The sequence below is a fragment of the Sphingobacterium hotanense genome, from assembly GCF_008274825.1.
Classification (GTDB): domain Bacteria; phylum Bacteroidota; class Bacteroidia; order Sphingobacteriales; family Sphingobacteriaceae; genus Sphingobacterium; species Sphingobacterium hotanense.
Genome location: NZ_CP030848.1, coordinates 403700 through 634385, shown reverse-complemented (window position 1 = coordinate 634385; position 230686 = coordinate 403700). Strand labels below are relative to the sequence as shown.

The 230686-nt window shown below is 40.8% G+C and carries 191 protein-coding genes, 1 tRNA gene and 1 pseudogene (2 of these 193 cut by a window edge); 99 read left to right on the top strand and 94 right to left on the bottom strand.

Annotated elements, in window-relative coordinates; translation table 11 throughout:
* A protein-coding gene (ggt, locus tag DSM08_RS02590) for a gamma-glutamyltransferase (RefSeq protein ID WP_149524676.1) crosses the window boundary here: on the top strand, positions 1 to 620 show its end. The gene continues 1075 nt to the left of window position 1, outside the view; the window shows 620 of its 1695 coding nt (coding positions 1076-1695); its start codon lies off the left edge, out of view; its stop codon occupies positions 618 to 620.
* Positions 621 to 651: 31 nt separating this feature from the next.
* On the opposite strand, the gene DSM08_RS02585 is transcribed toward ggt, so the two are convergent.
* Together DSM08_RS02585 and DSM08_RS02580 are read right to left on the bottom strand one after the other, a co-directional pair.
* Complete coding sequence (locus tag DSM08_RS02585) at positions 652 to 1974, bottom strand: DNA recombination protein RmuC (RefSeq protein ID WP_149524675.1); 1323 nt, start codon at positions 1972 to 1974, stop codon at positions 652 to 654.
* 23 nt (positions 1975 to 1997) lie between these two features.
* Positions 1998 to 3185, bottom strand: coding sequence for a formimidoylglutamase (locus tag DSM08_RS02580; RefSeq protein ID WP_149524674.1), 1188 nt, complete (start codon positions 3183 to 3185; stop codon positions 1998 to 2000).
* A gap of 241 nt (positions 3186 to 3426) precedes the next feature.
* Here DSM08_RS02580 and DSM08_RS02575 point away from each other — a divergent pair, with 241 nt between their 5' ends.
* Both DSM08_RS02575 and DSM08_RS02570 read left to right on the top strand, forming a co-directional pair.
* Entirely contained in the window at positions 3427 to 4401 is a 975-nt protein-coding gene (locus tag DSM08_RS02575; protein ID WP_149527624.1) for an NAD-dependent epimerase/dehydratase family protein, read from the top strand.
* Positions 4402 to 4416: 15 nt separating this feature from the next.
* On the top strand, positions 4417 to 5712 hold the full coding sequence (locus tag DSM08_RS02570; RefSeq protein ID WP_149524673.1) for an HAD-IB family phosphatase: 1296 nt from the start codon (positions 4417 to 4419) through the stop codon (positions 5710 to 5712).
* Between the two features lie 415 nt (positions 5713 to 6127).
* Here DSM08_RS02570 and DSM08_RS02565 read toward each other — a convergent pair whose 3' ends face one another.
* The 7 genes from DSM08_RS02565 to DSM08_RS02535 form a co-directional block, all read right to left on the bottom strand.
* Positions 6128 to 6703: a 5-formyltetrahydrofolate cyclo-ligase gene (locus DSM08_RS02565; RefSeq protein WP_149524672.1), complete on the bottom strand. Its 576-nt coding sequence runs from the start codon at positions 6701 to 6703 to the stop codon at positions 6128 to 6130.
* Positions 6704 to 6771: 68 nt separating this feature from the next.
* Positions 6772 to 7332: an elongation factor P gene (gene efp / locus DSM08_RS02560; RefSeq protein ID WP_149524671.1), complete on the bottom strand. Its 561-nt coding sequence runs from the start codon at positions 7330 to 7332 to the stop codon at positions 6772 to 6774.
* Between the two features lie 50 nt (positions 7333 to 7382).
* Positions 7383 to 8003 (bottom strand): ABC transporter ATP-binding protein, encoded by a 621-nt coding sequence (locus tag DSM08_RS02555; RefSeq protein ID WP_149524670.1) that lies wholly within the window; start codon positions 8001 to 8003, stop codon positions 7383 to 7385.
* Positions 8004 to 8021: 18 nt separating this feature from the next.
* Complete coding sequence (gene lpxA, locus DSM08_RS02550; protein WP_149524669.1) at positions 8022 to 8816, bottom strand: acyl-ACP--UDP-N-acetylglucosamine O-acyltransferase; 795 nt, start codon at positions 8814 to 8816, stop codon at positions 8022 to 8024.
* A gap of 10 nt (positions 8817 to 8826) precedes the next feature.
* A complete protein-coding gene (locus DSM08_RS02545) occupies positions 8827 to 10221 on the bottom strand; it encodes a bifunctional UDP-3-O-[3-hydroxymyristoyl] N-acetylglucosamine deacetylase/3-hydroxyacyl-ACP dehydratase (RefSeq protein WP_187773967.1) in 1395 nt (464 codons plus the stop codon).
* Between the two features lie 35 nt (positions 10222 to 10256).
* A complete protein-coding gene (gene lpxD, locus DSM08_RS02540; RefSeq protein ID WP_149524667.1) occupies positions 10257 to 11294 on the bottom strand; it encodes a UDP-3-O-(3-hydroxymyristoyl)glucosamine N-acyltransferase in 1038 nt (345 codons plus the stop codon).
* Between the two features lie 18 nt (positions 11295 to 11312).
* Positions 11313 to 12596 (bottom strand): HD domain-containing protein, encoded by a 1284-nt coding sequence (locus DSM08_RS02535; RefSeq protein ID WP_394344161.1) that lies wholly within the window; start codon positions 12594 to 12596, stop codon positions 11313 to 11315.
* Positions 12597 to 13006: 410 nt separating this feature from the next.
* Here DSM08_RS02535 and porX point away from each other — a divergent pair, with 410 nt between their 5' ends.
* From porX to DSM08_RS02505, 6 genes are all read left to right on the top strand, one after another.
* The gene (porX, locus tag DSM08_RS02530; RefSeq protein ID WP_149524666.1) at positions 13007 to 14563 is read left to right on the top strand and encodes a T9SS response regulator signal transducer PorX; all 1557 of its coding nucleotides are present in this window, start codon (positions 13007 to 13009) and stop codon (positions 14561 to 14563) included.
* A 22-nt stretch (positions 14564 to 14585) separates the two neighbouring features.
* The gene (gene tsaE, locus DSM08_RS02525; protein ID WP_149524665.1) at positions 14586 to 14996 is read left to right on the top strand and encodes a tRNA (adenosine(37)-N6)-threonylcarbamoyltransferase complex ATPase subunit type 1 TsaE; all 411 of its coding nucleotides are present in this window, start codon (positions 14586 to 14588) and stop codon (positions 14994 to 14996) included.
* A gap of 62 nt (positions 14997 to 15058) precedes the next feature.
* Positions 15059 to 15607, top strand: coding sequence for an RNA polymerase sigma factor (locus DSM08_RS02520; protein ID WP_246172419.1), 549 nt, complete (start codon positions 15059 to 15061; stop codon positions 15605 to 15607).
* Positions 15604 to 16380, top strand: a complete 777-nt coding sequence (locus DSM08_RS02515) for an anti-sigma factor (RefSeq protein WP_149524664.1) — start codon at positions 15604 to 15606, stop codon at positions 16378 to 16380. The genes DSM08_RS02520 and DSM08_RS02515 overlap by 4 nt, the downstream gene beginning before the upstream one ends.
* A gap of 3 nt (positions 16381 to 16383) precedes the next feature.
* On the top strand, positions 16384 to 17187 hold the full coding sequence (locus DSM08_RS02510) for an outer membrane beta-barrel protein (RefSeq protein WP_149524663.1): 804 nt from the start codon (positions 16384 to 16386) through the stop codon (positions 17185 to 17187).
* A 124-nt stretch (positions 17188 to 17311) separates the two neighbouring features.
* Entirely contained in the window at positions 17312 to 18376 is a 1065-nt protein-coding gene (locus DSM08_RS02505; RefSeq protein ID WP_246172417.1) for an ABC transporter ATP-binding protein, read from the top strand.
* A 13-nt stretch (positions 18377 to 18389) separates the two neighbouring features.
* On the opposite strand, the gene DSM08_RS02500 is transcribed toward DSM08_RS02505, so the two are convergent.
* Positions 18390 to 19256 carry an alpha/beta hydrolase gene (locus DSM08_RS02500; protein ID WP_149524661.1) on the bottom strand — a complete coding sequence of 289 codons (867 nt, stop codon included), beginning with the start codon at positions 19254 to 19256 and terminating at the stop codon, positions 18390 to 18392.
* 3 nt (positions 19257 to 19259) lie between these two features.
* On the bottom strand, positions 19260 to 20471 hold the full coding sequence (locus DSM08_RS02495; RefSeq protein ID WP_149524660.1) for an alanine dehydrogenase: 1212 nt from the start codon (positions 20469 to 20471) through the stop codon (positions 19260 to 19262).
* Between the two features lie 132 nt (positions 20472 to 20603).
* On the opposite strand from DSM08_RS02495, the gene DSM08_RS02490 reads away from it, so the two are divergent.
* The 4 genes from DSM08_RS02490 to DSM08_RS02475 all read left to right on the top strand — a co-directional run bounded on the left by DSM08_RS02490 (position 20604) and on the right by DSM08_RS02475 (position 24765).
* On the top strand, positions 20604 to 22538 hold the full coding sequence (locus DSM08_RS02490) for a polysaccharide biosynthesis protein (RefSeq protein ID WP_149524659.1): 1935 nt from the start codon (positions 20604 to 20606) through the stop codon (positions 22536 to 22538).
* 73 nt (positions 22539 to 22611) lie between these two features.
* The gene (locus DSM08_RS02485; RefSeq protein WP_149524658.1) at positions 22612 to 23286 is read left to right on the top strand and encodes a tetratricopeptide repeat protein; all 675 of its coding nucleotides are present in this window, start codon (positions 22612 to 22614) and stop codon (positions 23284 to 23286) included.
* Positions 23287 to 23355: 69 nt separating this feature from the next.
* Positions 23356 to 23844 (top strand): 6,7-dimethyl-8-ribityllumazine synthase, encoded by a 489-nt coding sequence (gene ribH, locus DSM08_RS02480; RefSeq protein ID WP_149524657.1) that lies wholly within the window; start codon positions 23356 to 23358, stop codon positions 23842 to 23844.
* 198 nt (positions 23845 to 24042) lie between these two features.
* Complete coding sequence (locus DSM08_RS02475) at positions 24043 to 24765, top strand: hypothetical protein (RefSeq protein WP_149524656.1); 723 nt, start codon at positions 24043 to 24045, stop codon at positions 24763 to 24765.
* 39 nt (positions 24766 to 24804) lie between these two features.
* On the opposite strand, the gene DSM08_RS02470 is transcribed toward DSM08_RS02475, so the two are convergent.
* Entirely contained in the window at positions 24805 to 27288 is a 2484-nt protein-coding gene (locus DSM08_RS02470; protein ID WP_149524655.1) for a family 20 glycosylhydrolase, read from the bottom strand.
* 116 nt (positions 27289 to 27404) lie between these two features.
* Here DSM08_RS02470 and DSM08_RS02465 point away from each other — a divergent pair.
* Both DSM08_RS02465 and DSM08_RS02460 read left to right on the top strand, forming a co-directional pair.
* Positions 27405 to 27476, top strand: a tRNA-Glu gene (locus DSM08_RS02465).
* Positions 27477 to 27725: 249 nt separating this feature from the next.
* On the top strand, positions 27726 to 28943 hold the full coding sequence (locus tag DSM08_RS02460; RefSeq protein WP_149524654.1) for a site-specific integrase: 1218 nt from the start codon (positions 27726 to 27728) through the stop codon (positions 28941 to 28943).
* Between the two features lie 325 nt (positions 28944 to 29268).
* Here DSM08_RS02460 and DSM08_RS02455 read toward each other — a convergent pair whose 3' ends face one another.
* The 3 genes from DSM08_RS02455 to DSM08_RS02445 form a co-directional block, all read right to left on the bottom strand.
* The gene (locus DSM08_RS02455; RefSeq protein ID WP_149524653.1) at positions 29269 to 30117 is read right to left on the bottom strand and encodes an SDR family oxidoreductase; all 849 of its coding nucleotides are present in this window, start codon (positions 30115 to 30117) and stop codon (positions 29269 to 29271) included.
* A gap of 102 nt (positions 30118 to 30219) precedes the next feature.
* A complete protein-coding gene (locus DSM08_RS02450) occupies positions 30220 to 30627 on the bottom strand; it encodes an Rrf2 family transcriptional regulator (protein WP_149524652.1) in 408 nt (135 codons plus the stop codon).
* Positions 30628 to 30837: 210 nt separating this feature from the next.
* Positions 30838 to 31242 carry a helix-turn-helix domain-containing protein gene (locus tag DSM08_RS02445; protein WP_149524651.1) on the bottom strand — a complete coding sequence of 135 codons (405 nt, stop codon included), beginning with the start codon at positions 31240 to 31242 and terminating at the stop codon, positions 30838 to 30840.
* A gap of 165 nt (positions 31243 to 31407) precedes the next feature.
* On the opposite strand from DSM08_RS02445, the gene DSM08_RS02440 reads away from it, so the two are divergent.
* Both DSM08_RS02440 and DSM08_RS02435 read left to right on the top strand, forming a co-directional pair.
* Positions 31408 to 31878 (top strand): hypothetical protein, encoded by a 471-nt coding sequence (locus DSM08_RS02440; protein WP_149524650.1) that lies wholly within the window; start codon positions 31408 to 31410, stop codon positions 31876 to 31878.
* 22 nt (positions 31879 to 31900) lie between these two features.
* A complete protein-coding gene (locus tag DSM08_RS02435) occupies positions 31901 to 32755 on the top strand; it encodes a HEPN domain-containing protein (protein WP_149524649.1) in 855 nt (284 codons plus the stop codon).
* A 277-nt stretch (positions 32756 to 33032) separates the two neighbouring features.
* Here DSM08_RS02435 and DSM08_RS02430 read toward each other — a convergent pair whose 3' ends face one another.
* The 5 genes from DSM08_RS02430 to DSM08_RS02410 form a co-directional block, all read right to left on the bottom strand.
* Positions 33033 to 33419, bottom strand: a complete 387-nt coding sequence (locus tag DSM08_RS02430; RefSeq protein ID WP_246172415.1) for a JAB domain-containing protein — start codon at positions 33417 to 33419, stop codon at positions 33033 to 33035.
* A gap of 350 nt (positions 33420 to 33769) precedes the next feature.
* On the bottom strand, positions 33770 to 34744 hold the full coding sequence (locus DSM08_RS02425) for a DUF5712 family protein (RefSeq protein ID WP_149524647.1): 975 nt from the start codon (positions 34742 to 34744) through the stop codon (positions 33770 to 33772).
* Between the two features lie 13 nt (positions 34745 to 34757).
* On the bottom strand, positions 34758 to 35315 hold the full coding sequence (locus tag DSM08_RS02420) for a BfmA/BtgA family mobilization protein (protein WP_149524646.1): 558 nt from the start codon (positions 35313 to 35315) through the stop codon (positions 34758 to 34760).
* On the bottom strand, positions 35312 to 35587 hold the full coding sequence (locus DSM08_RS02415; protein ID WP_149524645.1) for a hypothetical protein: 276 nt from the start codon (positions 35585 to 35587) through the stop codon (positions 35312 to 35314). The genes DSM08_RS02420 and DSM08_RS02415 overlap by 4 nt, the downstream gene beginning before the upstream one ends.
* A gap of 31 nt (positions 35588 to 35618) precedes the next feature.
* Positions 35619 to 35891 carry a helix-turn-helix domain-containing protein gene (locus DSM08_RS02410; RefSeq protein WP_149524644.1) on the bottom strand — a complete coding sequence of 91 codons (273 nt, stop codon included), beginning with the start codon at positions 35889 to 35891 and terminating at the stop codon, positions 35619 to 35621.
* A gap of 406 nt (positions 35892 to 36297) precedes the next feature.
* Between DSM08_RS02410 and DSM08_RS02405 the strand changes: the two genes are divergently transcribed.
* On the top strand, positions 36298 to 37566 hold the full coding sequence (locus DSM08_RS02405; RefSeq protein ID WP_149524643.1) for a hypothetical protein: 1269 nt from the start codon (positions 36298 to 36300) through the stop codon (positions 37564 to 37566).
* 479 nt (positions 37567 to 38045) lie between these two features.
* Here the strand turns inward: DSM08_RS02405 and DSM08_RS02400 are convergent, their stop codons facing one another.
* Positions 38046 to 41222: a reverse transcriptase domain-containing protein gene (locus DSM08_RS02400; protein ID WP_149524642.1), complete on the bottom strand. Its 3177-nt coding sequence runs from the start codon at positions 41220 to 41222 to the stop codon at positions 38046 to 38048.
* Positions 41223 to 42464: 1242 nt separating this feature from the next.
* On the opposite strand from DSM08_RS02400, the gene DSM08_RS02395 reads away from it, so the two are divergent.
* A complete protein-coding gene (locus tag DSM08_RS02395) occupies positions 42465 to 43343 on the top strand; it encodes a DUF72 domain-containing protein (protein WP_149524641.1) in 879 nt (292 codons plus the stop codon).
* Between the two features lie 283 nt (positions 43344 to 43626).
* Here the strand turns inward: DSM08_RS02395 and DSM08_RS02390 are convergent, their stop codons facing one another.
* The 3 genes from DSM08_RS02390 to DSM08_RS02380 form a co-directional block, all read right to left on the bottom strand.
* Positions 43627 to 44055 (bottom strand): cold-shock protein, encoded by a 429-nt coding sequence (locus tag DSM08_RS02390; protein WP_246172413.1) that lies wholly within the window; start codon positions 44053 to 44055, stop codon positions 43627 to 43629.
* A 351-nt stretch (positions 44056 to 44406) separates the two neighbouring features.
* Positions 44407 to 44625: a hypothetical protein gene (locus tag DSM08_RS02385; RefSeq protein ID WP_149524640.1), complete on the bottom strand. Its 219-nt coding sequence runs from the start codon at positions 44623 to 44625 to the stop codon at positions 44407 to 44409.
* Between the two features lie 208 nt (positions 44626 to 44833).
* Positions 44834 to 47554 carry a DUF5916 domain-containing protein gene (locus DSM08_RS02380; protein ID WP_223110858.1) on the bottom strand — a complete coding sequence of 907 codons (2721 nt, stop codon included), beginning with the start codon at positions 47552 to 47554 and terminating at the stop codon, positions 44834 to 44836.
* Positions 47555 to 47700: 146 nt separating this feature from the next.
* On the opposite strand from DSM08_RS02380, the gene DSM08_RS02375 reads away from it, so the two are divergent.
* Positions 47701 to 47988, top strand: a complete 288-nt coding sequence (locus tag DSM08_RS02375; protein ID WP_149524639.1) for a hypothetical protein — start codon at positions 47701 to 47703, stop codon at positions 47986 to 47988.
* An 86-nt stretch (positions 47989 to 48074) separates the two neighbouring features.
* Here DSM08_RS02375 and DSM08_RS19105 read toward each other — a convergent pair whose 3' ends face one another.
* Positions 48075 to 49298 (bottom strand): LuxR family transcriptional regulator, encoded by a 1224-nt coding sequence (locus DSM08_RS19105; protein WP_223110857.1) that lies wholly within the window; start codon positions 49296 to 49298, stop codon positions 48075 to 48077.
* 400 nt (positions 49299 to 49698) lie between these two features.
* Between DSM08_RS19105 and DSM08_RS02365 the strand changes: the two genes are divergently transcribed.
* Complete coding sequence (locus tag DSM08_RS02365) at positions 49699 to 50109, top strand: hypothetical protein (protein WP_149524638.1); 411 nt, start codon at positions 49699 to 49701, stop codon at positions 50107 to 50109.
* A 61-nt stretch (positions 50110 to 50170) separates the two neighbouring features.
* Complete coding sequence (locus tag DSM08_RS02360) at positions 50171 to 50662, top strand: hypothetical protein (protein WP_149524637.1); 492 nt, start codon at positions 50171 to 50173, stop codon at positions 50660 to 50662.
* 186 nt (positions 50663 to 50848) lie between these two features.
* Here DSM08_RS02360 and DSM08_RS02355 read toward each other — a convergent pair whose 3' ends face one another.
* From DSM08_RS02355 to kduI, 5 genes are all read right to left on the bottom strand, one after another.
* Complete coding sequence (locus tag DSM08_RS02355; protein WP_149524636.1) at positions 50849 to 52354, bottom strand: RagB/SusD family nutrient uptake outer membrane protein; 1506 nt, start codon at positions 52352 to 52354, stop codon at positions 50849 to 50851.
* A gap of 16 nt (positions 52355 to 52370) precedes the next feature.
* On the bottom strand, positions 52371 to 55496 hold the full coding sequence (locus DSM08_RS02350; RefSeq protein ID WP_149524635.1) for a SusC/RagA family TonB-linked outer membrane protein: 3126 nt from the start codon (positions 55494 to 55496) through the stop codon (positions 52371 to 52373).
* Between the two features lie 378 nt (positions 55497 to 55874).
* The gene (locus tag DSM08_RS02345; protein WP_149524634.1) at positions 55875 to 56645 is read right to left on the bottom strand and encodes an SDR family oxidoreductase; all 771 of its coding nucleotides are present in this window, start codon (positions 56643 to 56645) and stop codon (positions 55875 to 55877) included.
* Between the two features lie 6 nt (positions 56646 to 56651).
* Positions 56652 to 57770: a DUF4861 family protein gene (locus DSM08_RS02340; RefSeq protein ID WP_149524633.1), complete on the bottom strand. Its 1119-nt coding sequence runs from the start codon at positions 57768 to 57770 to the stop codon at positions 56652 to 56654.
* Between the two features lies 1 nt (position 57771).
* Positions 57772 to 58617: a 5-dehydro-4-deoxy-D-glucuronate isomerase gene (gene kduI, locus DSM08_RS02335; RefSeq protein WP_149524632.1), complete on the bottom strand. Its 846-nt coding sequence runs from the start codon at positions 58615 to 58617 to the stop codon at positions 57772 to 57774.
* 348 nt (positions 58618 to 58965) lie between these two features.
* Here kduI and DSM08_RS02330 point away from each other — a divergent pair, with 348 nt between their 5' ends.
* Complete coding sequence (locus tag DSM08_RS02330; protein ID WP_149524631.1) at positions 58966 to 60534, top strand: MFS transporter; 1569 nt, start codon at positions 58966 to 58968, stop codon at positions 60532 to 60534.
* Here the strand turns inward: DSM08_RS02330 and DSM08_RS02325 are convergent.
* Together DSM08_RS02325 and DSM08_RS02320 are read right to left on the bottom strand one after the other, a co-directional pair.
* Positions 60524 to 61549, bottom strand: a complete 1026-nt coding sequence (locus DSM08_RS02325) for a LacI family DNA-binding transcriptional regulator (protein WP_149524630.1) — start codon at positions 61547 to 61549, stop codon at positions 60524 to 60526. The two genes, DSM08_RS02330 and DSM08_RS02325, sit on opposite strands and share 11 nt — an antisense overlap.
* A gap of 389 nt (positions 61550 to 61938) precedes the next feature.
* Positions 61939 to 62451: a hypothetical protein gene (locus DSM08_RS02320; protein ID WP_149524629.1), complete on the bottom strand. Its 513-nt coding sequence runs from the start codon at positions 62449 to 62451 to the stop codon at positions 61939 to 61941.
* A gap of 375 nt (positions 62452 to 62826) precedes the next feature.
* On the opposite strand from DSM08_RS02320, the gene DSM08_RS02315 reads away from it, so the two are divergent.
* From DSM08_RS02315 to DSM08_RS02280, 8 genes are all read left to right on the top strand, one after another.
* Positions 62827 to 63393 carry an RNA polymerase sigma factor gene (locus tag DSM08_RS02315; protein WP_149524628.1) on the top strand — a complete coding sequence of 189 codons (567 nt, stop codon included), beginning with the start codon at positions 62827 to 62829 and terminating at the stop codon, positions 63391 to 63393.
* Positions 63394 to 63542: 149 nt separating this feature from the next.
* The gene (locus DSM08_RS02310) at positions 63543 to 64679 is read left to right on the top strand and encodes a FecR family protein (RefSeq protein ID WP_149524627.1); all 1137 of its coding nucleotides are present in this window, start codon (positions 63543 to 63545) and stop codon (positions 64677 to 64679) included.
* A gap of 174 nt (positions 64680 to 64853) precedes the next feature.
* Positions 64854 to 68324: a SusC/RagA family TonB-linked outer membrane protein gene (locus DSM08_RS02305; RefSeq protein WP_149524626.1), complete on the top strand. Its 3471-nt coding sequence runs from the start codon at positions 64854 to 64856 to the stop codon at positions 68322 to 68324.
* 4 nt (positions 68325 to 68328) lie between these two features.
* Positions 68329 to 69756, top strand: a complete 1428-nt coding sequence (locus DSM08_RS02300; protein ID WP_187773964.1) for a RagB/SusD family nutrient uptake outer membrane protein — start codon at positions 68329 to 68331, stop codon at positions 69754 to 69756.
* A 10-nt stretch (positions 69757 to 69766) separates the two neighbouring features.
* Entirely contained in the window at positions 69767 to 70555 is a 789-nt protein-coding gene (locus DSM08_RS02295) for a DUF4843 domain-containing protein (protein ID WP_187773963.1), read from the top strand.
* Position 70556: 1 nt separating this feature from the next.
* Positions 70557 to 72140: a PKD-like family lipoprotein gene (locus tag DSM08_RS02290; RefSeq protein ID WP_187773962.1), complete on the top strand. Its 1584-nt coding sequence runs from the start codon at positions 70557 to 70559 to the stop codon at positions 72138 to 72140.
* Positions 72141 to 72205: 65 nt separating this feature from the next.
* Positions 72206 to 73627, top strand: a complete 1422-nt coding sequence (locus tag DSM08_RS02285) for a retropepsin-like aspartic protease (RefSeq protein ID WP_149524622.1) — start codon at positions 72206 to 72208, stop codon at positions 73625 to 73627.
* A gap of 29 nt (positions 73628 to 73656) precedes the next feature.
* Complete coding sequence (locus DSM08_RS02280; protein WP_149524621.1) at positions 73657 to 75000, top strand: TlpA family protein disulfide reductase; 1344 nt, start codon at positions 73657 to 73659, stop codon at positions 74998 to 75000.
* A 323-nt stretch (positions 75001 to 75323) separates the two neighbouring features.
* Here the strand turns inward: DSM08_RS02280 and DSM08_RS02275 are convergent, their stop codons facing one another.
* Positions 75324 to 77630 carry a hypothetical protein gene (locus tag DSM08_RS02275; RefSeq protein WP_149524620.1) on the bottom strand — a complete coding sequence of 769 codons (2307 nt, stop codon included), beginning with the start codon at positions 77628 to 77630 and terminating at the stop codon, positions 75324 to 75326.
* Between the two features lie 389 nt (positions 77631 to 78019).
* Here DSM08_RS02275 and DSM08_RS02270 point away from each other — a divergent pair, with 389 nt between their 5' ends.
* Entirely contained in the window at positions 78020 to 78400 is a 381-nt protein-coding gene (locus DSM08_RS02270; RefSeq protein WP_149524619.1) for a nuclear transport factor 2 family protein, read from the top strand.
* Positions 78401 to 78439: 39 nt separating this feature from the next.
* On the opposite strand, the gene DSM08_RS02265 is transcribed toward DSM08_RS02270, so the two are convergent.
* On the bottom strand, positions 78440 to 79387 hold the full coding sequence (locus tag DSM08_RS02265; protein ID WP_317131794.1) for an aldo/keto reductase: 948 nt from the start codon (positions 79385 to 79387) through the stop codon (positions 78440 to 78442).
* 315 nt (positions 79388 to 79702) lie between these two features.
* On the opposite strand from DSM08_RS02265, the gene DSM08_RS02260 reads away from it, so the two are divergent.
* A complete protein-coding gene (locus tag DSM08_RS02260; RefSeq protein WP_149524617.1) occupies positions 79703 to 80209 on the top strand; it encodes a hypothetical protein in 507 nt (168 codons plus the stop codon).
* A 2-nt stretch (positions 80210 to 80211) separates the two neighbouring features.
* Here the strand turns inward: DSM08_RS02260 and DSM08_RS02255 are convergent, their stop codons facing one another.
* From DSM08_RS02255 to mutY, 16 genes are all read right to left on the bottom strand, one after another.
* A complete protein-coding gene (locus DSM08_RS02255; RefSeq protein WP_149524616.1) occupies positions 80212 to 81012 on the bottom strand; it encodes a M90 family metallopeptidase in 801 nt (266 codons plus the stop codon).
* Between the two features lie 195 nt (positions 81013 to 81207).
* The gene (gene groL, locus DSM08_RS02250) at positions 81208 to 82845 is read right to left on the bottom strand and encodes a chaperonin GroEL (protein WP_149524615.1); all 1638 of its coding nucleotides are present in this window, start codon (positions 82843 to 82845) and stop codon (positions 81208 to 81210) included.
* Between the two features lie 88 nt (positions 82846 to 82933).
* Positions 82934 to 83209: a co-chaperone GroES gene (locus DSM08_RS02245; RefSeq protein WP_149524614.1), complete on the bottom strand. Its 276-nt coding sequence runs from the start codon at positions 83207 to 83209 to the stop codon at positions 82934 to 82936.
* A gap of 264 nt (positions 83210 to 83473) precedes the next feature.
* Entirely contained in the window at positions 83474 to 83848 is a 375-nt protein-coding gene (secG, locus tag DSM08_RS02240) for a preprotein translocase subunit SecG (RefSeq protein WP_149524613.1), read from the bottom strand.
* A 14-nt stretch (positions 83849 to 83862) separates the two neighbouring features.
* Entirely contained in the window at positions 83863 to 85029 is a 1167-nt protein-coding gene (locus tag DSM08_RS02235) for a hypothetical protein (RefSeq protein WP_149524612.1), read from the bottom strand.
* 17 nt (positions 85030 to 85046) lie between these two features.
* The gene (locus tag DSM08_RS02230) at positions 85047 to 85571 is read right to left on the bottom strand and encodes an LptE family protein (RefSeq protein WP_149524611.1); all 525 of its coding nucleotides are present in this window, start codon (positions 85569 to 85571) and stop codon (positions 85047 to 85049) included.
* 12 nt (positions 85572 to 85583) lie between these two features.
* Positions 85584 to 86855, bottom strand: a complete 1272-nt coding sequence (locus DSM08_RS02225; RefSeq protein ID WP_149524610.1) for a sigma-54 interaction domain-containing protein — start codon at positions 86853 to 86855, stop codon at positions 85584 to 85586.
* A 23-nt stretch (positions 86856 to 86878) separates the two neighbouring features.
* Complete coding sequence (gene miaB, locus DSM08_RS02220) at positions 86879 to 88312, bottom strand: tRNA (N6-isopentenyl adenosine(37)-C2)-methylthiotransferase MiaB (RefSeq protein WP_149524609.1); 1434 nt, start codon at positions 88310 to 88312, stop codon at positions 86879 to 86881.
* Between the two features lie 147 nt (positions 88313 to 88459).
* Complete coding sequence (locus DSM08_RS02215; RefSeq protein ID WP_394344160.1) at positions 88460 to 89143, bottom strand: OmpA family protein; 684 nt, start codon at positions 89141 to 89143, stop codon at positions 88460 to 88462.
* 124 nt (positions 89144 to 89267) lie between these two features.
* Positions 89268 to 90026, bottom strand: coding sequence for a hypothetical protein (locus DSM08_RS02210; RefSeq protein WP_149524608.1), 759 nt, complete (start codon positions 90024 to 90026; stop codon positions 89268 to 89270).
* Positions 90027 to 90090: 64 nt separating this feature from the next.
* The gene (locus DSM08_RS02205) at positions 90091 to 90483 is read right to left on the bottom strand and encodes a hypothetical protein (protein WP_149524607.1); all 393 of its coding nucleotides are present in this window, start codon (positions 90481 to 90483) and stop codon (positions 90091 to 90093) included.
* A complete protein-coding gene (gene rlmD, locus DSM08_RS02200; RefSeq protein ID WP_149524606.1) occupies positions 90483 to 91892 on the bottom strand; it encodes a 23S rRNA (uracil(1939)-C(5))-methyltransferase RlmD in 1410 nt (469 codons plus the stop codon). The genes DSM08_RS02205 and rlmD overlap by 1 nt, the downstream gene beginning before the upstream one ends.
* Positions 91893 to 92032: 140 nt before the next feature.
* The gene (locus tag DSM08_RS02195) at positions 92033 to 92605 is read right to left on the bottom strand and encodes a TetR/AcrR family transcriptional regulator (RefSeq protein WP_149524605.1); all 573 of its coding nucleotides are present in this window, start codon (positions 92603 to 92605) and stop codon (positions 92033 to 92035) included.
* Between the two features lie 69 nt (positions 92606 to 92674).
* Positions 92675 to 93715, bottom strand: coding sequence for a phenylalanine--tRNA ligase subunit alpha (gene pheS, locus DSM08_RS02190; protein ID WP_149524604.1), 1041 nt, complete (start codon positions 93713 to 93715; stop codon positions 92675 to 92677).
* Between the two features lie 64 nt (positions 93716 to 93779).
* On the bottom strand, positions 93780 to 94229 hold the full coding sequence (locus tag DSM08_RS02185) for a single-stranded DNA-binding protein (RefSeq protein WP_149524603.1): 450 nt from the start codon (positions 94227 to 94229) through the stop codon (positions 93780 to 93782).
* Positions 94230 to 94260: 31 nt separating this feature from the next.
* Positions 94261 to 95304 carry an A/G-specific adenine glycosylase gene (gene mutY, locus DSM08_RS02180; RefSeq protein ID WP_149524602.1) on the bottom strand — a complete coding sequence of 348 codons (1044 nt, stop codon included), beginning with the start codon at positions 95302 to 95304 and terminating at the stop codon, positions 94261 to 94263.
* 128 nt (positions 95305 to 95432) lie between these two features.
* Between mutY and DSM08_RS02175 the strand changes: the two genes are divergently transcribed.
* The 4 genes from DSM08_RS02175 (at position 95433) to DSM08_RS02160 (ending at position 99887) form a co-directional block, all read left to right on the top strand.
* Entirely contained in the window at positions 95433 to 96290 is an 858-nt protein-coding gene (locus DSM08_RS02175; protein ID WP_149524601.1) for a M23 family metallopeptidase, read from the top strand.
* Between the two features lie 381 nt (positions 96291 to 96671).
* Positions 96672 to 97511 (top strand): WG repeat-containing protein, encoded by an 840-nt coding sequence (locus DSM08_RS02170; RefSeq protein ID WP_149524600.1) that lies wholly within the window; start codon positions 96672 to 96674, stop codon positions 97509 to 97511.
* Between the two features lie 5 nt (positions 97512 to 97516).
* Complete coding sequence (locus DSM08_RS02165; RefSeq protein ID WP_149524599.1) at positions 97517 to 97945, top strand: hypothetical protein; 429 nt, start codon at positions 97517 to 97519, stop codon at positions 97943 to 97945.
* Positions 97946 to 98015: 70 nt separating this feature from the next.
* Positions 98016 to 99887: a M1 family metallopeptidase gene (locus DSM08_RS02160; protein WP_149524598.1), complete on the top strand. Its 1872-nt coding sequence runs from the start codon at positions 98016 to 98018 to the stop codon at positions 99885 to 99887.
* An 86-nt stretch (positions 99888 to 99973) separates the two neighbouring features.
* On the opposite strand, the gene DSM08_RS02155 is transcribed toward DSM08_RS02160, so the two are convergent.
* From DSM08_RS02155 to DSM08_RS02140, 4 genes are read right to left on the bottom strand one after another with little or no spacing between them, the layout of a single operon-like run.
* On the bottom strand, positions 99974 to 101245 hold the full coding sequence (locus DSM08_RS02155; protein ID WP_149524597.1) for a TolC family protein: 1272 nt from the start codon (positions 101243 to 101245) through the stop codon (positions 99974 to 99976).
* Between the two features lies 1 nt (position 101246).
* On the bottom strand, positions 101247 to 102380 hold the full coding sequence (locus tag DSM08_RS02150) for an ABC transporter permease (RefSeq protein WP_149524596.1): 1134 nt from the start codon (positions 102378 to 102380) through the stop codon (positions 101247 to 101249).
* Positions 102381 to 103334: an HlyD family secretion protein gene (locus DSM08_RS02145; RefSeq protein WP_149524595.1), complete on the bottom strand. Its 954-nt coding sequence runs from the start codon at positions 103332 to 103334 to the stop codon at positions 102381 to 102383.
* Positions 103315 to 104016, bottom strand: a complete 702-nt coding sequence (locus DSM08_RS02140) for an ABC transporter ATP-binding protein (protein ID WP_149524594.1) — start codon at positions 104014 to 104016, stop codon at positions 103315 to 103317. Before DSM08_RS02140 ends, DSM08_RS02145 begins: the two co-directional genes overlap by 20 nt.
* 240 nt (positions 104017 to 104256) lie before the next feature.
* On the opposite strand from DSM08_RS02140, the gene DSM08_RS02135 reads away from it, so the two are divergent.
* Together DSM08_RS02135 and DSM08_RS02130 are read left to right on the top strand one after the other, a co-directional pair.
* Positions 104257 to 107472, top strand: a complete 3216-nt coding sequence (locus DSM08_RS02135; protein ID WP_223110856.1) for a SusC/RagA family TonB-linked outer membrane protein — start codon at positions 104257 to 104259, stop codon at positions 107470 to 107472.
* Between the two features lie 3 nt (positions 107473 to 107475).
* The gene (locus DSM08_RS02130; protein WP_149524593.1) at positions 107476 to 108966 is read left to right on the top strand and encodes a SusD/RagB family nutrient-binding outer membrane lipoprotein; all 1491 of its coding nucleotides are present in this window, start codon (positions 107476 to 107478) and stop codon (positions 108964 to 108966) included.
* A gap of 59 nt (positions 108967 to 109025) precedes the next feature.
* Here DSM08_RS02130 and DSM08_RS02125 read toward each other — a convergent pair whose 3' ends face one another.
* From DSM08_RS02125 to DSM08_RS02110, 4 genes are all read right to left on the bottom strand, one after another.
* Positions 109026 to 109595, bottom strand: a complete 570-nt coding sequence (locus tag DSM08_RS02125; RefSeq protein WP_149524592.1) for a GNAT family N-acetyltransferase — start codon at positions 109593 to 109595, stop codon at positions 109026 to 109028.
* 38 nt (positions 109596 to 109633) lie between these two features.
* A complete protein-coding gene (locus DSM08_RS02120) occupies positions 109634 to 110728 on the bottom strand; it encodes a hypothetical protein (RefSeq protein WP_149524591.1) in 1095 nt (364 codons plus the stop codon).
* 181 nt (positions 110729 to 110909) lie between these two features.
* The gene (locus DSM08_RS02115) at positions 110910 to 111326 is read right to left on the bottom strand and encodes a hypothetical protein (RefSeq protein ID WP_149524590.1); all 417 of its coding nucleotides are present in this window, start codon (positions 111324 to 111326) and stop codon (positions 110910 to 110912) included.
* A 229-nt stretch (positions 111327 to 111555) separates the two neighbouring features.
* Complete coding sequence (locus tag DSM08_RS02110) at positions 111556 to 112839, bottom strand: acyloxyacyl hydrolase (RefSeq protein WP_223110855.1); 1284 nt, start codon at positions 112837 to 112839, stop codon at positions 111556 to 111558.
* A gap of 387 nt (positions 112840 to 113226) precedes the next feature.
* Between DSM08_RS02110 and DSM08_RS02105 the strand changes: the two genes are divergently transcribed.
* A complete protein-coding gene (locus DSM08_RS02105; RefSeq protein ID WP_223110854.1) occupies positions 113227 to 113718 on the top strand; it encodes a GNAT family N-acetyltransferase in 492 nt (163 codons plus the stop codon).
* A gap of 3 nt (positions 113719 to 113721) precedes the next feature.
* On the opposite strand, the gene DSM08_RS02100 is transcribed toward DSM08_RS02105, so the two are convergent.
* From DSM08_RS02100 to DSM08_RS02065, 8 genes are all read right to left on the bottom strand, one after another.
* Positions 113722 to 115209 (bottom strand): PQQ-dependent sugar dehydrogenase, encoded by a 1488-nt coding sequence (locus DSM08_RS02100; RefSeq protein WP_149524589.1) that lies wholly within the window; start codon positions 115207 to 115209, stop codon positions 113722 to 113724.
* A complete protein-coding gene (locus tag DSM08_RS02095) occupies positions 115210 to 116283 on the bottom strand; it encodes a plastocyanin/azurin family copper-binding protein (RefSeq protein WP_187773961.1) in 1074 nt (357 codons plus the stop codon). It lies immediately after the preceding gene.
* Between the two features lie 58 nt (positions 116284 to 116341).
* Entirely contained in the window at positions 116342 to 117595 is a 1254-nt protein-coding gene (locus tag DSM08_RS02090; RefSeq protein ID WP_246172409.1) for an enolase C-terminal domain-like protein, read from the bottom strand.
* Positions 117596 to 118037: 442 nt separating this feature from the next.
* A complete protein-coding gene (locus DSM08_RS02085) occupies positions 118038 to 121280 on the bottom strand; it encodes a PVC-type heme-binding CxxCH protein (RefSeq protein WP_149524586.1) in 3243 nt (1080 codons plus the stop codon).
* A 49-nt stretch (positions 121281 to 121329) separates the two neighbouring features.
* Positions 121330 to 122790, bottom strand: coding sequence for a RagB/SusD family nutrient uptake outer membrane protein (locus DSM08_RS02080; RefSeq protein WP_149524585.1), 1461 nt, complete (start codon positions 122788 to 122790; stop codon positions 121330 to 121332).
* A 50-nt stretch (positions 122791 to 122840) separates the two neighbouring features.
* Complete coding sequence (locus tag DSM08_RS02075; protein WP_187773960.1) at positions 122841 to 126026, bottom strand: TonB-dependent receptor; 3186 nt, start codon at positions 126024 to 126026, stop codon at positions 122841 to 122843.
* 187 nt (positions 126027 to 126213) lie between these two features.
* The gene (locus DSM08_RS02070; protein WP_149524583.1) at positions 126214 to 127320 is read right to left on the bottom strand and encodes a FecR family protein; all 1107 of its coding nucleotides are present in this window, start codon (positions 127318 to 127320) and stop codon (positions 126214 to 126216) included.
* Between the two features lie 170 nt (positions 127321 to 127490).
* Positions 127491 to 128075 (bottom strand): RNA polymerase sigma factor, encoded by a 585-nt coding sequence (locus DSM08_RS02065; protein ID WP_149524582.1) that lies wholly within the window; start codon positions 128073 to 128075, stop codon positions 127491 to 127493.
* 205 nt (positions 128076 to 128280) lie between these two features.
* Here DSM08_RS02065 and DSM08_RS02060 point away from each other — a divergent pair, with 205 nt between their 5' ends.
* Positions 128281 to 129891: an FAD-dependent oxidoreductase gene (locus DSM08_RS02060; RefSeq protein ID WP_149524581.1), complete on the top strand. Its 1611-nt coding sequence runs from the start codon at positions 128281 to 128283 to the stop codon at positions 129889 to 129891.
* A gap of 529 nt (positions 129892 to 130420) precedes the next feature.
* On the opposite strand, the gene DSM08_RS02055 is transcribed toward DSM08_RS02060, so the two are convergent.
* Positions 130421 to 131260 carry a tyrosine-type recombinase/integrase gene (locus DSM08_RS02055; RefSeq protein WP_149524580.1) on the bottom strand — a complete coding sequence of 280 codons (840 nt, stop codon included), beginning with the start codon at positions 131258 to 131260 and terminating at the stop codon, positions 130421 to 130423.
* Positions 131261 to 131608: 348 nt separating this feature from the next.
* Between DSM08_RS02055 and tet(X) (DSM08_RS02050) the strand changes: the two genes are divergently transcribed.
* Together tet(X) (DSM08_RS02050) and tet(X) (DSM08_RS02045) are read left to right on the top strand one after the other, a co-directional pair.
* On the top strand, positions 131609 to 132775 hold the full coding sequence (gene tet(X), locus DSM08_RS02050) for a tetracycline-inactivating monooxygenase Tet(X) (protein WP_005783159.1): 1167 nt from the start codon (positions 131609 to 131611) through the stop codon (positions 132773 to 132775).
* 160 nt (positions 132776 to 132935) lie between these two features.
* On the top strand, positions 132936 to 134102 hold the full coding sequence (gene tet(X), locus DSM08_RS02045; protein WP_005783159.1) for a tetracycline-inactivating monooxygenase Tet(X): 1167 nt from the start codon (positions 132936 to 132938) through the stop codon (positions 134100 to 134102).
* Positions 134103 to 134501: 399 nt separating this feature from the next.
* On the opposite strand, the gene DSM08_RS02040 is transcribed toward tet(X) (DSM08_RS02045), so the two are convergent.
* Both DSM08_RS02040 and catB read right to left on the bottom strand, forming a co-directional pair.
* Positions 134502 to 135950: an IS1182 family transposase gene (locus DSM08_RS02040; protein WP_149527614.1), complete on the bottom strand. Its 1449-nt coding sequence runs from the start codon at positions 135948 to 135950 to the stop codon at positions 134502 to 134504.
* 133 nt (positions 135951 to 136083) lie between these two features.
* Positions 136084 to 136713 (bottom strand): type B chloramphenicol O-acetyltransferase, encoded by a 630-nt coding sequence (catB, locus tag DSM08_RS02035; protein ID WP_010256763.1) that lies wholly within the window; start codon positions 136711 to 136713, stop codon positions 136084 to 136086.
* A 363-nt stretch (positions 136714 to 137076) separates the two neighbouring features.
* Between catB and DSM08_RS02030 the strand changes: the two genes are divergently transcribed.
* The 6 genes from DSM08_RS02030 (at position 137077) to DSM08_RS02000 (ending at position 142516) form a co-directional block, all read left to right on the top strand.
* Entirely contained in the window at positions 137077 to 137901 is an 825-nt protein-coding gene (locus DSM08_RS02030; protein WP_004295324.1) for a class D beta-lactamase OXA-347, read from the top strand.
* A gap of 266 nt (positions 137902 to 138167) precedes the next feature.
* The gene (locus DSM08_RS02020; protein WP_126731990.1) at positions 138168 to 138671 is read left to right on the top strand and encodes a dihydrofolate reductase; all 504 of its coding nucleotides are present in this window, start codon (positions 138168 to 138170) and stop codon (positions 138669 to 138671) included.
* A 493-nt stretch (positions 138672 to 139164) separates the two neighbouring features.
* Positions 139165 to 139626 carry a MarR family winged helix-turn-helix transcriptional regulator gene (locus DSM08_RS02015; RefSeq protein WP_010257559.1) on the top strand — a complete coding sequence of 154 codons (462 nt, stop codon included), beginning with the start codon at positions 139165 to 139167 and terminating at the stop codon, positions 139624 to 139626.
* 9 nt (positions 139627 to 139635) lie between these two features.
* Positions 139636 to 140082: an NAD(+)--rifampin ADP-ribosyltransferase gene (arr, locus tag DSM08_RS02010; protein WP_010257556.1), complete on the top strand. Its 447-nt coding sequence runs from the start codon at positions 139636 to 139638 to the stop codon at positions 140080 to 140082.
* Between the two features lie 470 nt (positions 140083 to 140552).
* Positions 140553 to 141323 carry a lincosamide nucleotidyltransferase Lnu(I) gene (gene lnu(I), locus DSM08_RS02005; RefSeq protein WP_149524578.1) on the top strand — a complete coding sequence of 257 codons (771 nt, stop codon included), beginning with the start codon at positions 140553 to 140555 and terminating at the stop codon, positions 141321 to 141323.
* 329 nt (positions 141324 to 141652) lie between these two features.
* Positions 141653 to 142516: an aminoglycoside 6-adenylyltransferase AadS gene (locus DSM08_RS02000; RefSeq protein WP_003013318.1), complete on the top strand. Its 864-nt coding sequence runs from the start codon at positions 141653 to 141655 to the stop codon at positions 142514 to 142516.
* Between the two features lie 359 nt (positions 142517 to 142875).
* Here the strand turns inward: DSM08_RS02000 and erm(F) are convergent, their stop codons facing one another.
* On the bottom strand, positions 142876 to 143676 hold the full coding sequence (gene erm(F), locus DSM08_RS01995) for a 23S rRNA (adenine(2058)-N(6))-methyltransferase Erm(F) (protein WP_015431539.1): 801 nt from the start codon (positions 143674 to 143676) through the stop codon (positions 142876 to 142878).
* A 630-nt stretch (positions 143677 to 144306) separates the two neighbouring features.
* Here erm(F) and DSM08_RS01990 point away from each other — a divergent pair.
* From DSM08_RS01990 to DSM08_RS01935, 12 genes are all read left to right on the top strand, one after another.
* The gene (locus tag DSM08_RS01990) at positions 144307 to 144501 is read left to right on the top strand and encodes a helix-turn-helix domain-containing protein (protein WP_149524577.1); all 195 of its coding nucleotides are present in this window, start codon (positions 144307 to 144309) and stop codon (positions 144499 to 144501) included.
* A gap of 2 nt (positions 144502 to 144503) precedes the next feature.
* A complete protein-coding gene (locus DSM08_RS01985) occupies positions 144504 to 144932 on the top strand; it encodes a very short patch repair endonuclease (protein WP_149524576.1) in 429 nt (142 codons plus the stop codon).
* Entirely contained in the window at positions 144933 to 146039 is a 1107-nt protein-coding gene (gene dcm / locus DSM08_RS01980) for a DNA (cytosine-5-)-methyltransferase (protein ID WP_149524575.1), read from the top strand. It abuts the gene before it with no gap.
* Positions 146036 to 148033, top strand: a complete 1998-nt coding sequence (locus DSM08_RS01975; protein WP_149524574.1) for an McrB family protein — start codon at positions 146036 to 146038, stop codon at positions 148031 to 148033. Before dcm ends, DSM08_RS01975 begins: the two co-directional genes overlap by 4 nt.
* Positions 148034 to 148036: 3 nt before the next feature.
* A complete protein-coding gene (locus DSM08_RS01970) occupies positions 148037 to 150325 on the top strand; it encodes a DUF2357 domain-containing protein (RefSeq protein ID WP_149524573.1) in 2289 nt (762 codons plus the stop codon).
* Position 150326: 1 nt separating this feature from the next.
* Positions 150327 to 150575 carry a hypothetical protein gene (locus DSM08_RS01965; protein WP_149524572.1) on the top strand — a complete coding sequence of 83 codons (249 nt, stop codon included), beginning with the start codon at positions 150327 to 150329 and terminating at the stop codon, positions 150573 to 150575.
* A gap of 25 nt (positions 150576 to 150600) precedes the next feature.
* Positions 150601 to 151596 (top strand): hypothetical protein, encoded by a 996-nt coding sequence (locus tag DSM08_RS01960; protein WP_149524571.1) that lies wholly within the window; start codon positions 150601 to 150603, stop codon positions 151594 to 151596.
* Positions 151597 to 151598: 2 nt separating this feature from the next.
* Positions 151599 to 152651 carry a DUF262 domain-containing protein gene (locus tag DSM08_RS01955; protein WP_149524570.1) on the top strand — a complete coding sequence of 351 codons (1053 nt, stop codon included), beginning with the start codon at positions 151599 to 151601 and terminating at the stop codon, positions 152649 to 152651.
* Between the two features lie 199 nt (positions 152652 to 152850).
* Positions 152851 to 155100, top strand: coding sequence for an ATP-binding cassette domain-containing protein (locus tag DSM08_RS01950; RefSeq protein ID WP_149524569.1), 2250 nt, complete (start codon positions 152851 to 152853; stop codon positions 155098 to 155100).
* Between the two features lie 334 nt (positions 155101 to 155434).
* Positions 155435 to 155800, top strand: coding sequence for a VOC family protein (locus DSM08_RS01945; RefSeq protein ID WP_149524568.1), 366 nt, complete (start codon positions 155435 to 155437; stop codon positions 155798 to 155800).
* Between the two features lie 5 nt (positions 155801 to 155805).
* Positions 155806 to 156246 (top strand): EVE domain-containing protein, encoded by a 441-nt coding sequence (locus DSM08_RS01940; RefSeq protein WP_149524567.1) that lies wholly within the window; start codon positions 155806 to 155808, stop codon positions 156244 to 156246.
* Positions 156239 to 156700: a MarR family winged helix-turn-helix transcriptional regulator gene (locus DSM08_RS01935; RefSeq protein WP_149524566.1), complete on the top strand. Its 462-nt coding sequence runs from the start codon at positions 156239 to 156241 to the stop codon at positions 156698 to 156700. Before DSM08_RS01940 ends, DSM08_RS01935 begins: the two co-directional genes overlap by 8 nt.
* Positions 156701 to 157074: 374 nt before the next feature.
* On the opposite strand, the gene istB is transcribed toward DSM08_RS01935, so the two are convergent.
* On the bottom strand, positions 157075 to 157791 hold the full coding sequence (gene istB / locus DSM08_RS01930; protein WP_149524271.1) for an IS21-like element helper ATPase IstB: 717 nt from the start codon (positions 157789 to 157791) through the stop codon (positions 157075 to 157077).
* A gap of 26 nt (positions 157792 to 157817) precedes the next feature.
* A complete protein-coding gene (istA, locus tag DSM08_RS01925; RefSeq protein WP_246172407.1) occupies positions 157818 to 159347 on the bottom strand; it encodes an IS21 family transposase in 1530 nt (509 codons plus the stop codon).
* Between the two features lie 371 nt (positions 159348 to 159718).
* Between istA (DSM08_RS01925) and DSM08_RS19260 the strand changes: the two genes are divergently transcribed.
* The 5 genes from DSM08_RS19260 to DSM08_RS01905 all read left to right on the top strand — a co-directional run bounded on the left by DSM08_RS19260 (position 159719) and on the right by DSM08_RS01905 (position 163831).
* Entirely contained in the window at positions 159719 to 160102 is a 384-nt protein-coding gene (locus DSM08_RS19260) for a sigma factor-like helix-turn-helix DNA-binding protein (RefSeq protein ID WP_246172405.1), read from the top strand.
* Between the two features lie 11 nt (positions 160103 to 160113).
* A complete protein-coding gene (gene istA / locus DSM08_RS19255; RefSeq protein WP_246172403.1) occupies positions 160114 to 160617 on the top strand; it encodes an IS21 family transposase in 504 nt (167 codons plus the stop codon).
* Positions 160618 to 160685: 68 nt separating this feature from the next.
* The gene (locus tag DSM08_RS18995; protein WP_187773959.1) at positions 160686 to 161057 is read left to right on the top strand and encodes a hypothetical protein; all 372 of its coding nucleotides are present in this window, start codon (positions 160686 to 160688) and stop codon (positions 161055 to 161057) included.
* A 33-nt stretch (positions 161058 to 161090) separates the two neighbouring features.
* Complete coding sequence (gene hemW, locus DSM08_RS01910) at positions 161091 to 162218, top strand: radical SAM family heme chaperone HemW (protein WP_149524563.1); 1128 nt, start codon at positions 161091 to 161093, stop codon at positions 162216 to 162218.
* A gap of 164 nt (positions 162219 to 162382) precedes the next feature.
* A complete protein-coding gene (locus DSM08_RS01905; protein WP_149524562.1) occupies positions 162383 to 163831 on the top strand; it encodes a glyceraldehyde-3-phosphate dehydrogenase in 1449 nt (482 codons plus the stop codon).
* Between the two features lie 174 nt (positions 163832 to 164005).
* On the opposite strand, the gene DSM08_RS01900 is transcribed toward DSM08_RS01905, so the two are convergent.
* Positions 164006 to 165262 carry a 3-deoxy-D-manno-octulosonic acid transferase gene (locus DSM08_RS01900; RefSeq protein WP_149524561.1) on the bottom strand — a complete coding sequence of 419 codons (1257 nt, stop codon included), beginning with the start codon at positions 165260 to 165262 and terminating at the stop codon, positions 164006 to 164008.
* A 59-nt stretch (positions 165263 to 165321) separates the two neighbouring features.
* On the opposite strand from DSM08_RS01900, the gene DSM08_RS01895 reads away from it, so the two are divergent.
* Positions 165322 to 166278, top strand: a complete 957-nt coding sequence (locus tag DSM08_RS01895; RefSeq protein WP_149524560.1) for a UDP-glucuronic acid decarboxylase family protein — start codon at positions 165322 to 165324, stop codon at positions 166276 to 166278.
* Between the two features lie 26 nt (positions 166279 to 166304).
* Positions 166305 to 167333: a UDP-glucose 4-epimerase GalE gene (gene galE / locus DSM08_RS01890; protein ID WP_149524559.1), complete on the top strand. Its 1029-nt coding sequence runs from the start codon at positions 166305 to 166307 to the stop codon at positions 167331 to 167333.
* Between the two features lie 331 nt (positions 167334 to 167664).
* Here galE and DSM08_RS01885 read toward each other — a convergent pair whose 3' ends face one another.
* Both DSM08_RS01885 and DSM08_RS01880 read right to left on the bottom strand, forming a co-directional pair.
* Complete coding sequence (locus DSM08_RS01885) at positions 167665 to 168108, bottom strand: DUF983 domain-containing protein (RefSeq protein ID WP_246172401.1); 444 nt, start codon at positions 168106 to 168108, stop codon at positions 167665 to 167667.
* Positions 168099 to 168959 carry a helix-turn-helix domain-containing protein gene (locus tag DSM08_RS01880; RefSeq protein ID WP_149524558.1) on the bottom strand — a complete coding sequence of 287 codons (861 nt, stop codon included), beginning with the start codon at positions 168957 to 168959 and terminating at the stop codon, positions 168099 to 168101. The genes DSM08_RS01885 and DSM08_RS01880 overlap by 10 nt, the downstream gene beginning before the upstream one ends.
* A gap of 237 nt (positions 168960 to 169196) precedes the next feature.
* On the opposite strand from DSM08_RS01880, the gene DSM08_RS01875 reads away from it, so the two are divergent.
* The 4 genes from DSM08_RS01875 to mfd are packed head-to-tail and all read left to right on the top strand — an operon-like array spanning position 169197 to position 174615.
* Entirely contained in the window at positions 169197 to 170006 is an 810-nt protein-coding gene (locus DSM08_RS01875; protein ID WP_149524557.1) for a metallophosphoesterase family protein, read from the top strand.
* Positions 169987 to 170664, top strand: coding sequence for a hypothetical protein (locus DSM08_RS01870; RefSeq protein ID WP_149524556.1), 678 nt, complete (start codon positions 169987 to 169989; stop codon positions 170662 to 170664). The genes DSM08_RS01875 and DSM08_RS01870 overlap by 20 nt, the downstream gene beginning before the upstream one ends.
* 21 nt (positions 170665 to 170685) lie before the next feature.
* Positions 170686 to 171228 (top strand): hypothetical protein, encoded by a 543-nt coding sequence (locus DSM08_RS01865; protein WP_149524555.1) that lies wholly within the window; start codon positions 170686 to 170688, stop codon positions 171226 to 171228.
* A gap of 51 nt (positions 171229 to 171279) precedes the next feature.
* Positions 171280 to 174615: a transcription-repair coupling factor gene (gene mfd / locus DSM08_RS01860; protein WP_149524554.1), complete on the top strand. Its 3336-nt coding sequence runs from the start codon at positions 171280 to 171282 to the stop codon at positions 174613 to 174615.
* Between the two features lie 182 nt (positions 174616 to 174797).
* On the opposite strand, the gene DSM08_RS01855 is transcribed toward mfd, so the two are convergent.
* Positions 174798 to 177293, bottom strand: coding sequence for a M14 family metallopeptidase (locus DSM08_RS01855; protein ID WP_149524553.1), 2496 nt, complete (start codon positions 177291 to 177293; stop codon positions 174798 to 174800).
* Between the two features lie 107 nt (positions 177294 to 177400).
* Between DSM08_RS01855 and DSM08_RS01850 the strand changes: the two genes are divergently transcribed.
* From DSM08_RS01850 to DSM08_RS01840, 3 genes are read left to right on the top strand one after another with little or no spacing between them, the layout of a single operon-like run.
* Positions 177401 to 178585 carry a trans-sulfuration enzyme family protein gene (locus DSM08_RS01850; protein ID WP_149524552.1) on the top strand — a complete coding sequence of 395 codons (1185 nt, stop codon included), beginning with the start codon at positions 177401 to 177403 and terminating at the stop codon, positions 178583 to 178585.
* Positions 178586 to 178634: 49 nt separating this feature from the next.
* Positions 178635 to 178781: a RagB/SusD family nutrient uptake outer membrane protein gene (locus DSM08_RS01845; protein WP_246172399.1), complete on the top strand. Its 147-nt coding sequence runs from the start codon at positions 178635 to 178637 to the stop codon at positions 178779 to 178781.
* Positions 178782 to 178792: 11 nt separating this feature from the next.
* On the top strand, positions 178793 to 179671 hold the full coding sequence (locus DSM08_RS01840) for an endonuclease/exonuclease/phosphatase family protein (RefSeq protein ID WP_187773958.1): 879 nt from the start codon (positions 178793 to 178795) through the stop codon (positions 179669 to 179671).
* A 108-nt stretch (positions 179672 to 179779) separates the two neighbouring features.
* Here DSM08_RS01840 and DSM08_RS01835 read toward each other — a convergent pair whose 3' ends face one another.
* From DSM08_RS01835 to DSM08_RS01815, 5 genes are all read right to left on the bottom strand, one after another.
* The gene (locus DSM08_RS01835; protein ID WP_149524550.1) at positions 179780 to 180013 is read right to left on the bottom strand and encodes a hypothetical protein; all 234 of its coding nucleotides are present in this window, start codon (positions 180011 to 180013) and stop codon (positions 179780 to 179782) included.
* A gap of 169 nt (positions 180014 to 180182) precedes the next feature.
* A complete protein-coding gene (locus DSM08_RS01830; RefSeq protein WP_149524549.1) occupies positions 180183 to 181841 on the bottom strand; it encodes a sodium/sugar symporter in 1659 nt (552 codons plus the stop codon).
* A 3-nt stretch (positions 181842 to 181844) separates the two neighbouring features.
* On the bottom strand, positions 181845 to 183011 hold the full coding sequence (locus DSM08_RS01825; protein WP_149524548.1) for an aldose epimerase family protein: 1167 nt from the start codon (positions 183009 to 183011) through the stop codon (positions 181845 to 181847).
* A gap of 22 nt (positions 183012 to 183033) precedes the next feature.
* Positions 183034 to 184191, bottom strand: a complete 1158-nt coding sequence (galK, locus tag DSM08_RS01820) for a galactokinase (RefSeq protein WP_246172397.1) — start codon at positions 184189 to 184191, stop codon at positions 183034 to 183036.
* Entirely contained in the window at positions 184192 to 185238 is a 1047-nt protein-coding gene (locus tag DSM08_RS01815) for a UDP-glucose--hexose-1-phosphate uridylyltransferase (RefSeq protein ID WP_149524547.1), read from the bottom strand.
* Between the two features lie 224 nt (positions 185239 to 185462).
* On the opposite strand from DSM08_RS01815, the gene DSM08_RS01810 reads away from it, so the two are divergent.
* The 3 genes from DSM08_RS01810 to DSM08_RS01800 all read left to right on the top strand — a co-directional run bounded on the left by DSM08_RS01810 (position 185463) and on the right by DSM08_RS01800 (position 188640).
* The gene (locus DSM08_RS01810) at positions 185463 to 186371 is read left to right on the top strand and encodes a transposase (protein WP_149524546.1); all 909 of its coding nucleotides are present in this window, start codon (positions 185463 to 185465) and stop codon (positions 186369 to 186371) included.
* A gap of 548 nt (positions 186372 to 186919) precedes the next feature.
* Positions 186920 to 188041, top strand: a complete 1122-nt coding sequence (locus DSM08_RS01805) for a leucine-rich repeat domain-containing protein (protein WP_187773957.1) — start codon at positions 186920 to 186922, stop codon at positions 188039 to 188041.
* A 20-nt stretch (positions 188042 to 188061) separates the two neighbouring features.
* The gene (locus tag DSM08_RS01800) at positions 188062 to 188640 is read left to right on the top strand and encodes a DUF1963 domain-containing protein (protein ID WP_246172395.1); all 579 of its coding nucleotides are present in this window, start codon (positions 188062 to 188064) and stop codon (positions 188638 to 188640) included.
* A 521-nt stretch (positions 188641 to 189161) separates the two neighbouring features.
* On the opposite strand, the gene DSM08_RS01795 is transcribed toward DSM08_RS01800, so the two are convergent.
* The 7 genes from DSM08_RS01795 to DSM08_RS01765 all read right to left on the bottom strand — a co-directional run bounded on the left by DSM08_RS01795 (position 189162) and on the right by DSM08_RS01765 (position 199790).
* On the bottom strand, positions 189162 to 190094 hold the full coding sequence (locus tag DSM08_RS01795) for a S1 family peptidase (RefSeq protein WP_149524543.1): 933 nt from the start codon (positions 190092 to 190094) through the stop codon (positions 189162 to 189164).
* Positions 190094 to 191494 carry a TlpA family protein disulfide reductase gene (locus DSM08_RS01790; protein ID WP_187773956.1) on the bottom strand — a complete coding sequence of 467 codons (1401 nt, stop codon included), beginning with the start codon at positions 191492 to 191494 and terminating at the stop codon, positions 190094 to 190096. The genes DSM08_RS01795 and DSM08_RS01790 overlap by 1 nt, the downstream gene beginning before the upstream one ends.
* A 4-nt stretch (positions 191495 to 191498) precedes the next feature.
* Complete coding sequence (locus tag DSM08_RS01785) at positions 191499 to 192902, bottom strand: PKD-like family lipoprotein (protein ID WP_187773955.1); 1404 nt, start codon at positions 192900 to 192902, stop codon at positions 191499 to 191501.
* A gap of 27 nt (positions 192903 to 192929) precedes the next feature.
* Positions 192930 to 193700 carry a DUF4843 domain-containing protein gene (locus tag DSM08_RS01780; protein ID WP_187773954.1) on the bottom strand — a complete coding sequence of 257 codons (771 nt, stop codon included), beginning with the start codon at positions 193698 to 193700 and terminating at the stop codon, positions 192930 to 192932.
* Positions 193701 to 193711: 11 nt separating this feature from the next.
* Positions 193712 to 195175, bottom strand: coding sequence for a RagB/SusD family nutrient uptake outer membrane protein (locus DSM08_RS01775; RefSeq protein ID WP_149524539.1), 1464 nt, complete (start codon positions 195173 to 195175; stop codon positions 193712 to 193714).
* A 12-nt stretch (positions 195176 to 195187) separates the two neighbouring features.
* Positions 195188 to 198526, bottom strand: a complete 3339-nt coding sequence (locus DSM08_RS01770) for a SusC/RagA family TonB-linked outer membrane protein (RefSeq protein WP_187773953.1) — start codon at positions 198524 to 198526, stop codon at positions 195188 to 195190.
* Positions 198527 to 198626: 100 nt separating this feature from the next.
* Positions 198627 to 199790: a FecR family protein gene (locus DSM08_RS01765; protein WP_149524537.1), complete on the bottom strand. Its 1164-nt coding sequence runs from the start codon at positions 199788 to 199790 to the stop codon at positions 198627 to 198629.
* 107 nt (positions 199791 to 199897) lie between these two features.
* Here DSM08_RS01765 and DSM08_RS01760 point away from each other — a divergent pair, with 107 nt between their 5' ends.
* From DSM08_RS01760 to DSM08_RS01735, 6 genes are all read left to right on the top strand, one after another.
* On the top strand, positions 199898 to 200500 hold the full coding sequence (locus tag DSM08_RS01760; protein ID WP_149524536.1) for an RNA polymerase sigma-70 factor: 603 nt from the start codon (positions 199898 to 199900) through the stop codon (positions 200498 to 200500).
* Positions 200501 to 200633: 133 nt separating this feature from the next.
* A complete protein-coding gene (locus DSM08_RS01755) occupies positions 200634 to 202370 on the top strand; it encodes a GMC oxidoreductase (protein WP_149524535.1) in 1737 nt (578 codons plus the stop codon).
* A gap of 7 nt (positions 202371 to 202377) precedes the next feature.
* Entirely contained in the window at positions 202378 to 203016 is a 639-nt protein-coding gene (locus DSM08_RS01750) for a gluconate 2-dehydrogenase subunit 3 family protein (RefSeq protein WP_149524534.1), read from the top strand.
* 383 nt (positions 203017 to 203399) lie between these two features.
* Positions 203400 to 204239: a COG1470 family protein gene (locus DSM08_RS01745; protein ID WP_149524533.1), complete on the top strand. Its 840-nt coding sequence runs from the start codon at positions 203400 to 203402 to the stop codon at positions 204237 to 204239.
* A gap of 43 nt (positions 204240 to 204282) precedes the next feature.
* The gene (locus DSM08_RS01740; protein WP_187773952.1) at positions 204283 to 205257 is read left to right on the top strand and encodes an ABC transporter ATP-binding protein; all 975 of its coding nucleotides are present in this window, start codon (positions 204283 to 204285) and stop codon (positions 205255 to 205257) included.
* A 13-nt stretch (positions 205258 to 205270) separates the two neighbouring features.
* Positions 205271 to 206263, top strand: coding sequence for an ABC transporter permease (locus DSM08_RS01735; protein ID WP_246172393.1), 993 nt, complete (start codon positions 205271 to 205273; stop codon positions 206261 to 206263).
* A gap of 101 nt (positions 206264 to 206364) precedes the next feature.
* Here DSM08_RS01735 and DSM08_RS01730 read toward each other — a convergent pair whose 3' ends face one another.
* The 4 genes from DSM08_RS01730 to DSM08_RS01715 form a co-directional block, all read right to left on the bottom strand.
* Positions 206365 to 207621 (bottom strand): metallophosphoesterase, encoded by a 1257-nt coding sequence (locus DSM08_RS01730; RefSeq protein ID WP_149524530.1) that lies wholly within the window; start codon positions 207619 to 207621, stop codon positions 206365 to 206367.
* A gap of 2 nt (positions 207622 to 207623) precedes the next feature.
* A complete protein-coding gene (gene hemH, locus DSM08_RS01725; RefSeq protein ID WP_149524529.1) occupies positions 207624 to 208658 on the bottom strand; it encodes a ferrochelatase in 1035 nt (344 codons plus the stop codon).
* Between the two features lie 71 nt (positions 208659 to 208729).
* Complete coding sequence (locus DSM08_RS01720) at positions 208730 to 209578, bottom strand: 4-hydroxy-3-methylbut-2-enyl diphosphate reductase (RefSeq protein WP_149524528.1); 849 nt, start codon at positions 209576 to 209578, stop codon at positions 208730 to 208732.
* Positions 209579 to 209636: 58 nt separating this feature from the next.
* Positions 209637 to 210158 (bottom strand): hypothetical protein, encoded by a 522-nt coding sequence (locus DSM08_RS01715; RefSeq protein WP_149524527.1) that lies wholly within the window; start codon positions 210156 to 210158, stop codon positions 209637 to 209639.
* Positions 210159 to 210447: 289 nt separating this feature from the next.
* Between DSM08_RS01715 and DSM08_RS01710 the strand changes: the two genes are divergently transcribed.
* Positions 210448 to 210867, top strand: a complete 420-nt coding sequence (locus DSM08_RS01710) for a nucleoside-diphosphate kinase (protein ID WP_149524526.1) — start codon at positions 210448 to 210450, stop codon at positions 210865 to 210867.
* A gap of 289 nt (positions 210868 to 211156) precedes the next feature.
* Here DSM08_RS01710 and DSM08_RS01705 read toward each other — a convergent pair.
* Both DSM08_RS01705 and DSM08_RS01700 read right to left on the bottom strand, forming a co-directional pair.
* A pseudogene (locus DSM08_RS01705) lies at positions 211157 to 212698 on the bottom strand (IS1182 family transposase); the annotation flags it as partial.
* A gap of 512 nt (positions 212699 to 213210) precedes the next feature.
* Positions 213211 to 213747, bottom strand: a complete 537-nt coding sequence (locus tag DSM08_RS01700) for a PAS domain-containing protein (protein ID WP_149524525.1) — start codon at positions 213745 to 213747, stop codon at positions 213211 to 213213.
* 558 nt (positions 213748 to 214305) lie between these two features.
* On the opposite strand from DSM08_RS01700, the gene DSM08_RS01695 reads away from it, so the two are divergent.
* The 14 genes from DSM08_RS01695 to DSM08_RS01630 form a co-directional block, all read left to right on the top strand.
* A complete protein-coding gene (locus DSM08_RS01695; RefSeq protein WP_187773951.1) occupies positions 214306 to 214710 on the top strand; it encodes a hypothetical protein in 405 nt (134 codons plus the stop codon).
* A 430-nt stretch (positions 214711 to 215140) separates the two neighbouring features.
* Positions 215141 to 215314, top strand: coding sequence for a histone H1 (locus tag DSM08_RS01690; protein ID WP_317131805.1), 174 nt, complete (start codon positions 215141 to 215143; stop codon positions 215312 to 215314).
* A 124-nt stretch (positions 215315 to 215438) separates the two neighbouring features.
* The gene (locus DSM08_RS01685; protein ID WP_149524523.1) at positions 215439 to 215816 is read left to right on the top strand and encodes a helix-turn-helix domain-containing protein; all 378 of its coding nucleotides are present in this window, start codon (positions 215439 to 215441) and stop codon (positions 215814 to 215816) included.
* Between the two features lie 84 nt (positions 215817 to 215900).
* On the top strand, positions 215901 to 216656 hold the full coding sequence (locus DSM08_RS01680) for an SDR family oxidoreductase (RefSeq protein ID WP_149524522.1): 756 nt from the start codon (positions 215901 to 215903) through the stop codon (positions 216654 to 216656).
* A gap of 45 nt (positions 216657 to 216701) precedes the next feature.
* Positions 216702 to 217067: a hypothetical protein gene (locus DSM08_RS01675; protein WP_223110853.1), complete on the top strand. Its 366-nt coding sequence runs from the start codon at positions 216702 to 216704 to the stop codon at positions 217065 to 217067.
* 129 nt (positions 217068 to 217196) lie between these two features.
* Positions 217197 to 217529: a nuclear transport factor 2-like protein gene (locus tag DSM08_RS01670; protein ID WP_149524521.1), complete on the top strand. Its 333-nt coding sequence runs from the start codon at positions 217197 to 217199 to the stop codon at positions 217527 to 217529.
* A 328-nt stretch (positions 217530 to 217857) separates the two neighbouring features.
* On the top strand, positions 217858 to 218838 hold the full coding sequence (locus DSM08_RS01665; RefSeq protein WP_149524520.1) for a hypothetical protein: 981 nt from the start codon (positions 217858 to 217860) through the stop codon (positions 218836 to 218838).
* A 673-nt stretch (positions 218839 to 219511) separates the two neighbouring features.
* Positions 219512 to 220117 (top strand): RNA polymerase sigma factor, encoded by a 606-nt coding sequence (locus DSM08_RS01660; protein ID WP_149524519.1) that lies wholly within the window; start codon positions 219512 to 219514, stop codon positions 220115 to 220117.
* A gap of 73 nt (positions 220118 to 220190) precedes the next feature.
* On the top strand, positions 220191 to 221312 hold the full coding sequence (locus DSM08_RS01655; protein ID WP_149524518.1) for a FecR family protein: 1122 nt from the start codon (positions 220191 to 220193) through the stop codon (positions 221310 to 221312).
* A 100-nt stretch (positions 221313 to 221412) separates the two neighbouring features.
* A complete protein-coding gene (locus DSM08_RS01650) occupies positions 221413 to 224754 on the top strand; it encodes a SusC/RagA family TonB-linked outer membrane protein (protein ID WP_149524517.1) in 3342 nt (1113 codons plus the stop codon).
* 55 nt (positions 224755 to 224809) lie between these two features.
* Positions 224810 to 226246: a RagB/SusD family nutrient uptake outer membrane protein gene (locus DSM08_RS01645; RefSeq protein WP_187773950.1), complete on the top strand. Its 1437-nt coding sequence runs from the start codon at positions 224810 to 224812 to the stop codon at positions 226244 to 226246.
* Between the two features lie 54 nt (positions 226247 to 226300).
* Complete coding sequence (locus DSM08_RS01640) at positions 226301 to 227122, top strand: DUF4843 domain-containing protein (RefSeq protein ID WP_187773949.1); 822 nt, start codon at positions 226301 to 226303, stop codon at positions 227120 to 227122.
* A gap of 36 nt (positions 227123 to 227158) precedes the next feature.
* Positions 227159 to 228706, top strand: coding sequence for a PKD-like family lipoprotein (locus tag DSM08_RS01635; protein WP_149524514.1), 1548 nt, complete (start codon positions 227159 to 227161; stop codon positions 228704 to 228706).
* A 3-nt stretch (positions 228707 to 228709) separates the two neighbouring features.
* A protein-coding gene (locus DSM08_RS01630; RefSeq protein ID WP_149524513.1) for a TlpA family protein disulfide reductase crosses the window boundary here: on the top strand, positions 228710 to 230686 show its 5' portion. Its footprint extends 390 nt past the window's final position; 1977 of the gene's 2367 nt are visible here — the first part of the coding sequence; its start codon is at positions 228710 to 228712; the stop codon falls past the right edge of the window.

Sequence of the window (230686 nt, the reverse complement as noted above, 5' to 3'; positions counted from 1 at the left end):
GCGATGAGGTGAAGGCGGCGAAATTCCCGGGATATGAATCGGAAGAAACAACGCATTATAGCATAGTAGACAAGGATGGCAATGCAGTTTCATTGACCACCACTATCAATGGGTCTTATGGGGCATTAGTCTGGGTGGAAGGCGCTGGCTTTTTGTTGAATAACGAGATGGACGATTTCTCCGTGAAGCCTGGTACACCAAATATGTATGGCTTGTTAGGTGGCAAAGCCAATGCCGTAGAACCCGGCAAGCGTATGCTAAGCGCGATGACTCCGACGATTATCGAGAAAGATGGGAAGCTGAAGATGGTGGTCGGAACGCCTGGTGGTTCTACCATCATAACCTCTGTTTTCCAAACGATTTTGAATGTATTAGAATTCGATATGACCGCACAGGAATCTGTTTCTGCGCCGCGGTTTCACCATCAATGGAAACCAGATTACATCGACGTAGAAGAAAAAGCAATTGATGCAAAGACGCGCGCAAGCTTACAGAAAGATGGCTATGGAATCAATAAAAGAGGTCCTATCGGACGTGTTGAAAATATTGTGGTTTTGCCGAATGGCAAACTACAAACTGGTGCTGACCCTCGAGGGGATGACAAAGCAGCAGGATACTAATATTGATAAAGGGTTGTCGAAAGACAGCCCTTTATTCTTCTAGATGCTTATCGTTTATTTGTTTGTTCGCTTTCGCGCCTAATACCTTCAGTGATTCGACTTTCTTGATCACATTTCCTGACCCCGTAGATAGCTTTTTCATCGCATCCTCATGCTTCGAAGCAGCCTTTTGGATAAAGCTTTGAATCTGGTCCATATCGTCTAAGAAACCAACGAATTTGTCGTATAATAGGCCCGCCTCTTTAGCTATTTCCAAAACATTTCTATTTTGGCGCTCCTGTTTCCAAATGCTCGCTATGGTCCTTAGCGTAGCAAGCAAGGTCGACGGGCTTACAATAACCACTCTCCTATCCCAAGCATCGGAAAACAACTCCGGCTTATGGTTAACGGCAAGACTAAGCGAGGATTCAATCGGAATGAACATCAATACAAACTCCGGCGACACAATCTTATACAAAGACTGGTAATCCTTGGCAGAAAGCTCTTTAACATGGTTCTCAATGGATTGCACATGCTGTTTAACAAATAATGCTCTATCTTCTTCTGTATCTGCATTGACCGCTCTTTCGTAGGCAACGAGGGATAGTTTCGAATCGACGATCAAGTGCTTCTCGTCAGGGAGAAAGATGACGGCATCAGGTTGCAGCCTCTTCCCGTCCTCGTCAAGGATGGCTGCTTGCAATTTATACTCTTGGTCTTTCAATAATCCCGAACGCTCCAACACACGCTCTAAAATAACTTCCCCCCAGTTCCCCTGTCTCTTATTATCCCCTTTCAGGGCTTTAGCAAGATTATTCGCCTCGTCTTTTATCTGCATACTCTGCTGCATCAGCTGTTCAACAACGCCTTTTAAAACGCTGCGCTCCGCAGACTCCTGCTGATAGGTCTTCTCTACTTTCTCCTCAAACGACTTAATCTTTTCTTTCAAAGGGTCTAGAATCAAACTTATGTTCTGCTGATTCTGCTGAGTAAACTTGAGCGTCTTCTCTTCCAGAATCTTATTCGCAAGTACCTGAAATTCTGAATTGAATTGTTTTTTGAGGTTTTCTATCTCTATCTTTTGCTCCGCAAACTTATCTTGCTGGGCTTGTAGGTAAGCATTCGTTCCTTCCAAGGTTCGCTCAATGGCTTGCCTATTATTGACTTCTGCCGTTAATTCCTTTTGCAATCTTTCGCGCTCAACATTTGTTAACCGCTCTCTTTCCTGCAACTTGCCATACTCAATCTGTAATTGCTGTTGTTCTTTTATCGCACGTTCATGGGTCGATCTACTAACCGCCTGTCCGTTTCGCCACAGCGCATAGATTACTATGACCAACAAAATGATGATGATCGCTATATACAAACTTTCCATTCCCAATAATTAAAAAAAGAATTCTATTGTAGTTTCTGATGTGTTTTCCACCATAAATCAGGCATCTCACCTGCCACGGCCAACTGGTAATCCTCGTATCGACAAGGCACCAGATAGAACCTCTCATTTACGGATTTTGAACCGAAATAAGGCACCTGCATCCACCAACGATCCGATCTCTTGCTCTTCACGAATACTAACTCGTAATCTTCCGCTTCCAAAGTCGTACGATAGATCATGTAGTTTGATTTCGGATACATAGGCGCATCCTTCTTACGACTGTAATAACCATCCACAAAGCACCATATCATTTGCGATATCAACATTGCTGTTTGCCCCATAGGGTCAAAGCTCGGGTTGTATTCATAAAATCCTACCGACGAACACTTATCTGACATACCGGCATAACGCGCTAATTGGCAGGCCTCATCGCCGTACAGACCATTGGGTCCTGCATTCGCATTACCGCCTGCTTCCGATGCGCGGATAGCGCTAATATCGAAGCTGACCATATCTGCCGATCGGATGATTGGCTCCGCTTGGTCAAGCTTGCCGGAAAATGCACCAAGACGCAACGCGTTGAAGAAAAGTTTATCATACATATTGATAGACTCCTTGCTCACTAGATATGTCTGATATCCAATATTGCTAAGGTTAAACAGATAATCTGGCTGATGTAGTATGATATGGTTTAAGAAGGTATTTGAGTTTAATGACGTATTCTCACTATAATCCTGATCTAAATCAAACTTAGAGTCGATGATAGCGACTTCTACACGCTGTTCTAAGTTCTCATAAGCAGTGTATTGCGCATAGGTCAAATCATGGCCACCTCCAATTAAGATTGGCAAGATATCATGTTTGATCAATTCCTCCAACACAAGCTTCACCGCCACGTAAGTATCCTTGATGGTTGCTCCAGCTTTAATATTCCCTAGATCTACAATCTTCACCGTATAATCTCCCTGATATAGATCATAGAGATGTCTGCGGACCTGATTCGCTCCTTTCGCTGCTCCCTTGTTGTTCACCGCCGCTCGATCCTCTTCAATCCCAATGATGGCTATGTTCGGTTTTACATCCGCTTCAAAGATATCGGGAAAGCTGTCGGTATATTTTTCGATGATCTTTCCGAATTGAGAGTTGTAATAAGTCGTTTCTTCACCTAGATCGGCTAGGGAGATGGGGCTTAGAAAGTCTGCTAATGTCATATATTGCGCTGTTGCAGGAAGTTAAAACTATGGCTTCCGTGGATTTTAACAAAGATGCATTTTATAAATAAATATTGCTAAGAACATTTTTTCAACAAAAAGTTAGGAAGTCTTTTTGGATAGCTGCAAAGTGCTGGATAAAATATTTACTCAAAAGTAAGATGTACGGTCTAAAATGACTTGCATAGGACTTTTCAATAGGTTATCTTTGAATTCAGCAATTTTCAACAATAAGTTTAACGTGATTTTAGTTACAGGTGGTACAGGATTTTTAGGTTCAACAGTTTTAAAACACCTTATTGATAATGGCGAAAGTATCGTAGCGTTGAAAAGACCTACTTCTATCATTCCCGATCATTTAAAATCCTCTTCTTTAATACAATGGGTAGACGCGGATATCACTGATTATTTTGCGTTGAAAGAGATATTCCCGACCATTCAGCAAGTTTACCACTGCGCTGCTAAAATCTCCTACCATAAGGAGGATGTCACGGCGATGTTTCAAACGAATATCGAAGGCACCAAACACATCGTTAATCTTTCCCTGCTTTATCAGGCCCGCTTAGTCCACGTTAGCTCTATTGCTGCGTTAGGCACCAATAAGTTAGGACTTCCTATCAAGGAATCCGACAAGTGGGAATACAACAGAAAAATCTCGAACTATTCTCTAGCCAAATATGAGAGCGAAATGGAAGTGTGGCGAGGAATTGTTGAAGGCTTAGACGCTGTCATCGTTAATCCATCAATCATCATGGGCGTTGGCCCGGGAGAGAATGGATCTAGAACCATATTTGACATGGTAAAAAAGGGAAATAAAATCTATCCCTTAGGCAGCGTAGGCATTGTAGATGTAGATGATGTTGCCCAGATCATGATCAAGTTGATGAACTCGGATATTACGGGTGAGCGTTTCATCCTCAATGCAGAAAACATTAGTAATCAAGACTTGTTGAGCAAGATCAGCGACTACATGCAGAAACCTAGACCAAGTATTGCTGCGAGTCGTGTTGTTTTGTCGATGGCATGGCGCCTATCGAAAGTTGCATCTTTTCTCAATGGAAAGCGTCCTGCTTTGACCAAAGAGACTGCGAGGGCAGCCAATAAGAAACTAGAATACGACAATAGCAAGATTACAAAAGCCCTAGGCGTATCCTTCAAACCATTGGATAATACCTTGAAGGAAGTAATCGACACCTATTACACGAAAACAATCTAAACAGAATATAATAACGTGAAAAATTACTACATTATTGACTTCGACAGCACCTTTACCCAAGTCGAAGCATTAGACGAATTAGCACGAATTTCATTAGAAAATAACCCCAACCGCCAAGCCATTTATGAGGAAATCGAAAGATTTACGAATCTGGCGATGGAGGGGAAGATTTCATTTCGTGAAAGCCTTGCTGGCCGTGTTAAGCTTTTAGAAGCAAACCGTGATCACCTTGCCAAATTAATTGTCCACCTGAAGAAAAAGGTCTCGAAATCCTTTAGCCGGAACAAAGAGTTCTTCAAAGACAATGCAGATACTGCTTGGATTGTGTCTGGGGGGTTCAAAGAGTTTATTACGCCTGTAGTTATTCCTTATCACATCAAGAAAGAAAACATCTACGCTAACACGTTTAAATTTGATGAAGCGGGCAACATCATCGGATATGACGAAGCAAACCCCTTGTCAGATGAGGGCGGAAAAGTGAAACTATTAAAGCAATTGGAAATTCAAGGCCGAATCTTCGGTATTGGAGATGGTTACTCTGATTTTCAGTTAAAAGAATCCGGGTTAATTGAGAAGTTCTACGCATTTACGGAGAACATCGCTCGCCAATCGGTGACCGATAAAGCAGATCATATCGCGCCAAGCTTTGATGAATTCCTATATGTTAATGACCTTCCACGAGCAATATCCTATCCAAAGAACCGAATCCTTTGTCTTATCGTAGGTAATGTTCCGGAGATTGCTTCCCATATCTTAAAGCGCGACGGATTCTCCATCCGCGTTAAAGAAACTTTCGAAGAAAAATACACCAAAGATGTCGGCATGATTCTGTTAGGTTCGGATATCAGCATCACGGACGAGCAACTGAGTAGAGCCGACAAATTGAAGACTATCGGATACTTAGGCGATATCAAAGGCCGTGTGTCAAAGACGATCTGTAATGAAAAGGGAATTGTTGTCTTCGACGACAAAAAAGGAAAAAAACGCAATTCGGAGTTTATCCCACGCCGAATGGCCGATTTCATCAACCATGGTGATACCGATCAAAGCCGCAACTTCCCTAATATGCTGTTACCGAAGCTTACACGCGCGCACCGTCTATTACATATCCATAAGAATGTACCGGGCATCATGGCGCAGATCAACAATGTATATGCGGAGAATAACATCAACATATTCTCTCAATTCCTGATGACGCGTGGCGAAATAGGCTACGCAGTAACGGATATCGATGCCGCATATGATAAAAAGATGCTGAAGCAGCTGAAGCAGATCGATAATACTATCAAGTTCAGAATCCTCTACAAGTAAAAGATAAAGCTGCCCTTGAGGACAGCTTATATTTATCAAAAGAAAAAGGGCCATCCAATCGGAAGGCCTTTTCTTTAACTATTACAAGTTAGGATTATATGAATGAAATTCTCTTTTCAAATCTCCTCGTTCTTTACGAAAGAACGTGTCTAAAAAGCTTATGTTAACCTTGTGGCTAATTGATTTATCTATTAGCCGGTTATATGCTTGAATAAGCATCACAGGGAGTAAATAACGAAATTATGTTAATCATAGCTTTTTAGACAACGTCATTTCTATTATCTTAAAGATCTCTGATCTATCCCTCTTTCTGTGCTGCATAGCATGTATGCTAAATCGCATTAATACAATCAGAACGCCTACATATTGGCGAAATTGCAGAAAATGCTCTTTAATTTGAGATTTGTAGTCCGGATTAGCCTTCTAGATAAAAAGTTTTACCGGGAGTAAACAGCCGGGAGATTGCGACATCCCATTCATTGACGTCCTCAATCAACGGAACAGGTTCGAAATAGGATATTCCGAACTTCAATACATTGGGTCTACAATTTGCTAAGAAACGATCGTAGAAACCCTTTCCATAGCCCACTCGATTACCGTGCTGATCAACAACCAACAAGGGCGTCAGGACTGCATCGATAAGCTCCACAGCCACCTCCTCAGCATCGATAGGTTCTGGTATACCCCAAGAGTTGCTCAGCAGCTTGCCGTCCTTCTCTAAACGATAATGATGAAGCTGATGTGTTTCAAAATCTGACTTCGAAGTAACTAATGTTATTTCCGGGTATTGCTGCCAAATCCATTTAATGAATGGCCAGGTATTGAACTCCTTGAACTTCTCGATAGATAGATAAAGATGCAGATACCGAACTGCCGACCAATCATATTGCTGCAATTGCTCTAATAGCTGCTCATCCAACAAGGTCAATTGCTCTGCTGTTAAGCCATTGCGTCGTGCCTTATAGATTTCGCGTAGTTCTTGCTTCTTCATGTGTATCAAAAAAAACGGCCTTGCAGCTGAGCGCTAACAAGACCGAATAATCAACCTAAACCTAAATATTATTTTACACGTTCGATGTAATCACCAGTACGCGTATCAACTTTAACTTTATCACCTTGGTTAATAAACAAAGGCACATTGATCTCCACTCCTGTTTCCACAGTTGCTTTTTTCAACGCGTTTGTTGATGTATCACCTTTAACCGCAGGCTCTGTATAAGTAATCTCCAATTCAACGTTCTGAGGCGCTTGTGCCATGATAGGCTCGTCGCTCTCAAACGCAACGATTACATTCATACCTTCTTTCAAGAAACGTGCTGTGCTTCCGAAAAGCAATTTCGGGATATTGAACTGTTCGTAAGTCTCGTTGTCCATTACTACGAAAAAGTCTCCATCCTCATATAAATATTGGTAGTCGTTAGTCTCTACACGAGCAATCTCTACCTCTTCATCGGTTCTAAATCTGTATTCTACTAATTTACCGGTCTTCACATTGCGCATTCTAGCTTGATAGAACGCACGTAAGTTTCCTGGCGTACGGTGGATAAACTCCTCAACCGTTACTAATTCACCATTAAAACGTAGGACATTCCCACTCTTTACATCTGAAGCTTTTGCCATAGTCTATATTAATTATTGGTCACAAAAATATAAAAAGTAACCCAAATTGTCTATTTAAAATCCATTATTTCAAGATATTCGTTGCAGAAGGCATACTCATGTTCTTGATTGGAACCGATGATCAGCAGGCGGTCTTTTACGGTATCCTCTACTAAATCTAAATACCATGCCTCACCCACTTTATCCAGATTGCTCGTCGGCTCGTCCAAGAAAAGAATCTTACTATCGGAACAACAAGCCAAAACAAGCTTTACGCGTTGCTTCATCCCTGAGGAGAAATGACGAATCTCCTTTTGAAATACATTTTCACCAAATCCCAAGCATTCCTTAACGGCTTCTAATGAAAATCCATTCAGGAGCGGCTTAAATTGAAAATGAAAATCTATCAGTTCGCTAAGGGTAAATTCCTCAATCAATTCAACATAAGGCGCTGCAATAGCCGTATGTCGGTAGACTTCCTCAATCTCCACTTCCTTCCCGTCCTTTGGGTATCCTAGCGTTCCTTCACTCGGGGTCAATGCACCGGTCAGCACCTTAATCAAAGTAGACTTACCAGAACCATTGGGACCCAAAATAGCGTAGCGGTTTCCAAAAGAAAAGGTATAATCGATATGTCTAAAAATCCATTCTCGATTATACCTTCTACCAATATCTTGTAAAGTTATATTCAAATAATCACTTGCTTAAAGTTAAATACCCGATCTACCCTGTCCAAAACCTTTTACAACACCGCGGTTAGAAGCTCTGACGAAGCCAAGAATCTCATCTCTTAGTTCCGTTGCTTCAAATTCTGCCTCGACAATATCCAAAGCCTTACCTAAATTACTGTGTTGAACAAACAGCACACGGTAGATGTTCTGAATCTCATTAATTTGTTCATTGCTGTAGCCTCTTCTTCTTAGTCCAACCGAGTTGATACCGGCATAAGAAATAGGCTCGCGCGCTGCTTTAATATACGGAGGAACGTCCTTGCGCACAAGTGTACCACCTGTAACGAAGGCGTGCGATCCGATTTTACAAAACTGATGTACTGCCACCATCCCTGCAAGCACCACATAATCACCAACAGTGATATGGCCTGCTAAGGTACTCGAGTTAGAGAAGATACAGTTGTCGCCGATAAAACAATCGTGCGCAATATGGCTATATGCTTGAATCAAGCAGTTCTTTCCAATTACGGTTCTATAGCGATCTTTCGTACCGCGGTTGATAGTCACACATTCGCGAATCGTGGTATTATCACCAATTTCCGCTGTTGTGACCTCGCCTTCAAATTTTAGATCTTGCGGCTCACCGGAAATTACTGCCCCAGGAAATATCCGGCAGTTTTTACCAATGCGTGCACCATTCATGATGGTCACGTTGGAGCCAATCCACGTTCCCTCGCCAATTTCCACATCCTTGTGTATGGTGCTAAAGGGTTCAATGACTACATTCTGTGCTATTTTAGCTTCAGGATGTATGTATGATAAGGGTTGAATCATTTCTTTTTAATTATCCTTTTACCTTCACGATTTGAGCCATTAATTCAGCTTCACTCACCACTTTGTCTCCAACCATGCCGACACCCTTCATACGTGCAATACCACGACGAATAGGCTCTAACAATTCACAAGTGAAGATAACTGTATCACCCGGTACAACTTGGTTCTTGAATCTTGCGTTTTCAATCTTCAAGAATAGAGTCAACCAGTTTTCAGGATCAGGTACCGTATTTAAAACCAATATTCCTCCTGTTTGAGCCATCGCTTCAATTTGCAATACTCCAGGAAATAATGGTGCACCAGGGAAATGCCCCATAAATAAGTCCTCATTCATGGTTACATTCTTCAAACCAACAACGTGGGTTTCCGAAAGTTCCAAGATCTTATCAATCATCAAGAATGGTTGACGGTGAGGTAATATGTTCATGATCTGAACCGTATCGTACACCGGCGGCGTATTCGGGTCATAGACCTTCACATTCTTTTTGTTCTTTTCTCGCTTCATTTGCGCTTTAATACGTTTCGCAAAGGCTACGTTTGCCGCATGGCCTGGGCGTGCCGCCATGATATGCCCCTTGATAGGTTTGCCTACTAAAGCCAAATCACCGATCATATCCAATAGTTTATGACGGGCAGGTTCATTCTGATGTCGTAATGAGATGTTATTCAAAATTCCTTCTTGCGCAACTTCCACGCGCTTATGGAACAATACCTGAAGTTTCTCCAACTCATCTTCTTCTATTTCCTTGTCGACAATAACTATTGCATTAGATAAGTCCCCACCTTTAATCAGGTTCTGACTTACTAAAGCTTCTAATTCATGCAAGAAACAGAATGTGCGTGACGACGCAATTTCTTTGCTAAACTCATCGATGTTAGTGATGGAAGCGTGCTGACTTCCTAATACCGGCGAGTTGAAATCAATCATACAAGTAATGCGGTAGCCATCTACCGGCATCGCTACGATTTCCACTTTGTTCTCAGGATCGTTGTAATGGATATTATCCGTTACTTCGAAGAAATCTCTATCAGCATCCTGATCTTGGAAACCTACTTCTTGTATTTTATCTATGAAGATGGCAGCACTACCATCTAGAATTGGCACTTCAGGGCCATCAATTTCGATCAATACGTTATCCAACTGCAAACCCACAAGGGCAGCCATAAGGTGCTCGATAGTACTGACAGATGCGCCATTCTGAGAAATCGTTGTTCCTCTAGCCGTATTTGTCACATTATCAGCGTCAACATTTACAGTAGGTTCGCCATCTAAATCCACACGTTTAAATTTATACCAATGGTTCTCCGGTGCTGGTTTTAACGTCAGGTGCACTTGCTTACCCGTGTGCAACCCAACACCCGAAAATTCGATATCGGACTTAATGGTTCTTTGTTTAACGTTCATATCTATCATTATAGTTTTGCGTAATTCGGGTAAAGTTAGGTATTATTTTTCTCTTTTAATTGCTTCTCAAGCTCCGCTAAACGGCGTTCCATCTCCGGTAATTTGGAATATAGAACCTGCGAGCGTAGCTCATTATTATATGGAAATGCCGGGCTTCCCCCCCATTTCTTATTCTCATCTAAAATGGAACGGTTGATACCAGATTGCGCCTGCACTTGCGTTCCCTTGGCAATCGTAATATGGCCTACCACACCAACCTGTCCTCCTAAGACAACGTGTTCTCCGACCTTTGTGCTACCGGAAATTCCAGTTTGTGCTGCAATTACCGTATTTTTCCCGATTTCCACGTTGTGTGCGATTTGGATGAGGTTGTCCAATTTAACGCCCTGGCGGATAACGGTCGACCCCATTGTTGCGCGGTCAATCACCGTATTTGCTCCAATTTCAACGAAATCCTCAATAATAACATTCCCAATCTGCGGGATCTTATCATAGGTTCCGTCTTCTTTCGGCGCAAAACCGAAGCCGTCACTACCCACTACAGCACCCGCATGCACAATTACCGACTTTCCGATGATACAATCCTCATAGACCTTTGCTCCAGGAAATAAAACGGTATTGTCGCCGATCTGCACATTATCGCCAATATAAACTTGCGGATAAATCTTAACGCGATTACCCAATTTTACGTTCTTGCCGATGTAGGCAAAGGCGCCAATATAAGGGCTTTCGCCCATCTGCACAGTTTCGTGTATATGCACAGCTTCATCTATGCCATGACGCTCATTACGAAGTTCATGATACAATTTAAGCAGTTCGGTAAACGCCGAATAGGCGTTCTTTACACGAACTAATGTGGATTTCACAGGTTTTTGCAGGACAAGGTCTTCGTTAATAACGATAATACCAGCTTCGATCTCATAAATAAAATGCTCGTATTTTGGATTGGCCAAAAAGGTTAGGCTCGATGAATTAGACTCTTCGATTTTGGAAAGACTATCTACCAACACGGCAGGATTCCCTTCCACTGTTCCTTTCAGTAATGTTGCTATCTGTTCAGCGGTGAATTGCATTCGGTAATTATATGTATTTTAACAATCTTCGAGCATCTCGACATTAACATACCCAATTTCCTTTGGATAGGTCACAGCATATTTTTCTACACGTTTCGCCAACGCTTCAATATTGGATAAATCAGATGCTTCGGCTATATCACATAGGCGACCATTCTTCTCCAACACACGAATGCTGTTTATCGAGGTGTCATAGGCACTATTGCCTACTACCTGCTCATATAAAAAATAGCCCAAATCTTTTTCCTCGACATCAAACGTTTTCAGAACCCTTTCCTTTATTTCTTCCAGATATTCGGCAGAAAAAGGCGTTTTGCTCATTTCTGTTCGGAACAGTTCACGATGAACGATTTTTGAACATAACAAGCTTAGAATCGGATCTTCGTGGCTTGCCCAGATTTTGATTGCCGACATAATATCGGTATCATCCAAACGCGTAAACCAGGACAAATGCGACTCATCCTCTAGGAAGGTTTCCTTGTTGATTTGATTCTTCAGGAAATGAGCTAGTGCTGGCGTAGCAAATAAGCTAACACCTTGATTACTCAATTCTTTTGCTCGGGCCAAGGCTTTGATCATCATCTGCTCGGCGGTAATCACCGTCTTATGCAGATAAACTTGCCAATACATCAGCCTCCGCGCAATCAAGAACTTCTCTACCGAGTAGATCCCTTTGCTCTCGACTACCAATTCATTGTCCTTCACGTTCAACATCTTGATAATACGATCAAAGGAAATCACCCCCTCAGATACACCGGTAAAAAAGCTATCTCTATTTAAATAATCCATCCGATCGGTATCCAGTTGCCCAGACACCAACTGATGTAAGAACTTACGGTGGTATTTATTGTTAAATATGGTAATCGCCAGGTTTAATCGCCCGTCAAATTCCGTATTTAACTTATCCATCAGCAAAGCTGAAATGATTTCATGTGAAACACCTTCCACTAAGGTGTGCTCCAACGAATGAGAAAATGGACCGTGGCCCACATCATGCAACAAAATAGCCGCTAAAGCTGCTTCCTCCTCTTCCTCCGAAATCTCTACCTCCTTACCCCGAAGCGTTTCGATTGCTAAGCCCATCAAATGCATCGCCCCGATAACATGCTGAAAACGCGTATGCAATGCCCCCGGATAAACCAAATGGGTCATGCTTACCTGTTTTATGTAGCGTAGACGCTGTAAAAATGGATGCTGGATGATATCGTAAATGAAACCCGACGGAATTGTTACAAATCCGTAAACTGGGTCATTTATTATTTTCTTCTTATTCAACTGACTAATAACTAGCACTTTACACAACCTAGTTTTGACATCAAACCATCTAATACTAGGCTAAGATACGTGCAAAGATACATAGATGATACTTAATTAATGTTAAAAAAAGCGCAAAAAAGACAGTTTAAAGACCTTTTCCCCCATATGGGGTAAAGATAATGCTTAAAATCAAGAGAATATCAGGCTTATGGTAGTGGAAACCCGACAATTCTACAAAAACACAAACGGTTGTATTAACTAGAATTTCAAAAAAGAAAACTATTATTCCCTGAGATTTAAATTACTAATTAAAAACAGTCAAATATTATCAGGCTTGTTCGAATGGGCCTTCCAAATCAAGCAATTAAACAGCAACGTGAATGTTAAGCAAGGTTAATATTCCGTTGTCACAAAGAAAAAAGACGTAAATTAGCAAGTATATTCAGTGAAATTCCATGCAAAAAACACATATACTTTGGGCTGATGATGAAATTGAGTTCTTAAAACCTCATATTTTATTGTTGGAACAAAAAGACTATAAGGTCAAAACCGTAAACAATGGTGCCGATGCTGTTGAAGCATTCAAAAGCGAACCCTTCGACTTAGTATTTCTAGATGAAAATATGCCGGGATTAACGGGCCTGGAAACATTGAACATTTTAAAGTCCATCAACCCTTCTATCCCTACTGTACTGGTAACGAAAAACGAAGAAGAGCACCTGATGGAGGATGCTATCGGCGCAAAAATCGACGATTACCTGATCAAGCCGGTCAATCCGAAGCAAATCCTTCTGACGATCAAAAAGTTCACCGAAAATAGACGATTGGTGAGCGAACGAACTTCAATGGCCTATCAGCAGGACTTCCGCCAACTCGGAATGCGAATGAACGATGATCTGAACCACGAAGAATGGGTGGAAGCCTATAAAAAACTCCTTTATTGGGAATTATCTTTGGAGAAACTTGAAGATGCGGGCATGCATGAAATCTTGACCATGCAGAAGTCTGAAGCCAACTTGTTGTTCTCCAAATTTATTGAGAAAAACTACCTCAACTGGATGAAAAACCCAGAAGAAGCACCTATTTTATCACATCAGCTTTTTAAGAAGAAGGTTTTCCCAAAAATGGAAGCCGATAAGCCCACCTTCTTTTTCCTGATCGACAACTTACGTTATGACCAATGGAAGGTCATCAATGAGGTAATCTCTGATTATTACCGCGTGGAAGAGGAAGATAGCTATTACAGTATACTTCCTACCGCAACACAATACGCTCGGAACGCTATATTCTCAGGCTTAACGCCACTGGAAATGGAGAAACGCTTCCCAAAAGAATGGCAGAATGACGACGATGAAGGTGGCAAGAACCTCTACGAAGATGTTTTCCTAGCCGATCAAGTAAAACGAATCTATCGCCGCGATATCAAGCATAGCTATACCAAGGTTATTACGCTTGAACAAGGAAGGGATGTATTAGAAAACATCAATAAGCATATGCAGATCGACTTAAATGTGTTTGTTTACAATTTTGTCGATATGCTTTCTCACGCCCGCACCGATATGGCCATGATCCGCGAACTTGCTAATGACGAAGCGGCCTACCGCTCATTGACACTTTCCTGGTTCGAACACTCTCCCTTATTAGAGGTACTAAAATGGTTATCGCAGAAAAATGTTCGCGTCATTATTACGACCGACCACGGTACCATTCGCGTCCGTAAACCAAGTAAAATCATCGGCGACAGAAACACCAATACCAACCTACGCTATAAACAGGGCAAAAACCTCAACTTTATAGACAAGGATGTATTTATTATTAAAAACCCATTAGAAGCACAATTACCACGTTTAAACGTGAGCTCAGCTTTTGTATTCGCAAAAGAAGACACCTATTTTGTCTATCCTAACAATTATAATCACTTCGTCAATCACTTTAGCGGTACATTCCAACATGGGGGCATATCGCTGGAAGAGATGATTATCCCATTTATAACATATACCCCAAAACAATAGTATATATTCGCTAATTTTGGGCATGGAATACTTGGTAAACTCAACGGATGACCTGACTGCTGCTGCGCAGTGGTTATTACAACAAAAACCGGATGCGAAGATCTTTCTTTTTAACGGTGCGATGGGTGCTGGAAAAACCACCTTTATCAAAGCTATTTGTGAGGTATTAGATGTTGAGGATAGTACCTCGAGTCCTACCTTTTCCATTGTCAATGAATATGCTACTGCCGCTGGTCCTATTTATCATTTTGATTTCTACCGATTGAAGGATGAACAGGAAGCCTACGATTTGGGCTATGAGGAGTATTTCTATTCGGGGGCATACTGTTTTATCGAATGGCCGGAGAAAATCCCAAACATTCTCCCTGATGACGCTGTGAATATTGAAATAGAAATCATTGATACTCAAAGCCGAAAGATAAAAATCAAATAATTTTCTTTTCTGTTGCAACCCTTTTGCTAGGGACGGCGTCTTTATAATAAACCGAACATCAATTGGAGCCAGAGAGAATTATACATATTTGGGATCGTTGCAAGCTTAACGATCGAAAAGCGCAGGCTGAGCTGTATCAGCACTTCGCTCCCAAAATGTACGCTATCTGCCTTCGTTATGCTCGGGATTCCTTTGAAGCTGAGGACATGCTTCAACAGGGATTTATTAAGGTGTTTACAAAAAGTGCACTTTTTGAAGGCACAGGCGTTCTTGAAGGTTGGATCCGTAGAATCATGGTCAATACTGCAATTGAAACTTATAGAAGGAACAAAATGAGTTTTGTTTCTACAGAAGAGGTTTACGGAGCGGATTTGGTCGAGCATTCCACGCTACAGCTCAACAATTTGGATTATAAAGACCTCTTAAAATTGATTAAAGAGCTACCATTAGGTTATAAAACAGTATTTAACCTATATGCGATAGAGGGCTATAACCATAGGGAGATTGCGGATATGCTTCAGATTTCGGAAGGCAATTCCAAATCTCAACTATCGCGAGCGAGGCAATGGCTTCGAGAACGAATTATAAAAATGGAGGAACTAGGCATATGAAAGATCAAGAATTAGACGACTTGTTTGCCAAGAACTTAAGGAATGCTGAGGCGAAGCCCCCTGCAGGGCTATGGGATAAAATTGCTTCGGAACTACCGACTGAGGAGCCTGTAGAGACAAAGCCAATTGTATTATGGCGCTATTTCGCCGCTGCCGCAGCCATCATGTTATTCTTCGGTGTGGGTATTTACATCTACCGTTCGAAAGATGCATTACCACAACCCGCTGAGCATCGACAAATTGCGAAGGCACCGGAACTGTCCTATCCGAAGACAGAGGAATTTGTTGAAACAAAAGAAGTGGAAAGCCAGAATTACCCTGTTGTTCCACAAGAAACTTCTCCCATTTCTATCGAAGGAAAAAAAACAAGTAGGTTGGTAGCCAAAAAACAGGAGTCGACAGCTACTGTGCAAGTAAAAGAACAAGGACAAAAAGTTTATACCGCTATCGAAAAGGAACAGGTAGAACCCATTGAAGTGATGAAAAACAGCGTGGAGTTGCCCGAATTAAAAGCGATGGATAATGAAATACAGCTAAGCCATCGTGAGGTCGCACCTATACAGCCGCTGGTGAACATCATAGAAAATGAAGAAGTAATGTATGCGCAAAAAGCGAATACCGATAAAAAACCAAAACAAAGTATATTAACAAAAGTATTGAACGGTATTGCCGATAACATCAATATCGGTGGTGGCGACGTATCGTTCAGCAACGATGAAGAAGGAAACATTCGAATAGATTTAACAAAAAGTTTAGCAAGAAATAGAAGATAAGTTATGAGACCGAGAATTACCCTAGTATTTGCAGCAGTTTTATGCTTAGGATTGCAATTTACGCAAGCGCAAATCAAAATTAGCAAAGAGGCAAAAACAGACTCTACGGAACGAAAGGTGCGCGCAGAGATTGATATTAACGTGGGCAAAGACGACAAAGACGATGAGAAGAAAATAACTTATCCACGTACCTTTGGCGGGATCACATTCTCTCGCGTCGACTGGGGTTTCTCCAGATTAGTAGATAATGGCAGCTTTACCCTATCCGAAGGAAATAAGAATTTAGACTATAAGAAAGCATCGAACTTTGGTTTTGATGTCGCACAATTCGGCGTCCGTTTCAGCGATGTCTTTAAGGTGTACGCATCTGCAGGTTTCGAGTGGAACTATCTTCGCTTAGAAAATGATGTGCTTTTGCTGAAAGATGTGACTCCCTTAGAATTTGCTGACCTTGACCCTAATTCTAAATACAAAAAGAACGTTTTTACATCCACTTACCTTCGACTGCCTTTGAGCTTCGAGTTGAGAAGCCATAAGTTGAACAATGGCAAACGCTTGAAATTCGCTTTCGGCGCGATGACAGGTGTATTGTTGAAGGGTACACAGCGCTTGAAAAGTGAGGAGTTTGGAAAACAGAAATACAAAGACACCTATAACTTAGCGACATTCCAATACGGGGGCTTTGCACGAATAGGTTATGACAACTTTGGCTTATTTACCAAATATTATATCAACGATATGTTCGAGAAAAGCCCGGCGCAAGAAGGCGTCAGAAACCTTACATTCGGTTTAACACTGGGTTTTTAATAGTAATTACAGATTGTAAAATGTATTTTTGTGTCGGGTTGAAAAGCCCGACATTTCTTTTTTTGAATTGTCTGTTTTCCATGAACAACAAGGAATTCTTTTTTGCTGCTGTTTCAATGGAAACATGAAAGTTTTATTTATGAGTCAGAAAACATCTTCTTGTCAATACATATTCTCCGATGTACAGCAACCTAATCTACCCTTAATTCATGGGAAAGACCTGTCCTGTATTTTTGAAGGCACGCAGCGCGTCGTTGCCGTCAATGAGGTAAATTTTGGTATTGAGGAGGGGAAGATTACTGCCATTATCGGTGAATCGGGAAGTGGAAAAAGTACGCTTCTGCGTTTAATCTATGGTTTGGCAGAACCTGCTACCGGCGAAGTACGCTATAGAGGATGGCTGGTTCCGACAAGAAAAGATAAGCTTATTCCTGGACATGATGCGATGAAACTGGTGTCGCAGGGATTTGATGACCTCAACCTGTATGCGAAGGTTTGGGATAATGTGGCGTCCCAACTTCCAAATACCGACCTGGACAGGAAACGTAATAAGACCCAAGAAGTGCTGGCGAAGTTGCGGATGGACCACTTGGCGCAGAAAAGAGTAGCCGACCTAAGCGGCGGTGAGAAGCAAAGGGTGGCTATTTGTCGCGCTTTAATCAATGATCCGGAGGTTTTGTTGATGGACGAGCCTTTCAACCAAGTCGACGCTGCTTTCCGCGACGATCTTCAACAGGATATTCAACAAATCGTAAAGGATACTGGATTAACGGTAGTACTTGTATCTCATGACCCGGCAGAAGTCTTGGCGATGGCGGATTACCTGATCGTCATGAAAAACGGGCTTATCGTAGACCAAGGCAATCCAACGGAACTGTATTATCATCCGCAGAATCCCTATACCGCAAGATTGCTCGCTAAAAGCAATGTATTAACAGCAGAACAGGCTTCAAAGTTAGCTATTGATGCTAAAGGATTGATTGCCATTCATCAAGAGGCTATTCAGTTTGAAGAGGCTAGCGAAGGAAAATATTGGGTAAAAGACAGCAAATTCAGAGGGATGTTTACCGAATTGATTATTGGAAACGATGACCTGACTTTGCATGCTGTTCAGTTCCCGGCAAAAGCGACCAAAAAAAATACGAGAATTAATATTCTCGTATCTTATGTTCATCACTTCGAGTCTTAAGCTCGATGCTATTTTAGAATTTCTTTACTTTTTCGACCCATTGAATCATCGCATCAAACCAATCGCGAGCGTCGGTCTTATTGACTAAACCAAAGCCATGTCCACCCTCTTCATAGGTAAAGATCATGTTTTCGACTCTATTCATCTTTAAAGCTTTCTGATAGCGGTAGCTATTCTCGATTGGCACGCCTTTATCATCCTTTGCACTCATCAAGAAGGTCGGTTGCGAGTTCTCGTCGACTTGCTTCTCTAACGAAAACAGCTCGACATCCTCCGCCTTGAAATCAGGACCAATGAGGTTATTTTTTGAACCCTTATGTGTGATAGCATCGTCCATACTAATTACGGGATAACATAACACCGAGAAGTCAGGGCGTAGGTTGGTATCTTTCAGTTCTTCGGTTTGCGGTCTATTGTATAAGGTGCTTAGTGATCCTGCCAGATGTCCTCCAGCCGAGAAACCCAACACGACCACACGCTTGCCCGGGTTTTCTTTCCTTACCGTTCTTAAAGCGTATTGAGCGTCCTGCAAGGGTCCGAAACGCTTGTCTTTCATCGTTTCGACCTTAGGCAAACGATATTCCAACACATAAGCATTGTAGCCTAAATCATTTAAACGATTGGCCACATCATGTCCTTCATGGTTCATCGCTACTCCCGCATAGCCACCCCCGGGGATGACCAAGAATGCCAAATCCTTACTGTTCTGCGCAGCGGGATGTACATAAAGCTTTGGAATTTCTTTATCCGTCCATTCAGCGGTCGGCTTTGTGGCTCCCGGAATCTGATTTCCGGAATACAAGGGTCTCATTTCGCCTTTATCCTGGGCGAACGCAGCACTAGATAGCATAATGGATAATACAAAAAATAAATTTTTCATGGTTTATAGGTTGGCCATAACGATCAGATCAAGATCTTTGCATGGCAGGTTGAATTTCTCGCTCATATCCTTGTTACACAGGTTCCCGTGATATAGATAGATTGCACTGCGAATCCCTTGATTCGCCCATATCATGGCGTTCATACCTCCGGATTCACCAATCTCCAGTAGAATCGGGGTAAAGATATTGGTTAAGGCATAGGTCGCGGTACGAGCTACTCTGGACGCGATATTGGGCACACAATAGTGAATGACATCGTACTTTTTGAATACCGGTTTATCGTGGTTGGTAACTTCCGAGGTTTCAAAACAACCGCCTTGATCGATGCTCACGTCGATAAGCACGGAATTAGGCTTCATCTTCGATACGGTATCTTCTGAAATCAGACAAGGAGTTCTTCCGTTCTTAGCGCGAACCGCGCCAATAACAACATCTGAGGTAAGAACGGCTTTATTAAGGATGATAGGCTGAATAACAGAAGTGAATACACGGCTGCCGACGTTACTCTGCAAACGCCTAAGTCGATAGATAGAACTATCGAATACTTTGACTTGAGCACCTAAGGCAATAGCAGTTCGTGCTGCGAATTCACCTACTGTGCCTGCGCCGATGATCACCATCTCGGTAGGTGGAACACCTGTTACACCGCCTAGCATGAGGCCTTTCCCGTCAAAAACATTACTTAAGTATTCTGCGGCAATCAATACCGAAGTAGCACCTACAATTTCACTCATGGCACGTACGACAGAAAGATGTCCGCCCTCGTCCTGTAAGTATTCGTAGGAAAGTGCCGTTATCTGTTTTTTCATTAAGGCTTTGAGAATTTCAATCCCCATGAGCGAAGGCTGCTGTGAGCTAAAGAGAACCTGCCGGTTTCTCATCAGTTCGACTTCCTTCAATGTAGGGCTTGATATTTTGATGATAATATCCGCTTTGAAGACTTCCTTAGCGTCGTAGACAATCTGTGCGCCTTGCTCACTATAATGATGGTCGAGGAAGTTAGATTTGTTACCTGCACCGCTTTCCAAAATGATTTCATGTCCGTTCTCGACCAATAAGCCGACGGACAGTGGAGTTAGCGCAATTCTATTTTCTTGAAAAGATGTTTCTTTGGGTATTCCTATGGTCAATCGTCCCTTTTTCTTTCCCGTTTTCAGCATGGCTTCTTGAGGTTGTAACACACCCTGCTGAGCAATCTTCGACACGTTTATCATTTAAAACTTAATATGTTAACCTAAAAATACGTAATATTCTTTCAATTAAACACGCTTTTAAGATTATATTTACTAAAAAATAGGAAGTTCAGAAGTTAAAATAATCGTAAGTTTGCATTCTAACCTATCACAATGAAGCTCTTTAGACCATTGAATCATATCAGGATTGTTCCAAGATGGATTATTTTCATGTTTGATATCGCAGTTTCGGCGATTGCTTTTCTCTTTGCATTCATTTTGTACCATAATTTTAAGCTCGAAGCCTTTTCAAGAGTAGATTTTGCGACATCTTTTCTGTTCTGCATTAGCTTAACTGCGGTTTCATTTTTTGTTTTCAGACTATACAGCGGTATAGTTCGTTACACTTCAGCGGTAGATTCGATTCGAATTTTATCGACCATCGTGTTTACTTCGATTATTATGTTCTTGGTGAAGTTGGTCTTCATTGCATTTGATATTCATCTGTCGGTACCGACCAACCTAATCATTATCTATTCTTTGTTTGCATTTACAGGGCTGACAACCTACAGAACCTGTATCAAGATATTTTTTCAATATACCAAGTCGGCTCGCAATGGTCGCAAAAACGCAGCAGTATATGGCGCTGGTGATTTGGGGATCGCCGTAAAACGTACGTTCGAGCATGATTTCCGTTCCGACAAGACCATTGTCGCCTATATTGATGACAATGAAGCGAAAATCGGTAAATCCATCGATGGTCTTAAGATTTTTGCTTCTAAAGACTTCCAACGCATTATCGACAAATATGGTATCGACGAATTGATTATTGCCTCATCGCGAATTGATATCGACACCAAGAATGCGATTATCGATCAGGCTCTCGAGCATAACGTCAATGTATTGACATTGCCACCGGTCAATAAGATTATGAATGGTGATCTCTCACCAAGTCAAATCAAAAAGATTAAGATTGAAGACTTGTTAGAACGTGCTCCTATTCAGATTTCTAATGAAAAATTGTTAGATCAACTACGTGGCAAGCGTGTATTAGTGACAGGTGCTGCGGGTTCCATTGGTAGCGAAATATCAAAGCAACTAGGCCGTTACGAACCACAAATGATTATCCTCTGTGATCAAGCTGAGTCTCCGCTACACAACCTTCAACTCGACCTTCAGGATCAGTTTAAAAATCAAATATATCATACCTATATTGCTGATATCCGCAATGAGGAAAGAATGCGCGAGCTGTTCCAAACGTTCAAACCGCATTTTGTGTACCACGCTGCGGCTTATAAGCATGTTCCGATGATGGAGAACCACCCTAGCGAGGGTGTTAAAACCAACGTATTCGGCACATATCTATTAGCAAATCTTGCTGTTGAATTCGAGGTTGGCAAGTTTGTTTTCGTATCTACGGATAAAGCTGTGAATCCGACGAATGTGATGGGTGCAACCAAAAGAATTGCTGAAAAGTATGTGCAAACCCTGAACAATTACCTATTTAACTTAAATGACGGTAAGGGGACCAAGTTTATTACTACTCGTTTCGGGAATGTATTAGGTTCAAACGGTTCAGTAATCCCTCGTTTTAAAGACCAAATCGAAAAGGGTGGCCCAGTGACGGTAACCCACCCTGATATCACACGTTATTTCATGACCATTCCAGAAGCCTGTCAACTCGTTCTTGAAGCTGGCAACATGGGTAATGGTGGCGAGATCTTCGTATTTGATATGGGTAAATCAGTAAAAATCGTCGACTTGGCGAAGAAGATGATAAAATTATCAGGACATACGCCATTTAAGGATATTGAAATCAAATTTACAGGCCTACGTCCTGGCGAGAAACTTTATGAGGAGTTGCTCAACGACTTAGAAAACACAGTTTCAACGCACCATGAAAAGATCATGATTGCTAAAGTAAGGGAGAATGATTTCGAACTTGTAAAAACGGAGATAGCCAACCTTTCCAAAGCACTTAACATGCATAACAACATGAACATTGTAAGGCAGATGAAGGTTATTGTACCGGAGTTCAAGAGTCAAAACTCTATTTATGAGCAATTGGACAAAGAAACTGTCGAAGCAGCTAACTCGCAAACCACTTAATTATTTTCGGGAAATTATTGCAAGTATTCTATAAAAGTGTATTTTTGCGTTCCGTAATCTATTCAAACTAAGAATGTCACAAAATAAACAAAACGTTTCTTCAACGACTACTAGCGGTTCGAAGAAATCTTTTTTTCAAGAAAACGAAAGGAGCATCATCTTTATCGTTGTTGGTGTTATCGTATTGATTTTATTATACATCGGCTATCAAAAACTATATCTAGCACCTAGAGCAGAGAAAGCAGCAGCTGAAATGTACCAAGCGGAGCAGTACGCTACCGTTGATTCATTGCAGAAGAAAGCTATCGAAGGCGACGGTTCTTTCGCAGGTTTCAAAGAGATTGCGGACGAATACAGCAATACAAAATCAGCAAACATCGCTAATGCATATTTAGGTGGTCTATACCTTCGCCAAAAGAACTTCAAGGAAGCAATCAAATATCTAGAGCAATACTCCGAGACTGGAAGCGCAATCCTTGACCCTTTAGTAATCGGTCTATTAGGCGATGCGTATTCTGAAGAGAAGATTTATGATAAAGCTGCAAACTTCTATAAGAAAGCTGCGGAGAAATCATCAAATACATTTACTACTCCGGTATTCTTGAAGAAGTTAGGATTAGTATATGAAGAGCTTCAAGACTACAAAAATGCTGAAGCTACTTATGAGAAGATTCGCAATGATTTCCCTGAGAGCGCAGAAGCGACAACGATCGACAGCTTTATCGCTAGAGTACAAGCGAAACAGTAATTATAAAATTTTAGTAACTTTGAGGGCCCCCAACAGGTGGCCCTTTTTTATAGGATAACATTTTTTATTATGTCAAGCAGTTTAAAAAACCTTTCAGATTTTTCCCATATCGAAGTTGGCAGTGCCGAGAACTTAAAGTTCGCAATTGTGGTATCCCAGTGGAATGCACAGATTACTGGCGCATTGTTGAACGGAGCATACAAAGGTTTATTGGATCACGGCGCAAAGGAAGAAAATATCGAGCTGATTGAGGTTCCGGGAAGTTACGAATTGATCGCAGGAAGTGATATTGCTCTTCGAAATAAAAATCTAGACGCAGTTATTGCATTAGGCTGTGTAATTCAGGGCGAGACAAGACATTTTGATTTTATCTGCCAAGCTGTCGGTACTGAGCTTGCACAAGTAGGTTTAAAACACAGTAAACCTGTTATTTTCGGCGTTTTAACGACCGACAACCTACAACAAGCGATCGACCGCGCAGGAGGAAAACATGGCAATAAGGGAGAAGAAGCCGCTATCACAGCCATTCAAATGGGCTTAATCCATCAGAGCCATTAGTGGTATTGTTTTTGATTAACTAGTGTTATGAAGCGTTATCTATTTATAGTTCTGGGTGTTGTGTTCTTAGGGACAAGCATCCTATCTTCATGTGCATCCCAAACGTGCGCTGCCTATGGTTCATATCCCAAAAAGAAATATAGAAGCAGGTAATCACAAAAATAGGGTGTACCCTAGTTCACATAAAATTTCAGTATTATGAAAAATAAGAAGAATATAGTTTACTATATCTACATGTTTCTTATTATAGTAACAATTCCATTGCAACCCATCTTCGCTCAGAGCAGTTCCATCAGTGATAAGATCTGGACGGGTATCGGCGGGAAAAGCAAATGGGATAACACAAACTATATGATGTTTACCGTATCAGGTAACAGCAAATTTAGCTCGATTAGTTCGGAGCGTAAGTTCCTCTTGGATAAGAAAACCGGTGATGTCCGCTTTGAAGGTGGAATCAACAACGAGAGTGTTGTGTTATTATTCAACGTACGCACGCAGAAACTAACAGGAGTATTCAATGAGAACGGAGCAACACTTCCAGTTCAAGATTATAGGGACGATCTTTCAAATATAATCGAACAGTATAATCTGGACTTAAAGGTATTGTCGCTACCCGTTACGTTATTATCCAATTCTACGCTGAGCGATCAGACCGAAAGTAAGATCATCAATGCGGAGCGTTTGAAGAAGATAACTTTCAACAACTTCCTTGGTAAATCAGGAAGCATCTATGTTAATGAAGAAACCGGCTTAATTAAGCGTATAGACGTCGATAGCAAGAGTTATATCGTTAATGGCTATAAAGACATCGGTAGTGGTTTAGTGCTTCCTACGAGCTTTAAAGGTAGCTCAGATAGCATCTCCTATCAAAAGGTTGCATCCTTTACAGATATGGAAAAGCAAAAGTTCAAAACATTCTAATGGAAAAGCCCGCAAATCGCGGGCTTTTCTATTCCTTAGCTATTCATTAATATACTCACTCACCCTTCCTACTCTGTGATCAGTAGAAACAGTAGCAAGTTTAACTTTATTTCCTTTTCTTAACTTAATTCCTTCTTTTGGGAACACCAGGCTATTTGAATTCGGTTCCGACCCATCGGTCGTATAATGTATCACGAATCCTGGGTATTCGACATTAGCAAGTAGCTTATCACCTTGTTGCTTCACCCCCACCGATGGCAAACGGTATTGGAATCCTCCTGCAAGCTGCTGCAATTTCGGAAGCTCTTGCTTGCCTACCTTATTGATAAAGGCAGTATAGGTTTTATCAAACGCTTTCTTGTCAAACTTAAAGTCATTTTCCCAAGCGTGTGCAGGTCTCCACGCACGTTCCGCTAATGCATATAAGCGCGGTAAAAGCATATAATCCATTCGATCGGCGGTTAATACAGTTTCCTGCCATAACGCGGCCTTTAAGCCCACTAGATTCGATTTCCCTTTCTCGGTTAAACGTACTTTTCCAGCGATATAGCTATCTTCCAATTTAGAGCCCGCTTCTGTATACTTCATATTGGAGAAGAATGATTCTGGAAGCAAGGCGAAAGACTGATATAGATCAGTGATGGATGCCCATTTAAGACCTGGTTCACGGAAATCCTTATCCCACACCATATCAAGATAATAGTTCGCGCAGCTGGCAAAGACGGTCTTGTATCCCGCATTTGCTAGTTTATATGCCAAATCCTCTTGTCCTCCTCCAATTACGTTATTCCAAACATCCAGCAACATATTCTTATGTGCCAGTTCTTCATTAACGACCATTCCATTGCCTTTATTGACCATTCCTATTTCTTCCCAACCCGCCATCTGCAAGCCTTTAGCAGCACAGATTTCCTGGATACGAGCGATATAATAGGGCCAGACCTCATAAACTGACGTGAAACCTTCCTTGACCATCAGTTCTTTGATCTTTGGCGAATCTTCCCATGAGCCCGACGGAACTTCATCACCTCCTAAAGAAATCGTCTCCAACTGCAAGCCCGCTTCTGTGTACATTTGTTGAATCTCGGTAATAACCACATCCAAGAAGCGATAAACAGAAGGAAGAGCCGGATTCATCACATTATCGTTCCAATACTGCGCAGAGCTATAAACCGACTTATCCTCGGCTTCATATAACAAAAACTCTTCGGCCTCTTTTTGCTTACCTTGCGCCATGAGACGATTATAGCGTGCTTCCATAGCCTTGATTGCAGCACGTGCATGTCCAGGTGTTTCAATTTCAGGAATAACTGTGATATAGCGCGCTGCGGCATACTTTAAAATTTCTTGGAAGTCCGCTTTAGAAAGATAATGCCCATTGGTTACTGCAGTTCCCGAGCCATAAGCCGGCTGCAAGCTTTGTCCATCCTGAAAATAAGGCGAGCGAACAGATCCGATGTCCGTTAATTCCGGTAATGTCGGGATTTCCAGACGCCATCCCTCATCATCAATAAAATGAAGATGCAGCTTATTGATTTTGTACATCGCCATCAAATCAAGGTATTTTAGAATAACTTTCTTATCCTTGAAATTTCTAGCAATATCAATCATCAGCCCTCTATACTCATAGCGAGGTTTATCGTGCACCTCTAAGTATGGTAGATTGACATTTCCAATGCTATTTAATTGATCCGCCGTCATTAAAGATTTCACCGATTGAATTGCATAGAATGCCCCTGAAGGCTTCCCAGCTTTTATCTCTACACCGGTCGAACTGATCGAAAGCTTATATTCTTCTTCTCCTAAAGTCTTATCGAATAATACCCTAACCTTGGCAGCGTTCTGCTGGGCTTCTGTAAAACTCAGTTGTCCAAGCTGAGCCGCGAATTCCTGAAACATATTCATTTCGAAATTAAATGCAACATCGATGTAATATCCCACTGAGCCAGAAAGTGTCAACGTGCCTCTACCCTCTTTGATAGACATCGGTGTTGGCAGTATCAACTGGTTCGCATCGCCACTTCTCGCAGCATTCTTCTCATACAGTGCAGAGAGAAACTGCTGCTGTTCAGCCTTCGATAATTTCAATGGTGTAATTGTTGGATCGCCGATCTCGATAACATCTTTATGATCTTTATGGTGCTGCAAGTAAAAACCGTTTGGAATCAGTGAAGTATGCGCAATCGGATAAGGCGATTGGTAGCTGATCAATAAAGAGTCCTGCGGAGCGACTGACTGATTATGAAAATCTATACTGTATAAATTCCCATTTCGATTATGAATGGTATAAGCACCAAAATTACCTTCGTTGATGGGATACATCGAACTGAACCATAAGGCGTAATCGTTAAGTTTTAATGTATTGTCGGATTTATTGAGTAGTGTTAGTTGAAGCCCCAGATCGTCTTTACCATCGTACGTCTTTCCATAATCCCATTTTAGATTAAGGTCTTGACCTTGTACAAATAGGCTAGACATGCTTGATAGGAGAATAACCAGTCCCATTTTCGTTAATAGTTGCATGATTTAATGAATGTTAATGCTTAAAATTAGGCAAAAAACGTAGTTATTCAATTTTTATCAAAAATATTTTGCGAATAAAAAAGTAAATTCTATATTTGCACACCGAAACACAATAAGGCCCGTTCGTCTAGGGGTTAGGACGCAAGATTTTCATTCTTGAAACAGGGGTTCGATTCCCCTACGGGCTACTAGATCGAAGATCAAAACATACAAAAGCTTGCAAATTGAACGTTTGCAGGCTTTTTTGTTTTCACGGCAGATCAAAATGTTCAGAAATTCGCAAACTTTTAGTGAGTCATTCGGTGAGTCATTAAATTTGATTGAAGTACTCACTGAGACGTATTCAATTCACTGATTTACAACATGTTCTACAATCGAACATCTTGATGTTTTTTCGCTGCAAGGCTAATTTTGTTACACATTTTAAATGTTAAATCATGAGTACAAATTATTCCTTGCTCTTCTACTTGAAGAAACCAAAGAATTATGTCAGTGGAGCTAAGCCCATTTACATGAGAATTACGATCGATGGATCGGTATGTGAAATCTCGACAGGAAAGAGTTGCGACCCCAGCCGATGGATTTCCAAAGCAAATCGTTCTAAAGGCAATACTGAGGAGGTCAAGACGTTAAACAGCTATCTGGAAATGTTGAATCTGAAAGTTGCTGCTCTCCACGTTGAAATCTTGAAAATGGGAGAAATACCCACCATTGAACTTTTTAAATCAAAAATTACAGGAAAGACAGAAAATCAAAGGACGTTATTATCGGTTCTAAAAGACCATAACCTTAAAATGGAATCTTTGCTGGGCAATGGATTTCGGGAGAATACGTTAAAGGGTTACAGGACGACCTATTCGCATTTAGAAAGCTATATTACAAAGAAATTTTCAACTGCAGATATTGAACTTTATAAAATTGACCATTCTTTCATATTAGGCTATGAATATTATCTTCGATCTGAAAAAGAATGCTCTGATATTTCGGCTGCCAAATACATGAAGCATCTAAGAAAGATTATTAATCTAAGTCTAGCACATGAATGGATTATGTCAAATCCTTTCAAGTTTTATAAGACAAATGCCAAGCCCAAGGAGAAGTGCCATCTGAACAGAGACGAACTAACACGAATCGAAAGCAAAAAGCTTAATATTCTAAGGCTCCATCATGTTAGGGACATATTTGTGTTCTGCTGTTATACGGGACTTTCCTATGCGGATGTATCAAAACTAACCAAACGAAATATTGAGGTTGGGGTTGACAATCGATTATGGATAAAGATCAACAGACAAAAGACGAATACACTTTCATCTATTCCTATCCTTCCAAAGGCACTTGAAATCCTAGAGTTATATCGAAATTATCCTCCATGTGAATCTAACGGCCAACTATTGCCCATACTGAGCAATCAGAAAATGAACAGCTATCTCAAAGAAATAGCAGATCTGTGTGGAATAACGAAAGAACTGACCTTTCATATTGCAAGACATACGTTCGCAACCACAATAACACTTTCGAATGGGGTGCCGATTGAAACGGTTTCCAAGATGCTAGGTCACCTTGATATTCGCACAACACAGCATTACGCAAAATTATTGGACAATCGGATAAGTAAGGATATGGAAAATCTTATTGCAAAGCTTGAAACGTATTGACAGTTACGAATACCTTTCGACAATCAATTTATTATAGATAAAATCTCTGATCAAGACTGTCTGGATACCCAAAAAAATAGGGGATTTTATACATTTAGTTATAAATATCCATTAAATGTTGGAAATAAGTTCGGGGCTCTGCGGGTCATTTTTCTAAATAACCGCTTTGGTTGCATTAAACGGCTAGAGTAACTTAATGTTGATTTTCGATTAATATTATAATTTCGTTTTAGATTATTTTGATACCACCAATCCAATCTTTTTGAATTGGCGGTATCAAGAAAAGTCTAAAATGTTATTAATTTCTAAAAACCAGCAATGAAGATTACTGAATTAGAAAGGTTTTAATAGCGTCCTTTAAAGTTGTAGTTGGTCTACCCAACAATGAAGATAATGTTTTTGAATCATCAAATAAATCATCTTTGGAAGCACCTATATCCCAACCAGCTATCGAAGCTGCTAATGATTCTGGTAAGCCTATTTTAATTAATAATTCTGAATACTCCTTTTCGGAAATATTGTTGTACTGGATGAACTTACCAGATTGTTCAGATGCCTCTTTGGCAAAATCTGCCAATGTATAGGCTATATCTCCGGCTAGCTCATAAGTTTTATTAGCATGTCCGTCACCTGTTAGAACTTTAGCTGCAGCTTCGGCATAATCTTCGCGCGATGCCGAAGAAATTTTACCCTCACCGGCAGATCCTGCCAATATGCCGGATTCGATTGCACCGGCCAATGATCCGAAATAGTTTTCTGTATACCAACCATTCCGCAAAATGGTGTAAGTAATTCCAGACTCTTTTAAAATTTGTTCAGTTGCCAAATGCTCTGTTGCCAGATTCAAACTTGAAGTATCTGCATGAAGAAGACTTGTATATATAATCTCTTTAACGCCTGATACTTTGGCCGCTTCAATAACATTTTTGTGTTGAACTTCGCGTTGACCAACTTCACTGCCAGAAATTAAAAGCAACTTATCTATTCCTTTCAAGGATTCTGCTAAAGTTTCCGGATTGGAATAATCAAACAAACGTACTTCTATCCCCAGTTCTACCGCTTTTTCAGGTGATCGAACCAAAGCAACGAAGTGATCTGAAGGTGTATACAATTTTAATTTATCAACAGCTATTCGACCTAGTTGACCTGTTGCTCCCGTAATTCCAATTTTCATATGTTCTTGTTATTTAATGTTTCTAAAAAAAAAGAATATATAACTCCTTAATATTAACCTATAATATGTAATATTTTTTGTTACATATAGGATCAAATTTTTTTAAAATTGATTTAAAAAGTCAGCTAAACTTTGTTTTCCCAAACTCTCTTTTATGAGGAGATCAGTTCGTTTAAATAATGAATCTAACCTTTCATTGATCTGGCTTCCAATGACACATTGAGGATTGGTATTGAGATTTTTTCTTCCCAACATATCGGAATAATGTACGGTTTCCAGAATCTCCGATAGGTAGATTAAACTTGCTGGGCGATTTAATTTCGCCCCCCCATCTTTTCCCTTTTTCGTCTGTATCAACCCGGCTCCCGAAAGAAAGATAATCTCTTTACGTACGATCACTGGGTTTATATTGATACTTCCTGCAATAAATTCAGAACTGAGCCATTCCTCAGGCTTGAGCGCTAGAAGTGTAAGGATATGAACCGATGTCGCAAATCTTGTATTATTCATTGGGGCAAATATAAGAAAATTTTTAATTGTAATGTTTTTTATTACAATTAAAAATTTATTTTCGGAATTTGCTATAGCTTCTGGTCCCTTCTCAACTATTCAATAACACACCTTGATTGATTAATAAAATTAAATGGGAATATTGCCCATAAACAAAAAAGGCATCCTAATCAAATTTTGTATGGGATGCCAACTATGTATTTGGTAGTGTTAGTTTTTTGAATTTAACAGCTGTTCAAGATATGTTATCTTTTCCTTTTCAGCATTTAGCAATTGTTCGTAAAGTTTTTTATTTTCTTCATAAACTTCGATGAGCTTGTCAATTGGATTAAAATTGTAATTAACACAACCTGAATTATCATATAAATTACTAGAAATTATATTTATTGCAGCTTCCTCATTAAATCTTTGAATAGCTTCAGGAGTAACATTCAGGATTTTTGCGATTTGTTCTAAAATATCTGCTTCAATCTTCTCTTTAGCTTCCAACTGAGATACTTTCTTCTGAGTCCAATCTTCGCCCAATTCAAAAGCAAGTGCTTCTTGCTTCATGCCCAGCATTTCCCTGAACCTTTTGATATTTCTTCCTTCGTGGATATGTTGTGTCCTTTCCATAATTCGACGTCAATTATCTAAAGATAGATCTTTCGATCAACCCTTTTACGAATTTAAGGAATATTTCACGGATAACATATTCTCTTTGTAGGATAATTTATGCAAGGTTCTGAATTGTATAGACCCGCTAGTATCCTGAACTTCATATTTCAAAAGCAACACAATATGAAAAGATTAAGAAAAAAGTTCCTTTCCATGGAACAGGCCTGTCGTAAATACCATGAAATCGATAATCGCTATTCTTCTCGTAGTAAGAAGTATTCCATTTTCGTCCATGCAAATATTAGGTATATCTGCGCTATCCTCGGCCTAACTCCTGAAAAGATCATCCAAGAATACCTGGACAACTTGGGTTATAAAATGGATGGGACAAAAAAGCAAAGAAATTTATCGAACAGGTTCTTCCTCTCTTGCCGAACCGAAAAAAGTGACTATGACAGGAAAGAGATCAAAGAGATGCTGGCAGAATTGAAAGTAAACCAAGCCTACTTTTCCAGATCATTCAGTTTGGACATCGAAGGCAGCGAGAGCGATGTTTTTCATGCAGGGCATCATATTTTTAACCAAAAATGGGTCCAATGGTGGTTTAATAAACATCGAAACCCTCAAAAGATCTCGCTATTGGACGAGATTTAAAAATCTACTAAAACTTTCAATTATGGTTTCTAAAGCATTGCCAAAAAACGGACAGTTGGCAGAGCTGATCCGAATCTTAACATCGAACTTCCTGATCGAATGTATTTATCGAAGTGACTTCCATGAGTCAGCCGAACATACAGCGCTTGTTCTATTGGTGTCGAACAAGTATGTCCATACGATCGGTGAAATTACTCCAAAGATGGTTAATAGTATAAAGCATTTTGACAATTACCATATCAAATGCTTTGTCGCTTTCCAGACTAAGGAGAAAATCAAAAAGGGGAACCTATTCCTATATTGTACCTGCCAACCTGAAAACCTGCTGTATCAAAACCCTGATTCCGAGTTTTCTCCAATTCCAAACAACTTTAATCCTTCAGAGTGCTTTGCGCTGTTCGAAGATCGCCAAGAAAGAGAAGCTAAAAAGATTAATGAATTCAAGAACGGATATTTTCACTTCAAGGCCAATTCAAACCTATCGATAGCAGCTTTTATGATTCATCAGGTATTGGAACAGACTTATCGCAACCTGGAGATTATTCTTACAGGAAAGGACAAGATCACCCATTCCATCAGGAGCCATAATCTGACCCTGCAAAAAATCTATCCCTACGACAATCCCGTATTTGATTTAGATCATATAGCTGATAACAAGCTGTTATTAACGCTGGAAGAAATCTACCGCGCGACCCGCTACGAGGATGACTTCCAGATTTCGCTTGAAACCTTAGATAGGATCGAGCAAAAGATGAACGTGCTCTGCGAACTATTTGAAAAGATTTACAGCAAGATCAACATCGAATTCAGAAATAAATACCTGAATATAAACCAACAACACACCGCGGATGCTACTCCCGTTGAGACATTTCGTTAAAGCCTTGGAAGAAATCGATCCTTAATTCCTCGGAAAAAGATGCCCCAAAACCCAAATATAAAAGATACTCGGAGCACGGAGCCGGACGTTTGACCTGCAGGCCACCAGCCTGTCAGCTCAGCAAGAAAGCTTGCTTGCTACCAATCTTTCTATCCCGCTGGTCAGCGATCCAGCCTAAAACGATCGGATAGATGGACTGAGAAAGGAGGTAAATGATGTATGGAATTAATCGACGGCAATTCAGATCTAGCTTAAAAAAGTAAGATCCAAAATAGGGCTATAAAAGCCCTTCATCCCGAAAGGATAGATAACCTTCCTTGCCTACGATCAAGTGATCATGTAACTTGATGTCCAAATAAGTTGCTGCCTGATGGATGCGCTGGGTTAGCTTCCTGTCTTCCGTACTCGGTTTGAGGTTCCCTGACGGATGGTTGTGAAAGACGATGATGCCCGTAGCGGTAGCCTTCAGCGCCGTAATCATCAATAATCTAATATCGACTACGGTTCCCGAAATCCCGCCACTGGAAGCTTCATAAACACCCATTACGCGGTTGCCTGTATTCATCAACAGAACCCGAAAGCGCTCAAAAAGCTCTAAACTTTCTTGTTGCCAGCTATCCATGATCACGCTGTAAGCCTCGCGTGAAGAGGTTACCACAGGCATCTGGGAGCTAGGGATCCGGTTGCTGTAACTCAATTGAACCTCTGCAACCTGGTACAGAAGCGTTCCTTTTTTGATGTTTTCCATAACGTTCTTTTTTAAGTTTCAAGAAATGATTATGGAGCCCGCACCGGACCTGGCCGACCAAGGGCAAGAAGCAACGAAATAAAGGATGGAGGTGTGCTGATGGGATGTGTTTATGTCGGAATTTCTTGTCCCGCCCAGAAGGACAGCGTCCGAACTTTGATCCCTATCATGGATTGAAATATAATTCTCTCCTTTTATGCAGTTATTTAAAAAATCGGAGCATGAAGATTCTGAAACCGAAATTGACGATTGAAATTCAACAAAATCTACCTGTCCCTCCCTTTACGCTTTTTCCTGCGTCTACGCTCTTGTTCACTCGCGATGTACGGCATCTCATCGGTGGAATCATAGGAAGATTCCAGAAAACTGTGCAACAGACCTCCTGTTTCTAAGGAAATAGAGGTAAGCGAATCCCAAAAATCAAAACGCTTGTTATCAAGAATACTGGTCAACAGATGGTTTAGTGCCAAAGGCGGTAATGGCTTCGCATGGGCTTCAGAAAATTGCATAAGGGCATGTAGCTGCGTCTTTTGCTTAATCGTTCCATGCTTGATCGTGTTGGCGTAATCCATCCGCTCGCTCAACCCGCGTTCAAAGCTAAAAAATTCATCAAACAGCCTTTCGCCGGACTGTTTGAACGCAACACGGTCAAATTGTCCGAGTTTTGATGAATGCGAAGCGTTCTTTCCACGTGAAGTATTCTGCGGACTGAGTTTAACTCGGTTGAGCAAATCCTTGCGACTGACGATGATCTGCACGTGCATTTGCCGCCCGTCCTTGACTTCGCCCCGTTGTTTGATTCCTTCCCTTACTTCCTTGTCGTTGTACCCATAATAGCGATGCTCTTCGACTTTAGCGAACCAGAGCAGGTCTTTATGGCTTCGAATGTTCTCGCGCTTAAAAGTTTTCGCATATTCATCCATGACGCCAATGGCGAAACGCTTCAGCTGCTGCTTTGCCCCCTGCTCTCCATATAGCGAAACCAGATGGGCAAGTTCCTTTTGGCTGGGACTAATATTGATCAAAAAGAATTTGCTATCACCCTTGCCAAGCTTTGCGATATTATTGTCAATCCCGATACGTACCTGGTGCGGGTTTATATTATTGCTATTTCCGTTAAACCATTTTTCGTGTTCACTGACACTTTTCTTTTCCCTATTTTCCTTCTCCAGATAACTTACCAGTGCACCGCAGCTTCCTTTGTTGTCTCCCGTTTCGGAGGTCGTGATGTTGATGAACATGACTTTATAACTGCTATAATTTTTCCAGAGCCAGCCGCACTTCCTTAGCCAGTTCATCTTTCTTAGCCGCGGATACCGGCCAGCCCATGGCTTCACGCTGAGCAATATAATGCTCCAGGATTCTTCTAAAATTGGATTTCAAGACATTTTTCTCCCCAAGTCCCACAATGAGCTTTTTCAAATGTGCATCAAGCTGTTTGAACTGCCTGGTGCTTTCTCCAAACGCCTCATTTCCTTTGACTTGATTTTCGGCAATCGACTTACTGATTGAGCGCTGAAGTGTTGCCAGAGTAGACAGTTCGCTGACCATGGAATAGAGCGGCACCAATAAGTCATCCTCTTGTTTACGGATAAAGGATAGTATGCGATTAATTCCGCTGGATAGCTCTTTTTTGAGCACCTCATCGTTTAGATCGATGGGATCCTTCTTGCTTCTGTAGAAATAGTCGACCATCTGCACGAACAGCATACGTTTGGTACGCCCGAGTTTACGCGCAAGGATCGACAATCGCTCGTCAACCTCTTTTGGGAAGCGAACAGATTTTATATTCTGATCGACCCTGGGCTTCATCTTTCTTCGGGAATACCAATAAAACGAAATTTGCTAGCCTGTTTAGGATGATAGGAAGGGATGTACTCCAAATATCCAAATTGTATTAACTCATGAAGACATTTATGGTAGGTCGATGTGGAGCGGATCTTTGAAAACTTCATCAGTTCGCTACGACTAGCGCGGAAATAATGCAATGGCTTATCTACTTCATGGTAATAAAACAAAGCCATGAGCAGTCCGATGTGCGTGGGCAATATCTTTTTGTTTTGGACGATTTGTTGAAAGTACATGCTAAAAAGATGATTCGGTATATGCATGCGATTAGTCATGCTGCCCTCCGCTCATCATGCGCTGTATATCTGCTCTATTGTAAAAGATGGTTCCGCCGATCTTTCGATAAGGCAAGGTACCATTGATCCTAAGATTTTGTAAGGTGCCGGGGGATATGTTCAGCATCTTTCTTACTTCTGCACTTCGAAACCACAGTCTGCTCTCTGTTTTATTCCTTTGAGTTTCCAACGCTTGCATTATCTCTGCAACAATCTCTTGTTTAACCTGTAACAGTTCTTCCATGGTAACAATGTCAATCTTCATATCATGTCCATTTAATAGTGAATTACAAAGTACAATACCTTGAAATGAACTGATCTGAACTGGCAGTTGGAGGTGTAGCTTGGCTTGCTATGGCGAGATTGATCACGCAAGATACCATCAGAGGATACCAGAAAGTATACGGGAATCAAACACCATCGGTGTTTAAACTAAGAAAGGTATCCCTGGAGGATACCTTAATATCGGTTTGCAGCGCATACGACAAGCAAAGTAGGGCTATGCCCAACTTCCGCTTGCTCAAATGCAATTAGTCTATTGTGAGACATAAAGGTACTACAGTTTGAAGGTTGAGGGATATTTTGAATTATGGATAACAATAAAGCATTATATGACAATAACGGAATGTAAAATTTTGTATCTTATTAACAAAATAGAACTATAGAATAGTATGAAAAATTTACTTTATCCAGCATATCATAAGTTATATAATGCTTTATACAATTTAGATAAATTTGAAAAGAATAAAAATTTTTTCGAAAACATAAATTATTTGGACAATTTTTTTTCCGAATTTAGAAATATCACATTTGTTCTTCAAAAATCTCTGGCTCACACAGAGTTTATTGATAATTATTATCATTTAAGAGATAGATTATTAAAAAATAGTACAGGAAAATGGCTTGTTGATAAAAGAAATGCAGTTGTAAAAGAATGTCCATTTCCTTTAAATAAAAAAATTCATATAACAATATTTTCACCGAGTTCTTCTATAGTGGTTCATTGTAATATATATACTATAGATAACGATATAGAAATTTCAGAACTTAAAGAAGAAATTAAGTCAACGTTTGATAGCATTGAATCCAATGAGGTTTTTTTTTCAATAGGATATGTATTTTCTGAAAATGGTAATGAATTAAATTTATTTGAGTTAATAAACGAAGGAATTGCTCAAATGCTTGAGCTGTTAAATAGTCTAAAATTAATCGTCAATCAAGATTCTGAGTTAGTTAATAAATTAGAAAAAGAAATAAATGGAATAAATTTTTATAAAATTCCTTCAGATTTCCTAATGAATGACGATTATGTTTATTACAAGGAAGATCAATTTTTTGAAAGAGGTTCAAAAATTAGACTAATGTTGGGAGATGAATCTGATAAAATGAGGATTCCTTTAAAAAGCTGTGAAGATTTACCTTTTTTTTCCTCTCTCTGTAATTTGTATGAAGATTTTACAATAATGCATGTTATTATAAGATCAATGCAAAATACTTTAATGCCCACCTTTATAAAAATTTATTCAGATTTGACTTATAATATATATTCTTTTGATAGTTCAATAAAGACAACTTTATATAGAACTGTTAATAATATAGCCAAAGAAATCGAAAAAGATAATATCATTCAAATAATCTTTATAGCTGAATTTCAGACTACTAGACCAAAAAATGAGGAAGAATATAAAAAGCTCGTGAATATGACTTCAAGAGATCGAATTAAACTTCCTCACTTAGATATGTTGTGTTCATTTAGTATAGGTATAAGTTTAAATATCAGAAGTTTAAAGTTTGATACAAAAAAATTGAAAGATAAAGATTATGTCTCCTCAAGAATTAAAGCAGAGCAAGAATCCAAAGAAAATTATAATGAAGATTCCATTATGTTTCTATCTCCTATAATTAAAGAGTTTAGAAAAATTGCAGAGTCTAAAATATAATTGTCTACATTAAAATCATTCATATTAGTATTTAACATTTTTCTGATTTAAATTATAAGTAATTATAAATTGAAAAGGGATTCAATTTATGATAGCAATGGTAAAATACTATTTTACAGTATAAAGGATTTTGTTAAAAATCTAATATTTATTATTTTTTTAATACACCAAATTTATATGAAAAAATCAATGATTCTCTTGTCACTTGTATATTTTATCATGTTTTTTTGGAGATGTTCTAATAGCATGATTAGTCAAGCTCAAAAAGGATATGACAAACAAAATTATTCTAAAGTAATTGAAAAAAAACAAGGAAGTCTACATGATTTGTTATAAAATTACACTTAACGTTTTGAAAATTTCCGAAATTGGAGATTTTTAGCACTAAAAATAACTAGAGATCTTAATGATAAACTTTTGCACAAATCTTACGTAGAAATCATTCAACGCCACTTTTGCGTATACCTTTTAAGGAGTAGTTATTTATTTTTAATTCGTTTAATCACTTCATTTTTGTCAAAGTCAGGCGGTAAAGGTTTAAATGTGTTGTCTGACCTTGTTAAACTGAATTTTTTTCTTTGAAATTCCCTTAGTTTATCTATATCAATACTTCCTAAGACTGTGACATTGTTTTCTCCACCTTTTAGTTTCACAATGTCTATATTATAAGATTTAGTAGGTTGGCTTATTCTTGTATCACCAAAATGACTTGAATTAACCTGTACAACATAACAATGAATATCTCTTATGATTGATTCAACTAAATTTGAAAAATAGTTTGTGTCTTGATTATATTCAATAGCAAATAATAAGTCTATCTTACTTCTTAATAGACTACGATGTGCGATATTTGCTAATTCAAAACAGTAAAAAACAGAGAAATAGATGTTTTTCCATTTAAAAATATGGTATCGGTTTAGAGCTGGTTTTGGTATTAAATAATGATTTCCTTTTATTAATTCTTCTTCAATTGGAGCATAATGATTTTTTAACCTAAAAACTATTGTTGCATCTTTGTATCCATTAATATCTACAGGCAAAACTGTTGCAACAAAATTAAAAGAAAAATTATTTACTGTAATGTGTTCTAATCCCGATACTATAAGTGTTTGATTTTTTTCTGCATACCTTGCTAGGCTTGAAAAAATTTCGATAGGTAAAAAGAACTCAGGAAATGTAATTATGTCAGCATTATTTCTTCTAGTTTCTTTTAGAAATTTGACAAGAGTTTGGTACCTATTATTGGAAATATTAGGTCTATTTCGTAAACCCTCAATAATATTTTTTTCACTAACCAATGTATTTGCTACACCTATTTTCGGCTTGAAAATTTTTTCATCTGAATTGGAATGAATTTCTAATAAAGTTTGACTATCTTCTTCTTGTTCTAATATCTTATAAAACTTGTCTTTATAATAATCGATAGAATCTTCAAAGGTATCAACTGACCTATGTTTTTTATTCGCTTTTTTAAATCGATTGAATGCTTCATTCAAAAAGTGCTCACTTTCGTAATAATCAGCAATATTTAAGGGTTCATTTTCTAAATTTTTAGTTTGATATTTTAGGTCAGTGAAAAGTTGAGAAATGGTACACTCCCAAAACTTTAGTGGCCGAGGAGAATTTATTATCAGCTCTTGATCGATTGTATAATCTTCAACATTAAAGTTAAGGCTTAATAAATTAATTGAAGAAGTGTAGCTTTCTTTAGTGTAATTTAATAGAGGAATTGAAACATAGTGATGTCTCATCATGTTCGTTTTTCTATATCTTGTTGACCAAAAAGAATCTGGACGAGTAATCTCATTAAAAAAGAAACTGAGATAATTTGTTTGGATTTTATTACTACGGTATTCAAAATTTTTTAAAACTTTCTTGTTTTGTTTTAAAAAGTTAGGATGCAATGATAATACGAGTTCATGAGAAATATCTAAGAAACCAATTAAAGTATTTATTACACAAAACTCCTTGATCTTTGTTGCTTTGAAACTATCTTTGTGTAATTTAATTTTTTGTATTTCTTCGATGCATCTGAAATAGAAATCTACATACTCTGCGGGTTTATTATTAACAAGTAAATAAGTAAATATCTTTTCCCAAAGCCTATAAAATTCAATGATGTTTTGACCATTAAATAATTTTAAAAATTTTTGAATTTCTTCATCTGAAACATTTTGTTTATGTTTAGTTGCTCCAAGAATTTTATTGGTTAAATAAATGGTTAAACCATATCTGTTTTCTTTATAATCTTTAAGAGTTCTAACTTTTCCATCCGAATCCGTATAATTTAAATAATAAGCATTTTTATCAAAATCACCTAATCCATCATTATCGTCGGGAAGATCCTTAAATTCACTTGATTTGAAGTCTAACTCTTGTTTTAACTTATCGATTACTAAATCAGATTCTTCATAATCAAAGTAATACATCAATGTTTTTTCAGATTGGCAAACTAAATTGTCATATTTATCAATTTTAATTATATTTTTATTGTTATTTCCTGGTATTACTGTAAAGAGTGGGTTCAAGGTTTGTAAAAGGTATTTATCCACTCTAGATAAATTGAATTCTTTTAAGTCACTTTTCGTTTCTTTTAATATTCTTGATTTATACTCCTCAAAATTAAAAGAATATTTTTCGTACGTTTTATTTGAGTAATTATCAATATTGGGTTCCGAAAGTACGATTAGTATGTCATCTACATATCTACCATAATACGCCGGTTTGAATTTATTCGTAATAATTTTATCGAAATCATTTAGATAATTATTAGCAATAATATAGGATGATAATAATCCAATTGGCAACAATGATTTATTATTTAATTCTTCTGAAAAGTCTTTAGGAAAATTATATTTCTTTGCTATTAACTCTGAGTAAATAATGTGAATTTTCCTTAGAATGTAATTCACACTATTTGGGGATTCAATATTGAAATATTTATCCAAATTAATTCGACATGAATGGAAATAGTCTTTAATATCAAGATTAATGAAGAGAGCATTCTTTTCTTCATTTAATAAATTTTGAGCAACGATGATAGATTCATCGCGCCATTTTTGATATTGGGTGAAATAAGGTTTAAAAAGAGAAGAACTATTGATAACTCCTGTTTTTTCTTTATTTAGAAGTAGCCTATTGCCCTTGCACTCTTTTAATAATTCAGCATCGAATTGATATCCCAATTCATTAATCCATAATATGGAAATTATATGAAATTCAATTGGCATATCAATAAACGCAGTTACTCGCTCTAATTCATAAGTGCCATATTGTTTTTTATTTGTTATAAAATTTTCATCTTGTTCTGGAGTATAAATTTTTTTCGGAAAGAAATTTACATTTATGGATTTGAATAATTCCTTAAAAAAATCGTTATTCTCATCAAAATTATTTAGTTCTGTAAGTATTTTATTGAACTTATAATCTAAATTTTCATTTATTGTTTTTTCTTTTTGAGAGAAAATATCAACGATATTTTTTGTAACGTCTGAATATAGGTTGGAAACTTGCCAGCTTAATTTGAAATCAGACTTTATTGTGTCTGTTTCAAATTCAATCAATTTTTCTCTTAAAAATAGTTCAGTGTTATCGTAATACACATATGTTTTTAGCTTACTATAAGCTAGTTGGATTTTATCTATTGTCAAATTCATTTGCGGAATTTTGGTTATATTATTATGGTTAACAATGATATTTCACAAAATAAAACACCGTATAATTTTGCAAATTAACAAAATGATGCGTATTTCGTCATATTGACTTTTAATATAAATAGTTTTTTTTATAAATTAGATACTTAGAAAGTTCTATTTTTTTTTGATAGCGAAACAATTCTATAATCCTTCTATAGCCTATTGTAAGTACAATCTTCCTAATTCATTTCTAATAATAGAAAAACAAAGTCATGAATCCAATGATTTCAATTAATGCTAAACAAATCTTAAAAAGGTTAGAATTTAATTGAAGTTCTTAAAATTTCAAAGAACTACTGCCTTAACTAGTGCCCTTATTAAATAACAATATTTGACACACTAATAATGAGTGTGTTATAATTTAATATATTATCCCAGCGGAATTCGAACCGTTAAAATTACTTGATTTCGTAATTTATAGTATTATAATGTCACAAATAGTTACTATATTAGATAATAGGCAATTGCAGCTAAAAATAATATCAAACCAGTGAGTGATTCGGTGAGTTAGGAAAAGGTGAGTTTGTAAAGAACTGATAAATAAACTATTACCCGAAGTGTGTTATTCCCCTACGGGCTACGAAAAGCGACTTGAAAAAGTCGCTTTTTTTTATGTCTTGTAATGTCACCATCAGTCATGATCGAAAATTCCAAATAACGATATTTTGGGAGAAAATGAATTTATATCTTAAATGTTTATATGTTTCATGCGGTGCTTTCTTTTCTTTCCCAGCCGATAGCGAGCATTTTAATTTTTCAGTAACTTTGGGATAGTATTAATAAAATATGTGGATCTGGAAATCACTATAAAAATAGATCCCCGTAGCACGCAAAAGAATTCATTGAATACCTTAAAACACTCGCTTTTGTAAAGCATGAAGAACCACGTTATAGTAAAGATACTGAAAAGGCAATAAAGGAGGCAAAGTCCGGCAAGGTGACTAAAACCACGCTCGCAGAATTTAGAAGCAATTTATATTAACACTTACTTCGATTTTTGCTACCCACGTTAATCAACATCCAAACGCCAATATTCTTCCGCAACAAAGCTACCATGAACTTCTTCTCCACACTTAAAATACGCAAAAACACCCCAATGCGCATTCCTCCTCAATCCCTCTCTCGAATTATTTATCCCTCCCCGCTCAACATTCTCCTGATAACATTGTTAATTAAAAAACACCTCCATAAACATCATCAACAATGAAATTCGGACAAGTAGCAGACCCCTCATCCATCGACTTCAAACTCCCCGAAACCCTAAAGGAAACGCTTGCCCTACTAAAAAAGCATAAAAGCAAGAAACCCCTGGCCGTATACGTAGGTTGCGCAAAATGGAACCGCAGCGACCTGAAAGGATTCTATCCACGCGGCACAAAAGACGAGCTGACTTACTACGCTACACAGTTCAATTCCATCGAAATGAATGCTACGTTCTACAAATCGCCAACCAAGGAGCAGGTGGAAACTTGGAAAAACAAAACCCCGAATGGCTTTAAATTCTTCCCAAAGATAACGCAGTCCATATCCCACTACGGTCGACTCCTGAATTTCGAAGAAAAACTTGAGGCTTTTGTAGATTCCACTGTACTGTTTGAAGAGAAACTCGGGATGGCGTTCTTACAGATGATAAACAACTTCAAACCGAAGGATTTTGACCGCGTTGAACGCTTCGTAGAAACATTCCCAAAAGGATATCCATTGGCGGTGGAAGTTCGAAATGAAGAATGGTTTGAGCCTGAAAATGCGGAGAAACTTTACAAGTTGCTAGAGAAAAATAAAACGACCAACATCATTGTTGACACGCCCGGTCGTCGCGATATGTTGCATATGCGATTAACGACCCCCACGGCATTTATACGCTATGTCGGAGCAAATCACCCATCTGATTATACCCGTCTCGACGAGTGGGTCGATAAGATTGCAGAATGGAAAAAAGGAGGCTTACAGAATCTTTATTTTTTCATCCATGAGCGAATGGAAATCGAATCTCCCATGTTAGCCACTCATTTTATAAAGCAACTAAATCAGAAGCTTGGCACCAAGCTGCACATTCCCGAAAAGCCAAATAAAAAAGGATAATAAGTCACCCTTCAGAAAAAGAAGTGTTGACATGCTATGATCTAATAACTAAGGTCTGACCTTGAATAACTCACTCCCCACCTATATTAAATTAAAACCCATATCATAGCCGCTCGGAAAGGCTTCTGATTGGGGTTTGTATTGGGTTTGAAAGGGCTTTACATTGGGTTTGAGTCGACCAAGTCTCAAAGAGGATAGGGAAAAGCGGTAAACAAAATCCATATAAACGAGAAGAAGCCGCCCTTTTGGGCAGCTTCTAATTTATCTCGTAGGAAAGTAAAGATTAAATCTTCTCTACTTCCGTAATTTGATTTCCTTGCTTAGAACGCGCGTATTTGTATTTAACCGCTTGGTTAAGGTTCAATACCATACCCGCTAAGTTGTCATTAAAATAAACGGTTTCTCGCGTTTCGTTGTCACGGATAAAACCATAGTGACCTACTTCGTTGTAGAAAGACACTTTTCCGAAATGGTATTCTTCCGTCGGGTCAGCTGGACGCTGAAGGTCTTCTTCTTTGAATTTGTAAGGTTGCGATGGCGGAGTATCAGAAATATTTCCATACTCGTCCACGTAAGCAAACATTTCTTCAAGAGCTTTGCCCTTATTATTGTTCGACTTATTGATTTCTCTTCGTTCTTGTTTTTCTTGCTTCTTCTGAAGCTTCTTCTTTGCAGTTTCTTTTTTCTTAAATGTGAGTTGACTTTTAGCCATTAAATAGTATTAAGGGTGAATAAATAAGGAAGATTAATATCTTAAGAAGGGAGATGTGCCTTGGATATAAGAGTTATGATCCTTTGTGAATATGTCAAAGATACGAAATATTACGCAATTTATCAAGTAAATACTACCACGGAGACGGCTGCCTAAACCTACAGATTCTTCTTCTTTAAAACGAAGGTACAAGCGTATTTTCAATGTAACATTCAGCGCCTCTATAACAGCATAAGTTCCATCATTTCTATTCGTATTATGAGTATAACGGCACTTCCAATAAGTACTTTGTTTCAATAAACAGAAGCTGTTTAAAAGGTAAATGGAGTTTTGTTAACGGTGGGATGGCTATTACTCCTCATACAATCGTTCTGCATCCAGGCCTAGTGCAGAAATACAAGTCAAGATGTTGGCAATTTGCATATTGATGCCTTTGAGGGACACCAAATAGCCGTCAACATAGGGGGCAATTTGCCATTCATCGATAGAACTTACGTCGTTTAATACTTCTTGAACTCTTTGCAGCTGCTGCTGCGTGGCGGTGCTGATTTCGAATTTTAAGCTGTCCATGATGTTAGTCCTCCTATTTAATATGTAATTGATGATAATTCGATTGACTAAGATAACCCGCTCTAGCGAATGGAGATTCGCAATACCTGACAGGCAATTTGCCAATTATTTCTACCTACAATTTAACAACTAAATTGCTGACTTACAAATAATTGTGAAAAAACCGTAATAAACACTTGTTTTAACAGCATTAACACGGTTTTTCACATTACAGCGCAAACCAATAGTTCATCTTCAACATCAGTGTGTTGACTCCTTGGAATCCGAACATGCGATCGATGTTGTTTCCCCATGTTGGGTAATAGCGAGGATCTTGTCTTGATCGATTGTGCTCCCAAACCAGATAAACCGTCGACCCTGGCTTGTATTCCCAACGGGCAACTAAATTCGAACGAAACTCATTGAAGCTAAAGTTCGGGTCTTTAAAACTAAACGACTTGCCATCTTTTAGCACCGCATAGTTACCATCTCCTGCCGTGATTTCCTGATCCGCAATGCCCGAGAAACGTTCCGCGTAATTATGCGATCGGGTATCCAGTGCGGTTTTAAATCGATCATATTTTGCAGTCGATGTAAAAGGGGAACCATAATATTGTATAGAAATATCAGGGGTCAGGTTCACTTGCATGTTCATCGTGATACCATAGGTACGTTGTTTCATTCGTCCTAATACATATTCCGTGCTCTCCTCGTTACCATCGCTAGCCGCAACAGTGTTCACATATTGCAGTTCATCGGTATTATTGGCATAGTTGAATTGCGTGGTCAGCTTCACATGATTGCCGATTCGGAAGATAAAACTAGGCTGTAGAGTATTGTAAGCTGTTTTCTCTTCGAGATAATGCCGCCCGTTGTAAAGAATTTTAAAAACCACGCGCTTGGCACGGTCCGTACTCAAATCGACATTCGTTTCGAAGTTAGATCCATAGCGCATATCCGGACCGCCTCGTAGCCTACGGCTATCCACCGTATTCCAGCTGAAGGTCTCTTTCACGTCCATTTCAAAACGATGAACAGTACTTAAGCTCCGAAAACGAAGAGCGACATCATTATTGATTGCCTGCCCACCAAAATTCCAGATATTCTTTTGGGTCAGGTTGATACCTGCAAATCGAAATGGCCCCCAAGGATCGGTCTTGCGGAAGGCGACCTCCGATTCGTTAAGCATGTAATCCGACTCTTTGTTATAGCCAACGTCGTTCAGATCGAAGCCTGGGGAAGACCAGTTAAACGTTTGCGAATAATTCCATTGTGCATTTCCTTTTTTTCCGGCCTTCACATACCCCCCGGTACCGGCGAGCGTAGTTGCCGTTGGATCCAAATCAAGATAATCGATACTCGAGGCCCGGTGATAATAATGCGTGGCGTTACGTTTCTTCATCAATATCGAGCTAGCGGAGCCGTTTAAGGTGCTATACATCGCCTTGGCGTCGATATAATACAATCGCTTATTGAAATACTGGGTAAAATCCAATCCGGCGGTAAAGGCATTCTCTACTAGCGCCTCTTTTAGATGATCCTCATCCAGCTTTCGGTTCACGGAAGTAATCATCCCGCCAAAAAGCGTATTTCCGTCCCAATTCTTCTGCAACCTGGCGACGGTGTAATTTGTCAGCGGCTCGGTCAGTTCCTCTCCGCGTACGCCTTTTCTCGAGGTCTGCGATTGTGTTTTGCCTGTGATACTCTCCAGCAAGCCTACGGTTAGCCCATTTTTGTTGGTTCCCGTCAGCTTAAGAGCGCCTAAAATTGGAATAAAGCTAGGAGTACTGGCGAAGTTTTCTATATTGTCTATTCCTTGTGGTTTGTAGGAAGGCATTGCACCGATACGACGTGAATAGAACATCATTCCCCGCTCGTTGTTGTCAAATTCCAAAATATGTTTCCCTTCTAAGAAAAATGGGCGCTTTTCATCATAGAAAACCTCGTATGCCGTCAAGTTCATAACCGAAGGATCGAGTTCCACCTGCCCGTAATCGGGATTGATGGTCATATCCAAGGTATAGTCGCTCAAAGAGAACTTCGCGTCCAGCCCCGCATTCACGTGAAACTTCTGTCCTTTCTGGAAAGGACTATTCGGAATCTTCGGTTCATTTACATATTTTGTCATCGCATAGGGCAGAAACTCGATCCCTCTAGGCTTCGGAAGATCCGTCATGCCATGCATCTCTCCAAAGGAAAAGACATGCCCGTTATTTTTTATAGGAATTAAACTCCAGTTCTGTACCTCATTATTTCTACGGATAATTCGGCGGACGTGCAGCCCCCATACCCCATCCTCGTTCTCTTGATTGTAGCGAAGTTGACTAAACGGTATCCGAAGCTCTGCCGTCCAGGAAGAGTCCTGCATATTGATATGCGTCCTCCCCTCCCATACTGCATTCCAGCTGAGGTTGACCGACAGCTTATCAGTTACCGTTAAATCCGTTTTATTTCCACCAAGATTGATATTGAACTCCGGAGCAACCCGATAGTCATGATAGGTATCGAAGGCAATACTGATCAAATCGCCATTGCTGTTATCGTCGCGATTCCCAATAAACGCATTCATCGTCTCAGGATGTTCATCTTTACAGTAAACACCGACATAGATATTCTGATCGTCGTAAAACAACTTGACGCGTGTCCACGAATTGGTATGCACGCGCTCGAAAGGAATAACCTGAGAGAATTTCTCCGACCACATACCTCGGTTCTGCCAGATATCCTCGTCGAGCTTGCCGTCAATCTGTGGCTTTTGGCTATCTATTTTACTGATATGATAGGTTCGCTTGTAGGCGTCTTCAAAGGTAACTACTTCTTTTCTTTCATCCTGAGCGCGTCCAATTGTTGCTAGGCAAACGAGCGATAAAAGCGCAGTTCCTGTTACTATATTCTTCAAGGCGATGTAGGTTTTGTTGTTGGTATCAAATGTATTAAAAAATAAGCGCATGTTTTTATGGTAACAACAATGAGAAAAAAGGCATAGTATCGCTTTAAATATCATCCCCTAAAAATTACGTTAAACCGAATGCTTCTCCTTTAATCGGTAGCCTATGTAACTCAGGTTACCGATATGTTTATGCTAAGCGGATATCTTTGAAAGAAGAAGATGGCTATTTTGTTGATAAAAGAAAGGACGAGAATATGAATTATTTAAGAAGTTGGAATGTGATCAGGTTGCTTCGATTGGCTATGGGGGTGGTTATCACCATTCAGGGAGTGATGGCTTCACATTGGCTGATAGCAGGCTTAGGTGCGCTTTTCACCCTATTGCCAATATTGAATATAAACACCTGTTCGTCGGGCGCATGCGAAGTGCCAAGAAGAAAAACCATGACGAGCAAGCAAGAGAACGGCCCTAGCAGCTATGAAAAACTAAATTGAGTTGTTGCATGCAGCCCTTTCCTATTGAACGGTCAAAAAAAGACTTTTCAATGGAGAGGGCTATTTTTGAGTTTTAGCAATCTTTCTTACAGGGTAGATCGCTTTAAATCGGTTCTACTCTCCACACCAAGAATCTCGTAAATCTGTTTGAGATGATATTTAACGGTATTTTCAGATATAAATAGCGTATCACCAATTTGCTTGTTCGTCATTCCTTGCTGCACCAATTTAATGATCTCCTGCTGCCGCTCGGTTAACCCTACTGAAGCTATATCGATTCTTTTTATTCCAAGCTCGTTGCGCTCATTAGTCAACTTCTCAATTTCATTACGTATATGATTATTTTCCCGCTCGACCAATACGCGCTTCTGTAAACTTACAATCAAGAGCCTCACCAACGTAATAATCAGCAATAACAAGATTCCACCAATAATAAGCAGATAGGCTTTATATGATTTTTCATATTCCACTTCCATATTCTTGCGCTGCTGCAAGAGTTCCTTCTCCAGCTCCGTCAATACCCCGCTAACATTGTTAGCATTATATTTAGTACGCGTCTCGCTAACCTTTAGCTGATAATGAAAAGCATTTTTATAATCTCCCAGCTCCTTGTAATATGTAGTGATTGTTTCGTACATAATGATACGATAGAGATCCATTTTATATTGCTCCGCATAGGCCAATCCTTTTTCGTATGCCTCAATAGCATCTGCATGCCGCCCCATTTTACCATATAGGGCTACTTTGACACGGTAAACATTTGGCAAATCTTTAGGACTCTCTTTCTGCAACAGCGCGATTGCCCGGTTTAGCTGAACTTCAGCCTCCTCATAATGACCTTCGCGCATCGCTAATATCCCAAGGATACTCGTATAAATAGCGACAGTCTCCTGATCGACATGTTGTAGATGCTTAGGCGTAATCATCTCCAGTAACTTATCAAACTCATCATAGCGTTGTAGATCGAAATACACGAAAAGACGTTCGATCAAAACTCTGCTTTTTATTTCGTCAGCATGTAAACTGTCGCGCTCTGCCTCCAAAAGAGCTAGATCCAGATTATTCAAGGTGACCGTATAATTGAAAAGACGCTTATAGGTCAACGATTTTTGCACATAGACATGAAAACGATCATAAGCCGTGGCGTCCTCACTGCTAAGGATTTCTTCGAGATAGAGAATAGATTTATCATACTGATGCTGGTCGTTCAGCTTAGCGATCTTACGCTTCAGCTGTAAGGGATCGATCGACTGTCCATGTAAAAACAGACCGCAAAAAAGGGTAAAAAATACTAATAAAGCCTTTCGCATTATTGAAATAAGATAGTCGAAAATGAGCGTTTGCCGTAGATGCTATTGCTTGTTTTTCGTAGGATAATAATAGATGTTAACAACAAAAATACCTTAATTCCCGAGTATTTGGAAGGCTTTTTTAGAAACAAATCCTCCATTGCTACAATTTCATTGGTCGATTACAGAAAGTTTTGGCGATTCATTTCTATTCCACACAAACCCTAACGCCAATACAGGAACCAGCTATCGTCCTCGCCTAAAATCACTTAGCAACCACTACCCGCAGGGTAAGCATCTCCCCCTACTCCAAGATTAGTGCAAAACTACACGCCAAACTACCCTATGCTTATTTCCCATCAATTTTAGAAATGACGCATTTTTGCATCGAAATATTTATTAATCTAATTCAATTTTCATCATGAAATCATTTAAGTATATGCTAGCAATAGCAGTGTCTGGCCTGTTTTTCGGTTCTTGTGGATCTTCAAAAAACATAGAGAATAGCATCAACTCGCAAACGACACAAATCAGCAATACGTTAAAGCGTAACGAGTATACGATCTTGGACAAGGATGCAATCTTTACGGTGGAAAACAAAAAACAGTTTAAGCGCTATACACTTGAGCAATTGAAGCAAGCAGCTCTCCTTGCTGCAGAAAGACAAGCGATTGAAAATGGCGCTGACGGCGTACTTAACCCACGTTATATCGTAGATCAGAAAAGAAAGAAATTCAAGGTGACCGTCCGTGCTAAGTCATACAGATTGAAGAGCGATAGCGAGTATATCGATATGGAAAACAAGTTGAAACATAACCCAACAGGCGTATAAATTGAATTTAAAAAGATACCGATTGTTCTGTATGCGACATCTACTTCCAGTTCTAATATGCATGATGATATTCCCGCTCGCTGCGACTCAAGCTCAGGAAATCAGTTTATCAGAATTGAAGAGCTTACGCAGCAAGGCTGTCGCAGAAGTCCAAAATGTCCTATATCAAAAAGGATTCTCGCTCTATAGTACTTGGAGAGATGATGACCTCAAGCAGGACTCCGTAATCTACAGGAATGCGCAAGGGCATCTCTTAGGGACTATCCATGTCAAAAACATGAGCAAGAATAGGATATTCCTCGAGCTATCAGAACCTGCTTTTTACGAGCAGACGCTCGATGAGCTGAAGAAAGCAGACTATAGATTGGTGAAGACGGAGGTCGGAAAGAATAACACATTAACCAATTCGTATATACGACCGCAATCCAAAGAGCTAGTACAGGTTATTATCAGCAATGATCCTGAGTCGGCAAACAATGGCAACAGCTATCGCCTGCTCATACGCCCTCAAGAGAACAAGGGGCTTAGGAAGAAGATACTAGGCAATAATTAAAATACAAAAAATCCTCTCCATAATTGTTAATTAGAAAGATGTATGCAATCTCCCCGATTGCGTTTTATTATCACTATTAAGTTGAAAAATGAAGAAGAAGCTGCCCAATTGGACAGCTTCTTCTCTCATTATAATTTAATCGATATCTGCATTCAACTAAATGCAGGCTGACTTTATTTCTAGGTATTAATACCCCGGATTCTGCGGCAACAAGTTTTGATTTCTATTTATCTCATCTTGCGGCACCGGTAATAGTTTATGATGATCTTTCACGTTAGCCTGCTTTTCTAAAGCATCGGGTTTTGTGAAAGATTCAACAACGATATTCCAACGTTTGATATCATACCATCGCTTCCATTCGAATGCAAGTTCTACACGACGCTCTTCGCGTACTGCCGCTCTGAATTGCGCCTGTGTCATTCCCGTCGCATCGGCAGGATAGGCCTGTTGTCCTTGCGGCGTATAGCGCGCTCGCGCTCTAACAGCGTTTAGATAACTGTAAGCTTCCGCCGTAGGACCGCCTTTGCTTTCGTTGATTGCTTCGGCAGCCATCAATAAAACCTCAGCATAACGGAAGATAACATGCTTGATATCCGAATCTGCCCCATCAGCGCCTGCATTGTTGCCTGGAAATAAGCACCACTTCGCGGTGTGAATCTTAGGCCAACGGAACTTACTCCACGGTGTCATAACACCCTTTATTGGTGTTTCTAACAAGTAACTGATCTTCTTACGATAATCCTGATCCGAGAAGCTTGCAAACATCCCATTTGATGGGACTAATACGCTCCATCCTTGCATGTCAGCATCACGTACTCCCGTCATTGGTGCTGTATAATCCACATTTGAACTGTTCTCTCCTGTGATACCTCCCGTAAAGTCAGCAACCCATACGTGTTCGGATTGGAAACCCAAGTCTGCTTTCCATAGATCTTGGAAGTCTCTTACCAAAGCATAGTTATAAGAACTTGCAGCTTTGATTACCGCCTCAGCCTCGGTCGCGGCCTCAGCCCACTTCCCTTGTATCATGTAAATCGACGCTAATAATGTCTGTGCTGAACCTTTCGAAGGTCTTGCACGGTTATTACTTGCATAAGTATCGGGCAGATTAGCCACCCCAAACTTACAATCCTCGATCATATGGCCATATACTTCATCAGCCTTCGTTCTCGGAATGTCAGTTACTGTTGCTGGATCCGTAACGCTAGCACCCATATAAGGTACATCGCCAAACAATTGTACTAAATGTGAATAAAACAATGCTCTCAATACCCTAGCCTCAGCAATAAGCGCATTTTTCTTCTTCTCGTCCATCTGCACTTTCGGAATACCATCGATTGCCGCATTGGCCGCACCGATACCTAAATATGCGGTACGCCATACCGCAAGGATATCCTGATTACTAGCGTCATGGCTAAAGCTATTGAGCTGAATACGGCTGGATTGCGTACCGATATCGGCAATGTCCATATCATCACCCAATAATTGTAGCACCATGGTTAAACGACGCCCATATCCATCTCCGTTCGCAACTAAACTGTATATACCCATCACCGCAGCCTCAGCATCGGCTTCTGTATTGAAATACTGTGAAGGAACTAATATGCTGGTCGGTTCTTCATCCAACTTCGTACAGGAAGCCGATACAACACATAAACCAGCGATAACAAAAAACTTAAATATCTTTTTCATAATTAAAAGAGTCGAATTAAAACCTTGCATTAATACCAAATGTGAAAGACTTGATGTTCGGGTAGCCCATGTAGTCTAAACCGATGTTCCGGTTAGAATCCTGGAAGCTAACTTCTGGATCAAATCCCGAGTAATTGGTCCATGTCCAGATATTCTGCGCACTTACGAATAACCGCAATTGATCTATCCCGATTTTCCCGATAGCAGTTTTGGGAACATTATAGCCCAATGCTAAGTTCTTCAAACGTAGGTAAGAACCATCTTCAACCCAACGTGAGGATACTTCCGGATTATTAGAAGCACTAGCACGTGGCACATCCGTATTGGTATTTGTTGGTGTCCAGCGGTTCAATGCATCTTTTGTTGCATTTCCTTTTCCAGCCATCCAGTCTAATTCCATGCGCGTAATATTCAACATGTCATTACCGTAAGACCCTTGGAAGAAGATATTTAGATCGAAGTTCTTGTATTTGAAGTCATTGTTAAAACCGAAGATAAAGTCCGGATGAGGATTACCGATAATTGTTCTGTCATCTGCGTTAATCTTGCCATCAGCGCCGACAACCAAGTTATTGGAAGCATCGCGCCCAAAGATATCTTGGTACTTCACGTCGCCCGGCTTTTTGCTAGGTTGCGGACTAAAGTCATCGCCCTGTTGGTATACACCGTCAAATACCCAACCGTAGAACGCTCCAACCACTTCACCTTCGCGCAAGATCTGCGAGTCGGTAGACAACATATGCCCAGGAATAGTATTATAACGGATATCGCCACCCGGCAGTTGAAGGATTTTGTTTCTGTTGAAGGTAATATTGAAGTCGGTATTCCATTTCAATTCGCGATCGATATTCGTTGTTCCTAATGCAAATTCCCATCCTTTGTTCTCAACACTACCCACGTTCTGAAGTGAGCCTGTGTATCCGGAGTAGATCGGCAAGGGAACAGAATACAGTAAGTCGATCGTTTTCTTGTAGTAATAATCTACCGTCAGGTTGATTTTGTTATTCAAGAATCCGATGTCGATACCTGCATCAGTTTGTTTCGTTGTTTCCCAAGTTAAGTTAGGGTTGGCAACGTTCGTAGGACGAACAGCATTGACAGGTACTCCACCCATTGTCGCCAAGGTTGCGGAATAGCGCGCTAAGGACTGATATGAACCGATCTCGGAGTTACCCGTCTCCCCGTAACTTGTTCTGATCTTTAAGTTGGAGATCGCTTCGACCGACTCCATGAACGGCTCTTGGCTGACATTCCATGCGAAGGCTGCCGACGGGAAAAATGCCCATTTATTGTTTTCTCCAAAACGCGATGAACCATCGTAACGCCCTGTTGCCGTGAATAGGTATCTTCCCAATAGGTTGTAGTTGATACGACCATAGAAAGAAGACATGATCCAGTCTTCTAAATTCGAGGAGGCATTCTGGTAATTAGAACCGGCGCCTAAGTTCCAATATGAGAAGCTGTCGGAAATAAAGTTCCGATTGTTTGCTTGCCATGACTCGTTTCTTGAACTTTGATAAGAGTAACCAACCATTGCATCTAAATTATTCGCCTCGTTGATCTTCAGATTATAGTTCAAATAATTCTCGCTGATTACGTTTGTATTCTTATGAGCAGCGATGGAACCAATACCTCCAAAGTTACGTCCTTCCACCAGTCGCTTTGACACGTAATTACCGGTACGCTGGTTGCTAACCTGTAATCCCACCATACTGCGGAAGATTAAATCCTTTAATAAAGTAAGCTCCAGATAACCATTCCCCTGGAACAAGTCGGTTTTCACTTCATTAGCGCGCTCTCTGGCTGCCGCAACAGGGTTATCATGTGGATCCCCAAACTTCTTTAAGGTATAGTTTCCTGCGTCGTCAAAGATGCCCTGCGTAGGTTCGAAACGTAAAGCCCCCGAGATAACACCTGCAGCAGTCGTACCACTACTGCTCTCTTGTGTTCTCACGCCGTTTAATATACTTCTGTTAAATAGCAAACGTGTACCGATCTTGATGCGGTCATTCACCTTCATATCCAGATTCGAAGTCCCTGAGAAACGGCGGTAATCCGATTCTATCACCGTACCTTTTTGTCCATAATGATTGACTGACGTGTAATAACGGATATTATCAGACCCACCGGATACCGATAATTGATTACTCAATAGATTTCCATTTCGGAAAACCAGATCCTGCCAATCCGTACCTTCACCTAATGACTCCGGATTAGGAAAAGGAATATTATTATTGCCGCCATTCACATAAACATCGTTGATGTAGGCTCCAAATTCCGATGCGTTCAACAGATCTAATCGCTTCCCGACTTGTTGTGTGGCGATGGAATTGTTGAACTCCACCATAGGCTTTCCGATCTTACCCTTCTTCGTTGTAATCATGATCACACCATTCGCGCCACGCGAACCATAGATTGCAGTTGCCGAAGCATCCTTCAGAATCTCTATCGACTCCACATCCTCAGGTGCCGGCGGAGTACTGCCGGGGAAGCCATCCACTACATATAGAGGATCAGAACTTGCGTTGATGGAAGTTCCTCCACGAACGCGAACGCGCGGCGCCCGTCCAGGCTCGCCGTTGATACTGGATACCGATACCCCAGGAGCACGCCCCTGTAATGCTTGCGCTGTTCCAGCTAATGGAAAAGCATTGATTTTCTCCGATCCTACCGAAGAGACAGAACCCGTTAAATCGCTCTTCTTTTGGGTACCATATCCGATTACAACTACCTGCTCGATATCTGTATCGGTAGAAACTAAACTAACATTCACATTGCTTTGTCCGCGCAATGGAACTTCTTGTGTTGTAAAACCAACCATCGTAAAGACTAACGTTGCATTCTGGTTATCCACCTGAACGCTGAACTCACCGTTAGCATTGGTCGTCGTGCCTGATCCGGCAACACCTTTCACCGTTACGGAAACCCCTTGAACCGGAGATCCGCCATCAGTCACTCGCCCGTTTACTGTTGATTGCTTAGAAATACTCTTGTGGATACTGCTCTCTGTTGAAGGAACGAGCGCGTGCGCTTGTGTACCACCCATCACCAAAAACGAGGCGATGATGGACAGAATCTTGCCATTCATCCTTCTGGACGCCAAACCATTAAGGCCCGGCCGTACATCATAATTTTTGTACATGATTTTTTGTTTAAAATGGTTAACTCATTAATAGTTTATATAGGTTATTTATTATAGTATGGAGCCAGAATGACAAGACCAACAAAGCACACGGTGACCTGCGGAACCCTGAATTCTAAAATCCAATACGTATATTTTTTACTTAAGTCTCCCTATGGTTAGTGTGGAGATCGACTGTACCAATGTACGTCAAAAGTTTATAAAGGTTGAAGCCAATTGATAACAATATGCAGTTATCTATTGAGCATCGATTATATCCCTTCCTAGAATAATACAGGCGATAGGAATAATCATGTTCTCTCGCGAGAAGGTGTTAAGGAAGCTTCAGGTTGATGATATAACCTGAAGCTTCTTGGTTGTATATTTTTAGCACGGGTATTATCTACCCATCCAACCGCCATCAACAGTTAAAATAGTACCGTGAACATAGTCTGCTGCTTTAGAAGCAAGGAATACCGCCGGACCTTTAAAATCCTCCGCCTCTCCCCAACGACCTGCAGGAATACGATCTAAAATCGATGCCGAACGATTAGCATCATTGCGCAAAGCTTCAGTATTATCGGTCGCAATGTATCCTGGGGCAATTGCATTGACATTTACGCCCTTGCTAGCCCATTCGTTGGCAAATGCCTTCGTAAGTGAAGCAATTGCTCCTTTCGATGCTGCATAACCAGGTACATTGATCCCGCCTTGGAAAGAAAGCAAAGAAGCCGTGAACACAATCTTCCCGGAGCCTCGAGCAACCATATCCTTACCTATTTCACGAGTCAGGATAAACTGCGCATTCTGGTTGATTTCAATGATTTCATCCCAATACTCATCCGGATGTTCAGCCGCAGGCTTACGCAGGATATTTCCAGCGTTGTTGAATAAGATATCAATGGTTGGATGATCTTGTTTAACCTGCTTGATGAATGCATAAAGCGACTCTCTGTTCGCAAAATCACATTGATAGGCGTAGAACTTTCTTCCCAAACCCTCGATAGACTTTTGCACTGCCGAACCTTCCAATTCCAACGATGCCGAAACACCAATGATATCCGCTCCTGCTTCCGCTAAACCCTCGGCCATAGCCTTTCCAATACCACGTTTACAACCCGTAACAATAGCTACTTTACCCTTTAAATCAAACGTATTCAAAACACTCATTATTTCTTATTTTAAAACTACCTTCAAAGGTTTCTTCAATTTATTCTTATACTCCTCAACCACTTTATTCCAAGCCTCTGCATTGGTTATTTTCCCCGCACGATCCCATGCAGCTCCATTGTAGTAGACAAAGTCATTCCCGCTTTTCGCCGAACTGATCAGCAAAGCTTGCTCCGGACGATTATTATTGTATCTAACCTTTTGATTAGGCACAATAACCGCAACACCGGTACGCCCGCTTGCATTAATTTCAGGCTCCCAATAAGCTAAAGAATTATTGCCTTTCCCCACTGTCAACAAAGGATTCTCTTCCTTTCTCTTTACTATTCCAATCGCAATTGGAGTCGATTTATTGGAGGAGTTATTAAAATGCAAGGCAATCTTATTGAAATGACTACCCGCATCCAAACTGATGGTTTTGCTCAGGCTAATCTGCTGCCCTTCGACCTCTTCAGGATCAAACTCTAAACGAAAGGTCGTACGCAGCGGACCATTGTCTAATACCTGATACCGACGGTAATGTTTGGTATATTTCACATCATCATTGAAGTATAGAGCAACATCCCCAGCTCCTAGCGTTTGTCCTACCGAATAGTAGTCCATTCCTTCGCCGTGGTCTTTATGGTAGTCATCAGTTTTATACCACTTATTGATTATCAGCTGATCGGTGCGCTTTGCCCAATAATCCATACCCTGCGCGTCATCCTTACGTCCCTCTAATGCCTTGCCATACATTCGGAAAGCGACCACATCATTCTCCCATGCAAAATCGTCAAACCGCTCAGGAACATACCGCGCATAGGTGTTCGGCACAACAGCGGTCGGCGTACCTTCAGCTACCGTCAATGTGACGCGTTCTTTCGGCGCTACAGCAACCTGAACCAATACATTCACCGGCGTTTGGCCGCCTAATCTCTCTATTTGGTGAGGCAATGTATTGCCACTTGCATCCTTCACCGTAAAAAGGGTATCCAAATTAAAATGTTGCTGAAACTTCGCGTAAGGGATTGATATCAATTCCTGTCGGCTCAGATTCGTTGGGTTCGAGACCAAGATATGCTGCTGGGCATAGCTGTTGTAAACAGCCCCTGCGCTCATCAAGCATAGCAAGAGTAATTTTTTCATATTATCTCAGTTCTGTTATCGAACTCTTGTCCATATCATCATAATCCATATTCTCTCCGGCCATCCCCCAAATAAAAGTATAATTACTAGTGCCTGCACCCGAGTGGATAGACCATGGTGGAGAAATGACCGCTTGCTCATTCTGCATCCAGATATGGCGAGTTTCGTCAACCGGCCCCATAAAGTGCGAAACTGACTGGCCTTCCGGAAGATCAAAATAGAAGTAAACTTCCATTCTTCTGTCGTGAGTATGCGCAGGCATCGTGTTCCACACGGAACCCGGCTTCAATTCAGTCATCCCCATTTGCAGTTGGCAAGTTTCGATGACTGTATGCAATAGCATTTGATTGATCACGCGGTGATTGGAAGTCTCCAACGAACCCAGTTCAATCTTATTCGCCTGTTCCTTTGTCACTTTCCTCGTCGGATAGCTATGATGTGCTGGCGTAGAATTCAGATAGAACTTTGCAGGCTCTGCCGCATTCTTACTGCTGAAGTAAACATCCTTCACACCCTTGCCTATATACAAAGCCTCCTTGGTTCCTAAGTCGATCTGTTCGCCGTCCACCTCTACTGTGCCTGCTCCACCAACATTGATGATTCCTAATTCGCGACGGCTCAAGAAGAACTCCTCTTTTAAAAGAGGTTCTATCGTTTCTAGCTTTAACTTCTGATCGACCGGCATTGCACCCCCAGCCATGTAACGGTCAAAATGTGTGTAAACAAAGTGAATGCGATCGTTCCAAAATAACCTGTCGATTAAAAAGTTCTCACGCAGTCCTTTCGTGTCTAAAGTTTTGGTTTCATTTGGTCCAATAGCATACCTGCTTTCAAAGGTAGTTTCCATAACATAGTTTGTTTTATTTGATTAATATAGGACTAACAATTAGCGATAAGCCCTTTTATCTGCGAAATCGATTTCGACTAGGCTTAGGATTTCCCGAAATGCAGTATCGATTCCTACCCCCACTTCTCAGGCTTCCAGGTGACTACTTAGCGGCCGTAACGACCGCTCGTATTAATCTCCGAAAACGATAGCGTAACTAAAGTTTTCAAATACCAGAGATATTTAATAAAATTGGGAATATTATAAACGCTATACCAGTAGGTCAGTCTGACAGCACAACCCAAAACCTAACAATCAAACGGTTCCTGCTCAGTTTAGCCTAAAGCACTTAACCAAGATCATAAACTAATGAACGAACAGAAAGCAGGAAAATATAGGTGGACCATTTGTGCGTTGCTATTTTTCGCCACAACGATCAATTACCTGGACAGACAAGTATTATCGCTCACATGGAAAGACTTTATCTCGCCAGAATTTCATTGGACAAATAATGACTACGGACTAATTACCGCCCTATTCTCTATATTTTATGCTGTGGGGATGCTCTTTGCTGGTCGTTTTGTCGATTGGATGGACACCAAGAAAGGCTTCTTATGGGCTATAGGAGTCTGGTCGGTCGGTGCGATTCTTCATGCCTACTGTGGCATTGCTACGTCGGGCATCCTTGCCGGTGAGTGGTTCGTTGGGTTTGAAGGAGCGAAAGAGGCCATTGCCAACGTGCATGATGTTGCGCGTGTAGTCAATGTGTCTGTCGTACTCTTTATCTTCGCCCGATTTGTATTAGCCATCGGTGAGGCTGGAAACTTCCCTGCCGCGATCAAAACAACAGCAGAATATTTCCCGAAAAAAGACAGAGCATTAGCAACAAGTATTTTCAATGCCGGTTCGACTATCGGTGCTCTTGCTGCCCCTCTTTCTATCCCGGTTATCGCAAAATGGTATGGTTGGGAAATGTCTTTTATTATTATCGGTGCGCTTGGATTCGTATGGATGGGCTTTTGGATCTACATGTACGATAAGCCCGAGGTACACCCTAAAGTAAACGAAGCAGAATTAAGTTATATACAGCAGGATGATATTTTGGAAGCGCAGCAAGCAACAACTGCGGATGCGGTTCCGACCGGTAAAGTAACAATCATGAACTGTTTGAAACATAAACAAACATGGGCATTCGCTATTGGTAAGTTTATGACCGACGGCGTATGGTGGTTCTACTTGTTCTGGATGCCTGCCTACCTAAGTTCAGTTTATGGCATCAAATCATCCGATTTGAATGGTCAGTTAGCCCTTTTTGTATTGTATAGCATCACAATGCTGTCCATTATAGGTGGTTGGCTACCTTCTTATTTTATCAATAAAGGGATGAATGCATACGCCGGACGTATGCGCGCTATGTTGATCTTTGCGTTCTTCCCATTAGTGGTATTGCTTGCACAGCCTTACGGACATATATCTTTCTGGATTCCGGTTTTATTAATCGGAGTTGGAGCAGCAGCTCACCAGTCTTGGTCGGCAAATATCTTCTCGACAGTCGGCGATATGTTCCCTAAGAAAGCCATTGCAACGGTTACCGGAATTGGTGGATTAGCAGGTGGTTTGGGATCATTTTTCATCAATATTTATTCTGGAAAGCTGTTTGACCATGCCGAAACCAACTGGAGCCAAGTGAATGGTGAAAACCTAGTAACTCGATTCCCGGAACTGGCCAATGTGGAGAGTAAGAAAGCTTTCTTTGAGCAACAGGGTGTCGCAAATATTGAAGAATTCTTAAAGCAGTTGGCTGCACAAGGCCAGACGGTAGTAAACGGGATTGATAAAGGTTATATGATCATCTTTACCTTTTGTGCTGTCGCGTACTTGATCGCTTGGTGTATTATGAAAATATTAGTACCTAGAATGAAACCTGTTAAGCTGTAGAAGAGCGACGGGGTATAATCGTGGTATCCAATATGGTCGTGTCGAAATCAACCTGTGAGCGGTTTTTCGACTCGACTAATTCTATTAACTTCTCCACTCCCTTATAGCCGATATCAAATGCCGGCTGAATAATCGTCGAGAGAGAAGGATTGAGCGACTCCGCAACTTCCGTATTTGCAAAACCAATAACCGCAACCTGCTCCGGGACGGAAACACCTAACTTTGAAAGAATACCAAGGGCACTGACGGTAAGCGTATCCGTTGTACCCAAAAGACCGATAGGCCCCTTATGTTCTTTGAGTTTCGTTGCTAGGATATTGGTCAGGTTTTTTATCAAATCCTCACGGGATTGACCGTAATCCACTTGAATAATGTTTTCTACCTTTTCGGGTATGTAATTAGCCAACAAAGCCTTCTTATATCCAGCAATTCGCTTCTGACTCACGCCAATATTCATCCCACAAAGCACCACAATATCCTTTCTTCCCATATCGATAAGATGCTGCGTAGCGTCGAAAGCGCCTTTTTCATTATTAACGCCAATCTTGAATGTATCCAGTTCAAAGTCTATACGATCGACCAAAACTAGAGGACAATTTTGATGAAACTGCTTGAGGTATTTCAGATCGCTGTTTGCGGAAGGCGTTATGATCACGCCATCGATATTCTGTTGATGTAAGGTGCGCAACGAGTCGCGCTCCAAGTCGGCATTCTCCCTACTTTGCATAAAAACCAGCTTGTAATTACGCTCATAGGCCGCCTGCTGAGCGCCCTCAAGAATCTGCGACTGAAATGGATTTGCCAGATAGGGAATAATAACCGCGATAGTATTGCTGCGCCCCGTTTTTAGGCTTTTCGCCAGGATATTTGGTCGATAGTCATATTCATCAGCCATATCACGAACGCGTTGCTTCGTTTCATCACTAATTTCAAAACTATCGTTCAAGGCTTTCGATACCGTAGATATCGAAATCCCCAACTTTTTTGCCAATTCCTTCAAGGTGATATTACTCATCGTCGCTTACTTCCTTTTAAATCAATTTAGGCCTGCTGAAACAACCAGTGCATGAATAAAAGTACTAGTTTTTTTAGCTGCTCTCCTTTGACTAAAATAGTAAATATATTTCTATAACGGCAATGGGTGACTTTTGGCCTGCTTCTCCTATGCAAGCCTCCTAAGAATATGCTCAATGAATAAGGTAAGTGTGGATCGACATAGGGTCCACTTCATGTTTACCCCGATAGAGATTCAGACCTACAACATTTAAAGGCGACCTGGTGTGGTTTATTAAGTTCACGACACGTACTAAACTTGAGCCAACAGTAACAAGATTCCGCTAACTCTGGGGATAACTAATAAAGGCTCTTGTATTTGCTAGGATTAGCGAAGTGCCTGCTGAGTCTTTACCGAACGACGTAATTAATACGATGTTCCTTAGCGAAAACTGTAGCTACAGAAACCATTCTGTTTTGTTTGTTTAGCATTTCAGTCTCGGTCGTTGTAAACAGTTGATCGATTGCGATCTTCACCTCCTCAGGAGATTTCCCCGAGTCGATCATTTCTGCTATACGTAGATAATCCTTTTCAAAAAGGCGTTTCCCGGATACCATATAATCCAATGAAGCGCTAATCAATTCTTGGGCATCTTGGGTCTGTTTAAGCTCTTTAGCCTTTTCAATAGCCTCATGCAGCGGGGCAATTGTTCTGGAATTAATGTATTCCTTCGCGGTAGACGGCAGGTTATTTTTTGACTTTAGTTCTAAGATTTCAGTGAAATATATGGGCCGATAAGCTGCAGAAACCAAATTAGCATTCAATGCGGTACGTTGGAAAATCTGCTCTTTCGTCGGGGATGAACACGCCAAAAACAGCAGCGATAGTAAAAGCAGGGGCCATAATTTCGTTTGATGTTTCATGGTATAGATTAATTACAATAAGTAATTTTATAAACCGTTAGATTTCGGTTTGTTTAAATAGTCACAACTTTCTAGCCAAAATAGCTTTTTCATTCAGAAAACTAAAAATGGTTATAGGGTGCTTGTGTTTATAAGGGAGACCTAGAGCTCCAAGATGTTTATGTTACTTCAATTTTCTTCATCTATCGACATTTCCTTAATTTGAGCGATTAATTAATTTGATATTCTTTCAGATATAACGAAACCCTCTGTGCGGTTGTTTTTTTACGAAAACTTTATCTAATTAACCGATTTAACCATAATCACATTGGCATAAAATAATATTTCAGATTAATTTATGATTTTTTATTTCCTAATTTTACCATTTTAGCAAAAATGTCAAACGAAGATTCTCATTCCTATAACCAATTGTTGGAAGCTATCAGCCATGGTAATGAGCGTGCATTTTCGATATTTTATGATTTATTTGCCACTGAACTAACCCGGCATATCTTTTCTAAGGTAAATGATCAAGAAGTTGCTGAAGATATCCTACACGATCTTTTTCTTTCACTTTGGAAAAATAAAAGTCGATTGACAGAAATCATATCAGTGCCTGCTTATCTATATTCATCCTGTAGATACCTTATCATCGCTTATTCTAGAAAAAAATATTCGAAGCCAACCCTACAATTAGATATATCTTCACTAGATATCTTAGATGAGGACGTACCGCTAGAAGACCGCCTATACTATCGATATACGTTGGACTTGATTGAAAAGGAAATTGAGAATCTGCCAGAAAAATGTAGGGAGGTATTTAAATTAAGCCGTAGTGAATTTTTATCAAATAGAGAAATAGCGCAAAAGCTGCAGATTTCGGAGTCAACAGTTGAAAAACATATCAACAAAGCTATTAAACGACTAAGATCGCTAACCCAACCTTATCTGCTTATTTTATAATGAGCATTATTCTGTTATGCTAAAGTGAGCCAGCTTAAGGACAATGTCGTCATCAGCCTACCCAATTTTTTATTTTTTTTCAAAACGAGTAGAAGGTGCATCGCTTTTCATTCACTTGATATTTACGGGATACCGAATATAAAATTGTGATGCAAGAAAACCAAGTACCGCAAGAAACTTCCAAATTTCTAAATGGCACCTCAACGAAAGAAGAGAAGGCTAGTCTATTGGCATGGTACAATTCCATCGACCATCCAATTGAATATCATGACGACGCCCTAAATCACTCGGTCCGGTCTGTTAAGAAAAAACTGATAAAACAACTGGCCGCTGAACATAAAAAACCAGCTGTATTATTATGGCCTCGGTTGGTCGCTGCCGCTGTGCTTATCCTAGCCAGTTATTTTGGATGGAGAATTGTCGAAAACAGAATGTATACTGTTCAGACACCGACCATTGCTCAGCTTGCAGCGATACAGCCCGCAAAAGAACGTGCCATTATTATTTTGGAAAATGGAGAGGAAATAGACCTCGACAAACTTGCCCCAAATAACTTACTTCAACGCGGAGATGTCACAATCATGAAAGACGGTAATGGCGAAGTAACCTATTTGAATAACAAAACTGGCGTTCCACAAATGAACACAATTCGCGTTCCTAAAGCCTCCGTTTACACGCTGACTCTTAGCGATGGAAGCCGTGTTACGTTAAATTCAGAATCGAAACTTACCTATCCTACGCAGTTTAGCAAAGGGAACAGGAAGGTTTCATTGGAAGGTGAAGGCTATTTCGAGATACAAAAAACGCCGAATAAAGATCGCTTTATTGTAGTCACAGACCAACAGGAAATTGAAGTCTATGGGACAAAATTCAATGTAAAGTCTTTTGGCGATGAGGGCAAAACATTTACCACGCTTGCAGAAGGTTCGGTTCAAGTGACATCAACTCAGCATAAAAAGATTCTACCCCTAAAACCGCAGCAGCAGATTTATACAGACGATAAGGCATCCCTTAGCGTGAAAACAGTGGATTTAGATCAGGTCTTAGGATGGACGAACGGGCAATTTGTATTTGACGGGGTGGATAATGATGACACGTTTAATGAAATCGCGCGTTGGTATGACATCGACATCAGATACCTGAAAAACACGCGAAATGACCAATATATCGGCATTATTCCTCGAAACTTAGCTTTAGATAAACTAATTGCCTTGATGAGTTACGCGGAACTTCAAATAAAACCGATCAAAGCAAAGAATAACCGAATCCGATTACTTATAAATTAATTCACCAATACAAATCGAAAAAAATGAAAAAGCAATTTAACAGCAGTTAAGCACATGCCTATGCCATAAAAAAAAAACGAACCCTGTTGGCGCAGGATTCGCATGACTTTTTTGGCTGAAAATTCAAAGTAAACATGACCAGTTTTTAATCATTTACAACCAACAACGAATTTAATGAATTTTTATTTATATCCATTCTTGTATAAGGGGGTGGAATCTACCGATCTAATGGGCGATCCTGTTGCTCAACAAACTCGCGTAACAACAAAAAGTCCCCTTGCAGATTCTGGATTCTTATCCAACATGATAATGAGATTGAAAATAGTTACACTATTTTTAGGAGCCCTTTTTTCGCAAGCAAATGCACGTTCTATTGCTCAAGAAATAACGCTAAACAAGAAAAACACAGAGCTCTCCACCGTGCTTAAAGAACTCGAAAAACAATCGGGTTACACGTTTTTTTACAATAAGAACGATATCAACGCAAGTAAGAAAATCAGTGTAAATTTTAACAGCACGCCTCTGCGAGAGGTGCTAAATAGTGTGCTGAAACAACAAAGCCTCACCTTCGAATATTTCGACAAGACCATTGTTGTAAAGAGGACAAATAACAGAAACAATGTTGAGGGACGTTCAATTACGCAGAATGCAGAAAAGTTTTCAGCGTTAAATCAAACTATAGTGCGAGGCTCGGTTGTTGACGAAGATGGACACCCAATTATCGGAGCGTCCATTCGATTAAAGTCTGACCCTAAAAAAGCGACATCAACTAAGCAGAATGGTGAATTTGAACTCCCAATCACAAGTTTAAATGAGTTATTGGTTGTTAGTTTCGTTGGCTTTGAGACAAGTGAGGTAAAGGCCAGCTTAGATCGCCGAGCAATGAGAATTGTCTTAAAAAAACGTGATAATAATATTGAGGAAGTGGTGGCGACAGGGATGATGAGCTTCAAAAAGGAAACTTTCTCCGGCGCTTCTAACAGATATACGCAAGAAGATTTGAAACAAGTTGCCAACACGAACGTAATTCAGGCAATGAAATCATTAGATCCATCCTTTTTGGTAATGGAAAACAACCTTTCCGGAGCCAATCCAAATGTACTTCCAAATATTGAATTACGTGGAACAACGAGTATCACCAGCGAAAATCTTCGGGATGAATTTACAAACGATCCAAACCAACCACTTTTTATTCTAGATGGTTTCGAAACAAGCTTACGCTCGATTTTAGATTTAGACATGAATAGAATTGCATCCATTACTATCAATAAGGATGCGAGTTCCACCGCTATTTATGGTTCAAGAGCTTCCAATGGCGTGGTGGTGGTTGAAACAATCAAACCACAACCAGGAGAAATTCGGGTGAATTACACAAGTGACATGAACTTAGAGCTTGCCGACCTAGGAAGTTATAACCTGATGAACGCTGCTGAAATCTTGGAATTCGAAAGACTTTCCGGTGTTTATACTGCGCCAAGCCATCAACCAGAAGCACAGTACGATTACTACGATCGCTTATACAATAATCGCTTGGAGAAGGTACAATCTGGTATTGACTCCTATTGGCTGAAAGAGCCAATCCGAACAGGATTTGCTCATCGTCATTCCTTATATGCTGAGGGTGGATCAGAGAGCTTTTTGTTTAACATCGGCGGTAACTTCAAGAATAATAATGCGGTAATGAAAAACTCCGGCCGCAAAGATTGGGGTGGTAGAATCAATTTAATCTATCGCAAAGACAAGATTAATATCAGCAACAATTTGACTATAAGTGGTTATGGATCTTCAGAATCCAATTACGGTAGCTTCTCGACTTGGGCAAATTTAAAACCCTACTACACCAAAGCAGATGCAACGCAAGCAAATTTGGATGAATACCTTGATGTGTATTACAACAAAACTTACTTGATTGCGAATCCGTTATACAACGCGAACCAAAATAGCTACGATCGTTCAAAAAATTGGGGAATTGCGAATAATTTGGCAGCTATCTATACGATAAATGATGCCTTACGGGTACAAGCGGGATTGCAACTGAGAAAAGAATCTACGACTGCGGAGGCTTTTATCTCACCTCTGAATTCTCGCTATTTCCAGATATCTCCGTTATTAAAAGGAGCGTTTAATTCTAGAGGCCGTGACCTGTTCTCTTATAATGCAAATGCCATGGTAACCTACGGAAAAAATATAGAAAAGCATTCCATTACAGCCAATGCACGTCTCGAATTTTCCGATAACACCAACAGTAGCTTAGGATTCAGCGCACAAGGCTTTCCCTTAACAAGCAATGGTAATCCAGCATTCGCCTACGGTTACACAGAAGATGGGACTCCCTCTTCAGCGAAATCTGTAAGCCGTCGTAATTCTTTTATTTCGGCATTGAATTATAGTTACGATAGACGTTATAGTTTTGATGCTTCATTCAACTATGATGGATCTACATCTTTCGGACGAAAGAATCCTTATTCTCCGTTCTTCTCTGTCGGAGCAAGTTGGAACTTGCACAATGAGGGGTTCCTAAAAGATAATCCTAATTTCAATATGCTACGTTTAAGAGCAAACTATGGTATAACCGGAAATCAGAACTTCTCATCTACCACTTCAATCTCTACGTATCGCTATTTGAGTGCTTACAGTTATTTCGGACAAGGAGTTACTTTATCAACGTTTGCTAACGAAAACCTACGTTGGCAAAAAACAAACCAGCTTAGTGGAGGATTAGATGCTACACTTCTCGACAACAGATTGACCGTAACGTTTAACGCCTACTTGAAAAAGACCAATAATCTAGCTGTCGCTGTCGATTTACCAGCCTCTACTGGCTTGATGGCATATCCTTTTAACGCAGGTGACCTAACCGTTAAAGGAATTGAAGGTATTGTTCGCTATAATATTATTCAACGTCCAGAAGAAAGATTTTATTGGAATGTGGGAGTAACTGGAGCAACAAGTTCCCAGACTTACAACAATTTTAACAATAAGCTCGCGGGTATGAATAAAAGTCTTCAGAACTCAAATTCGCTTAAACGGTACAAAGACGGTTACTCACCTAACACACTTTGGGCCGTCCAGTCACTTGGCATTGACCCCGCAACCGGTCGTGAAATATATCTAAAGATTGACGGTTCTCAAACCTTTGACTATGATGCAAAAGATATTGTCGCGCTAGGAAATGGTAATCCAGCTTTCCAAGGTGTATTGAGCACAACTTTAAATTATAAAGGATTTTCAATGTCTGCATACATGCGTTACATCTGGGATCAAGATGTGATGAATACTGCATTATTCAATAAAGTTGAAAATATCTCCTTATCGAGTATCACATCATACAATCAAGATAAACGAGCCTTATACGATCGTTGGAAAGAACCTGGCGACATCGCTCAGTTCAAAGGAATTGGATTAAATGACCTTACTCGCATTTCATCTCGTTTTATCCAGCAAGAAAATTCATTTTCATTCGAGTCAATTTCACTTGGCTATGACTTTAAAGACTATGCTTGGATTAAGAGAGCGGGCTTAAGCAATTTACGTATAACGGGTATCACAAACGAAATCGGTAGATGGTCTACAATCCGTCGCGAGCGTGGTATCGACTATCCCTATTCAAAAATGTACTCTATCACAATAAATGCAAAATTCTAAGAAAATGAAATTATTTTACAAAACAAATAAATCATTGACAATCGTACTAGCAATATTCGCTATTGCATTAACGTCGTCGTGCAAAAAATGGTTAGATGTACAGCCCGAAGATAAATTTACAAAAGATCAAATTTATCGAACTCCAGCGGGGGTGGCTGAAGTGATGAATGGTTTATACCAAAAATTAGGGAACGAATCGTTATATGGGGGAAACCTCACCCTGACGGTGTTAGATGTATTGGCTCAACGCTATAAAGTTTCAAACACACAGAACCCCTACTATGTCTTTGATTCTTTTTCTTACGGCTCCGAGTCATCCCAGAATACGTTCAATAATATTTGGACACAAATGTATGCTACTATTGCAAATATTAATGACCTCGTGGCCAATCTCCCTAAGATTGAGAATGGATTAACTTCTGCACAAAAGAACCAATACCTAGGAGAAGCAATTGGAATGCGAGCTTTCATCCATTTCGACCTATTGAGAATGTTTGGACAGCCTTACAACGAATCAAACGAGAGTTTCTCGGCCATTCCATATTACCGCACATTGTCGACGAATATTTCCGACTTTTCGACAAATAAAGAAGTGGTTCAGTTCATTCTCGAAGATATTGCAGAAGCGGAGGCACTTCTAGCAAATGATCCGATTAGAGGAGGAAAAAGCACCGATAACTATAACAATAATCGTTTCAATTATTATGCAGTACTTGCATTGAAAGCGCGTGTATACCAGTGGATAAATGATAAACCCAATGCTTTTGCAGCCGCAAAATCTTTGATTGATGCGCAAGATGTATTTCCTTGGGTTACCCACTCTGCCATTACGATTGCCGGAAAGGATACAGATAGAAAGTTTTTTTCTGAAAATATATTCGCAGTATTTAACCCCAAACTAAACGACTTATTCCTTGGCCGCTTTGATGGAAACTTACTTGACGGCGATTTACTGGCAACGGGTTCTGACAATGCAATCAGTAAAGTATATGAAAATTACGAAGGAGACTATCGTTATACTTATTTATGGCCTTATTCCACAACTGGAGTAGGATATAGAACATTCATCAAATACGCTGAGATCTCCAATAAAGCTAACATCAGTCGTTTCATGGTACCGGTTATCCGTATTTCCGAAATGTATTACATCGCGGCAGAATCTACCGAAGATCCAATAGAGGCTTTAGACTATTTAAATACTGTACGAAGACATCGTAACTTATTAGTGGATATCAGCAATCCCTCTACCTTAAGAGATGAGCTCACAAAAGAATATATAAAGGAGTTTTATGGTGAGGGACAGCTCTTCTATTATTATAAACGCATCGGATCCACTTCAATTCTGTCTATGACCAATGGAGGAAATCAGTTGGCTGTGAATGCATCTACATTTGTTATTCCAGTTCCGCAAGAAGAATTTGACGCAAGATAAACTATCAAACATGAAAAAATTATTTAAATATTTACTTTTTAGTATCAGCTTTTTGTCCTTGTTTGCCTGCAAAGAGGACACTTTAGACCTCTACGACGAAAATACGTCGGGAAATAATATTTATTTCTTAGAGAATTATTCAAAGACAAGATATGATAAGTTTAATCAAGTTATTTCCCTGGGATTGGCTTCTGCATCCTTGACAGACACGATAATCAAGATCCCTGTAAGAATTACCGGGCCGAAATCTGAGCAGGATAGACCGATTAATGTTGTCATTCCAGACACATGTACGATGAAAGAGGGGATTCATTTTGACTTCCAAACAGCGCCTGTTATCAGAGCAAACAGAACGGTGGACACGATTTCTTTAATCTTGCATCGTACGGAAGATCTACTATCAAGTCAAGTGTATTTAAAACTTACACTACAACCCAATGCTGATTTTATAACGAATATCGCAACGAAAAAAAACTCGGGATATACGATTGACCTGCTATCTTATGAACTCTCATATGACGATATGTTTCCAGTGCCTTACATCTGGACTACGTTCGCTGGGAAATCAACGGTGTTGGGATATTTTGGCAATTATTCCCGAAGAAAAATGGAACTGATGTTAGAAGTTCTCAAAGCTAACCCCGCTGTATTCTATGATTCGAAATTGGGTATTTCGATCAGTCAGATTATAAATTGGTCCTCCTATATGAAATACTGGCTAAATAAAGAAAAGATAGAGGGAAACATTTACCTCGACGATGCTGGAAATGAAATCACAATGGGCCCTTATGCTAAGTAATATGAAAAAGATTTTATATATCTCAATTTTATTCCTGATCGTTTTTTGCGCTAGCTGTAATAAAGATCTAGGAAACTATGATTATGTTGATGTCGATTCCTTAAAAATAGGAAATATCCATTTATTAGACACCCTCAAAATTGGGCTAGGGCAACCTGTCAACTTTATTCCGGAATTTGAAAACAAATTAAACCAAATCGATGAAGCTGATTTAGAATATGAATGGGTAGCATTTGATAATTCCATCGTATCCGGCCCTGAAAAGAAAAGAGTCCTGTGTAAGACACGTAATTTCGAGGTTATCCCAGCTTTAGTAGTTGGTACTTACCCATGTTATTTGAAAGTTCGCAACAAAAAAACAGGAAGCATTTGGATTTATGACTTTACCTTAAAGATTTCTGGAAAATTCGAAAAGTACGGATGGTTCGTATTAAGTGATAAAAATAGTCAATCACACCTCGATTATTTTCAAGATGATCCAACAAATTGGAACACATATCCTGTTGAATATCGAGACTTCAACGTACTGCTAAAAAATGAAATCGATGGTTCCACATTAGATCTGGCCGGAAAGCCCGTTTCACTTGCCAATTTCCATAATCAAGACGTGATCACAAGAGCGGCAAAAAACTACCTGTACATCAACACAGAGAACAAAACGTATAAGATCAATGTGACAGATGGTATGTTGTATAACACAACAAAATACAGTTTTACAAATGAAACATCCGCTGGAAAACCAAATTCAGCTAATAAATTATTCGGATTTTCATCAGGCCAATCTATCGCCATCAAAGACAACAATATTTACAGTATGTATTATATTTACCAAAAGTCTTATAATATCCCTATTAATACAAATCCAGATGGTACGGGATATAGAATATCAGAATATATTGCGGCACCAATGGGCAATGTATACAGTAATACTTTGATTTACGATATTGACAACCGTCGCTTTATGACATTCAATTACGCATCTCAATATGCCACTCCCTTATCATCCGAGGGACAGGCGTTAGATGTTAGAAACACCAATATGGACATGGTGTGGATGCAGCATACACTTGCTTTCAATGGTCAAGCAATTGCAGTAATGAAAAATGCTACAAATTATTTTTTGGTTCGTATGACTTTTGGAGAAGATGCAAGCTTTGCTGTAAACTCGGTAACCGATATCACAACTACTTTTCCGGGTATCGCAAGCGCATCTTGCTTTGCAGTTGATCACTTATATGGTTATGTATTTTATGCTGCAAATAATAAAATATATCAATACGACATGGATGCCAAGGTATTAAAAGTTGCAAAAGAATACACTGGCCGCGAGATAACACTCCTTAAATTCCAAACGTTTACCTCGAATCTAAAACCCGGTAATACAGGTTTCGATAGGAACAAAGTTCGCCTCGAGCCGGTCGCCTATAGTTTAATAGTCGGATCTCATGAACAAAGTAATCCTACTTCTTCAGGTCGAGTAGATTTCCTTCGAGTAAACGGATTAATGGGCACACTAACCGAGTCCTTCAATCCTTTTGAAGGTATGGGAAAAGTTGTTGACGTTGTTTACACAGACAACATGTAATTTATGATATTTGCGGTTGAGTAAATTGACCGCAAATATTAATTTTCATCACCTCGAAAATTACCATGAAAACAACTATTAATTTTTTAGCTCTTTCCGCTATGCTATTATCTGCGCTTTCACCGAAAGCTCAAAACAAACAGTTAACGCAATTTCTCAGCGCCCGATTCTCGATTGCCGGCTATACGCACCAAGCTGCCGATTATTGCTTCAACAAAATCCAAGATCAACGAGGCTATACCTTCGTGGAATTGAAGGAGCTGCCAGATCGAAAAGCCAGCATTATCCTCAAAGGCAACAAAGGCGAATTAGACACCTCTTTCGCAAGACTTGACTCGCAAGGCAAGATTAAGCAGATCGAGCTTTTCGATCGCTTATACGGCATTAAAAGAGCTGCCAATCCAAAGCTAATCGCCAAGATCCCGTTTGAAAATAAAAATGGCTCTATCCTACTGAAGCTAAGCATCAACGGGACAGGCAAAACGCTTAACATGCTCTTTGATACCGGAGCCGACGGCATGGCGCTTGATGAAAAAAAGGCAAACGCGATAGGCGTAAAAGTAACAAGGGAAAATAATGCATCAGTGGTTGGTGGGACACAGCAAATCAAAGTGTCTGAAGGCAACTACGTCGAGATCGGCGAGTTAAAGATGGACAACATGTCCATCGCTATCTTTCCTAGCCGGCCAGACGATCACTCCGATGGAATTATTGGCAACAGCATCTTGAGAAGATACATTACCCATATCGATTACGACAATAACGAGCTATCGCTTTTCGAATTCGGCGATTTCAACTACCCTGGTGAAGGCAAGCCTATTCCTATTACATTCCCACAGGGGGTTATCCACCTCCACGCGGACCTTTCTATTACCGGCGAGGCTCCTATCCGCGGAGATTTTATTTTCGACACAGGTGCCGGCTATAGCTTAATAGCCTTTCGACCATTCGTCAAGGAGCATAAACTGCTAGTCTCGGGATTCAAATCCGAAGTCTCCTCGTCGACCAGCAGCTTAGGAACAGTAACCCCAACCTTCACCGGAATAGCCCGATCCCTGGCCTTAGAAAATATGGAACCTATGCTAAACTTCCCCATCAGTTTAATGGGTGGCAGCTCAGCTAATAAAGATTGGAACCCCGGAGCAGATGGATCACTGGGCGTACGTGCAATTAGCCGCTACAACCATTTTATCAACCTGTTGGATGGCGAAATATACCTGAGCAAAAACAAGCTACATAGTTATCCTGCAGACTTCCTGATCCGCGATTACCTTTTTGGTTGGAACAACCAGGGCGATTTGATACTGCTCGAAAGGATAGGAACACCAAACAGCCCAGAGAAAGGAAAAAGAGTAAATTCTATCGACCGAATACTCGAGAGTAGGCTGGCCAAAAACAGTAAATCCATCGAGAAATTAAGAAGTCTCCCTAAGGATAAAAAAATAACCGTTTCGTTCTTCGACGAAACAAAAACTACAATAGAATAAGGTATTACCCGAAAAACAGACAACATATAATGAAAAAAACAATCTCTTTAATAGCAACTTTGCTGATCAGCATCTTTGTATTTGCTCAGACAAAACCCGCAAACATTACCGGAACTGTCGATAAAAACGATATAGTCCGCGTATCCCTATTCAAAGTGCTCAACGGCCGTCTTGTTGAGGTCGCTTTGAGTATCCCTGATTCCGAAGGTCGCTTCGGATTCCGATTTACACCAGAGTACGAAGGTTTCTATGTGATCGGAAGCGGAACGAGCACAAGACCACAAGGAAACTTTAAATTTTATTTCCGAGGAAATGAAGACCTTGTTATCAAATTGCACCGTGAGGATTATGAACTCATAAGCACCAATAGTAAAGAAATTAAGGCACTGAACAATTGGGATATTACAATAGCCGATATTCAGGCGAAATCCAGCAGGCTAGGCGGTCAGAGCACCTACGTTGATTTCTTTCCTCAGGTTGAAGACATGTATGCAAATTTGGCGCAGTACAAGAAAGATCCAAAAACGGGCAATAAGACTTTTGATAAACTATACCCAAGCATCGTAGAATACGATTTTGCATACTACGCCATCGGCTATAATTACATGCCGCGCTCAGCGCATCCCGACGAAGAGGAGTTTACGCCATACTATCAAAACTTCAAGGTAGACAACTACCTCAACGATTTCCTATTGCAGCTGCCTTATGGCGACCGTTTCTTCACCAACCTTATTCTACAGAAGAACAAAGGAAAAAACCTCGCAGACGAGTCGACCTTAATCGCAAGCATCCCTTCCGACGTCTTAAAAGGACAGTTTATCGTCAGCAAAATGGAGAGAGCGCGCTCTATGGAAGAGTTCCAGATTTCGAAAGAAGCTTATAACCAATACATCACTTTGCCGGAGCAAATCGCGCGTGTTGCAGCTGTGGAGTCAAAATTGGCAGAATCCAAAACCGGTGCAACAGCCGTTAGCTTCAGCTATCCTGACGTAACGGGCAAACAAACAGCCTTGAAAGACCTGCGCGGAAAAGTTGTGTTGATCGACATGTGGGCAACCTGGTGTGGACCATGCCGTGCGGAAGAACCACATTGGGAAAAATTGAATGATGATTTTGCGGGCAAAGATGTTGCTTTCGTAGGGGTGTCGGTAGATAAAGAAAAAGATAAATGGGAAACCTACGTGAAAGAGAAAAAACTAAAAGGCATTCAATTGCATGCAGGACCAGGCAATATTCTATCCCAAACCTATAAAGTAGACGGTATCCCAAGATACATTCTAGTGGATAAAAAAGGTAATCTGATCGCAGCAGATAGCCCACGTCCTTCCGATCCCAAACTGAAAGAAATGATCAGTAAAGCGTTGGCTAATTAAATACTTGCCACGTTCATAGATAGAAAAGAGGGCACCTACTATATAGCAAACACTTTTCTAACCTCATACAAACCCCTATCAATCCCAATTTCAAAAAGATTCTGATAGGGGTTTGTAGTGAGTTTGAGAGGGCCTTGAAAGGGATATGAGCAGAACCAGTCTCAAACCAAGTTGCTGTGAGATAGGCAGGAGCCTTAGCAGAAACTTTCACATTTACATTAATACAGCAGCAGGAATGAAACTTCTTGGCAGGCTTTGAAGACAGACACTTTGACAAAAAAAGCTGCCTTCTGGGCAGCTTCCTTATTTCTTTAAATCGCGTTTTAGAAAAACTTAGAAAACAAGCCGGGCTTTTTCCAACTGTTTTTATATTCTGTGGCGAGAGCCGAGGGATTATCAAAAGAAAGTACATAGTTCAATGTTCTATGTGCTTCTTTCAGTTCGCCTGATTGATATAGCGTATGGGCCTTTGCCAAATATACATCCTCCGACAGATCATCATAGCCCCATCCTTCCTGATCGTATATTGCCTGAAACTGATCTGTATATTGCGTAACCAAAGCTTTGTTGTTCAACTTATCATGCAACAGAATACCATAGCTCAACCAAAGCGAATATTCCGAAGATTCCAATGTTTGCCCTACAAACTGATTATAGTCCTCAAACATCGCCGCCCCTTCGCGATATTGAGCCAATTGAAAATGGCTCTTTACGATCATATAAATCGTCTTGGCCTTATCAAAGTCGTTCAGCAGGAACGAACGCTTATTTTCCATGTATAAGCGCGCCGCTTTATTGACCTCGGCATAATTCTCCGCCTCGTTGTTGATCTGCATCAGATGATATTGCGGATTTGCTTCGTCTGGGAAACGACTTGCCAGATCGGCATAGTAGGCCCGCCGTACCTCATTAGGTTCATCCGCGAAGTAAGTAAATAAAACGCCTTCAACGAGATTTTTCGCATATTCAAAATCCCGAAAATCATAGTCTGAGATATCAGGATTCTCGTTGTAATGCCCATAGATTTCAAAAAGCAGCTCCTCGGCTTCTGCCCTAATATCTTCCGAAAGGCCTAACTTGTCATGCACGACAATCTGGGATGCGCGATGCTGGATATAGTTGTAGTAATACACCATATCCTCATTATAAACGCTGAAGAAATTATGAATTGCTACGTTGGCACCCTCATAGTCCTCGCCTTTTATTAAAGAATCTACTAAGGTATTATGCAATTCTGCAAATTCCGAATATTGCAAGCCCTCTTGAGCAATTTCTGCAGCGTCCGCATAACGTTTAAACGCTGCCAGTACAATCGCGTAGTTATTGCAGTTCATCGCCATATTATGGCGGTCTCCTAACGTGTCACTCTCAAACTCCCAATCATCAAAATACCTATGGAAAGCATCGTAAGCCTGTTTGTAGATCGCTAACTCTATCTTTCGAAACTCCATTCTCGACTCTTCGTTCACATGGAGTCCCGATATGAAATTTGCGATATCCACACCGGCGTTATAAAGATCTCTTGGTTTATCCGTAAAGGTGGGAACGGAAGAACTGATCAGTTGGTGGGCCAAAAACTTGGATTCCACCTGCCGACGCCAACTGAGCACATTGAGGTGTAGCGTGCAGGCTTTATCTAGTAGTTTTATCGCTTCTAAATAATCGCCATGTTCGTATAAATAAGTTCCTGCAAAGTGAAAACTCGCATATCCATTTGGGTTGCTCTGCATCAAAGCTCCGGCATGGCGAAAATAGAAGTCCTCTTCCTTACCGATCTTTTCTGCATAGTTTCGCTCGATAATCATCTGATAATAAAAAACATCAGGATTGCTGTAGGACTGATTGATCAATCCCTCAAATCGATGATACCATTTAACCAAACCTTCTTGAGTCGCATGATCAGAATTGTCGCCCTCAATCAACTTCATCATAATTTTCAAGGATAGGTCCACTGCTTGATTTTCGTAAGCAATCTCTGCCAAATCCAAATAGCTCTGGTTATTATTGCTCACATAGTGTTCGATTTGATCGGCTATCATCTTAACAATTTCTCCGCCCGTCGCAATCTTTGAAAAATCCAGCATATAGATTTTCTTTAACCAGAAGTAGGAAACATTCTTATCCATCAAGTCTCGGTTATCTGCAAAGGTTTCCCTAAAAAAAGCAATCCCTCGCTCTATAGTCGCCAAAAGATGCTCCCTTTCGCCAAGTGATTCGTAAATCTTAACTAAAAAATCAAAACCATAGGGTGCTGACTCGGGCTGTGCTATCAGCGCTCGCGCATAGGCAATAAACTCATCCTTATTCTCTTCTGTAATGTGTTTCTGCGGACGTGCAATCTGCCATAGGACATACTCATTCCCTAAAGGATAACTCAGGATATTATATAACGCTTTATTATTTGAAGGGTCTAACGCTAAAATTCTTCGTAAATAGGGTATAACGTACTGCTGTATGGACGCATATGCCTCCTCGTGGCCTTCACGATAGGCCAGATCATGATGCGCAACAGCCATTAGAAATAAAACATCCAGATCGTTCGGCGACGACCCGAGCGCCTTTTCCCCCTCTGCGATACATGCTTCAATCTCATTGGCATAAAATAACTGTTCAAGTTCTTCGTAATTCATATTCATAAAGAGTACGCTATATCTATAAAATTCGTATACCGAGCCTACAAAAAAAATGTCGACCGCTACTTTTAGAGTAGCAAATTACAAAATCTAATTCCAACCCCCCATCGCCCTTTTCGGGGATATTTAGAAATCAGGGAGAAAACTTTTAAAAGGTAGTTCGATTCCGCGACACCGTTTCCTAATAGTCGTTATTGTTTTCTAAATGAAACCCTCCTCTCCTCCGACACCTGTCTCCCGATTCGCCAATTTGAATGCCTCAAGCAAAACTTCTTTAACTTCTAGCAAAGATTAAAATCTGTATTGATATGGCAGATCTTTATCGGGTAATCCTATCTTTATAGAAAGATTCGATTTCAAAAAAATTAAAAGAATAGGAAGCCAAGATGAACAAACGAGAAGAAGTAATCCGTAATTACATCGCTGCGTATAACAGTTTTGACATCCCTCGGATGTTGGCAGACTTTGCTGATGATATTCAATTTGAGAATATACAGAATAATGTAACCACAGACACCCTGAAAGGAAAGGATGCGTTCCGCGAACAGGCGGAAATGGCAATGGAATATTTTTCTGATCGAAAGCAGACCATCACTTCGATTCAACATCTCAGCGACTACTCCGAAATTGAAATTGAATATGAAGCTACCCTGGCGATGGACTTCCCGGGCAGCATAAAAAAGGGTGATAAGATTAACTTGAAAGGCAAGTCAATCTTTACTTTCACTGAAGACAACAAGATTCAAAAACTACTGGATATCAGTTAATGTCCATCCTTATTGCTTCTGCATTATTATTTCAGGGGTTTAAAAAGCATCGACTACAGCACTCACAAACTCCAGCTCATCGGCAGATAATTTCAGTTCGATAGACTTGGCATTTTGTATCGCCTGGTCGGCATTTCTAGCACCCGCCAGAGCCACTGTAATGCCCGCCCGTTCGATGGTCCAGCGTAAAACTAGCTGACTCAGGCTAACCTTTTTATCATCGGCAAGGGGCTTGATTCGCTCTAAAAGGATGTTCGCCTTCTCGATAAAGTCAGGTTGGAAATGAGGAAGATTAGCACGGTGGTCGCCTTCTTGGAAGATATAGCCAGCATGGATCTTGCCCGTTAGCAACCCGCGCTCCAAAGGACTGTATGCCAACACCGATTTTCCGTGCTGAATACAATAAGGAACCGCTTCATCCTCCACAGCTCGGTTTACCATGCTGAAAGGGATTTGGTTGGACACGAGAGGAATGGTGCGTTCTGCTTCTGCCATCTGCGCAGCGTTGTAGTTGCATACGCCAACATAGCGCACCTTGCCCTGCTCTACCAATCGCGACACCGCTTCAAAGGTTTCGTCGATGGGCGTCGTGACATCGGGCCAATGAATCTGATACAAATCGATATAGTCTGTCCCCAGTCGTTTCAAACTTTGTTCGCATTCGTAGATTACCGAGTCTTTGCCGGCATATTTATAGATCTCGATTGCTTCACCATCATTGTTTTTACTGTGGAAGGCGAACTCGCCTTGGTCTGAGTCCCAGCGCATCCCAAATTTGGTTAGTAGCTGAACCTTATCGCGCGGCAGACCTCTTATCGCTTCGCCGACAATCTCTTCGGAAGTGCCTTGTCCATAGATTGGTGCGGTATCAATAGAAGTTACGCCCAGGTCGTAGGATGCTCGAATGGCCTGGATTGCATCATTTCTGTCGGTTGAACCCCACATCCAGCCGCCTGCAGCCCACGCACCAAAGGTGATCGCAGACACACTTAATTCACTATTGCCTAATTTTCTGTATTCCATAAGTTATTCGCTTTTATCTTAATTTAACGTTGATGAATGAATTGTCTTATGCTCATCGAGCGCAAGGTTGAGTATCGCCTGCAATAAGAACTTTTATTCGACCGATTTTGTTTCACCTAACTACATTAAAACAAGCTGATTACCCGAGCTGCTTAACAAATTTATTCAATAATAACTAGGAAAACAATATCCGAGCTAGCATTGCTTTGGGAATTCCGAGAACGCTAAGTAAATTGGAAATCTTATATTTACATAGAATTTACGAAAGGAATATTTATCATGAGAGTAATTTCGAAAACGATACCTGCCGCGCTTCTTATATTGGCATCCTGCAATAATCAGCCGAAAGAACATCAAACAATGAATGCTGATAGCACTGAAACAGAGCAGCTACAGACTCCGGCAAATAATGCTATTCCGTATGTCTTAGCGCAAAATTATTTTGTGAAAAATACGATAGGGGAAGATCGAAACGGTATTCATAAGATTGAAACCCAAGCGGCTTTCGACGAACTGTTCTCGCCCGCAGCAACCATGGGAAAGGATGGCCAGCCAACGCCTATTGATTTCGATAAACAATATGTCATCGCTATTATCTCAGCGACTTCCGACCTGACACCGACCATCGATAGTATAGCGGTCGAAAAACAGGGTGAAGAAATTGCTGTTACTTACAAGGAAGTTCTAGGTGAAAAACAGAGTTTTAGCGTTCGCCCGGTCGCTATTTTGCTTGTCGACAACCAATTTCAGGGCAACTTGAAAACAGAAATACAGCAAGAGATTTAAACCTACTTTAGATCTTTCTTATCGTTGTATATTTCATCAAGAAGATCATACAACTCGGGATGGTCTTCTTTTAATTGCTTTGGTTTCTGGAAGAAGTACTCGGAAACCACCGCAAGAAACTCCGCTTGATTCGTTGCCGCATAATCGCGAATATCTGATTTGTCTCTACGGATAAGTGATATGGTTTCGTGCATCTCCCTCAACCAGGGATTAATCAATTCCTTAGGAATGAGGTATTCCGGTACACCATCCACCTCACCGTCTGCCTTATCAATTAGGTGCACAAACTCATGGATCGCAGTGTTATTATTGGAATTCTGCTGGAACCCCGCCAACAATGCAGGAAGCGAAAGAATCATCTTGCGATGCATCGCGCCATCCCCGACCATGCCGAGTATATTGCGCTCATCGTCTAACGTATTGTATTTCTCATTGAAAACTTCGGGATAAATCAACACTTCATCCAGATTCTCGTACGACCAGGAATTGAAGTGAAATAAGGGTATGGTGGCACTTGCAGCAACCAATACACGATGCTCATCCGTGATTTTAGCGCCCTTTTCAGGGCTTATCTTAGTCGTTTGAAGGAAATACTCCACCCTACTAACGAAAGTGTTCTGTTGCTCCTGATTTAGCTTCGTAAAGAACTTCACATCCTCGGTCAACACCTTCAAGATCGTATCATGCGTCGGAATGACGGCATTAACAACTTTTTTGTTGCTGACATTGCGCCATACGAAATATACAAGGATAAGTCCGAAGACGAAGATGAGTACGGTGACTAAGATTGGTGAGTATTCCATGCTGTTGATTGTGATAATCTAAAATAAGTGGATTCTTTAGCATTTCCTAAGCAAAAGAGAGGACTAAAAACTTACATAATGCTATCCAAAGCGAAACAGAGATGAAAGCGCCTAAAAGCAGTTGCAAATTAAGACATTAGGAAAAAAAATAGCTGTCCTTTTGAGACAGCTATTTTCTATAGGATATTGTTGGGCTTACATCATGCCGCCCATACCGCCACCCATTGGAGGTGCACCAGCACCAGCAACGTTTTCTTCAGGCTCGTCTGCCAATACACATTCTGTTGTCAATAACATCGACGCTACAGAAGCTGCATTTTCTAAGGCTACACGAGATACTTTAGTTGGGTCAATAACACCCGCAGCGATTAAGTTTTCGTATTTGTCAGTGCGTGCATTGTAACCAAAGTCTGCCGATCCTTCTTTTACTTTTTGAACGATTACAGCACCTTCGATACCTGCGTTAGCACAGATTTGACGTAATGGCTCTTCGATAGCGCGTTTGATAATGTCAATACCGATTTGCTCGTCTTCATTGTCTCCTTTAAGGTCACTCAATGCTTCAGTAGCACGGATGAAAGCAACACCACCACCTGCAACAATACCTTCTTCTACCGCAGCACGAGTAGCATGTAACGCATCATCAACACGGTCTTTCTTCTCTTTCATTTCAACCTCAGTAGTTGCTCCAACGTATAATACCGCAACACCACCTGATAACTTAGCTAAACGCTCTTGTAATTTCTCACGATCGTAGTCAGAAGTCGTAGTCTCAATTTGAGAACGGATTTGTGCAACGCGTGCTTTGATATCGTCAGCCACACCAGAACCATTGATAATAGTTGTGTTATCTTTGTCGATAACTACTTTCTCAGCTTGTCCTAAGTATGATAACTCAGCGTTTTCTAATTTATAACCTCTTTCTTCAGAGATCACTGTACCACCAGTTAAGATAGCGATATCTTCTAGCATAGCTTTACGACGGTCACCGAATCCAGGAGCTTTTACCGCAGCTACTTTCAGCGATCCACGGATTTTGTTCACAACTAATGTAGCCAATGCTTCGCCATCTAAGTCTTCAGCAATAATCAATAATGGCTTGCCTGTTTGTACTTGTTTTTCCAAAATCGGCAACAATTCTTTCATGTTGCTGATCTTCTTGTCGTAGATTAAAATGTAAGGGCTTTCTAATTCAGCTTCCATTTTATCTGAGTTCGTCACGAAATATGGAGATAAGTATCCACGATCGAACTGCATACCTTCCACAGTTTTTACTTCTGTTTCAGTACCTTTTGCTTCTTCAACGGTGATAACACCATCGTTTCCTACTTTTTCCATTGCTTCAGCAATTAATGAACCGATGATCTCATCATTGTTTGCAGAGATAGAAGCAACTTGTTTGATTTTGTTATTGTCAGCACCCACTACTTGAGATTGTGCTTTCAAGTTATTTACAACTGCAGCGACAGCTTTGTCAATACCGCGTTTCAAATCCATTGGGTTTGCACCTGCAGCAACCGATTTGATACCTGGAGCAACGATAGCTTGTGCTAATACTGTTGCAGTAGTTGTACCGTCACCTGCTTGATCAGCAGTTTTAGATGCAACTTCCTTCACCATTTGAGCACCCATGTTCTCTAAAGCATCTTTCAATTCGATTTCTTTAGCAACAGAAACACCATCTTTAGTGATCGCTGGTGATCCAAACTTCTTTTCGATAATTACGTTACGACCCTTAGGTCCTAATGTTACTTTTACAGCGTTCGCTAAAGTATCAACACCTTTTTTCAATGCGTCGCGCGCTTCAACGTTATATTTTACTTGTTTTGCCATTGTTATGAAAATTGTAGTCGAATAATAACAGTACCGATCATTCTTTCGCTGCTATTATTGTTAGATTGTTAATGATTGATTGATTAAATTACAGAACTGCGTAAATATCAGCTTCACGCATAATTAAATATTCTTTACCTTCATAAGTAATTTCAGTACCTGCATATTTACCATACAATACTTTATCGCCAACTTGTACAGTAAGAGGTTCGTCAGGTTTTCCAGTACCTACTGCAACGATTGTACCCTGAGATGGTTTTTCTTTCGCTGTGTCAGGAATGTAGATACCCGATGCTGTTTTTTCTTCTGCTGGAGCAGCTTCAACTACTACTCTGTCTCCGATAGGTTTAATACTTAAAGCCATAATTGTATATCAGTTTATTATATTTTAATTTACTTATTCGAACGTAAGGCATCAGTAACTATGCCAATCAAAAAAAGAGCTTTTTTCTTGCCAATTTTTCCATTTTCAAGCCCAATTACTGACATATGCGAAGGAAATTCGTGTCAGTCTGTCAAAATGACCATCAAACAATTTTAACTTGCCAAGTAGGCCATTGCACTTGGAAATAAAAAAAGCCCTGTCACATTGGACAGGGCTAAATAAATATTTTTAGTGAGATTAAGCTTATTTAGTTGAATCTGTAGCCGCAGGTGCCTGAGCTGCAGGTGCCGTAGTACCTGTGGCAGGAGCAGTAGGATTTGTGTTAGGATTCAAGTTGAGATTAGGACCTTGCGCTGGCGCCTCAATCTGATCCCCTAAACCACCGGTCTTTGTTCCTGAAGGCCCCATGATGTTAATTGCTAAACTGAACACCATTAATGCGATGATTAAAATCCATGTACCTTTTTCTAAAATATCGCCGGTACGTTGAACCCCCATTAAGTTAGCTCCGCCAGAAAATCCTGAAGATAAACCTCCACCTTTTGGATTCTGTATCAATACAAAAAACGATAATAATAAGCTCGCTAAAATGATAAGGATAATAAATAAGGTTGTCATTTCTATATTTCTATTTATAACTTTTGTTCTAACTCTTTAATTCGGGTCGCAAAGTACGATTTTTTTTCTGGATTCTCGGAAATTAATTTTTTAAACACCAAAATCGCTTTCTCATACATGGCCTGTCCTTCGTAAATATTTGCTAAGGTCTCGGTGACAACAGAAAGACGATCTTCAGAGCTCTTTCTTGCTTTATTTTCGTTGTTGATTTCCTCTGCCTTCGGAGGTTGAATTTGAGGCTCTTCACGAATAAACTTCTCGATGACCTCATCTTTCTCTTCCGCGGGGTTAAATTCTACTGTATCTTTTTGATATTGCGCGCTGAGCTTATCTTCCGGGTTTTGCAAATGGAAAATATTCTCTCGGATCTGCTGATCTAAAATAGCTTCATCCAACTTACGTGGATCGAACTGTCCCTTATGGGGTTTGGGAAATGCGGGCTGTGCAAAAGGCTGATAAGTATCCGCATGTTCAAGTCGAGTCTTGTATAACCACCAACGGAAGCTATACGGCATGAGCTCATCATTATATAAGCTAATATCCTCTTCAGAACGCACATTTTGTTCTTCTACATCTTCGGCCAGTGCTACTGGTTCTTCCTCTTCAATCTCCTCCTCGACCTCTACTTCTGGAGCAACTCTGGCAGTACTTCTTAGTTTCGCCCCTAAAACATACTTCTCATAATCGAAAAGTTGGCTCTCATCAATCTCTTCCTCAGGCTCTTCGTCTTCTAAATGATCCTCAGCGACCTTCTCTTCCTCCGCCGTAGCGCTCGTTGGCGAATCTTCCGATAACTCTTTTTCGGCTTCTACATAATTAAGTTCCTCTTCAGCAATCTCTTCCTGCTGTAAATCTTCCACTTGGGGAGTATCTTCGATATCCTCCGCAAGAGCCGATGGAGCTTCTACCTCTTCAAAACTAATATAATCATCGGAATCTACTTCCAGCTCTGGAATAACCTTTACCGGCTTTTGCAGATAATCACGCAGCCAGAACGCATTATAGGCATACAACAAGGTCTTCTGCTTATCAATTGCCTGTTGTTCCAATTGCTTTCTACGTTCATTTGCAAAAACGATGGGTTGAGCATAAGGATATTTGGAAAGCAAGTACTGAAAATCCGCCTCACTAACTTCTAGGGGATTCTCCAATGCTTTTCTAAATATATTAAGTTGATCCATTGTATTGAATAAGTAGATTACCAGTTGTTAAAAGCTCTATTAAAGATGTCTTCCGTTAGCATCTTCACTATTTCTGCAGACAGGGTGTTCTCTTGCGCTGTAAATTCACCGCGAAACTCTTTGAATTGTGTAAAAGATTCTTCAAAGTCGCTTTCACCTGTTTCGTCTTTCGTATTTTTATAAGTCACTTTTACAGTAACTGTCAAGCGATTCAATGCGGCAAAATCAGTATTAGACTCAACTGCAGCCGCTGTAATAGCGTAGTTGGTGATGACACCCTCAAAAAGGGCATCGCCGTCCTGATTCACCTGACTTAAGCGAGATTGCGTCCGGATCGTTTCTTTCAGCTTCTCGGTGAAAGTCTGACTTAAATTCGGATTAACAACCGGAGAAATATTCTCAAAGAATGCCACAGAATAAGTCTTCAGATTCTCTGGAATTGATCCACCAGACAAACTATAATTTACACCACAACCTTGAATCAAGCAGACCATTAACATGGCTAATAAACTGCCAAGGGCGAATCCTCTTATCTTAAACATCAATTTGATAGATTAGTCGAGATTTAAATCTTTAATTTTTCTATACAAGGTACGTTCTGAGATCCCTAGCTCCTGAGCCGCTGCCTTCCTCTTACCTTTATGCTTTCTCAGGGCCTTTTTGATCAAATCAGACTCCTTGTCTACCAAAGATAATGATTCCTCAACTTCCTCAACATCTTCTGTATCATAAGTTAAATAATCGTTCTTGTTGCCATTCGGCTGATTCGGCTTGTGGATCGTTAATGTTGGAGGCTGCGCGATCGCATAATCGTCATTAACAATATTCGTTGTTGCAGGACGAACTTCTTGATATAATTGATTGATATATGGCGAGTTCTGTTCAATAGTCCCCGGATTGAAACCATTCTGAATCAATTCAACCACGAGCTTTTTCAAATCGACCATATCTTTTCTCATATCAAAAAGCACCTTATACAACAGGTCTCTTTCGGAAAAATTCTCTTTATTCGCATCCTTTACCGGCATCGGCAATGTGGTATGCGATTCGATAGGGATGTAGTTGCTCAATATTTGAGCAGTAACAACACGTTCCTTTTCCAGTACAGCGATTTGCTCGGCAATATTTTTCAACTGGCGAACATTACCCGGCCAGGAGTAATTGGACAATAAATCTTGAGCATCAGGCGTCAATTGTATGCCTGGTGTCCTATACTTATCAGCAAAATCTACGACAAACTTACGGAACAGCAAATAGATATCTTCCTTACGCTCACGCAGAGGCGGGATACGCAAGGGAACAGTATTCAACCGGTAATATAAGTCCTCACGGAATTTACCCTTCTTTACCGCTTCATAGACATCGACATTCGTTGCAGCTACAACACGCACATTTGTTTTCTGCACCTTAGAAGATCCAACACGGATATATTCGCCACTTTCCAACACACGGAGCAAACGAGCTTGAGTACCTAAGGGCAACTCGCCAACTTCATCCAAAAAAATGGTACCACCATCGACTACCTCGAAGTATCCCTTACGAGCCTCATGAGCACCGGTGAATGAACCCTTCTCGTGACCAAAAAGCTCCGAATCGATTGTTCCTTCAGGAATCGCACCACAGTTCACCGCAATAAACGGCCCGTGCTTGCGGCCACTTAATTGATGAATAATGTGTGAAAAAACCTCTTTACCTGAACCACTTTCCCCTTGAATCAAAACCGATATATCGGTAGGTGCCACTTGGCGTGCAATATCGATTGCACGATTCAATAAGGGTGAATTTCCAATTATTCCAAACCTATTCTTTATATCTTGATGATCCATTTATAAGCTTCTATTTTGAAATATTAGTCTACGATCTTTCCGATCAATGTTGCTGATGTACAGCTTTCTCCTAATACATTAACGTAGTCGCCTACATTATAGCGTTCATCTACCGGGAAAACAACCATTGTATTCTGGTCATTTCTACCGCAGTAGTCTTTATCTGAACGTTTAGAGAATCCTTCGATCAACACACGATGAACTTTGCCCACAAAGTTCTGCACGCGATATAAACTATGCTCGCGCTGAAGATCGACAACTTCCGTCAAGCGGCGCTTTTTCACCTCTTCCGGGATATCGTCCTCATAGCGCTTTGCCGCCAATGTACCTGGTCTTTCCGAATAAGCGAACATATAAGCGAAGTCATATTTCACATATTCCATCATCGACAAGGTTTCCTGATGCTCTTCCTCCGTCTCTGTACAGAAACCGGTAATCACATCGGTAGAAATACCACAGCTAGGGATGATACGACGGATTGCATCTACGCGTTCCATATACCATTCTCTGTCGTATGTTCTGTTCATCAGCTCCAATACTCTAGAGTTTCCAGACTGTACTGGCAAGTGGATATACTTACAAATATTATCATAGCGTGCCATCGTATGAAGCACCTCATCTGTAATATCCTTCGGATGCGACGTAGAGAATCTAATGCGCAACTCCGGACTCACCTCTGCAACTAAAGCTAATAACTGTGCAAAGTTTACAGTAGGCTTAGGCTCTTCGCCTTCCGCAACGGCAGGCGTATATTTATACGAGTCAACGTTTTGACCCAATAAGGTTACTTCTTTGTATCCGGCGTCAAACAATCCCTGTGCTTCTTTGACGATAGATTCCGCATCTCTACTGCGCTCGCGACCTCTCGTAAAAGGCACAACACAGAATGAACACATATTATCACAACCACGCATGATAGAAATGAAAGCCGAGATACCATTCGAATTCAAACGAACCGGACTGATATCAGCATATGTTTCCTCACGAGATAACAAAACATTTACCGCACGACCACCTTCGTCAACCTTATCAATCAGATTCGGAAGATCTCTGTACGCGTCCGGTCCCACCACCACGTCAACCAATTTCTCTTCTTCCAAGAACTTAGCTTTCAAACGCTCTGCCATACAGCCCAACACACCAACGACCATACCCGGATTCTTTGCCTTCGCTGACTCAAACTCTTTCAGACGATTACGAACGCGGGTCTCCGCATTCTCGCGAATCGAACATGTGTTGATAAACACCACGTCCGCATCCCTATAATCACGCGTTGTTTCATACCCTTTTTCCATTAGGATAGAAGCAACAATCTCACTGTCCGAAAAGTTCATCTGGCATCCGTAGCTTTCGATATAAAGCTTACGACCATTGGACATTCCGGTAGGCACCAACTCCAAAGCCTCTCCTTGGCGCGTCTCATCGTGTGTTTTAGTTGTATGTGATAACTCTAGCATAGTCAATTTTCAAAGACTACAAAGTTAGTAATAAAAACCAAAAGAAATGACAGTTTGTCAGCAGTTGACTAAAATTTAACAAAAAAAGCCAAACGCGAAAAGGCGCATCAAATGATACGCCTTTTCTATCTATTTATACTGTTGTTCTTATTGACCAGCTTCTTGCTTAGCCTCTTGTTGCATTTTTTTGCTCGCTACAATAACGATCTCAACGCGACGGTTTTCTGCTCTACCAGCTTCTGTATCGTTCGATGCTATTGGCTCCGAGTAGTTCTTTCCTTCAGTTTTGATACGTCCACTCGCTAAACCTTGAGATACAGCGTATGATTTCACTGATGCCGCACGTCCATCAGATACTTTCTGGTTAGCCTGAAGCGTACCTACGTTATCTGTGTGTCCTAAAACTAAGATTTCAGTATCCGGCTCTTTATTTAATGTCTCTACTAATTTCGCAATATTTTCTTTTGCGCTAGCTTTCAACGCAGTACTATTGAAATCGAATAAGATTCCCGAATCAAATTTAACCAAAATACCTTCACCAACCTGTTCTACTTCAGCACCAGCAACAGTGTTCTCTATTTCTTTGGCTTGCTTGTCCATTTTCTTACCGATCAATGTACCTGCAGCACCACCGATAACCGCACCAGCGATAGCACCAACTGCTGTGTTACCAGCTTTACCACCGATCAATGCTCCAATAGCACCACCTGCAGCCGTACCAACTACGGCACCTTTTGTTGTGCTACTTGTATTTTGGATAGTTGAACAACTTGCAAACATCATCGCTGAAGTTGCAACTGTTAATCCGTATACCGCTAATCTTTTATTCATTTTCATAATCACTAATTTTATCTTAATACCTTTAATTGTTTCAATAAGAAATGAATTTGCAAAGCCAATGCCAAAATGCATTTCACCAAAACCAATACACTATAATTTGCTAAAAATCAGCGTGTTATTTTTGCTGCTCTGGAATTTCTAACTTTGGAAGTCGTTGGGATTTTGGTCTTCCCTGCTCATCCCAAGATTTAAAGGACCTCGTAATGTAGCTCATAATATCATACTGACCCCAATATTGTGCAGTACTATACGAAGGGCGATAAAGATCCATAAAGGACTGTAGCTCTTCCCCCTCCAACTTGGTCAATTGCGTGACCAAAGTTTTATTAAAAATCCGATCTACTTTAGTTGCTTCCAGCTCTTGATGCATATATTTCTCAAAACGCTTCGCATTCTTTGCTTCCTGACCAAACAGATTATAAAGTGCTGTTGCAGGACTTGCTAGGTAGGTTCCGAATTTATTCTGTCCATTGTTGTAAACACCCTTTTTTCTATACTCGTCCAAATAACCACGCAATTCCGCTTCCTTCGAGGTACGGGTAACAACAACCGTTTCAATGGTCAATCCGGACTGCAAATCCACTAGAATATCTTCCAAGGTCCTAACGACTGTCTTTACCGGACCGTAGCCCACTTTATTGAACGACAGCGTGTCGCCAACTGCTGCGAAAATGGTAAATACACCATATGCATTCGTGCGAGCCGATTGTCCGTTCTTTAGGTTATTCACATTGACATCGCTAATCCGAGTACTCGTGCCTTTCTCCAATACTAAACCAGAAATAGACCCTGCCTCCTGCGCGTGTAACGAGAAAGCACAGCCTAAGCATAGCAATAGACTTAAAAGGACTATATTTTTTATTTTATAATGCATAGAATATGCTAAAGGTAGCAATAGTTTAGACTGACAAATGTTAAAAAGTTTAAAAAAGATAGCGTTAATATGGATAAAAAACGAAGTTTGCACCCTCCGGAACGATCACGAATAAACACATAAATTCATTCGCCGGCTTGAAACTTTTCTCAAAATAGCCGCGCCTATCTTCGTCAATCAGGCCCTTTTCAATAAACTCTTCCAGCGAGCTAGCGTGAATAGTCCAAGCGGCATTCAATTCATTACGATCCAGAATCACCTCACCCAAATCCACTTCATGCTGGTGTGCCACAAAAATAGGGAACACGGTATATCCCTCTGCCATCAGCTCCACGGAAACCTCTTGAATAGCTTCCTTATAGAAATCTAAATCTGCTTTCAAACTAACTAGAGGGCTCTTTCCTTTCGGAGCTTGCCCCTCACCTTCCGGCTTATTTAGTAAATCTTGTAAATCCATTATTTCTTCAGTTTTAATAAGACCACGTTCTCCACATGTTGTGTATGAGGGAACATATCTACGGGTTTTATTCTCGCTACTTCATATTTGCTTTGCAGCATTTCCAAATCACGAGCCTGCGTAGCTGCATTACAGCTTACATAAACCACCTTCTCACTTTCCATTTCCAGAATACGCTCCACCACATCGGCATGCATACCCGCGCGCGGAGGATCCGTGATCACTACATCCGGCTTGCCGTGCTCCTTGATGAAATCGCTCGTTAAAACATCCTTCATATCCCCAGCATAGAACTTCGTATTGTCGATACCATTGATTGCCGAGTTGACCTTCGCATCCTGGATCGCTGTAGGCACATATTCAACACCTACAACTTCGCGAGCTGTTTTCGCTACGAAGTTGGCAATTGTACCAGCGCCTGTATATAAATCGTAAACCAGCTCGTCCCCTTTTAAGTCCGCAAACTCGCGCGTGATCTTATAAAGCTCATAAGCCTGACGCGAATTGGTCTGATAGAATGACTTCGGCCCTACTTTAAATTTCAGCCCTTCCATTTCTTCATAGATAAAATCACGACCGGCATAGATGTGAATATCCTGATCGAAGATCGTATCGTTGCGCTTCTGGTTGATAATATATAGTAAGGACGTAATCGTCGGGAATTTTTCTTGAATGAAAGACATCAACAAATCAACCTGTCCGTCTTCCGGATAAGCGAATACAACGATAACCATCAATTCTCCTGTGGAAGAAGTACGTATAATCAAATTTCTTAATGCACCTTCATGTTGTTTCAAGTCGTAAAAAGAGATCTCATTGGCCTTCGCAAATTCAAAAATGCTATTGCGCAAATCGTTTGACGGATCTTGTTGAAGATAACAATGGTCTACCGTCAAGATCTTATCAAATCTTCCCGGCACGTGAAACCCTAGGGCATCCATCGAATCGCCCGGCTGCACATCATCCAAATCGGTTAACCACCGTTTATTGGAAAAAGTAAATTCTAATTTATTACGGTAGTAGCTTGTTTGCTCCGACGCCAAGATCGGTTCCATATCCGAAACATCAACCTTCCCGATACGAGCAAGCGCGTTTCCAACATATTGTTCCTTGAACTTCAGCTGCGCCTCATAGGTCATATGCTGCCATTTACAGCCGCCACAAACCCCAAAATGAGTGCAAAACGGCTCAACACGATATTCCGACGCCTGCTTAATCGCCGTCACACGCCCCTCCACAAAGCTCTTTTTCTTGCGCATCAACTCCACATCAACCACATCCCCAGGCACAGCACGCTCAATAAAATAAACTAAATTATCCTGCTTAGCTACACCTTTTCCCTCTTCTGCAATGTCAATGATCGACAGATCGGAAATAAACTTTTTGTCTTGAGCAATTCTTCTTCCCATAGTGGGTGCAAAAATACGATTTAGATTAGATATTAGATGTCAGATTTTAGACATTAGCATATGACGTTTACTTTTTCGCAATAAACGTGCGAATATCGTCTAACAAATATTCGTCAAACAATCGTTCAATGATGTCTATCCTACAACAAGGTTGCCTCAACCAAGTAAGGGAGCATATCTTTTTGGAAGGAAATAAAATTCTTGCGGACGTCTGCGACGGAGACGGCGGTAAATGCGAAGGAGAATACGATATTCTTGCTACACTTGATCAGGAAGGTGAGGCGTTCTTCGGGGATGGTGGCGCTGATGGTTTCATTTTGCATAAAGGAGCGCAACAACAGAAACTCTAAATCGTCCGAGAGTATCTTGAGGTATTCCTGCGCATTGGCAGACTCTCGGAGGAATTCCCAGCCTACAAACTCATTACAAACCGTATAGGTAACACGGCTGACCCTGAGGATGGTATTCGCCAGAAAGGTCGCCAAGTCCTTTTCGTTAACATGCTTATTCAAGATGTCCGACACATTCTCTTCGATATAATCCATCAGGACAGCGTGAAGGATCAGTTCCTTACTCGCAAAATGTTTGTAAAAGGTCGCTTTAGCGATGGAAGCGTTTTTGGCGAGTTCGTTGACACTAGTTTTGTTATAGCCATACTTTCTAAAAAGTTCGCGAGCAGACTTCTTAATTGCTATGACTATTTTATCTTCCATTAACTAGTTTAACGTTTATAAAGTTCTACTGCCCAGGGTATGGGCAGCAGAGGTTTGATTTTCATTATATTAAATGATCTCTGTTTCGAATTGAGACAAGAAACGAACATCATTTTCCGAGAATAGCCTTAAGTCGCGAATCTCATATTTCAAGTTGGTGATACGTTCGATACCCATACCGAATGCATAACCCGAATATTTCTTACTGTCGATACCACAGTTCTCCAATACATTTGGATCCACCATACCACAGCCTAAGATCTCTACCCAGCCCGATTGCTTACACATCTGACAACCGGCGCCCTTACAGATCGAACAGGAGATATCCATCTCTGCCGAAGGTTCTGTAAAAGGGAAATAAGAAGGACGGAAACGAACTTTCGTATCCTCACCGTACAACTCTTTCACAAAGTGATATAAAGTCTGCTTCAAATCTGCAAATGAAACCTCCTCGTCTACGTACAAACCTTCCACCTGATGGAAGAAGCAGTGTGCACGAGCAGAAATAGCTTCATTACGATAAACACGCCCAGGCATAATCGCACGGAATGGAGGTTGTCCGTTTTCCATCAATCGAACCTGTACCGAAGAGGTATGCGTACGCAATACCACATCATTACCGTCTTGTTTCTTCACAAAGAAGGTATCCTGCATATCACGCGCTGGATGCTCCGGAGCAAAATTCAATGCCGAGAAGTTATGCCAATCGTCTTCAATTTCATTACCTTCGGCAACAATGAAACCTAATTTCTTAAAGATCTCAACGATTTCTTTGCGCACTAAAGATAATGGATGTCTTGAACCGACTTGGAAACCTTCGCCCGGTAAGGTAAGATCACCTTCACTCTTATTCTGACCGCTATCCGCTGCATTATTAAATTGCTCTGAAGCTTCCTTAAACTTGTTTTCAGCTAATTGTTTGAATTCGTTCAATACTTTACCCAAAACGCGCTTCTCTTCTGATGAAACCGTTTTGAACTCTTCGAACAAACTCTTCACGACGCCTTTCGACACTAAAAACTTAAGACGGAATGCTTCCACATCATGCGCCGAATTCGGAGCAAATGCTTCAATCTCTTGGGTATACTGCGTTATTTTATCTTGCAACATGCGCCAAAGATACAGCAATTTTTAAAAAGTTTATGATATGCTCGGGTAATTAATTAGGCAAATGTTAAAATGGCAAGCCATCATTATCATCATCATTCTCCGTAAAATCAACAGATTGTTCTTTTTCAGCTTCAGTGGTAGATGTAGCGGTAGATGATCCTTGTGGATTTTGCGGCTCGAAGTCCGATCGACGTCCTAATAAATTAAAGCTCTCAGCAACGATTTCTGTCGTATATCGACGAATACCTTCTTTATCTTCATAGGAACGGGTTCTCAATTTCCCTTCGATGTAGACCAACTTGCCTTTACTTAAGTACTTTCCCGCAACATCAGCAAGTCCACGCCATAAAACGATATTATGCCACTCGGTTTGCTCAATACGCTTACCGTCTTTACTGAAGGTCTCTGATGTTGCCAACGGAAAACTCGCCACGCTTACATTACCTTCCAAATAACGGATCTCAGGGTCTTTACCTAGATGCCCTACTAAAATAACTTTGTTTACACCAGACATACGATAATCAATAATTTAGGATTAGTTAGCACTAAAAATATCGCTCAACGAAAGAGCTAATGAGTTTATGTTTAGCTAATTTATCTAAATTTTCCAACAAATAATAATTCCAATTGCTTTTTTTCGCTATATCTGTATCGATATTTTCCAGCTTATAAAAGCTCGCGTAAATATTCTGATGACTAAGAACATGCTTCTGCATCCCGACGATCGGGCGTAGCTGTGCATCCCCAAAAATATCGCGAAAAGCAGCAGATGCTTGCAATTCAATGTGCGATTGCATCTCACTAGTTTCTAACATCGGAAACTCAAAAAGGTTTGTCCAAACATCACCTTCCGGGCGCTGCGACATCATCACCTCGCCATCGCGCTCCAGTACAAAATAATGAAAATATCGGTTCCGGCTTTTTTTTCCTTTCAATTTCTTTGGAAGTTCTGCCTGTAAGCCCTTCCCATACGCAACACAATCGACTTGTAATGGACAAATACTACAATCTGGATTCTTCGGCTTACATTGCATAGCGCCGAAATCCATCATCGCCTGATTATATTCTCCCGGATGCACCCGATCTAATAACTCATCGGCAAGCTTGGAAAACAACTTCTTACCAGCGGTCGAATTGATGGGCTCTTCAATTCCGAAATAACGTGATAAAACGCGGAAAACATTGCCATCTAACACCGCATGTGCGTGATTTTCAGCGAAGGAGGCAATGGCAGCAGCTGTATATTCGCCCACTCCGGGCAGCGATAAAAGATCTTTATAATGCGTCGGAAATATGCCATCATACAGATCAACCACCTGTTTAGCAGCTTTATGCATATTTCGAGCACGGGAGTAATACCCCAACCCCTGCCATAAGCGAAGAATACTTGCCTGTTCAGCGGCAGCGAATTTTGTTACATTTGGATATTCCTCTACAAATTTAAAAAAATATGGTGTCCCTTGCTCAACTCTTGTCTGCTGGAGGATGATCTCGGAAAGCCAAATAATGTAGGGATTCTTTGTTTCTCGCCATGGTAATGCTCTTTTATGGTCATGGTACCAATCGAGTATACGTGCTGAAAATGACATATTGCAAAGATGAAAATTATTCCAAGAAACGTTAGCAGGAAAGTTATTAAATGTTAAAAAATCCTTAAATATTTAAGAGTTGCTATAAATTAGCAATTCGACTAGCAGTATTTAGAGAAGTAAAAAGTATGATTAAACAAAAGACTTCCGTTGTTATTCTAGATGCCAACGGAGATTCTGATCGCAAGATCCAGGTTCCTACTTTTATAGTAAAAAACTGGAAAAGAGTTCTTGGCTTGGGCATTTTATTGATTTGCCTAGCCTGCGGTACTATCGTTTACCTCGCTACAAAAAACACCAGCGAACGTTACGAAAAAGAGTTAACTCAGAAAGTGAAAGCCCTTGAGGCTGCAAAACAATCGCTAGCAACGGAGGAAGCCTCAAATCAAATGAGTATGGAGCAAGTCCAGAAATCATTTGACGCTATCGATAGTACTCTTAACCAAATTAATGCCAAAATGCGTAAAAGGGGATTAAAAGATATCGCCCCTAAAATAAAAAACGTCGGAGGACCAGTTGAGGAGGAAATAAACTTGGAAGAACTAACCAAGTTTTACAAGAAAGAGTTAAAAAATTTAGATAAGAAATTAGAAGGTATTCCTTTAGGAATTCCTCATCATGGCAAGATTACATCACGCTTTGGTTACCGTCGCAACCCTTTTACAAATAGAGGTAGAGAAATGCATTCGGGCATTGATATCAAAGGCAGAACCGGAGAACCTATTAAAGCGACTGCTGCGGGCAAAGTGGTGCATGCAGGTTACAAAGGTCAGTACGGACGTGTAGTCATTATAGAACACAGCAATGGATGGGAAACTAGATACGCACATCTTTCCAGAACAAATGTTCGCGTAGGACAACGTGTAGAAGCGGGTCAAATAATTGGTGGCTTAGGAAATACTGGCCGATCAACAGGTCCACATCTTCATTATGAATTGCTGAGCAACGGCACAAAATTAAACCCGGAGAAAACATTAAGATTTTAAGTTAGTCGAAGAATACTAACCACCTATCAGAATTTATCAAAAGAAAAAAAAGCATTGTTCAGATAGTTCAATGCTTTTTTAATAATCCTACTTTAGGATACTCCCCTTTTAACCCCAACACAAACCCAATGCTACCCCAAATCAGAACCCATTCGGAAGGGCTTTAATTTGAGTTTGATACGAGTTTGATTTAGGAGTCACCAAAACATATTTTCTACAAGAATTTTTCTGCAAATGAAAAATCTTTGCACAGAGTTGGTCTTAAAAAATAGAATCATGAATGCTTTAATCGACTTGACCGCGGATTGTTAATAAATAATGAATTATCCCTTTTGAAGAATCAAAAAAAACAGGGATTTTTGAAAAATAATTCACAACAACATGAAATTAGCTACAGTTTTCACCTTGCTATGTCTAATCGGACATTTAGCTTTCGCTCAAGAAGAAGAAACTATATCCACTGACGAATTAGAAGTAACGAATGATATCGAGCTCGGTGCTGGCTATATTGCTTATCATGACTCTACAAGCTTTAGTTATGGTCTAAAAACAGAGGACGGTCGCGTGTTAACTCGGCCCATTTACTCATCTGTTGGGGAATACATCGATGGAACATTCGTCGTTGTCACCGAAGACTATAAATATGGGATCATCGATACGACTGCAAATTTCACTGTTCCGTTGGAATATGATGAATTACTATTTGACCCTGCTGTCAATGCCTATATCTACTCCAAAGATGGGCAAGCTGGCTTAATGGATAAGCAGGGTAAAAAACTATGGAACGTCAGCTATTCATCGCTTGCACCATTCATTGATGGATATGCCGTGTATTCTGAAGGAGACAAATATGGTTTGGTTGATCAATCCGGTAAAGTCGTAGTTCCTGCGGCTTACGAAAGCATTATGCAGTTCGACAAGAAATACTATGTAGTTTTGGATGGTTCTAACATGCAGGTCTACACGATCAAAGATCAAAAGCTTGTAGTGGGCGATTTCCAATACTTATTTCTAGCCTATGTAGACGATCTCTTTGTAGCCAGTCGTGATGGCGTGAGCTACGGATACATCAATGGTAAAGGAGAGACGGTAATTCCTTTTAACTACAGCTTTGCCGGGCAATTTGTCGACGGCTATGCCAATGTGGTTAAGACAGGAGAAGAGGAAATGATCTACATCAACCAGAAAGGCGAGGAAGTGAAGCCTAATGTGAACTATTAAGCCGGATGGAATATAAAATTCATACCCTACATCGTGGTAAATTTATTTGGATACTCCTTGGCGGACTCTTCGCTGTTGGCTATATCCTTTCTTTTTTTGAGCTACGCGAATTGATCAAGATTATTGCGTTGCTGTTCTGTATTCCAGCGATTATGTTTCTTGGTGCCAAGCTCAGTTATCAGGATTCCACCTGGACTATCGATGGCAACCGCCTTATCATTGAGAAGGCCGGTAAGACTTCGGAAGTTGCTATCGACCAAATTGAATACATCAAGAACCACATGCGTTCAGGCGGCAACCTATTAGCGATATACCGCAAGGGCAAATCCACGCCGATGCGGGTTTGGCGAAACAAATTATTCGTCCATACAGATCAGTTTGACGAGCTGACGGCTCGCCTTCGTGAGCTGGGCATCGAGTTTGTCATTGCCTAAAAATTTAGGTATCGTGATTGCTACATCGATACCTAATTAATCAATCAAACATTTTTGTATTTTTGGGGTTATGAAACTTAAATTTTCGATAACCCTTCTATTCTTAACGGTAGTATCGCTTGCTGGATTTGCACAGCGTAAAGGCTACTGGCAACAAGGCGTTGACTATACAATGGATATTGATGTCAATGAAAAGACTTTTCAGTATGATGGAAAGATGACCTTGAAATACAGCAATAACTCCGGTCAGTCGTTAAACAAGGTGTTTTTCCATCTTTATTTTAATGCTTTCCAACCTGGGAGCATGATGGACGAGCGCTTGAAGGTGATCCCCGATCCCGATCGCCGCATGATGCAGAATACCGGCAGCAAAGAAAAACCGCAATTACAGAGCAGAATATCGACTTTAAAACCTAACCAAATCGGTTATCAGAAAATCAAAACCGTGAAGTTCAACGGTCAGGACGCGACCTTCAAAGAAGACGGTACGATCTTGGAAGTAACTTTACCTTCCGCAATTGCGGATAACAGCAGCGCAACATTCGAGCTGACATGGGAGGCGCAAGTCCCTGAGCAAATACGCCGCAGCGGACGCAACTCGGCAGAGGGCGTTGCTTTCTCGATGACACAATGGTATCCTAAGATGGCACATTTCGATGAGTTCGGATGGCACTTAGACGAATATGTAGGTCGCGAATTCGTTGCTCCTTTCGGGAACTTTGATGTGACTATCCATATCAATAAAGACTATGTAATCGGTTCATCCGGCAAATTACAGAACCCATCGGAAGTGAAGGGTTATGTAAAGAATGCTAAAGTGAAGACGAAGAACAATAAGGCTTCATGGCATTATAAAGCGGAAAACATCCATGACTTCGCATGGGCTGCAGATCCGAAATTTGTGGTCGACTCAGCAAAATCCAAGGGTGGTATTACGGTTTACACGGTATTCTTACCTACCGATGCGACTATCGTTTCAAACTGGAAAACGGCATTAGGCATGGCTACTGATTTCTTCGACTTCACCGCAACGAAGTTCGGTGCCTATCCATGGTCTACTTATACGGTAGTTCAAGGTGGTGATGGTGGAATGGAATATGGTACCGCGACTTTGGTAACAGGAGGTAGAGATCTGAAAGGCTTAGTGGGCGTTATTTTCCACGAAGCGGCACACTCCTGGTATCAGCATCTATTCGGTATCAATGAAACAGTAGACGAGTGGTTCGATGAGGGTTTTACCAGCTACATCGAGGATTTAGCCTATCAGGAATTGTTCTTAAGACCAACAGCTAGAGCACTTAATCCTATTGGCGCGGCCTATAACTCGTATTATAGATTAGCACTTTCGGGCAAAGAGGAACCAATGAGCCTATTGGCGGATTATTATAACACAAACTTTGCTTATAGCACACAGGCTTACAGCAAAGGGGCAGTATTGGCAGAGCAATTAGGCTATATCATTGGAAAAGAAAACCTGCACAAGACTTTCCTTGCCTTCTACGATAAATGGAAATTCAAGCATCCCACGCCAAACGATTTCAAGCGTACTGCTGAAGAAATTTCCGGCATAAATTTGAAATGGTATTTCAATCTATTCTTAAATACTACGCGCAAAATAGACTATGGTATTACGAATATCTCTGATAACGCGTTAACCATCCGTAATAACTCTGATTTTGCGATGCCTATTGATGTGTTGGTAACTTATACCGATGGCAGTAAAGAGTTGTTCTACATTCCGCTACGTGAGATGCGCGGTGAGAAACCAGCAGAAGAGTCATACAGTATCTATCAGGGTGTTAAGCGCACCGTACTGGCCGACTGGTTCTGGACGAAGCCTAGCTATACGATTACACTTCCGAAGAAAGCAAAAGAGGTGGTAATCGATCCGACACAGCGTCTGGCTGATGTAAAACAGGACGATAATGTGTATAAGCCCTAATCGGCTAGGGACATCAATATTCCAATGAACAAAGGCTGCTAGATCTTCACTAGCAGCCTTTGTTATTAGAGATTTACGGGTATCTATTACTCTTCTAAGGCTATTTTCAAATGGTCATATTCTGCCTGCCACAAGTCTTTCTTCGCTTGGTTATAACTTGCATAGGCTTGCATAAGTTCTGTTAATAAGATGCGACCCGCATGAAACGCTTTTTCTTTGGTCGCTTTATTTTCTAGCGCCAAACGTTCGATCCGCTGATAAGCTGCTAATTTCTTTTCTGCTGCTTGCAATTTTACAGTCTTTTGCTGGCTTTGTATCCTATCGTTTAACTGTTCTTCTTCCAGTTGAAGGCTGGTCAATTGCTGTTGTAGGTTATTCTTTCTAAGGCTTGGCTGCAAGGTGAAATAGGTGCTGAGCGGAATGCGCAAAGCAAGGTTCACAAAGCTATTTCCAAACCAGTCTGAGCCCCTGTCGAGCCGGAATTCATTACTATAAAACTGTTCCCCCAAATAGGCATTTAGCTTAAGGGTAGGCAATAGCTCCTTTTTTAGCGATCGCTGCTGCAGCTCATTCATCTGCTGGTCGAGCTTCAACATTTCTAGATCGTAGTTGTGAAGTTGTAAAGCCTGGATGAATTGACGGATGTCCTGCATATTTGAACTCAATACCTTCGTCGTATCTAAATCTTGATATCGCCCAAGTTCTAAATCAGAGTCGACCAATACAGACCATGCTTCATAAAGTGTTATTCGCTTGCGCTCAAGTTCCTGCTGTGCTTGAACGTATTCGGATGTCCCTTCTCTCCCCTCTTCGTATCTGGATTTAACGACAGCGAGTATCTTTTGATAAGCGATGGAGTCTTCTACGGCTAATGCATATTGCTCACTGGCCAGAACGACCGCAGCATAGGCTAGAGTTGCATCTTTTCTCCACTGCTCGGTTTGGCGTACTTGCTCGATCGTCGATTTATTGATCTCTATTTGTTTTTGTTGCTGCGTGACGGTCCGTTTAGGGTCGAAAATATCCCATTCCATTTGTACGCCGACCTTGGAAGACCATTTGGTAGCAAACTTGAGCGGTATAATGGCACCATTGGGTGCAGTCGGATCGAACGCAATCGCCGGAACCGGCGTCGTCGGAATAATGAGATTATGCTGCAGATTCGCATCAATATAGAATACCGGAATGCGTGTTTTTTTTTGTTCACTTAGTTCTTCCTGTTTAATCGCCGTTTCTACTTGCCATTGCTGCAAGCTGTTGTTCTTGCTCAATTCTCCCCACAATTGTTCGATGCTCAGCGATTGTGCAGCAACCCAAACAGGTAGGATAAGCAATATGACAGATACAATCTTTTTCATGTTAAAATACCGAGGCAGGTTCGAGTTTGGAAATCTTCCGAACGGCGAACAAGGATCCTCCAATGGAAATTATCAGGGTAATAAATAATAAAAACAAGGCAAAGCCAACACTGATTTGGATCACTAGTCCTGAATTGGCGACACCGAACTTAAAGCCGTATAATAACAGCATGGCGATGCTATAGCCAATGATCGCGTAAAGGAAGGCCTGCGCGACGATCAACTTATTGACGTATCCTTTTTTCGCACCAATAGCTTTTAGTGTTCCATAATCTTTGATACGGTCTAATGCCGAAGAGTATAGGGTCAAGCCAATGATGAAAAAGCCGCTGATCATAGCGAACAGCACTAAGGTTCCGAAGCTCATCCCCATGTTGGAGGTAATGAGAATTTCGCGAACAGTAGAGCTTTCCAACTTTCTGGGATCCCAAGCCTGTAATTGTGGGAATAGTTGCCCAATATCCTGCGCAATCTGTTCCTTATCAGCGCCTTCTTTAAGCTTGGCGACTATTACGCTTACTTTGGTCGGATCTGCATTGCCTAGCAATCGGGCGTTTTCAATCGAGGTGTACATCAGGCTAGCACCGAAGGCTTGTGCATTTCTCGTTAATAAAGTAATCATTGCCCGCTTCCCATTAATTTCGATAGGCTTGTCCAAATGGAGCTCGGTATTCCAGGTCTTTGCACTAAATGTCTCCGCGGATACGGCATTGGGATCTATGAGCGAACTGATCTCTCCTTCCGCTATCCGATTGGGGATTGGCCCCATGATAAACTCAGGTACCGGCGACCCTACGAGCGTGACAGCTGCAGTTTTCCCATCCAAGAAGGTGGCTTGAGCGGGTGCCAAGACCACAGGATAGGCGATATCGACGGCAGGAAGGCTACCAATTTGTTGAACTAATCGCTGGTCGATACTATTTACCGAATTGATGTTATTGCTTTGCGCTTCGATGATCCACATCTCATTGTCCTGAACCGGCGCATTGCCGACCAAGTTGCCCATCAAGCCCATCAGAAAGAACAATAGCCCCAACTGTTGACCGATCAAGAAGATGCTGATCACAATAGCGATGATAATACCTACGCTTTTGGCGCGGTCATACCGAATAAATTTAAACGCTAATTTCAACATCTATCTAATCCTTATGGTACAATCAACTTTAGAATTAATGGTTAATACATTATTTCCTTCAATCTCAATTTTTATCTTTCTAACGCGACGATCCTGCCCCTCATTAGCCGTTTCATATAAGATAGATTTCTCCGATAGAATCGGGCTAAGGTAGCTTATCCGTCCATTGGCTGCTTGATCTTTCCGGCCTACCGGAAAAATCAGTACCGACTGCCCGACTTTGACATCATTCACAAAAAGCTCATCGACCTCGGCTTCAACCATCGGATGCTCTACATCGATGATTTTCCCTAACTCCATCGCTGCCTGCACACTCTGCCCAACTTTTGCTACCAGATCCGTAATGACACCGGATGAGGCGGCAATGATTTGAAAGTCTGATCTTGTATTTTGGGCTTTTTGAATTTCAAGCTGCTGCTCGTAGGCGGAGGCTTGCTGGGCTTGTTGTTTTTGCTGTAAACCTTTTAACGTAAGCTCCTGTTGTTGCCAATTAGAATAATCCGTACTCATCTTTTCTTTGGTTTCAGCATCCTGCTCATACAGACGTTTGGACGTTTCGTATTTATCTTTCAGTTCATCGGCGTAAACCCTCGCCTTCCGTATATCTTCTAGAATTGTTCTGTTTTCTTTGTTTAGGCTATTGAGCTGCGCTTGGGCTTGCTGCACATCGAGGTCAGTATTTCCCGCCTCCAGCTGCATGAGCAATTGCCCTTTGCTAACGGAGTCGCCATCCTCTATCATAAGTTCTTTGATGCGAGCGGAAGTGTTGGAGGAAATGATGGTCCAATCTTTCGCGCTTACCACTTTTCCAACTGCCTTGATTTCCTTGATTTCTTCAAGTATTTCTTTATTGGATTGCTGCTTCTCTTCCTTTTTGTTGCCACAGGAAAAAAGTGCTACGAAAAGCATGAAAATTAACAGTATGCAAAATATTCTATTTGTAGTCATCTTCATTTTTTATGGTATTTGACACGATACCCTCTTCAACATAGATTACGCGATCAGCAAATTTGCGAAGGCGTAGATCGTGCGTGACAATGATTACAGCTTTTCCCGAGTCTGCGAGCGATTTAAGCTCATTCATGATCATTTCGGCGCTCTTAGCATCTAATGAGGCGGTCGGCTCGTCACATAAAATCATCGACGGCTCGGTTACTAGTGCTCTGGCAATTGAAACCCGTTGCTTTTGCCCGCCACTAAGCTTCTTCGGCAGATTTTTAATACGATCTCCCAATCCCACTTCTTCTAGCGCCTTCTTCGCCTTTTCCGAGGCCTTTCCTGAATCCATTCCCTGAAGAATTAAAGGTTGCATCACATTCTCTAAGGCATTTAAAGGTTCAATAAGATTAAAATGCTGGAAGACGAATCCGATCTCTTTAAGTCGCAAATCGGCTAGTGCATTCTCCTTAAGTTCGGTCACCTCCTGGCCTTTGTAGAAAACGCGTCCCGAGGAAGGATAGATCACAAACCCCAGAATAGATAACAAAGTGGTCTTACCGCTCCCTGAAGGCCCCATTATTAGCGTAAGCTCTCCGCTGTTGAAACCTATATCCGTCGTATCTAAAGCAGTGATGCTCGTATCTCCGGTTTTATAGATTTTATTAACAGTTTCCAACTTAACGATCTCTTCTTTCATAGCGTATGGTATAATAACACCGACCTCTTTCTAAAAGTTTGTCTAAACTTCACGAATATCGATAAAAATTCGCATTATTTCTAAGTGTGGAATATTTACTCTGTGTTAACTCTTTATCCAGAGTTAACACAAAATCCCCTAATATTTAACAGTTGATTAAACACCTGTTAAAGGCATTTCGCTTCTTTTGCAACAATTTCCTAGGATAGGAACAAAACATTATTAATCTCATTATTTTTTATGAATTTATCTTTACACCGTAATTACCGGAATTGCACAAAGCTAGGTCTTACGCTGGTTATGTGTTCTTTTCTGGGCAGCTTGTATGCATCGAAGCCCGTTGATAGACATTCAACTAACCCATTTTATTCCATTGATGCAACCTATTCCAATGGCGCTATTAAAAATGAGAACAACGAAGCGGTTGTTGGGGCGACCATCCGAAACTTGACAAATAAAGCTGTCGCTGGAAGTAAGCTGGATGGGAGTTTTCAAATTGAAGCTAATTCCGGCGATGTGCTGGAGATAAGCTCGCTGGGCTATGTTACTCAACGTGTCACGTTCAACAACGCTCCAATAAATATCATCCTCGTAAAAGAAGAGTCTGCAATCGAAGAGGTCGTTGTGACCGCAATGGGCATCAAACAACAAAAGCGAAAGATCGGATATGCAACGCAGGAGGTAAAAACAGAAGTTTTAGATCAATCTAAAACAATGAATATAGGTAATGCTCTGTCTGGACAAGTGGCTGGTTTAAACGTTACGAATCCGACTGGTATTTTCCAAAAACCCAACTTCTCGCTTCGTGGGAAAAAGCCGATTATCGTTATTGACGGTATTGTAGTAGAAACTGATTTCTTTGATGTTCCAAGTGAAAACATTGCAAACATCAACGTATTGAAAGGTACAGCCGCTTCTACCCTATATGGTTCACGTGGTAAAGACGGTGCCATATTGATTACAACAAAGTCCGCTACATCTGAGAACCTGGAAGTCAACTTCACTTCGACCAATATGGTTACTGCAGGATTTACCGTATTCCCGGAAACACAGAATGAGTATGGTTCTGGTTCTAATGGTAAATATGAGTTCTGGGATGGCGCTGATGGCGGTATCTCTGATGGTGACATGACTTGGGGTCCTAAGCTTGATGCAGGCATTCAAGTACCTCAATGGAATAGCCCCGTTAGAAATAAGAAAACTGGGGAGATCATCCCTTGGTGGGGAGATGTTAAAGGAACTATTTATGACGACCGCGCATTATACGAGCGCGTACCGACAGACTTCGTCTCGCATAACAATCTGAAGGATTTCTTACGCATGGGTTTTGTAAATGACAACAACGTAAGCTTGGCCTACAAAGGTGAAAAAGCCGCTGTATTCTTTACTGGAAAGTATGCGATCCAACAAGGTCAGGTTCCTAACTCACAGTTACAATCAGGAGGTGCAATTTTGAACACATCTTATATGTTCAACCCATCCTTGCAATTGGATGTGAATTTATCTTACAATAAAGTTTATTCGCCAAACTATCCTCGTTACGGCTATGGCCCTAAGAACCACATGTACACCATCTTATTATGGATGGGTAATGACGTGAATGGCAAAGAGTTAAGCGAACATTTATATGTACCAGGTCAAGAAGGGTTCCGCCAAGCGAATTATAACTATGCATGGTACAACAACCCTTATTTCGCAGCACAAGAGTTGAATCAACAGCATAACCGCGATGTATTGCATGGACAGTCTACTTTAAACTGGCAGATATCTCCAAAGTTCTCCTTACAGGGGCGTGCTTCGGCAAGACAAAACATGACTTTTGAAGATATGCAAAGTCCGAAATCTTACATGAACTATGGAGACTCCAGAAACGGTGACTATAAAGTTTGGAACAACAAACGTCTTGATTTCGATGCTGACGTACTAGCAACTTATCAAGATAACTTCGGTGAGAACTTCGGAATCAACATTAATGCTGGTTCTTCCACTTACCAAAGAAAGTTCAATAACTTCTACTCAGCTACTGATGGACTGATCGTACCGCAACTTTATGCTTTGGGAAATACACAAGGTCCTTCGACTTCAACGTCGTTCCTTTCCGAGAAAGTTATTCGTTCGGTTTACGGATCGGTTAGTTTTGATGTCTTAAGATCTACTTACTTAAACTTTTCAGCTAGAAATGACTGGTCTTCGGCATTACCACAAGGTCAGAATTCTTATTTCTATCCAGCGGTATCTTTAAGTTCTATCTTATCTGATTACTTCAAATTACCTGCAGGAATTGACTACTTAAAAGTGTATTCATCGCTTGCGCAGGTATCCAGCGATTTAGATCCATATAGCACATATTTAACTTATGCGAAGAGCTTAACATATGGTGCAACACCATCTGTAAGCTATCCGGAAATCCTTGCTAACCCTAACATTAACCCAGAGCGTTCCACATCCTTTGAAGCTGGTTTTGCTTTATCATTCTTAAATAATAGAGTTAGCGCAGAAGCGACTTATTATAATGTAGGCGATGAGTTTCAAATTCAAAACTTACCAACCTCAGGAGCATCCGCATTCAACTATAAGAAGTCGAATGTCATCGACTACAGAACGCATGGTGTGGAAATAATGTTGAGCATCAACCCGATTAAGAGAGAGAAATTTAACTGGGACTTCGGAGTAAACTGGAGTCGTCAGATTAAGAAAGTTGAGCATATTGAAGGGGCCAAAAAATTTGGTGAGCTTAAGGTTGGCGACCGTGCGGATTCATTCTATGCGACGGTTTGGCAGAAATCTGCTGATGGTCAGGTGATCTTAAATCCAAATACGCGAATGCCAATCCGTGACAGTTATGCAAAAAACATCGGTCATTTAGAGCCAAATTGGAGATTCGGATTACAGAATAGATTCAATATCCATGATGTTACTGTAAATCTAGATATCGACGGCTCAATTGGCGGGTTGATTAACTCTGTTACACATGAAAAAATGTGGTGGGGAGGAAAGCATCCTTCATCGACCAAATATCGCGAAGCAGAATACAGCGCTGGCAAATATGTATATGTACCGGAAGGTGTAATAGTAACTGGTGGTGAATTGAAGAGAGATGTTGATGGTCATGTAATCTCGGACACACGTCAATATGAGAAGAATACACAAGCGGTTAGTTGGCAAACATGGAGTCAAATATATCCTTATCAGGCGCGCGTAACAGAGGATGAGAACAAATTCTTCGCGAACGTATTTGACCGCTCGTTTGTGAAATTGAGACGTCTGTCTGTAGGTTATGATATCAACAAGTTTATCAAAACGGACAAGGTAAAAGCAATTAACGCCTCGGTATTCGGATATAACTTATTGATGTGGCAGAATATTCCTTACCTAGATCCTGACTTTGGTGATGACAACAACTTGCAAGACCCATCATCACGTTACATCGGTGTATCCTTAAACTTTAAATTCTAAACAATGAAAATCAATTCATATATTCTATTGGCGCTTGCCTTGTTCTTAGCATTTACGAATAGTTCATGTCGTAAACTATCGGAGATCAATACCAATCCCAACGAATCCAAAACCACACACCCACAGTTTTTATTAACAAAGATTGAATGGGACGCATTCAACTCCTTTAAAGGTACTGGGCCTTTATACGCATTAAAAATGATCGTACAGACGGACGGCGAAAACGCGAATCAGATTTATGCATGGCAACGTAGCGACTTTGGAGCATATAACAATTTGAGAAACGTAACGAAGATGATCGAGGAGGGCGAGCGTATGGCTCTTCCTGAATATGTTGGGATTGGCAAATTCATCCGTGCTTATTATTTCTACAACTTAACCTTAACTTTCGGAGATATTCCCTATAGCGAAGCTTTAAAAGGAGAGAGCGCTGGTTTGTTAACTCCGAAGTATGATAGCCAAAAAGACGTGTTTTTAGGCATCTTAAAAGAGTTGGAAGAGGCGAATACCTTGTTATCAAAAGTTGAGTCGAAGATTAATGGAGATATCATCTATAACGGGTCGGCTTCACAATGGCGCAAAATGGTAAATGCATACCGCTTAAAAGTGTTGATGACATTATCTACGAAAGAAGGGGATGCGACTATTGCTCCTAAGGAAACGTTTGCAAATATCGTTAGCTCGCAGCCTCTGTTTACAGGATCTGGCGACGATGGAAAATTAGTCTATTTAGACCAGGCAGGAAACCGTTATCCGGAGTTCAACTCAAGTGGTTATGGTTCAGGGATGTATGTAGACTCTACTTACATCAAAAGACTTCAGGACTTAAAAGATGCTCGTTTATTTGTGCTCTTTACGAGGACTCCAGAAGCGGCAAAAGCAGGTAAACCCGTAAATGACTTCAAGGCGTACGAAGGTGGAGACCCGATTAAGCCTTATGGGCAAGTGAATGAGAAAGCGACTAAGGGCTTAGTATCTAAAGTTGCGGACCGTTTTACGAAAGATGCTACGAATGAGCCATCTATATTAATTGGATATGCTGAGCAGCAGTTCCTATTAGCGGAAGCTGTAGTTAGAGGATGGATAAGCGGCGATGCGAATACCTATTATGAGGAAGGCATCAAATCAGGCTTTAAATTCTATGAAAACTACGCTAAGAATATGGCGAGCTATGTGAATGAATCTGTCGCCAATACTTACCTTGCTCAGTCATCAGTTAAATTAAGTTCAGTATCGACGAAAGAAGCTAAGCTTGAGCGAATCCTTATGCAAAAGTATCTTCGTTCTTTTCATCAGGGAGGTTGGACAGCCTATTTTGATCATTTAAGAACCAGCTACCCAGAGTTTGCGAAATCTAACAAAAACCACATTGCTTACCGTTGGATGTACCCAGCGGGCGAATACAACAATAATTCAGCAAACGTATCAGCAGCGATTGCTAGTCAATTCGGCGGTTCTGATGTCACAACGGCAAAACCGTGGTGGTTAAAATAAGCTCAAGTAATATCAACTCCTATAAATTTAAAGGGCTGTCCGATTGGACAGGCCCTTTATTATTTAAGATGGGTTGGTATCTTCTGCATGTGTTCTAACCTCTTTCCGAGCAAGGTCTTCTCACCTACAACCTCAAAACCTATTCGCTCATAGAGTTTCTTTGCATTGGGATTGATTTCATCGACTAGGAGTCCAAGGGTAATCCCTTGTTTTTCCACATATTCATCGATCAGGAAATGCAATATCTTCGTACCAATTCCTTTTCCTTGCTGACTTGGGTTTACGCCTATACAGTCGATATAATATTCTCCTGCCTGAGTCTCTGCTTCGGGGTTAAAATCCAAGTCGTAGGCTTCGCGCAACAAGTTAGCCACCGGTGTCCGGAGTTGCTCCAGATGAGCGCCATCGTACAGCAGCGCCGTTGCAACGACCTGACCGTCCTCTTCTACAACCCAGTTATTGTTGTATGAATATTGATTGCCCTCATGCTCAACGAGTGTGGAAATAAAGCGATAAGCTTCATCATAATTCTCTTCACCAATGAATAGATAAACGATATCCTCCATTGCCAGCAATAAATGTTCGGCGATAGCTGCCGCATCTTTCTTCTCTCCTTTTCGTATCTGCATCGTATAAAATAATTATCCTATCCGTTGTTCTAAGTTTATTAAAAACTGACCATTATTAATTTAAATCCTTTCTCGGTTCGAAGGAAATGCATGTGCGTTTGAGGCCGCGCACTCTCTTCTGAATTGTCCAACACGAGGTTGACTGTTGGATATCTCCATTCGTTGGAGAATCCGCAGTTGTCAAAATATTTGGCGTATAGCGGCGTGTCGAAGATAAAAGGATTCAATCCATCGAGGCTAAAAAAGTAAGTTTTTGGCTTTATATTTAGCTGATGAAGATTATCTTCTAGCTGTTTGTAAAACCGTTTCACAAATTCCTTTTTCGGAAGCGGAAGCCATCCGGCGTCTTTTTCCCAATAGGTCACTTCTTGAAAACAGAGTTCTTCTACCCTCTCTGGCGTCAAGCCTTTTTGCAAATATTCGCGAATTACCTGCTCGGCTTCCCTTTCATAATTAATGAAACTATAGAATTTCCCATTGACACCTTTAAAAGAATCTCGAATGCTGTCTGCACTTGGCTTATCTGCAATCTCGAGGCTATAATAATTCAGTTTATCGTTATAAGGAAAGTTTTCAACGAGCAGATTGTTCAGCGTATCTATCAAGATCTCCTTCCCGTTCTCCCATCCATAATGCTCTTCAATAGTATTCCCTTGACTATCCTTATAGTAGACTTTCGTCGCGCCTTTAAGACCGACTAGCAGCCCGTTACGGACTTTGGTAAGTCCATTATACTCGGCAGGAACTGTAATATCGCCATTCGAATTGAATATGCCTATCTTCTCGGTATCCCGAGCTTTAAAACGAATGAAACCTTCGTTTTCACAATCGGGGGTACTATCAAAGAAATAGAGGCTATCCCTTCCTACTATACCGCCCTGCTTTGTGATGTAGTAAGCTTTCCACTGATCATCGTTCTCCTCCACTGCGGATATGATTTTATCGAATTCATCTGCAATAGTCATCGAAGGGATGTATTTTGTCTGGATCATCAGCTTCCCGTTCTTATCTTTAAACCCGACGAGGGTACTATCTACGTTATAGCAACGCATCCAAGCATCACTACTGCCCTGTGCATAAGTTGCTTGGACAAATAAAAGCACAGCAAAAAGAAGGAAATATATTTTTTTCATAAAACGCTCACCCCAATATACTGAAAACAGTTTAATTTATATTAAAATCTCCCTATTTCTATTGAAATACAAACTTTGGTGAAAGACCATGGTGGTCCTTGAAAACAGACAATTTCATAAAAAAGCCAACTCAATGATGTTTGACTTGGCTACTCTTTCTTTTCTTAGAATTTTAATGCTATTACTTTTTCTTTTTCGACTTTTTCTTTTCCAGCGACGCTATTCTACTTGCCAGCGCGTTGATGGTAATTTCTTGCGATTGAATAGTCATTTGCTGCGCAGAAATTACTTTTTCCAAAGCTTCAATGACGGCATTCGTTTGATCGAGATCATCTATCTTTGATGGAAGTGTCAGCGCCTGGTGGTCTGCTCCATTTAAATTTCCTCTAAACATTCCCCCTGCGCCATTCAACAACCATTCGGGATCGATATCTGAATGGGAAGCTAAAATACTAGCCACAGCATCTGACCCTAACGCAGAAGTTTTTTGTACTCCCTTAAAATTAGCATAAGACAAACCTAGGTCTTTAAAAAAATCGATTTTAGAAATACCTTTTACCTCCGCGATGTGAAGCACACGTTCTTTAATGTTGGTCATTTTGTTGCGAATTTAGTATATAGGATAAAATTAAGACTTATTCTTGAATTTAAACAGATGTTTCATACATCTAACAAAAACTTAACACTAAATAACAAAATAATTAGTAGGGGAAGCAGGCTATTTATGACCCTTCTCTATTTTTTTGTAAATATATCTTACATTACAATACAGCGTAATAGGAGGCTAAAAATTATAACATTACAAAAACATTGAGTTAACATTTTTATCAAAAGCTAATCAATGATGGTGTTTTATTATTGAAGCGATAACCAATTCCCAACATCAGATAGTTGGGGTCTCTGAAATCTTTAACGTTGTACCCAATATGGAGGAAGAGATCTCTGCTCATCTTTGTTTTTAGGGCTAAGCTCTGATATGTACCACCAAAATCTCCACCTTTGTGCAAAACATTCGTTCCGATTCCCATACTTATCGTAAAAATCGGCATCGTGAAATCAGCACGAGCAGACAGGCCAAGCGCCAATTGTTGATTCCAATTTGGTTTAATAAAAGGCTGCTCGGATCCGATAATATAATCTTCTGTATAGACATTCCCACTTCCGTCATATAGGCCATCCAGGGATATTCCGGTTCGGAATCTATAGTTCAGGTTATACATGGGTGCAAAATATGCGCCCAGCACGGGATATTTATCAGGGGATGCCACCTGTGTGTTTCCGAATTCGATTCCTTTTCTGCGCCAAGATCCAAAGACGACAAAATCATAGCTGAAGTGGCGCGGGAAAGTCGGAATTTTCACCACTTGTTCCTCTTTCGATGTTTCTGACTTATCATTGGATAGATTGTACATCAATCCTAGTTTTGCGCCGACCATGTTCAAACCCGCGTTTGGATATTCGGTATTGCCGTTTGAAAAATGGGTAAGTTCCGCTCCAGTGGTTAGGCAATAACGCTCCGCAACTTGCCATTTCAAAAAAAGCCCCAAATTGATATATGCATTCAATTTCGATCCGATGATCATGTTACCGGGGTTGTTGATGGGATCATAGGGTCGCCATCCTGTCGACAAACCAAAGTTCCATTCGTAATTCAGAGATGCGAATTCGCTAAGCTTAGACAGTTCGGCAGTTTGGAACAGGTAGGTCGAAATCGGTGTCCCCAGTTCTTTATGATTAGCAAAGTCGAATACGGCGATGCCTATCCCTTGTTGTGTTTTAGAGTAAACCTGTTTTCCAAGACTACCTTTCGGCAAAGCGAAGGAATATTTCAGATGTCCTGAAACGGCTCTCTTGCTGAGCTGTTCATTGGCGACCTCACTTCTATAAAATGGCGAGGTCGGAAAAACATAAGAGGGGCGAATTTCTGCAATGAAATGATGCGAGAAATTTGATATCGAGACTTTAGCAGTATCCATTCGATGTTTTTCTTCGTGCTGTTGTGCATTTAGTGCGAAACCATTAAAAAAATAGAGACTAATTAACAGAAAGCGTACGCTATTTTGAGTCGTATAGATTAAGTATTGGTCGCAACTACGCATTAATGTTTTCAAGAATGTTTGCTATCTCTCGATAGTCAATAAAATTAACAAAAACATGTATGAATTTCAAATAAGAATAAAAGGAAATTGATAGTAGGCTGCTTTTAGTCATTCACAATCTAAAGCTCTTATTAACCCCCATCATAACCCATCGAAAGGGGTTTGATTGGGATTATCATTGGGTTTGTATTGCGTTTGTATTGGGTTTGAGTTTACGATGTTGTCTTTGAACCAGGAAAGAAAGGATTTAAGGATTGGCAGGATCAGGTTAATTTTCCTAAATAGAAGCTTTTAGACTACAGTGATTTTAACACACAAGAATTCATTTTCAGTTATTTTATTGTATTTTTAAGAAAAACAAATGTAGTAAATTCCTTGTCTATTATTTTTACTAGCGCCATGAGAGTTATGAAAATCACCCTTAGAAAATTCCAAGAAACTGACTTTGACAGTTATTACCAATTGGTTGGTGATTTGCGTGTCATGAAGATGGTTACCGAGCGCGCATTTGATTTGAATGAAGCTAAAGAAGATTTTGCTAAGCTTCTGCAAAATGACCAAATAGATGAGCGGTTTGGTCACTTTATGATGATTAATTCGAATACAAATGAGTTTATCGGTCTTGGGAAGTTGAGTATCGAAGACAGAAAAACCGAGCGTGCAGAAATTGGATATTTGTTGCTTCCGAAGTTTTGGGGTAAAGGTATAGGCCATAAGGTTGCTAGAATACTTGTCGAGATGGCTGTTTCAACGAAACTAAAGCATCTTTATGCCATCATTGACCCGAAAAATGTGGCATCTAGGAAAATACTCGAAAAACAAGGATTCGTATTTCATGAATACAAATCCTTTGATGGTCTCCCCGGCGAGATATTGGTGAAGGAACTTTAATTACTATTTCCGAAGTTCTTTAATGGTATACATAACAAGCTTATTCTGTAGGCTATCCGTGTTATTTTCATTCTTCAGTTTGGTTAGGGCAACTTCATAGACGTAGCCTTTTTCCAGAGGTTCCAGCTGCAGCTGTAGTTGCTTTCGGCCTTTTGACCAGTCTGCTTTGTTTATTTTAATGTTTTTTATATCGATTTGTTCGGAGCCATACTTTTTATGGTAATGGTATCTATATCGGCGGACTTTAACGAGGCTGTCGATGGGTTCATTTTCTGTATTGGCAACATCGTCGGTAAAGTTCAATTCAAAACCGTTTTTCTGGATTTTCATGTCTTTAACGTCGAAAGGTGTCTTTCCGGTGAATCGAATTCTTTGTATGCCGCGATCGCCTAGCCATCCATGGTCGGCCTGGCCCACCCATAGGTCGCCATTAGGTGAAAATACTAGCCTATTGTTTCCTTTTCGGAGTCCCTCTCCCTGAATGAACACAGTTGCGGCTCCCTGCATAACACCGTTTACTTCTTCGAGCATTACTCGAACTAAGCGCTCACTACTCATCTCCCCAATGATAAACTGTCCGTCGAATGCTTTCAGATTTTTATTGTCTTTGATCAGAATCGGTTGGGTTGGCGAATTTGCAAGCAGGTCGTGCGGGAAGATCACCGTTGGTTTTTCGCGCATTTTATCTAAGGTATCAACAGGCAAATCGAATGGGTTGCCCCTGTTCCAGCCTTTTGTCCACACGATACTGGCGGGATGTCCGTAGTGTTTTCCTTCCTCGACATGATATAGTGGGCTAGTTCCGACCCAGTCGCCTTGATTTTCGGTGACATAAAGTCTATCCTTTGCGTCTAATGCGATTCCATTTGGTGAACGAAAACCCGATGCGAAAGGGGTTATTTTAAAGTTTTTATCAATTTTCATTACCCAGCCGCGATAGGGCACAACGGAAAACATGGCGTTTCCCACTTTCATTTTTCCGATCATGAGGGTATCGCCTCTTAGTTCATCAGACATCCCTCCACCTGAAGAGGAAGAATTGAGCGCTATATAGAGATTCCCGTTTTTATCTTGTACAGGTCCATAGCTGAATTCATGGTAATTCCCCGTCATACCAAATCCATCGTATATCGTTTCAAATAGGTCCGCCTCCCCATCGTTATCGGTATCCTTAATTCGCGTCAGCTCCGGGAGTTGCATGACTAGCATTTCCTTATCGCTGATGGCTTTGATGCCGAGGGGCTCGTGCAATCCGCTTGCAAAAAGTTTCCATTCCTTGGTTTCAGGATTGTAAATCATGATTTCACCACGCATAAAGGTCGCAACTATTCGACCGTCGGGCAAGGCGTCCAATGCGGCGACTTCTGCTGTCAAGCCTTCAGGAGTGGCAATAGAATCGATATAGAAAGCATTTTTCTCGTCCGATTGATGATCGGAACATGCTAGCGAAAAAGCTGTGCAAGCTAAAAGTATATAGAATAATGATTTCATTTAGTCTTCTATTTTGTATTCCAGGGTAAATTCTTTGGCCTCCGCAGAACTAAGTTTTAAGATTGTACTTTGAAGTGGAGCGCCTTTATACCAGGTTTTCATTCCGGTCGATAAGGTATGTTGGAAGGTTAAATCCGCATTCACATCTGGTATTCTAAATGTGCGTATTATGCCTTTTCTGTCGCCGGTTTCTTTAATCGTTTCAAAAATATCCATCTTGTCGATTTGATAATGGAACTCCAGGTATTTGTCTTTCAAGATCTTATAACCCTTAAACTGCCTTTTGTTAGGGCTATTTGCTGATGCTATCGCTATCGATGGGAGATTTGCCTGTTTGTAGAAGATATCGCCTAATATTTTTGCTTTAGCATCTTTATGTCCTTTCCAGATGGCTGTATTGTCGAGAAATTCGCCTTGCCAAATGTATCGCAGGTCGCAAACAGCGGCATCCCAGCAATAAGAAATTTGCCCGGGCAGATGTACCGCAACGGCCGCCGGACTAGCTCCTTCCATATATATCCTGTAGTGATATGGCGCCTTCGGTTCGTACGGGTGGTTCTTTTTATGATGATGCTGATGTTCGGAATGCTTACTTAATTCGGGTAAATGGGGATCTTTTGCTAATTCGGGCATCTTCCCTGATTTGTTGACATATATCGCTCCATACATCACATGTCCATGACCGGGGAAGGTACAGACATAAGGATAAACGCCCTCTACGCTTGGCGCAGTGAAAGCGAGTTTCTCCTTTTGACCGGCATGAAGAATCTTGGTATGCCAAAGGATGTCCTTGCTATCCGGTACATATGATTTTGCCATTCCCTGCGCTCCTAGTTTACCAGCCAGTTCGACGATTTTTTCTCTTGTTCCGGGATTTATTATCAGCAAGTTATGATCCATATCGTCGGTATTCTCGAATTCAATAACGACTTTCTGTCCAGGTTGCACATGGAACCTTGGTACGTCGAAGCGTAGTCCCGGCAGCACTGACATTTTCACCAACTTGGCTGCAGGAGTATCTTCCTTAATCAAAGCATTATTGCTCGTTAAAAAGAGAAGCAAGATGCTTAGCATACTTAAAAAAACAGGTTTTGTATACATGGTTAGGTTTAGAGAATGTTGCTTTCGATCCCTACGTGATCTGCAGCAGCTTTTGATAATGTGCCGAAGTAGTCATAATACCGCCAATTTTTTCGAAAAAATCTTCATTTAAATGAAACGTTCCATTTTCTACTTTTGTCCAGCTTGCATTGGGGAAGGGAGGTCGTTGTTTCATTGCTTCCCATGCTAGGTAGTTCATATCGCCGTTGGTTTCCATTAATCCCATATTAACGATCGGGAAAGGCGATAGGCTTGCTGCGATGATTTTGTTCCATTCCATCAGGACGGGATTTACCGTCAAATCAGAACAGAGGCAGGGAATGTTGTTTTCATGTGCTATTTTCGCAATTTTTACGGTTAAACTGAGGGTTTTGGCAATTCCTTTTAGAATGAATGCCTTATAGCCGAGTTCTATCTTTTTATAAGCATCTGCCTCGCTATGAATGCTTTCATCTGCCCCTATCAACACCGGTAGATCATCTACTCTTTCTTGATTTTCTTCCACAAATGGCTCCTCGTAAAGCAAAATACGATCGAAGGCACCAATTTCTTTTGCATAATCTAGGTAGCTTGACAAATCTGCTTTTCGCTCATAACGACCGTTTGCATCCATGGTGTAATAAATGGATTTTTTATTGCTTTGATTATTTAGTCTACTGTTTATGCAGTCGTGAATTTCTTTCAATCGAGCTTTGTCTTGCTTTAACATCACTTGTTGAGCGCCCGGGCTGCCTGTTTTTATCTTAAAGACGAAATATCCTTGATCCACCGCTGCAGCAATATCTTCAAGTGGCATCTTGTAGGATATTTGGAACATGACGGCTACCTGTTTGTTCTTGTTTTGAAATGCAGGTCGATAAATTTCTGGGATCATCTGCTGGAAACTTTCTACTTTATTTTTTTTGCCATACAGCATCCACAAGGCATTATCTACCGAGACAAGGGCATTGTAAATGAAGTTGACATGTAGATTGTCGCGCTTTGTTATTTTTTTACCTTCCTGCTCCAAATAGGGAACAAGCTGCTCAATCGCATCCATTGGCGTATTAAACTCTTTATTTTCCAGCCATTTTAATGCAGTTTTACTGACGTCGAGCATCCAAGAATTGCCGGTGGTTTCATCAGTAGACGCAAAAGTATCCGCATCACCGTATAGGACGCTCTGAGTTCCTAGGCCTACCCCATAATTACCAGATGGGTCCTTAACATATGCAACCGCCTGCCATAGTTCGGTGAGGAATGCGCCTTTGAATCCGAAGGGGAATCGAAGCTTTTCTTTTTCCACGGCGTATCCCGTATGAATAACCTTTAATTGATTAAGCATGGTTTTCTGCAGATTAGTTGATGCCTTTATAGCGTTTGCTTGGGTTGCTGCTAAAATTAAGCTACAATTTCCAATAAACTGTCGTCTGTTCATAAAATATAATTCGCCTCTCTGTATCCCGTTTACGTTCACGGCAATACATTTTACATGAAGAAGTATATTTTTATAAAATTTGATATTCTTCAGGTTTTGCGGATGGTTAATTGATACTAAGCTAAATGTATAAATCGTAAAAACCAAGAATAAGGGAGGAAAAGGTATAAAATTTGAGATAATGGTCACACAACTGCGACACTTTACGATCTGTTGAAAAAGAAACAGCAACGATTACTCCCAAATGCGGCGCACTTTTTTTAAGAAACGCCGCTGGATATTATTTGATATGTAATTGGAAAAACTTCAATTATTTCATCGTTTTATACGAATCTGGCAGAGACTTTAAATAAGCCATCAAGTCGGAGAGCTCTTCAACGCTTAACCCTTTTTCTAAACCTGGCGGCATCATCGACACACTGTGCGGTTCGGACGATATAATTTCATTCTTTGGAATTCGCACCTCCGCTCCAGGTCCTACAGCAAGGATTATCTGGTCTGGGAATTGTTCTTTTATCACGCCCATATAAGTTTTGGTTTTCGTCTTAATTTGATAGGTATCATATTCCCTAGCAAAGCTCACACTAGGATAGACTATCGCTTCCAAAATATCGTGCTTTGATCTAATCTCGCCGATATTGCTAAGATCCGGACCAAAGTGCGCACCTTCTTGTCCGACGGCATGACAGGTGAAGCATGCTGATTTCCCGAAGAAGATTTTCTTTCCTCTATCAAGGTCGCCACGACTTAAGCTCGCTTCGAGTTCTTCCAATTTGGCTAAACGTTCGGCATGTCGTTTTTTCAATTCTTCCATCAAAGGCTGCCCCTCTTTTTGGACATCCGCAGGGAAGTTTGCTAGCAATTTCTGCATATCCTGTTCAGAGAGATTGTCTAATCGGTCGGTACTCTGAGCGAGTGCTTTAATTAAGGCTCGGCCAACCCTTTCGCTTCTACTAACTTCAAAAGCACTCATTAAGCTAGGTAGCAGAAATAAATCGGCTTTAGCGACATGTTGTTCTGCAAGCGCTGACAACTGCGCTTCATTTAGTTTGGATCGGCCTATCAAGCGAGCTGCAGCTTGGCGGATTGGCGACTCAGATGGCGGGGTCAAAAACCCTGTCAGAATATTAAACTCTTTATCGGATAGTTCAGGAACCGTCATCGCGCGAGCGCCCAATGCTCCGATTCGGAAGTCAGGATCTATAGATTCGTCCAAAATGATCTTTTGTAAATCGTTGTTCAGTGAGGAGAGTCTTCGCGATTCAACAAGATTCAAAACACTGCGCTTCAAGATGTCGTTGTCGGAACGGAGCATGTTACCTAGTTGGGTTGCCCATATGCTAGGGAAGTCTGTTATTGGGCTCTCAGAAATAACATTCAGGAGCATTTGTTTCCAAGATACGGAGGCTTGCTTGCTTCCAAGTTCATTGGCGATATAGGTTTGTAACTTGTTGTCATTACTGAAGGTAACCAACATTTTCTGGATAGCATTTGATTCCTCCTTTTCGAGTGCGTCGATATTCAGACCATTCTTCAGGAAGGTAATCACCATGTCTGCCCATTGGGGTCTATGCGATGCAATCCAAACACCTGTCTTTCGAAGAACAGGATCTTTACTTTGCAGAAATGCCAATACCTGTTCCTGACGCAGAGGTGAATTATCCATTTGATCTAGCGCAATTAATGCTGCTCGCTTTGTACCCTGTTGAGGGCTCTGCAACGCGGGGACTAAAAGCTCTGGTTTTTGAAGCGTGGTTAAACTGTGGATAATTGCATGTTCAACAAAACGGTCGTTCGGGTTCGACGCGGCGTTTAATAATGCCGGTATGCAGCTTGGGTCTGCAATCTGTCCGAGGGCAGTTGCCGCTTGTCGACGTACGGACGCAGAATCACGTTGTACCATCTGCATGAGGGTTTGTACTGATTTACTATCTGCCGCAAGACCCACACTTCGGGCTGCCGCTGTTCGAACAATAGGGCTATCATCGCCTAGCGCAGACCTTACCCCCACTAGGGCATCTTCTGTTCCAATGCGTGCCAAAGCAAACACAGTAGAAATACGAGTATCCTCTGATTTATCCTGAAGTAATCCGACTAAGGAAGGTACGGCTTGTTGACCTTTGCTTACCAATTGCTCCACCGCCGCATCTTTTACCATGATTCGCGGATCGTTTATGTATTTTACAAGTTCTTCGGGACTTCTTTTATTTAACGCGATCTGTTTTCCCCAAGGGTCATCAACTTTCTTTGCATCCTTTCTGCGTATTCTATAGATACCTCCAGCTACTTCCGGCTTCGCTACACGAGATAAAGGACAGCCTTCAATAAACCATCCGCCTGTTATAATTACCAACAGGCTACCATCGGCATCTTGGAGTACATCTGTAGGATGGGTATCTGGATTTTTTGATGTCATAAAATCCTCTTCGACCGTTTTGAAAGTCGCGCCGGATCGGGTAATCTTATGTCTAGTAATCTTTCCTGTGTTGAATACCGCGCTAAACAAATTGCCATCGTAATCCTCACCAAGGCCGTCTCCACGATACCTTAAGAGTCCTGAGTGTGCAATTCTCGGAAGCTTTGTCATCACGGGCATTAGATCGCCGGTTAGTTTTAATTGATCCTCATCTATCACGCTGTTATATTTGGGATATACTCCGCCTTCCACCCAGTGCATAAGCCCATCGCGCTGGCCATTTTGAGGGTCGGTGAAATAGGTCATTGTACCTATAGTTTCTCCGCCCGGCATGAATACCATTTCGATTGTATTATCAAAACCTCCGCCAGACATCGCCTCAAGTCCTGTACCGTCCGGGCGACATCGCCAAATGCGGGCACTCTTCCCTTTCATTTGAGCGCCTTCTTTCGTTTTTATATCGAAGCCTCGTCGGGCATCACAGAGATAAAGCCAGCCATCGGGCCCCATGAAGGGCCCATGCAAGGTTGCAGCGTTGGCATTCAATACCCAGCCATTTAATATGACTTCCTGCTTATCCGCCTTCCCATCGTTATCGGTGTCGGTATAGCGCATTAAGTTAGGTGGTGCTGCCGCATATAAGCTTCCCTGATAGAAGGTTCCGCCCATTGGTAATGGTACTTTATCTACATAGATTGTGCTCTTATCGAATTCGCCGTCACCATCGGTATCTTCCAAAAGACGGATATGATAGCTGGGTTCTGCCAGCATCTTTTCGGTTCCCATTGTATTTACGCCAGTTGACTCAAATACGAATAAGCGTCCTTGGTCATCAAAGCTTGCAAACATAGGGAAGGATATCAGATCCGGTGAGACTGCTTCCTCAATAACGAAATCGTCTGGAACTTGCAGATAGGAGATTGTGCTGGCGTCTTCGTTATCGGCTTTACGAGCGCAGCTTGATATGGATAGGAAGCAGAAAGCGAAGAGACAGAGTATAACTGAGAACCCACGAGAATTTTGCATCATTAAACTCAATTCGTGAAGAGTTCTAGTTTCATTTTGTTGATTGAACGCTAAACCATTTCCTTCTCGTGGCAACTTAGGACTATTAATATTATTATTTCTACAAATCATTGTCTTCTATTTATTCAAGTATGTGAGAACAGTTTTCATCTTTGTCCAGTTATGGATTCTGTATCAAATTGGGATTAACATTAATCTCTCTTTCCGGTATATAATATATTATTCTAGGGCTTGTTGGTTCTACACGGAAGTTAAAGTTATCTGTACCATGTAAACCTGGATACGCTCTTACCAATGGCAAGTTATTCCTGTACAAATCGCTGGCGCGTTGGCCTTCGTATGCCAATTCGAGTCTCCTTTCTTCTAGAACAACCGCCAGCACTGTCCCACGGCCTTTTAAGTTAGTGAGTGAATAGGCTGCTGAGCCTGTGAGTCTCGCTCGCTGACGTATGATATTTACGTCGTCTATCGCAGCTTGCATATTTCCTAGCTTTGCGTTAGCCTCTGCCCTATTCAAATACATTTCTGCTAGTCTTAGATATACAGGGGAGCTCAGATTCGCAATCCCTTCTTGCCAGTTGTACTTATTAATGAAATATTGGGGAGACGTTCCGCGATATTGCAACTGGCCGTCGATGTAATGTGGGGTTATGAAACTCAAACGCGCATCTTGTGGATTTTCGTTAAGCAAATCCATCAAAGCTTGTGAGGCATAGTACTCACCCCAGCCGGTAGAAAGGGTTGCAGGATCGTTATAATACAGCGAGCCAACCGCATTCTTATCTTTATTATCAGAAATGGTATGCCTGATGTTAAAGATTGTCTCTGGGTTGCTTTCTGGCACTAGGGTTGGGGATTTGATATAAACGTCAGTCGTTGCCAACTGATATCGATTCGACTCCAACACTTTATTAGCATATAGAATTGCATTCTCGTTATCTTCCATATAAAGATAAACTCTCGACAATAAGGCTTCTGCTACTTCCTTTGAAGCAAAATTCGAGTTTTTGCTTTCTGACATCAGGTTAACTGCCGTAAGAAGGTCGTTGATCACGAACTCATACACTTCTTTCACGGTATTGCGAGTTGGCAGATCTTCGGTTTCTGTATCTCGCTTAATTGGTATCCCTAAGTTACTTCCCTTTCCTTGCGGATACGGTCGCCCAAACAGGCGCACTAGATTAAAATGCGCCATCGCCCGAAGAAATAGATTTTCCCCTTTCAGCTGATCTAATTGCGCCGACTCACCGTCCCTGATCCGTTCAATAATTAAATTGGTCGCATAAATCAATCGGTATGATTGCGCCCAAAAATCTGTCGTAGGGTACATCCCTGGAATATGCCTATAGGAAGCGCCAAGAGACGCTTGATCTCCATCTGCACCACTCTGAACGACATTATCGCCTGGCCATTCGTTCAACGTTAGCAGGTGCCTTGTATAGGCCTCAGCAACCAACATGGAATAATTGCCATAGGTTGCGATCTGAATATCATCGGGCGTCACAAGGGCTACGTCGTTAGACTTGCTATCGTAGGGCTGAAGGTCTTTATTACACGCGCTCAAAACAAATACGAACGCTATGGAATAAAGTATGCTCTTGTTCTTAACTAGTTTTTTCATGAGAAATATTTTTTGCTGGACCTGTGATAAACGTTGATCCAAGTGCGTATTTAAAAACTAACATTAACTCCTAATAGAATCTTTCGGCTAATCGGATATTTCACGCTAGATGATCCTCCATACGGCCCTAATACAACTTCGGGATCCATTCCCGAAAATTTGGTAAAAGTTAATAGATTATCACCGCTGAGATAGATTCGTGCATGCCCTAAACTCAGTCGTTTTGATAGTTCTGTTGGCAATTCATAAGCAAGCGTCACATTTCGTAGGCGCAAATAGCTTCCATCCTCAAGATATCTTGACGATGCTTGATTTGAGTTGTTGTTACCTCCGAAAATAGGCTTAGGATGTGTCGCTTGGTCGCCCGGCTTCTCCCATCTTGTCCATCCATCCGCTAGCACCATACTGTTGTATGTGTTATATGCACCGTCTGAATCAAACAGTCCCCGTGAAGTATGATAGATTAAATTCCCTTTTACGAAATTAAAGAAAGCTGATAGCGAGACATTTGCATAACTAAACGTATTGTTCATCCCTCCAGTAAAACTTGGAGAGGCCGAACCTACATTCTGTTGCGTTGCATCGGCATAGGAAGAAGTTTGAGTCACAGTCGAATTGCCCTGAGCATCGGTAGAAATCTTCTCCCATAGTGGATCTCCGTTTTCCGGATCAACCCCTACCCATTTACGCATATTCCAGGTGTACATGTCACTTCCTTCGGTTATTAACATATTCCCTTGGCGGATGTCTTTACCTTGATGCAATTCCAACACTTTATTTCTATTGAAAGCGATGTTAAAATTGGTTTGCCAATTAAATTTGCCTCTAATATTCTCCGAATTAAGATTGACCTCAATACCCCTATTTTGAATAGACCCAACATTCTGAATTACAGACGCAAACCCACTTGTATAGGGTCTTTCAACATTCAGCAATAGGCCTTTTGTTCTCTTGTCATAGAGATCAACATTGATAGCAAAACGCTTAAAGAAGGAAAAGTCGAAGCCTAAATTATAACTGGCTGCTTTTTCCCAGGTTAAGTCATCATTACGCATCTGAAAAGGAACAGCCCCTGAGTTATTCGCATATTGTGTTGTAAAACTGTAAAGTCCTAAGGCCTGGTAGTTGCCTATATTCGCATTTCCAGTGATACCGTAGCTGAGCCTAAGTTTCAATAGGTCGATTGCAGTATGGTCTTTCAAAAAGCTCTCGCTACTGATGATCCATGCACCTCCCAAGGTATAGAAATTAGCAGAACGGTTGCTTCTTCCGAATCGCGAGGACGCCTCATTAATTAATGAGCCGATCAAGAAATATCGACTATCGTAGTTGTAGTCCAATTGAAACAGCCCCTTGGTAAATATATTTTCATCAACACCGCCAGTAGCATCCAAAATACGAGATGCCGCACTCATGACGTGCAGGCCTGGTGCTAAGCCTTCACCGGTTACTCCATTGGCTTTATTTTTATTTTTCTCTGCTTCGAAAACTGCTAATGCTTCGAAATTATGATTCCCAAAATTTCGCGTATAATTTAAACGATTGGAGGTAATGAGGGATAAACCCTCGCTAGACGAATTACTCAATCTACCCAATCCTTTTCCGGCCTTTGAGCGAACGTCATGATAAATTTCATTCTCGTAAAGTCTGTAGGTAATTCGATTAAAAGTAGAGATACTCAGGGAAGGTAAGATATTATACTTCAGCGTGGCATCCATGTCTATTGCTTTATTATTGCCCTGATCTAAATTATATTGCCAGCCATGTAGAAAGTTTTCTTGTTCCCGACCGTACCATCCGCCTTCTGTACCCCTTTTAATATTCCCATCCGCGTCGAAAGGATTATCCCAAGGCATATTCATATAGGCTCCGTACAGTGCTCCGTCTAGCCCTGAAGGGTCGGCACGCTCCAAGGAAAGCTTCCCGTTCATCTTCACATTCAGCTCTAACTTATCGTTGATGTTATGCCTGATATTAGACCGAACATTTAATTGCTTATTCGAATTAAATTTTAAAGTTCCTTCTTCGAAATAGTAGTTTCCAGCCATGTAAAACGTTGTTTTTTCCGAACCGCCAGAAACGGAAAGCGCATGGTTTTGTGTCAACCCTCTACGGAAAGCATGATCGAACCAATTCGTATTTTGAGATAAAACGGAAGCGGGGATATCCTTATCAAATCTATCGGCAGGATAAAAGGATTTTTCATAATCATATAGTTGCTGGGAATCCATCACTTTGAAATTTCCAGTATTGGCAGTGTTGAACCCAAATGAAGAGGTCAAATTAACCTTCGTCTTCCCAGACTTTCCAGACTTTGTCGTTATAATAATAACCCCGTTTGCTGCTCTGGAGCCGTATAACCCAGTTGCCGCAGCATCCTTCAATATCGTGACTGACTCTACATCAGATGCATTTGCCGTACCTCCGACAATGCCGTCAACAACATACAGCGGGCTAGATCCCGCATTTATCGACCCTGCACCTCGTATATTTATGCTTGCACTCGCATTGGGGTCGCCCGAAGAGTTGGAAACAATTACCCCTGCGACTTTCCCTTGCAAGAGGTTCGTCACATTGGTAGAAGTAACGTCATTAAGTTTCTCTCCGGAAATAACTGCTACAGCACTTGACAGGTGCGATATCTGTTTGGTAGAATAACCCATAACCACAACTTCATCTAGGTTGGTCGGCAGGGAACTTAGCGTAATGCGCAATGGTGATTCTTGCCCCGCCAAATCAACCTCCAACTGCTTATACCCTAATAAGCTCAATACCAAAACTCCTGCATTGGACGCAACAGCCAATTCAAATTGTCCATTACTGTCGGTACTAGTTCCCGAAGTCGTTCCTTTTAAAAAGACCGAAACGCCTTGCAGGGGTATCGCCTGTTCGTTTGTTACCACGCCCGCCACACGCTGTTGAGTGGCACTCGTTTTCCCGACGGGCAAGCTCAATTCCTTATTCTTTTTATTATCATGCTTGCGCTCCAAAACAACTGTCTTCGCGCTGATAGAATAACTAACAGGTTGATCTTTAAAAATTTGATCTAGCGCATCCTTTAGCTTTACTCGGTTTAACGAAAGAGAAACGGGCTGTGTTCCTTCAAGCATTGCATCCGTATATAAAAAACCATAACCGCTCTGCGCGCGTACCTGATTGATGATGGAGGACAGAGGCGCTTTGGACACAGAAAGTGTTATTAACTGGCTGCTAACTTCGGCGTTTATATGTAGCATCCCCACGATGAGGCCGATGATTATCAGATGTATTCGCCTGATCGTCTTCCTATAAGTTGCATAAAAAACCATATATTTGTCATTGTTTGGTTTATAATGAAAAAAAATTAACGTATAATTTTGTTTAAAACTCGGACATACAGCCGGACATGTTGCGAGCATTTCCGGCTTCTTCTTTATATCTATACTACTGCATAACCGTAATCCTCCTTCCTTCTTTTTTAAAGCGAACAGATTTAGTTTTCTCCAGTAACTCCAATACTGGATCTATACTTTCACTACGCGGAATCACGCCGTTGAAGCGTTCCTTAGACACCTGCCCCTCATAATGCACTTCGATATCATACCATCGCTGCAACATTTTCATAACCGACTGGATATCGTCGCTCTTGAAGGAAAAGCTTCCATCGAGCCAGGAAAGCTCCGAATCGGTATCCACATGCTCTTTCCTTAATTTATCTTTCGCTAGAATGCTCTGCTCTCCGGGCGACAATTCGACACCTGCTAAACGCGTATTTTTCGGCTGAACCAAAACAGATCCACTAACCAGCGTCGTTTTCACAGTTTCGTCTTCTGCAAATGCACTCACGCCAAAAGATGTTCCCAGAACCTTGATTTCCTGATTAAGGGTTTTTACATAAAAAGGCCTGTCCTTATTCTTAGAGACCTTAAAAAAAGCTTCGCCATCAAGATGAACTTCTCTTCGATCGTTCGAAAATACTTTCGGACAGGATAGCGTCGATGCCGCATTCAATAAGACTTCCGTTTCATCTTCGAAGACGACCCGAAATTGCTGTCCAATAGGCGTACTCAGCTTGACTCCCGCCCTTACGTCGAAAGACTCTGTAGAGTTTGCAATCGCCGGATAATTCCCATCTAGATAGCGGATAGACATATTGTCGATTCTTATTCCTTGTTGATCTTTATCCATTACCAATGTTTTTCCATCGGATAAGGTTAGCATAATTTGGTTCGCCTCTTTTAAGGCGCTTTCCGTCTTCGCCTGCACATCGTTTTTATCAGTAGGCGAAGTTTTCCAATGTAGGGAGCCTGCAATGACGAGAAGTACTACAGCCGCTGCAACCGACAGCCAAATCGACCTAGTATGACGTTTAGGTTGAGGCAGGCGGTCGTAAATTGTTTCTTTTACAATATCCCAATCGGGCGCATAAGGCAACTCATTCTCCTCCTTTGACAATTGGTTAAACCAGGTTTCCACCATTCGTTTCTGACTGGGAGTGCATTCTCCAGCAAGATATCTATTAAGAAGCTCTTGCAACTCTTCTCTCCTCATTTAGGGTTAGTTTATAATCTCGATTTAATAGTGAGACGTTTTGGTTTAGGAAAGGTGGACATGCCTTTATAAAAACTTTAATCTTTCAAATTACAACTCAGCCGTAAATCGCGTTCTTGAGAAGGCTGGACTGCAGTAGCCCAACAGAAAGAGGCAAATAGTAAATATTGCTAAGAAAGGAGGTGTAATAGAGAAAAAAGAAGAAGAAATTGTATAAACCACGCTCGCAAAAAATGACGTGCACGTGTGATAGTCTTTTTTACGGTATGGATGGTGATGTTGAGCTCGTCCGCGATTTGCGCATGAGGTTGCCCCTCTCTATAACTCATACAAAAAATACGCTGCATTTGCTGGGGTAAGTCTGCTACACCAGCATCGATTAACCTGACGAGCTCATTAAAAGAAACAGTTTCTTCCGTATCGAGGTTCCCTGCAATTGTGTGCTTATTAAACGATTCTAAGTACCGAATTTCAACACCTTGCCGTCGGATGACGTCTAAAGTTCTGTTTCGAACAGCCGCATAGAGATAGGCTTTTAGAGATACTTGAATCTTGCACATACCAGCATCTTCCCATAGTGCAGTAAAAAGGTCTTGAACGATATCCATTGCTTTATCTTCGCTTTTAACAATTTTTAAAGCATGTATAAACAAAACGTTCCAATATCGTTCGTAGATCTCTGTGAAGGCCACGTGATCACCATATTTAACACGAGCGATTAGCTGTGTATCAGTGAAACTACACAATACGGTCATGACAAGTAATTTAGGTTGCTACACACCTTGTCTACACAAGATGGTCAAATATAACAAAACTATTTAATATTTATCTAGTCATTGAAATATAGAAAATGACACCATCTGTAGGTCAACACGAGCACGATCAACTTTTGTCAAAACGGGTAAGAAATGCTTGTATCAGACATCCTAAAATCGGTCCTTAAAAGTCCAATTAACGAGTTTGTGCAACTCACAACTTCTTAAAATTCTAAAAGGAAACAACCAAATCTTCTGTGAGGTGTTTATCTGCTATACATTAGGTATTCACCAATCATATTTCGACATGTTTAGAGACGGAGCACGCAAAAGTTTATGGCAATCTGCAGTAAAAAAGTATGAAGGATCCTTAGGAAGTAGTCAAAGATACGACGTAGTAATTGTCGGCGCTGGACTTACAGGTATTTCAACTGCTTACCGACTTCAAGATCAGGGATTAAAATGTCTTCTTATAGAAGCCAATAATATTGGTTTTGGTACGACGGGAGGCACCACGGCTCACCTAAATGACTTTTTCGACACGAGTTTTGAAGAAGCAATAAACAAGTTTGGGTTAGAAAATGCACGGCTGTTTGCCGAGGCAGGAAAAGAAGCTATGCAAGTCTTCGCTGCGAACGTTTCTTTGCATAACATTGATTGTGATTTTCAACGCAAGGATGCTGAACTTTTCGCTATTGATGACGATCAGGTAAAGGAATTAGCAAAAATTTTCGAAGGTGCGCAAAAAATTGGCTATGAGATGAAGTACACTGAGCATACTCAATTTCCTATTCCCTCCAAAAAGGCTTTGTTAATCCCAGGACAAGCTCAATTCCACCCACTGAAATATATCAATGCCCTGGCCGAGGAATTTTTAAAGACGGGAGGAACTTTTGTAGAAAACTGTCTTTACGAATCCCATAAAGAGACAGGCGACGAAGTCTTACTTTACACTAGTCAAGGTAAAATTCGGAGTTCGCACGTTGTTTTTGCAACCCACACTCCGCCAGGAATCAGTCTATTGCATTTTACAACAGCACCCTATCGAAGCTATGCAATCGCCTTTACATTAAAGAACGGTGACTATCCCCATACGTTGGGTTATGACCTCCATGATCCTTATCACTACTATCGGACTCATATCGTGGATGGAAAAAAAATGATCATTGCTGGCGGAGAGGACCATAAAACAGGCCACACCGACGATGCAGGAGCCTGCTTCGCACGCTTGGAAAATTACTGCCGGAACTTTTTCGACATTGACCGAGTTCACTACGCTTGGTCGAGTCAGTATTTCGAGCCCGCCGATGGTCTCCCTTCGATAGGAATCCTTCCGTCTAGTTCAGGTCGCGCTTTCGTCGCCACAGGATTCAGAGGTAACGGAATGACGTTTGGGACACTTTCCTCCGCCATCCTTACCGATATGATTATGCAGCGACCAAACCGATTTGCAAAACTGTTCGACCCCAATAGATTCAAACCTACGGCAGGCTTCACGACGTTCATCAAGGAAAATGCCAGCGTGATAAAAGACATGATCGGCGACAAAATTACTATGGATCGAATCAGCTCATTGGCCGACGTTCAACCCGGAGAGGCGAAAGTTGTACGACACGAAGGTGCTGCCTACGCCATTTATGCGGAAAGTAGTGGTCAAAGGCATGTTTTGAAAAGCACATGCCCGCATGCAAAGTGTGAAGTACGCTGGAATAACGCAGAACTGTCGTGGGATTGCCCGTGTCATGGCTCTCGCTTTAACGTAAATGGCAAGATGCTCTGTGGACCTTCGACCAAGGGACTTGAGCGCTTGGAATAACCAAACCAAAAGGTGCTACTCGGAGTTTGGAGCATGCGGCGCGATAGGGATTTGCTAGAACGGTCTAGCGAACATGCCGACCGTGTAAGAACCGCTTATTTAGCCCAAAATTGGTTGAAAATGGCCATTTTTTTCGATGCTATTAAGTTGATCCCGCTGGGATAATATTGTCATATTTAACATGTTTACTTTCAATGTGTTAAATTTTATGTTTTTCTAAGGGCACCAGTTAAGGCAGTAATTTGTAAATCTATATAAGAACTCTGAAATCAAAATTACTCATTATTTAAATGAGTTTAAAATATTTCGGAATAATAAGATCAAAGGTTCGAATCCTGCCACCCCGACAAAAGCCACTGATAATCAGTGGCTTTTTCTTTTTTCGGACACATTTCGGACAAATTATATCTGAATATTGATGATTCAATAACCTAAGCAAAGTTAAGTTAAGCTAGAAGAATAACCCTTCTTAAAGAATGATTGGAACATAATGCTTGTTTCTATAGAGCGTGAAAAGTTCATCTTATTCTTATAAAAAATCAAGAGGGCTAGGAGTCTTTTGCTTGTCTATGTCAGTGATATGAGTGTAGATCATAGTCGTTTTTATATTTTCATGACCCAATAACTCTTTTACAATTCGGATATCGATACCTGATTGGATTAAATGTGTGGCATAAGAATGTCGCAATGTATGTACAGAGCCTTCCGACTGAACATTTGCTTTGATCAATGCTTTTTTCAGAATCAACTGTACACTTCGTTCGCTATACTTGCCACCCTTCTCACCTTCGAAGAGGTACTCCTTTGGCTTGAATGCTTGATAATAATGTCTCAAAGTCGCCAGCAATTTGTCTGGTAATGATACAATCCGATCTTTATTGCCTTTGCTTTGATGGATTCTGATAATTCCATCGGAAGATTTTATGTCTTTGATTTTGAGATTCAACAGTTCGCTAAGACGTAGTCCACAACTATAGATTGTCATCAGAATAGCCTTGTGTTTTAGATTTTGAGTGTTATCGAGAATATTTCTTACTTCTTCTTTTGAAAAGAATTTAGGTAATTTAGAAAATGAGCGTTTCGGGTATAAGTAATCCAGTTGGATTTTTTTGTCCAATATCAGTTCGTACATCTTCTTGATTGCGCCCACTAATCCTTTTTGATAGGAAACACTAATTTTCCCATTTTGAACTTTTTCGTTTATAAACGCCTCAATATCTGACAGTGGAATTTCTTCAAGGGAGGGATATTTGCTAACATGTTTAAGAAATATACTAGCGTAATCCTTGTACGATCTAATGGTATTGGCAGCATATCTCTGCATCAGCAATCTCTTTTCGAAGGTTTCAAGTATGATTTCGCTATTCATATCAGGGAAATAGTATTTTATAATATTTTGTTTCGCTATTTGTGCGGTTTTATTTTTTAAATATAAATATATCAATATCTTATGTAGAAAGAAAAGTCAAATAACGAAACACGTATATAGGGTTGGTTAAGCGAAATTTTCCGTATATTCGTTTCGTTAAAACAGATGTTGTTAGCAATCCGCTGCGCTCCTTGCTAACAATGGCTCGGCGACTTACGTCGCTTGCCGTAAGCCGCCGCTTCGCGGACTGCTTACAACAAGCGACTTGGCTAAATAGCTCCGCTTTTGTATCTTCGATACAGCTTCGCTACTTCGCCAATTCGCCGAGCCGTTATGGGCCATTTTTGAATGACAATGCGAATAGATACAGACAAACAAATGAATTTACTTAGTGATAAGAACGTTGCAATAATTGGTGGTGGACCCGTTGGACTGACTATGGCAAAATTATTACAGCAAAACGGCATAGACGTTTCAGTTTACGAAAGAGACAACGACCGAGAGGCAAGAATTTTTGGTGGAACCCTTGACCTACACAAAGGTTCAGGTCAGGAAGCAATGAAAAAAGCGGGATTGTTACAAACTTATTATGACTTAGCCTTACCAATGGGTGTAAATATTGCTGATAAAAAAGGCAATATTTTATCCACAAAAAATGTAAAGCCCGAAAATCGATTTGACAATCCTGAAATAAACAGAAATGACTTAAGGGCTATCTTGTTGAATAGTTTAGAAAACGACACGGTTATTTGGGATAGAAAACTTGTTATGCTTGAACCTGGTAAGAAGAAGTGGACACTAACTTTTGAGAATAAACCGAGTGAAACAGCAGATTTGGTTATTCTTGCCAATGGCGGGATGTCCAAGGTAAGAAAATTTGTTACCGACACGGAAGTTGAAGAAACAGGTACTTTCAATATACAAGCCGATATTCATCAACCAGAGATAAACTGTCCTGGATTTTTTCAGCTATGCAATGGAAACCGGCTAATGGCATCTCACCAAGGTAATTTATTATTTGCTAACCCCAATAATAATGGTGCATTGCATTTTGGAATAAGTTTTAAAACACCTGATGAATGGAAAAACCAAACGCAGGTAGATTTTCAAAACAGAAATAGTGTCGTTGATTTTCTTCTGAAAGAATTTTCCGATTGGGACGAACGCTACAAAGAATTGATTCATACGACGTTGTCATTTGTAGGATTGGCTACACGGATATTTCCTTTAGAAAAGCCTTGGAAAAGCAAGCGCCCATTACCCATAACAATGATTGGGGATGCCGCACATTTGATGCCGCCTTTTGCAGGGCAGGGAGTAAATAGTGGGTTGGTGGATGCCTTGATATTGTCTGATAATCTAGCCGATGGAAAATTTAATAGCATTGAAGAGGCTGTTAAAAATTATGAACAGCAAATGTTTATCTATGGCAAAGAAGCACAAGAAGAATCAACTCAAAACGAAATTGAAATGTTTAAACCCGACTTTACGTTTCAGCAATTGTTAAATGTATAAAATGGAATAAAACGGCACATAACAAACAAATTGGCAATAGAGCCGGTGAAGTACTTCTATTGAACTTTTGTGCAATGTTGAAGATTAGTAATTCTATTCAACATTTGTGCTAAAAGTCGGCTCCATCGCCAATTTGCCAGCCGTTATGGGCCATTTTTGAATGACAATGCGAATAGATACAGACAAACAAATGAATTTACTTAGTGATAAGAACGTTGCAATAATTGGTGGTGGACCCGTTGGACTGACTATGGCAAAATTATTACAGCAAAACGGCATAGACGTTTCAGTTTACGAAAGAGACAACGACCGAGAGGCAAGAATTTTTGGTGGAACCCTTGACCTACACAAAGGTTCAGGTCAGGAAGCAATGAAAAAAGCGGGATTGTTACAAACTTATTATGACTTAGCCTTACCAATGGGTGTAAATATTGCTGATAAAAAAGGCAATATTTTATCCACAAAAAATGTAAAGCCCGAAAATCGATTTGACAATCCTGAAATAAACAGAAATGACTTAAGGGCTATCTTGTTGAATAGTTTAGAAAACGACACGGTTATTTGGGATAGAAAACTTGTTATGCTTGAACCTGGTAAGAAGAAGTGGACACTAACTTTTGAGAATAAACCGAGTGAAACAGCAGATTTGGTTATTCTTGCCAATGGCGGGATGTCCAAGGTAAGAAAATTTGTTACCGACACGGAAGTTGAAGAAACAGGTACTTTCAATATACAAGCCGATATTCATCAACCAGAGATAAACTGTCCTGGATTTTTTCAGCTATGCAATGGAAACCGGCTAATGGCATCTCACCAAGGTAATTTATTATTTGCTAACCCCAATAATAATGGTGCATTGCATTTTGGAATAAGTTTTAAAACACCTGATGAATGGAAAAACCAAACGCAGGTAGATTTTCAAAACAGAAATAGTGTCGTTGATTTTCTTCTGAAAGAATTTTCCGATTGGGACGAACGCTACAAAGAATTGATTCATACGACGTTGTCATTTGTAGGATTGGCTACACGGATATTTCCTTTAGAAAAGCCTTGGAAAAGCAAGCGCCCATTACCCATAACAATGATTGGGGATGCCGCACATTTGATGCCGCCTTTTGCAGGGCAGGGAGTAAATAGTGGGTTGGTGGATGCCTTGATATTGTCTGATAATCTAGCCGATGGAAAATTTAATAGCATTGAAGAGGCTGTTAAAAATTATGAACAGCAAATGTTTATCTATGGCAAAGAAGCACAAGAAGAATCAACTCAAAACGAAATTGAAATGTTTAAACCCGACTTTACGTTTCAGCAATTGTTAAATGTATAAAATGGAATAAAACGGCACATAACAAACAAATTGGCAATAGAGCCGGTGAAGTACTTCTATTGAACTTTTGTGCAATGTTGAAGATTAGTAATTCTATTCAACATTTGTGCTAAAAGTCGGCTCCATCGCCAATTTGCCAGCCGTTATGTGTAATTTTAGCCGCAAACGCAGTTAAAACAAAAAGGCTCCGAATTTCGGAGGGCACTGAAAAAGCCTCAACTTTCTAATGAGACTTAAAGAAATGACTGAGTATAGGTTTTCCCCTACTCGGTCATTTTTGTTCAAAGGGTTTCTGGAAGTTTGTTTTTTATGAGCTTATTGAAGGTTTAAGCGACTAGGACTTGCTATTTGAGTTTTTAGCATTCCATCCAGGCTTTTTTGAGGCAATATCCCACCTTTTTATATCAATTTCAGGATTCTTTTCAGGTTTACGGTGAAGATGGCCATTGCGCCCTGCATTTCCATATTATGGATTCCATAAGCATCAGCTCTGCCATAGCCATGGACATTCTTGAGCTCACTGTTCTTGGCCTCGATCTTATACCTTTGCTTAGACTTGCTTCGATAATAATCGGTTTGCTGGAAAGCCATCTGATCCCTATGGAGTTCGGATTTTATGGAGACTGAATAGGATTTGGTTCTGGCCCCTTGCTTGTAACATCCGTCCCTAAGAGGACAGACCTTACATTTCTTCACATCAAAGTAATAGGTCTCCGTTTGATTTGTACCTTGTTCCTTCTTTCCCTGACGCGCCTTGCGGATGGCCAAATGTCCTGCGGGACAAACAAACATATCCGCATCTTTATTATAGTCAAACTTGTCTTTATCTTTCCTAAAGCCTTGGGTAATGGATGGATTTAATTTAGCGATGATATCAATGTTTTGTTCTTTTGCCAACTGAAGATTTTCTTTTCCCGAATACGCGGCATCACCTATTATTGTATCCACTTGCATTCCATTCTGCTGGCTGATCTCTAATAACCTAGGTAGTTCAGGGCCATCACCTTTTTCGCCTGTAGTAACGACCGCTGCTGTAATGATGCGTTCCTCAGTCATCGCCAGATGTGTTTTATAGCCAAAGAAACTGCTGTCCACTGACTTGTGTCCAAGTCTGGCCTCATCATCCTTAGAGAGCAGATAGTATTCTTTTGTGTCTTCAATGGTTTCCTTCAACAGATTCAGCTTTTCTTTCACAGCCGGTATTTCACTGATAGATTGATCTTCATCAAGGACCCTCTGTAATTCCCTGCAATAAGCAAGCTCTTGATCCAGGTCGTTGGATTCATTCTTTTGTGGTAGATTCCTCTTGTATTCCCCATCAATCTGATATATCGCTTTTCTTAATAGTTTGGAGCGTTCCCTGAGTACTGCCAATGCTGTGTGCGGATTCGATCTGGAAACGGTATGGGTCGCGTCTACGATAATAGACTTTGATTTTATAATGCCTTTTTCAAGAGCAATCATTACCGTCTTATTGATCAACAGGTTCAACAGATCCATATCTTTTAATCGTAGTTTGCGGAATTTGGTAAGCGAACTTGAATTGATCACATCCTCCTCTGGTGCCATTTCAAGAAAATATTTGAAGGACATATCATATCTGGAACGTTCAACGACATCTACATCCGAAACGGTGTAGATCGTTTTTAACAGAAGGTATTTGAACATCTTGATAGGGCTCTCCGCTGTACGGCCATTCGTCTGGCAATACTTAGCCAAAAGCTCGTCATAGATAAAACTGAAATCGATAAGATCGTTGATTTTTCGAAGTAGATTATCTTTTGGTACGATGATATCGTACAATCCTGAATAGGAACTGAACTGTATTTTTTGTTGGGTAGAGAGCATCCTGATGTCCATTAAAGCTTACCTTAAAATACGAAAAAGGGAGCAGAAAACTGCAGTTTTCGACTCCCTTTTTTAACCTTTATTTTCTAAGGGGACTTTTTCAGTGCCCTCGAATTTCGGAACCTTCTTTTTATCATTTCATTTTTCTAAAAAACTTGTACAACAAATCGATTTTATTTGAACAAAGAATTGGCATTGCTTCAAAAAGGGTTTCTTCATCCCATTCCCACCATTTCATTTCCTGCAATTTTTGGATGTCATCATCACTAAATCTCTTTTTTATCAATTTGGCTGGATTTCCCCCTACAATTGAATAAGGTTCAACATCTTTTGTAACCAAAGCACGACTGCCAATAACAGCTCCATCTCCTATCTGAACTCCTGGCATTATCATAGCTTCACTACCAATCCAAACATCATTCCCAACAACTGTATCTCCTGCTTTTTGAAATCCATCTTGGCTTTTACTGAAAACATCAAATTCAGACATATAAAAAAATGGAAAACTGGAAATCCAATCATATTTATGACCTTGATTACCTGCCATTATGAAACTTGCACCGCTCCCTATTGAACAATAAGAACCGATAATTAGTTTATCGACATCATTCCTGTCCGGAAACAGATAACGAGCACAATCGTCAAATGAATGACCGTGATAATAACCAGAATAATAAGAATATTTACCCGAAATTATATTGGGATTAGTTATGTGGTCTTTGATTATTTTTCCTTTAAAAGGACTTTCGAAGTAATTTTTCATTATTTAACATATTTAATTTACAATAAGAGACAATAAGGAAACGAAGAATAATACTAAACTATTCTCTTCCTATACGTTGCGTAAAGTAAATTTGCTAATCTGATAATTTCATCTGACAAAGATACTAAAAAACTACACATAACATCGCATTGGCAAAATGGCGGGTTAAGTTCAAAATTCAACTTTTGTGCTTTTTATTCCGCCGAATGTGTCCCACATTCAGCTTTTTTTTAATAATTTAGCTTCTGTGGAAACACATCGGCTACGTCACTGCTAAATTGAACTTTCGGTTCAATTTATCCGCCACTTCGCCAATGCGTTTCCCGTTAGTGGCAACAAAAACAAACGATAATTAGACAATAAATGAAAAATATTTTATTTGTAGTTTTTATTTCAATGATATTTTTATTTGTTTGCTGTAACACAACAACGAATAAAAACATAATTGAAACAGAAATTTCTGATTTTGACAAAATTTTAGATAGTTTTCAAGTAAATGGTTCAATTCTAATTTATGATAACGACAAGAATACTTTTTACTCAAATGACTTTGATTGGGCTAAAAACGGAAAATTACCTGCATCAACATTCAAAATTCCAAATTCTATAATTGCTGTTGAATTAGGCATTATTGAAAATGATACAACTATTTTAAAATGGAATGGCGAGCAGAGAAAAATGGATATTTGGGAAAAAGATTTATCATTTAAAGATGCTTTTAGAATTTCCTGTGTTCCTTGCTATCAGGAAATTGCAAGGAAAATCGGAACAATTAAAATGAAAGAATATTTAGAAAAATTTGAGTATAAAAATATGATTTTTGACAGTTTAACGATTGACAATTTTTGGCTTGAAGGAAATTCAAAAATATCTCAAAAACAACAAATCGACTTTTTAAGGAAATTCTATTTTTCAAAATTTCCAATTTCTGATAGGACAATAAAGATTGTCAAAAATATTATGGAAATTGAGCGAACTGAAAATTACATTTTAAGCGGTAAGACTGGATTAAGTTCGATAGAAGAAAAATATAATGGTTGGTTTGTTGGTTATGTTGAAACAAAATCTAATGTTTATTTTTTTGCAACAAATGTAATTCCGACAGACGGATTGAATGTTGATGATTTTATTTCATCGAGAATTAATGTAACAAAAAATGCGTTAAAGCAAATGAATATAATGAAATGATAAATGCCACTAACATATGGTAGCCGATAATTGCCGGCTTTCGTGCCAACTTGATACTTTGGTGCTTTTAACGAACCGAAGTGCTAAATTGATACGAAAGTGCTGTAAATCCGGCAACTACGGCTACCATTTTTCGTTATCGGCAATGCTTGGACGACCAGTCAACATCAAACTGACCGACAAGAAATTGACAACGAAAATTCACTAAAACGACATTTCATGACAATTCATTTCAAAGAAACTATTAAACCAATAAATTTGAAGGAATGCTAATTTCATTAATAAGTGCAATAGAAAAAAACAATGCAATTGGTTTAAACAATAGCTTACTATGGCATTTGCCTGAGGACTTGAAGTATTTTAAAACTAAAACCTTAGGACATTTTGTGCTGATGGGAAGAAAGACGTATCAGTCGTTAGGAAAAAAATTGAAGGATAGAAAGATTATTGTTGTAACAAGAGACAGTAAATTCCAAGATAGTGAATGCGTAATTGTAAACTCAATTGATGAAGGTTTAGAATATGCAAAGCAAAACGGAGAGGCTGAACTTTTTATCTGTGGTGGCGAAGAAATTTATACTCAATTGATAATTATTGCTGACAGACTTTATATAACACATGTAAATTGTGAACTAAAAGGCGACACCTTTTTTCCCCACTTTCAACTTAGTGAGTGGACAATTATGAATTCCATTTTTAGAGAGTCAGACAATAAACATCAATACTCATTTAAAATTGTAGAATATGAAAGAACATCGTCAAGAAAATAATCACATTGAAAAAGGCTTGTGCAGACTTGAACGATATAAATTCGGACAGAAAATAGCACATGCCGATAACATGGGTTTGGCAAAAGTGGGGCTTTAGTGCTAGGCTGAACATTTGTACTTTCTATTAGCTTTTGTGCTAAATTTGTACTTTATTACTTTCTAAACCCCACCTTCACCAAACCCCGAACCGTTGTTAGCAATCCGCTGCGCTCCTTGCTAACAATGGCTCGGCGACTTACGTCGCTTGCCGTAAGCCGCCGCTTCGCGGACTGCTTACAACAAGCGACTTGGCTAAATAGCTCCGCTTTTGTATCTTCGATACAGCTTCGCTACTTCGCCAATTCGCCGAGCCATTAGCGGGCATTGTAGAGCGACACCCATCCCTGACAGACAAACCAAAATCAACTATCCTTAAATTTTGAATCAAACATTTTAGGTAACTACCAAAAAAATATATTATCTTTGTTGTCAAGATAAATGGTTAACAAGATTTATGCCTGTCAAAGAAAAAATCATCAACTTAAGGAAATTGAGCCAACTTTATGCCTACACATCTATTCAAATGCACGAAAGCATTGGTAGAAAAATTGGACTGACTGGCACTGACCATAAATATTTAGGTTTCTTAATTCAAAAAGGTCAAATGACAGCAGGTGAACTTGCCCTACTTACAGGGTTAACAACAGGTTCGGTTACAGGGCTAATAGACCGGTTTGAAAACAAAAAACTCGTAAAAAGACAGCCCGACAAAACTGACAGGCGGAAAATAATCATAGTTCCCAATATTGATAGAATAACAAAGTTGGTTACACCATTTTATAGTAACTACCAAAACAAAACACACGACCTTTTTGTGTCATTCAATAGTGATGAATTAAACATTTTAGAAAAATACTTCCACAAAGCATTGGAGTTGATGAATAAAGAAATTGAAAAAGTAAACGAGAAACAATAAGAAATAACTATGAACACAACCAAAATAGAAGATAAAGCCGTACTTCATATTCCTACACCGTTTGCTCAAACCTATTTTCACGGAACAAAGGCTGACTTGAAAATTGGCGATTTCATTCAAGTAGGTTTCAACAGTAATTATGAAGAAAACAGAATATTAAAGCATATTTATGTTTCGGCTACACTGAATACTGCAATATTAGGAGCAGAACTTGCTTTGGGCAACGGACGTGAAAGGATTTATTTAGTAGAAGCAACAGGCGACATAGAAGATGACCCCAACGTAACGGACAAAAAATTTCCTGGTAATCCCACAAAATCCTATCGTTCGAAACATCCTTTTAAAGTTGTTGGAGAAGTAACCGGTTGGCACGGACATACCCTTGAAGAGATTAAAGCTATGAAAGATGGACTGGAAAAACTTAGAGAACAAGGGAAGAATGTTATTATAGACTAATGAATAAACAATTATTATTTGACATAGAACAACGACCCGCTAACATGGTATTTGCAATAGCACGACTGACGGAAGTAATTGAACATTTGTACTACTATCAACTTTTGTGCATATTTTCGGCTGACGGTTTTCAAATGCCGTGCCATCGCAAATACCCAAACCGTTGTTAGCAATCCGCTGCGCTCCTTGCTAACAATGGCTCGGCGACTTACGTCGCTTGCCGTAAGCCGCCGCTTCGCGGACTGCTTACAACAAGCGACTTGGCTAAATAGCTCCGCTTTTGTATCTTCGATACAGCTTCGCTACTTCGCCAATTCGCCGAGCCATTGGCGGTAATTTGAAGAAACAATTAACAACGAAAAACATTCAAGAAAATGAAGCTATAAGTAACTGTAAGATAGAATAAGAATTGAAATATCCTTTAATACGCAAAGTAGAAAGGGCGATTGTTAATATTAAAAAATTAGAAAATGACACAGCTACAAATGATTGACAAAACAAAGTCAATAGCTCAAAATGATAAAAATATTTCTGCCGTATTTATGTACGGGTCATTTACCAAAAATGAAGGGGACAAATATTCAGATATTGAATTCTACATCTTCTTGAAGGATAAAGAAAAATTTTCCGCTGAAAATTGGGTAAGCCAAATTCATCCTTTGGCATTATATTTTACCAACGAGTTTGGAAGTGAAGTTGCCATTTTTGAAAATATGATAAGGGGGGAGTTTCATTTTTTGACAAACGACCAAATGGAAGTTATCAAATCGTGGGACGGATCGGTAGAGTTTAGCGACTTTGACAAGATGATTTTAGTAGATAAAGAAGATTTATTGACTAACACGCTCAAAGAAATAAAAACTAAAGTACCTGATCGAACAACAAATGAAAATATCCTGTGGTTGAGCCAATCGTTGTTGAATGTTTTACTTACAACAAGCAACTTAATTAAACGACAGGAATTTGCTCACGCTTACCAAAGCTTATCAAATGTTCAAAAATATTTACTTTGGTTAATAAGAATTGAAACATACCAAACCAAACATTGGGAAAGTCCAACAAAAAACTTGGAAAAAGACATAGATCCAGATTGGTATTCGTTATTTCAGCAGACAACATCAGAATTAGATCCGACAGATATTAAAACAGCTTTCAAGAAGACATTAACATTGACTGAAAAACTTTTTGATAATCTTGGAGTTGAAGCAAAATTAAAGGGGGTATTAAGGAGAATTGAATAAATAAACTACCGCCAACATTGTATAAGCGTAATGCGGGCGAAGTGGCTAAAATTTAGTATTTTGCCATCTATCAAAGTTCGTGTTGGCGGACAGTGTATTGCTCCGAAAACCCGCACTACGCTTATACTTGACCGTTGTTAGCAATCCGCTGCGCTCCTTGCTAACAATGGCTCGGCGACTTACGTCGCTTGCCGTAAGCCGCCGCTTCGCGGACTGCTTACAACAAGCGACTTGGCTAAATAGCTCCGCTTTTGTATCTTCGATACAGCTTCGCTACTTCGCCAATTCGCCGAGCCATTGTACGACATAGTAAAACCGAACCAAACAAAATGAAAGTCAGAGAAGAAAAGTTAAGAACAATTATAGAATGGTCGGAGAAAAACGAAGATGTAAGAGTTCTTCTTCTGACAAGTTCACTTGTAAATCCTTTAGCACTTGTTGACGAATTTAGTGATTTAGACATTGAATTTGTTTTTGAGGATAATACAAATTACATTTCAGACAAAAGCTGGACGCTTAAATTCGGAAATCCAATTGCTATGATTGAAGAAGACGAAAGTTGTTTTAACCATAAACACGCAATGAAAATGCTACTTTATGAAGACGGTGTGAAAGTAGATTTTAAACTTTACAGCAAATCAAAATTTATAAAGGAAACGCAAGAGAAAGAATTACCAGAAGATTGGGATATTGGTTATAAAATTTTAATTGATAAAGATGGTATTACAAAGCAAATGCTGAAACCAACTTATCAAATTTCCATTATCAAAAAACCGTCTGAAAAAGAGTTTCAAAATCTAATAAACGATTTTTGGTGGGACACAACTTACGTGGCAAAGTGTCTTGTGAGAGATGAAATATTCTATGCGAAATTTATGTCGGAAACCGTTATTCGCACAGAATATTTAATTCCTTTAATTGAATGGCACATTGCAAGTGAACACAATTGGAACATAACGACCAATAAATATGGACGACTTTTCAAAAAGTATCTTAACCAGGAAATGTGGGCTAAAACAGAACAAACATTTTCAGGGAGCGATATAAAGGAAAATTGGACTGCTCTATTTTCAATGACTGATTTAGTTTCAGAAATAGGAACTGAATTGTCAAAAAAATTAGAGTACAAATACCCGGATAAATTAGAAAATGACATACGAAAATATTTAGCTGGACTAAAACCCAAAACATAACTACGTCGTACAACATCGTATTGGCAATAGGCGGGCTGAACGGCTTCGTATCAACGGAAGTGCAAAATTCAACTTCTGTTCTTCGATTAAAGTTCAGTGCTAAAAATCCCGCCCATCGCCAATACGCGGCACGTTAGCAATCCGCTGCGCTCCTTGCTAACAATGGCTCGGCGACTTACGTCGCTTGCCGTAAGCCGCCGCTTCGCGGACTGCTTACAACAAGCGACTTGGCTAAATAGCTCCGCTTTTGTATCTTCGATACAGCTTCGCTACTTCGCCAATTCGCCGAGCCATTATGCGGCAGCTTAAAAGACGACACCAAACCAAAAAAATCATCTTGACAACCACCCGACTTTGAACTACGAAGGATGAAATTTTTCAGGGACAACTTCCAGCATTTCCAAAAAACAGTTTACCCATTGACTTGGAGACAAACAAACAATTTGAGCATTAAGGTTTAAACCGAATTTTTCCGAAATTGACCTGACCTGACTTTTCCTGAAAATCGACTTTAAAGCTGTTTTTACAGATAAATCAGGTTTCTCTAACAGACAGGAAATAAATGCTAAGTATTTGGCTTTAAACTTAAAATCAAAAAATAAGTGTTTTCTTTTAATGTTTAACAGGGCTGATTTGACAGTTGGCGGTGGCAAGAAACTTTCAGGACCTACCTCATAGACAAGTTTCAAATCAAAAAAAGTATGATAGAAAACGGTATATGGATTGTAAAGCTTCCTCGAAAATAACTTTTGTGTAGGTTCTAACTGAAGGACAATGGAACCTCCCAGAAAATTTCCAAGACTCTCAAACATCAGGATTTTGAAAATATCGGAAGTAATGCCATAAGGAATATTTGACACCACTTTGAAAGGAAATTTCGGAACTGCAAAATTCCTAAAATCACAACCGACAACTTGAACATTTCGGGCATCAGAAAATAATTTTCGTAAATGTTCAACCAAAGCTGTGTCGTTTTCAATAGCAACAACATTGTTGGCGATTTTTAGTAAATGAACAGTAAGAAACCCCTTGCCTGCCCCAATATCTAAAACCGTATCCTGATTACTTATATTTGCTTGTCTTATTGCATCTTTTATTAGCACTTTATCAATAGTAAAGTGCTGACCCGTAAAACGAACGGGCAATTTCTTTTTTGTCATTAGTAACTTCTTACAGGTGAATACTTGAATTCAAATCACAGAGAAGTGAATAGACAGTATTACCCGACAGAGCAACTACGACAAAGCAATGCCATCAAAAAAAATGACAGCACACACAAAGCATAGACTGATTGTCTTGCCCTAAAAGATTGATTGGAATTTATTCAGGACTGCCTATCACTTAGATAGAAGTCCAAGGTCTGCTGAAATACATAATTCAAAAATTGAAATTGCTTGACTGCAAATTTAGTAACTTTGCTTGACAAATTAACGAGAAAGAAGAGAAAATGAAAGCCGACCGCATAACATCACCTATACGCAAGCAGGGGGTTCGTGCTTCGTAAGACAGGAAAGTGGTAAATTTGAAGTTCAGTTCTTCGTAGGAAGTTCAGTGGTTAAAATCCCTGCCTGCGTATAGCTGAGAAACGTTGTATGCCATGCTGAAAAAGCCAACGCGCAAATAGGCACATTTGGTTTTTGCCGACCCACAAGCCAAACGCAAAAAAACCAAAAGAGCCTATTTTTTTGCCCACGCTCGGACAGACTAACAAGGAAACGAATGATATTTATATTGAAAAATGAGATAATAGAAATATTTGGGCTATTTTAGCAGCTTAAATTTATGCGGAAATGAACCGAATAAAGGAAGTACTTGAAGAGAAAGGAATTAAGCAAACTTGGTTGGCTGACAAGCTTGGAAAAAGTTACAACATGGTGAACGGCTATGTTAAAAACCGACAACAACCAAGACTTGAAGTATTGACAGAGATTGCAAATATTCTTGATGTGGATATCAAGGAGTTAATTGTTTCCACTAAGAAATAAGTATGGCAGATGTACACGACAAGGCAACCCGTAGCTACAACATGAGCAGAATTAAGGGAACTGACACAAAGCCAGAAATGCTTTTGAGGAAGTATCTCCATGCGCACGGCATAAGATACAGACTGCACAACAAAAACTTGCCAGGAAAACCCGATTTAACGCTTGCTAAATATCATACAGTAATTTTTGTGAACGGTTGTTTCTGGCATGGACATAAAGGATGCAAGTATTTTGTGTTGCCTAAAACAAGAACTGAATGGTGGCGGGATAAAATTGAAGAAACAATAAAAAGGGACATCAAAGCAATGAAGGATTTGAAAGAAAGCGGATGGAACTCAACAGTCATTTGGGAATGTGAGTTAAAACCGGAGAAAAGAAATACAACGCTTGAAAATATTTTGTTTACAATAACTAAAGAAGCTAAAAACTAAATGGCCAAAAAGAAAAAGGAATTCAGATTCATTGACCTGTTTGCCGGAATTGGAGGATTTCATATCGCCATGCATGAGAATGGTGGCAGATGTGTTTTCGCTTCAGAGATTGACAAATTTGCCCGCCAAACTTATGAACATAACTTCATTAAAATTTCCCCAGAGATTTTTGAAAACGGAAATTTTAATGAAGACATAACCGACCCAAAACTTGATTATTCTAAGATTCCTGATTTTGATATTTTATGTGCGGGCTTTCCATGCCAGCCATTTTCACATGCAGGCTTAAAAAAAGGATTTGATGACACAAGAGGAACCTTGTTTTTCAATATCAAAGAAATTGTCAAGTCTAAAATTGAAGCAAACAAACTCAATAAAAAAGTTTCAATACCTAAAATTCTTCTTTTAGAAAATGTCAAAGGTTTTAAAAACCATGACAAGGGTAACACATTCAAAGTTATAAAGCGAACTCTAAACGAATTGGGATATGAAGTTGCCGCTGAAGTTCTGAACAGTAAACACTTTGGCGTTCCTCAAAACAGAGAAAGAATTTTCATAGTAGCATGGTACAAAGATGCAATAAAAAAGACTGACTTTAAATTTCCATTTGGGCTAACCGAAGACAATGAAGTAATTTTTGAAAAAGAGAAACGAGACGAGGAAGCAAAAAGAATTTTCGTTGGTGATATTCTCTTAAAGGATAAAGAATTGGAAAAACTTGAGAAAAAGTATAAGAAGACATATACAATTTCAGAAAAGCTTTGGTCAGGACATAAACGAAGAAGAATTGAACATGCAGAAAAAGGTAATGGCTTTGGCTATTCACTTTTTAATGCCAAATCGCCCTATACAAGTACCATTTCAGCAAGGTACTATAAAGACGGTAGTGAAATTCTCATAGAACAAACAGGAAATAACGGAAGAGCGGACAGACCAAGAAAGCTTCATCCATTTGAGGCAGCCAGGCTGCAAGGCTATCCTATAGATAGTTGGTATGAAATACCCGTTTCGGACAACCAAGCTTACAAACAGTTTGGGAATAGTGTTTCTGTTCCTGTTGTAAAAACTCTCGCAAAAGAAATCATAAGTCAACTTTTATCAATATGACACTTAAAGAATATTTGGAAAGCAAAAATTCCTCATCGTCATTCACTGCAACACAAAGTGATGTTGGAGGAAATATTACGTTTAGTAATTCCGGTAAAAGAGGAACCGTAAAAGAATTTACACTTGGTCTTGATTCTTTTATCACAATCATTAAAGATATTAAGTCGAATATTAATTCCTTTAGGGCTCATAAAAACTATATTGAAAAGGAATGGAGAGACTTAGGTAGTGAATTTTATTCAGATGGACCTGCAAATGCAATGTCCACAGTTCAAACTAAACCATTGTTTACGACAATTAGTAAAATTATTGCTTGGGCCAATTCACCTAAACTAGAAAATATTGATACAGATCAATATATGGAAATAGAAGATGGTCCTCTTGAAAATGCATTTGATAAACTAAACAAATTAGCACAACTATATTTACCAAAAGAAGAATCTGCAAATTCAACAACCCAACAAGAAAATGTTGCCTATAAAGACAAATCAATAAGAGAATTCGCAAAGTATATTTTTACATATTTCTTTGGAAATGATTGGCATGAAATACTTGATTCCACAAAACAAAATGCATCTGTAATAAATGGAGTTAATTTCATTTCGCATGATTTTGACATATTCAAAAGACTAATTGGCGAATTTTCGTCATTACAAACTAAAGAATCTCTTACATCTTCAAACACTATTCGATATTTTGAGGAACCTATTCTTATTGAAAGCAATAAGTTCTATTATTTTACAACTCAATGGAATGGCGAAGGTGACTATAGCCTTTCTTTTTCTAATTTAAAATTCTTTTTTGAGAAGAAATATCCGGAATTTCGCATTAAAAGAAAAGATGGAATTTACTATCTGATAAAACTTGAAAATGTACCCAATGTAAAGTTTGTTATTGAAAATTTCCTTACTGAACTTGAATTTTCCGGATTAAGTTATTCAAACAAATTAATCACAAGATTTACAGCCTCTCTTCTCACCAAACCTTTCGTCATCCTAACTGGTCTTTCCGGTTCCGGTAAAACTAAACTGGCACAGGCTTTTGTGCAGTGGATTTGTCAGGATGAAAGTCAGTATCGAATTATCCCTGTGGGTGCCGACTGGACCAACCGTGAACCTTTGCTGGGTTATCCCAATGCACTGAAGTCTGAAGAATATGTGAAGCCCGATAGTGGAGTACTTGACTTAATTATTCAGGCCAACAATCAGCCCGACCTGCCGCATTTTCTGATCTTGGACGAAATGAATCTGAGCCATGTAGAACGGTATTTTGCCGACTTTCTGAGTGTAATGGAATCAAAGGAAGAAATTCCGTTGTATGCTGAAGGAACGGTACAAAACGGTGTTCCAGCAAAATTGAAGGTTCCTTCCAATCTGTTCATCATCGGCACCGTGAACATTGATGAAACTACAAACATGTTCAGCCCTAAGGTGCTCGACAGAGCCAATACCATTGAGTTCAGGGTTACGCAGGATGAAATGAAAAACTTTCTCAGCAATATCAGAGACATTAACATGGATGCCCTTACCGGCAAAGGAGCCGGTATGGCTAAGAACTTTCTGGAAATGACTGCAAGCAGAGAATTTGCAACCGCTGATATTACCGAAATCAATGCGGCTTTGGTTCAGTTCTTTGGCGAGTTAAAGAAAACCGGAGCAGAATTTGGCTACCGCAGTGCAACAGAAATTCTGCGTTTGATTCATCAGCTTACTGTTTTGGATAATACGCTTACAACCAATCAAAAGATTGATGTTGCTATCATACAGAAGCTATTGCCCAAGCTGCACGGTTCACGCAGAAAGTTGTGTCCGGTATTGGAAACGTTGGGCTCATTTTGCATAGCCGGTGATGTCAAAATCATTAAAGATGTTTTTGAAAACGCTGACTTTGATTTCAATGGCGCAAATGTGCTTTATCCGCTTTCCCTTGAAAAAATAACACGCATGTATCGGGGAGCAATTGATAACGGTTTTGCCAGTTTTGCTGAAGCGTAATAAATGAAGTCAGTATCAAACATAGAAATCAAACTTGATTCCATTCAGGAAGGTTTACGGCTCTGGATAGATGCCCGCAGGCCTGATTCGTTGTTTGATGCAGAAGAAAACTCTAGTGAGCATAATGAAGCCCGATTTCAACTGGTCGAAGGTTGTTACTATGATTTTCAAATCAGCGACCCTGATTTTATTTTGGGTGATGTTGGCGAAAACATCATACAACAGCACAAGAGAACCAAAAATCTAGGAACAATTTCTCCAAATATTTTCGTAGGAACCCTTTCGATTCCATTATTGGAAAAAGAATCCAATCAGGAATGCTGCAAAGTCGAATTAGAGGTTCAATCAATAAAATCAGGTTATCGCGATGATTACCGCGATATGCTGGAACTGATTACCGAAAAATGTACGGACCTTTTGTTGCAGGCAAATTCACCGGTTTCGCAACATTTTGAAATTGATTACATCAAAGACAGTCAGACACTTTATCAGAAATTTGCCTTCATTAAGTCAGTAATTGGAACTGACGAGTTTGCCGAAGCTATTCACCGAATTGTGACTGCACCCGTAACAAAATGGACAGAAACCACGGAAGAAAAAGACATTCGCAACGCAAGAAGATTTTCAAACACCAACATTAAAGAAATACTGAAAGGCAGCAAGCGAACTAAGTTGCCTGAAAGTCATTATTTGAGAAGCTATGGCATTGGTACATTGCCGGAACGAATCACAACCATCAGAAAAACAGATTCAGTTGATACTCCTGAGAATCGTTTCATAAAACATGCGCTTGAAAACTTCCTGAAATTTTGCACAGACATAAACAACAAGGCAAAAGAGTTCAGACACAAGAAAATGGAAAACGAGTCAGAATTATTGATTCGTGAACTGGAAGGTCAATTGCATCATACTCTTTTCAAAGACATTTCAAGACCAACAACATTAAAGCTGAACAGTCCGGTGTTGCAGCGAAAAGAAGGTTACCGTGAAGTATTGCGTGTATGGCTCATGTTTGACCTTGCAGCCAAACTTATCTGGAAAGGCGGTGATGATATTTACAGCGGAGGGAAAAAAGATATTGCCACACTTTATGAATATTGGCTATTTTTCAAACTGCTCGATTTGTTTCAATCCATCTTTGATATAGAACCCAAAGACATTTCAGACTTAATAAAAGAAACGCCTGACGGTTTGAATCTGCAAATTAAGCAGGGCAAATTTACTGCACTTCGTGGCGTTTATGACTCAGGAAGTAGAAAACTGAATATTCGTTTTAATTACAACCGCTCATTCAGCGGAAAGAAAACTTATCCCGATTCAGGCAGCTGGACAACCACGTTACGACCTGACTATACACTTTCGTTCTGGCCTTTTGGAATTTCAGAAACCGAAGCGGAAAAACAGGAACTCATAGTTCACGTTCATTTTGATGCGAAATACAAAATTGCCAATCTGACCGATTTTCTGGAGCGGAACACAGACAACGACCTTGACGAAGAAAAAGCAGAAAACAGAAAAGGCATATACAAAAATGCAGACCTGCTTAAGATGCACGCGTACAAAGATGCTATCAGAAGAACAGGTGGTGCTTATGTTTTATACCCTGGTGACAAATCCATCAACCAAAAAGGATTTCATGAAATTATACCGGGACTTGGAGCATTTCCTGTAAAACCATCTAAAACAGACAGTGGTATCGGAGAACTGAAAACATTTATTCTTGAAATAATTGAACACTTCATAAACCGTGCATCACAGAGGGAAAAAATTGCTTACAGAACTTTTGACATCTATAAAAATCCGCCTGAATCAGAAAATGTTGTAAAAGAACCACTACCGGAACCTTACAACACCAACAGAGACTTAATACCGGACGATACTTTTATTTTGGTGGGTTATTACAACTCACCGGAACAATACAACTGGATTCAACAAAAAGGACTATATAATTTCAGAATGGGTTCAGGAACAGGGTCTCTCATACTTGACAAAGAAACGGTAAGTTCAAAATACTTATTACTTCACACTATAGGTGACACGGACTCCGGTGACTTATGGAAGATTGTCAGCAAAGGACCAAAAGTTTATTCCAAGGCCGACTTAATCAGAAAAGGTTATCCTTCTCCATCACAGGATAACTATCTCGTTATTCAAATAGAACCTGTGACTGACAGTGAATTTGAGAACGTCAGTTGGAATTTCAGAAACCTGGAAAATTATTCGACAGGCAGAGCATCAGCATTTCCGTTTACAACAAGTCTGACAGAACTAATGAAAAATAAAATCAGATAATATGCCAACCCTTCAAAGCCACACACATTGCCAAGCCGCTCAAACCAGCCGCGCCAGCCAAAGCTTGTCAATAAGTGTGTCTTTCCCAACGCACGGACGAAAAGAAAGCACGGGCATACAACATTGTATAAAAGCAATAGCGGGTGAAGTGGTAAAATCAAGGTCTGTGCATCTAAGAAACTTTGGTGGTGGCGGACAAGTAATCGCCTTGAAATCCGCTACTGCTCTTATACTTGACCGTTGTTGGTAGCCATATTACGAATGAATACAGCCAAATGAAGAATATATACATAATATTAGGAAATGGGTTCACATTGGACTTTCTCAATAGTATAGGAAAACTTGATGAAATCAATGCAAGAAACCTGTTTAAAAATGGGGAGAAGGTTCCTTGGCCAGGCAATAATCAATCAGGATTCCTGTCATACAAGTATTGTCCGAATCTCTGGAATTTGGGAGCGAGACCTAATTCAGATCCAAACCAGACAATTGAATTAATTGAAGACATAATTACCTGTGCAAACATTTTACAGAAAAATAATCGTGACGAATCAAATATATACATAAGAGCCTACCGCGAGCTTTCAACATACTTATATGCTCTTTTTGTTCATTATGATAGCCAGATTGATGTGCCTAATATAAATCTTGAAAACTGGGGTTGGACATCCTACCTAAAGAAGCTTAATGATTCTCCTGATATTGGAAAAGTTCACATCGTAACTTTCAACTATGATATTTGGCTTGAGAAAGTCCTTCAAAAACTTAATATTAGTTTTGATATAGCTTGCTTTAATAATTCCGATTCAAAATTTAAAATCTATAAACCACACGGTTCAATTAGTTTCGTTCATAAAGTAAAAAAGGTTGTTGAAGATTTTAAAATTGATTACGACACAGATACTAATGATGGAAATATTTCTGAATTTGAAATTAAATATACCAGCTTAGATGCCTTAAATAAGATAAATGCAATAATACCTCCTGCAGGTGATTCAAGCAGATTGGATTTCAAATGGGCAAGTGTAGTAAGAGAAAGTGCTATTGAACAAGCCAAATCTCTAACGGAATCGGATGAAGTTGTATTTTGCGGGATGTCATATTGGCACGTAGACAGACTTGAAATAGATTCAATACTTACGAACATTTCTCCAGAAATTAGTAATGTACGAGTAATAAATCCCAATCCACCGAGGATTCTAAATGCTGTTATGACAACTCTTTTTAAAAATGTCATTTTCTATAATGACTCTAAATCTTTAAGTGAATAGATATGAAAGTATTAGAAAGAAATAGCAATAATATTAATATTGCCACCTTTTGGGAAAATTATCAATTAGGGAAATACAACTTTGAACCTGATTATCAAAGACCTTCAGATGTTTGGTCATACTCCAAGAAGTCTTTTTTAATCGATACCATTTTAAAGAATTTTCCAATGCCTCCCATTTTTTTACATCAGCATATTGATACTGAAACCGGGAAGACTATTTATGACGTAATCGATGGAAAGCAGCGCCTTACAACAATTATTTCATTTATAAAAAATGAAGTTAGTATACCAGATGATTTTAGTAATGACACCTATGGAGATGAAGTTCTAAATGGTTTGTTTTTTAAAGATTTCGATGAAAAAGGTCTCTCAGAATGGAAAAAAGTTTTTTGGAAATACGAACTAACAATTGAGTATGTTGATACAGACCAAATTGATATAGTTAATAATATATTTGATAGATTGAATCGCAATGGAGAGCCATTAACTAATCAAGAATTAAGGAACGCAAAATATCACAATTCTAACTTTTATCAACTGATAGAAAGGTGCTCAAATATTGATTTTTGGCAATATCCACTTTCTAAACTAGAGAGAAATAGGCTAGAGCACCACGAATTCATCTCTGAGCTTTTATTTGTGATTTTAGAAAATCAATTATTTGCGAGTGATAGGACTGAGATTATTGACGATTTATTTTCAAAATATGCAGCATCAAACTTTGAAAACACCGAAGATGTATTTAATGAGTTTGAACGAATAACAGAAATAATTCAAACCTTTAACCTTGACCTTGAGAAATATAGAATCTTCGGAGTTAGTCATATGTATGGTTTATTTGGTCTCGCTTGGCATATGTATGAAAATGGAATACAAATTCCTGATATAGACACACAACTAGACAGTTTCTATACTGACCTCAGAGAAAAAAATGAAAATCCTTACGCGACTGATTATCAAATATCAATGAATGCGGGAACAAAGAGTCGTGCTAGAAGAATCAGAAGAATTAATGCTTTATTAGAATATTTAGGACAAAATAGAATCGAATAAATACGGCTACCAACAGCGTGTATGAAAAATAGCGGGTTCAGTGCTAAATCAAAGGTCTGAGCTTTTAATAAAAGTTAGTGCCAAACTAAAAGTGAAGTGCTTTTTAATCCGCTACTTCTCATACACGCAAAACGTTACCTGCAATACTTTCAACCAACCTGCCCTAAACATTAAACGATGAACAAATTGCTCAAACATTATGGAAACAATAAAAATAACAGGTGCAAGGCAAAATAATTTAAAAAATATTTCTCTTGAAATACCAAAAAATAAAATTACCGTTTTTACGGGTGTTTCTGGTTCGGGTAAATCTTCGCTAGTTTTTGAAACAATTGGTGCTGAAGCACAACGGCAGATTAATGAAACGCAAAACAGTTTTGTAAGGAACAGACTGATGCATTTTGGTGTGGCAGATGTTGATAAAATTGAGCATTTAAATGTTCCTGTAATAATCAATCAAAAAAGATTGGGTGGTAACGCAAGGTCAACAGTTGGTACTGCTACAGATATTTATGCCTCGCTACGTTTACTTTTTTCCAGAATGGGAAAGCCATTTGTCGGATATTCCAATGTGTTTTCTTTCAATAATCCCCAAGGAATGTGCCCTATTTGTGAAGGTTTGGGACAGAAACAAACGATTAATATAACCAACTTATTCGACAAAAATAAATCGCTGAATGAAGGAGCAATTTTATTTCCTACTTTTCAGCCGGGCGGTTACAGATGGATAAGGTATGCCTATTCCGGATATTTTGACAACGATAAAAAACTTGGAGAATATTCTTCTAAAGAATGGGAGCTTTTATTGTACGCAGACGAGCATAAACCAAAAAATCCTCATAAAAGCTGGGGAAAAACAATGCTTTACAAAGGAATTATTCCCAGACTAACCAATGATTTTTTAAAAAAGGATAGTAAAGAATTCAATACCCGCAAAAATGAACTTCAAAAGATATTAATTTCAGAGCCTTGCCCTGCCTGCAACGGAAAAAGGTTGAACGAAAAAATTTTATCCTGCAAAATTAATGGTAAAAACATTGCTGATTGTTCGGAACTGCCAATTGATGAATTGCTTAATTTTATAAAAACACTTTCTTCAAAAGCATATGAAACACTACTAAATGAGCTAATCAAAAAGCTTAAAAATGTGGTGAATATCGGGCTTCAATATTTAACGCTCGACAGAGTTACAAATACTTTATCAGGCGGTGAATCGCAACGCATAAAAATGGTGAAGCATTTGGGCAACAGTCTAGAAAATCTTTTATACATTTTTGATGAACCGAGCATCGGTTTACATCCAAAAGATTTAGAAAATATTGCAGGAATTATTCAGCAAATAAAAGACAAGAGCAATACCGTTTTAATTGTAGAACACGACCCCGACTTGATTAAAATTGCCGAACACATTGTAGATATGGGTCCATTGTCGGGCAAAAAAGGTGGGGAAATTGTATATGAAGGTAGTTTTGAAAAATTAAAAAATTCAGCTGGAAAAACAGGCAGTTATTTTTTGCAAAAAAGAACTTACAATACATCTCCACGTAAATCCGAAAGTTATTTAACCATTAAAAATGCACAATTACATAATCTAAAAAACATCACAGTAAATATTCCAAAAAAAGTATTGACGGTTGTTACAGGAGTAGCAGGTTCGGGCAAAAGCACATTAATCAGTAAAGTTTTGCCTATTCAATTTCCCGATGTGAAAATTATTGACCAATCAATTTTTGCGGCAACTTCAAGAAGCAACTTGCTTACTTATCTTGATATCTCCGATTTCATTCGTAATTTATTCGCCAAAGAAAACAACGTAAGCAACAAAATTTTCAGCCGAAACGGAGAAGGAGCTTGCCCTAATTGTAAAGGATTGGGTATCGAAAAAATTGATTTGGCTTTTATGGAAGATGTAGAAGAACCTTGCGAAGTTTGTGGCGGAAATGGTTTTAATCCAGATGTTCTGCATTATCAATATAATAGCAAAAACATTGCGGAAGTAATGGAATTAACGGTGGAAGAATCCCAAATTTTCTTTGAGGAAAATGATTTTGTCCATCATTTTAATTTATTGGTAGAACTGGGTTTGGGTTATTTGACTTTAGGACAACGCCTCAATAGTTTTTCAGGCGGGGAAAGGCAACGCTTAAAATTAACAAAGGAATTGAATAGTGTGAACAATACTTTTGTATTAGACGAACCAAGCACAGGTTTACATCCCGCCGATACAGAGAAGTTAATGGTAATTATAAATCGCCTTATTGACAAAGGCAATACGTTAATTGTAATAGAACATAATTTAGATATTATTTCAAAAGCCGACTGGATAATTGACATCGGGATTGGTGCAGGTAAATATGGCGGAAATTTAATTTTTGAAGGTTTCGTTGCAGACCTTTTAAAAAACAAAAAATCGGAAACCGCAAAGTTTTTAAAAAAGCATCTTGAATAGTACTGCAGGTAACAAGGTATTGCCAAAAGCAGGCTTAAATTGCTAAATTCAAGGTTTGTGCTTCTATCTCCGCCAAAAACGAATTTTATTCGTTTTTTATTTTTAAATTTAACTCATAAAAATTCGTTTTGGCTCGCCTCGGTGCAAAATCAAAACTTATCGCTTCGATTTCCCCGCCTTCGGCAATACCCAAAACGTTAGCGGTAATGCTACTCAACCACTCATAAAAAACTTATCGACGCATTTCTTGACAACTAAAATAAAAAAAACAGAAAAAATTTGTTTATTGTTGTCGTGTATATTATATTTACAGCAACAATTGAAATTTTAAACAATGAGACGATTAGAATTTGCATCTCTTCAAGTGAGAGATTTGGAAGCCTCAAAAGACTTCTACACAAATAAATTAGGCTTTGAGCCTTTGGAAATCGGTAATCCCGAAGCTGTTGTTTTTAAATACAATAAAGGCGAAGCAAGTTTTGCTATCCGTAAACCAATTGGAAACATTGACGGAAAAGAGTTAGGAATTGGCACCTCTCTTTGGTTTGCTATTGACGGAACAATTGAAAAACTAAAAGAGCAGTTTGAAGATAGAAAAATTCCAATTTTGGGTGGTATCAACCAAACGCCTTTTGGCAAAACATTGATGGTAAAAGACCTTGACGGATACGTGTTGACTTTCATGCAACGAAATAATTAGCCAAAATGAAAGATAGACCAACGAAATATTGGATTATCGTAGCATCTAAAGACCACGTAAGAACAGGCGTTGCAGAAGGAATTGCACAAGCCTGTCACGGGAAATCATCGCCTTTGAAAAGAATGCAAAAAGGCGATTTTGTGATTTACTATTCGGGAAAACTTACATTTGGAAAGCCTGAAAAGTGTCAGGAATTTACGGCAATCGGAATAGTAAAAGACAATGAAGTATATCCGTTTCAGATGACTGCGGATTTTTGTCCATTCAGAAGGAATATTGAATTTTATGAAAGCGAAGACGTGTCCATTCTTCCGCTGATTGACGACTTGAATTTTATTCAAAACAAAAAAAGTTGGGGTTATCCGTTTCGCTTTGGTTTCTTTGAAATAAAGCAACACGATTTTAATTTAATTTCATCTAAAATGTTACAAAAAGAATATGTCTGAAAAAATTGAATTTATCTTTAAGAGTCCCGACACAAGTCCGGGGTATTTATTAGGACAACTAACATTACTTTGGCAACGCAAACTAAAAAAAGTGTTAGATCCCTTGGATTTAACACACACGCAGTTTGTTTTACTAACTTCCATTGCGTGGCTTACCAACAAAAGCGAAAACATTACGCAGGTAGAAATTGCTAATCTCAACAACTTTGACCGTATGATGGTATCAAAAGTATTACGGACTTTAGAAACCAAAAAACTGATTACAAGACAAGAACACGCCACCGACACAAGAGCAAAAATTGTAAAGCTGACAACAAACGGGAAAAAGATTTTGCAGACAGCACTTACGAAAGTAGAAAATGCAGACATTGAATTTTTTTCAAGCATTGACAAAAACCTTTCTAATCTGAATAGCTATATGCAAACACTTATCAAAACAAACAAAGACGAATAAAAGCACATACCGCTAACAAGGTATTGCCAAAAGCGGAGATGCAGTACTAAATTGAAAGTTTGTACTTCTATCTCCCCCAAAAACGAATTTTATTCGTTTTTTATTTTTAAATTTAACTCACAAAAATTCGTTTTGGCTCACCTCGGTGCAAAATCGAAACTTATCGCTTCGATTTCCCCGCCTTCGGCAATACCCAAAACGTTAGCTGTAAGCTTTAACCAACATTACGAAAAAATTAAATGAAACAAAGTTTACTTGAATTAATTACCAACAGCATTCTACTTGTGGATATTCTGGTCATGTTGACCCCTTTCTGGCAATATTGACCCCCTGATTTTTGGTTTACAGGATTGCCTACAAATGGCCTGACAATATTACTTCTTTTTTCTTAGACTTTCACCTTTAAGTTCGATCCGGTGGGATGTGTGAACTATCCTATCCAGAATAGCATCCGATAATGTATCATCCCCAATCACAGCATGCCAACTGGCCACAGGTAATTGGCTTGCAATGATTGTTGAACATTTGGCATGTCTGTCCTCTATGATTTCCATCAGGTCAATCCTTTGCTGTTGGTCGAGGTTTACCAGGCCGAAGTCATCCATTATAAGCAGTTCTACCTTGGAGAGTTTCATAAGAAGCTTGTGGATCGATCCATCCAACCTGGCCATTTTTGTTCTCAAAAGCAATTTTTGCATACTGAAGTAAGCGACTCTCTTACCTTGGGCACAAGCCCTGAGCCCCAGAGCAGACGCCATGAAAGATTTTCCGCAGCCTGTTGCACCAACGATAATGATCGGCTCGGCCCTTTCGATATATTGGCCTGTGGCCAAGTCCATCAATTGGATCTTGTCGATCCCCCTGGATGGATCCATATTGATCTCTTCAATAGAGGCCTGGTAACGGAAGGCTGCATTCTTCTTTAACCTCTCGAACCGCAGTTCGAAGCGACTGTCAGATTCGGCCTGCAGCAACAGGGTAAGGCCTTCTTCCAGAGCCAGTTTTCCGATCTGCCGTGTTTCTTTCATCGCTTTCCATTGACGCTCCATTCCATGGAAGCGGAGCGTGTTCAATTGTTGTTCTACATTCATCTGTTTCTAAGTTTTATAGTTCATTTTTATGAGTAATAGGATGCTCCCCTGATATTTTCATGTTGTGGCAATTGCTTGTTATCCGCCCCCTCTTGCTGTTGCTCCACCATTCCGTTTTCCAATATTCTTTGTAGGAACTTATAGGACAGCATGTCGTTCCTTAAGGCAATTTCACATGCTTTGAAGAATGTTTCCCCATAGCTACGGTGCAGCCTAAAGAGTCCTTCGCACGTTCTGTAGAGTTGTTCCGGATATCGGTCACTTTGTCCAAAGACCCGAACGACCAGTAAGTGAAAGTCCGAATGGATATCCAGAGCGCGCTTGATATAATAATCTGGCGAACGGGTGCCATACTGCTGGTGCTTGGAAGCAAGGTGTTCGGGATGCGTCGAGTATTTGTTGGCAACAAAACTCCTGCTGTGCAGGGCTACCTGTACGTTCTCAATATAGATGTGGACTAAACGCTCAGTATAGACCACTAGGGCCTGTTTGCCAATATGGACATAAGGAACGCTATAGGAATGCCTGTCCCTTTTGAGATGTACATGTCCATTAGTTCCCACTTTGAGGGTCGTATAATATTTCATCGAAAAGCGGTCCCGAGGAAGTGGTCTGAGACTGGACAGCTCGTTGCTGAGAAACCGTTCCTGACGGCAATAGTTCCTGTCCTGCATTCTGGTCTGGTTCAATCTCTCGATACACTCTCCGATAGCAAGGTTGAGTGAGGGGAGATCAAAGAACTGCCTGTTGCGTAACCGGGCAAATACCTGGGTATAGATGATCTTCACATGGTTCTCTACGGCACTTTTATCCCGGGGCCTGGCAGGTCTTGCAGGCACTACGACCGTATCATAATGGTTTGCCAGATCTTCCATGGACCTGTTGATCTCTGGTTCATACCGATCGGTTCGTATGACGGCTGACTTGAGGTTGTCCGGGACAATCGCTCTGGGGACCCCTCCAAGAAACTGCAGGCAGCAGTCCAGTGCATAGAGAAAATCGGGGGATCGCTGACTGGGAACGGCCATGGCAAAACAATAGTTGGAATATGGTAGGCACGCAACAAATATCTCGCATAAAATGATTTCACCAGTCTCATGGTCGATGTAACCCAGCTTCTTGCCGGAGAAATCGATGAAAAGCTTGTCACCGGGTTCGTGGTCCAGTATCATGCTTCCATCGCGACGTGAGACCAGTAATTGCTTTAGATGGAAACAGAACTGGGCATAGCTATATCCCTCTGGATGAGCTACTAAATACTCTTCCCACAAAAGTCTCCGGTTTACACCTATTCGTGATAGTTCTTTTTCAAAATAAGGAAGCCTTTCTTTTAGATACTCGAAACGCTCGTCCCGATAGGCGGGGTTCCCCGATCTGAGCATCCGCTCAAGAACTGGATCTTCCAACTCCAGTATCCTTTCCAGAGATAGATTCAGGTCCGTTACCTTCTTTAGATAGGACTTTACCGTATTCTTGCTGATGGATAGATGACGGGCTATTGTTTTAATGGGATAATTCTCCCTGTGCAATCGTATTAACTGTTTGATCTGACTCATGGGTCTTGATTTACCGGCCATTGGAATATATCAATTAGGTCTAGCCCAAATAAACCAAAAAACAGAAACCCATGAAACATGAGTGCAAAAGGGGTCAACATCGTCCAGAATAAAATGACCATATCTCGAAAGAGGGGTCAGCTTGCTCCAGAATAAATTGTTCAAACCCTTATTTGAGGGGTCAATATCCGCCAGAATGCCATGCTTTAACAGCCTCTAAATGCAGATGGTGATTTCTTTTTTGTCCAGATTGCTGGGGTCAGCTTACTCCAGAATATCCAACTACTCTTTATACAGCAGTGGTTTACGGTTTGATTTGTGCCACTTTCTGAGATCAATAAATTACCTTGTCGCCAAAAAAAATCAGCGACATGGCCAATATACTTGATCCAATGGACTTAAAACAGATCCTTACATTACATATTGATGGTTTGAGCAATCGTAGAATAGCCGTCATTTTGGGTATTTCACGCAATACCGTAAATACCTATATCAAACTGTTCTCTGCCAGTGATTACCCTTTCACGTCTCTTCTGGAGTTGGACAATGCCGCTTTAGCTGAATTATTTTCTTCCTATACTACGATCGATACCGACCGTCACAATGAACTGATGCTGTTTTTCGAGGGTGTAAACAGGGCGCGTAACCATCCCGGCTTTACCTTTCTGTACCACTATCAGCAATATGTCGAACAGAGCAAAGATCCATATAGCTCTACCAGTTTCTGGAGCATTACCGCCGTAAATATCCTATAGAAAAAGGCTCCATGAAGCTCGACCATGTTGCCGGGCAGGAAATGTTCATAGACTTTGCTGGAAAGAAGCTCCAGATCGTCGACCGTGATACTGGCGAAGTAACGAACGTTGAAGTATTTGTCGCTATTCTTCCCTATAGCCAATACACTTATGTTCAGGCATGTATGACACAAAGGCGGGCAGATCTTATATCCTGCTGCAGGAATGCCCTGCAGTTCTTTCAGGGTGTCCCCAGAGCCATCGTATCGGACAACCTGAAATCAGCGGTCAATAGGGCCAGCAAGTACGAAGCTGAGATCAACCGGACCTTCAAGGACTTTGCCCGCCATTACAACTGCGTGATCAATCCCACCCGGAGCTATGCCGCGCAGGACAAGGCCCTGGTGGAAAATGCGGTCCATCTGACCTATCAACGCATCTATTACCCGATACGGCAGATGACATTTTTTTCACTTGATGAGCTGAATGTTCATATCAGACAGCTCTTGAAGCGCTCAATTCAAATGTTGAATTAATAAAAAAAGGAAAAATAGAGAGTGTAATTTTCTCAAAAGATGCCGATTGTTTTCTATGTAATTTAGGTGTGAGTAGATTTACTCCAAGTATAAAAGAAATTAATGAGGCCGAAGAAATTCTCAAAAAAAATATAAAATCCGCCAACGATACCATGTATAACCAAGGTGATGGCTGTCCAATTATACATAAAAACCTAAAAAATTACAGAAGACAATATTACGGCTACATCGATAATATGGGACACAAAATTTTATATGTTAATTTCTTATGGGCCAGGCATTCTGTATTGGATCGACTAAAAGGATATCATATGGACGACTCTGAATCTTGGAAAAATGACCGAGTTATTGTACTCGATGGATGCAGTTACTATTGGAGTATAGATATAAATATCACAGAGCAAAAGCTACAGAATATGAGCGTAAATGGTTCTGCGTAATTCCTTATCTTTGCCTTATAAAAACGGGCACCCATGATCTACTTCCATATTCCTTTTTGCAAGCAAGCTTGTTACTACTGCGATTTCCACTTTAGTACTTCCATGCAATACAAAGACGAAATGCTGCAGGCTATGCATAAGGAATTGAGCATACGTTCCAACTACCTCGAAAACAAAACCATCAACTCCATTTACTTCGGCGGAGGCACCCCTTCCACACTAACAGCCGACGAGATCGAACGCCTGATTGGAAAAGTTGCCGAAAACTACGAAATAGCACCCGATGCAGAAATCACCTTGGAGGCCAATCCTGACGACCTGGACAGAAACAAAGTCAATGCCTTAAGACAAACAACCATCAACCGCTTTTCCATTGGCATCCAATCCTTTTATGAAGAAGATTTGCGATGGATGAATAGAGCACACAATGCTGAAGAAGCGAAATCTGCGATCATGCGCGTACAGGACGCAGGCTTCGAAAACATCACTTGCGATTTGATCTATGGATATCCCCTATTGACCGATTTGAAATGGAAAGCCAACATGCAGCAGCTCATTGATTTTCAGATACCGCATATCTCCTCTTATTCTATGACCGTAGAAAAGAAAACAGCGCTCGACCATATGATAAAGAAAGGAAGAACGGCTCAGATTAACGAAGAGCAGAGTGCAGAGCAGATGCTTATGCTGATTTCCCACTTAACAGAAAACGGCTACGAGCAGTATGAGATTTCAAATTTCGCGAAGCCCGGCAAACATGCCATTCATAACAGCAATTATTGGAAGGGAAAACACTATCTCGGCATTGGCCCATCTGCGCATTCCTTCAACGGCGTATCGCGATCTTGGAATATCGCCAATAATGCATTGTACACCAAGCAGCTTTTCCAAAACGAATTGGCATTAGAAACCGAAAAGCTAAGCCTAGACGATCGATTTAATGAGTACGTCATGACGTCCCTGCGCACAAAATGGGGAGTGGATTTCGAATACCTCAAAGACAACTTTGATAGCGACTACGTCTCCTACCTTAAAAAAGAGGCCGATATTTATCTGAAACAGGAAGATTTATTCCTGAAAGACGAACAATATCTTGTTCTAACCGCCTCAGGAAAACTAATTGCAGATCAAATAGCTTCCGATTTATTTATAGTTTCTTAATTCGGGGGGTTCATATTTTGCGTTATGTTAACAATAGTATCGATTCTTTAGTAATGAAAATATATTAACCAGTATTTGTTAACAAATCCCTAATTCTCCAAAACCTCACTGATTACCAGTATTATAATTCATATTTTTGCGCCATATAATCTATTATAATTATTATGGTACAATCTCCTACTTTTGAGAACCAAATCAAAAGTTACAAAGTCAAGCAAAACGCTTGCGTAAGGCTCATTCAAGTAGTAAGCGATTTATGGTTCAATCAATCCATTGAGCTGGTTCTATTCCGCAATCAACTGATTGATCGTCGCGTAAGTTTCATTCTCAATCTCCATCAAAAGACAAAAGAGTTGGCAGAGAAAGAAATCAGTATAGAGGAAACTCTTCAGATTGCTGAGATTATACAAAGCTTAGAACTAACGCCTTCTCGTATTGATATTGGTAAATTGGCATTAGAAGTGCGCAAGCAGCATGTTCAACTCGAAGATTTAGAGGCTTTCCTTTCCAAGGAACTAGCTCCCGCCCATCAACACCAAACCTTCGAACCAAGAGACGTTGTTCTTTATGGATTCGGCAGGATTGGCCGCTTGTTGGCGAGAGAATTGATCAGCAAAGCTGCCGCCGGTCGTCAATTACGTTTACGAGCCATTGTCACCAGAGATCAGTTGGATGAAAAAACACTAGAAAAAAGAGCTAGCTTATTACGTCAAGATTCTATCCACGGTGACTTTGAAGGCCAGGTAGATACCGATGTAGAAAAAGGTGCACTGATCGTCAATGGCGTACCTGTTTATATGATTTCTGCAAAAAACCCTGAAAATATTGATTATACACAATACGATATCAATAACGCCCTTGTAATCGACAATACGGGTGCTTTTAGAGATCAACAAGAACTTAGTCGTCATTTAACCTCCAATGGTGCTACGCAAGTCTTATTGACGGCTCCAGGCAAAGGCGTTCCAAATATCGTTTACGGCGTAAATGAATATGATGCAGATAAAAAGAAGGATAATATATTCTCTGCTGCATCCTGTACGACCAATGCAATTTCACCGGTTCTCGCAGTACTAGAGAAACGTATCGGAATTGTAAAAGGCCATATCGAAACCATCCACTCGTATACCAACGACCAGAACCTAGTCGACAACTTCCACAAAAAGTCTAGACGAGGACGTGCAGCGGCATTAAATATGGTTATCACAGAAACTGGCGCTGGAAGCGCAGTTGCGAAAGTATTACCGGTTCTAGCCGGAAAACTAACATCAAATGCTATCCGTGTTCCTGTTCCTAATGGCTCTCTAGCCATCTTAAATCTAGAGTTAAAGTCCATCACTACGGTAGAGGAGATAAACGGTCTGTTGAAAAAAGCAGCCTTAGAGGGCGATTTAGTAGAACAAATTCAATACGCCAACAACGCTGAGCTCGTATCATCTGATATCGTCGGCACCACTGCAGCATCCGTAGTTGATGCGCCAGCAACCATCGTATCAGCAGACGGCAAAAACGTCGTAATCTATGTATGGTATGACAACGAATACGGCTATACGCACCAAGTAATGCGCCTAGCAAGACATATAGCAGGCGTTAGAAGATATACTTATTATTAAGATTCTCTTGTACGGTCGCAAAAGTGCATTGTCTAGGAATAGAGCAAGTCATCTGACTCAAGAGAACGGCGAGAAATTTGATATGGAAATTTAATTAACTACGGACAGCTATAGAAAATAGCATGGATAAAATTTGGTGCGGCAGCTAGCGCAGCTTTAACTTTATCCATGCTTTTAAGATCCGTTTTCACCTATCAGTTTCTCGGTTTCCAAATATTTCATAATAATCTGCGTAGCCCCTGAACGCGTATGCACATATTTCTTCGCTGATTCACCCGCCAATTTCAGCTTCTCAGGGTCTTGTAATGCAGCAAATATGTGCTCCAATTCTTCCTTGCTGCTAATCGGGAAACCGGCACCCAGTTCCACCAAATCCATCGCTTCCTTAAACTTCTCGTATTTAGGACCAAAAATAACCGGCATGCCATAGGTCGCCCCTTCCAGCGTATTATGAATTCCCGCGCCAAAACCACCACCTATATAAGCGATGTCCCCATAATAATAAAGCGAAGACAACATCCCGATATTATCAATGATCAACACCTGTTCTCGAGCAATTTCTTCAGCGGCATAAGTGCCGAATTTCGAGAAACGTAGGGCCGACGGGAAGAATTTCATTAGCTGTGCAATATGCTCATCATGAATTTCATGGGGAGCAATAATCGCTTTCCAATCCGGATACCTCGACAACAAGTCCTTGATCAGCTCCTCATCCGCTGGCCAAGTACTTCCGCCAACCAATACGCGCTTATCGCCGACAAATTCTTTGGCCTGTTCAATTGCTTTATGCGTCTTTGGGAGCTCCACGACCCGATCAAAACGCGTGTCGCCGGCCAACCCTGCTTTGGTAATCCCAATCCACTTCAGCATATGCACGCTTTCCATATTCTGGGTAAAGAAAAAGGAAACTTTCTTCAGTATCCTACGGTAAAAGCCACCATGACGCTTAAAGAACAACTGCTCCTCACGGAAGATCGCTGAAATCATCAACAAACGAATCCCGCGTTTCTCAAGTGCATCAAAATAATGATACCAGTATTCGTATTTCGTGAAAATCGCCAACTTTGGATTGATAGCGTCTAAAAACTTGCGCGCATTTGCCGCGGTATCATCCGGTAAATAGAAGACATAGTCCGCCAAATCCGTGTTTTTACGGATCTCATAGCCCGAGGGCGAGAAAAAAGTTACAATTATTTTCTCTTCAGGATAGCGCTGCTTAATCTGCTCCATGACAGAGCGCCCCTGCTCAAATTCACCTAGGGAAGCGAAGTGAAACCAGATGTGTTTTTGATTAGAATCAACCGTTTGATTGATCTGCTTCAATAGCCCCTTACGACCCGCCACCCATAGCTTCGCTTTTGCATGAAAAGGCGCAATCAGCCGAAGTAATGTGCCGTACAGGAATATGCCCAGATCGTAAAGTAAACGCATAATGTTAAAAGTAATGTTTATCTTCGTCAAAGATATTAAACCTTTTCAAATTCACTATTGTGCAAAAGGAGAAGCCCAAACGAATATTAATTACTGGAGCGGCAGGATTCCTAGGTTCTCACCTCTGCGACCACTTTATCAAAGAGGAATTCCACGTAATTGGTATGGATAATTTGATAACCGGGGATATCAAAAATATTGAACACCTATTCCACCTCCCCAACTTCGAATTCTATCATCACGATGTAAGCAAATTCGTGCACGTACCGGGCGAGCTCCATTACATCTTACATTTCGCATCTCCCGCAAGTCCGATCGACTACCTGAAGATACCTATACAAACCCTAAAAGTAGGGTCACTCGGCACACACAATCTACTTGGACTAGCAAAGAGCAAGAAAGCACGCATAGTAGTGGCTTCCACATCGGAAGTCTATGGCGATCCTTTAGTATCTCCACAATCGGAAGAGTATTGGGGAAATGTAAATCCAGTGGGGCCTCGTGGGGTCTACGATGAAGCGAAACGCTTTCAGGAGGCCATGACCATGGCCTATCACAATGCGCACTCCTTAGAAACAAGAATAGCACGCATATTCAACACCTTTGGCCCGCGCATGCGACTCCATGACGGCAGAGCATTACCTACATTCATATCGCAGGCACTGCAAGGCAAGGATTTGACTGTCTTTGGCAATGGCATGCAAACGCGCTCCTTCTGTTATGTTACAGACCAAATCGAAGGCATCTGCAAGCTACTCTTTAGCGATTACCCCCTACCCGTCAACATTGGAAATCCCGATGAAATGACGCTCTTAGATCTGGCAAAGGAGGTTATCGAACTCACGCATAGTTCTTCCAAGATTGTTTTTGAAGAGCTACCAATCGACGACCCCAAGCAAAGGAGACCCGATATTCGGAAAGCCAAGGAACTGCTAAACTGGGAACCCAAGGTTGGTCGACGCGAAGGTCTAGAGAAAACAATAGCCTATTACAAGACATTATTTAACGAGCAATAGTATAAACTTAGCACATTATATAGCATATGAGTAAAATATTAGTAACCGGAGGAACAGGATTCATTGGATCACACACGGTAGTAGAATTGCACAATGCAGGTTATACACCTGTACTAATCGACAATCTATCAAATTCAAACATTAAGATTTTAGATCAGATCGAGAAAATTATCGGAGTGAAACCAGAGTTTCACCAATTCGACCTGTGCGATACGGCTAAAGTAAATGAATTTGTGGCTTCGAATCCAGATATCAAAGGGATCATCCATTTTGCAGCGTCTAAAGCAGTCGGCGAATCGGTGCAAGATCCTTTGAAATATTACCACAACAACTTCTATTCGTTAATCAACTTATTACAAGCTTATCGTCAAAAACCTATCAACTTTGTATTCTCTTCGAGCTGTACAGTTTACGGAGAGCCGGATGTATTACCAGTAAACGAAGCGGCGCCGGTAAAACGCGCAACTTCCCCTTATGGCAACACCAAACAAATCGCTGAAGAAATCTTACAAGAATCGGCTAGCGCATACGACAATTACCAAGTAATCGCTCTTCGTTACTTCAACCCGGTTGGAGCACATGAAACAGCGTTGATCGGCGAATTACCAATCGGAGTACCTCAGAATTTATTGCCATTCATTACGCAGACTGCCATCGGAAAACGTGAAAAACTAACCGTATTCGGAGATGACTATGAAACACCTGACGGATCCGCCGTACGCGACTATATCCACGTTGTGGATTTAGCAAAAGCACACGTAGCAGCAATCAAACTATTGGAAAAAGGTAATCCAAATGGCAACTACGATGTCTTCAATGTGGGTACTGGAAATGGATATTCGGTATTGGAAGCCATCGGCGCTTTTGAAAAAGCATCAGGTCAAAAGCTGAACTATGTAATCGGTCCACGTCGTGAAGGAGATATCATTAAAGTATGGGGCGATGTTACCAAGTCTACAAATGAACTAGGCTGGAAGGCCGAACTGGGTATCGAAGAAATGATGGCTTCAGCTTGGGCATGGGAGAAATATCTAAGCGAAAATCCCATATCCTAGCTCGGTAGGAGTTAGCACATAGTATGTAGACCTGTAGCTGGCTACTTATGGATACAAAAAAGGCTAGGACGTTCTTTCTAGCCCTTTTTGTATTTTCTAATTTTCGGGGAGAAGGGCAAGCTCGATTTCTCATCGAGTCAGCTTCGACTTAAACTCAATAAAAATCCCTTTCAAACCCAATGTCTAACCCAAGTAAGACCACTCCGAAAGGATTATCCATTGGGTACGATTAGAGTTATAAAATTGGTTGAGTTATTCGAGATAGGAACAAGCTGAACGGAAAAAGGCTTCCCTTTCGGAAAGCCTCTTTAAAAAAATCTAAAAATTACGCTTATTTCTTTTGATCGAAGTCCTTTACTTCTTGGTATATCTTCGGGTTGAATTTGAACTGAGGCGTCATCCAATACAACAAAATAATCCTGGAATACCGGTTGTTGAACGGAGCGAATATTAATGTTGCCGCTAGCGCTACGATAACGTATAACCAAGGGCTTTCCATATTTCCGGTAATTAGGTATGTTGCCACACAGGATGCTACCAGCTCAGCTACGCTCATGGCATAGCTGATGTACATCGCTACGTAGAAATAACCAGGCTCCTTTTCAAATTTCAAATCGCAGGCAGGACATTTTACATTCATTTTTGCCGATTTAAAGCTCAATAAGGGGCCCTTAAACATATTGCCCGTTCGGCATCGAGGGCATTTGCCGTCGATCGCGCTTTTTATTTCTGAGGGAATTTGATAGTTCGTATTCATTTTTGCATTTACTTCCATTGTGATTTCCTAAATTCTTCGGGTGTCATCCCAGCTACCTTTTTAAAAAATTTGGTGAAATAGGAGTTGTCGCTAAACTGTAACTCGTAGGCCACCTGTGATATAGTCCAGTCAGGTAAAATTAGTAAGCGTTTTGCCTCTAGATGTATTCTGTTTCGAATAACCTCGCCAGCTTGCAAGCCTAAATACTCCTTACAAACACCGTTGAGGTGATTGGGTGTGACAAATAATAACTCGGCGTATTCTTTCGGCAGGTGCAAGTCTTTATAGCGCTTATCGACCAGCGCAATAAAGTTCTTGATCAGCATCATCTGATAGTCCATCGTTTTCGTAGGAAAACTAGGCATGTAATCCTGCTCGAGTTTAAGCAAAATATAGAGCAAAAGAGACTTCTTTAAATCGTCTTCCGCAGGACTGTTCTTCAGACCGACCAACTGATCAAATAAAGGGACGACCTGTTTTAAGGTTTCCTCCGTCAATGAAAAAACGGAGTCGTTCAAGGTCGAGAATATTGATAAATTTTCGATATAATCTGGTCGGAGCAACAGGGATTTAAAATAGTCGATATCGAAATTGATGATATAGCCCTGCATATTTCCTTCGAACATCCAGGAATGTACCTGCCCTGGCCCCATGCAGTAGACCTGTCCTACAGAAACGGGATAAGTTTTAAAGTCGATCTCGTGCGAACCCGATCCTTCCAGGAAAAGTACCAAATGGTAACAATTATGCCTATGCGGAAATACCATATTTCTATTGTTCAGCAAATACACGTCTAAACGATCCGCAAGAAGGTGCTTATCCTCCTTGTAGGAAACTGTACATTGCTCTATAACAGGTATCTTTGCCATACAACACAAAGGTAGGCAATAACTACCATCAAATATGGTAATAAAACATTTCTTAATGGTGTTTTTTACCTATTTCATAAAAATGCGCAACAATTAGTACCATAATGGTTTCCTCTATATAAACGATTCAGACTTGCGGAATACTTTGCGTAGGTCTATCATATTCGCGTAATAATGGAAGTACAATTGTGGGATTGGCTTATATTATTTTACTTTCGCGTTCAAATAGTCAGCAAAATGAAAATAATACACGCCTTTTGGTTCTTATTAATAGGGATTCTGCTAATGAGCGGTTGTGAAATGTTTGATGTTCACCCCTATGACGGTGACATTAAAGGTAAAAGGGATATTAATATCAGCAATATCCAACGCATTGAAGAAGAGATGCGAGATAAGGATACCATTCGCTACGCGCTAATCAGCGATTCGCAGCGCTGGTATGATGAGCTTGATGATTTTGTCGATTTTGCGAACAACAGAGATGATTTAGATTTTATCGTACATACCGGCGACTTAACCGATTTTGGTGTTACGAAGGAGTTTTTATTACAACGCGATATATTGGAAGGTCTCCACAGGCCCTATGTGGCATTGATCGGTAACCACGATGTTCTTGCAAACGGTGATGATATCTTTCGTATTGTGTTCGGCCCGTTGAATTTCAGCTTTATTGCAGGGCGTACTAAGTTTGTATGTTTAAATACGAATGCTTTGGAGTCGGATTATTCCAACCCCATCCCTGACTTTTCCTTTATCCAAGCCCAGCGAGATGCTGACAAAGATAAGTTTGACCAAACGGTTTTTGTTATGCATGCGAAACCAACTTCGGAGCAGTTCAACAACAATGTAAAGGATGTATTTCAATACAGTATTAACCTATTCCCGAACTTACTTTATGCAAATCATGGGCATGACCACCGCTATCAGAATGAAGACATCTTCAATGATGGCATTTACTACTACGGCACGCCGAACATAGGAAAACGCCAATTTCTACTTTTCACGATCACCAAGAACAGCTATACGCATGAAATCATCTCTTTTTAACGCTAAGTTTTTTACGCTCATTTTCCTTTTGTTGTTCTTGTCCGGCTTCGCCTCTGCCTACGTGAAGGATACGGTATATCTTGATAGCACGGCGCTCGTAGAAAAGAAAACGCGTCAGCTAAAAAAGGCCTCATTTACCTTAGTTCCTTCCAATTTTGTTACTCAATTTGCCGGATCGATCGGTTTGATATCGGTTGGAGCAGGTTGGGATCACGGTCGCAAAGACCAGTGGGCTACCGAATTTATGGCCGGTATTGTTCCTCGTTATGATACCGATCGCGCGAAGGTTACCCTAACCCTTCGACAAACTTACACGCCGTGGAAAATCTCGCTCAACGAACGTTTCGCTTACCAGCCCCTGCGTACTGGATTATACATCAATACCATGATTGGCGATCAATTTTGGTTTGATGCTCCTGAGAAATATCCGAGCAATTATTATACTTTTTCGACAAAACTTCGTTTCAACGCATTTATAGGGCAGGGAATTGAATATAAAATTCCCTCATTCAGCTCCTATTTCGAAGGCATAAAATTCTTTTATGATATTCATACCAACGACCTGATGCTGATCAGCAGAATTCAAAACAGCTATCTGAAAGCACAAGATTACTTGGGATTATCCCTGGGATTAAAACTTCAGATTAGAAGGCGTTAAAAATATTCTGTATTTTTAAAAATGTCATTATACAAAGATCAAACCCTGAAGGAAGCCGTCCTCAATCTTCCGCAAAAAGAGAAGGACAAATTGTTGATTCGACTGATCAACAAGGATAAGATGCTGGTCAAACAGCTGCATTATGAGCTTCTGGAGGATGAATTGGATCTGGAAGACCGCATCACTGATCTGAAAAATAGGCTAGATCGCCATTTTGAGCTAGCGCAAGCTTCCATCAAGAACCTGCCGATGTATAGTAATTACAAACAACTGCATGCTTATTTACGACAAGCCTCCGGTCTGGTGAATGAACATGAGAAAATTACTAAGGATAAATTTAGTGTTGTCGAGTGCAGGTTGATTATCCTGGAAGATGCATTCGACCTCTTCCCCCGTCTTTTCGAGCCCTCGGCATTAGCGCCCGCATTGAAATTACAGAAATACGTGCAGGGACGCATCAAGAATGCGATGACTTCCTTTGACAAACTGCATGAGGATCTGCAATTTGACTTGCAAGATCAAATGACCCGCGTGATAGACTTCGCCCACGACCACAGCCTGTAGTATCAATAGCAAAACATAAATTTTTGTAACTTTGCAAAAATATTCTCACACGTGAACATCCAAGACCTTTTAGAAAAATACAGTCAATCCGAACAAGTTCATTCCATTAAGGAAAATATACAAGCGCGAAATCCGAAGATTCAGCTAAAAGGGCTTATTGGTTCGTCCGATGCCATGCTGGCTGCAGCCTTGTATGCGGAAGAAAAAAGGATGAACGTCTTTGTTCTCCCTAATCACGAGGATGCCTCCTTCTTTTTGAGCGACTTGGAAAGCCTGTTTGATAAGCAAATCTTATTTTTCCCGGCTTCCTACAAGAAAGCTTTCGATATCAGCATTATCGATAGCGCGCATGTTTTGCAACGTGCGGAGACGTTAAGCTCCTTGAACCATAATTCGGAATTACCACGTATCGTAGTGACTTATCCCGAAGCGATCTCCGAGAAGGTGATCAACAAGCAGGACTTGGAAAAGAACACGCTGGAGATTACGCAGAATATTAAGCTCAGCATTGATTTCATCAATGAGTTCCTCTATGAGTACGATTTCGAACGTGTAGATTTCGTCTATGAACCAGGGCAGTTTGCCATTCGCGGTGGAATCGTCGATATCTTCTCGTTCTCCAATGACCTCCCATATCGTATTGAGTTTTTTGGTGATGAAATTGAAAGTATCCGAACCTTTGATATTGAATCTCAACTTTCGGTCAGCAAAATACATACAGTTACTATCGTCCCGAACGTTCAGGCTAAGTTTCTATCTGCCAACCATATTTCTTTGTTGGAATACATCGACAAGAACGCCATTATATGGGCAAAGGATGTGCAGTATAGCTTAGACATTATTAAAGAAGGCTATAATCGTGCTTCTAAATTCTGGAAGGCGCTTTCTGAACAAGATATTCAACGCAACCCAGATTGGATCGACCCACGTTTTACCTTTACCGATGAGAAGAATTTTGCAGCCATGCTGTTCGAGTTTCCTGTCATCGAATTTGGCAAACAGTTTTACTATAAAGCAGATCACACGATCAACTTCGATATACATCCGCAGCCATCTTTCAATAAGGATTTCAATTTACTGATTCATAATTTCCATGAAAATGAGAAGAATGCAATCAAGAACCTGATCTTCTCTGATTCGACCAAACAAATCGAGCGTATCTATGCCATCTTGGACGATTTGGACAAGACCATTAGCTTTACGCCCGTTTACAAGGCTTTGCGCGAAGGATTCCGTGATGATGAGCAGAAGTTGGCCTGCTATACCGATCATCAAATCTTTGATCGCTATTATAAATATAAGCGCCGCAAGGGCTATGAGCGTTCGCAAGCGATTACCTTAAAAGAGCTGAGCGAACTAAAACCAGGCGATTATATTACTCATATTGACCATGGAGTCGGCAAATATGCAGGTTTGGAGAAGATTGATGTGAACGGCAAGACCCAAGAGATGATTCGCCTGATCTATGCTGACAATGACTTGCTCTACGTCAATATCAACTCCTTAAACCGTATTTCCAAGTACTCCGGCAAAGAAGGCACCGTTCCGAAGATGAATAAACTGGGGACAGATGCTTGGGAAAAATTAAAGAAAACTACGAAGAAGAAGGTTAAGGATATTGCCCGTGACCTGATTCAATTATACGCCAAACGTAAGGCCCAAACCGGCAATGCGTTTAGCCCCGACACTTACCTGCAGCGCGAGCTGGAGGCTTCCTTCATCTATGAGGATACGCCCGACCAGGAAAAGGCTACCAATGACGTGAAGAAGGATATGGAATCGCCACATCCGATGGACAGATTGGTTTGTGGTGATGTTGGTTTTGGCAAGACAGAGGTGGCAATACGTGCCGCGTTTAAAGCTGTTGCCGATAGTAAGCAGGTTGCGGTATTGGTTCCGACAACCATCCTCGCCCTGCAACATTACAGAACCTTCTCTGAGCGTCTGAAGGGATTGCCGGCTAACATTGACTACATTAACCGCTTTAAGTCTTCAAAACAGATTAAAGACAGCTTAAAACGCTTGGAGGAGGGCAAGATTGATATCATCATCGGTACCCATCGATTGGTAAGCAAAGATGTGAAGTTCAAAGATCTGGGGCTGATGATCATTGATGAGGAGCAGAAATTCGGTGTATCGGTGAAAGAGAAGCTGAAAGTGATGCGCGCCAATGTGGATTCATTGACTTTGACGGCTACTCCAATTCCTCGAACCCTCCATTTCTCACTGATGGGTGCTCGCGATTTGAGCATTATCTCCACGCCACCACCAAACAGGCAGCCTGTGCAAACAGAACTGCATGTTTTTAACGATGCACTGATCAAGGAAGCGGTAAGTTATGAGTTGGATCGTGGCGGACAGGTCTTCTTTATCCACAACCGTGTCGCTGATCTTCCGCAATTGGGCATGCTGATTCGTAAGCTGGTACCCGGGGCGAAAGTCGGTATAGCGCATGGACAGCTAGAGGGGGATGAACTCGAGGATGTGATGTTGAAGTTTATCAACCATGATTACGATGTACTGATTGCAACCACTATTATCGAAGCGGGTCTGGACATCCCAAATGCGAATACGATTATCATTAATCAAGCGCATATGTTCGGCTTGAGCGACCTGCACCAGATGCGCGGCCGCGTGGGCCGCTCCAACAAGAAAGCATTCTGTTATTTGTTGAGCCCGCCATTATCGACTTTGACGAACGAAGCCTACAAACGCCTTTCGGCAATTGAAGAGTTTTCGGAACTGGGCTCAGGATTCAATGTGGCGATGCGCGACCTGGATATCCGCGGATCCGGTAATCTATTGGGTGCGGAGCAATCTGGATTTATTGCAGAGATCGGCTTCGAGATGTACAATAAGATATTGGATGAAGCCGTACAGGAGCTGAAGGATGATGAGTTCGGCGAACTATTCGCAGACGACAAGGATAGAAAGTATGTGACTTTTACGCAGATAGACACCGATTTGGAAGTGCTCATCCCCGATGAGTACGTGACGAATATCTCCGAGCGCTATAATCTGTATAATGATATTGCGAAGTTAAAGAATGAGACGGAGCTACAGGCATTTGAACGCGAACTGGTCGATCGTTTCGGACCTATCCCTGCGCCTGTATTTGAGCTATTCAATACCTTAAGATTGCAATGGCTAGGGAAAGAGATCGGCTTAGAAAAGATTTCCTACAAGAAAGAAACATTGAAAGGATTCTTTGTGAGCAATACCAAGTCGAGCTATTATCAATCTGAGCAGTTTGGGAAGGTATTGGCCTTTATTCAAAGACATGCCAGCATCAGTAACCTGAAGGAGGTAAAAGGACAGCTTCGTATTGCTATCAGCAATGTGAACAGCATAGAATATGCGATTAGCCTGTTGTCTGAAATGAGGTAGTTAGGGTTTTATAGCAGTTTGATAAAGGAATTTTAAATAGCCCAAGCTAAACTTAATGAACGCGCTTGCTTTTTTTCGAGATCTGCGAATACGGATGAGGTTCTTTTTCAAAATACGATGTTCTATTGAGCAGCTAATTTAGCCTTCAATAGAACATCATTCAATCCCTGTAAATGGGTATTTTAGTCTGCCGTTAGGAATACGGCATTTGCCATAATTACCTTTCCATTTTCCCAGAAATTACGGAACAACACATTATCGGTTAAGTAGATGACAGAACCCTGCCCTACTTTCTGCTCGGCAAATACTAGTCCATTCTTTAATTTTTTCGCTAAATTGTTTCCTACAAAGCCGCTCATTTTTGCTCCTTCGTTGATATAGCCGACATTCCATCCTTTGCCTGCTTCGAAGTATTGATAAAGATTTGCATCCTGTTTCAAAGTGAAGTAATCTTTGATACCGAACATCAAGGGATGCGAGTTGTCAAATGTTACTTTATAGATGGCTCCCGCCGTGTATTCTTTTAGCGATTCGCGCTCGCGATCGCTATATTTCTGCAATGGAGTTGCTTTGCTCTTCGACACAGAGTCTTGCTTTAATGGCTTCAAAGCACTCCACTCCTGCGAGGCTAACTGCCCGACTGCAGATTCAAGTGCAATTACTTTTCCTCCTGCACTTAACCAGGAAGCGAATCTTGCGGCTTGCGCTTTATCTTTCAAAAAAGGGTGTGTACCGTTCGCTAACACCACGACATCGATTTCTTCCCATTTAACGCGTGAAAAATCTAAAGGATTAACCAGGGCAATTGGATAGTCTAATTGCTCATCAAAATAATGCCATACCTCGCCAACATTGGTAGCACGAAGTCCCTCGCCAGCAAACATCATGATCTTCGGTGCTTTCAGCGTTTTCACGTCCGAGCTTCCTAAATCCTTGCCGCCTTCTACAATTCCTGAGCTTAGGTTATAGACTTTCACTTGCAATCGATCGGCATTTTCTTTCAATAGCTGATCTAGCTTAACCGTCTGATTGGCATTCTTCATAATTAGAATAGAGCCTTTCGGAAACTCTTCGCTTCCAATCTTGAAAGATTGTTCGGAGGATTTTAAGCTCACTTTATTCTTCAACAAGGCAGCGGTTAACTGTGCTGCAGAGAAACCATCCCATTTTATGGCGTAACCAAACCCAGCGCTGCTCTCATTGCTGATCTTGGCAAGCTGATAGGGTTTTAAATTGCTAGTTTTGGTGTGAGAAGCGATCGCCGGGATGCCATATACGTAAGGCAACGACCAAGCTGTAATATCATAAGTAACCGAGTCTGTTAACTTAGCTTCCGGTTCAAATAGAACGCGTACTAAGGCTGCCTTGGCTTGATTGCCCGGGATCACGACATCATTGGCTGTTAAGCTATGTGATTGCTCTTTCTTGCTGAAGTAATCTAAGCCTCTCACGGATCCAGTAGAACTGTAATAGTTGATTTTGTTCTTATCAAGAAGGTTCAATAACGCTCTGATTCTTCCATCGCTAGCCTGGTCATATTTGAGTACGTAGGTATGATATGAAGACAGTTTTCCAGCAACAGCATCGTCTCCAAACTTCTTGAACTCTTGAACTACCCTCTCCGCGTTTGCAGATACGACATCGACCACATTGAGTCCGGAGGCATGATGCTGAATAGCGCGATCTACTAAGGTTAAAGTATCGCGGTCGTCCATGTAGACGCCTAAGCCAGCGGATCCATTTCCCGCCTTCTCATAGGTCATGCCGATAGACCCTGAATACAAGGGATAGGTGTCTCCGTAGGACGGATAGAATAGGTCGAAGCGCTCTTTGGTGAAATATAGCCAGCCTTTGGAGTCGAAATAATTTGCATTATGCTTTCCTATGGTCGTCTGAAACTCTCTTTGCCATGGGGTAATGACCTCATGGAAAGGTTCGGCAGCTGGCGGAAAATAATATGGCGAGTTGATTCCTTGCTCATGGAAATCGACGTGGATATGTGGGAGCCATTTGTTGTAAATAACGGCGCGCTGTGTGCTTTCCGCTTGTGTCTGCCATGCCCAATCTCTATTCAAGTCGAAATAATAATGATTATATCGTCCACCAGGCCAAGGCTCGCGGTGCTCTCGAGCATATAAATCAGGATTGTAATTCTTCCCGACCACGCCATTATGGAAGTTCGCATAACGCTCTGTCCCATCCGGGTTTAAGCAGGGGTCGATAATGATCAAGGACTTATCTAACCAGGCTTTTGCCTTTGTGTTCGCAGGGTTCACTAATTCAAATAACGTCATCATCGATGCTTCGGCCGACGACGTTTCATTACCATGCACGTTGTTGCTCATCCAGATAATAGCGGGCATATTGGTTTGTCCAGTTCCTTCTAAAGCATGCGCCAATCGAAGATTATTGGTTCGGATGTCTTCGAGTTTACTGATGTTGCTCGCTGATGAGATGTAATAAACACGCATGGGGCGTCCTTCAACGGAAGTGCCATAGGCTTCTGATTTCACTTGGTTAGGGACCTGCTCAGCAACATGGTCATAATAGGCCAGGATTTTCCAATGGGGAGTCACGCGGGTTCCGACTTGATAGCCAAGAAACTCCGCCGGTGATTTTATCTGCGCATTGCTCAAAGAACAGCATGCACATAGCAAGCAAAGTATAAAATTCTTCATACGAGTAGGTTAATAAGCAATATTCATTTGAATATTTAGGACTTGAAATTAACGATTTACGCGCTATTTTTGCTAATTTCCATCTCATTTATTTCAATCTACCGATCATGTCACATTTAGAAACGGACCTTATACATCAAGGAAGAGCCTTCAACGAGAGTAAAGCGGTTGTTACGCCTATATATCAGACCTCCACTTACTACGCTGATGAAGACTTGCAGCAGTATATCGTTGCAGCGACAGAAACAAAACATCCTACATTCTACCATCGCCATGGCAATCCAACGAACTCACAGGCGGCGGTAATCCTCGCCAGCTTAGAGAAAACTGAAGATGCATTATTATTAGCGACGGGAATGGCAGCCATCAGCACCGCTATCCTTGCCGTAGTAAAAGAAGGAGACCATGTGGTCACTCAAAACTCGCTTTATTCGGGCGCGATGCTATTTTTTAAAGAATTCCTAAGCGACTATGGCGTCACAGTTACGCATGTTGATCAAACGGATAACACAGCCTTTGAGCGTGCAATTCAGCAAAATACGAAATTGATTTATGTGGAAACACCTTCCAATCCAAACCTTGATGTGACCGACTTGGAATATATAGGGCAATTGGGCAAGAAACATGGAATTACCACCATGGTCGACAATACCTTTGCTTCGCCTATCAATCAAACGCCTTCAGACTACGGGATTGACATCATTGTGCATAGCGCAACGAAATACCTTGGCGGCCATAGTGATTTAACGGCAGGCGCAATAGGTGGCAGTAAAGAGTTTATTCATAAGGCATGGCGCAGGTCGCTGGTTTTAGGCGCATCGCTAAGTCCATTTGACTCCTGGCTTCTGCTTCGCGGCATGAAGACTCTTTCTATGCGCGTAAAACAGATCAACAGCAATGCTCTTGCCCTCGCGGAATGGTTTGAAAAACATCCTGCGATTAAACATGTCGCTTACATTGGTTTGAGATCGCATCCGCAATATGAATTGGCGGCCGAGCAGATGCGTGGCGGAACAGGTATGCTTTGTATCGAGATTGTCGGCGATGAAGATCAGGCCTATCAGCACGCGCAGCAAGTTTTGAATAAGTTACAAATCTTTGCCAATGCGGCAAGCTTGGGGGGTGTGGAATCTTTAGTGGTGCATCCTGCAAGTATGTGGGGGAGCCATCATGATAAATCGCAAAAGAAAACCTCGGGAATAACGCCCGGAATGTTGAGAATATCGGTAGGGATTGAGCATATCGATGATTTAATTGGCGATTTTGAAGAGGCTCTGGAAGGGATAGGATAAATTGAGAAACGATAAATAAAGGAATTGGCTGAAATAGTCAATTCCTTTTGTGTTTTCGGATGGGAATAATATTCTCCCAGACATCATCAAAAAATGGGATGAAGGAAAAGATTATCTCTACCCTATTCCAACTCAAGAACTTGAATTAAACCCTCAGTTGAAACAAAACCCAGGATGGGCATCTTCAGGAACATAGAACTCACAAAAATGAAAAACATCGTAAAATACTTATCGATTATCGCTATTGCTTGTGTATCCACACAAGCAGTAGCTCAAAAAAAGATTAAAATCTTATCTTATAATGTACTATACGGACTGCAGAAGGATTCTACAGCCAACATCGCTCGCTATGTCGAATTGGTGAAAGAGCTAGACCCCGATATAGTCGCTACCCAAGAAATGAACGGTTGGAAGCAAAAAACATTAGAAGAGTTAGCGAAACGCTATAACCATCCCTATGCTTTGCAATCAAAAGAAGAAGGCTTCCCGACCGCACTTACTTCGAAAAAGCCAATGGTCAACTTCAAAAAAGTAACCGAGAATATGTGGCACAGCTATATCTATGCGAAGATAGAGGGAATACACATTTTCGTAATCCACTTCTCGCCATTTAGCTATAAGAAACGTTTGGAAGAGGTGGAGAACATCATTGCACAGACCAAAGAGCTCAATCCTAAAGAACCGATCCTGATTATGGGCGATTTCAACTCCTTATCTGAATCTGACAGCAATAACTATGACCAGGCGGTGCTAGCATCCATGAAGGAACAGGAAATAAAGCGCGAACAGGTTCGCAACCTGAACAATGGGGCGATTGATTATTCCGTGTTAAAAAAATTGGAAGACGCAGGATTTTATGATTCCTACAAGGTATTGAACAAGAATTTTGAAAGCTCCGTTCCAACCTTCAAAAGTGGGGAAGCTAAAATTAAGCAATCTAATGCAGGAATCGGAAAGCGAATAGACTTTCTGTGGGCAAACGAAACAGCAAAGAAGATGCTTACGAAGAGTATTGTGTTGAAAAATGAGAAAACACACATCATTTCCGACCATTACCCAGTATACGTTGAGCTAGAGCTACGCTAAAAAATATCAACAAGCTCCCTTAGAAGAAAACATCGCTAAGGGAGCTTATTTAACAGTTCCTTTCGGAAAACCATCGAATCCTTATTAAGCCATTATTTCAGCCAATGGCTATACAAAATGACCATAGCTTTCCTGCACCAACCTCGCCAATTCCTCTACCGGAATTGAAGGCTGATGTTCCCCGGTCACAAACCAAGACCTATTCGAAGGATCGAACCTAAGTTCGTAAGAAATTCGATCATCCTCGGTAATATTAAAACCATGGCTCTTAAGATCATATGTTGCATGGAAAGTGATCGTCCGATCAGAAAGCTGCTTCTCAAATATTCTAGTTAAATCCATAGACGGTTTTATATTTTTTTGTTTTTTATATGTTCATTTGCACGACAGGCCGAAAAATAAAAACGGCACTTAGCAAGTTGATTTAAATTGAAGACACCATCAACATCATTCACAAACACCATGCCCTCTCCTCATCCGATATGCGCAAATGTTAAGCTAAATTAATTCCTTACCAAAATATGGTGTACAAGGCCGCTGTAATTCCCAATACCAGCAATGCGCCTACCGCAAAACCAGTCTTTGTCTTGAACATCGTTGTATCCACTTCCAATCCATTCGGAGCTACGCCGCGTTTATTCTCATAAATACTGATAAAGTACATTCCGATTACACAGAACAAGAATACAAAACCAACGCGATCGATAAACGGTATTTCATAAACACCATTCACCGGAATAGCGAAACCCGTAGATGCCAGAAAAGATAGGTCCATAAACTGAGGCAAGAACTTCAATACGATCGACATTAAGAATCCGCCGATAGTCGCAAACAGGGCGGCATTCGACGTCGTTTTCTTCCAAAAGAAACCCAGCAAGAACATCGCAAAAATACCTGGCGAAACAAAGCCGGTATACTCCTGAATATATTGGAAACCACCCTTCTTATCAATTCCCAAATGCGGCGCAATAATAATCGCTAAGATCATGGAAACGATGATAGTGATCTTTCCCACGTTCACCAACCTCCGCTCAGAAGCATTTTTATCGAATATCTTTTGGTAAATGTCTAGCGAGAAAATCGTCGCAACCGAGTTTGCTTTTCCGGCAAGCGATGCCACAACAGCAGCCGTTAATGCCGCAAATGACAGACCTTTTAGACCTGTAGGCAACAAACTTAGCAACACCGGATAAGCTCTATCCGGATTTAGCTCCCCGCTTGCCATCATTTCCTGTTGGAACAAGCCATCATTGTACAGCACAAATGCTGCAATTCCAGGTAATACCACAATGATCGGCATCAATAACTTTAACACTGCAGCAAATAAAAGCCCGTTTCTTGCTGTTCCTAGATCAGCTCCTAATGCGCGCTGCGTGATGTATTGATTACAGCCCCAATAACTAAGATTGATCACCCACATACCACCGATCAAGACACTTAAGCCCGGAAGATCGATGTAATTCGGATTATCAGGTTTTAAGATCATATGGAAATGATCGGCAGCTTTTTCATGCACGATATTGAAGCCCTGTAGGATCCCCTCGCCACCAAAGTGGTCAGAAACCAAATTTAAGGCAAGATACGTGGTAGCAAGCCCACCCAGGATAAGGAAAAATACTTGGATGACATCGGTATACCCAATTACTTTCATCCCCCCTAAGGTGATAACGATGGCAAAAACCGCCAATCCGATCATACAAAGTTGAAAATCTAAACCCGATATACTCGACACCGCCAATGCCCCTAAAAACAAGATGGAAGTAAGGTTGACCACGATATAAAGCAATAACCAAAAGACCGCCATAATCATCGAGACCGTTCCATTATACCGGACATTCAGGAACTGCGGCATGGTGAATATCTTGTTCTTAAGGTAGACAGGCAAGAAAAACACCGCAACGACAATTAAAGTCGCAGCAGCCATCCATTCATAAGTCGCTATCGCCAACCCGATCTTAAAACCCGAGCCGCTCATACCGATAAACTGCTCCGCCGAAATATTGGACGCAATAAGCGAAGCTCCAATTGCCCACCAGGTTAGTGACCCCTCGGCAAGAAAATAATCCTTAGAATCGCCTGAAGCTGATTTCTTCTTATAATAAATGTAAAGTCCATAGCCCGCAACGATAGCGAAATAGCATAGGAATACGATATAATCTTTAGTTTCCATGGATTATTGAACTGAGAATTTATAAACAGATTTGGTCGAATAGCTGTCGCCGGGATTAAGGATGGTCGACGGGAAGTTAGGTTGGTTTGGCGAGTCCGGGAAATGCTGCGGCTCTAAGCAGAAGCCCGTCCTGAAACTGTCTTTATTGCCGTTCTTCAGGGTTACTTTTTCTGCCATAAAGTTTCCGGAGTAAAATTGAATGCCCGGCTCTTCTGTATAGATATCCATCACAATGCCAGACTGATCTCCAACAACCTTGGCAGCATGATTCAGACCGTCGACTTTTGTGCCATTCAACACAAAATTATGATCAAAGCCTTTGCCAAAAGTCAGTTGCTCATTAGCAACTTCAATGTCTTTGCCAATGCTTTTCGCGCTCGTAAAATCAAATGGCGTTCCTTTAACCGAACTAATCGCTCCTGTTGGAATCAGTGTGCTGTCCATCGGTGTCATCTGATCCGCAAATAGCGTCAATTGATGATTCAAGATGGAACCACTACCCTCCCCGTTTAAATTGAAATAAGCGTGGTTGGTCAGGTTGATAACCGTCTTTTTATCAGTCGTAGCATGGTAAGCAATCGTCAGTTCATCATGATCAGACAGACTGTAAGTCACTTCAATTTTGATATTACCAGGAAAACCCTCGTATCTATCGGGCAAGGTGTGCGAGAAAACAACGCTTTTCTCGTCGATTTGTTTAGCCTCCCAATTCGCAAAATGCAAGCCCTTAAATCCACCATGCAAAGTATTCTTACCATTGTTCGTAGGCGTCGTGTATTGCTCCCCATCAATGCTGAACTTCCCGTTTGCAATTCGGTTGCCGAAAGGGCCAACTATTGGTCCAAAGTAGGGCTCTTCGGGATTGTTATACAGCGAAGCCTTGCTAAATCCCAAAACAACATCAGTCATAGCGCCATCTTTATTTGGAACTACAAGTCCAACGAGGCGGGCGCCAAAATTGGTCAAATAGGCAGTCGCTCCCTTGGCGTTCTTTAAAATAAATAATCTTACGGCTTTACCATCTATATCTTCATTAAACTGCGCGGAGTCAACTAGCTCTTTGCTACCCGTGGGTGATGGGCTGGTTTTATCTTGTTTTGTTCCCTGCTGGCAAGATAATAGAGCCAACAAAGCACAACCCAGGATTAGGTTGATTAGTTTCTTATTCATCAGATTGTTTATAATCGTGTATCTAATATACGACTTCCGTTCCATTATCAATGGCGACGAAAATAGCCGCTAATTCCAAGTCAAATCTCGAGCGGTAGCCTTCGGACAAGGCTTCAACTAATTGAGGGCCAAATCCCTTTTCTACGATATTGATGGTGCAACCACCAAAACCGCCACCCATCATTCTTGCCCCCTTCACCTGTTTAAATTGCTTCGCCCGGTCCACTAGGTAGTCTAGTTCCGCACAGCTCACTCCATATTCCTTGCTCAATCCCTCATGGGCTAGGAATAGCTGCTCGCCAAGGGCAGTAATATCGCTTGCCTGTAAGGCTTCGCATGCTCTATTTAGACGTTCATTTTCTTCCAATACAAATCTAGCCTTCGAATAGGCTTCCGGATCAACAGGCTTTACCAGTTCGTCCAACTGCGCTATGCTGACATCGCGCAAGCTCTTCACCTGCGGGTATTTAGCCTGCAGCAGACCTACCGCATGCTCGCAAGCATGACGACGGTCATTGTATGCAGAAGATGCTAAAGCATGCTTTACATTGGTATTAAGAAGCACAAGCTCATGGTTCCCCAAATCTAAGGGCACGTAGGTATAGCTAAGGTCGCGACAATCCAAACGGATTACATGCCCCGCCTTGCTCAATACCGAAGCGAATTGATCCATAATCCCACATTTCACCCCCGCATAGGTATGCTCGGCCATTTGCCCCATTTTAGCAATGGTGACGCGATCAAGATTCAACCCATACAATTCGTTCAAAGCATAACCCGTTGCACATTCTACTGCAGCCGAGGACGATAGACCAGCCCCTACAGGAATGTCTCCGTCGATATACAAGTCAAATCCAGATAGGCTAAGCCCCTTATTCTCTATTTGCTGCACTACGCCCAGTATATAGTTCGGCCAACCTTGCGCCGTCGGCGCAACGTCTTTCATTGAAATCGCAAAATTCTCTTTAAAATCTTCCGCATAAAGGTTGATGAGATCATCCTCCCGTTTCCTAACTACGACATATACTGCTTTATCGATGGCAGCGGGCAATACGAAGCCCTCATTATAATCGGTATGCTCGCCAATAATATTGATTCGCCCTGGAGATTTAACAACAAGGTCAGGATTCTTTCCAAAAACATCCTTAAAACGCGATTCGAGTATATGCTTATCGATCATCTATTGAGCCTTATAATGGGTGGTACTTTGTTCTTTAATGATTTCTGCAGCACGCTCAGCGGTGATATCTCGCTGTGGATTGGCCAACATTTCATAACCAACCATAAACTTTTTAACCGAAGCAGACCGCAATAGCGGTGGATAAAAGTGCATATGCCAATGCCAATGCTGCTGATCTTCACTATTGACAGGAGCCTGATGCATCCCGGCGGAGTATGGAAATGATGTGTTGAAAATATTGTCGTAACGGACAGTGAGTTCCTTTATGGTCTTGGCAAGATCTTGCTTTTCTTGGTCAGTAAACTGACTAATATCTTGTACATGTCTTCTTGAAACCATCATCGTTTCGAAAGGCCAGGAAGCCCAATAGGGAACCAGTGCCACAAAGTGCTCATTAGCGATGATCACGCGTTCATCTTTTCGCTCTTCTAGATCTATATAATCGGCAAGTAAACTCCTTTGATGATCTTCGAAGTATGCACGCAGTTGTATATCTTCTTTTATAATTTCTACAGGAAGGCTACTCTGTGCCCATATCTGACCATGCGGATGCGGGTTGCTGCAGCCCATGATCGCCCCTTTATTTTCGAAAATCTGTATGTATTTGATCCAATCATCGCGACGCAATTCCACAAACTCCTGCTGCCATAAATTCACGACCTTTTTGATATCCTGAACTTCCATTTCTGGCAAAGTAAGATCATGTCGAGGACTAAAAGCAATAACTTTACAGATCCCCCGCTCGGTCTCCGCAATCAATAGACCATCCTCATCGATGAATGTGCTTTCCGTATCGGGAAGCAAGGCAGAGAAATCATTTACAAAAACAAAACTATCCTTATAATCTGGATTTAAGGTACCATCAGCGCGTTGATTCCCAGGACATAAATAACAGGTAGAATCATATTCCGGACGTTGATCTGCAGAGGTTTCCTCCACTTGCCCTTGCCAAGGCCGTTTACTTCGATGCGGGGATACGAGGATAAATTCACCCGTAAGTAAGTTTAATCGTTTGTGTGGATTTTCGTTTATTGTTGGTTCAGGCATGGGTTTTTGCTCTTCTTTTATCTAAAATACAAAATACAATGATAAGTCGAAGAACTAAGTGTTTATTTTACACTTTAGTCGTAGTTATTAGTAGTTAGTATTTAGTAATGCGAATTAAGGGTTGAAATATATTGGAAAAATCTTCTTAAAAAGAGGGTCGAAAACTTGTATAAAAGCCTGATTATCAGTATATTTATAATGTTCCTTACGCATTATAAAAGAACATGATCAATCAGGCCAAGGCTCTAAAATTAATAAAATTATACCAGTATGTGTGTGATAAATATGACAGTGAACTGCAATATTACTGTCAGCGATTTTCAAACAATAACAAACCTGACTTTACTGATCAGGAGGTTTTGACCATCTATTTATTCAGTGTGCACGAGGAACAGCGGCTAAGGATCAAGCAGATCCATAAATTCGCCTCGGATTATCTGATGGATTGGTTTCCCAAGCTAACTTCATACGTAGCATTCAACACCCGTATCAACCGCCTTTTTGATGTTTTGAGATCTCTTTGTCAGTCAGTTATAGAGGACTTTGCACCAGAGGAGTGCTCCAGAGAATTTTCCCTACTGGACTCTATGCCCATCATAACCTGCAGTGGGACTAGAAGGGCAAAGGTAGCTCTGGAGATAACGGATAAAAGCTTCTGCTCAACGAAGAGGCTTTGGTATTTTGGATTAAAGCTTCATGCGCTCAACAGCTATAACAAATCCACGCTGCCTCGTCCGGAAAGCATTGTAATAAGCAAGGCATCTGAAAGTGACCTGAACATATTTAAGGAGAATTGGGCATCCATCGCAGGTAGGACGTTCTTTGGTGACAAGATATACCGTGACGCCCCGTTCTTCGAGTGGTTTTATAAAGAAAAAAAATCAATTATGTATACTCCGATAAGGGAAACCCAAGGAAAACCAGATTGTTTAAAAAACAGGGATCGTGCTTATAATGACCTGTTTTCAAGAGCAGTATCTAAGGTAAGACAACCAATCGAATCCTTTTTTAATTGGATAAATGAAAAAACACAGATACAAAACGCAAGTAAGGTCAGATCTACCAAAGGACTATTAGTACATGTGTTCGGTAAATTAACAGCCTGTTTCATAAAGCCTATTTTCAACCCTTAATTCGCATTAGTAGTTAGTATTTAGACCTAAGGCGGCATTATATAATTTGCCATTTTGACATCAACAGTAGTGATAAGTTCCTAAAACCCTTCCTTTACCTGTTACACCTCGCAAGCCTAACGTGAAATTAAGTCGGATACGTAGAATCTGTAATATGAATAATACTGACCGCTCATTCCCACCTCTATAATGCGTAAACGTGGCCATTGGATTTATGCTCAGTTAATGAAACGTTATCGAACATTAAGATTAATGCTTATTTTTAATAAAATCATTGCACTTTCTAACTAACAGCTCATAGTATGGAACAGGTATCGAATCCAACATCGTACTTCAAGATCGATGGCAAAGACTACCCAATTGATTAGCAACAAACCTCGTGGACCATTGCCGAACTCATTGGGACCTTATATACACAAATTACAGTTGATATAAGCACTATTGAAAGCGAACAAAACGACAAACTTTTCGATACTTATAATCCGGATAACAAACTAAAAATTTCATTCGAGGCATTAAGAATTCACGAGAATGGAACTCCAACAGGAGTGATTTCGTTCGAAGAAGATAAAAATCTACGAGACCACACCAACTTTAGCAAGGATGGGTTTGAATATTCACTAGATTTTTTCGGTAGAGTCGAATATAAAGACGGCTGGGTATTAGTCGATGGTAAATGGTCTCCCCCTTATAACGATGTTCCCGAGTTTGCACTACAAGTCGCTGTTCAATTGGATTCCAAATGTTTGAATTGGGAATTCTATCGTTTCAAAAGTTTGGAAGAAACAAACTCCGCCAATCCATCGGATGTACGCAATTTAGAAATTATAAATCCAACGTTCAAAACGTTACCAAATGAGGTTTACACATTCAAAAACCTTGCTTATCTGACGATTACAAATCGTGGAAATTTTATTGACCAAACTAAATTAGACTTTTTCGAATTCGACGAACGATTGGTAGAGTTGCGCGAATTAATCACGATTCATATAAACGGAACAAGATTGCAACATTTGCCTGAAGAAATCGGCCACCTACAAAACTTAGAAAGATTGTCTATAAATTTTTCTGAGCTCAAAAACTTACCTGCGTCGCTTTTCTCTTTACCCAATATGAAATATCTTGCGCTTCAGAATAACGCTCTCGAAAGTATTCCTGAAGAGATTAACTTGCCTTCTCTAAATACGTTGGACGTTATAGATAATCAACTTACAACACAACCTGTTTCGTTGCTAAAACAAGATTCGCTAACCTCCATTCAGGCTAATGGAAATCCTTTAAAAAATTCACCTCCTGAATATAATTCATTCGACGGATTAGAACTCGATATTGATGACAAAAGACGATTACTCGACTATAGCTATCATGGCGCCGATGGTAAAGGTATGCTGGCCTGGAATGAAAATGATTTCCTTGCAGAACAAGACAAAGACCTGATTGCCCCAGTAAATAAAATAATCGATAAAAATAAATTAACTCGTGAACGCGAATCTATCCTTTCGTTGATAAAAAAGTCAGTAGGATTTAACAATACATCAAAAGATAATTATGCATTGATAGGAAATCATCGATTTGGAGGATATCCAGATCTCCCTCAAACAATTCCATTCCCGACTTTTTGTAGTACAGATGAGCAAAGAACTATCACTATGAGTTTATCGCACAAATAAACTGCAAAAGTATTGCAGAATTGCAGACCTATCTTCCTCGTACCGGGACCTTATTTTTCTTTTTCAAGAGTTTTCATTTTTTCGGATACGACGACGAAGATTTGGCAAAAGTGCTGTATGTCGAGGACAACAAGACATTAGAATCGGGAGGACGATTCCATTTCGAGGAAGAAGATTTTTTCGAATTGTTCAATGGCCAGTACACAGCATATAAAGCAGATGCTTTTTTACTGAATTCTGCGCCCTCATCTTACGCGTACCATCAAAACAAATACTTATTGGAAGGCAAAGGGAAATCTTTGCTACAACAAGGGGAATTACTTGACGAATTGTACGATAAACTTGAAACTCCTATTTTGGATCTCAAAGAATTTGACTACGCGATGAATTGTTATGCATTTACGCAACATGAGTCACCTGAATTACAAGCATCGCTGACTTGGAAAGGCATTCCCCAAGATTGGGTGATTTTGCTGTTGGTAAAATCTCGAGGCGATTTTCAATGGGGAGATGCTGGAGATTTGTTTTTTGTAATCCACAAAAGCGATTTGACTAAAAAAGACTTCAGCAAAATATTTGTCACAAAGGTAAGTAGTTAGCAACCACCCAACTTGTTGGGAAACAACGAAAAAGTATCTACATTCATACTTTTCAATTGTTTCTATTGAATTATATACCCCCTAAATGCTGGTTCAGACTAGATATTGGACTATTCTACTCATCCCTTAACCCTTCCTTTGCTAGTTCAGCTAAGCAAATCCTCAGCCCCTCGACACCTACGTTCAAGCACTTACCATTCATAGGCTATTCACTCCCCTATCATAACCCTTTCGAAGCGGCTATGATGGGGTTATGAAAGAGGAGTGAAAGGGTTTTATAAGGGTTTTGAGTAAACGAAGAAACGTACTGTATAAAAGGATGATTTGTCTGACTAGGAAAGGAAAGATTTCAAGAGGACCAAGATCCTGACCATCCTTGCACCTTCCTTTCCTGATTCAGACTAGATTGTAGACCTTAGAAGTAGAAATAAGCCCCAACAAATCTTCCTCGCATCCCATATTCAAAACTACCCTCTTTCCCTCCAACCATAACATCCCGTCATAGGTCTAACTACTAACTTCTATAACAAAAGCAATTCCTTCAAACAGATAACAGGCTTTGTCCCTTTAACGACCATCTGCAGGTCAGATTTACGTTGGCTATCGTAGTATAATGACCAGGTAGTAGCCACCGTAGACACTAAGTTTCCTTTATTGTCTACTACCGCTGCTCCAGATGAACCGGCAGCAAAGTCTGCTGTGATTTCCATTTCAGGGTAACTATCTTTGGAGCCGTATCTGGTATATCGGCTATATTTTCTAGCGACAATTCCTTTCGAGAAGAAATCGAAGAGCATATGCGGATGGCTCAAGACAAAGACCTCCGAACCGATCTCTGCGTCCGGCCCAAGTGCTAGGGGCACCAAATTATCCTTGCCTACATTTAGCTTGACGATGGCTAAGTCCATATCTTGATTGGCAGAAAGAATCTCCGAGACGGCATATACTTTCCCATCCCATGTCATCACTTGCAAGGAAAGCTTCGCCTGTCCGTTTGTCTGTGGTTTTACGAATGATTCTACGACGTGGTAGTTTGTTACGAAGATTCCCGATTCATCTATGATATAGCCCGAAGACGGAGCTATATGCGTACGGGCGCATTTTCCACATAAGTAAGCGTCTGCAACAATAACCGTCGATAATTTCAACTTTTTAACAATTTCTTCGGAACTGAGCACCTTATTGTTTGGCTTTACGGCCTTAATCTTTACTTTTTTATTTATGCTCGCTTTGAGCTGTTCCTTTGCTTGCTGCGGCGTCAGGTGATTTTTGCTGGCGATAATGGAATCGGCCTTGTTTTCTAAGGTCAATAAGATTGCCTGATTGTCGGGATAGGCATTTTTCTCATCTGCGGTAAGCGGGCGGAAAGATTGCGCTTGTGCGCTATTTTGGGAGATGAAAATCCCAAGTGTAAGAAGAGCTAATCCACTCTTCCATATGCTATTGATTGTCATTATATATTTTTGAAAATTTCTTTAATCTCTGCGGAACTCGGTCTTGGTGCTTGATAGTAGATTAGTTTGCCATCTGGCCCGTATAGGATGAAATGAGGGATGCCACGAACGTTCATCAATTTATCGAAGGAAGAATCGCCTAGCTCCCACTGTGCGCCATGTAGGTCCAATTCCTTCATCTTATTTTTCCAAGCTTCTTTATTCTCATCCAAAGAAATGCTGACGAAGGCGATATTCTTTTCTGCGAAAGTCTTTTCTAATTCTTTTAAATAAGGAACTTCTTTGATACATGGAACACACCAAGACGCCCATAGGTCGATGTAGATATACTTACCTTTAAAAGCTTGCAAACTAACCTCCTGCCCTTGCGCATCTTTAAATTTAATGTTGGGCATTTCGCTACCAATGGCAGTGTAACGCAAGTTTGCGAAATCTCTAAGCATTCTTTCAGCAGCTTTCTTGTCGTTGATATGTGCTAGGTGCTGCTTCAGGTCTTCGATATCTTTCGCAAATTGCTCTTGGCTTGTCAATCTATACGAGGAAACATAGCTGGCAAGATCAGATTTAATCAGGCCATCGACTAGTTTTTCATTATTGAACGTTTCCTTGATCAATGCTATCTTGCTCGGCAAATAGACCTTATCGCGTTTTGCGATTCCTTTGCTTTTCAAACGAGAGTCGATTAACTGGTTTAAGTTGCCAACCCCGTTGTAGAACATAAAGATCTGTTCGCTATCCATCGTTGCCAATAAGTCCGCAGGCAAGGTTTTGATTTCGCCAGCGCGGTCCATTGAAAACAACGCGGATAAATAGCTATTGTAGGACCATAGTTTGAGATAATCTTTGACCTCTTTGTTCTTCAGATTCGGTGTTGAAGCCAGCTGTTGTGCCTTCTCCAGGTAAGAATTTAAGAAAGCCGTTAGATTTTCCTTCTTAGGAGGATTGACAAAGCTTTCACGAATACGCTGGTTGATAAAACCGGCATAGTTGATCAGGGCACTGTTCTCTGCACTGGTCTTTTTCGATAACGAATGGATATAGCTCGTATCATTGTAGGATAGCTGAAGTTCTTCCTTCGCCTTCGGGCTTAGAAATAAAGGAAATGTTGCTCCCAACTGCTTATTACGTGCTTTAGGCATAAACATCACTTGATACCAAGAAGAAGACTGATCCTCATTCTTCCAGGCGAATGAGCCGTCCTGAGCAATGGGTAACTCTTGCGTAGACTCGTCGTTCTCAGGGTTTGCCAACAAGGGTGAAATTAAGACAACGTAGTTGCTGTCTAGATTGATCTTCCCTTTTACGGAGCTGGCTTTCTGCTGTGCCGATATCTGGGTAAAAGGCAGAATAAGTAGGGCTATTAAAAGCCCTACCGTATGGTGATGATGAACTACTCTCATTGAATTAGATTTTCTTTTTGTAAAGCATACGTACCGCTTTATCCGACACATTTAAGAAAGAGGTTATCTTTCTACCGTTTTCGATGTTGTAAACCAATACTGATCCTTTATTACCTGCAGCGGCAGCATCATAAACAGCAACGAAAAGCTCATTACCACTCAAGCTGCGCTCCATTGCGGTAATCTCTCCAGGGATATCAATGGTTATGAATGGTGTTGACGACAGGTCTTTGCTTGAGTAAAACCATTGGTAAATGCTTTTTCCCGATACATACAAAAGATTGAACAACTTATCGTTTACCAATGTCAGTGACGCTTTATTTAAGAGTTGATTGGTCGATGTAAATGTTTCTTTCTCCAATATTTCCAATGGTGTTGAGAAATATACCTGAATGTATGGCCCGAATACGGTTCTGCTCCATTGGTTAGGATTCTGCTTCGACTTAGTCAACGTATATACGCGATTGTTGGCAAAGAAGAACTGTACAAGGTCTTGACCTTCGAATTCATTCAAAGAACTTGATTTGGTGTACCAAATATTCCATAAACGCGAATTGGCATTATCCCAGTAATAGTTTGACGTAAAGTTCATGTCCGGAACAAACTGTGTTTTGACTTCCAATTTGACATTAGCATCAAACGAATTATCTTTCTGAATCAAGAATTCGTTGGTCGCCAATGAATAGAGTTTACCTTCCTTCGTCAATACTTGTGCTTTGGTCGCTGTGGTATTTGGTATATTCAAACGGTAGGGATTGAAGTCCGGAAACTCAGGCGCGGTAACTTTTGTCTCTACTTCGAAGGTATTATGGTTCAACAGCGTGATTGTTTGATTGCCGATAGTCGAAACAAAGAGCTGGTTATTACGGCGTACGATATCGGTAGGCTGGTTTCCTAAAGCCGCTCCATCATTATTGATCGCAAAGGCATCGCGTTCGATTTCATCCACTTTCGTTTCCGAAATTAATTTATTTGCGTGCTTACGGATAAAGGTAATCGTCGCTTTTTGCTCCGGAGACTCTCCTAAGATGATCAAACCCTCCTCGTAAGGCGAATTGACATTCAGTTTGAAGGTCTTAAAAGAACTACCGTCCTGGTTGCTGACTTTGAGTCGTACGATATAGGATCCTAATTTGTCGCCTTTGAACGTGAAGTCTTTTTCTCTTGAAACGATCTCATGGTCTACTTCCCATTCGTATTCCAATGCAAGCTTATCATCCTGCTGCGTAATGGTCGGTTTAAAGTTGACGGTTTCATTCTTATCCATGTCCAATACATCTGTAGGTACATTGGCAAGCTCAATGGCTATTTCCGATATTTCCCTCGTATCTACGGTCGTATGATCTTTATAGCAACTCTGGATAAGCAGCGAACCTACGGCCATCCAAATAACTAATATATTTTTCATTTTCATTATTCTAGGTCTTTAAACGATTTAATAATTAGCTGGCTTCGGTATCACCACGCCCAACTCTGGATTATCCTCCATAAAATACTTGTAGAGCGGTGCTAGTACATATTTCTGCAAACTGAAGTCGTAACTCCATGCCCAGCCGTAAGTAACATTCACCAGGTCTTCACCAAACTCCTTGACCATCGCGTCATACGTACTTGGCGCTGTATTTTTCATGTCGCGGAACAGCTCAATGAACTTCACATAGGTCAGCGGATTCCAATTCCCTAATTTGTAGTCTGGCCAAGTTTGATTTCCCGCATAATCTTTCCAGTCCGGGCGTTCGACACGGTTGTTGAAATAAACGACCACCTTCTTGAAGTTCTCGTTGACCGGTTTAAAGTTTTGGTCTTCCTCCAAATTCAACTCTACTTTGTAGGTATTTTGTTCGAGCGATTGGCGATCTATTTTGATCTGTAAATATGCGTTGATAGAATCTGCCTTCACGACCAACTGATCTGACAACTGGTAGTGAACATTGGCTTGTGCGGTCGTATTAGTTGGATTCACTTTGACCGTGAAATTTCTATCGGATTCCGATGGAGTCCCCATAATACGAAGAGGAATTTGCAAGGTATGCGATTCAACTTCCAAAGGAGTGACTCCAAAGGAGTAATTGATACTATCTTTTTGGAAATAGATCCCTTTTATATCTTGATCATCGACGACTAAGCTAGATTCCTTACAAGAATATAAGAACATTCCTGCCACGGCAAGAAGGCTTAATAAGGTTATATTTTTATAATTCTTCATGACCTGTTTCATTAGTTGTTAAATTCTTTCTCTGCATCCGGGATAGGCCACACGTAGATGGCATTGCTTGCTGGAATCTTTATGTTAATAGTGCTCATGATATCCAGGTTGCGGCGCTTCATATTAAAGAAGGTTTGTCCTTCCCCGATAAACTCTTTATAGCGTTCGGCGTCGATACGTTCTTGCGTCAGTTGAAGCGCAGGATCGCGTTCGCTTAAGCCTTCCAATCCGCGAGATTTCAAGACCGCATCAAAATACGTCTGTGCCTCTGTTGGGTTTTTGGAAAGAAGAGCTTCCGCCATGATATAATACATTTCTGGTAAACGAATCATGTTGATACCGGTAATGGCATTCGCAGGGCGTTGAAAAGCATTATCATTTACTTGGAACGGATCCACAAGCTTTACAAAGCGGTAGTTGCCGCCGGACATAGTTGGCATTTTGATATAGCCTTCCCAGCGATAGTCATGACCTTTCTCTTCCAACGAATAGATATTTCTGATATCTTTTCTTAGGTTATAGGAAAAACGGGTTGTTTCTTGATAAAAGCGTTCATAGACCGTTGTGTAATATAAATCGGAATATAAACCGAAGATGGCTTCTTTGGGAAACAGTATACCTCGGATTTTTGCCTCAGCAATTTCCGTTTTATCCAATAACTCAAACTTCTGGGAATCGATTACCTTTTTCGCATAGATTGCTGCATTATCCAAGTCGCCTTTTGTGAGATATACACGTGCTAGAATAGCCTGCACAGCATAAAGGTTGAAGTGGATATCGCGATCCTTGATAAAAGGTTCCGCAGGATTTGCCTTTGGATAGGTAAAATAGTTCTGATCCTCGGCTAACAAAGCTTCTGCATCTTTCAAATCAGTTATGATAGCGTCATAGACTACCGCAGCTGTACTAAATGGAGTGCTTTGCTGTGAGAAAGTCTTCACATAAGGTATGCCCGAAGCAGCTGCATTGAGCTTAATATCCTCGGTAAACAAACGTAACAACTCGAAGTGCATAAATGCACGCAAGCCTAAAGCCTCGCCTTTGTATAGGTTATAATAGCGCATACTTCCGGCGTCTTTCTTTGCTAGGGATTCCAGGATATTATTTACGTTGGAGATGTTGGTGTACATATTCTTCCAAACGTTGTTGGTCGCCGTTTCTAATAGGGTATGTTTGTAATTATAGACCTTTACCTGGTCCACATACTCGTTAGAAGGACATTCGAAGTACTGTGCTAATACCTCGATCATCTCATGCGATAATGTCTTGCCATAAAGATTGTCGGCACGCAATGAAGCATAGGCTCCATACAGTGCACTTTCAAAGCCCTCAGGCTTCTCTAATAACTTATCGGAAGGTAATTCTCCGACAGGGCGAACGTCAAGGAAACTATCACATGACGACTGTATCATCAGCATAGCGCAACATGCCGCTACGCAATATTTTTTTATAGAATTTACTCTTGTAAACTTCATCTTCAGGTCGGTTTAGAATAAAATATTAAGGTTGAAATCTACGCCTCTGCTATATAGATAAGCGGTTCCGCGCTCCATTCTTACTGTAGAAGCTCTGAACAAGTCGTTCATACTAATACCAAACGACATCTTGCTAGCACCGATGCGTCGTGCCAAACTTGGATTGAAATCGTACATAATATTTAAGCGCTGCAATTGCAGGGTATTTTCTTTTTCTACGAAACGGCTAGTTTGTTTCGGAGCAGAGCTATCCATGATATCCTTGTACATCGCAATATCGCCAGGTTTTGTCCAGCGATCTTCGAATACGCGGATATCAGCATTATAATATGGATCAGTACCTTCGATCTTTGTCGCACGGGTAGTATTATACACATACCCTCCATTCGTGAAGTTGAAGTATGCTGCAAATGATAATTGCTTGTAGCGGATATTGGTAAAGAAATTACCGGAGAACTTCGGCAATTGATCGCCAATAACAACCTTATCAATCGGATCATAAACAAAGGTTAAGTCACCATTTCTTTTGATGTACACCTCTTGTCCTGTCGCCGGGTCGATACCATGCGATTGAACGACTTTAATCGCCGTTGTTGATTCTCCCTCTTGGAATTGAGGAAGTGGTGCAATCGATTCTACATTGTTATTGCTCTCATTTTGCGCTTGTAAAGCGTTTGAGATCTTAAGGATCTTGTTTTGATTGTGCACAATGTTGGTCCCTAACTGTACCGATAAGTTCTGATTGCGGTAAACAAAAGCGTCAGCATGGAACTCAATCCCTTTGTTTTCAATCTCGCCAAGGTTATCTTTTCCGGATTCGGCACCCGTGGATGGGGCTAATGTTTTATCGATCAATAAGTCTGTCGTACGGCGCAAATAAGCATCGATGACGATGTTAAAACGACGATCCAAGAAGCTTATGTCCGTTCCTACGTTATAGTTCATATTACGCTCCCAGGAAAGGTTAGGATTTCCAATAGCCATCGGCACAGCGCCAATACCATTCAGATAGCCTAATTCGTTACGATACTGGTATGTAGTCAAGGCTTGGTAGGATGGGAAATTAACTTTACCCGTATAGCCCATACTCGCTCTTAGCTTCAATAAGTCTACATTTTTATCTTGTAAGAAGGCCTCATTGTGGATGTTCCAGCCGATACCCGTCGACCAGAAATGGCCGTAACGGTTGTTAGCCCCGAACTTCGAGGAACCCGATATTTGATACACTCCGTCTACATAGTATCTATTTTTGTGGGAGTAGTTCAAGTTGAGGAAAGTCCCTAAATCAGCATTTAGATCTTGACTTCCTGTTGGTTTTCCCGTTGCCGGATATCCCGCAGCGAAATCAATAAAACTTAAATCTGATGCGTAGAAACCCACGCCTTGATAGATCGTAGAACGCGTATCGATCTTGGTAATATTTCCACCCACACTCGCCGTTAATAGGTTCTCGTCAAACATTTTATTGTAGGAAAGCACCGTATTACCGGCATAGGAAATGCCTTTGCCACCATTTCTGGTCATGCTACCTCTTTTGGAATAGTCTGTTTCAGAGCGGTATGCTGCCGATAATGGCGAAGTAAAGAGCTCGCGTTCATTGTTCGATAACGTAATGTTCCAGTGCGTTGTCCATCGGAACTCTTTATTGATGTTCCAGCGTGCATCGAAATCATTGCTAAACAGCTGCTCTCTACTTTTATCATAGGATCCGATACTTGCTTCATAGAGCGGGTTGCTTTGGTCCCAGGATAGGAGTTTGTTCAATTCACCATACTGATCATAGATACGATCGTATGGATTTGCTTGTGTATAGCTTGAGAAAGCACCATATGGAGAGTTTTTACTGTCCACTTGGCTTAATGTTGTTCTGTTGGTAAAAGAGAATCCCTTCGGCGCATAGTGCTCCAATACGAAGCCCATGCCGTAACGCTTTCTGAAGTCACCTTTCATGACGCCGTTCACCTGTGCAAAACGGGTATTAAGTTCGTAACGAGTACCCGTACTACCACCAGATAGTCGAAGGGAGTGGTCTTGCGTATAGCCTACGCGAGAGGGCTGTGCCATCCAGTCGGTATTCACACCGCGGCTGATGTCCTTGAATCGCGCGTTGTAGAGCGAGTCTAACCCATATTGCTGCGTAATATCTGCTGAAGTATATAATCCGGCTAGTCTTTCGAACTCGAGCTTCTGCGAAGCATCTAATATATTATAGTCTGAGAAGTCTGGAAACTGAACACTCCCTGTCAGGTTGTAAGAGATTCTGATCTTTCCTTCTGCAATTCTATTTCGTTCAATAACGATAACCCCGTTTGCCGCTTTTGCACCGTATAGTGCTGCCGCCGAAGCATCTTTTAACACGGTAATAGATGCAATCTCATTGATGTTCATATCATAGAGATCCTGCATGGAAACAATCGTTCCATCACGGATGATCAATGGTTGATTGACGCTCTGATCGTTGTTTGCGAAAGAAGTTACCCCACGCAATAAGATATCAGGGACCCTGTTCGGGTTTGACCCTGTTGCGTTTGACTCTACTTTAATAAGTCCTGGTGTCAGCATGGTCAGTGCTTCGATCACGTTGGTAGGCGCTAAGGCTTTCAATTGCTCACCCGTAAAGCTGTTGGCAGAACCGGTAAATGTCGCTTTACTTTTATTGAATAAACCCGTCACCACCACATCCTCTACAGCATTTACTTGGTTTTCCATGATGATATTGATCGCATTCGCGGCATTGATAGCTACCACCTGTGTCTCCATCCCCACGAAGGACACATAAAGTCTATCATCTTGGTCTGCTAGCGGAATGTTAAAAGTTCCATCTGCATCCGTTTTCACAGACACCTGTGAATTCGCAGTCTTAACCGTCACACCGGCAATGGGTTGCCCCTGCATGGTCACGACTTTTCCACGTTGATTTCTTTGTTGATTTCTTGACTCACCACGGTTCGGCGTACCATCGTTCTCCGATTTTGGAAAGATAATGATGGTATTATCCTTCAAACGGAAATAGAAAGGTTGATTCTTAAAGATCTCCACCAAGCCTTCTTCCAATCCTTTGTCCTTAAACTGCACATTGATTGGTTTTGCCTGTTCAACCATAGCAGCATTCAAAAAGAAATTGTAGCCACTTTGTTTCCTTATTTCCTTTAGCACTTGTTCCAAGGAACTTCCACGTGCTGAAATACTGATCTTTTGCCCGAATAAAGCGTTCGGAGCAGCGCACAATAAGCAAAATAAGATAAAACAGCACATCTTATTCACTCGCTTTGACGGCAGAGTTCGCCATCTTTCCAGAATAGAAGCAGCACCAATAAGGCGATATCCTATTCTGGATTCATTGTTTTTCATTTGGTTCATAAATCCAGGTAGATTAGATAAAATTATGATTTGGTTGTTTTTGTTTAGGTATAGCTCAGGGCTAATCAAATCGATAAAAAGGTTCGTAGAATTATTTCAAAACAAGCCTCCTTTCATTGTTCACTTGTATCACTTTAAATCTAAGCTTACTGCTCGATTCAATGAGTTCTAATACTTTCGATAGCGGCTCATCGCGCTTGATTTCACCATAAAAACGGTCGCTAGGCCATTTGTCGATATCCACTCGTATATCATACCAGCGCTCTATCTCTTGTAGGATATCTTTCAAGCCGGCATTATGAAACGAAAAGATATTGCTCATCCATCCGATCGCTTCCTCGCCATCCGATGCGAGCACACGCATCTTATTGTTTGATTTGCTTAATATAGATTGCTGATTCGGACGGAGCAACGTCGCCTCACCTTTATTATTTGTCAGATTAATCAATCCAGCTAACAGGTTTGTCTTTACGTAATCCTCATCTTCATAGGCCTTGACGTTGAACTTCGTCCCTAAGACTTCGATTACTTGATTTGAAGATTCTACCTTAAACGGCTTTCTTTTCTTCTTTCCTGAAGCATCTTTGATGTCCTGATGGGCAACATCGAAATAGCCCTCCCCCTCTAGAACAACCTTACGTTCATCCGCAGGGAACCTCAAAGGATAAGTCAGACTAGATCCAGCGTTTATATGTACCTGCGTACCATCTTCTAAAGCTACGCGCAGCTGCTTTCCCTTCGGTGTGCGGATGACTACTTGTCTTACCGTCCCTCCTCCATTATCCTTTTCCCATAGACTATTACCATCCTCGCTAGAAATGCGGTCGCTATCCATATTCAATGAGAACGTGCCATCTCCCAGCTCGACCACCTCGCCATTGTCTAGCGTAATAGTTGCCTGCTCTTCGACAGGAAGTATTTCGGTCGTTGCAACAGCAATTTGTTTTTCGCTTGATGTAGGGAGTTGTTGTTGAAATAGGAATAATCCTAAAAGGACTAATACGGATGCTGCTGCTAAGCCGGAAACCCAAAGCTTCCATGTCGAACTTTGCTTATGCGGTTCGTTACTTTCCGGGATCTGATTAAATACTCGAAGCTTCAGATCTTGAAGTTGATTCGCCGTCCAGGTCTCCGCTTCCCCATCCTGATCCTTGGCAACCTCGTTCATCCATTCGTCCATCAATAGGCGCTCAGATTCAGATAGCTGATTATCCTGATACTTTTTGATTACTCTTAAAAATCTATTCTGATCCATTTAGCCCTATTTATTATTGCCTATTTATATACAAGTCTCCTAATCTCCACCAAACACATAGGTTCAAATGAAAAAAAATATTTAAGTTTGAAAAGTTCTCTAAAACAATGAAAAATCAGTGGAAGGCAAACATCTTAACAGACCAAGCGCTGTTGGAGGCCATAAAAAATGGCAACAAAGAGATATTTGGTCAAATTTATGATCAATTTGCCGGGGACCTCCTACTTTTTATCAATGGATTTGTCAAAAATAAGGAAGTCAGCGAAGATATTCTGCAAGAAATATTAGTAAGCCTTTGGAATCGTCGAGATTCAATAAATTTAGAGGGCACATTACGCAATTATCTATTCGCTTCCGCCAAATATGCTGTCCTATCTTACATTCGTTCGGAAAAAGTAAGACAGAAATATGCCGATCACTTCCATTTATTCCTTGCCAACCATTCATGGAACCAGACGAGCGAGCTGGCCGATCTGAATGATCTGCACACGATTATTTCGATGACTATGGAAAACTTGGCACCAAAATGTAAGCAGGCCTTCTTCCTAAGCCGCTTTCAACATAAGACAATCCAAGAAATAGCAGACGAGATGGGCATCTCGACACGCACTGTAGAGAACTACATTACAACAGCCATAAAAACGATCCGGCAGGCCCTACAAAACTATTCTTGGCTGTTATTGCTTTTCCATGAATGGCTCAAGAAATAAATTAAACACAATTGCCCAACGATTACCTTATTGACTTAAGAGAATATTTTCCTATATTCAACTCAACTAAAAAGAGTTAGCAAAATATTGGCTAACGCTGCTAAACCTTAATTATCATATCATTCTTTATCTAATGAGTGCTTTTCAAATAAAAGAAAACCCAGAAGTTTATGATGCTATTGTTGTCGGCTCGGGTGCTGGTGGTGGCATGGCAGGCTATATTCTTGCGAATGCTGGTTTAAAGGTATTGATGCTGGAAGCAGGTCCTTTCTTTGACCCAGCCAAAGATGCCTTACAAATGCGCTGGCCTTGGGAGTCTCCACGTCGCGGCGCATCGACTAACCGTCCCTTTGGCGACTTTGATGCTGCCTATGGCGGATGGCAACTCGATGGTGAACCCTATAGCACCGTCGCTGGAACCGAATTCGAATGGTTCAGAGCGCGGATGCTCGGCGGAAGAACAAACCATTGGGGCCGTATTTCCTTACGTATGGGACCTGACGATTTCCAACCTACAGACGGCATCACCGACCCCTGGCCCATCAGCTATGAGGAAGTGAAACCATTTTACGACCGAGTAGACCGTATGATAGGCATCTATGGAACTGTTGAAGGCATTCATAACGAACCGGACGGAATCTTTATGAAGCCACCAAAACCTCGTTTAAATGAACTCTACATTGCGCGCGGAGCTCGAAAAGCAGGAGTCCCAGTTATTCCTGGCCGGGGCGCTGTCCTTACGGAAGTCTCCTCCGAGATTAAAGGCCGAGGAACCTGCTTCTACTGCGGACAATGCGGAAGGGCCTGTAAAGTCTATGGAGACTTCTCCTCATCCTCCTGTCTCGTTATACCAGCTATGAAAACCGGCAATCTAAAAGTCATCGACAACGCGATGGTTCGCGAGGTGTTGACCAACGATGAAGGACTGGCAACCGGAGTTTCCTATATGAATACCAAGGACTTACAAGAATATACCGCAAAGGGAAAAACAGTTATTTTAGGAGCCAGTGCCTGCGAAAGTGCAAGGCTGATGCTCAACTCGAAGTCCGCGGCACATCCTGCCGGTGTTGGAAATAGCAGCGGATTAGTAGGCAAATACTTACACGATTCTACCGGAGCCAGCTTATCGGGCTTTCTACCACAGTTATTGGATAGAAAACGTTATAACGAAGATGGTACGGGCAGTGTACATATTTACTCGCCATGGTGGGGCGACCATAGCAAACTCAACTTCCCTCGAGGCTACCATATCGAATATGGGGGAGGCATGCGCATGCCATCCTATGGCTCTTTCAACGGTGTGCCGAGCATCAACGGAAAAGTGCCTGGCAAAAATGGAGAAACCAAAGATGCCGGAGGTTATGGCGCTTCATTGAAGCAAGACTATCGCCGATTCTACGGTGCAAACGTGGGGATGGCAGGTCGTGGAACGGCTCTAGCCCGCAAGGACAACTATTGCGAGATTGACCCGAACAGCGTTGATAAATTTGGAATACCGGTACTGCGCTTCCACTATAAATGGGCAAACGAAGAAATAGCGCAGGCAAAACATATGCAGGAGACTTTTCAGGCGATCATGCATGAAATGGGCGCTATCATCACCTCATCTATCCCTGGTGCAGACACCTTATATGGCTTAGAAGCTCCCGGAAAGATTATCCATGAAGGCGGAACGACACGAATGGGGAATGACCCGAAATCATCGGTACTCAATAAATGGGGACAGGCACATGATTGCAACAATCTCTATGTAGTTGATGCGGGTCCTTTCGTGCAACAAGGCGATAAGAACCTGACCTGGACGATCCTGGCGCTATCGATGCGTACGGCAGAATACATCTTAGAACAAAAAAGCAAATTAAACAGCTAATCGAGCGATGAACAGAAGAGATTCATTAAAAGCCTTAGGGCTTATTGCTGCAGGCTCCAGCGTAATGGCAGGAGCATGTAAAGACGATAAAACAAATGCGAAGAAAGCTACTGCAAAAGCTAGTGATAAACTTCCTGGTGTACAAGACTTCGAACATGAGCGCACGCAGGAACTCTTGGACGAGACGTTCTTTACTGAACATGAAATGGCGACCATCACTGTGCTTGCCGATATTATCATTCCAAAGGATGAAATCTCCGGATCAGCCTCCGAGGCGGGCGTACCGGCTTTTATCGAATTTATGGTAAAAGATATTCCAAGCAATCAGGTACCGATGCGTGGCGGATTACGCTGGTTGGATATACAGTCGCAGAAGCGTTTTTCCAACCCATTTATCAAATGCAAAAAAGAAGAACAACTGGCCTTAGTCGATGATATCGCCTACCCTGAAAAAGCGAAACCAGAGATGATGCAGGGCGTGGCGTTTTTCACTTTGATGCGCAATTTCACATCCTCAGGCTTCTTCACCAGCGAAATGGGAATTAAGGATTTGGGCTATGTTGGGAATAAGCCGAATATGTGGAACGGCGTACCGGAAGACATCATGATAGCCCATGGCTTCGACCCTACAAAATTTCTGGGATAGACAGGCATATTTACAAAAACGAACAAGAACGCAAATTTACTGAATTCTTCATGTTTTTTACCCTGGTGATTCCACTTCATGTATTGATCTAGAACAGTTCATTCAATATACGTTATGCACATTGTTTTCTGAAAGTGTTTGGTTTTAGAGGCCATCAAGAACGTTCAATCTGGTTGGTGTTTCCGTGGAAACAGGAGATTTTTTTATAGACGAGGCGTTCCTTTAACACCGGTAAACTAAGCACAAATAATTGTGATTTTTTTTTGCAAAATCACTATCAGTTTTCTAAATTCGGGCCTGCAGACTCTGTATTTAACAGCCTTTGTCGCAAAATTTGAAACTATCATTGTGAATCTCCATATATTTTAGTTCTAAATTCTGTTATGAAAACTATTATTTACAAAACCAAAAACCAAAAACATCCGTTTCTTATCGCAGTTTTCCTTTTTTTAGCTTTTTGCTCCGGTCTAAATCCCGCCGTCGCCCAAAAAGGGGCATTATCCGCGAATCTGATCAATTTAGAAGCAACCGCAGCAGAGGTATTCCGCTATCAGCTTGAGCTCCGACAGCAGCGCGAAGGTTCTACAACTTATGATCTGAGCGCAGACCTTCCGGCTGGCTGGCAGGCAAATTTTACTGCTCAAGGAAGTGCTGTTCGAGCTGTCCAAGTGAATAACAAGGATCCTTACCCCATAAGCTTGGAAATCTACCCTTCCCCTACGGTAAAAGCGGGCACCTATCCGATCCGTATTCTTGCACTAGCTGGACATGATTCGCTGGCGGTAGAACTCCAAGCGGTGGTCAAAGGGAACTATAAGGTGTCGTTAAGCACACCGGATTCGCGCCTCAATGAAACGTTGGTTGCTGGGGGCACAAAAACGATCAAACTACTATTAAAAAATGAAGGATCTTTAGATCTTAAAGACATCGATCTGAGCTCAAAACTACCTTCCAACTGGGAAACACAAATCAGTCCTGCTAAGGTCGAGGCGCTTCGACCTGGAGCCGCTCAGGAAGTCACTGTGAGTCTCAAAACGCCGGAGAAGACCATCGTAGGAGACTATATGGCAACTTTCGAAGCTAAGAACGCTCAAGTCAATGAAGACACGGACATACGGATAACCGTCAAGGCATCCCTATTGTCTGGATGGTTGGGAATATTAGCGATTCTGATCGCCCTGACCTTAGTCTATTTGTTAATAAAAAAGTATGGTCGCCGCTAATGGTGGCGCGTCTGGTACTCCATTAAACTTTAAACATCCAGAAATGCAAGAGACGATCATTGAATTCCAGTCCGTAAGCAAACGCTATGGTGACCACCCAGCTGTCCAAGAGCTTGATCTGCAGATTGCCAAAGGCGAAATTTTTGGGCTACTTGGTCCAAACGGCGCTGGTAAAACAACGACCATGTTCATGATTTTAGGACTGATAGAGCCCAGCCAGGGACATATCCGTGTGATGGGCCAGTCGCCCTATCGCTCCGCCATCGAGGTCAAACGTAAGATTGGCTATCTGGCCGATACTATCGGATTTTACGAGCAAATGAGTGCGAAGGACAACCTAACTTTTATTGCTAGGCTCAATCAGGTTGCTGGCCAACATTTGGACAGGCGCGTGGACGATCTGTTGGATTTGGTCGGGCTTTCAAGTGTCGCAAACAATAAGGCAGGCACTTATTCCAGAGGCATGAAACAGCGGTTAGGTATTGCGCAAGCATTGATCAAGCGTCCGAAGATTTTGATACTGGACGAGCCGACATTGGGCTTGGATCCTAAGGGAGTTGAAGAATTGCTGGACCTTGTGCAACACTTGAACCGGCAGCACGGTATCACGGTCATCATTTCCTCGCATCAACTTGACCAAGTGCAAAAAATCTGCCATCGTGTAGGCATCTTTGTGCAAGGTAAACTCAAGGCCATGGGGAGCATCAAAGACCTCTCCGAGCAACTCTCGCTTGAACTGGGTCATAACTGCAGCATCAGCTGGCATCAGGAAGCTGAAGTAGACACCGTAGCGCTCGATGGTTTGCTCAAGGCGCGTTTCACGCCCTCACGGATAAGTTGGGGACAGAATAGTTTAAGCATTACCACGACCGAATTCTTGACTCCACAGTTGGTCGCCTGCTGCGCGAGTCAAGGCTTACCCATTACGCAAGTACAAAGCAATGAATTAACATTAGAAGAAATCTACGGCAAGTATTTTGAAAATGAAAAAGACAGATCAAAGAGCACCACTATTTAATGTCGGCACACTATTGGGGCCCCATCACATCTGGCGCGATTCGGATTCAGATCAACAACCAAAAGCGCCTATCTTTACGCTAATAGGAAAAGAAATCAGCACGGCCATACGAAGCTGGAAATTCATCATCTTAGTCGCCCTGATTTCGCTGATCTTTGTAGGTTCAACCTACGTATCGCTACTGGCCATCGCGAAATTTCGAGAGGCCGCGAGCGGTGAGAGCTTCCACCTATATCTTAAGCTCTTCACTGCCAGTGAACAGTCGATCCCTCCGTTCTACGTTTTTCTGAATTTTCTAGCTCCGCTGTTGGGAATCGCTTTAGGCTTTGATGCCATTAATGCGGAGCGCAACAACGGGACATTGATACCTTTGCTTTCACAGCCGATCTATCGAGACAACGTGCTCTTGAGCAAATTCTTTGGACCTTTAAGCGTAGTTTCCGTGCTGTTCCTTTCGATTACCTTATTGATGTTGGGAACAGTGATGCTACTGACAGGTGTTGCGGTAAGCCCAGCCGAGTTCATCCGCATTCTACTCTTCGTGTTAGTAAGCATCTTGTATGTAGGGTTTTGGTTGAGCCTTTCCATCTTATGCTCAATTATTTTTACCCAACCTTCTACCTCGGCAATGGCAGGGATTGGATGTTGGCTGTTTTTTTCGGTATTTTACCCAATGCTAGTCAGTTTACTGATGAGCTTTCTGGTCGGCAATCCGGCGAACTTCTCCGAGCAGCAGTATCTCCACTATGCGGATTTCGCTTTAAACTTATCAAGGATATCGCCGAGCCAGCTCTATAATGATGCGACAGCCGCCCTGTTAACCCCGTCGATCAGAAGCTTGGGTCCTATGAGTCTTGAACAAAGCTATGGAGCACTGCCAACCGATCTCACGATTGGCAATTCGCTAACGGTCATCTTCCCACAGCTCAGCGGGCTAATCGCGAGCACAGTCATTTTATTTGCCGGCTGCTACTTCCTATTTATGCGCAAAGAAATTCGCCTATAATACGATTCATATAGGAATCAGCTGAGAACACAGAAAATCTTGTGCGAAAAACATCAAGTTTTCTGTGTTCATCTAATGAAATACGAAGGTTATAAGCTAGGTTATGTGCTTGCCAACTCGAAGATGGTAATCTCTGGCGCAATACCGACACGGCCTGGATAGCCTAAAAATCCATAGCCAGTATTAACATACAACTGGCTGTTTCCTTCTTTGTAAAGGCCGGCCCATTCTTTGTAAATATACTTTGCCGGGGACCATTGGAAGTTCTCGCCACGTACACCAAACTGCATCCCATGCGTATGGCCGGCAAACATGGCATCGACATCGGTGTCCAACACTTCCGCACGCCAATGAGAAGGATCATGTGACAGCAATAGTTTTATCGGTTTTTCTTCCGTGCCCATCAGTGCTTTCTTCAAATCGCCTTTTTTAGGAAAACGACCAGTACCCCAGTTTTGCACACCAACTATGGATAACTCGTCTGCTCCCATTTTAATGGTTCTATTTTCGTCCATCAACAAATCCCAGCCCATCACTTTATGCGTATCAATAACATCTTGAAGGTTCTTACGCTTTGCTGGAGAGTCTTCCTTGCCGTAGTAATAATCGCCATAATCGTGATTTCCTAGGGTGGAGAACACTCCCAAATCGGCGTGCAATTTAGAGAAGATATCTTGGTAATCTCTCATTTCGGAAGCCACATTGTTCACTAAGTCTCCAGTAAAAAAAATCATATCTGGCTTTTCCCCTAATAACATCTCGATACCACCTTGCACGGCTTTTTTATTGTAGAATGAGCCCGAGTGCACGTCGGATATCTGTGCTATCTTAAGCCCATGGAAGGCTTTGGGAAGATTAGGCAATACTAATTTTTGACGACGGATCCTATAGTCATATGCCGTCGAAATTACGCCCCATGCCAAGGGTAACATCGGAAGTGCAGCGACTAATATCCCAGACTTCATGAGAAACTCCGATCTGGAGATCCCATTTTTAGGAACTTCCGGAAGCGGCTTTTCAAGTTCCTCGATATTTTCTTCTAAATGCGTTACCTTTTTAGGGCTGAATATACGGGACAGCCATATCCCCCCTCGCCTGATATCATCAATAATCAATACCGCCGCAAAGATAAACTTGCTAACCGCCGTCATAAAGAAAGCAACAAGAATAATCGAGCGATACATCAGTGGAATACTGTATTGAAAAGAAATAAACAGTCCTATAAGCAAGGATATAGAATACCCCCACCACAAATAGGTAAACCATTTTGTCGTTACGAACTTGATATTGGTCGCCCGAAGGGCGAAAAATATGTAAAAGTCCAGTATGAATAATAGAACTGTATTTAATTGTAACATCTTTAATTATTGTTTGCTAACACCAACCTGCGCAGCGTTTCAATCCATTTAGGATTTCTGTTCAAGCTTTCTACCATATGCACCTCTTCTCCACCCAATGCTTTAAACTCGTTAGCATATTCAACCTGAATCTCGTCGATCGTTTCGATACAATCTGCAACGAAGGCAGGGCTGAATACTAAAATACGCTTTGCCCCGCTCTGGGCTAATTTGTGAAGGGTGTCAGATGTGTATGGTTGAATCCAAGGCGTCTTACCCAAGCGAGATTGAAAGCAAACGGTGAACTTATCTTTTGGTAGGTTTAATTTCTCTGTAATGGCACGTGTGGTTGCATAGCAGTGCGACAGATAGCAATATGGATTAGCCTCTGTCTTACAATGATCACAACCAAAGTCTGGACATTTCACATCGCCGCTTGCATGCACCTTGCCTAGTTGACGAACCGGAAGGCCATGATAACTAAATAGGAAATGATCAAAAGATGCCAAATCATGCTTTAAAGCATGCTCTGCTATGACCTCAATCATCAAAGGATCATCGTAATAGCTGCTGACGAAGTTTATCTTCGGAATAAATTGCCAACTGCGCATAATCTCCATTACTTTATCGATAACAGAACCAGTTGTTGCTGAGGCATACTGGGGAAATAAAGGAATAACGGTTATTGACTCAAGCAGCATGGCCTCCATTTTCGCTAGCGCATTGTCTATCGAAGGGTTCTGATACCGCATCGCCAATTCGACATGATATTCATTGCCTAATACTTCCTGTAATTTCTTTTGCTGGTATAGGCTGTACGTCATTAAGGGTGAACCTGCTTCATTATCCCAAATACTAGAATAGGTCGCAGCAGAATTGCCGGATCGCTTCGGAACAATAATACCTTTCACCAATAGTGTTCTGGAGATATAGGGAATATCCATAACACGCGGATCCATCAAAAATTGTGTTAAATATCGTTTAACATCACTTTTAGCAGGTGAGTCAGGCGTCCCCAATTGCACTAACAGCACCCCCTTTTTAGCTTTATTCCTCATATGAAGAGCAAAAATAACTATTAATTATAGCAAAAGAGGCCCTGCTATAGAATATTAAAATAAGATGACGATTAATAAGACTCAATAGTCTCTTTCACTTTCTTCATCAACCACATCGGAGTCGATGTAGCTCCACAGATACCTACAGTTTCATTGTCAGCAAATAAACTGCTTTCCAACTCAGCCGGATCGGAAATAAAGTGGGTTTCCGGGTTGACTTGTTTACAAACTTCAAACAAGACTTTACCATTAGATGATTTTTTACCTGACACAAAGATGATCTTATCGTATTGCTCAGCAAAATTACCTAGATCTTCATAGCGATTGGAGACCTGGCGACAGATTGTATCATTTGCTTTCACCTCATAACCGCGACGCAATAGTTCATCTTTGATCTGATAGAAACGATCTACCGACTTGGTTGTCTGGCTATACAAGGTGAATTTAGCCGGTAATTCCACATTATCGAGCTCCTCGATATCCTGAAATACAATAGCCTCATTGTTCGTCTGCCCTTGCAAGCCGATCACTTCAGCATGGCCATGCTTTCCGAAGATCAGGATTTTCTCCTGGTCATCATGGGAGGTTTTGATACGGTTTTGAAGTTTCAACACCACCGGGCATGAGGCATCAATCAGCGTAATATTGTTTTCCAGCGCGATGCGATAGGTTTCAGGCGCCTCTCCGTGAGCACGGATCAGCACCTTTTCATTGTGAAGCGTCTGCAAGTCGTCATGTGAAATAATGCGAAGTCCTTTGGCTTTTAGCCTAGCGACTTCCTCATCATTGTGCACAATATCTCCCAAACAATAAAGATAGCCCTCTTCATCCAGAATCTCTTCTGCCATATCAATGGCATACACAACTCCGAAACAAAAGCCGGAATCTTTATCTATGGTCACTTGCAGGTTCTTCGACATACTACAAAGTTACGGTTTAGCGTCTACTAAACAATATCTTGAACTATAATTCTATTGTCTACTTCAGCACGAACTTGAATCCTAATGAAAATCTTCCTGGCTCAAAATGTGAGCTGTGCGAAAGATTCCACCAAGGCTTCCAATCAAAATGCATGGCTAATGGTGTTGAAGGAATTCTGAATTCCAAACCTACTGCCGGGCGGATCGCCACGTCTACGTGATTGTCTGCATCCCAACGATCATCGTCGTCAAACCAATCATCATCCCATTTCCCATGATCGATGAACGATAATTGTGGACCAACGCCAATATACCATGATAGGCCCCTAGCACCCGAAATACGCTGATTGTAAGAATAATCAACGCCCAAAACCGTGATATGATCACCGAACAATAGCTGTGCATTACCGGCATTGTAACCTCCAAAACTGTGTTTGATCTGCGGACCAAACAACGTTTGTCCATCTCCAGCGTCAATACCTAAGCCTAATGCGGTACGATAAGGCGTCTGTGCCTGTGCCCCCGTAAAAGCAAAAAGGAATCCGAATGACATTAAAATAGGCAAAATGATTTTTTTCATATTAATTAAAGTGTTTGTGATTTATAAACTTTGTGTAGCAATGTTTCCACTGTTTAAACAAATAACTTGCCAAAATACATTAAAACTGGGGTTTAAACCGATAAAAAGCAGCAAATCAGTCTTTGAATATTTAGATTCCTACTTAGTATTGAGGATATGCCCTCTCTCTTCATCCATAGCAATCCGCTTTAAAAACAGACACTTTCAGAAAAAAAGAGGGACTTTTAACAGCATTACAGTTTAATTATTGTGGGGAAAGCGTAACTTTGCAAAAAATTTTTAGAGTAAAATGGCTACAAACAGAACATTCACAATGATTAAACCAGATGCAGTTGCAAATGGTCACATTGGTGCTATCTTAAATGACATTATTGCTGGCGGTTTCAAAATCGTAGCAATGAAATACATTCACTTAACAGAAACTTCTGCTGGAAATTTCTACGCAGTACACAAAGAACGCCCTTTTTACGGTGATTTGGTAAGCTTCATGACTTCAGGTCCTATTGTAGCTGCTATCTTAGAGAAAGAAAACGCTGTTGAAGATTTCCGTACATTAATCGGTGCTACCGATCCAGCAAAAGCTGCTGAAGGTACCATCCGTAATAAATATGCGAAATCTATCGATGCTAATGCGGTTCACGGTTCAGACTCTGACGAAAATGCAGAAATAGAAGGAAACTTCTTCTTCAACCAATTCGAGAAGTTTTAATCAGCATTAAAATATTATAGTAAAAGGTGGCTTTTCGAGTCATGAAGCAGTGACACAATTGAAGTTAAGATTTCAAATCAGAATTAAATTTCGATTGTTGTTTTGGGGCATTGAAATAACACAAAAAATGAAGGTGTCTAAAAAGGCACCTTCTTCTGTTTTATAGCTTTTGCGATTTCATTACTGTTTTCATTTTTGAGTTTTAAGCAGTAAGTCGATATTTTATGGTTTTAACGCTCCTGACTCGAATTTTTATTGTATATAGTGTTTTATCGCTATAACCATTCCCAAAGAAGACATCGTTTGCCCACTTTTTCGCCCATTTTCTGAGGTTATGGGCAATGGCCATCAATCCGAACTCCACAGCGACTTTCTCCAGTCCTTTCATTGTGAACCGGGTAAACCTGTTGTTGCTTTTCATCTGACCGAAAACGGATTCCACTTCTATGGGGCGCTTGCTTCGATGGTACATTCCCTCTTCCGATACCAGCCTTTCCCGGGCTTTATCCTTGAGCTGATTGAGTCTATGGTTCACTTCAATGAGCCGATCGCCTTTAGCTTTATGACACCCACTGCGCATCGGGCAGCCTTCGCATCGCTGAGCCTGATAACAGCTGACCTGGGCTGTGTATCCGTTGGCACTAACTCTGGTTGCATGACCGATAAAGCTGAGCTTCTGTCCTGCGGGACATACATAATAGTCATCTTGCTGGTTGTAATACAGATTCTGTACCGAGAAAGGATCCTGTTTATGCTTGCGCTTCTGTTCCACATGAAAGTAATTGTACTTGACAAAGGCAGTTATGCCCTGTTTTTCCATCAATTCATAGTTCTGCTCGCTACCATAACCCGCGTCTGCTACAAGCTGTTCGCTTTGTTTTCCGTAATGGCACTCAAAGCCTTCCAAATGTTCCGGCAGGGTTGTGGTGTCGGCAGTTGTTTGATGGATGCTGTAATGGGTGATGAACTGATCTTCGGTGCTGATTTGGGCATTATAGGCTGGCTTAAGCTGGCCATTCTTCATGTGGTCCTCTTTCATCCGCATAAACACAGCATCGGTATCGGTCTTGCTATAACTATTGCGATCTCCCAGTACTTCCAGTTGCTCTTCATATTTCTCTAGTCGAGGTAAATAGTCCTCTTCAAGTTTCTTAAGTTGCTTATCAGTAGATTTATTGGCTCCTTTGAACTTGGCATTGATCGCTTCGATCTTTTCCTTCAACTGACTGCTATCGATGGCCTTGCTAACTTCTTGATTACCTAATGAAGATTGGTCTTGGGCGATCTGAGCCTCGATTTCCGAAAGAACCGAAGCAATGTTTGCTTCTAACTTTACCTTATTCTTCTCGACCGATTTCTTCCAAACGAACGTATAACGACCAGCGACAGACTCGATCTTGGTACCATCTACATATTGAACTTTCAAGCTAACATACTCCATATCATGTAGCATACGAACGATACTGGCAAACAGCTCTTGTATCTGTCCTTTAAGACGCTTTCCTCTGAAATAATTGATCGTACGATAATCAGGTGTACTGTTCCCTGAAAGCCACATGAAATGGATGTTCTCGTGAAGGGCCTGCTCGATTTTTCGGCAAGAATAGATATTGCTTAAATAGGCGTAGAACAGCACCTTAATGAGCATTCTAGGGTGAAAACTAGTGGTGCCTCCGCCTTTATACTGACGGATAATAGGTTCAAGATCCAACTGATCAACAACCTGACTCACCAAACGAACCGGATGATTCATTGGAATACGATCTAAAATATTCTCAGGAAATAGACTCGGACTATTGGATGGAAGCGCTTTGAATTGTATGTTTGCCATATTGTTTTTTTGGGTGCACCTTAAGATACAAAATCTTAAGGACAAAAAAACAGAAAAACCCCGCCATTTTTTAATGACGGGGTTCTTTCTTTAAGAGACCTTTTTAGACAGCCTCATTTTTTGTTATCACGACAATGCTTCTAATTATTATTTGGCATCATTCGTGAAAATCCCCATTTGATATAGCCTGTTTTAATTATATTTTCCCGAGGTAATCCGCATTAGTTCTTCAAAATATAGTTGGTCAGATTTTCTCCAGACCACCCAGGTCGATCGGGAATGTATGGAACTGAACCTGATTAAACCCAATCTTGCCTTATCGGCTCCACCAATAGTTCCTGCACGTTCAAACGACCGGATTTCAGAATACTTTTTCTGTGATTGTGGATAGGATGAATACTGCGAAACAATTGATTCACTATTCAGACCCCGCACCATCAGCTTGAGTATTTGTAGTTCGCTTTTAGAAAATATCTCCTTAGTTTTGCTGAACAACATGTGCGATTTTTCATCTACGAACGATGCTCCCCCTCTAAGTCGATAAAAGAGAGTTTCATGCGCTGGAAGGGAGCAATTTCTAAAATATCGGTATGGATCACCAGATTTCTGAGAACAGCACCATCTTCATCGGCCAGCACCGTGTTCGACTGTTGCAGTATATGCACATATTCTCCTCGTTTTGTTCGAAAACGGTAATTGTACCTCGATTTATATTTTGTTAACTTATCGTTAGGCAAGCTCTTCTTAAATTCAGCCACCGTTGCTTCGAAATCTCCAAGCACAGGAAGGCACTCCGGATGAATGTTATTCATCAGATAGTCAACATCCAACTCTTCGGGACGTAGAACAACTACGTTTCCGAACATAACGGAGGTCATCACTATTTTGCGGAGAAACGGGTCGAACAGAAAGTGGTCCGAATCTCCAACCCGCACGATATCCAAGAGCTTTTTATACAACTCAAGGTCCAATTGTAGTTCTTCACGACTCTTAAATCTTCCTATTTCCTCCCAATTCCTATAAATGTCTGTTAAGATTGGGGTTTTCACGGTCTAAAATAAACATCTATTTCCTCTCCAATTCCCAAAAGAATCCGATCCTTGCCCTGCTCCTCAAACTGCTTCTTGCTGGTGGCATGATCAATCTGGATTAGTTCAGCAATATCATAATGCACACCAAGAACACGGTTTCAGGCTACAAAAAAACTGATGCGTAAATAGCCTCCTGTACATTCATGGTAAAATTACCGCCAATCGGAAAGATGGCTAACCCCAGCTTGAAGGATAAAGGGATTAGATCATGTGCTGTGTAAGTGCGGTATCTCAGGCGATGTAAATCGAATTCTCAGCGGAGGAGAGCACAAAGCCCGCAGGATTGCCACCATTGGCCCCATCTGGAAAGGAAGAACTATGTTTCGCACTTGCCACTTTCACAATACCAAAAGGAAATATGAAGCTTCCGCCCATCCCTAACGCGTGGCCTCCAATGCCTTTTTTTCATAATAGGTAATAATTTCAAAATTGGATATCAAAGTAGCGCCCGTCGCTTAGACAACAGCCAATTGACTTTACCTTAAGTCCACAATTATTATCGAAAGATCAATGGTTATGAAAACTATCTTTCTATTAGCTATAATGTCGTTGAGCGGCGTTTCGATTTATGGACAGAAAGCCATTTATAGCGAAACTGTGCAATGGGAACACCCCAATCCAACCGTCAACAATTACACCCGAATTCATACGGTGGATGCCCAGGTGGACGTCACAGCAGGCTTCCAGGGCACTTATTCTGCAGGGGGCGCTATAATCGGATTAAATTCCAAAGTGCTCAGCGTGAAAATAATTATTGTAGTCGAAAAAACTGGGCAAGCTCTTCCAGCATGGTCCTTGCCCAGCGATATTGTACAAAATGCTGAACAGGAACTACGTTTTAACATTATAAAACTCGATGTAGCAAGTGCCGCAAACCACATCGCTAACGTAATAACCCAGCAAGCGATCACTTATTATTAGATATTTGGCGGCAAACCTAATGTGGACGAGATCTGGAAGTATCGTGAAAAGATGAAAAAAGTATGTGATCACGGGCTTCAGGTTTCCTGAATACCCAGGGCAAAGAGAGCCCAAGAGCAGCACAGCTCGGCAGTCAGCCTGTTAATCAGGCGGCTACGCAAGCAACCATCGCCACAACCTCGACAGGCACACGCAATCAAAGCACCCCAAGTGCTTACATAGGGTATCGACGAGAAGATGGCAGAGTTGGAGGCTCGATATGAATTGGATCGTTAAAAACAGGCACAGAACAAGGTCATGGTAAGCGAGGCATCGCTACCATAAGTCAAGATTCAAGAGATAGTCGGGATAGAAAACGCGCCTATTCCAACAACGATGTTGCCAATGGTTTTCTAAAATGTCCCTTTCTACCTAATCTTAATTCACTTTCATAATAAATGAACTAATCGAAAAAATCAACGCAAGCTACAAAGCGTTGAAAGCCGACGCAGAATTACAGGCAGAAAAAGGAAACAAAGCAGCAGGTACAAGAGTCCGTAACCCGTCTTTGGAATTAGATAAATTATTAAAGGAGTTTAGAAAGGCGTACTTAAAATTCTTCTAAAGTTAAAACAAGATCCCTCTGAAAATTCGGAGGGATTTGCTTTTTTATCATCATAATCCGAAAAGTTCACCATAACGTATCTTTAGAAAGATCGTATTTTTGTGTTATTTTTTCGTATATTAAGATGAATGAAACAAACCAAAATATATTAAAAAGAAGCAAAGAAATCACGGCAAACTATTTCCGTTTTCTGGACGGGCATATTGCCGATGTTGTTTCGGGAAAGGTGGGCGAATTCATGGAGATCAACAAGATTGCTGGTGAATTGTTCCTTTCACATAAACATCTGACCGATACAGTGCAAAAAGAAACAGGAAACCATCCCTGTCATTTTTACGACCTTAAGATTATTGATGAAGCAAAAAGAATGCTTTTGGAAACCGATAAATCTATATCCGAAATTGCAAAAATCTTGACATATGATCCATCCAATTTCTCTAAATTTTTCAAAAAGTTTGTAGGATTAACACCCGGACAATTCCGGCAACAGAACAAAAAATAATTTCCCGAAAAGTTCACCATGAAATAAATAAATAATCTTGCCAGCTTTGTGTATTCAATTGTATAACATTTAAAATCAAATAATATGGCAAGAAATGATGTAAACGGTAAAGTAGTTCTGATTGCCGGCGGTGCAAAAAACCTGGGTGGCTTATTGAGCCGTAACTTTGCAGCGAAAGGAGCAAAAGTAGTGATCCACTACAATAGCGATGCTACAAAAGCAGATGCCGAAAAAACATTGGCAGACATTACACACACTGGCGGAGAAGCATTTTTATTTCAGGCTGATCTAACGGATGTAAAAAACATCACGAGACTTTTTGACGCAGCTATCGAAAAATTTGGTGGTATAGACATTGCTATCAATACGGTAGGCAAAGTGTTGAAAAAACCTTTTACCGATACAACGGAAGAAGAATACGACAGTATGAGCGACATCAACTCCAAAGTGGCGTATTTCTTTATCCAGGAGGCCGGTAAAAAGCTGAATGATAACGGAAAAATCAATACGATTGTCACTTCTCTGCTGGCAGCATTTACAGGTTATTACTCTACCTATGCAGGTGCAAAAGCTCCGGTGGAACATTTCACCCGTGCGGCATCCAAGGAATTCGGTTCCCGTGGTATTTCGGTGACTGCGGTCGCACCGGGGCCAATGGATACACCTTTCTTCTACGGACAGGAAAGCGACGATGCGGTGGCTTATCATAAATCGGCTTCGGATTTGGGCGGTCTTACAGACATCAAAGACATTGCTCCGTTGGTAGAGTTTTTGGTAACTGACGGTTGGTGGGTTACAGGACAGACCATTTTTGCCAACGGTGGTTATACCACACGATAGATAGAAACCTATTGTATATTTTTGAAAGGCAAATAACTTGGTTGTTTGCCTTTTTTCTTAAAACATAATGCCAATGATATTAAAAATATTCAATTCAGTACTGATCCTCTTTTCGGTGTTCATGGGAACAAAACACGGGTGAAATATGCTCAATGTAAAACCAGAAATGCTGGAAATGTTCGGCAAATGGAATTTTGTAAAAATGCCGATATCGTTAATGGGGTTGTAACACTGCTTGCTTCGGTTCTGATATTGTTTCCCAAAACGTTTGTATTGGAAAATTTCCTTATGGCAGCAGGTATATTGCTGATCATCTGTTTACAGCTATTGAATAAATATTTGAAAAGCGTTGCTATTGAAATCCCTTTTTTATTGCTTAATCTGGTCATTATCTATTTACAACATCCATAAAAATCAAATTAATATGGCTTACACTAAACTATCCTTATCCGCATTGCTTATCGCAATCACGTTTAATGCCTGTGGCCAGATAGATATGAAGACAAATAAAAAAACGCACCAAACTCAAATTCAATACAAATGCAAGATGAGAACGTAACCAAGCCTGTAAAAAAATTGATGGGAGCCATGCAGGAAAAACATGCTGAACATATCAGAGCCCAATTTTCTAAAACAGCAACTCAGGCTTATGGGACAGATGGAACAATGAAAACACCAGAAGAAACCCGTAAGTGGTTGGAAAGTGATATAATCAGCCGTCAGGGTAGGGTTGAGAACCCACAATACACTATAATTAACGAAAACCAAGTTGTTGTCAAAGGACAATATTCAAGCCGTGGATATTCCAGCAAAGCAGATTTTTTGTTTACAGTTGAGAACGGACTGATAACCCGTTGGAGAATGCGGTATTAAGGTAAGTTCATTTTATAGTAGATGACCTTATTGCAAAAAGTGATGTTGAACGGGGATAAAGAATGTCATCAATAAACCTCTCAGTCAACGAATTTTTCTTACAACCACCCATAGAAGCTCCCTTTCTCTATTTATAAAAAAATGGCTATAAGTGCATAAACATTTTCAAACCCTGATGCTGTTACAATGACGGTATCGAATTTTTTATACGCCAGCACAGTTAAACAAATGGCTATATCAAGGATTAGGGATCGCCTTAAGCACTTTCATTTTAAAAATAAAAGTATATTTGGTATCAACTATTACCAAACGGAAAACCGTACACAAAATGAAAACAAAACAATTATCTGCATTATCCTCATTATTTGTTGTTCTAATCTTTCTACCGATTGCCAGTCATGCGCAATTTGGAGGTCTATTGGACAAAGCTGCGAAAGCAACGGGTGCCAAGGGAGCAAAGGTGCTTGGACTCGATAAAATGTTTAAAGCACCGGAAGCAATCAGCACGAATTTCGAGGATGTCAACCGTCAAGGCCAAGAGATGCCTGACTTTCAAAATGATGCGACTTATAAAGCATTAACCTCCCTTCCGAAAAAAGCTGACGCTGGCTATGTGTTAGCTGCGGGACATTATGAAATCACCAACAAGAGTTATTGTCTAAAGGCCGGCACCTATGCCCCATCGTCGGGGGATGGCTATATGTATGCACCAACTTTGGGCAAGAAAAAGGAGCTAGTAATCGCTATCTTAAAGAGCGCAGAAAAGCACCCTGAGGTGAAACAAAGCGATATACAGATGCTATTATGGACCATCATCGCTCGCACAAAGTTCAGTGATTATTCCGGCCCGGTAAAGGTGACGGCTTTAAAGTTATTGAGCCCGAAGCAACTATTGCAATTGGAAGGCGGAGCCTTAGGTATCCTACCCTTTGATGTTGTTCAAGAAGCAAAGAATAAATTACCAAAGGAACTGCAGGCGGTATTTGAAGCGGAGAACCAGATTAGAAACCTAGTTTCATCTGGAAACTATTCTTATGCAGAGTTTGAGCATTATGCAATTCTAGCGGGCATGGCTCCGGTAAGAGAAGATACGCCGAGCGGCATTTGGACCTACCACCCAGATGGTTATTACATCCGTTATTTCCCAAGTGGGTACAGCCGTACGAAAACACAAATTTATGTACCGGCGGAGACCATTGAAAGAAATGCGGGAAAAGAATTGATCTATGATGCCACAGACGATATTGCCTGCCCAGCTAATGTTGGATCACAACGTTTAGCACAAACTAATGAAGTTTTCATGGATTAATAGCAAACTTCTTAAAAAGATGCTCTTCCGTTCTGTTTCCAGCGTTTGTTTTAGACGATGGAAACAGGGCGGGCTGTTACGCGCCATCAGTATTGCACCTACAAAATGTCGCTCCACCTACTTTTAAATAATGCAGAAAGGCGCTCGCGTTCCTTGGGGAGGACATGAGCCTCCCTACTTACATCATTGTACATATAAATTTTGCCTTCCAATTTCACATGTTGTTCAACAACATACTTCCCCGGTCATATTCGTCAATTCGGAAGGAAAAGCCTGAGGTACACAACCTACCGGATCTTCTAACGCTTAATATACCCAACTCTTATAGAATAGTCACCTTTTAAGGGTGGAAAATCAAAAATCAGAATTTCTGAGGATTTAAACACACGGTCTATGGGATGAAAAGATTGAATTCATTAAGCCCGTTAACTCATATAAAACATTCTTTTCACATCGGCGTCATCTCTTCATCACTTTGTTGTGCGGAGAATATTTTAAATATTTATTATATATCCACCATAAATTTTCTGGACTGGTGTTACCTACGTTTCCAACACGGTCGCGAAAATGTATGAATTGGTTAATCTACTCGATTGATTAAATTGGCATTACTCCCTAAATTATGTAAGTTTGAGAATCCAAATTATTCTACTAAACTAATATTTTATTCATAATGCGCCCTTTCAAAGAATGTGTTGACATTGCCGAGGATAGACTGATGGATCAGCTACGAGAGGGGAATGTAAGAGCATATCAGATATTGTATAATCGTTATGGCGTATTAATTATGCGACGGCTGAGGGCATTAGTGTTAGACTCACAAGCAGCAGAAGACCTGCACCAGGAGCTTTTTTTACAAATCTGGGAGCACAGAGGACGCTTACCGTTGAACGTATCTTTCAGAGCAGTCCTTTTGCACAGAGCGAAATTGTTGACTTACAAATATTACCAAAGAGCAAGTAAAGACCATCAACTCCGAAACCAACTTCTAGTGCATGCCACAGAGTTGTACGATCAGCTAAACGAGCAACTATCTTTTAAGCAAACAAGCGAAGCTTTAGAGAAGGCTATTTCAAAACTTCCTCCGCAAAGACAACAGATTTTTAGGTTAGTAAAGATGGAGGGTAAGACATATGAGGAGGTAGCGTCGATCTGTGGAATTTCCCTATCTACTGTCAAGGATCATATGACGCGAGCGTTAAAATTCGTAAGGGTAGAAATGGCTCATCATAACCCTTCTGCATTCGTTCTGTTTCTATTAGGCGAAATATTTTCATAAAAAAATCAACAGGAGCCGTACTTTTCCGCGTAATTGATTACTATATACTAAACGAATGTAATCAATTGCCGATATGCACAACATATATCAAAAATTTCTGCAGCGAAAATGTTCTCCTGAAGAAGCGGAACGCTTAATCCATCATTTTAACGAGGAGCGTAACGCACAGCAGATCCAAGAATGGATCGATCGGGAGATAAATGACCCAATATTGGACGAAGAACTACCAATTGACGCAGCGGCTGTAGAGAGGAATTGGAATAAACTCAGTCAGCGGCTGCATGCTCCTTCAAGAATAAAAAGAATTTCAAAGCTATGGCGAGTCACTGCTGCGTGTATCGTAGTTTTTCTAGGCACGTTTGCTCTATATACGACTTACATTCCTCAACAGTTACAAAATAATGCGGTATATCATAGCACTAGTATGATTATACCGGGCGGAAAGAAAGCTACTTTAACCTTAGCTGATGGTGAATCCTTTAGTTTGAGTGATGAGCATTCGGGCATTATCAGTGGTCAAGCGATCACCTATAGTGACGGAACTGAACTGACAACCGCGGTGTCCCAGGAGTTAATACTCAGTACACCGCGAGGTGGGGAATACCAAGTCACGTTATCTGATGGAACGGTTGTGTGGCTTAATGCAGCATCTTCCCTAACCTATCCATCCATATTCAAAGACAAAAAGCGGGTGGTACAAGTAACAGGCGAAGCGTTCTTTGAGGTCGCGCATGATGCAAAGAGGCCCTTCACCATCATAACAGGAAAGCAGGAAATCGAGGTCTTGGGTACAAAATTCAACGTACAAGCCTACAACGATCTCCCTGAGATCCGTACGACCTTGGTGGAAGGTCGTGTCAAAATATCTACTAATCAGTATGAGCGGCTGCTCAAACCAGGACAACAAGCTCGCTTAGACGAGAGAGGGATTGACATTTACGAGGTGAATACTAAGGGCGCAACCGCTTGGCTCGAGGGAAAATTCTCATTTGATAATAAAAGCTTCAAAGAGATCATGCATGAAATAGGTAGATGGTATGATCTTCGAATTAATTACCAAAATAAGGTTCCTGATGTGAAGCTAGTGGGAGACGCGTATAGAGATGTTGATATCGACTTTGTATTAAATATCCTAGAGCTTAGCAAAATCAAATATAAGTTAAACGAAACGGAAAAAGAACTTATCATTTACTAATAACCACACGCGTCAACGAAAAAGAAAAGAACACATACTATTTTTCGCAAAAAGGAAAATAGTTAAGAAAAGTAATACTCACCAATAACCAAATCAATTAATGAACACTAGTAAAAGTACTGTTTGGAATAAAATATTTTGCTTTATTCTATTCTTTCTTTGCGCAGGACAATGGACAAATGCGCAGACAATCACGTTTCGGGGTAAAGATGTGAAGTTCACTAAAGTCATTGAAGAAATCAGGCGCCAAACAGGATATTCTGTCTACAGCACCTCAAATATTTTAGCAGCGACGGAGCCTGTCACCCTGGTAGTAGTCGAAATGAACTTGGAAGACTTTTTGAAAAGATTGGTTGCTAATCAGCCTATTGATTATAAAATCCAATCGAAAAACATTTCTTTTTACATGAAAGAAAAGCCCGCCAGTCGCTCAGCACGACCACAGGCGGTTTCTCCGCAAAGGCAAACGATTGTCGGTCAAGTCACCCATGCTTCTACGGGACAAGCAATAATTGGCGTGAGCGTGACTATTAAGGAACTAGGGATCACCGCGACATCGGCCGATAACGGTGTATTTACATTCCCCAATACATTGGCCAGCGCACCGCTTACATTTCTTTTTCGGTTCATCGGTATGAAACCTATTGAGGCGACATGGGAGCCGGGTAGCGTCTTAAAAGTTTCGATGGAAGACGAGGTAGAAATGATCAAAGAGGCGGTAGTTACAGGTATTTATCAACGAAAGAAAGAAAGCTTTACGGGATCCTCAGCAACCTATACCGCTGAAGAACTCAAGACAGTGGGCAATCAAAACGTATTACAGAGTTTAAAGACTTTAGACCCTTCGTTTCAAATTATGGAAAGCAGCATATTCGGCTCTGATCCCAATCGACTTCCCGACATAGAAATTAATGGCAAAAGTAGTGTGATCGGGCTAACCGAGGAATATGGCACCAACCCCAATCAACCCCTTTTTATCTTGGATGGATTTGAGACAAGCTTATCGGTGATAAGCGATTTTAGTATGGATCGCATTGAAACTATTACGGTCCTTAAAGATGCCGCGGCTACTGCCATTTATGGATCCAAAGCTGCCAATGGTGTCGTTGTCGTTGAGTCGAAGCGTCCCTTACCAGGCGAACTGAAAATCAGGTACAATTTAAATGGTTCAGTAACCTTTCCCGATTTATCGGATTACAACTTGATGAATGCGCAGGAAAAATTAGACTTCGAACGCTTAACCGGCTACTATGGAACGTTTGACAATTCCTCTGCTGGATCTGGGGGTAGGCCAGATCGGGAACTGCTGTACTATGATAAGTTAAAGGATATCAAGCGCGGAGTAGATACCTACTGGCTCAATGAACCCCTCCGCACCGGAATCGTAAATCGACATAACCTGACTGCAGAAGGGGGTGATAAGAACTTTCGCTACTTACTTTCTATTTCGCATGGCAACACCCAAGGGGTCATGCGGGGCTCTAACCGTCAGCTAAGCAATGGTAACGCGAAATTGATCTACCGTAAGGGTTCCCTATCTTTTTCGAATTCACTAAGCATCGATTATACCGTTGCCGAACGTGAGCCCGTATCTTTTTCCCGATTTGCTCAGGCGAATCCTTATCGTAGAAAGTACAATGAACAAGGAGGGGTTGACCCTATATGGGAGAATTTTTTCACTTCCGCGGGCGAACAAAACAATTATAATCCACTATACGATTTCCGGAACAATAACCGCAACAGAGCAGTAAATAATGGTTTCACCAATAACTTCGAATTACTATGGGATATGAGGCCTGGTTTAGTTTTACGCTACCGCCTTGGGTTAAACAAGGACAATTTACACCAAGAAATATTCCGCTCGCCCTTTAATACCGAGTTTTTAAGCGTGGATCCGATGCTGAAAGGAACGTATGAGGAGACCAACGGTAACGCGCTCAATTACGACACGGATTTAAGCTTAACATTGGTAAAGATGCTCCATGAGCGACATCTGCTAAACCTTGTCTCTGGTGTCCGTTTGGATCAAAAATCATCGCTTGCCACCACCTATGCGGCTAGGGGCTTTGTTGATGAAGAGTTTACCAATCCCGCTTTTTCCTTTGGTTATCCGGAATCAGGCAACGCAAATTATTTAGAGAGTAAGCGGCGGAGTGCAAGTTTCTACCTCAGTACTGGCTATACATATGACCAGCGATTTCTCTTCGATGGCACCCTCCGATCGGACGGTTCTTCGGTTTACGGGGCTAGTAGGAAATTCACAACAATCTGGTCAACTGGTATTGGCTGGAACCTTCATAATGAAGACATCCTGCCTTTTAGCAAGTGGGGTTGGCTCAATATATTCAAAATGCGTGCTTCCATAGGTAACCCTGGAAATCAAAATTTCGAAGATTACATATCCACTCGGATTTATCGGTATAATCAGGAAAATCGAAATCCTTTCGGCTCAAGCGTCATCTTGTCGAGTTTTGGCAATCCGAATTTACGCTGGCAAAAAACCTTAAATAAAAATATTGGAATCGAGTTGCAAGCCTTTAACAGACGTTTGAAGTTGGAAGGTGATTACATTCACAAGACGACCGACCCCCTATTGGTTTACGTGGGCATGCCATCATCTACAGGAAGTCAATCCATGGCACAAAATATGGGCACGCAGATTTCGAAAGGCTTCGTTGTGACAAGCAACGCGTTGCTCTTTCAGCGCAATGAATTGAGCTGGAGGGTTAACTTATCAGCAAGCCATCTAACGTCTGTTTATGATCAGCTCGGATCCTCCCTTGATAATCATAATACCAGCAACAAAAGCAGAAATCTGGTGCGATATTATGATGGCGCAAGCCCATCCGATCTATGGGCTGTACCGTCATTAGGAATTGATCCGATCACGGGTAGGGAGGTTTTCTTGAATCGAGAAGGTCAGCAAACTTTTACGCACAACTATGAGGATGAACGTGTCGTCGGCAATTCGGACCCTAAAATCACAGGTGTGATCGGAACTAGCATCTCATATAAGGGTTTTTCCTTATCGGCTAATTTACGATACCGACTTGGCGGACAAATTTTCATGCAGACGCTATACAATAAAGTCGAAAACATTAATACCAATAATCTCTTTTGGAATCACGACAAAAGAGCGTACTACGACCGCTGGCAGAAGCCCGGAGATGTCGCGCAATTTAAGTCAATAGCATCAGCATATGGAGGTCCAACCCCCATCTCCTCTCGGTTCGTACAAGATAACAATCAATTGATAGGGGAATCATTTACCATGGGTTATGAGGTTAACAATAAACCTTGGATGAAAAGAGCAGGACTGTCCTCATTAATGGCGCGTGCATACATGAACGACATATTTTACAGCTCCACTGTAAAAAATGAACGTGGACTAGACTATCCATTTGCCCGCTCTGTATCCTTCTCGCTTAGTTTAGGTTTTTAAAAAATTATATAAAATGAATATCACCAAAATATTTACCGTTATCTCAGTCTTGTTAATGAGTTCCTGCAGCAAGTGGATTGATGTAAAACCAACGGATCGACTTGCAGAAAGCGTTTTATTCCAAACTAAAGAGGGATATCTTAAAGCGCTAAATGGGATCTACATTGAAATGTCTCATCCCAGTTTATATGGTCAATTCTTAACCGCTGGACAGCTGGATGCTATGGCCCAGTACTACATGAGTACTTCAAGTACCCAGCCCTATTACTATTACATGACATACGACTACACACAGTCCATCACAAAGGCTGGGTTTGAGTTGGCTTGGCAGCGGGCTTATGCTACGATCGCTAATATAAATGTCCTCATGGAAAACATTCCCGATTCACCCAACAGCATCCTGCCGGAGCCTTATTACGGATTAGTAAAGGGGGAGGCGCTGGCTCTTCGTGCATATCTTCATCTAGATATGCTGAGACTTTTTGGCCCTATTTACACCACGGAGACCAAAGACGTTCCTACCATTCCTTACTACCGGGATGCGAACCGAGACATTTCGCCTCTCTATACCGCTGAAAAGATCACGGAGTTTCTACTGAACGATCTGAATGAAGCTAAAGAATTGCTGGCAACAACCGATCCCATTCGCACAAGCGGTTCAAAAGATGCTGCACCTAGTGAGGGTAAAGAAGGCAATGCTTTTGCTCTACGTCAATACCGGTTGAACTACTATGCCGTACAAGCACTGCTCGCACGCACCTATTTATGGAAAGGCGACAACCAGCGTGCTTGGGAAGTAGCAACTCAAACTATTGATGCAATAGGACAAGCCGATCAGAATATCTTTCCGTTTGTTACACATGCTGCAGCAACAAATGGTGACAACCCTGATCGTCTATTTGAAACGGAAGTATTCTTTGCAATCTACAGCTTAAACCGCACGCAAATGTATAACAACCTATTTTCTTCTGCCCAAATAATACCAAACCGATTGGCTCCTAACCCTGGCAATACCAACATGTCTAGGGTTGAGGCGATGTATGATGACAAAAACGACTATCGTTATAAGATATGGAACACGGAGACTTTAATTGGTGTGCCTTTAGTTACCAATCAGAAATACAAAGACCACGACAACTATAGCGCGCGGTACATGATCCCGCTCATTCGTTTAAGCGAACTCTATCTGACTGCCGCAGAATGCGCCGGAAGTGTGGAGCAGGCTAGTGCTTTTATCAACGAGTTAAGAGCAAATCGTGGTGCTTTTCAGCTCACCCTATCCGATTATACCGCTTTGCAAAATGCCATAACGAATGAACATCGGCGAGAATTTATTGGAGAAGGGCAACAGTTCTATTATTATAAACGACGAGCCTTCACATCAATTCCAAATCATGCGTCGCTGACGAGCACTAAACTGATGAGTATAAATTCCTACCACGTACCGCTGCCCGACAGTGAGACGGCTTTACGTAATACAGATGAAAGATAAAGACCGCTAAAAATGAAAAAGATAAAAGAAAACATCGTAATGTTGTTATGCGCCGTGATTTTTATAGGACTTTTTTCCTCTTGCGAAAAAGAGCTTATAAACTATAGAGGGATAGAGGGGATTTATTTTGCAGTTCAACATGGCAGCGCCAATGGGACAGAAAACAATTGGCCATATCAACCATTTAGCAAAGTTAGATTTGCTGCCGTACAAGGGCAAGACACGACAATCAGGTTGAAAGTGTTGACCACGGGTCCCATCTATGCCTATGATCGAAATTTTGAAGTGGAAGTAAACCCCGACTCCACCACTGCTGTGATGGGTAAGCATTTCTCAGCAGTAAAACGTCACATGACTATCCCGGCTAATTCTTCCAAAACTTATGTTGAGGTTAAGTTACATCGCACTGCGGACCTTAAACAGGCAAGCAAGCAGATTGGGCTACGCTTGGTTCCGAGCGACCAGTTATCACTCTCCTTTCCCCAATGGGACGCAATACCAGGATATACGCAGTCCACAGATCCAATTATTCAGGAATTTGACGCGGGGTTACATACGATTCTTTTAGATGACCTTCTTCCAAAACCGACAGTATGGTCTGGAAACGTTGGTGCGGATTTAGTCGAAAGTGGAAACTGGGGGGAGTATTCAGAGAAAAAGATGTTACTTATTTGTGAAGTCATGAACCTAAGTTACCAAGATTTTTCGTCAACAACGACGATGCCGCTAATTCGTGTTAACCTCATTACACGAGAGATGTCCCAATATTTACAAGGTCGCTTCGAGGCTGGAGCGCCAGTCTTGGAAGCCGACGGCAGGCTAATGTATATTAGGGGCGTGTCGTGGACTTCCAAAGTAGGTGTTCCATGGCAATAGCATTTAAACAAATAACCAAAAAAAACAAATTCAAACATGAAATATATAAAACTTTTCACTGTATTTCTTATCGTAATGCTGTGGGGTTCTTGTGCGAAGGACCTAGGCAATTATGATTATCAGGAAATTAACGAGGTAACTATAACAGGAATCGATGGGGAATATCGCTCAATTTTTAATCGAGACACTTTAAGAATCAATCCTGCTATTCAATTCTCCAACGAGGAGGACAATAAGCGTTATCAATACCGCTGGATAGTTCGTAAAGCGCTGTCTTTTGAGGATACAATCGGGCGGACGCGATCGCTGGAATACCCCGTCACGGTTCCTCCTGATAACTACAAGTTAATTTTTCAAATAACCGACATGGAATCCGATTTGGTTTGGGAAAAATCGGCGACCTATGTCGTGGGAACACTGTTATCTCGTGGCATACTACTAATGGGTGAAACAGAAGAAGGATTTGCCGAAGTTGACCTCATTAGTATGGCTACCGATACCACGGTTATTCGTGGCCTTCTCACTTCCAGCGGTCTCCCGCGCCTTACTGGTGGAATTGCTGTTCAACATACCGGAGGCCTTATCCCTGCCGAGAGCAAGCTTTGGGTATTCACCAAAGATGGTTCTTATTTTGTTGATCGGTCTTCCTTTGCAGGCAGTACCGCCAATAATTTCGCAAAGCTAACCTATACGAACCTTCCTATTTCTCCTCAAGGCATGCATCCTGTTTTGTTAGCTCCGCAGATAAACAACATAACTGGAACAATCGGCGAGGGGTTTGCTCGCTTGATGGTGACCAGCGATGGAAACATCTACGGAGGAAACTACATGGAAAATGGTGGGGACTACTATGCCAACCCCATAAATCGAGAAGCCGAGAAACCACAGCGACTTTTGGAAGCGGCCCCATTCTTATTATATTCCCTAAAAGGGACAAATTCCATGTTGTGGTATGACAAAACCTCCGAACGTTTCATGCGTATTCCTTCGTTCTATAATAATTTCACATCTCACCCATTGAGGGACCATCCAGATGATCCTTTCCCGTGGAATCAATCTTCATTTGGGCGAACGCTGGTCTACGCAGAGAATACGGGTAATACCGATGGGGGCGCGGTGTTTGGCAATTCGTATGCAATTATGAAAGATCCTATCAACAACTACTTTATTTACAAGCTATATGTTAATGGTGCAGTACCGCTTAAGACGGGATATTTCCCCGTAAAAAAGTTGGCCACAAATTTTGAACGCGCGCAGCAGTATGCTTTTTCATCCTACCGCACTGTGGTGTTTTATGTGGTAGATCACAAACTGTTTGCCTACGATTACAACCCGGGCAATGAGAAGTTATATGAAATTACTTTGCCTACGACAGACCAGGTGACCATGATCAAGTTTGATACGCAAATTAATCCGCTCAGCAACTCACTCTATATTGGCACTTACAATGCTACGCGTAAAGGGACGTTGCAACGTTATACATTAGGATCGAACCCTAATACAGTCGATCTGCATCCGGTCGCACAGGAAAAATGGGAAAATCTATCAAAAATTATAAATTGGTCATGGAGGGCCGTAAACTAAAAAATGAAACTAAAAATTAGAGTTTTTTTATCTGCTATTTTAGCAATAACGATGTTGAGTCTTTCGGCACAAACAGCAGCCGATAAACCTCGAGAGATTAAGCTCGCCGACAGCATTCGTCAGGAGGAAAATCTGGAAAAAAAAATTGCGATCTTTCAATCAACCGAAGCCCAAGAGTTAATAAAGAAAGACCTGCTTAACCAAATATCTTTCGGCTATACTATTGCCGAGCGTTATATTGCCTTAGGAGATAAAGAGCATGCTTTTCCTTGGTTAGAGAAAATGAGGTTTTTCCCACAAATATATAATGCGATGTGGTTATCCTTTTTTGAAAAGTTTAGCAACAAAGAAGAGTACGCCTATATCGACGAGAAGATCTCTCCGGGAATGGACAGTATTTATCATATTCTCACTACCCAATCCAGCATCCCGTCCGAGACCTATGCGTACTACAGTACGCGGCTGAGATACTTCGTGGATAATAAGCTTCTACTGAAAGATTTTAATGGTGCGTTAAAGCATTTAGATCTCGTGTTTAAAAAATTCAAACACTTCAACGATCAAAAAAACTTTTATCAGTACGTCCGTCTTCTGTCGGCGGTAAACCGGCATGAAGAAGCCATTACCGTGTTTGCCACACTGTACACCGATGGCACTGACTTTTCACCAGAGCTCCGAGAGACGAAAGAATGGTTAATAAGAAACGTTCCCAATGGTGAGGCGATTTTTGAATCTCGGGTAAAATCCTTACGGGATCAGCAAAAAGAAAATTTCAGAAACTTGCTGGCGCGCTCGGAAGAATTGTACGGAAATGATTTAACGAAAAGAGTGGCGGAAAGTAAGTATATTCTTCTGAGCTTCTGGGGCACCTGGTGTATTCCTTGCTTGGAAACCCATCCAAAGCTTAAGCAACTTTATGCTCAGTATAAAGATCACGGTCTGGAAATCTTGAGCCTTGCGGCAGAGAATGGCAAAGACACCCTAAAAATGGAGCAAAACTTAAAAGCATCAATAGAGAGTCAAAAACTTAACTGGCTACATAGCATGCTTAAAGGTCAAAACCAAGGTGATCATCCTTATAGAAATTACAATATTAAAGGTTATCCCACAAAAATATTAATAAATTCAGAAGGCGTCATCATCGGTAAATTCACTGGCGCAAGCTATAATAATGACAGCAACCTACAACAGCTCTTGGCGGAAAACATGGGAGATGAAGAGTCGAAAGCTAGAACCATGAAGGTGAAAAAGGCCAACGCGGTGTTTGAGGATTTTAAGCGTGTTACAAACTTACAAGACCAAGAAAACCTATACCGCACTTTCCTCAACGAGCAGGATTTTTACATCGCGGATATCGAGTACATTAAGGATTCCATGTTAGAATATTTGATTTCAGCGTACATTGAGCAGAATAATATTGAAGCTGCGTTAACGTATTATAACAACATAAATGATTATGTTATAAAGAGCGTGTGCGCAATGGCGATCAGTGACCGACTCCAATCAAACACCGGTAAGAGAAAAATTCTGCAGGAAAATCTTGATCGATATCACTTAAATCTACCGCTGGAGCACAGCAATATTTATAATCAATTATTGAGTGCCTACCTTAAACTTGAAGTTTCCGGGAAACCATTGGCAAATACAGAAAAATATTTACAAACCTTATTCATTGTGAATGGATTTTTTATATCCGACGTTCCGACACATGAAGGGGTCGTACCCTGGGAAGAGTCCATGAGCCGCAGATTCGCTAATTCAAATTACGCGAGATCCTATCCTCAAATGATTCCGACTGTTCTTGGCGCATACCTCAGTTCGGACTCCCTGCACAACAAGTTAACATCTCATATTTTAGCCGAGTTTAAACAGCATCCTGATCTGTCCAAACAATTAGATATAAGAAGAAATGCGACAAGTGTGCATGCACAGATGCTACGCAAGTTAATGCTAAAAAAAGATATCAACGGCATCGTGCAC

Excerpts from the sequence above, each read along its gene's own strand:
- DSM08_RS02585 (WP_149524675.1), bottom strand. The coding sequence starts at position 1,974 with ATGGAAAGTTTGTATATAGCGATCATCATCATTTTGTTGGTCATAGTA.
- DSM08_RS02580 (WP_149524674.1), bottom strand. The coding sequence starts at position 3,185 with ATGACATTAGCAGACTTTCTAAGCCCCATCTCCCTAGCCGATCTAGGT.
- DSM08_RS02565 (WP_149524672.1), bottom strand. The coding sequence starts at position 6,703 with ATGAAGAAGCAAGAACTACGCGAAATCTATAAGGCACGACGCAATGGC.
- efp (WP_149524671.1), bottom strand. The coding sequence starts at position 7,332 with ATGGCAAAAGCTTCAGATGTAAAGAGTGGGAATGTCCTACGTTTTAAT.
- lpxA (WP_149524669.1), bottom strand. The coding sequence starts at position 8,816 with ATGATTCAACCCTTATCATACATACATCCTGAAGCTAAAATAGCACAG.
- DSM08_RS02545 (WP_187773967.1), bottom strand. The coding sequence starts at position 10,221 with ATGAACGTTAAACAAAGAACCATTAAGTCCGATATCGAATTTTCGGGT.
- lpxD (WP_149524667.1), bottom strand. The coding sequence starts at position 11,294 with ATGCAATTCACCGCTGAACAGATAGCAACATTACTGAAAGGAACAGTG.
- porX (WP_149524666.1), top strand. The coding sequence starts at position 13,007 with ATGCAAAAAACACATATACTTTGGGCTGATGATGAAATTGAGTTCTTA.
- tsaE (WP_149524665.1), top strand. The coding sequence starts at position 14,586 with ATGGAATACTTGGTAAACTCAACGGATGACCTGACTGCTGCTGCGCAG.
- DSM08_RS02515 (WP_149524664.1), top strand. The coding sequence starts at position 15,604 with ATGAAAGATCAAGAATTAGACGACTTGTTTGCCAAGAACTTAAGGAAT.
- DSM08_RS02510 (WP_149524663.1), top strand. The coding sequence starts at position 16,384 with ATGAGACCGAGAATTACCCTAGTATTTGCAGCAGTTTTATGCTTAGGA.
- DSM08_RS02505 (WP_246172417.1), top strand. The coding sequence starts at position 17,312 with ATGAAAGTTTTATTTATGAGTCAGAAAACATCTTCTTGTCAATACATA.
- DSM08_RS02500 (WP_149524661.1), bottom strand. The coding sequence starts at position 19,256 with ATGAAAAATTTATTTTTTGTATTATCCATTATGCTATCTAGTGCTGCG.
- DSM08_RS02495 (WP_149524660.1), bottom strand. The coding sequence starts at position 20,471 with ATGATAAACGTGTCGAAGATTGCTCAGCAGGGTGTGTTACAACCTCAA.
- DSM08_RS02490 (WP_149524659.1), top strand. The coding sequence starts at position 20,604 with ATGAAGCTCTTTAGACCATTGAATCATATCAGGATTGTTCCAAGATGG.
- DSM08_RS02485 (WP_149524658.1), top strand. The coding sequence starts at position 22,612 with ATGTCACAAAATAAACAAAACGTTTCTTCAACGACTACTAGCGGTTCG.
- ribH (WP_149524657.1), top strand. The coding sequence starts at position 23,356 with ATGTCAAGCAGTTTAAAAAACCTTTCAGATTTTTCCCATATCGAAGTT.
- DSM08_RS02475 (WP_149524656.1), top strand. The coding sequence starts at position 24,043 with ATGAAAAATAAGAAGAATATAGTTTACTATATCTACATGTTTCTTATT.
- DSM08_RS02470 (WP_149524655.1), bottom strand. The coding sequence starts at position 27,288 with ATGCAACTATTAACGAAAATGGGACTGGTTATTCTCCTATCAAGCATG.
- DSM08_RS02460 (WP_149524654.1), top strand. The coding sequence starts at position 27,726 with ATGAGTACAAATTATTCCTTGCTCTTCTACTTGAAGAAACCAAAGAAT.
- DSM08_RS02455 (WP_149524653.1), bottom strand. The coding sequence starts at position 30,117 with ATGAAAATTGGAATTACGGGAGCAACAGGTCAACTAGGTCGAATAGCT.
- DSM08_RS02450 (WP_149524652.1), bottom strand. The coding sequence starts at position 30,627 with ATGAATAATACAAGATTTGCGACATCGGTTCATATCCTTACACTTCTA.
- DSM08_RS02445 (WP_149524651.1), bottom strand. The coding sequence starts at position 31,242 with ATGGAAAGGACACAACATATCCACGAAGGAAGAAATATCAAAAGGTTC.
- DSM08_RS02440 (WP_149524650.1), top strand. The coding sequence starts at position 31,408 with ATGAAAAGATTAAGAAAAAAGTTCCTTTCCATGGAACAGGCCTGTCGT.
- DSM08_RS02435 (WP_149524649.1), top strand. The coding sequence starts at position 31,901 with ATGGTTTCTAAAGCATTGCCAAAAAACGGACAGTTGGCAGAGCTGATC.
- DSM08_RS02430 (WP_246172415.1), bottom strand. The coding sequence starts at position 33,419 with ATGCCTGTGGTAACCTCTTCACGCGAGGCTTACAGCGTGATCATGGAT.
- DSM08_RS02425 (WP_149524647.1), bottom strand. The coding sequence starts at position 34,744 with ATGTTCATCAACATCACGACCTCCGAAACGGGAGACAACAAAGGAAGC.
- DSM08_RS02420 (WP_149524646.1), bottom strand. The coding sequence starts at position 35,315 with ATGAAGCCCAGGGTCGATCAGAATATAAAATCTGTTCGCTTCCCAAAA.
- DSM08_RS02415 (WP_149524645.1), bottom strand. The coding sequence starts at position 35,587 with ATGTACTTTCAACAAATCGTCCAAAACAAAAAGATATTGCCCACGCAC.
- DSM08_RS02410 (WP_149524644.1), bottom strand. The coding sequence starts at position 35,891 with ATGAAGATTGACATTGTTACCATGGAAGAACTGTTACAGGTTAAACAA.
- DSM08_RS02405 (WP_149524643.1), top strand. The coding sequence starts at position 36,298 with ATGAAAAATTTACTTTATCCAGCATATCATAAGTTATATAATGCTTTA.
- DSM08_RS02400 (WP_149524642.1), bottom strand. The coding sequence starts at position 41,222 with ATGAATTTGACAATAGATAAAATCCAACTAGCTTATAGTAAGCTAAAA.
- DSM08_RS02395 (WP_149524641.1), top strand. The coding sequence starts at position 42,465 with ATGAAATTCGGACAAGTAGCAGACCCCTCATCCATCGACTTCAAACTC.
- DSM08_RS02390 (WP_246172413.1), bottom strand. The coding sequence starts at position 44,055 with ATGGCTAAAAGTCAACTCACATTTAAGAAAAAAGAAACTGCAAAGAAG.
- DSM08_RS02385 (WP_149524640.1), bottom strand. The coding sequence starts at position 44,625 with ATGGACAGCTTAAAATTCGAAATCAGCACCGCCACGCAGCAGCAGCTG.
- DSM08_RS02380 (WP_223110858.1), bottom strand. The coding sequence starts at position 47,554 with ATGCGCTTATTTTTTAATACATTTGATACCAACAACAAAACCTACATC.
- DSM08_RS19105 (WP_223110857.1), bottom strand. The coding sequence starts at position 49,298 with ATGCGAAAGGCTTTATTAGTATTTTTTACCCTTTTTTGCGGTCTGTTT.
- DSM08_RS02365 (WP_149524638.1), top strand. The coding sequence starts at position 49,699 with ATGAAATCATTTAAGTATATGCTAGCAATAGCAGTGTCTGGCCTGTTT.
- DSM08_RS02360 (WP_149524637.1), top strand. The coding sequence starts at position 50,171 with ATGATGATATTCCCGCTCGCTGCGACTCAAGCTCAGGAAATCAGTTTA.
- DSM08_RS02355 (WP_149524636.1), bottom strand. The coding sequence starts at position 52,354 with ATGAAAAAGATATTTAAGTTTTTTGTTATCGCTGGTTTATGTGTTGTA.
- DSM08_RS02350 (WP_149524635.1), bottom strand. The coding sequence starts at position 55,496 with ATGTACAAAAATTATGATGTACGGCCGGGCCTTAATGGTTTGGCGTCC.
- DSM08_RS02345 (WP_149524634.1), bottom strand. The coding sequence starts at position 56,645 with ATGAGTGTTTTGAATACGTTTGATTTAAAGGGTAAAGTAGCTATTGTT.
- DSM08_RS02340 (WP_149524633.1), bottom strand. The coding sequence starts at position 57,770 with ATGAAAAAATTACTCTTGCTATGCTTGATGAGCGCAGGGGCTGTTTAC.
- kduI (WP_149524632.1), bottom strand. The coding sequence starts at position 58,617 with ATGGAAACTACCTTTGAAAGCAGGTATGCTATTGGACCAAATGAAACC.
- DSM08_RS02330 (WP_149524631.1), top strand. The coding sequence starts at position 58,966 with ATGAACGAACAGAAAGCAGGAAAATATAGGTGGACCATTTGTGCGTTG.
- DSM08_RS02325 (WP_149524630.1), bottom strand. The coding sequence starts at position 61,549 with ATGAGTAATATCACCTTGAAGGAATTGGCAAAAAAGTTGGGGATTTCG.
- DSM08_RS02320 (WP_149524629.1), bottom strand. The coding sequence starts at position 62,451 with ATGAAACATCAAACGAAATTATGGCCCCTGCTTTTACTATCGCTGCTG.
- DSM08_RS02315 (WP_149524628.1), top strand. The coding sequence starts at position 62,827 with ATGTCAAACGAAGATTCTCATTCCTATAACCAATTGTTGGAAGCTATC.
- DSM08_RS02310 (WP_149524627.1), top strand. The coding sequence starts at position 63,543 with ATGCAAGAAAACCAAGTACCGCAAGAAACTTCCAAATTTCTAAATGGC.
- DSM08_RS02305 (WP_149524626.1), top strand. The coding sequence starts at position 64,854 with ATGAATTTTTATTTATATCCATTCTTGTATAAGGGGGTGGAATCTACC.
- DSM08_RS02300 (WP_187773964.1), top strand. The coding sequence starts at position 68,329 with ATGAAATTATTTTACAAAACAAATAAATCATTGACAATCGTACTAGCA.
- DSM08_RS02295 (WP_187773963.1), top strand. The coding sequence starts at position 69,767 with ATGAAAAAATTATTTAAATATTTACTTTTTAGTATCAGCTTTTTGTCC.
- DSM08_RS02290 (WP_187773962.1), top strand. The coding sequence starts at position 70,557 with ATGAAAAAGATTTTATATATCTCAATTTTATTCCTGATCGTTTTTTGC.
- DSM08_RS02285 (WP_149524622.1), top strand. The coding sequence starts at position 72,206 with ATGAAAACAACTATTAATTTTTTAGCTCTTTCCGCTATGCTATTATCT.
- DSM08_RS02280 (WP_149524621.1), top strand. The coding sequence starts at position 73,657 with ATGAAAAAAACAATCTCTTTAATAGCAACTTTGCTGATCAGCATCTTT.
- DSM08_RS02275 (WP_149524620.1), bottom strand. The coding sequence starts at position 77,630 with ATGAATTACGAAGAACTTGAACAGTTATTTTATGCCAATGAGATTGAA.
- DSM08_RS02270 (WP_149524619.1), top strand. The coding sequence starts at position 78,020 with ATGAACAAACGAGAAGAAGTAATCCGTAATTACATCGCTGCGTATAAC.
- DSM08_RS02260 (WP_149524617.1), top strand. The coding sequence starts at position 79,703 with ATGAGAGTAATTTCGAAAACGATACCTGCCGCGCTTCTTATATTGGCA.
- DSM08_RS02255 (WP_149524616.1), bottom strand. The coding sequence starts at position 81,012 with ATGGAATACTCACCAATCTTAGTCACCGTACTCATCTTCGTCTTCGGA.
- groL (WP_149524615.1), bottom strand. The coding sequence starts at position 82,845 with ATGGCAAAACAAGTAAAATATAACGTTGAAGCGCGCGACGCATTGAAA.
- DSM08_RS02245 (WP_149524614.1), bottom strand. The coding sequence starts at position 83,209 with ATGGCTTTAAGTATTAAACCTATCGGAGACAGAGTAGTAGTTGAAGCT.
- secG (WP_149524613.1), bottom strand. The coding sequence starts at position 83,848 with ATGACAACCTTATTTATTATCCTTATCATTTTAGCGAGCTTATTATTA.
- DSM08_RS02235 (WP_149524612.1), bottom strand. The coding sequence starts at position 85,029 with ATGGATCAACTTAATATATTTAGAAAAGCATTGGAGAATCCCCTAGAA.
- DSM08_RS02230 (WP_149524611.1), bottom strand. The coding sequence starts at position 85,571 with ATGTTTAAGATAAGAGGATTCGCCCTTGGCAGTTTATTAGCCATGTTA.
- DSM08_RS02225 (WP_149524610.1), bottom strand. The coding sequence starts at position 86,855 with ATGGATCATCAAGATATAAAGAATAGGTTTGGAATAATTGGAAATTCA.
- miaB (WP_149524609.1), bottom strand. The coding sequence starts at position 88,312 with ATGCTAGAGTTATCACATACAACTAAAACACACGATGAGACGCGCCAA.
- DSM08_RS02215 (WP_394344160.1), bottom strand. The coding sequence starts at position 89,143 with ATGAATAAAAGATTAGCGGTATACGGATTAACAGTTGCAACTTCAGCG.
- DSM08_RS02210 (WP_149524608.1), bottom strand. The coding sequence starts at position 90,026 with ATGCATTATAAAATAAAAAATATAGTCCTTTTAAGTCTATTGCTATGC.
- DSM08_RS02205 (WP_149524607.1), bottom strand. The coding sequence starts at position 90,483 with ATGGATTTACAAGATTTACTAAATAAGCCGGAAGGTGAGGGGCAAGCT.
- rlmD (WP_149524606.1), bottom strand. The coding sequence starts at position 91,892 with ATGGGAAGAAGAATTGCTCAAGACAAAAAGTTTATTTCCGATCTGTCG.
- DSM08_RS02195 (WP_149524605.1), bottom strand. The coding sequence starts at position 92,605 with ATGGAAGATAAAATAGTCATAGCAATTAAGAAGTCTGCTCGCGAACTT.
- pheS (WP_149524604.1), bottom strand. The coding sequence starts at position 93,715 with ATGTTGCAAGATAAAATAACGCAGTATACCCAAGAGATTGAAGCATTT.
- DSM08_RS02185 (WP_149524603.1), bottom strand. The coding sequence starts at position 94,229 with ATGTCTGGTGTAAACAAAGTTATTTTAGTAGGGCATCTAGGTAAAGAC.
- mutY (WP_149524602.1), bottom strand. The coding sequence starts at position 95,304 with ATGTCATTTTCAGCACGTATACTCGATTGGTACCATGACCATAAAAGA.
- DSM08_RS02175 (WP_149524601.1), top strand. The coding sequence starts at position 95,433 with ATGATTAAACAAAAGACTTCCGTTGTTATTCTAGATGCCAACGGAGAT.
- DSM08_RS02170 (WP_149524600.1), top strand. The coding sequence starts at position 96,672 with ATGAAATTAGCTACAGTTTTCACCTTGCTATGTCTAATCGGACATTTA.
- DSM08_RS02165 (WP_149524599.1), top strand. The coding sequence starts at position 97,517 with ATGGAATATAAAATTCATACCCTACATCGTGGTAAATTTATTTGGATA.
- DSM08_RS02160 (WP_149524598.1), top strand. The coding sequence starts at position 98,016 with ATGAAACTTAAATTTTCGATAACCCTTCTATTCTTAACGGTAGTATCG.
- DSM08_RS02155 (WP_149524597.1), bottom strand. The coding sequence starts at position 101,245 with ATGAAAAAGATTGTATCTGTCATATTGCTTATCCTACCTGTTTGGGTT.
- DSM08_RS02150 (WP_149524596.1), bottom strand. The coding sequence starts at position 102,380 with ATGTTGAAATTAGCGTTTAAATTTATTCGGTATGACCGCGCCAAAAGC.
- DSM08_RS02145 (WP_149524595.1), bottom strand. The coding sequence starts at position 103,334 with ATGAAGATGACTACAAATAGAATATTTTGCATACTGTTAATTTTCATG.
- DSM08_RS02140 (WP_149524594.1), bottom strand. The coding sequence starts at position 104,016 with ATGAAAGAAGAGATCGTTAAGTTGGAAACTGTTAATAAAATCTATAAA.
- DSM08_RS02135 (WP_223110856.1), top strand. The coding sequence starts at position 104,257 with ATGAATTTATCTTTACACCGTAATTACCGGAATTGCACAAAGCTAGGT.
- DSM08_RS02130 (WP_149524593.1), top strand. The coding sequence starts at position 107,476 with ATGAAAATCAATTCATATATTCTATTGGCGCTTGCCTTGTTCTTAGCA.
- DSM08_RS02125 (WP_149524592.1), bottom strand. The coding sequence starts at position 109,595 with ATGCAGATACGAAAAGGAGAGAAGAAAGATGCGGCAGCTATCGCCGAA.
- DSM08_RS02120 (WP_149524591.1), bottom strand. The coding sequence starts at position 110,728 with ATGAAAAAAATATATTTCCTTCTTTTTGCTGTGCTTTTATTTGTCCAA.
- DSM08_RS02115 (WP_149524590.1), bottom strand. The coding sequence starts at position 111,326 with ATGACCAACATTAAAGAACGTGTGCTTCACATCGCGGAGGTAAAAGGT.
- DSM08_RS02105 (WP_223110854.1), top strand. The coding sequence starts at position 113,227 with ATGAGAGTTATGAAAATCACCCTTAGAAAATTCCAAGAAACTGACTTT.
- DSM08_RS02100 (WP_149524589.1), bottom strand. The coding sequence starts at position 115,209 with ATGAAATCATTATTCTATATACTTTTAGCTTGCACAGCTTTTTCGCTA.
- DSM08_RS02095 (WP_187773961.1), bottom strand. The coding sequence starts at position 116,283 with ATGCTAAGCATCTTGCTTCTCTTTTTAACGAGCAATAATGCTTTGATT.
- DSM08_RS02085 (WP_149524586.1), bottom strand. The coding sequence starts at position 121,280 with ATGATTTGTAGAAATAATAATATTAATAGTCCTAAGTTGCCACGAGAA.
- DSM08_RS02080 (WP_149524585.1), bottom strand. The coding sequence starts at position 122,790 with ATGAAAAAACTAGTTAAGAACAAGAGCATACTTTATTCCATAGCGTTC.
- DSM08_RS02075 (WP_187773960.1), bottom strand. The coding sequence starts at position 126,026 with ATGCTACATATAAACGCCGAAGTTAGCAGCCAGTTAATAACACTTTCT.
- DSM08_RS02070 (WP_149524583.1), bottom strand. The coding sequence starts at position 127,320 with ATGAGGAGAGAAGAGTTGCAAGAGCTTCTTAATAGATATCTTGCTGGA.
- DSM08_RS02065 (WP_149524582.1), bottom strand. The coding sequence starts at position 128,075 with ATGACCGTATTGTGTAGTTTCACTGATACACAGCTAATCGCTCGTGTT.
- DSM08_RS02055 (WP_149524580.1), bottom strand. The coding sequence starts at position 131,260 with ATGAATAGCGAAATCATACTTGAAACCTTCGAAAAGAGATTGCTGATG.
- DSM08_RS02040 (WP_149527614.1), bottom strand. The coding sequence starts at position 135,950 with ATGCTCTCTACCCAACAAAAAATACAGTTCAGTTCCTATTCAGGATTG.
- catB (WP_010256763.1), bottom strand. The coding sequence starts at position 136,713 with ATGAAAAATTACTTCGAAAGTCCTTTTAAAGGAAAAATAATCAAAGAC.
- DSM08_RS02030 (WP_004295324.1), top strand. The coding sequence starts at position 137,077 with ATGAAAAATATTTTATTTGTAGTTTTTATTTCAATGATATTTTTATTT.
- DSM08_RS02020 (WP_126731990.1), top strand. The coding sequence starts at position 138,168 with ATGCTAATTTCATTAATAAGTGCAATAGAAAAAAACAATGCAATTGGT.
- DSM08_RS02015 (WP_010257559.1), top strand. The coding sequence starts at position 139,165 with ATGCCTGTCAAAGAAAAAATCATCAACTTAAGGAAATTGAGCCAACTT.
- arr (WP_010257556.1), top strand. The coding sequence starts at position 139,636 with ATGAACACAACCAAAATAGAAGATAAAGCCGTACTTCATATTCCTACA.
- DSM08_RS02000 (WP_003013318.1), top strand. The coding sequence starts at position 141,653 with ATGAAAGTCAGAGAAGAAAAGTTAAGAACAATTATAGAATGGTCGGAG.
- DSM08_RS01990 (WP_149524577.1), top strand. The coding sequence starts at position 144,307 with ATGAACCGAATAAAGGAAGTACTTGAAGAGAAAGGAATTAAGCAAACT.
- DSM08_RS01985 (WP_149524576.1), top strand. The coding sequence starts at position 144,504 with ATGGCAGATGTACACGACAAGGCAACCCGTAGCTACAACATGAGCAGA.
- dcm (WP_149524575.1), top strand. The coding sequence starts at position 144,933 with ATGGCCAAAAAGAAAAAGGAATTCAGATTCATTGACCTGTTTGCCGGA.
- DSM08_RS01975 (WP_149524574.1), top strand. The coding sequence starts at position 146,036 with ATGACACTTAAAGAATATTTGGAAAGCAAAAATTCCTCATCGTCATTC.
- DSM08_RS01970 (WP_149524573.1), top strand. The coding sequence starts at position 148,037 with ATGAAGTCAGTATCAAACATAGAAATCAAACTTGATTCCATTCAGGAA.
- DSM08_RS01965 (WP_149524572.1), top strand. The coding sequence starts at position 150,327 with ATGCCAACCCTTCAAAGCCACACACATTGCCAAGCCGCTCAAACCAGC.
- DSM08_RS01960 (WP_149524571.1), top strand. The coding sequence starts at position 150,601 with ATGAAGAATATATACATAATATTAGGAAATGGGTTCACATTGGACTTT.
- DSM08_RS01955 (WP_149524570.1), top strand. The coding sequence starts at position 151,599 with ATGAAAGTATTAGAAAGAAATAGCAATAATATTAATATTGCCACCTTT.
- DSM08_RS01950 (WP_149524569.1), top strand. The coding sequence starts at position 152,851 with ATGGAAACAATAAAAATAACAGGTGCAAGGCAAAATAATTTAAAAAAT.
- DSM08_RS01945 (WP_149524568.1), top strand. The coding sequence starts at position 155,435 with ATGAGACGATTAGAATTTGCATCTCTTCAAGTGAGAGATTTGGAAGCC.
- DSM08_RS01940 (WP_149524567.1), top strand. The coding sequence starts at position 155,806 with ATGAAAGATAGACCAACGAAATATTGGATTATCGTAGCATCTAAAGAC.
- DSM08_RS01935 (WP_149524566.1), top strand. The coding sequence starts at position 156,239 with ATGTCTGAAAAAATTGAATTTATCTTTAAGAGTCCCGACACAAGTCCG.
- istB (WP_149524271.1), bottom strand. The coding sequence starts at position 157,791 with ATGAATGTAGAACAACAATTGAACACGCTCCGCTTCCATGGAATGGAG.
- istA (WP_246172407.1), bottom strand. The coding sequence starts at position 159,347 with ATGAGTCAGATCAAACAGTTAATACGATTGCACAGGGAGAATTATCCC.
- DSM08_RS19260 (WP_246172405.1), top strand. The coding sequence starts at position 159,719 with ATGGCCAATATACTTGATCCAATGGACTTAAAACAGATCCTTACATTA.
- istA (WP_246172403.1), top strand. The coding sequence starts at position 160,114 with ATGAAGCTCGACCATGTTGCCGGGCAGGAAATGTTCATAGACTTTGCT.
- hemW (WP_149524563.1), top strand. The coding sequence starts at position 161,091 with ATGATCTACTTCCATATTCCTTTTTGCAAGCAAGCTTGTTACTACTGC.
- DSM08_RS01905 (WP_149524562.1), top strand. The coding sequence starts at position 162,383 with ATGGTACAATCTCCTACTTTTGAGAACCAAATCAAAAGTTACAAAGTC.
- DSM08_RS01900 (WP_149524561.1), bottom strand. The coding sequence starts at position 165,262 with ATGCGTTTACTTTACGATCTGGGCATATTCCTGTACGGCACATTACTT.
- galE (WP_149524559.1), top strand. The coding sequence starts at position 166,305 with ATGAGTAAAATATTAGTAACCGGAGGAACAGGATTCATTGGATCACAC.
- DSM08_RS01885 (WP_246172401.1), bottom strand. The coding sequence starts at position 168,108 with ATGGAAGTAAATGCAAAAATGAATACGAACTATCAAATTCCCTCAGAA.
- DSM08_RS01880 (WP_149524558.1), bottom strand. The coding sequence starts at position 168,959 with ATGGCAAAGATACCTGTTATAGAGCAATGTACAGTTTCCTACAAGGAG.
- DSM08_RS01875 (WP_149524557.1), top strand. The coding sequence starts at position 169,197 with ATGAAAATAATACACGCCTTTTGGTTCTTATTAATAGGGATTCTGCTA.
- DSM08_RS01870 (WP_149524556.1), top strand. The coding sequence starts at position 169,987 with ATGAAATCATCTCTTTTTAACGCTAAGTTTTTTACGCTCATTTTCCTT.
- DSM08_RS01865 (WP_149524555.1), top strand. The coding sequence starts at position 170,686 with ATGTCATTATACAAAGATCAAACCCTGAAGGAAGCCGTCCTCAATCTT.
- DSM08_RS01855 (WP_149524553.1), bottom strand. The coding sequence starts at position 177,293 with ATGAAGAATTTTATACTTTGCTTGCTATGTGCATGCTGTTCTTTGAGC.
- DSM08_RS01850 (WP_149524552.1), top strand. The coding sequence starts at position 177,401 with ATGTCACATTTAGAAACGGACCTTATACATCAAGGAAGAGCCTTCAAC.
- DSM08_RS01840 (WP_187773958.1), top strand. The coding sequence starts at position 178,793 with ATGAAAAACATCGTAAAATACTTATCGATTATCGCTATTGCTTGTGTA.
- DSM08_RS01835 (WP_149524550.1), bottom strand. The coding sequence starts at position 180,013 with ATGGATTTAACTAGAATATTTGAGAAGCAGCTTTCTGATCGGACGATC.
- DSM08_RS01830 (WP_149524549.1), bottom strand. The coding sequence starts at position 181,841 with ATGGAAACTAAAGATTATATCGTATTCCTATGCTATTTCGCTATCGTT.
- DSM08_RS01825 (WP_149524548.1), bottom strand. The coding sequence starts at position 183,011 with ATGAATAAGAAACTAATCAACCTAATCCTGGGTTGTGCTTTGTTGGCT.
- galK (WP_246172397.1), bottom strand. The coding sequence starts at position 184,191 with ATGATCGATAAGCATATACTCGAATCGCGTTTTAAGGATGTTTTTGGA.
- DSM08_RS01815 (WP_149524547.1), bottom strand. The coding sequence starts at position 185,238 with ATGCCTGAACCAACAATAAACGAAAATCCACACAAACGATTAAACTTA.
- DSM08_RS01810 (WP_149524546.1), top strand. The coding sequence starts at position 185,463 with ATGATCAATCAGGCCAAGGCTCTAAAATTAATAAAATTATACCAGTAT.
- DSM08_RS01795 (WP_149524543.1), bottom strand. The coding sequence starts at position 190,094 with ATGACAATCAATAGCATATGGAAGAGTGGATTAGCTCTTCTTACACTT.
- DSM08_RS01790 (WP_187773956.1), bottom strand. The coding sequence starts at position 191,494 with ATGAGAGTAGTTCATCATCACCATACGGTAGGGCTTTTAATAGCCCTA.
- DSM08_RS01785 (WP_187773955.1), bottom strand. The coding sequence starts at position 192,902 with ATGAAAAATATATTAGTTATTTGGATGGCCGTAGGTTCGCTGCTTATC.
- DSM08_RS01780 (WP_187773954.1), bottom strand. The coding sequence starts at position 193,700 with ATGAAGAATTATAAAAATATAACCTTATTAAGCCTTCTTGCCGTGGCA.
- DSM08_RS01775 (WP_149524539.1), bottom strand. The coding sequence starts at position 195,175 with ATGAAGTTTACAAGAGTAAATTCTATAAAAAAATATTGCGTAGCGGCA.
- DSM08_RS01770 (WP_187773953.1), bottom strand. The coding sequence starts at position 198,526 with ATGAAAAACAATGAATCCAGAATAGGATATCGCCTTATTGGTGCTGCT.
- DSM08_RS01765 (WP_149524537.1), bottom strand. The coding sequence starts at position 199,790 with ATGGATCAGAATAGATTTTTAAGAGTAATCAAAAAGTATCAGGATAAT.
- DSM08_RS01760 (WP_149524536.1), top strand. The coding sequence starts at position 199,898 with ATGAAAAATCAGTGGAAGGCAAACATCTTAACAGACCAAGCGCTGTTG.
- DSM08_RS01755 (WP_149524535.1), top strand. The coding sequence starts at position 200,634 with ATGAGTGCTTTTCAAATAAAAGAAAACCCAGAAGTTTATGATGCTATT.
- DSM08_RS01750 (WP_149524534.1), top strand. The coding sequence starts at position 202,378 with ATGAACAGAAGAGATTCATTAAAAGCCTTAGGGCTTATTGCTGCAGGC.
- DSM08_RS01745 (WP_149524533.1), top strand. The coding sequence starts at position 203,400 with ATGAAAACTATTATTTACAAAACCAAAAACCAAAAACATCCGTTTCTT.
- DSM08_RS01740 (WP_187773952.1), top strand. The coding sequence starts at position 204,283 with ATGCAAGAGACGATCATTGAATTCCAGTCCGTAAGCAAACGCTATGGT.
- DSM08_RS01730 (WP_149524530.1), bottom strand. The coding sequence starts at position 207,621 with ATGTTACAATTAAATACAGTTCTATTATTCATACTGGACTTTTACATA.
- hemH (WP_149524529.1), bottom strand. The coding sequence starts at position 208,658 with ATGAGGAATAAAGCTAAAAAGGGGGTGCTGTTAGTGCAATTGGGGACG.
- DSM08_RS01720 (WP_149524528.1), bottom strand. The coding sequence starts at position 209,578 with ATGTCGAAGAACCTGCAAGTGACCATAGATAAAGATTCCGGCTTTTGT.
- DSM08_RS01715 (WP_149524527.1), bottom strand. The coding sequence starts at position 210,158 with ATGAAAAAAATCATTTTGCCTATTTTAATGTCATTCGGATTCCTTTTT.
- DSM08_RS01710 (WP_149524526.1), top strand. The coding sequence starts at position 210,448 with ATGGCTACAAACAGAACATTCACAATGATTAAACCAGATGCAGTTGCA.
- DSM08_RS01695 (WP_187773951.1), top strand. The coding sequence starts at position 214,306 with ATGAAAACTATCTTTCTATTAGCTATAATGTCGTTGAGCGGCGTTTCG.
- DSM08_RS01685 (WP_149524523.1), top strand. The coding sequence starts at position 215,439 with ATGAATGAAACAAACCAAAATATATTAAAAAGAAGCAAAGAAATCACG.
- DSM08_RS01680 (WP_149524522.1), top strand. The coding sequence starts at position 215,901 with ATGGCAAGAAATGATGTAAACGGTAAAGTAGTTCTGATTGCCGGCGGT.
- DSM08_RS01670 (WP_149524521.1), top strand. The coding sequence starts at position 217,197 with ATGCAAGATGAGAACGTAACCAAGCCTGTAAAAAAATTGATGGGAGCC.
- DSM08_RS01665 (WP_149524520.1), top strand. The coding sequence starts at position 217,858 with ATGAAAACAAAACAATTATCTGCATTATCCTCATTATTTGTTGTTCTA.
- DSM08_RS01660 (WP_149524519.1), top strand. The coding sequence starts at position 219,512 with ATGCGCCCTTTCAAAGAATGTGTTGACATTGCCGAGGATAGACTGATG.
- DSM08_RS01655 (WP_149524518.1), top strand. The coding sequence starts at position 220,191 with ATGCACAACATATATCAAAAATTTCTGCAGCGAAAATGTTCTCCTGAA.
- DSM08_RS01650 (WP_149524517.1), top strand. The coding sequence starts at position 221,413 with ATGAACACTAGTAAAAGTACTGTTTGGAATAAAATATTTTGCTTTATT.
- DSM08_RS01645 (WP_187773950.1), top strand. The coding sequence starts at position 224,810 with ATGAGTTCCTGCAGCAAGTGGATTGATGTAAAACCAACGGATCGACTT.
- DSM08_RS01635 (WP_149524514.1), top strand. The coding sequence starts at position 227,159 with ATGAAATATATAAAACTTTTCACTGTATTTCTTATCGTAATGCTGTGG.